Annotated in this window: 221 protein-coding genes, 3 tRNA genes and 5 pseudogenes (2 of these 229 only partly in view); 95 read left to right on the top strand and 134 right to left on the bottom strand. The window is 66.8% G+C overall.

Translation table 11 applies throughout. From position 1 onward, the window contains the following. Positions 1–366 carry the 5' end (the start) of a hypothetical protein gene (locus WDM94_02540; GenBank protein ID MEJ0011504.1) on the bottom strand. 1,419 nt of this gene lie to the left of the window's left edge, so only the first 366 of its 1,785 coding nucleotides appear in the window; the start codon lies at positions 364–366; its stop codon lies beyond the left edge, outside the window. 85 nt (positions 367–451) lie between these two features. Here WDM94_02540 and WDM94_02535 point away from each other — a divergent pair. The 3 genes from WDM94_02535 (at position 452) to WDM94_02525 (ending at position 2,279) form a co-directional block, all read left to right on the top strand. Beyond that, a tRNA-Leu gene (locus WDM94_02535) sits at positions 452–536 on the top strand. A 186-nt stretch (positions 537–722) separates the two neighbouring features. Further along, a complete protein-coding gene (locus WDM94_02530; protein ID MEJ0011503.1) occupies positions 723–1,754 on the top strand; it encodes a phage integrase N-terminal SAM-like domain-containing protein in 1,032 nt (343 codons plus the stop codon). A 21-nt stretch (positions 1,755–1,775) separates the two neighbouring features. Continuing rightward, entirely contained in the window at positions 1,776–2,279 is a 504-nt protein-coding gene (locus WDM94_02525) for a tyrosine-type recombinase/integrase (GenBank protein MEJ0011502.1), read from the top strand. On the opposite strand, the gene WDM94_02520 is transcribed toward WDM94_02525, so the two are convergent. Both WDM94_02520 and WDM94_02515 read right to left on the bottom strand, forming a co-directional pair. Then, entirely contained in the window at positions 2,241–3,650 is a 1,410-nt protein-coding gene (locus WDM94_02520; protein ID MEJ0011501.1) for a hypothetical protein, read from the bottom strand. The genes WDM94_02525 and WDM94_02520 overlap by 39 nt on opposite strands. Before the next feature lie 240 nt (positions 3,651–3,890). Further along, positions 3,891–4,469, bottom strand: a complete 579-nt coding sequence (locus tag WDM94_02515; protein MEJ0011500.1) for a hypothetical protein — start codon at positions 4,467–4,469, stop codon at positions 3,891–3,893. Between WDM94_02515 and WDM94_02510 the strand changes: the two genes are divergently transcribed. After that, positions 4,357–5,016 carry a recombinase family protein gene (locus WDM94_02510; GenBank protein MEJ0011499.1) on the top strand — a complete coding sequence of 220 codons (660 nt, stop codon included), beginning with the start codon at positions 4,357–4,359 and terminating at the stop codon, positions 5,014–5,016. The two genes, WDM94_02515 and WDM94_02510, sit on opposite strands and share 113 nt — an antisense overlap. A 130-nt stretch (positions 5,017–5,146) precedes the next feature. Here WDM94_02510 and WDM94_02505 read toward each other — a convergent pair whose 3' ends face one another. Further along, on the bottom strand, positions 5,147–6,712 hold the full coding sequence (locus WDM94_02505; GenBank protein MEJ0011498.1) for a hypothetical protein: 1,566 nt from the start codon (positions 6,710–6,712) through the stop codon (positions 5,147–5,149). Positions 6,713–6,845: 133 nt separating this feature from the next. On the opposite strand from WDM94_02505, the gene WDM94_02500 reads away from it, so the two are divergent. Then, positions 6,846–7,703: a restriction endonuclease gene (locus WDM94_02500; GenBank protein MEJ0011497.1), complete on the top strand. Its 858-nt coding sequence runs from the start codon at positions 6,846–6,848 to the stop codon at positions 7,701–7,703. 164 nt (positions 7,704–7,867) lie between these two features. Here WDM94_02500 and WDM94_02495 read toward each other — a convergent pair whose 3' ends face one another. The 3 genes from WDM94_02495 to WDM94_02485 all read right to left on the bottom strand — a co-directional run bounded on the left by WDM94_02495 (position 7,868) and on the right by WDM94_02485 (position 10,073). After that, entirely contained in the window at positions 7,868–8,026 is a 159-nt protein-coding gene (locus WDM94_02495; GenBank protein MEJ0011496.1) for a hypothetical protein, read from the bottom strand. Between the two features lie 3 nt (positions 8,027–8,029). After that, entirely contained in the window at positions 8,030–9,055 is a 1,026-nt protein-coding gene (locus WDM94_02490) for a P63C domain-containing protein (GenBank protein ID MEJ0011495.1), read from the bottom strand. Between the two features lie 100 nt (positions 9,056–9,155). Then, complete coding sequence (locus WDM94_02485) at positions 9,156–10,073, bottom strand: IS1595 family transposase (protein ID MEJ0011494.1); 918 nt, start codon at positions 10,071–10,073, stop codon at positions 9,156–9,158. Between the two features lie 62 nt (positions 10,074–10,135). Between WDM94_02485 and WDM94_02480 the strand changes: the two genes are divergently transcribed. Then, positions 10,136–11,641 (top strand): hypothetical protein, encoded by a 1,506-nt coding sequence (locus tag WDM94_02480; protein ID MEJ0011493.1) that lies wholly within the window; start codon positions 10,136–10,138, stop codon positions 11,639–11,641. A 24-nt stretch (positions 11,642–11,665) separates the two neighbouring features. Next, complete coding sequence (locus WDM94_02475) at positions 11,666–12,718, top strand: hypothetical protein (protein MEJ0011492.1); 1,053 nt, start codon at positions 11,666–11,668, stop codon at positions 12,716–12,718. Between the two features lie 147 nt (positions 12,719–12,865). On the opposite strand, the gene WDM94_02470 is transcribed toward WDM94_02475, so the two are convergent. The 3 genes from WDM94_02470 to WDM94_02460 all read right to left on the bottom strand — a co-directional run bounded on the left by WDM94_02470 (position 12,866) and on the right by WDM94_02460 (position 16,071). Further along, the gene (locus WDM94_02470) at positions 12,866–13,855 is read right to left on the bottom strand and encodes a GSU2403 family nucleotidyltransferase fold protein (GenBank protein MEJ0011491.1); all 990 of its coding nucleotides are present in this window, start codon (positions 13,853–13,855) and stop codon (positions 12,866–12,868) included. A gap of 134 nt (positions 13,856–13,989) precedes the next feature. Next, positions 13,990–14,277, bottom strand: a complete 288-nt coding sequence (locus tag WDM94_02465) for a hypothetical protein (GenBank protein MEJ0011490.1) — start codon at positions 14,275–14,277, stop codon at positions 13,990–13,992. Between the two features lie 240 nt (positions 14,278–14,517). Next, entirely contained in the window at positions 14,518–16,071 is a 1,554-nt protein-coding gene (locus WDM94_02460) for a hypothetical protein (protein ID MEJ0011489.1), read from the bottom strand. A 154-nt stretch (positions 16,072–16,225) separates the two neighbouring features. Here WDM94_02460 and WDM94_02455 point away from each other — a divergent pair, with 154 nt between their 5' ends. The 7 genes from WDM94_02455 to ptsN all read left to right on the top strand — a co-directional run bounded on the left by WDM94_02455 (position 16,226) and on the right by ptsN (position 22,088). Further along, entirely contained in the window at positions 16,226–16,837 is a 612-nt protein-coding gene (locus tag WDM94_02455; protein ID MEJ0011488.1) for a ribonuclease D, read from the top strand. 53 nt (positions 16,838–16,890) lie between these two features. Further along, positions 16,891–17,616, top strand: a complete 726-nt coding sequence (locus WDM94_02450) for a hypothetical protein (protein MEJ0011487.1) — start codon at positions 16,891–16,893, stop codon at positions 17,614–17,616. Next, complete coding sequence (locus WDM94_02445; GenBank protein MEJ0011486.1) at positions 17,613–18,125, top strand: LptA/OstA family protein; 513 nt, start codon at positions 17,613–17,615, stop codon at positions 18,123–18,125. The genes WDM94_02450 and WDM94_02445 overlap by 4 nt, the downstream gene beginning before the upstream one ends. Positions 18,126–18,216: 91 nt before the next feature. Beyond that, entirely contained in the window at positions 18,217–19,107 is an 891-nt protein-coding gene (gene lptB, locus WDM94_02440; GenBank protein ID MEJ0011485.1) for an LPS export ABC transporter ATP-binding protein, read from the top strand. Between the two features lie 89 nt (positions 19,108–19,196). Then, on the top strand, positions 19,197–20,768 hold the full coding sequence (gene rpoN, locus WDM94_02435; protein MEJ0011484.1) for an RNA polymerase factor sigma-54: 1,572 nt from the start codon (positions 19,197–19,199) through the stop codon (positions 20,766–20,768). Positions 20,769–20,995: 227 nt separating this feature from the next. After that, a complete protein-coding gene (gene raiA, locus WDM94_02430) occupies positions 20,996–21,583 on the top strand; it encodes a ribosome-associated translation inhibitor RaiA (GenBank protein MEJ0011483.1) in 588 nt (195 codons plus the stop codon). Between the two features lie 40 nt (positions 21,584–21,623). Continuing rightward, entirely contained in the window at positions 21,624–22,088 is a 465-nt protein-coding gene (gene ptsN, locus WDM94_02425; GenBank protein ID MEJ0011482.1) for a PTS IIA-like nitrogen regulatory protein PtsN, read from the top strand. A 224-nt stretch (positions 22,089–22,312) separates the two neighbouring features. On the opposite strand, the gene WDM94_02420 is transcribed toward ptsN, so the two are convergent. The 5 genes from WDM94_02420 to WDM94_02400 all read right to left on the bottom strand — a co-directional run bounded on the left by WDM94_02420 (position 22,313) and on the right by WDM94_02400 (position 25,947). Continuing rightward, positions 22,313–22,567, bottom strand: a complete 255-nt coding sequence (locus WDM94_02420; protein ID MEJ0011481.1) for a DUF1150 domain-containing protein — start codon at positions 22,565–22,567, stop codon at positions 22,313–22,315. A gap of 23 nt (positions 22,568–22,590) precedes the next feature. Next, complete coding sequence (locus WDM94_02415; GenBank protein MEJ0011480.1) at positions 22,591–23,019, bottom strand: Hsp20 family protein; 429 nt, start codon at positions 23,017–23,019, stop codon at positions 22,591–22,593. 112 nt (positions 23,020–23,131) lie between these two features. Then, a complete protein-coding gene (locus WDM94_02410; GenBank protein MEJ0011479.1) occupies positions 23,132–24,136 on the bottom strand; it encodes a Gfo/Idh/MocA family oxidoreductase in 1,005 nt (334 codons plus the stop codon). Between the two features lie 208 nt (positions 24,137–24,344). Then, positions 24,345–25,130, bottom strand: a complete 786-nt coding sequence (locus WDM94_02405; protein ID MEJ0011478.1) for a molybdopterin-binding protein — start codon at positions 25,128–25,130, stop codon at positions 24,345–24,347. Then, positions 25,120–25,947 (bottom strand): cytochrome b/b6 domain-containing protein, encoded by an 828-nt coding sequence (locus WDM94_02400; protein ID MEJ0011477.1) that lies wholly within the window; start codon positions 25,945–25,947, stop codon positions 25,120–25,122. The genes WDM94_02405 and WDM94_02400 overlap by 11 nt, the downstream gene beginning before the upstream one ends. Positions 25,948–26,208: 261 nt before the next feature. On the opposite strand from WDM94_02400, the gene WDM94_02395 reads away from it, so the two are divergent. Together WDM94_02395 and msrB are read left to right on the top strand one after the other, a co-directional pair. Then, the gene (locus WDM94_02395; protein MEJ0011476.1) at positions 26,209–27,960 is read left to right on the top strand and encodes a cytochrome c biogenesis protein DipZ; all 1,752 of its coding nucleotides are present in this window, start codon (positions 26,209–26,211) and stop codon (positions 27,958–27,960) included. Positions 27,961–28,031: 71 nt separating this feature from the next. Next, positions 28,032–28,439 (top strand): peptide-methionine (R)-S-oxide reductase MsrB, encoded by a 408-nt coding sequence (gene msrB, locus WDM94_02390; protein ID MEJ0011475.1) that lies wholly within the window; start codon positions 28,032–28,034, stop codon positions 28,437–28,439. Between the two features lie 48 nt (positions 28,440–28,487). Here msrB and WDM94_02385 read toward each other — a convergent pair whose 3' ends face one another. The 4 genes from WDM94_02385 to WDM94_02370 all read right to left on the bottom strand — a co-directional run bounded on the left by WDM94_02385 (position 28,488) and on the right by WDM94_02370 (position 30,814). Then, entirely contained in the window at positions 28,488–29,111 is a 624-nt protein-coding gene (locus tag WDM94_02385; GenBank protein MEJ0011474.1) for a hypothetical protein, read from the bottom strand. Positions 29,112–29,306: 195 nt separating this feature from the next. Continuing rightward, positions 29,307–30,206, bottom strand: a complete 900-nt coding sequence (locus tag WDM94_02380; protein MEJ0011473.1) for a hypothetical protein — start codon at positions 30,204–30,206, stop codon at positions 29,307–29,309. A gap of 59 nt (positions 30,207–30,265) precedes the next feature. After that, positions 30,266–30,341: transfer RNA gene (locus WDM94_02375), tRNA-Ala, on the bottom strand. A gap of 92 nt (positions 30,342–30,433) precedes the next feature. Beyond that, entirely contained in the window at positions 30,434–30,814 is a 381-nt protein-coding gene (locus tag WDM94_02370) for a TIGR02300 family protein (protein ID MEJ0011472.1), read from the bottom strand. A gap of 180 nt (positions 30,815–30,994) precedes the next feature. On the opposite strand from WDM94_02370, the gene aroA reads away from it, so the two are divergent. The 13 genes from aroA to WDM94_02305 all read left to right on the top strand — a co-directional run bounded on the left by aroA (position 30,995) and on the right by WDM94_02305 (position 43,356). Further along, a complete protein-coding gene (gene aroA / locus WDM94_02365) occupies positions 30,995–32,344 on the top strand; it encodes a 3-phosphoshikimate 1-carboxyvinyltransferase (GenBank protein MEJ0011471.1) in 1,350 nt (449 codons plus the stop codon). 5 nt (positions 32,345–32,349) lie between these two features. Then, positions 32,350–32,979: a (d)CMP kinase gene (gene cmk / locus WDM94_02360; protein MEJ0011470.1), complete on the top strand. Its 630-nt coding sequence runs from the start codon at positions 32,350–32,352 to the stop codon at positions 32,977–32,979. A 247-nt stretch (positions 32,980–33,226) separates the two neighbouring features. Next, on the top strand, positions 33,227–34,954 hold the full coding sequence (gene rpsA, locus WDM94_02355) for a 30S ribosomal protein S1 (GenBank protein ID MEJ0011469.1): 1,728 nt from the start codon (positions 33,227–33,229) through the stop codon (positions 34,952–34,954). Between the two features lie 312 nt (positions 34,955–35,266). Then, positions 35,267–36,256, top strand: a complete 990-nt coding sequence (gene sppA / locus WDM94_02350) for a signal peptide peptidase SppA (protein MEJ0011468.1) — start codon at positions 35,267–35,269, stop codon at positions 36,254–36,256. A gap of 19 nt (positions 36,257–36,275) precedes the next feature. Further along, on the top strand, positions 36,276–36,554 hold the full coding sequence (ihfB, locus tag WDM94_02345; GenBank protein MEJ0011467.1) for an integration host factor subunit beta: 279 nt from the start codon (positions 36,276–36,278) through the stop codon (positions 36,552–36,554). A gap of 41 nt (positions 36,555–36,595) precedes the next feature. Beyond that, complete coding sequence (locus WDM94_02340) at positions 36,596–36,943, top strand: LapA family protein (protein MEJ0011466.1); 348 nt, start codon at positions 36,596–36,598, stop codon at positions 36,941–36,943. Between the two features lie 7 nt (positions 36,944–36,950). After that, positions 36,951–37,895: an ornithine cyclodeaminase family protein gene (locus WDM94_02335; GenBank protein ID MEJ0011465.1), complete on the top strand. Its 945-nt coding sequence runs from the start codon at positions 36,951–36,953 to the stop codon at positions 37,893–37,895. A gap of 51 nt (positions 37,896–37,946) precedes the next feature. Further along, positions 37,947–38,612: a phosphoribosylanthranilate isomerase gene (locus tag WDM94_02330; GenBank protein MEJ0011464.1), complete on the top strand. Its 666-nt coding sequence runs from the start codon at positions 37,947–37,949 to the stop codon at positions 38,610–38,612. After that, positions 38,609–39,829, top strand: coding sequence for a tryptophan synthase subunit beta (gene trpB, locus WDM94_02325; protein MEJ0011463.1), 1,221 nt, complete (start codon positions 38,609–38,611; stop codon positions 39,827–39,829). The genes WDM94_02330 and trpB overlap by 4 nt, the downstream gene beginning before the upstream one ends. 89 nt (positions 39,830–39,918) lie before the next feature. Then, the gene (locus WDM94_02320; protein ID MEJ0011462.1) at positions 39,919–40,305 is read left to right on the top strand and encodes a hypothetical protein; all 387 of its coding nucleotides are present in this window, start codon (positions 39,919–39,921) and stop codon (positions 40,303–40,305) included. After that, entirely contained in the window at positions 40,302–41,138 is an 837-nt protein-coding gene (gene trpA, locus WDM94_02315) for a tryptophan synthase subunit alpha (protein MEJ0011461.1), read from the top strand. The genes WDM94_02320 and trpA overlap by 4 nt, the downstream gene beginning before the upstream one ends. A gap of 13 nt (positions 41,139–41,151) precedes the next feature. Then, positions 41,152–42,033, top strand: a complete 882-nt coding sequence (gene accD, locus WDM94_02310; protein ID MEJ0011460.1) for an acetyl-CoA carboxylase, carboxyltransferase subunit beta — start codon at positions 41,152–41,154, stop codon at positions 42,031–42,033. Positions 42,034–42,045: 12 nt separating this feature from the next. After that, on the top strand, positions 42,046–43,356 hold the full coding sequence (locus tag WDM94_02305; protein ID MEJ0011459.1) for a folylpolyglutamate synthase/dihydrofolate synthase family protein: 1,311 nt from the start codon (positions 42,046–42,048) through the stop codon (positions 43,354–43,356). A 103-nt stretch (positions 43,357–43,459) separates the two neighbouring features. Here WDM94_02305 and trxA (WDM94_02300) read toward each other — a convergent pair whose 3' ends face one another. The 14 genes from trxA (WDM94_02300) to WDM94_02235 all read right to left on the bottom strand — a co-directional run bounded on the left by trxA (WDM94_02300) (position 43,460) and on the right by WDM94_02235 (position 62,388). Beyond that, positions 43,460–43,780 (bottom strand): thioredoxin, encoded by a 321-nt coding sequence (gene trxA, locus WDM94_02300; protein ID MEJ0011458.1) that lies wholly within the window; start codon positions 43,778–43,780, stop codon positions 43,460–43,462. A gap of 206 nt (positions 43,781–43,986) precedes the next feature. Then, complete coding sequence (gene trxA, locus WDM94_02295; protein ID MEJ0011457.1) at positions 43,987–44,304, bottom strand: thioredoxin; 318 nt, start codon at positions 44,302–44,304, stop codon at positions 43,987–43,989. A 57-nt stretch (positions 44,305–44,361) separates the two neighbouring features. After that, a complete protein-coding gene (gene addA, locus WDM94_02290; protein ID MEJ0011456.1) occupies positions 44,362–47,859 on the bottom strand; it encodes a double-strand break repair helicase AddA in 3,498 nt (1,165 codons plus the stop codon). Further along, a complete protein-coding gene (gene addB, locus WDM94_02285) occupies positions 47,856–50,996 on the bottom strand; it encodes a double-strand break repair protein AddB (protein MEJ0011455.1) in 3,141 nt (1,046 codons plus the stop codon). Before addB ends, addA begins: the two co-directional genes overlap by 4 nt. A gap of 4 nt (positions 50,997–51,000) precedes the next feature. Continuing rightward, positions 51,001–51,726: a nucleotidyltransferase family protein gene (locus WDM94_02280; protein ID MEJ0011454.1), complete on the bottom strand. Its 726-nt coding sequence runs from the start codon at positions 51,724–51,726 to the stop codon at positions 51,001–51,003. A 12-nt stretch (positions 51,727–51,738) separates the two neighbouring features. Further along, entirely contained in the window at positions 51,739–53,211 is a 1,473-nt protein-coding gene (gene tsaE / locus WDM94_02275; GenBank protein MEJ0011453.1) for a tRNA (adenosine(37)-N6)-threonylcarbamoyltransferase complex ATPase subunit type 1 TsaE, read from the bottom strand. After that, the gene (locus tag WDM94_02270; protein MEJ0011452.1) at positions 53,208–55,667 is read right to left on the bottom strand and encodes a PAS-domain containing protein; all 2,460 of its coding nucleotides are present in this window, start codon (positions 55,665–55,667) and stop codon (positions 53,208–53,210) included. The genes tsaE and WDM94_02270 overlap by 4 nt, the downstream gene beginning before the upstream one ends. Before the next feature lie 210 nt (positions 55,668–55,877). Beyond that, positions 55,878–57,281 (bottom strand): adenosylhomocysteinase, encoded by a 1,404-nt coding sequence (gene ahcY / locus WDM94_02265; protein MEJ0011451.1) that lies wholly within the window; start codon positions 57,279–57,281, stop codon positions 55,878–55,880. 97 nt (positions 57,282–57,378) lie between these two features. Continuing rightward, complete coding sequence (locus WDM94_02260) at positions 57,379–58,611, bottom strand: NAD(P)/FAD-dependent oxidoreductase (GenBank protein ID MEJ0011450.1); 1,233 nt, start codon at positions 58,609–58,611, stop codon at positions 57,379–57,381. Continuing rightward, on the bottom strand, positions 58,608–58,898 hold the full coding sequence (locus tag WDM94_02255; GenBank protein ID MEJ0011449.1) for an HPr family phosphocarrier protein: 291 nt from the start codon (positions 58,896–58,898) through the stop codon (positions 58,608–58,610). Before WDM94_02255 ends, WDM94_02260 begins: the two co-directional genes overlap by 4 nt. A 5-nt stretch (positions 58,899–58,903) precedes the next feature. Further along, positions 58,904–59,305 (bottom strand): PTS sugar transporter subunit IIA, encoded by a 402-nt coding sequence (locus tag WDM94_02250; protein ID MEJ0011448.1) that lies wholly within the window; start codon positions 59,303–59,305, stop codon positions 58,904–58,906. A gap of 123 nt (positions 59,306–59,428) precedes the next feature. Then, complete coding sequence (locus WDM94_02245; protein ID MEJ0011447.1) at positions 59,429–59,869, bottom strand: serine/threonine protein kinase; 441 nt, start codon at positions 59,867–59,869, stop codon at positions 59,429–59,431. Further along, positions 59,866–61,653, bottom strand: a complete 1,788-nt coding sequence (locus tag WDM94_02240; protein ID MEJ0011446.1) for a sensor histidine kinase — start codon at positions 61,651–61,653, stop codon at positions 59,866–59,868. Before WDM94_02240 ends, WDM94_02245 begins: the two co-directional genes overlap by 4 nt. Positions 61,654–61,680: 27 nt before the next feature. After that, the gene (locus WDM94_02235) at positions 61,681–62,388 is read right to left on the bottom strand and encodes a response regulator transcription factor (protein ID MEJ0011445.1); all 708 of its coding nucleotides are present in this window, start codon (positions 62,386–62,388) and stop codon (positions 61,681–61,683) included. Between the two features lie 456 nt (positions 62,389–62,844). Here WDM94_02235 and WDM94_02230 point away from each other — a divergent pair, with 456 nt between their 5' ends. Beyond that, on the top strand, positions 62,845–64,425 hold the full coding sequence (locus tag WDM94_02230) for a phosphoenolpyruvate carboxykinase (GenBank protein MEJ0011444.1): 1,581 nt from the start codon (positions 62,845–62,847) through the stop codon (positions 64,423–64,425). A gap of 263 nt (positions 64,426–64,688) precedes the next feature. Here the strand turns inward: WDM94_02230 and pnp are convergent, their stop codons facing one another. From pnp to lnt, 17 genes are all read right to left on the bottom strand, one after another. Further along, a complete protein-coding gene (pnp, locus tag WDM94_02225; protein MEJ0011443.1) occupies positions 64,689–66,833 on the bottom strand; it encodes a polyribonucleotide nucleotidyltransferase in 2,145 nt (714 codons plus the stop codon). A 201-nt stretch (positions 66,834–67,034) separates the two neighbouring features. Beyond that, positions 67,035–67,304 (bottom strand): 30S ribosomal protein S15, encoded by a 270-nt coding sequence (gene rpsO / locus WDM94_02220; protein ID MEJ0011442.1) that lies wholly within the window; start codon positions 67,302–67,304, stop codon positions 67,035–67,037. A 189-nt stretch (positions 67,305–67,493) separates the two neighbouring features. Beyond that, entirely contained in the window at positions 67,494–68,411 is a 918-nt protein-coding gene (gene truB, locus WDM94_02215) for a tRNA pseudouridine(55) synthase TruB (GenBank protein MEJ0011441.1), read from the bottom strand. Continuing rightward, positions 68,411–68,854 (bottom strand): 30S ribosome-binding factor RbfA, encoded by a 444-nt coding sequence (rbfA, locus tag WDM94_02210; GenBank protein MEJ0011440.1) that lies wholly within the window; start codon positions 68,852–68,854, stop codon positions 68,411–68,413. Before rbfA ends, truB begins: the two co-directional genes overlap by 1 nt. A gap of 101 nt (positions 68,855–68,955) precedes the next feature. Continuing rightward, positions 68,956–71,577, bottom strand: coding sequence for a translation initiation factor IF-2 (gene infB / locus WDM94_02205; protein MEJ0011439.1), 2,622 nt, complete (start codon positions 71,575–71,577; stop codon positions 68,956–68,958). A gap of 16 nt (positions 71,578–71,593) precedes the next feature. Then, positions 71,594–72,265, bottom strand: coding sequence for an RNA-binding protein (locus tag WDM94_02200; protein ID MEJ0011438.1), 672 nt, complete (start codon positions 72,263–72,265; stop codon positions 71,594–71,596). A gap of 16 nt (positions 72,266–72,281) precedes the next feature. Next, entirely contained in the window at positions 72,282–73,886 is a 1,605-nt protein-coding gene (gene nusA, locus WDM94_02195) for a transcription termination factor NusA (GenBank protein MEJ0011437.1), read from the bottom strand. Positions 73,887–73,912: 26 nt separating this feature from the next. Next, positions 73,913–74,497: a ribosome maturation factor RimP gene (rimP, locus tag WDM94_02190; protein ID MEJ0011436.1), complete on the bottom strand. Its 585-nt coding sequence runs from the start codon at positions 74,495–74,497 to the stop codon at positions 73,913–73,915. A gap of 307 nt (positions 74,498–74,804) precedes the next feature. Then, positions 74,805–75,863: a sulfate/molybdate ABC transporter ATP-binding protein gene (locus WDM94_02185; protein MEJ0011435.1), complete on the bottom strand. Its 1,059-nt coding sequence runs from the start codon at positions 75,861–75,863 to the stop codon at positions 74,805–74,807. Positions 75,864–75,956: 93 nt separating this feature from the next. Continuing rightward, the gene (gene cysW / locus WDM94_02180; GenBank protein ID MEJ0011434.1) at positions 75,957–76,805 is read right to left on the bottom strand and encodes a sulfate ABC transporter permease subunit CysW; all 849 of its coding nucleotides are present in this window, start codon (positions 76,803–76,805) and stop codon (positions 75,957–75,959) included. A gap of 19 nt (positions 76,806–76,824) precedes the next feature. After that, a complete protein-coding gene (cysT, locus tag WDM94_02175; protein MEJ0011433.1) occupies positions 76,825–77,676 on the bottom strand; it encodes a sulfate ABC transporter permease subunit CysT in 852 nt (283 codons plus the stop codon). Positions 77,677–77,686: 10 nt separating this feature from the next. After that, entirely contained in the window at positions 77,687–78,700 is a 1,014-nt protein-coding gene (locus tag WDM94_02170) for a sulfate ABC transporter substrate-binding protein (protein ID MEJ0011432.1), read from the bottom strand. A 100-nt stretch (positions 78,701–78,800) separates the two neighbouring features. Next, complete coding sequence (locus WDM94_02165; protein ID MEJ0011431.1) at positions 78,801–79,268, bottom strand: Rrf2 family transcriptional regulator; 468 nt, start codon at positions 79,266–79,268, stop codon at positions 78,801–78,803. A gap of 152 nt (positions 79,269–79,420) precedes the next feature. Continuing rightward, positions 79,421–80,104, bottom strand: a complete 684-nt coding sequence (gene trmB / locus WDM94_02160) for a tRNA (guanosine(46)-N7)-methyltransferase TrmB (protein ID MEJ0011430.1) — start codon at positions 80,102–80,104, stop codon at positions 79,421–79,423. Beyond that, entirely contained in the window at positions 80,101–81,270 is a 1,170-nt protein-coding gene (gene metK / locus WDM94_02155) for a methionine adenosyltransferase (protein MEJ0011429.1), read from the bottom strand. Before metK ends, trmB begins: the two co-directional genes overlap by 4 nt. Positions 81,271–81,401: 131 nt before the next feature. Beyond that, the gene (locus tag WDM94_02150; GenBank protein ID MEJ0011428.1) at positions 81,402–81,824 is read right to left on the bottom strand and encodes a helix-turn-helix transcriptional regulator; all 423 of its coding nucleotides are present in this window, start codon (positions 81,822–81,824) and stop codon (positions 81,402–81,404) included. 193 nt (positions 81,825–82,017) lie between these two features. Beyond that, a complete protein-coding gene (gene lnt, locus WDM94_02145) occupies positions 82,018–83,631 on the bottom strand; it encodes an apolipoprotein N-acyltransferase (protein ID MEJ0011427.1) in 1,614 nt (537 codons plus the stop codon). 148 nt (positions 83,632–83,779) lie between these two features. On the opposite strand from lnt, the gene WDM94_02140 reads away from it, so the two are divergent. Then, positions 83,780–84,211, top strand: a complete 432-nt coding sequence (locus WDM94_02140) for a DUF3592 domain-containing protein (GenBank protein ID MEJ0011426.1) — start codon at positions 83,780–83,782, stop codon at positions 84,209–84,211. A 2-nt stretch (positions 84,212–84,213) separates the two neighbouring features. Here the strand turns inward: WDM94_02140 and WDM94_02135 are convergent, their stop codons facing one another. The 8 genes from WDM94_02135 to WDM94_02100 form a co-directional block, all read right to left on the bottom strand. Continuing rightward, positions 84,214–85,194 carry a hemolysin family protein gene (locus WDM94_02135; GenBank protein MEJ0011425.1) on the bottom strand — a complete coding sequence of 327 codons (981 nt, stop codon included), beginning with the start codon at positions 85,192–85,194 and terminating at the stop codon, positions 84,214–84,216. Next, positions 85,191–85,700 carry an rRNA maturation RNase YbeY gene (ybeY, locus tag WDM94_02130; protein MEJ0011424.1) on the bottom strand — a complete coding sequence of 170 codons (510 nt, stop codon included), beginning with the start codon at positions 85,698–85,700 and terminating at the stop codon, positions 85,191–85,193. The genes WDM94_02135 and ybeY overlap by 4 nt, the downstream gene beginning before the upstream one ends. Beyond that, the gene (locus WDM94_02125; GenBank protein MEJ0011423.1) at positions 85,700–86,707 is read right to left on the bottom strand and encodes a PhoH family protein; all 1,008 of its coding nucleotides are present in this window, start codon (positions 86,705–86,707) and stop codon (positions 85,700–85,702) included. Before WDM94_02125 ends, ybeY begins: the two co-directional genes overlap by 1 nt. Then, positions 86,704–88,110 carry a tRNA (N6-isopentenyl adenosine(37)-C2)-methylthiotransferase MiaB gene (gene miaB / locus WDM94_02120; protein ID MEJ0011422.1) on the bottom strand — a complete coding sequence of 469 codons (1,407 nt, stop codon included), beginning with the start codon at positions 88,108–88,110 and terminating at the stop codon, positions 86,704–86,706. The genes WDM94_02125 and miaB overlap by 4 nt, the downstream gene beginning before the upstream one ends. Before the next feature lie 107 nt (positions 88,111–88,217). Further along, a complete protein-coding gene (locus tag WDM94_02115) occupies positions 88,218–88,658 on the bottom strand; it encodes a Fur family transcriptional regulator (GenBank protein MEJ0011421.1) in 441 nt (146 codons plus the stop codon). A gap of 9 nt (positions 88,659–88,667) precedes the next feature. Beyond that, positions 88,668–89,153 (bottom strand): GNAT family N-acetyltransferase, encoded by a 486-nt coding sequence (locus WDM94_02110; GenBank protein ID MEJ0011420.1) that lies wholly within the window; start codon positions 89,151–89,153, stop codon positions 88,668–88,670. Next, positions 89,150–89,806 (bottom strand): tRNA (adenosine(37)-N6)-threonylcarbamoyltransferase complex dimerization subunit type 1 TsaB, encoded by a 657-nt coding sequence (gene tsaB / locus WDM94_02105; protein MEJ0011419.1) that lies wholly within the window; start codon positions 89,804–89,806, stop codon positions 89,150–89,152. Before tsaB ends, WDM94_02110 begins: the two co-directional genes overlap by 4 nt. A 235-nt stretch (positions 89,807–90,041) precedes the next feature. Further along, the gene (locus tag WDM94_02100) at positions 90,042–90,602 is read right to left on the bottom strand and encodes a NifU family protein (protein MEJ0011418.1); all 561 of its coding nucleotides are present in this window, start codon (positions 90,600–90,602) and stop codon (positions 90,042–90,044) included. 159 nt (positions 90,603–90,761) lie between these two features. Here WDM94_02100 and WDM94_02095 point away from each other — a divergent pair, with 159 nt between their 5' ends. Further along, a complete protein-coding gene (locus tag WDM94_02095) occupies positions 90,762–92,351 on the top strand; it encodes an alkaline phosphatase PhoX (GenBank protein ID MEJ0011417.1) in 1,590 nt (529 codons plus the stop codon). Between the two features lie 55 nt (positions 92,352–92,406). Here WDM94_02095 and WDM94_02090 read toward each other — a convergent pair whose 3' ends face one another. The 6 genes from WDM94_02090 to WDM94_02065 form a co-directional block, all read right to left on the bottom strand. Beyond that, positions 92,407–92,901, bottom strand: coding sequence for a universal stress protein (locus tag WDM94_02090; GenBank protein ID MEJ0011416.1), 495 nt, complete (start codon positions 92,899–92,901; stop codon positions 92,407–92,409). An 80-nt stretch (positions 92,902–92,981) separates the two neighbouring features. After that, positions 92,982–94,040 carry a tryptophan--tRNA ligase gene (gene trpS, locus WDM94_02085; GenBank protein MEJ0011415.1) on the bottom strand — a complete coding sequence of 353 codons (1,059 nt, stop codon included), beginning with the start codon at positions 94,038–94,040 and terminating at the stop codon, positions 92,982–92,984. Positions 94,041–94,098: 58 nt separating this feature from the next. After that, positions 94,099–95,667 (bottom strand): murein biosynthesis integral membrane protein MurJ, encoded by a 1,569-nt coding sequence (gene murJ, locus WDM94_02080; protein ID MEJ0011414.1) that lies wholly within the window; start codon positions 95,665–95,667, stop codon positions 94,099–94,101. 157 nt (positions 95,668–95,824) lie between these two features. Continuing rightward, positions 95,825–98,620, bottom strand: a complete 2,796-nt coding sequence (locus WDM94_02075) for a [protein-PII] uridylyltransferase (protein MEJ0011413.1) — start codon at positions 98,618–98,620, stop codon at positions 95,825–95,827. Positions 98,621–98,900: 280 nt separating this feature from the next. Next, a complete protein-coding gene (gene mutS, locus WDM94_02070; protein ID MEJ0011412.1) occupies positions 98,901–101,618 on the bottom strand; it encodes a DNA mismatch repair protein MutS in 2,718 nt (905 codons plus the stop codon). 11 nt (positions 101,619–101,629) lie between these two features. After that, complete coding sequence (locus WDM94_02065; protein MEJ0011411.1) at positions 101,630–101,854, bottom strand: hypothetical protein; 225 nt, start codon at positions 101,852–101,854, stop codon at positions 101,630–101,632. Between WDM94_02065 and WDM94_02060 the strand changes: the two genes are divergently transcribed. Continuing rightward, entirely contained in the window at positions 101,783–104,068 is a 2,286-nt protein-coding gene (locus WDM94_02060) for an NADP-dependent malic enzyme (GenBank protein ID MEJ0011410.1), read from the top strand. The two genes, WDM94_02065 and WDM94_02060, sit on opposite strands and share 72 nt — an antisense overlap. A 317-nt stretch (positions 104,069–104,385) precedes the next feature. Here WDM94_02060 and lepB (WDM94_02055) read toward each other — a convergent pair whose 3' ends face one another. Beyond that, entirely contained in the window at positions 104,386–105,102 is a 717-nt protein-coding gene (gene lepB, locus WDM94_02055) for a signal peptidase I (protein MEJ0011409.1), read from the bottom strand. Between the two features lie 79 nt (positions 105,103–105,181). Further along, a pseudogene (locus WDM94_02050) lies at positions 105,182–105,804 on the bottom strand (alpha-ketoglutarate-dependent dioxygenase AlkB). 178 nt (positions 105,805–105,982) lie between these two features. On the opposite strand from WDM94_02050, the gene dnaK reads away from it, so the two are divergent. Genes dnaK through dnaJ form a run of 3 tightly spaced genes read left to right on the top strand, consistent with a single transcriptional unit; the run spans position 105,983 to position 109,627 of the window. After that, positions 105,983–107,896 (top strand): molecular chaperone DnaK, encoded by a 1,914-nt coding sequence (gene dnaK, locus WDM94_02045; protein ID MEJ0011408.1) that lies wholly within the window; start codon positions 105,983–105,985, stop codon positions 107,894–107,896. Positions 107,897–107,922: 26 nt separating this feature from the next. Then, positions 107,923–108,474 (top strand): GNAT family protein, encoded by a 552-nt coding sequence (locus WDM94_02040; GenBank protein ID MEJ0011407.1) that lies wholly within the window; start codon positions 107,923–107,925, stop codon positions 108,472–108,474. 1 nt (position 108,475) lies between these two features. Further along, entirely contained in the window at positions 108,476–109,627 is a 1,152-nt protein-coding gene (gene dnaJ, locus WDM94_02035) for a molecular chaperone DnaJ (GenBank protein MEJ0011406.1), read from the top strand. On the opposite strand, the gene WDM94_02030 is transcribed toward dnaJ, so the two are convergent. Next, positions 109,624–110,442 (bottom strand): CPBP family intramembrane glutamic endopeptidase, encoded by an 819-nt coding sequence (locus WDM94_02030; protein MEJ0011405.1) that lies wholly within the window; start codon positions 110,440–110,442, stop codon positions 109,624–109,626. The two genes, dnaJ and WDM94_02030, sit on opposite strands and share 4 nt — an antisense overlap. Positions 110,443–110,550: 108 nt before the next feature. Between WDM94_02030 and WDM94_02025 the strand changes: the two genes are divergently transcribed. Beyond that, positions 110,551–111,126, top strand: coding sequence for an NAD(P)H-dependent oxidoreductase (locus WDM94_02025; protein MEJ0011404.1), 576 nt, complete (start codon positions 110,551–110,553; stop codon positions 111,124–111,126). A 2-nt stretch (positions 111,127–111,128) separates the two neighbouring features. On the opposite strand, the gene lepB (WDM94_02020) is transcribed toward WDM94_02025, so the two are convergent. Next, the gene (lepB, locus tag WDM94_02020) at positions 111,129–112,025 is read right to left on the bottom strand and encodes a signal peptidase I (GenBank protein MEJ0011403.1); all 897 of its coding nucleotides are present in this window, start codon (positions 112,023–112,025) and stop codon (positions 111,129–111,131) included. Between the two features lie 78 nt (positions 112,026–112,103). Between lepB (WDM94_02020) and pyrF the strand changes: the two genes are divergently transcribed. From pyrF to WDM94_01995, 5 genes are all read left to right on the top strand, one after another. Further along, positions 112,104–112,808: an orotidine-5'-phosphate decarboxylase gene (gene pyrF, locus WDM94_02015; protein MEJ0011402.1), complete on the top strand. Its 705-nt coding sequence runs from the start codon at positions 112,104–112,106 to the stop codon at positions 112,806–112,808. 9 nt (positions 112,809–112,817) lie between these two features. Beyond that, positions 112,818–113,105, top strand: coding sequence for a DUF1330 domain-containing protein (locus WDM94_02010; protein MEJ0011401.1), 288 nt, complete (start codon positions 112,818–112,820; stop codon positions 113,103–113,105). A 193-nt stretch (positions 113,106–113,298) separates the two neighbouring features. Further along, on the top strand, positions 113,299–114,105 hold the full coding sequence (gene dapB, locus WDM94_02005) for a 4-hydroxy-tetrahydrodipicolinate reductase (GenBank protein MEJ0011400.1): 807 nt from the start codon (positions 113,299–113,301) through the stop codon (positions 114,103–114,105). After that, positions 114,106–114,711, top strand: coding sequence for a hypothetical protein (locus WDM94_02000; protein ID MEJ0011399.1), 606 nt, complete (start codon positions 114,106–114,108; stop codon positions 114,709–114,711). Between the two features lie 17 nt (positions 114,712–114,728). Continuing rightward, on the top strand, positions 114,729–115,346 hold the full coding sequence (locus WDM94_01995; protein ID MEJ0011398.1) for a 2,3-bisphosphoglycerate-dependent phosphoglycerate mutase: 618 nt from the start codon (positions 114,729–114,731) through the stop codon (positions 115,344–115,346). A 25-nt stretch (positions 115,347–115,371) separates the two neighbouring features. On the opposite strand, the gene WDM94_01990 is transcribed toward WDM94_01995, so the two are convergent. Then, positions 115,372–116,280, bottom strand: a complete 909-nt coding sequence (locus WDM94_01990) for a methylated-DNA--[protein]-cysteine S-methyltransferase (GenBank protein ID MEJ0011397.1) — start codon at positions 116,278–116,280, stop codon at positions 115,372–115,374. Positions 116,281–116,349: 69 nt separating this feature from the next. Further along, positions 116,350–116,835, bottom strand: coding sequence for a DUF2244 domain-containing protein (locus tag WDM94_01985; GenBank protein ID MEJ0011396.1), 486 nt, complete (start codon positions 116,833–116,835; stop codon positions 116,350–116,352). 55 nt (positions 116,836–116,890) lie between these two features. On the opposite strand from WDM94_01985, the gene WDM94_01980 reads away from it, so the two are divergent. Genes WDM94_01980 through WDM94_01970 form a run of 3 tightly spaced genes read left to right on the top strand, consistent with a single transcriptional unit; the run spans position 116,891 to position 119,035 of the window. Continuing rightward, positions 116,891–117,268, top strand: coding sequence for a hypothetical protein (locus tag WDM94_01980; protein ID MEJ0011395.1), 378 nt, complete (start codon positions 116,891–116,893; stop codon positions 117,266–117,268). Positions 117,269–117,306: 38 nt separating this feature from the next. Next, positions 117,307–117,996: an endonuclease III gene (gene nth / locus WDM94_01975; protein ID MEJ0011394.1), complete on the top strand. Its 690-nt coding sequence runs from the start codon at positions 117,307–117,309 to the stop codon at positions 117,994–117,996. 37 nt (positions 117,997–118,033) lie between these two features. Then, entirely contained in the window at positions 118,034–119,035 is a 1,002-nt protein-coding gene (locus tag WDM94_01970) for an adenosine kinase (protein MEJ0011393.1), read from the top strand. A 124-nt stretch (positions 119,036–119,159) separates the two neighbouring features. Here the strand turns inward: WDM94_01970 and secB are convergent, their stop codons facing one another. After that, complete coding sequence (gene secB, locus WDM94_01965; protein MEJ0011392.1) at positions 119,160–119,648, bottom strand: protein-export chaperone SecB; 489 nt, start codon at positions 119,646–119,648, stop codon at positions 119,160–119,162. Positions 119,649–119,888: 240 nt separating this feature from the next. On the opposite strand from secB, the gene WDM94_01960 reads away from it, so the two are divergent. The 3 genes from WDM94_01960 to WDM94_01950 all read left to right on the top strand — a co-directional run bounded on the left by WDM94_01960 (position 119,889) and on the right by WDM94_01950 (position 122,233). Beyond that, positions 119,889–120,623 (top strand): Tim44/TimA family putative adaptor protein, encoded by a 735-nt coding sequence (locus WDM94_01960; protein MEJ0011391.1) that lies wholly within the window; start codon positions 119,889–119,891, stop codon positions 120,621–120,623. 111 nt (positions 120,624–120,734) lie between these two features. Continuing rightward, positions 120,735–121,685: an MltA domain-containing protein gene (locus tag WDM94_01955; GenBank protein ID MEJ0011390.1), complete on the top strand. Its 951-nt coding sequence runs from the start codon at positions 120,735–120,737 to the stop codon at positions 121,683–121,685. Then, positions 121,682–122,233 (top strand): Smr/MutS family protein, encoded by a 552-nt coding sequence (locus WDM94_01950; GenBank protein MEJ0011389.1) that lies wholly within the window; start codon positions 121,682–121,684, stop codon positions 122,231–122,233. Before WDM94_01955 ends, WDM94_01950 begins: the two co-directional genes overlap by 4 nt. Positions 122,234–122,392: 159 nt before the next feature. Here the strand turns inward: WDM94_01950 and WDM94_01945 are convergent, their stop codons facing one another. The 3 genes from WDM94_01945 to hslV all read right to left on the bottom strand — a co-directional run bounded on the left by WDM94_01945 (position 122,393) and on the right by hslV (position 125,542). Continuing rightward, positions 122,393–123,436: a DUF1402 family protein gene (locus tag WDM94_01945; protein MEJ0011388.1), complete on the bottom strand. Its 1,044-nt coding sequence runs from the start codon at positions 123,434–123,436 to the stop codon at positions 122,393–122,395. A 245-nt stretch (positions 123,437–123,681) separates the two neighbouring features. Beyond that, positions 123,682–124,977: an ATP-dependent protease ATPase subunit HslU gene (hslU, locus tag WDM94_01940; protein ID MEJ0011387.1), complete on the bottom strand. Its 1,296-nt coding sequence runs from the start codon at positions 124,975–124,977 to the stop codon at positions 123,682–123,684. Between the two features lies 1 nt (position 124,978). Then, entirely contained in the window at positions 124,979–125,542 is a 564-nt protein-coding gene (gene hslV / locus WDM94_01935) for an ATP-dependent protease subunit HslV (GenBank protein MEJ0011386.1), read from the bottom strand. Between the two features lie 328 nt (positions 125,543–125,870). Here hslV and hisB point away from each other — a divergent pair, with 328 nt between their 5' ends. The 9 genes from hisB to grpE all read left to right on the top strand — a co-directional run bounded on the left by hisB (position 125,871) and on the right by grpE (position 131,591). Then, positions 125,871–126,464 (top strand): imidazoleglycerol-phosphate dehydratase HisB, encoded by a 594-nt coding sequence (gene hisB, locus WDM94_01930; GenBank protein ID MEJ0011385.1) that lies wholly within the window; start codon positions 125,871–125,873, stop codon positions 126,462–126,464. 23 nt (positions 126,465–126,487) lie between these two features. Further along, the gene (locus tag WDM94_01925) at positions 126,488–126,985 is read left to right on the top strand and encodes a DUF2628 domain-containing protein (GenBank protein ID MEJ0011384.1); all 498 of its coding nucleotides are present in this window, start codon (positions 126,488–126,490) and stop codon (positions 126,983–126,985) included. Beyond that, positions 126,982–127,632, top strand: coding sequence for an imidazole glycerol phosphate synthase subunit HisH (gene hisH, locus WDM94_01920; GenBank protein MEJ0011383.1), 651 nt, complete (start codon positions 126,982–126,984; stop codon positions 127,630–127,632). The genes WDM94_01925 and hisH overlap by 4 nt, the downstream gene beginning before the upstream one ends. Positions 127,633–127,636: 4 nt before the next feature. Further along, positions 127,637–128,122, top strand: a complete 486-nt coding sequence (locus tag WDM94_01915; protein MEJ0011382.1) for a hypothetical protein — start codon at positions 127,637–127,639, stop codon at positions 128,120–128,122. A 5-nt stretch (positions 128,123–128,127) separates the two neighbouring features. Then, positions 128,128–128,859 (top strand): 1-(5-phosphoribosyl)-5-[(5-phosphoribosylamino)methylideneamino]imidazole-4-carboxamide isomerase, encoded by a 732-nt coding sequence (hisA, locus tag WDM94_01910; protein ID MEJ0011381.1) that lies wholly within the window; start codon positions 128,128–128,130, stop codon positions 128,857–128,859. Next, entirely contained in the window at positions 128,856–129,620 is a 765-nt protein-coding gene (hisF, locus tag WDM94_01905; protein ID MEJ0011380.1) for an imidazole glycerol phosphate synthase subunit HisF, read from the top strand. The genes hisA and hisF overlap by 4 nt, the downstream gene beginning before the upstream one ends. A 7-nt stretch (positions 129,621–129,627) precedes the next feature. Beyond that, positions 129,628–129,954: a phosphoribosyl-ATP diphosphatase gene (locus tag WDM94_01900; GenBank protein ID MEJ0011379.1), complete on the top strand. Its 327-nt coding sequence runs from the start codon at positions 129,628–129,630 to the stop codon at positions 129,952–129,954. After that, complete coding sequence (gene coaA / locus WDM94_01895; protein MEJ0011378.1) at positions 129,954–130,907, top strand: type I pantothenate kinase; 954 nt, start codon at positions 129,954–129,956, stop codon at positions 130,905–130,907. The genes WDM94_01900 and coaA overlap by 1 nt, the downstream gene beginning before the upstream one ends. Before the next feature lie 81 nt (positions 130,908–130,988). Continuing rightward, on the top strand, positions 130,989–131,591 hold the full coding sequence (gene grpE / locus WDM94_01890) for a nucleotide exchange factor GrpE (protein ID MEJ0011377.1): 603 nt from the start codon (positions 130,989–130,991) through the stop codon (positions 131,589–131,591). A gap of 253 nt (positions 131,592–131,844) precedes the next feature. Here the strand turns inward: grpE and WDM94_01885 are convergent, their stop codons facing one another. The 3 genes from WDM94_01885 to WDM94_01875 all read right to left on the bottom strand — a co-directional run bounded on the left by WDM94_01885 (position 131,845) and on the right by WDM94_01875 (position 136,476). Continuing rightward, complete coding sequence (locus WDM94_01885) at positions 131,845–134,124, bottom strand: ATP-binding protein (GenBank protein ID MEJ0011376.1); 2,280 nt, start codon at positions 134,122–134,124, stop codon at positions 131,845–131,847. A gap of 91 nt (positions 134,125–134,215) precedes the next feature. Continuing rightward, entirely contained in the window at positions 134,216–134,923 is a 708-nt protein-coding gene (locus WDM94_01880; protein ID MEJ0011375.1) for an HAD family hydrolase, read from the bottom strand. A 20-nt stretch (positions 134,924–134,943) separates the two neighbouring features. Then, a complete protein-coding gene (locus WDM94_01875; protein MEJ0011374.1) occupies positions 134,944–136,476 on the bottom strand; it encodes a YifB family Mg chelatase-like AAA ATPase in 1,533 nt (510 codons plus the stop codon). 143 nt (positions 136,477–136,619) lie between these two features. Between WDM94_01875 and WDM94_01870 the strand changes: the two genes are divergently transcribed. Beyond that, positions 136,620–137,219 (top strand): hypothetical protein, encoded by a 600-nt coding sequence (locus WDM94_01870; protein ID MEJ0011373.1) that lies wholly within the window; start codon positions 136,620–136,622, stop codon positions 137,217–137,219. Positions 137,220–137,222: 3 nt separating this feature from the next. On the opposite strand, the gene WDM94_01865 is transcribed toward WDM94_01870, so the two are convergent. From WDM94_01865 to rsmI, 4 genes and pseudogenes are all read right to left on the bottom strand, one after another. Next, entirely contained in the window at positions 137,223–137,870 is a 648-nt protein-coding gene (locus tag WDM94_01865; GenBank protein ID MEJ0011372.1) for an NAD(P)-binding domain-containing protein, read from the bottom strand. A gap of 10 nt (positions 137,871–137,880) precedes the next feature. Further along, positions 137,881–138,828 carry a glutathione synthase gene (gene gshB, locus WDM94_01860; GenBank protein MEJ0011371.1) on the bottom strand — a complete coding sequence of 316 codons (948 nt, stop codon included), beginning with the start codon at positions 138,826–138,828 and terminating at the stop codon, positions 137,881–137,883. Positions 138,829–138,864: 36 nt separating this feature from the next. Then, positions 138,865–139,186: pseudogene (locus WDM94_01855) on the bottom strand (YraN family protein). Positions 139,187–139,229: 43 nt separating this feature from the next. After that, a complete protein-coding gene (gene rsmI, locus WDM94_01850; protein ID MEJ0011370.1) occupies positions 139,230–140,132 on the bottom strand; it encodes a 16S rRNA (cytidine(1402)-2'-O)-methyltransferase in 903 nt (300 codons plus the stop codon). Between the two features lie 128 nt (positions 140,133–140,260). On the opposite strand from rsmI, the gene WDM94_01845 reads away from it, so the two are divergent. Beyond that, positions 140,261–141,493, top strand: coding sequence for a penicillin-binding protein activator (locus tag WDM94_01845; protein ID MEJ0011369.1), 1,233 nt, complete (start codon positions 140,261–140,263; stop codon positions 141,491–141,493). On the opposite strand, the gene WDM94_01840 is transcribed toward WDM94_01845, so the two are convergent. The 4 genes from WDM94_01840 to rph form a co-directional block, all read right to left on the bottom strand. Beyond that, positions 141,490–141,828 carry a DUF559 domain-containing protein gene (locus WDM94_01840; GenBank protein MEJ0011368.1) on the bottom strand — a complete coding sequence of 113 codons (339 nt, stop codon included), beginning with the start codon at positions 141,826–141,828 and terminating at the stop codon, positions 141,490–141,492. The genes WDM94_01845 and WDM94_01840 overlap by 4 nt on opposite strands. A gap of 218 nt (positions 141,829–142,046) precedes the next feature. Then, complete coding sequence (gene hemW, locus WDM94_01835) at positions 142,047–143,213, bottom strand: radical SAM family heme chaperone HemW (GenBank protein MEJ0011367.1); 1,167 nt, start codon at positions 143,211–143,213, stop codon at positions 142,047–142,049. Next, positions 143,210–143,821: an RdgB/HAM1 family non-canonical purine NTP pyrophosphatase gene (rdgB, locus tag WDM94_01830; GenBank protein MEJ0011366.1), complete on the bottom strand. Its 612-nt coding sequence runs from the start codon at positions 143,819–143,821 to the stop codon at positions 143,210–143,212. The genes hemW and rdgB overlap by 4 nt, the downstream gene beginning before the upstream one ends. Then, entirely contained in the window at positions 143,818–144,555 is a 738-nt protein-coding gene (gene rph, locus WDM94_01825; protein MEJ0011365.1) for a ribonuclease PH, read from the bottom strand. The genes rdgB and rph overlap by 4 nt, the downstream gene beginning before the upstream one ends. Before the next feature lie 200 nt (positions 144,556–144,755). Between rph and hrcA the strand changes: the two genes are divergently transcribed. The 3 genes from hrcA (at position 144,756) to WDM94_01810 (ending at position 147,314) form a co-directional block, all read left to right on the top strand. After that, positions 144,756–145,841, top strand: a complete 1,086-nt coding sequence (hrcA, locus tag WDM94_01820; protein MEJ0011364.1) for a heat-inducible transcriptional repressor HrcA — start codon at positions 144,756–144,758, stop codon at positions 145,839–145,841. Positions 145,842–146,149: 308 nt separating this feature from the next. After that, positions 146,150–146,350 carry a hypothetical protein gene (locus WDM94_01815; protein ID MEJ0011363.1) on the top strand — a complete coding sequence of 67 codons (201 nt, stop codon included), beginning with the start codon at positions 146,150–146,152 and terminating at the stop codon, positions 146,348–146,350. Between the two features lie 4 nt (positions 146,351–146,354). Beyond that, complete coding sequence (locus WDM94_01810; GenBank protein ID MEJ0011362.1) at positions 146,355–147,314, top strand: radical SAM protein; 960 nt, start codon at positions 146,355–146,357, stop codon at positions 147,312–147,314. 86 nt (positions 147,315–147,400) lie between these two features. On the opposite strand, the gene WDM94_01805 is transcribed toward WDM94_01810, so the two are convergent. The 3 genes from WDM94_01805 to dnaQ form a co-directional block, all read right to left on the bottom strand. Then, a complete protein-coding gene (locus WDM94_01805) occupies positions 147,401–148,393 on the bottom strand; it encodes an LLM class flavin-dependent oxidoreductase (GenBank protein MEJ0011361.1) in 993 nt (330 codons plus the stop codon). A gap of 292 nt (positions 148,394–148,685) precedes the next feature. After that, positions 148,686–149,096: a nuclear transport factor 2 family protein gene (locus WDM94_01800; GenBank protein ID MEJ0011360.1), complete on the bottom strand. Its 411-nt coding sequence runs from the start codon at positions 149,094–149,096 to the stop codon at positions 148,686–148,688. 58 nt (positions 149,097–149,154) lie between these two features. Next, positions 149,155–149,850 carry a DNA polymerase III subunit epsilon gene (dnaQ, locus tag WDM94_01795; protein ID MEJ0011359.1) on the bottom strand — a complete coding sequence of 232 codons (696 nt, stop codon included), beginning with the start codon at positions 149,848–149,850 and terminating at the stop codon, positions 149,155–149,157. Between the two features lie 51 nt (positions 149,851–149,901). On the opposite strand from dnaQ, the gene WDM94_01790 reads away from it, so the two are divergent. From WDM94_01790 to WDM94_01780, 3 genes are all read left to right on the top strand, one after another. Next, entirely contained in the window at positions 149,902–150,744 is an 843-nt protein-coding gene (locus WDM94_01790) for an aldo/keto reductase (GenBank protein MEJ0011358.1), read from the top strand. A 63-nt stretch (positions 150,745–150,807) separates the two neighbouring features. Then, the gene (locus WDM94_01785) at positions 150,808–151,044 is read left to right on the top strand and encodes a DUF2630 family protein (GenBank protein ID MEJ0011357.1); all 237 of its coding nucleotides are present in this window, start codon (positions 150,808–150,810) and stop codon (positions 151,042–151,044) included. 90 nt (positions 151,045–151,134) lie between these two features. Then, positions 151,135–151,497, top strand: coding sequence for a DUF6481 family protein (locus tag WDM94_01780; protein MEJ0011356.1), 363 nt, complete (start codon positions 151,135–151,137; stop codon positions 151,495–151,497). 43 nt (positions 151,498–151,540) lie between these two features. Here WDM94_01780 and WDM94_01775 read toward each other — a convergent pair whose 3' ends face one another. The 5 genes from WDM94_01775 to WDM94_01755 all read right to left on the bottom strand — a co-directional run bounded on the left by WDM94_01775 (position 151,541) and on the right by WDM94_01755 (position 155,285). Further along, positions 151,541–152,857: a type II toxin-antitoxin system HipA family toxin gene (locus WDM94_01775; GenBank protein ID MEJ0011355.1), complete on the bottom strand. Its 1,317-nt coding sequence runs from the start codon at positions 152,855–152,857 to the stop codon at positions 151,541–151,543. Next, entirely contained in the window at positions 152,858–153,115 is a 258-nt protein-coding gene (locus WDM94_01770; protein ID MEJ0011354.1) for a helix-turn-helix domain-containing protein, read from the bottom strand. Positions 153,116–153,227: 112 nt separating this feature from the next. Then, positions 153,228–153,818, bottom strand: a complete 591-nt coding sequence (gene coaE, locus WDM94_01765; GenBank protein MEJ0011353.1) for a dephospho-CoA kinase — start codon at positions 153,816–153,818, stop codon at positions 153,228–153,230. Between the two features lie 8 nt (positions 153,819–153,826). Then, a complete protein-coding gene (locus tag WDM94_01760; protein MEJ0011352.1) occupies positions 153,827–154,663 on the bottom strand; it encodes a shikimate dehydrogenase in 837 nt (278 codons plus the stop codon). A gap of 19 nt (positions 154,664–154,682) precedes the next feature. Further along, positions 154,683–155,285: a Maf family protein gene (locus tag WDM94_01755; protein ID MEJ0011351.1), complete on the bottom strand. Its 603-nt coding sequence runs from the start codon at positions 155,283–155,285 to the stop codon at positions 154,683–154,685. 450 nt (positions 155,286–155,735) lie between these two features. On the opposite strand from WDM94_01755, the gene hemE reads away from it, so the two are divergent. From hemE to WDM94_01735, 4 genes are all read left to right on the top strand, one after another. Beyond that, the gene (hemE, locus tag WDM94_01750) at positions 155,736–156,746 is read left to right on the top strand and encodes a uroporphyrinogen decarboxylase (protein MEJ0011350.1); all 1,011 of its coding nucleotides are present in this window, start codon (positions 155,736–155,738) and stop codon (positions 156,744–156,746) included. Beyond that, on the top strand, positions 156,743–157,186 hold the full coding sequence (gene hemJ, locus WDM94_01745; protein MEJ0011349.1) for a protoporphyrinogen oxidase HemJ: 444 nt from the start codon (positions 156,743–156,745) through the stop codon (positions 157,184–157,186). Before hemE ends, hemJ begins: the two co-directional genes overlap by 4 nt. A gap of 185 nt (positions 157,187–157,371) precedes the next feature. Next, the gene (gene rho, locus WDM94_01740; protein ID MEJ0011348.1) at positions 157,372–158,637 is read left to right on the top strand and encodes a transcription termination factor Rho; all 1,266 of its coding nucleotides are present in this window, start codon (positions 157,372–157,374) and stop codon (positions 158,635–158,637) included. A gap of 25 nt (positions 158,638–158,662) precedes the next feature. After that, positions 158,663–158,929 (top strand): KTSC domain-containing protein, encoded by a 267-nt coding sequence (locus WDM94_01735; GenBank protein ID MEJ0011347.1) that lies wholly within the window; start codon positions 158,663–158,665, stop codon positions 158,927–158,929. On the opposite strand, the gene WDM94_01730 is transcribed toward WDM94_01735, so the two are convergent. Both WDM94_01730 and WDM94_01725 read right to left on the bottom strand, forming a co-directional pair. Further along, positions 158,926–159,300 (bottom strand): DUF5615 family PIN-like protein, encoded by a 375-nt coding sequence (locus tag WDM94_01730; protein MEJ0011346.1) that lies wholly within the window; start codon positions 159,298–159,300, stop codon positions 158,926–158,928. The genes WDM94_01735 and WDM94_01730 overlap by 4 nt on opposite strands. Further along, positions 159,300–159,506: a hypothetical protein gene (locus tag WDM94_01725; protein MEJ0011345.1), complete on the bottom strand. Its 207-nt coding sequence runs from the start codon at positions 159,504–159,506 to the stop codon at positions 159,300–159,302. The genes WDM94_01730 and WDM94_01725 overlap by 1 nt, the downstream gene beginning before the upstream one ends. A 69-nt stretch (positions 159,507–159,575) precedes the next feature. Between WDM94_01725 and WDM94_01720 the strand changes: the two genes are divergently transcribed. Further along, the gene (locus tag WDM94_01720; protein MEJ0011344.1) at positions 159,576–160,133 is read left to right on the top strand and encodes an AAA family ATPase; all 558 of its coding nucleotides are present in this window, start codon (positions 159,576–159,578) and stop codon (positions 160,131–160,133) included. Here WDM94_01720 and WDM94_01715 read toward each other — a convergent pair. Both WDM94_01715 and WDM94_01710 read right to left on the bottom strand, forming a co-directional pair. Beyond that, the gene (locus WDM94_01715; protein ID MEJ0011343.1) at positions 160,130–160,435 is read right to left on the bottom strand and encodes a hypothetical protein; all 306 of its coding nucleotides are present in this window, start codon (positions 160,433–160,435) and stop codon (positions 160,130–160,132) included. The two genes, WDM94_01720 and WDM94_01715, sit on opposite strands and share 4 nt — an antisense overlap. Positions 160,436–160,549: 114 nt before the next feature. Continuing rightward, a complete protein-coding gene (locus tag WDM94_01710; protein ID MEJ0011342.1) occupies positions 160,550–162,574 on the bottom strand; it encodes a thioredoxin domain-containing protein in 2,025 nt (674 codons plus the stop codon). Positions 162,575–162,644: 70 nt separating this feature from the next. On the opposite strand from WDM94_01710, the gene mnmE reads away from it, so the two are divergent. From mnmE to WDM94_01685, 5 genes are all read left to right on the top strand, one after another. After that, entirely contained in the window at positions 162,645–163,967 is a 1,323-nt protein-coding gene (gene mnmE / locus WDM94_01705; protein MEJ0011341.1) for a tRNA uridine-5-carboxymethylaminomethyl(34) synthesis GTPase MnmE, read from the top strand. 67 nt (positions 163,968–164,034) lie between these two features. Then, complete coding sequence (gene mnmG, locus WDM94_01700; GenBank protein MEJ0011340.1) at positions 164,035–165,906, top strand: tRNA uridine-5-carboxymethylaminomethyl(34) synthesis enzyme MnmG; 1,872 nt, start codon at positions 164,035–164,037, stop codon at positions 165,904–165,906. Between the two features lie 2 nt (positions 165,907–165,908). After that, positions 165,909–166,538, top strand: a complete 630-nt coding sequence (gene rsmG, locus WDM94_01695; protein MEJ0011339.1) for a 16S rRNA (guanine(527)-N(7))-methyltransferase RsmG — start codon at positions 165,909–165,911, stop codon at positions 166,536–166,538. Positions 166,539–166,547: 9 nt separating this feature from the next. Beyond that, positions 166,548–167,363 (top strand): ParA family protein, encoded by an 816-nt coding sequence (locus WDM94_01690; GenBank protein ID MEJ0011338.1) that lies wholly within the window; start codon positions 166,548–166,550, stop codon positions 167,361–167,363. Between the two features lie 38 nt (positions 167,364–167,401). Next, positions 167,402–168,268, top strand: coding sequence for a ParB/RepB/Spo0J family partition protein (locus WDM94_01685; GenBank protein ID MEJ0011337.1), 867 nt, complete (start codon positions 167,402–167,404; stop codon positions 168,266–168,268). 108 nt (positions 168,269–168,376) lie between these two features. Here WDM94_01685 and tet read toward each other — a convergent pair whose 3' ends face one another. Further along, positions 168,377–169,561 (bottom strand): Tet(A)/Tet(B)/Tet(C) family tetracycline efflux MFS transporter, encoded by a 1,185-nt coding sequence (gene tet, locus WDM94_01680; GenBank protein ID MEJ0011336.1) that lies wholly within the window; start codon positions 169,559–169,561, stop codon positions 168,377–168,379. An 85-nt stretch (positions 169,562–169,646) separates the two neighbouring features. Between tet and WDM94_01675 the strand changes: the two genes are divergently transcribed. Next, complete coding sequence (locus WDM94_01675) at positions 169,647–170,324, top strand: TetR/AcrR family transcriptional regulator C-terminal domain-containing protein (protein ID MEJ0011335.1); 678 nt, start codon at positions 169,647–169,649, stop codon at positions 170,322–170,324. 96 nt (positions 170,325–170,420) lie between these two features. On the opposite strand, the gene holA is transcribed toward WDM94_01675, so the two are convergent. Genes holA through leuS form a run of 4 tightly spaced genes read right to left on the bottom strand, consistent with a single transcriptional unit; the run spans position 170,421 to position 175,161 of the window. Next, positions 170,421–171,455, bottom strand: coding sequence for a DNA polymerase III subunit delta (gene holA, locus WDM94_01670; protein ID MEJ0011334.1), 1,035 nt, complete (start codon positions 171,453–171,455; stop codon positions 170,421–170,423). Positions 171,456–171,504: 49 nt separating this feature from the next. Beyond that, positions 171,505–171,966, bottom strand: a complete 462-nt coding sequence (locus WDM94_01665) for a hypothetical protein (GenBank protein MEJ0011333.1) — start codon at positions 171,964–171,966, stop codon at positions 171,505–171,507. Between the two features lie 38 nt (positions 171,967–172,004). After that, positions 172,005–172,529, bottom strand: coding sequence for an LPS assembly lipoprotein LptE (gene lptE / locus WDM94_01660; GenBank protein ID MEJ0011332.1), 525 nt, complete (start codon positions 172,527–172,529; stop codon positions 172,005–172,007). After that, the gene (gene leuS, locus WDM94_01655; protein ID MEJ0011331.1) at positions 172,516–175,161 is read right to left on the bottom strand and encodes a leucine--tRNA ligase; all 2,646 of its coding nucleotides are present in this window, start codon (positions 175,159–175,161) and stop codon (positions 172,516–172,518) included. Before leuS ends, lptE begins: the two co-directional genes overlap by 14 nt. Before the next feature lie 112 nt (positions 175,162–175,273). Here leuS and WDM94_01650 point away from each other — a divergent pair, with 112 nt between their 5' ends. Then, positions 175,274–175,951, top strand: a complete 678-nt coding sequence (locus WDM94_01650; GenBank protein ID MEJ0011330.1) for a YggS family pyridoxal phosphate-dependent enzyme — start codon at positions 175,274–175,276, stop codon at positions 175,949–175,951. A 169-nt stretch (positions 175,952–176,120) separates the two neighbouring features. On the opposite strand, the gene WDM94_01645 is transcribed toward WDM94_01650, so the two are convergent. Together WDM94_01645 and WDM94_01640 are read right to left on the bottom strand one after the other, a co-directional pair. After that, positions 176,121–176,444, bottom strand: coding sequence for a GIY-YIG nuclease family protein (locus tag WDM94_01645; GenBank protein ID MEJ0011329.1), 324 nt, complete (start codon positions 176,442–176,444; stop codon positions 176,121–176,123). 194 nt (positions 176,445–176,638) lie between these two features. Continuing rightward, entirely contained in the window at positions 176,639–177,151 is a 513-nt protein-coding gene (locus tag WDM94_01640; GenBank protein MEJ0011328.1) for a L,D-transpeptidase family protein, read from the bottom strand. A 158-nt stretch (positions 177,152–177,309) separates the two neighbouring features. Between WDM94_01640 and WDM94_01635 the strand changes: the two genes are divergently transcribed. Beyond that, the gene (locus WDM94_01635; protein MEJ0011327.1) at positions 177,310–177,993 is read left to right on the top strand and encodes a response regulator transcription factor; all 684 of its coding nucleotides are present in this window, start codon (positions 177,310–177,312) and stop codon (positions 177,991–177,993) included. A gap of 7 nt (positions 177,994–178,000) precedes the next feature. Continuing rightward, positions 178,001–178,492, top strand: coding sequence for a cyclic nucleotide-binding domain-containing protein (locus tag WDM94_01630; GenBank protein MEJ0011326.1), 492 nt, complete (start codon positions 178,001–178,003; stop codon positions 178,490–178,492). A gap of 522 nt (positions 178,493–179,014) precedes the next feature. Here WDM94_01630 and WDM94_01625 read toward each other — a convergent pair. From WDM94_01625 to tesB, 5 genes are all read right to left on the bottom strand, one after another. Further along, on the bottom strand, positions 179,015–179,743 hold the full coding sequence (locus tag WDM94_01625) for an outer membrane lipoprotein carrier protein LolA (GenBank protein ID MEJ0011325.1): 729 nt from the start codon (positions 179,741–179,743) through the stop codon (positions 179,015–179,017). A gap of 113 nt (positions 179,744–179,856) precedes the next feature. Further along, positions 179,857–182,460 carry a DNA translocase FtsK 4TM domain-containing protein gene (locus WDM94_01620; GenBank protein MEJ0011324.1) on the bottom strand — a complete coding sequence of 868 codons (2,604 nt, stop codon included), beginning with the start codon at positions 182,458–182,460 and terminating at the stop codon, positions 179,857–179,859. A 366-nt stretch (positions 182,461–182,826) separates the two neighbouring features. Then, the gene (locus WDM94_01615) at positions 182,827–184,179 is read right to left on the bottom strand and encodes an ammonium transporter (protein MEJ0011323.1); all 1,353 of its coding nucleotides are present in this window, start codon (positions 184,177–184,179) and stop codon (positions 182,827–182,829) included. 10 nt (positions 184,180–184,189) lie between these two features. Next, positions 184,190–184,528, bottom strand: coding sequence for a P-II family nitrogen regulator (locus WDM94_01610; protein MEJ0011322.1), 339 nt, complete (start codon positions 184,526–184,528; stop codon positions 184,190–184,192). A 271-nt stretch (positions 184,529–184,799) separates the two neighbouring features. Then, positions 184,800–185,660 (bottom strand): acyl-CoA thioesterase II, encoded by an 861-nt coding sequence (gene tesB, locus WDM94_01605; protein ID MEJ0011321.1) that lies wholly within the window; start codon positions 185,658–185,660, stop codon positions 184,800–184,802. A 188-nt stretch (positions 185,661–185,848) separates the two neighbouring features. On the opposite strand from tesB, the gene WDM94_01600 reads away from it, so the two are divergent. Then, a complete protein-coding gene (locus WDM94_01600; protein MEJ0011320.1) occupies positions 185,849–187,069 on the top strand; it encodes a ubiquinone biosynthesis hydroxylase in 1,221 nt (406 codons plus the stop codon). Here WDM94_01600 and WDM94_01595 read toward each other — a convergent pair. Next, positions 187,066–187,524 carry a MarR family transcriptional regulator gene (locus WDM94_01595; GenBank protein MEJ0011319.1) on the bottom strand — a complete coding sequence of 153 codons (459 nt, stop codon included), beginning with the start codon at positions 187,522–187,524 and terminating at the stop codon, positions 187,066–187,068. The genes WDM94_01600 and WDM94_01595 overlap by 4 nt on opposite strands. A gap of 57 nt (positions 187,525–187,581) precedes the next feature. Here WDM94_01595 and WDM94_01590 point away from each other — a divergent pair, with 57 nt between their 5' ends. Next, positions 187,582–187,734 (top strand): hypothetical protein, encoded by a 153-nt coding sequence (locus tag WDM94_01590; GenBank protein MEJ0011318.1) that lies wholly within the window; start codon positions 187,582–187,584, stop codon positions 187,732–187,734. A 245-nt stretch (positions 187,735–187,979) separates the two neighbouring features. Here the strand turns inward: WDM94_01590 and WDM94_01585 are convergent, their stop codons facing one another. From WDM94_01585 to WDM94_01570, 4 genes are all read right to left on the bottom strand, one after another. Further along, positions 187,980–188,177 (bottom strand): Trm112 family protein, encoded by a 198-nt coding sequence (locus WDM94_01585; GenBank protein ID MEJ0011317.1) that lies wholly within the window; start codon positions 188,175–188,177, stop codon positions 187,980–187,982. Continuing rightward, entirely contained in the window at positions 188,174–188,836 is a 663-nt protein-coding gene (locus WDM94_01580; protein ID MEJ0011316.1) for an LON peptidase substrate-binding domain-containing protein, read from the bottom strand. Before WDM94_01580 ends, WDM94_01585 begins: the two co-directional genes overlap by 4 nt. Positions 188,837–188,868: 32 nt before the next feature. After that, entirely contained in the window at positions 188,869–189,789 is a 921-nt protein-coding gene (gene trxA / locus WDM94_01575; GenBank protein MEJ0011315.1) for a thioredoxin, read from the bottom strand. A gap of 85 nt (positions 189,790–189,874) precedes the next feature. Continuing rightward, entirely contained in the window at positions 189,875–190,396 is a 522-nt protein-coding gene (locus tag WDM94_01570) for a prolyl-tRNA synthetase associated domain-containing protein (GenBank protein ID MEJ0011314.1), read from the bottom strand. 88 nt (positions 190,397–190,484) lie between these two features. Between WDM94_01570 and WDM94_01565 the strand changes: the two genes are divergently transcribed. Next, a tRNA-Gly gene (locus WDM94_01565) sits at positions 190,485–190,559 on the top strand. Between the two features lie 204 nt (positions 190,560–190,763). Beyond that, on the top strand, positions 190,764–191,501 hold the full coding sequence (locus WDM94_01560; protein MEJ0011313.1) for a hypothetical protein: 738 nt from the start codon (positions 190,764–190,766) through the stop codon (positions 191,499–191,501). A gap of 143 nt (positions 191,502–191,644) precedes the next feature. On the opposite strand, the gene WDM94_01555 is transcribed toward WDM94_01560, so the two are convergent. Continuing rightward, a complete protein-coding gene (locus WDM94_01555) occupies positions 191,645–192,712 on the bottom strand; it encodes a hypothetical protein (protein MEJ0011312.1) in 1,068 nt (355 codons plus the stop codon). Between the two features lie 254 nt (positions 192,713–192,966). Here WDM94_01555 and WDM94_01550 point away from each other — a divergent pair, with 254 nt between their 5' ends. From WDM94_01550 to WDM94_01540, 3 genes are all read left to right on the top strand, one after another. Then, complete coding sequence (locus tag WDM94_01550; protein ID MEJ0011311.1) at positions 192,967–193,527, top strand: flavin reductase family protein; 561 nt, start codon at positions 192,967–192,969, stop codon at positions 193,525–193,527. Between the two features lie 38 nt (positions 193,528–193,565). Then, the gene (locus WDM94_01545; protein MEJ0011310.1) at positions 193,566–194,231 is read left to right on the top strand and encodes a VOC family protein; all 666 of its coding nucleotides are present in this window, start codon (positions 193,566–193,568) and stop codon (positions 194,229–194,231) included. Positions 194,232–194,514: 283 nt separating this feature from the next. After that, the gene (locus WDM94_01540) at positions 194,515–195,198 is read left to right on the top strand and encodes a glutathione S-transferase family protein (GenBank protein MEJ0011309.1); all 684 of its coding nucleotides are present in this window, start codon (positions 194,515–194,517) and stop codon (positions 195,196–195,198) included. A gap of 175 nt (positions 195,199–195,373) precedes the next feature. Here WDM94_01540 and WDM94_01535 read toward each other — a convergent pair whose 3' ends face one another. The 3 genes from WDM94_01535 to WDM94_01525 form a co-directional block, all read right to left on the bottom strand. Then, positions 195,374–196,699 carry an AMP-binding protein gene (locus tag WDM94_01535; GenBank protein MEJ0011308.1) on the bottom strand — a complete coding sequence of 442 codons (1,326 nt, stop codon included), beginning with the start codon at positions 196,697–196,699 and terminating at the stop codon, positions 195,374–195,376. After that, the gene (locus WDM94_01530; protein ID MEJ0011307.1) at positions 196,696–196,908 is read right to left on the bottom strand and encodes a hypothetical protein; all 213 of its coding nucleotides are present in this window, start codon (positions 196,906–196,908) and stop codon (positions 196,696–196,698) included. The genes WDM94_01535 and WDM94_01530 overlap by 4 nt, the downstream gene beginning before the upstream one ends. 691 nt (positions 196,909–197,599) lie before the next feature. Next, positions 197,600–197,962, bottom strand: coding sequence for a hypothetical protein (locus WDM94_01525; GenBank protein MEJ0011306.1), 363 nt, complete (start codon positions 197,960–197,962; stop codon positions 197,600–197,602). Here WDM94_01525 and WDM94_01520 point away from each other — a divergent pair. Beyond that, positions 197,937–198,674: a hypothetical protein gene (locus WDM94_01520; protein ID MEJ0011305.1), complete on the top strand. Its 738-nt coding sequence runs from the start codon at positions 197,937–197,939 to the stop codon at positions 198,672–198,674. The genes WDM94_01525 and WDM94_01520 overlap by 26 nt on opposite strands. Before the next feature lie 143 nt (positions 198,675–198,817). Here the strand turns inward: WDM94_01520 and WDM94_01515 are convergent. From WDM94_01515 to WDM94_01495, 5 genes and pseudogenes are all read right to left on the bottom strand, one after another. Next, positions 198,818–199,382: pseudogene (locus tag WDM94_01515) on the bottom strand (LemA family protein). Positions 199,383–199,398: 16 nt separating this feature from the next. Further along, complete coding sequence (locus tag WDM94_01510) at positions 199,399–199,989, bottom strand: hypothetical protein (GenBank protein ID MEJ0011304.1); 591 nt, start codon at positions 199,987–199,989, stop codon at positions 199,399–199,401. Between the two features lie 421 nt (positions 199,990–200,410). Further along, positions 200,411–203,151 (bottom strand): annotated as a pseudogene (locus tag WDM94_01505) (error-prone DNA polymerase). A gap of 89 nt (positions 203,152–203,240) precedes the next feature. Further along, on the bottom strand, positions 203,241–204,221 hold the full coding sequence (locus tag WDM94_01500; GenBank protein MEJ0011303.1) for a hypothetical protein: 981 nt from the start codon (positions 204,219–204,221) through the stop codon (positions 203,241–203,243). A 209-nt stretch (positions 204,222–204,430) separates the two neighbouring features. Next, positions 204,431–204,646: pseudogene (locus WDM94_01495) on the bottom strand (DNA polymerase Y family protein). 365 nt (positions 204,647–205,011) lie between these two features. On the opposite strand from WDM94_01495, the gene WDM94_01490 reads away from it, so the two are divergent. From WDM94_01490 to WDM94_01465, 6 genes are all read left to right on the top strand, one after another. After that, positions 205,012–205,440, top strand: a complete 429-nt coding sequence (locus WDM94_01490; protein MEJ0011302.1) for a hypothetical protein — start codon at positions 205,012–205,014, stop codon at positions 205,438–205,440. A 415-nt stretch (positions 205,441–205,855) separates the two neighbouring features. Beyond that, on the top strand, positions 205,856–206,290 hold the full coding sequence (locus WDM94_01485) for a cupin domain-containing protein (GenBank protein ID MEJ0011301.1): 435 nt from the start codon (positions 205,856–205,858) through the stop codon (positions 206,288–206,290). A gap of 152 nt (positions 206,291–206,442) precedes the next feature. After that, positions 206,443–207,048: a LemA family protein gene (locus WDM94_01480; GenBank protein MEJ0011300.1), complete on the top strand. Its 606-nt coding sequence runs from the start codon at positions 206,443–206,445 to the stop codon at positions 207,046–207,048. A 2-nt stretch (positions 207,049–207,050) separates the two neighbouring features. Continuing rightward, positions 207,051–207,824 (top strand): TPM domain-containing protein, encoded by a 774-nt coding sequence (locus WDM94_01475; GenBank protein MEJ0011299.1) that lies wholly within the window; start codon positions 207,051–207,053, stop codon positions 207,822–207,824. After that, entirely contained in the window at positions 207,824–208,447 is a 624-nt protein-coding gene (locus WDM94_01470; GenBank protein ID MEJ0011298.1) for a TPM domain-containing protein, read from the top strand. The genes WDM94_01475 and WDM94_01470 overlap by 1 nt, the downstream gene beginning before the upstream one ends. A 40-nt stretch (positions 208,448–208,487) precedes the next feature. Then, positions 208,488–210,509, top strand: coding sequence for a tetratricopeptide repeat protein (locus tag WDM94_01465; GenBank protein MEJ0011297.1), 2,022 nt, complete (start codon positions 208,488–208,490; stop codon positions 210,507–210,509). Positions 210,510–210,547: 38 nt separating this feature from the next. Here WDM94_01465 and purH read toward each other — a convergent pair whose 3' ends face one another. From purH to htpX, 4 genes are all read right to left on the bottom strand, one after another. Beyond that, entirely contained in the window at positions 210,548–212,155 is a 1,608-nt protein-coding gene (gene purH / locus WDM94_01460; GenBank protein ID MEJ0011296.1) for a bifunctional phosphoribosylaminoimidazolecarboxamide formyltransferase/IMP cyclohydrolase, read from the bottom strand. Between the two features lie 3 nt (positions 212,156–212,158). Next, on the bottom strand, positions 212,159–213,913 hold the full coding sequence (locus WDM94_01455) for a heparinase II/III family protein (GenBank protein ID MEJ0011295.1): 1,755 nt from the start codon (positions 213,911–213,913) through the stop codon (positions 212,159–212,161). A 158-nt stretch (positions 213,914–214,071) separates the two neighbouring features. Beyond that, entirely contained in the window at positions 214,072–215,385 is a 1,314-nt protein-coding gene (locus tag WDM94_01450) for a transcription antitermination factor NusB (protein ID MEJ0011294.1), read from the bottom strand. Continuing rightward, positions 215,382–216,359 (bottom strand): zinc metalloprotease HtpX, encoded by a 978-nt coding sequence (htpX, locus tag WDM94_01445; GenBank protein MEJ0011293.1) that lies wholly within the window; start codon positions 216,357–216,359, stop codon positions 215,382–215,384. Before htpX ends, WDM94_01450 begins: the two co-directional genes overlap by 4 nt. A 151-nt stretch (positions 216,360–216,510) precedes the next feature. Here htpX and WDM94_01440 point away from each other — a divergent pair, with 151 nt between their 5' ends. Beyond that, positions 216,511–216,957: a thermonuclease family protein gene (locus WDM94_01440; protein MEJ0011292.1), complete on the top strand. Its 447-nt coding sequence runs from the start codon at positions 216,511–216,513 to the stop codon at positions 216,955–216,957. A 4-nt stretch (positions 216,958–216,961) separates the two neighbouring features. Here the strand turns inward: WDM94_01440 and WDM94_01435 are convergent, their stop codons facing one another. The 6 genes from WDM94_01435 to WDM94_01410 form a co-directional block, all read right to left on the bottom strand. Continuing rightward, positions 216,962–217,630 (bottom strand): cyclic nucleotide-binding domain-containing protein, encoded by a 669-nt coding sequence (locus tag WDM94_01435; protein MEJ0011291.1) that lies wholly within the window; start codon positions 217,628–217,630, stop codon positions 216,962–216,964. A 9-nt stretch (positions 217,631–217,639) separates the two neighbouring features. Then, positions 217,640–219,586: an acetate--CoA ligase gene (gene acs, locus WDM94_01430; GenBank protein ID MEJ0011290.1), complete on the bottom strand. Its 1,947-nt coding sequence runs from the start codon at positions 219,584–219,586 to the stop codon at positions 217,640–217,642. Between the two features lie 76 nt (positions 219,587–219,662). Beyond that, positions 219,663–220,421, bottom strand: a complete 759-nt coding sequence (locus WDM94_01425; protein ID MEJ0011289.1) for a polysaccharide deacetylase family protein — start codon at positions 220,419–220,421, stop codon at positions 219,663–219,665. Positions 220,422–220,526: 105 nt separating this feature from the next. Then, the gene (locus WDM94_01420) at positions 220,527–220,955 is read right to left on the bottom strand and encodes a DUF1761 domain-containing protein (GenBank protein ID MEJ0011288.1); all 429 of its coding nucleotides are present in this window, start codon (positions 220,953–220,955) and stop codon (positions 220,527–220,529) included. 10 nt (positions 220,956–220,965) lie between these two features. Next, the gene (locus WDM94_01415) at positions 220,966–221,373 is read right to left on the bottom strand and encodes an EVE domain-containing protein (protein MEJ0011287.1); all 408 of its coding nucleotides are present in this window, start codon (positions 221,371–221,373) and stop codon (positions 220,966–220,968) included. 15 nt (positions 221,374–221,388) lie between these two features. Next, positions 221,389–222,018 carry a TetR/AcrR family transcriptional regulator gene (locus WDM94_01410; GenBank protein MEJ0011286.1) on the bottom strand — a complete coding sequence of 210 codons (630 nt, stop codon included), beginning with the start codon at positions 222,016–222,018 and terminating at the stop codon, positions 221,389–221,391. 88 nt (positions 222,019–222,106) lie between these two features. Here WDM94_01410 and WDM94_01405 point away from each other — a divergent pair, with 88 nt between their 5' ends. Beyond that, positions 222,107–223,003, top strand: coding sequence for an NAD(P)H-binding protein (locus WDM94_01405; protein MEJ0011285.1), 897 nt, complete (start codon positions 222,107–222,109; stop codon positions 223,001–223,003). 4 nt (positions 223,004–223,007) lie between these two features. Here WDM94_01405 and WDM94_01400 read toward each other — a convergent pair whose 3' ends face one another. Next, positions 223,008–223,271: the end of an NAD(P)H-dependent glycerol-3-phosphate dehydrogenase gene (locus tag WDM94_01400; GenBank protein MEJ0011284.1), read on the bottom strand. Its footprint extends 726 nt past the window's final position; the window shows 264 of its 990 coding nt (coding positions 727–990); its start codon lies off the right edge, out of view; it ends in the stop codon at positions 223,008–223,010.

Here is a 223,271-nt window from a genome sequence, read left to right as displayed (position 1 = left end):
CAGCGCGTAGAAGCCAAGCGCGCCGATCGCGGCAAAGACGACGAATGTCGCGCGCACCGCGATCAGCGGATCGACGACGAACGCCAGGAATTGCGGCAGCGAATAATAGCCGACGTTGAGATCGGCGATGAACGGCACGCCGCCGCACTGGCCCGGGTTGAACCAGGGGACCGCGAGCAGCCCGTTCTGCAGGTAGAGAAAATATCCGGCGAGCAGGTTCGGCAGGTGGAGCGAATAGTCGGCGCCGAGGCCGCGGCCATCGGCCGGGATGAGCGGCAGGAAGATCCAGAGATATGCGGCGAAGGCCAGCGCCACCGCGGCCCACGCCAAACCCGCGCCCTCGTTCCGCCCCGCCCGGAGAATCATGGCGGCAACCATAGCGCACCGGCCGGCCGAGGCCCGAACGGCCGGTTTGACAAGCCGAAACGCCAACCTTAAGCATCCGCCCCGTGCCCAGGTGGCGGAATTGGTAGACGCGCACGGTTCAGGTCCGTGTGCCGCAAGGCGTGAAGGTTCGAGTCCTTTCCTGGGCACCACCCCGACGAGTTCCGCAATCGGGTCAATAAGGTAAGCCACATCAGAGGGTTGCGTGTAGCCACACTGTGCTACAAAGGTGCGCAACATTGCTCTTCAGGCTTGTCCGTCCCGTGAAGCGTTCGGGTTCCTCAAACCGCTATTTCGTGAAGCGCATTCCGGCCGATCTCCGAGAGCGGATGGTAGGCATGAAGCTCGCGATTCCGATTGGTGATGAGACAGCGTTCGTTGTCGTCTCCGCCAAGATGGAAAGCATCCGACTTTCGCTTCGAGCGAGCGACCCACTCACCATCAGGCAGCGTCAGGCAGAGGCCAGCGCTTATATGGATTCGATCTTCGAGTCTCTGAGACGCAACAAGCCGGTAAGCCTCTCGCTTCGCCAGGCCGTCGCGCTGGCAGGACGCCTTTACCGTGCGTGGGCAAGCGATCCCGACGCCGGCTCCGTGACTGGCATGGTGTGGAGCGACGGAAAGTGGGAGCGCGACGACGAGCTTACAGCCGAGGAACTCGAAGTCGCCTATGAGACCACACTGAAGAGGCTGAAGCCGCTTAGTGGCGCTTCGCACGACGAGCTTGAGCGGGCGCTGGCGACACTCGCGGACAACATGCTGGTGAAGGAAGGCATTACGAGCCTTGATCCTTCCTCTCGCCGCAAGTTGCTCCCGGAGTTGCTCAAGGCGATCGTGCAAGGAATGGAAGTTGGCGAGCGTAAAGCCGGTGGCGACTACAGGCCCGACCCCCGTGCGGAACGGTTCCCGGAATGGCGTCCACCGCAAGTCGAGTCGGCGGAGAAGTCGCAAAGCGCGGCGTCACTCAAGGGACTTATCGAGGCTTGGTGGCGCGAGGCGAAGGCGGCAGGGTTTTCTGAGAGCACCTACGCGAGCTATGCCAAGGCCGGCGCTGCGCTGGGCTCATTCTTGAAGCACGATGATGCGACCAAGATCACGCCTGAGGACATTGTAGCGTTCAAAGACCACCTGGCGGCATCGCCTTACGAACTGAGCGCCAAGACGATCAAGGACAGCTACCTGGCAGGACTTCGAAGCGTCTTCGCGTGGGCGGTCCGAAATCGGAGGCTCCCAAAGAACCCGGCACAGGGCATTACAATCAAAATGGCCAAGCGAAGGAAGCTTCGTGACACTTGGTTCTCGGCCGCGGAAATCACCGCCATCTTGGGCGCGGCTCGCAGTGTGCATCGAGGGCCGCGTGAGGCGGGATAGCGGTACGCGTTGAAGCATTGGGTGCCGTGGCTCTGTGCCTATACCGGAGCCCGTGTTGGGGAGATCGTTCAACTTCGGAAGGCAGACGTGCGCGAGGAAGACGGAGTGTGGACGCTCTCGATCACGCCTGAAGCCGGCACGGTGAAGGACAAAGAACGACGCGATGTACCAGTCCACCGGCATCTGATCGACATGGGGTTCCTCGCCTTCGTGAATAATGCTCCCAAGGGGCAGCTATTCATGTGGACCGGCAATGGTCGTGCCGCGTGGCGCACAGCGAAAAACCACGTGACGCGTTTCGTAAGGACCGTAGTGAAGGACCCGCACATACAGCCGAACCATGCGTGGCGTCACACCTTCAAGACGATCGGCTCAGAGGTCGGCATTCAGGACAAGGTGCTGGATGCGATCTGCGGGCATGATCCGCGCACGGTGGGCGTGGGATACGGGGGCGTGACGCTCAAGGCGAAGACACGCGCGATCAAGTCATTCCCGCGCTATGCGATTGGCGGCAGGACCGGCTAGTTTAGTCTTATCCGAATCGGATTGGGCGGGCGGCCCTGCTTTTTTCCGTTTCTTGGGCGGAAGTGCGTAGACTCCTCCGCGCCGCAGCCACTCGATGATCGCTGCTTGCGTGATTCGCGCTAGGTCTCGGCTCGCTTGGTCAAAGGACGGGTCAATAAAGGTGCTCATAGCCATCTGCTCGGCGAACTCTGTGCTTCGAAAAGCGCCGACGTGAAGATGGGCGTTGCGAACGTCCTGCGCCTCAAAGCCCGGCGCGCGAAGCCGTTCGCTTGCTGCCTTGTCGATTAGGGCTTCAATCACATCGTAGATGTTGTGATCGTTGTACTCAGGTCCTGGTGGCTTAAGGGCCTCACAAGCCACCACCCTCAGGGCGAAGCTGAGAGTCCGGCGTATTTGCCATGCATCGCTAGATTCTTGCCACTTCGCGGCAGCGCTGAGAAACTGTCGGCGTAAGTTCGGAGTCAGCTGGCGATACGCAGCCCAGAGCGTTTGAATGTCATCTGGCACTGTCTGTTCGGTTGTCGAGCCGTCGATTCCTACATGTGAAAAGTCTGGACGAGTGACGTGTAAAATCGGGATTGCCGGATCATGTCCCGGTGTTGGCATCGTCCCAGGATTGTCGGTTTGCAGGTATCCTATCTGCTGAATACTCGTCGTCACTCCCCCTCGATCGTCCAGCGTCCATGCCCAAACCGCCCTGCCATTTCTGAATGGATCAAATGAGATGCGCAGTATCACGCTCATAAACGCGGCTACCTCCGCAAGGCGGGCTTCGAGCAACTCGCCCACGTGCAGCGCGTCAACGGCGTCAATCAACATGTCCACGACCACCGCACGAGGGCCAAGTAAGGCGGCGCCGAATTGACGCTCGGGGGGCCCGAGCCGTGTATCCGCGTCCAGCCAGAGCTCACCTCGCCATGCGAGGCCTTCGTAGGTTAAGAAGCTCCGACGATGGTATTCTTCGACCACGCGGTTTCGACAGTCAGCGTTCACCCGGTCAAAGAACTCGATGGCGTCCGCAAGAGGAAGTTCCGGCGTGTCAGCCAGTGCGACTTCGACCAGAAGTGGGCCCAGCCGTTTGCGCTCCCAGATAACGTGAAGACGCGGCCCGGCGGCGTCGCTCAACGTCACGCTACCGCTGTTTTCGCGTGAGCCAAGCTCAGACATCCCGCCGTGAGACCAACCACGTCGCAAGGTTTCAGCGCCCAGGTACCGCATCCATGCGTCCGCGCTCTCGGCGTCGATCTCAAACGTGATCGGTCTTGGTTCCCTACTGAATCTCTGATCCCTAACTTCGGTCATGCCGCCAACGCCATTAGCGACGCTAGTTACGGCCCGCGACTTGCGTCTTTGCGAGTGTTGTTTGGTCATCGTTCTAAGTTTCGTCGGCGATTTGTTGGTTTAGCGACGGCATGGGCTTGCCTCGTTCGTGCAGTCACACCGACTTGAGAGTGAGAGCAATCTCGGAGTTACCTGCCCCACTTAAGGAGTAGCTCGGCGGAGGAACTCACAGAGGTGTCCTATGAGCTGCCTTGGGGTAGAGATGGGAGGAGGGAGGGATGACACCCATCTCCCTTCCCTAACCCCCCTCCTGTCAGGCTGCCTCTAGGGCTAATGCTTCAAGGCCTTCTCAGAGGTAGGCAGCCTATATCCCACTACCTCCTCAGCCACATCCTCCATCGCTGCCCTCACCTCATCCCTCTTAGAGGCTGGAGCCATGAGACCATCGTGCATGGGGAGAGCGACCACTCCCTCACCAATCAGTCGTATCAGCACCTTCACCATGATGGTGCTCTCGATGAACATCAGCTCAAGCCCAAGGCCACGCTCGAAGGCCGGCTCAAGGTCTGGATGCCGAGAGAGGATGGCGGTCCTAACGCGAGCTAAGGTCCAACCTTGAGGCAGCTGCTTTCGGAACTCGCTAGGTAGCCGCGCCTTGGGACGATCGGCGAAGAAGAGGGTGTTCATCGCTCCCTTCACACCATCCCGATACTTTGGATCTTCCAGCCCAGGCACCGCGTAGAGGTCTCCTGAAGGCGGCATCATGCCAAGCTTCAAGAAGGCGAGGCGCGGGAACATGCTGGCGAAGTCCAGGTCGATTACCTCCTCGCCGTTGATCCTGATCCGATGTCGCTCTGCCTTTGGGAGACTCCTCAACGGCGGGGATTGGTCGATCGTCGCGGAGTTCACCGAGATTGAGAGTGGCCGGAAGTCCGATCGCCCCGAGTTGGAGCAAGCGCTGGCCGCCGCCCGGCTCCATCGTGCTCCGCTCGTAGTGGCGAAGCTGGATCGGTTGACGCGATCTGTGGCGTTCCTATCGCGGCTGTTGGAGGCGGGAGTCGATGTTCGCTTCTGCGACCTCCCCCAGGTCGAAGGCCCGCAGGGACGCTTTCTCCTGAACAGTATGGTGGCGGTTGCGGAGCTTGAGGCGGGGTTGATCTCGCAGCGCACGAAGGTTGCCCTTGCGGCAGCGAAGCGACGCGGACGAAAGCTTGGAGGCGATCGGGGGCAAAGGCCCACAAGGGCTATTCAACAGAGGGCGAGGGAAGCGGTGATGGAGAGGATCGCGGCTCGCGCTACCGACCTGAAGCCCACGCTTGTTGCCCTGCAGCGCGAGGGCCTTTCGCTACGCAGTATGGCGCGGGAGTTGACGACGCGAGGCATCCCGACTGCCCGGGGTATTGGCTCATGGTCCGCTGTGCAGGTTCAGCGGGCGCTCAACGCGGCGAGCCTGTGAGCCACCCCACGGGGGGGAAATCGCGATCCGCACGTTCACGTATGGGCTCTCACGTGAGCGATTCATTTTTCGCCAGCATTGGAAACCACTGCGAACGTTCGCCCTACTGGCCCTGCAGCAGGCCAAGCGACTAAGCCGCGATGCGTGCCTGATGCTCGCGCCAGATTTGGGTCGCCATTTGGGCGCAGTAGTGCTCGGAGAGTCGTGCTTGATCGAGCTTCTGCAACAGGTCCTGGTTTGGCCAATCAGCCATGAACTCCAGGAGCTTCTCGCGCGGAGTCTGCGAGTATGTCTCATGCAGGAAGTCAAAAGCATCCAATGGATCAGTGAACCCCTTCTTCGTCTCACTCCGGACCACGCCGAAGAATGTGGCAGGTGAGGCGCGGTAAAGGTCCATCTCCACGTCCGTCAAGGGCGTCGTGCAAATGACGTGTTTTCCATCTGCCAGGCGATAGACGCCGTATGCGTTGCGCTCCGGCTCAAGAACGATCGCGCTTGTTAGAACGCCGACAACTTCTTTGTTTCCCTCTGGCGGCGGAGGAAGCAAATAGGCGTTGCCGACAAGAAGGCGAGGTTCGGTCTGTAGACCAAATGCTTCTTCCGGAAGACGCCCGTCAAAGGTCGCAGGTACGCGGCCACCCGTCTCCAGCGCTTTCATCAGCACATGAGCTTCGATGTGCTCCTTTCTCGCACGGTACATGTCGATCATAGCGGAGGAGCGCTTACCCACAGGATAGTTCGGGATTTTGAAACCCATCGTCAACCACGCCTGCGGCACGGCGGGGCGGTCGAGGTCATGCAGCATCGCACCGCGATTGGTCACGAAGAGGTACGCGGGAGGCGCAGGCGAACCATCGACCAACATCTCACCCTCGGCTCGATTGATCTCCGACTCGATTGAGGATCGCCAGATAGGTTCATTTCCAGGGCCTAGAGGATGGTGAGCCCGATTTAGATCAATGAACACTATTCGAGGATGTGCGGCGCTTTTGCTCAAAGCCCTCCGAAAGAGACCTCTGACCTTTGGAGGCTGGACACTGGCACCGGCCCTTTTCGAGGACGAGCCGATCGCCTTCACCTCGACGGAGAAGCGGCGCTTAGTTTCCCCATGCGCGGCGATGAACTCACAGTGACTGGATGACGAGTCGCCCTCATCCTCGAACTCGATCGTGAAGCCAGCTTTGGCGAACAAGCCAACTACGAACGCCTCATAGACCGCACCTTCAAACTGATCACGGTTCCGCAGCCGCTTCAAAAGAAGCTCTGGCAGACCGGCATTGTGCGCGGAGAGATAAAGGCTGTAGGCGAGTTGGAGATAGGCTTCGGTCGCACCCGGCATCAAGTCGGTCTTAACGGGGCCGCGCTTCTGCCCCACTTGCTCAGCAGCGAAATCCTGAGATTTGGCCCACCAGATCAGCAGAGGATGCCTTTCACTTTCAGGCTTTGATAGTTCCGACCTGCCCCACTCTTGGGTGAGGGCGATCTGGATGTAGTCTGCAAGAAATTCGTGAAACGTCCGCCACACCTTCGACTGATAGACTGCGCCTCCTACCCTGACGACGCGAACGCCCTCGGCCGTTACGAACGATGTGATCCGCCGGCCTAGACCCTGCAATAAGCGGCGTTGATGTTCTTGCGCGTCAGCACGCTCCGCGAAGACACGCATCTGTTCTTGGGCTTCTTCTTTAGGCGGCATGTATTTGGACTAGACCGAGTCGCGGCGCGGGATCAATGCTGCGCCCACAAACAGGACTGCCCACCACGCGTCCCGCCCTTCCCCGAGCGATGGATTCCGAGTCTAACCTCAAACCTCACACGCAGAGACGTTCATGTCCTACGATTTCGCGAATCTAAATTGGGCGGACTTTGAGGATTTGGTCCGCGACCTTATCGGGCGGGAACTTGGACTTCGATTTGAAGCTTTCGCGTCGGGTCCCGATGGCGGCATGGACGGACGCCATTCTGATGCAGGCGAAACGATCCTGCAGGCAAAGCACTATGTGGGCTCAACCTACGCTCAGCTCACATCAAGGATGAAGATTGAGCGCAAGGCGATCGAACAGCTCGCACCTAGCCGCTACGTGTTGGCGACCTCTCGGCCATTGTCGCCGGCAAACAAGAAGAAGCTGGCCGATATCATCGGTCCTTCGCTGCAGAGCGAGTCGGACATTTTTTCGCCCGCAGACTTGAACGCTCTGCTCCGCCGATATCCGGACATCGAGAAAGCAAACTTCAAACTCTGGCTTACGAGCGCCGCCGTGCTCGATCGAATCGTTCACGCTGGTGCGAATGCATTCAACAGCATCACCAGCGATGGAATAACCGCGAAGCTCCGAGTTTACGCAGCCAATCCGAGTTTGACTCAAGCGTCATCGATCTTAGATGCCCAGCATATCCTTATTATTTCCGGACCTCCCGGAGTGGGCAAGACGACGCTAGCTGAGGTCCTTGCATTTGCTCACATGGCTCAAGGTTGGGACCTAGTGGCAATCCGCGATCTCGAGGACGGATTCGCTTCGATAGTAGATGCCAAAAAGCAAGTATTTCTCTTTGACGATTTTCTGGGGAAGGTCGCGCTAGACCGGCGCGCGCTATCGCACAAGGACTCCGATCTTGCACGGGCGAAGTTTCACTTCCCATACCCAGCCACGAGATCTTGTCGTCCGTCGGTTCGGACCACAATTTGATCGGACTCATGGATCTTGCTAATGGAGCACCGCCACCCACGTCGTCTTTGCGGGTTGATCGTAGGTGGCGGCTCCATTGCCCCAGACTAAGGGGCCGGGACTTTAGCTAGGTCTGTCTCCCAGCCATTCGGGCGCGTAGTGGGCTACGCCCCGATCTCTTTGGCCTAGCGGCCCTTGTCGTTCTGGGGCTTGGGTTTCACGATCTTCTTGAAGATCCGATCTGCCTCGGTCGCTGTCTCATCGACCTCGACCTTTCGGGCCATGTCGATGAACCGTTTCGATTGATCTGCATCGGCGGGCTTCTGTTCGGGTTTCTCTGGCATGGGCTAGATCCCGTCGAAGCGAAGCTGTGCGGCATTGCGCGGGGCCGGGATGGCTTCCGGGAACGCCTTGTAGAACAGCTTGTCGAAGCTCTCGTTGTCCGACACCACCGCGCCGATGCCTATCGTCTGCCAGAGGTGTGCGCGCAGCGCCGGAAGCCCGACTTTCTCGGAAAGAAACTGGTACATTTTGTACCGGCGACCGCCGTTCGTATAAACGGTAGGATTCTTCTGATCGAGCTGTTCCAGAATTGCGCCGTGCGAATTCGCGAGCGGGTAGTAGATGTATTTGCGAATGAATTTCGCAAAGAACCGTGGGTGCTTGGTTGAGTCCGGGTTCTTCCGCTTAAGTCCGTACAGCTTGTAGATCATGTCGAAGAAGCGGTCGGGGTACTCGTCTTGCTCCCATTGGGCGAACTCATCGCGCAGGAATTCTTGGAAGAGTTGCCGGTATTCATCCTTCCGCTTGTTGTCGGAGTAGCCGGTCGCCTCATCGATCAGCGCCGTGATGCCGAGCTTGGCCGCGGCTCTTAAGAGGAATTCGGCTTGGACCGCCAAAAACATCTGGCGCTTCGTCAAGCTGTCGCTATCGCGCACGCGGATCAAAGCCTCGCAAACTTCGATCAAAACCGATGCTTCGTAGCCGTGAACCGGATCTCCAGTGAAACCGCGGAAAACTACGGGTTTTGCGAGCTTGTCGGCGAGATCTGCGGGGATCTCGGATCTTATCTTCTGGCCGGAGATCATCTTCATGAAGGCGTTGCCGCCTTCCGATTTAAGGCCCAAGGCGTGCCCCATCACGCGCTTGTGGAACAGCCGCCGTCCATCTTCCAGGACATAGACCTCAAGCTGCCGATCTCCGATTTCTAGCACGCCATGGTGACTGGCCTCCGGAACATCGCCTACTTGCTTCCAGCGGGCGATGGCAGCTTGACGCGCGGCGCGCCGTCTCTCGTTCGGTGAAAGACTTTCGCGGCGCGCCAAGCCACCGCGGCGTTGCGGCGAGTCCTTCTTCGTTGCGTCCGTGCTCATGACCGAATCACCTCATGCGTGCTGAGATATCGTCGGTAGCAGGCAGCCGTCGTGCCTACAAGGCCTCCAAAGCAGCACGCATAGATAATCCCCAATCTAATCAATCCTGCGCCACCCCCGCACTAGTTGTTTGATAGGTAAGGCGCTTTCCCTTGAAACCCTTTAGCGCGATCTCGGATCGCTGCACATCATTGATCCCAAGCTTCGCGCGGGTGTTCTGTCTGAAATCAAATTCGGCCAAGTAGCGGTCGATGTGCTTGGCGTCCATGTGCTGATAAATGCCGACCAAACCTCTTTTAAAGATCGAAAAGAAGCCTTCGAGCGTGTTGGTGTGAATGTCGTCTCGCACCCACTCAAACTTTGAATGGTCGACGGCACCGTGGCTGGCGACCGGCGGGTGCTTGTAGTGCTGCGCACTGTCGGTCACGAGGCGGCTATCCCGGTGAACGTGCTGGTGCAGCACCGCGCCGACGTTGGTGTGGTCGATGCTCATGGAACGAATGGAGCCGCCGCGCTCAACAAGGCTCATAACGTGCTGCTTGGGCTTCTTCCGACCGGGCTGGCGCTTGGTCTTGCGCGAGTTCGTGATGGCAGTTTCGTCGGCTTCGACGGTGACGCCTTCGCCACCCAAGGGACCGACCGCGCCGGGGTCCATGGCGAGGCGGATACGGTGGCCGAGGTGCCAAGCAGTCTTCATCCCGCAGCCAAGCGTGCGCTGAAGCTGGCGAGTGGAGATGCCTTTCTTTGACGAACAAAGCAGATGGATGGCCTGAAGCCACAGCCGAAGCGCAAGGTGGCTGTCCTCGAAGATCGAACCTATGCGGACGGTGAAAGGTTTCCGGCAGACGTAGCACTTGCGAAGGCCCGCGCGAGTGGTCTTGCCATTGAGACGCCCGATTTTAGTACCGTCCGCGTTCTGGCAATGCGGGCAGACCGGGCCATTAGGCCAGAGGTGCGCTTCGACGTACTCGAAAGCGGCTTCCTCGTTATGAAAATGCGGTGCGGAAAGAACCGAGATGGCCATGGACTGTCTCCTTGGCCAAGAATCTAGGTATTGGGCGTGGGTATGTCAAGTGAAACATCGCCCTTGCACGTTTCATAAGCCGTGTGCGCTCGTCGCCCAACGCCCGGTTTATCCTAACGACTCGCGCATACATCTTCGAAGAAGCTCGTCGAGTTTCAGAGCACCTCGCCGATCGTCGTCTGGAAATTGCGAAGTATGTCCTCGATGTTGAGGTGTACGATCGACGAATAAGGGCGCGAATTCTCTATAATCATCTCGTTGCCTCTGGCACGCCTCAAGCGCATATCGCGTCGCTTATCAACAGCGGCAGCCTCGTGGAAGTCGTCGATCACGAGCATTATAATCCACGGCTAATTGAGTGGATGACGGATATCTCCCATGTCCACGACATTCCGGCTGCAGATTATCCAAGGCAGTTCAAGAACCTGCTCGATCATCCGACCCGTCTTTGGGACATCGCGTTTCGAACTCACATATCCAAAGCCTGCCAGCACTTGTTGCTGACGTTATATTTCTGTTCAGAGTACGGCGTATCAGTCGACGTGCTTCGAATTAACTACCGCGCGGTGCACTCAGCGCTATCGGCGAAGTATGGAGATTCACACGATCCAAAGGATTTTGAAGAAGCACTACGCATTCTCGAAGGTGGATTCGTTTCCATCGAGGATGGGACGGTCACATTTATTAATCCTTCGCTTCGGGACTACCTAGCCGGATACGTGAACGATTTTCACTTGCTCTGCGACCTAGCGCGGGCAGCGGTTTCCACGAAATGGGCGGCCGCAGTTTGGGAACAGGGCAAGCAGATCAAGGAGCGGGGTAATGTCGCCAGCTTAGCCGCAGCTTTCGATTCGGTCGCTGCCCAGTTCGCGCAGGAACCGATCTACATGTACGCGCTGGAGAACAATGTTCGGATAGGCAGGGCCTATGGGCTAAACAATGTTGCCCGAATCGACCTTCTGATCTGCTGGTGGTTTGAAGCCAAGGAAGATGTTTTCGCCGAAACGGCTCTGTCACTGTCGGAGTACCCTATCGGAGGGTTGGACTCTTGGCGCGACGGCGAAGAGGTCGTCGGATTGATGGGAAAGCTTCGCGACGATGGCTACTACGGCGAGTTCCCAAATGCCGCTCGAATGGCGGACCTCTTGGAGCAACACTTTATTGGGATGTTGGAAACTGGAATGCCGGGGGACGAGCTTGAGAATGTGTCCGACGCCGTCGAGAGATGGCGATATGCCCTAAGCACGGATGCGCTTGAAGCGGTAGACGCGGCGATCCGCAGTGAGATTGCGAACGTAGGAGAAGCAATATCTGACATCGATTCAGAGTCTACGTTGAATGACTATGCGGGAACGCTGCGAAAGCTCGGGGCTCGAGCCAGCGTTTCGGCTGTCGCAATCGAACACGCCGTCGAGGCAGTCGAGAAGAAGAGAGAATGGCTTGAAGACACCCACGGGCGGTCAAATTCACCATCCGTTGGCCTTAGGTCGTCCGAGCAGTCTGACGCGTTTGATGATGATGATTTGCGCGCACTTTTCGCACCGCTGCTGCAGCCAACTTAAGGGGCACCCGCGCGCGATGCTCGCATGCTGACCGATATCTTTGCCCACCGCTATGCATCAACCCAAATCTGGACTTCATTTGGCGAACAACAGCGCCGCCTGATTGTTCAGGCCTTCCGAATATTGGCCGAGCAGGTATGCCCCTTCTATGTCGGGGGCAACGAGAGCGACACGGGGAAGGCTTTCTGGATAGACATACACAATCGTCTCTCCATGGAACTCGGGGTCAAATCACTTTCGCCGCACGCCTACGCGTACACGAGCACCTGGATGGGGAAGCCACATCAGATCGCCGGCACTTGGCCGATCATAACGGTCTGCGAAAATTGGATGCTTAAGGCATTTGATGGGACTGAGCCTGCCGGTTCCTTCATCATGGAGCGGCTTAGCCTAGTAGAAATAGGGTTTCGAACCCGGGGCGATCAGATAACGGAGGAAACCGCCAAGCTTCCCGCTACAATCTCGGCAGCGAAGCTTCGACCGTCAACATCACTCTTCCGCCTTCCCGGAGATTTGGCTGACGGTCTCACAGCGGCGAATGTCGCGAAGAGCCAATCATTCCTTAATGCGGTGGCAGAGCTGAATACGCGGTTCCAACAGGCGGGCGCCCCTCTCCACTACCACAACGGCTTTATCCAGCTTGCTCCGGACAACCTTTCGACTCGAGAGGTCGATGCACCTTTTTGGACCCTACTAGCCGACCCCCGGTGGAGGAACGTCGATGTGGACATGAAGGAGGCGGTTGATCGTCGTGACACTGCTGGGCGCGATCCGGCCTTATACGCGGCACGTGCTCTTGAGAGTACCATCAAGGTCATCTCCGAGGAGATGGGCTGGACCCAAGGCCGGGAAACTGGAGCCCACAACTTCATCGACAATCTCGCGTCCAATCGCGCCAAATTCATCGAACCTTGGGAAGCGGTCGCGCTGAAGCACTTCTTCACCGCAATCAGAAACCCTCTTAGCCACGGGCCTGGGTCCGACACCCCGGCCTCGCTGACAAAATTCCAAACGGAGTGGGCGATCGGCGCATGCATGGTGTGGATCAAGGCACTGATCCGTCGCATGCCGGCATAGCAGCGCTGGTGCCGGAGAACGCGAGTGCGCTACAAGAGTGTGTTACAATCTCGATCGATCGGCCTGATCAGTCCTTGAATTTCAAGGCTTCTTGGGCCCAACCGCGCAATCCTTTCCTGGGCACCACTTTTAAGGAGAATTCGGCCTTTAGCCGATGATCTCCGCGACGGAAATCTGAAGCTCGCTGAGCGATCTTTCGATCTTCTTCGCCCAGCCCCGCTTGCCCTGCCCTGACGCATCGTCGTAGGCGTCCGCCAGGGCGTAGGGATCGGATTCCCGCAGTGCCTCGACCAATGCCCGGGCCTGCAACAGGTCCTTCCGCCGCTTTGCCCGTTGGTCGTCGCGCCGCTCCTGCGCCAGAATCAGTTTGTGGATCGCGAACCTTGCCGGCTGTGGGATGCGTACCGCGACGCCTGTTCCGAACAAGGCCACGGCGGTGATCGGATCGGTTATCAGCCAGCGGACAAATTGCAGAGGGACCGCTCCCGCGCCTTCGATCGGAATTGGATTGGGGTCACGCCGCGTGCGTTGCTGAGGCACCAGGTCGACCATGAATCCGTCGCGCGCCCGGAAGGCGGACGAAGGCGCCTTGCGGTTCGAGAGAGCGTGAACCGGGGCGAAGGTCGGCTCGGCGCGCCGCAGCACGTCGAGGATGGTTTCGCCTTCCGGCAAACTGCGAATAGCCAGGCGGGCCGTGGCCAGATCGGCATCGCCGGTCGTCAGCGTCGGGCTCGGAAGCTCGTGGCCGATGATGGGCGAATAGCACTGATAGGCGGCCGTGCCGATAAGTGTGGCGTCGGCGAAGATGCCGGCCTCGGAGAGCGCATCCAGAACGCGGCCCAATTCCTTCGATGGAGCGGGAATGCCGGAGCGGACGAGGAGACGGATCGTTTGGCGATCCTGCTTTTCCTGCTCCTGGGCTTGCCGGATCAGTTCGATTTGCGCCTGAGCTTTGGCGTCATCGACCGGCCCGACGTAGTCGTCGCGTCGCGTGCTGCCGATTTGTCTTTTGACGTATGCGTATGCTCGGCCCTTGACGTTCATCACGAACGGCGAGCCGGCGCGCAGAGCGCGCGAGTGGACCCGTTGGGCCAGGTCGGAATAAAGAGTCGACAGAGCGAGGCTGATTTTCGGCACGTCGGGTTATAGACCGACAATCTATTTTCCGTCTATAGAAAGATATAGACGGAAAATTACAAATACGTCTATAGCAAAACCCCGGAAGGGGAAGGGCCGCCGCGCCCCTCCCCTTCCGGCCTCGCGGGGTAGTTCTAGGCCTTGCCGCCGATGTCGCCGCAGAAGGCGAGCGTCGCTTCGCCGGCGCCGGCCGGATGCGTCAGGTAGGTGTTGCACGCGTTCACGAGCTCGCGACGCATCTCGGGCGACTGTGCGGCGAGGTAAGCGTGCACGCCCGACGGCGTCAGGTTCACGCCGCCGATGTCGACACCGAGATCGTTGACGCCCGGATCGTCCGAGAAGGCGCCATCGGCGAAGGCCGGAGCAAACGCAAACGAAGCGGACGCGGCAGCCAGAGCTGCCGCCAGGATAAGACGACGCATGGTAGTGTTCCTTCCGAAATGACGACGGTCGACGTCAGGGAGGGGAGTCGCCCGCCGCACATCGTGACCGGTCCTGGCTCGTCGGGTCGCGGTTTGGCATGGAGCCATCCGCCGGCGGGTCACCGTTCACGATTCAAAGGCTAGGCGCCGGAAAACGGCAATCCAACTTACAGAAAAATAATCCCGCGGACGCGTAGGGCCACCAAGTCGCCACACCCGACGCCGCTTGCGCAAGGGCGGTCAGTGCGTCTCCAGCGTCTGGCTGATAGTCCCTGCGGTGAAGAACGTCTTGCACTGGCCGTCTTCGTCGGTCAGCTCCCAGACGTGCCCGTTGAAAGTTTCTTGCGGCACGGTGCCGCCCGGCGGGATGATCTGGTAGGGCACCCGCTCGCCGTTCCTGTTGATCCAGAACAAGTGGCGCGTGGCGGAACTGGCGTTGTGGAACATCAGCGTGACTTTGGCGCCGCCGAGATCCACGGAAGGCGGGCGTGGACTGCAGCCGGAGCCAACGAACGAGTCGACCGCAACCGGCGCCGCGGCGGACGGGGGCGCGACCTGCCCGACGGCGACGCGGGTCTCGTTGCTCGGCATTGCTGCGCCAGTTGATGCGGCGGTATTTGTCGATGCCGCTGGGCCATGGAGGGTGAGGAATCCCTTCGAAACAAAACCCTCGCCGGTTGAAAGCGCGCACCAGCTTTTCTGGCACTCGACCGTCACCTCGGTACCCTGGAGAAGCGTGCCCAAGATGTCCGAGCCCTTCATCGTGGGCGCGGTGCGTATGGAGACGGAGCTCCTGACGGTCGCCCGTACGGGGCCGTCGGCACTGTTCGTTGTAGTCATGGCCGGAAGATTTGCGGCGCCAGGTGGAGCCAAGACGACAGACGAGGCGCCGCTGCCCCGCACGCCCACCCAGGAGGCGTTGTTCGCGACCTGGCTGCCGATCCGTAGCGCGCCCGTGAGTTGGCTGCCGTCGGGGGATAAATCGAATACGCCGGCGCCGGTAAGCCGACCGCCGGACGGGGTGCCGATCACCCAGGTGGCATCGAGCCGTCCGCCGACCGCGTTTCCACTGAGGATGACGTGGGTTCCGTTGACATCGGCACTGCCGGTGACGGCGGCGCCATTCTGATTGAGCAGGAGTTGGAAACGTTCGCCGGCATTGGTCGTGACGTTCCAGGCGCCGGCAAAGCTCGGGCCGGCGGATGCGGCCTGGCCGGGAACATTGAGCACGATACCCGGCACGGGCAGAGGCAAACGCAATACCGGGGGCGGACCAGCAGGCGGCGGCGGATTCAGATGGAGGATCGTCGTGCGCGAGGTCGGCGCAGCCTGCGCGAGGCCGCTTTCGCAGACCAGGCGGCCGTTCTGGTTGCCGGCGCGCAGCGGCCGGGCGCAGGTCGACAGGTCGAGAAAGGCCGAGACCTTCTGGCCGGCGCCGTCGAGGCATATCGCCTTCAACGATTGGCCCGCGAGCAGATCGTTGCCGCAGGAGGAGGACCAACTGCCGGGAACCGCCAGGCTACGCGGGCCGCTTTCGCAGACGAGCCGGCCGTTGGCGTTGCCCGCCGCCGGCGGCTGCCCGCAGCTCAACAGAGAGAGCGAGGTCGTGTGAAGAGCGCCGGCGCCGTCGAGGCAATCCGCCGTCAGCGTGAAACCGGACACGCTCCCGTTAGGACAACTGTCGGCCCAACTGCCGGCTGCCAGACGTTCGGCGGCGGACGCGGGCGACAGCGGCAGCACGGCGAATAGGGCGGCCGAGAGAACTGCGAGGCAAGCAACGACAAGGGCACGCATGACGGCCTCCGTATGCTCTATTCATTCAAAAGCTACCGCAACGCATCCGGCGCTCAAGTGACAAACGTCATAGCGGGGCGGCCACGGCGGCCAGCGGGTGTCGTCTCGCTTCGCCCTTTATGTTTTTAACGATTTCCCCCTATAACCGCGGCCCATGGCTATCCGCTTCCACAAGGGCGACCTCGCCGCCGACGTGCGCTACGGCAACAGTGTCGCCATCGACACCGAGACGCTCGGCCTCCTGCCGCATCGCGACCGGCTGTGCCTCATCCAGTTGTCGGGCGGCGACGGCAACGCCGACGTCGTGCAGATCGCGGCGGGACAGAAACAAGCGCCGCGCATCGCCGCGCTGCTCGCCGATCCGGCGGTGACAAAGATTTTCCATTTCGCGCGGTTCGACATCGCGGTGCTGTTCCACACCTTCGGCGTCATGACCGGGCCGCTGTTCTGCACCAAGATCGCGTCGCGCCTGACGCGCACCTATACGGACCGCCACGGGCTGAAGGATCTCCTCAAGGACATCCTCGACATCGAAATCTCGAAGCAGCAGCAGAGCTCCGACTGGGCAGCCGAGACGCTGAGCGACGCGCAGCTCGCTTACGCCGCTTCCGATGTGCTCTACCTGCACCAGCTCAAGGACAAGCTGGAGGGCCGCTTGGCGCGCGAGGGGCGGAGCGAAATCGCCGCCGCCTGCTTCGCTTTCCTGCCGACGCGGGCGAAGCTCGACCTCGCCGGTTGGGGCGAAGAAGACATCTTCGCGCACTAGGCCTCATTGCGGCGGGGCCCGGGAAGCCCCACAATACGGCCAGGATGAGCGCCGTGGACGACGACCAGTATGCAGACGACCGGCAGCGCGGGGAACCGCGGGCGCCGCGCATCCGCTACAATCCGCCGAAGGAGCGCGATCCCGACGCCTATGCCAAGGCGACGCGGCACTCGGCGCTGGTCCGCAATCTCAAATTCATCCTGCCGACATTGGCGATCCTCGCGATCGTCGCCTTCTGGGCGACGGCGCGGGTCATCCCCGGCGACCTCGCCTCGCTGGTGGCGGTCGCGACCATCGACCCGAAATCCAACAGCGTCGTTATGGACAAGCCGCACATCTCCGGCTTCGAGGGCACACGCCGCGCCTACGAGGTGAAGGCGGACAGCGCGCTACAGAGCCTCGACGATCCGAAGGTGGTGACGTTCAAGACGATCACCGGCCGCTTCGGCCTGGAAGACGCCGGCTTCGCTACCGTCAACGCCGCGACCGGCGTCTACAACGGCAACGACAACACGCTGCTGCTCAAGGACGGAATGGATCTCAAGACCGACAACGGTTACGCCGGCCGCCTGCAGGAAGCGGCAATCGATCTCGGCAAAGGCACGCTGACCTCGTCGTCGCCGCTGATGTTCTCGACGGCGGACGGGACGATCCACGCCAACGCCGTCAACATCACCGGCAACGGCAAGCACATCCTCTTCTCGAACGGCGTGTCGGTGACGTATCTGCCGCCGGGCGATCTCACCGCGCCCGCCGGCACCGGAGCCACCGCCCAATGATCCGCCGCTTCGCCGTCGCCGCCTTGCTGGCGCTCGCCGTGTCGCCCGCGTTCGCAGACCCGACGGCGGACATCTTCGGCGGCTTCCAGGCGAAGCAGACCGACCCGATCCAGGTCGATGCGCAGTCGCTCGAAACTTACGAGGAGGGCACGCAGCGCATCTCGGTGTTCTCGGGCGGCGTCACCGTGAAGCGCGGCAACACGACGATGAAGGCCGGCGAGATCAAGCTCTACTCGGGGCTCGAAGGCGCAGCCGCCTCGTCGTTCACGCGCATCGAAGCGAACGGCGGCATCAAGGTCACGTCGAAGGATCAGGTGGTGACCGGCGACACCGCCGTGGTCGACATGCCGACCAACACCATCACGGTCGACGGCAACGTCGTGCTGTCGCAGGGCGCGAACGTCATAACAGGCGCGAAGCTGGTGGTTAATCTCTCCACCGGACGGGCACGCGTCGATCAGGCACCGGGCAAGCAGATCCGCGGCGTGTTCTCGCCGACGAGCAATTGAGCAACGGTGCCAAGAACTTGAGCGCGGCGCCCCTCGACAGTCCCCGGGCGGTCGGCTTATCTGCCGGCTGATCAGCAAAGGTACTTAGGCGTTGGCGGTTTCCAGCTACTTCGGCCGCGGTCCGGACAAGGCCGCCGACAAAGCGAAGGCGAACGGCCGCCAGGCCGAGCGTCCGCGCGAGGAGGAGCAGCCGCGGCGCCGCAGCAAGCGTGGTGCCTCCGAGAAGCCGCCGTCGCGCCTGATACCCGATGCCGGCGGGCGCGGCTGGCTGGTGGCGCGCGGGCTGGCGAAGGCCTATCGCGGCCGCTCGGTGGTGCGCGACGCGAGCCTGGCGGTGGCGCGCGGCGAGGCGGTCGGGCTGCTCGGGCCGAACGGCGCCGGCAAGACCACGATCTTCTACATGATCACCGGACTGGTGCGCGCCGACCGCGGCATCATCGATATTGACGGACACAACATCTCCGGCATGCCGATGTACCAGCGGGCACGGCTCGGCATCGGCTACCTGCCGCAGGAAGCGTCGATCTTCCGCGCCATGACGGTGGAGCAGAACATCCGCTCGATCCTCGAAGTGGTGGAGCCGGACAAGCACCAGCGCGAGGATCACCTCGAGGCGCTGCTGGCGGAGTTCCGCATCGCGCATCTCCGCCACGCGCCGGCGGTGTCGCTATCGGGCGGCGAGCGGCGGCGGGCCGAGATCGCGCGGGCGCTCGCCTCGCGGCCGGCGTTCATGCTGCTCGACGAGCCGTTCACCGGGGTCGATCCGATCGCGGTCGGCGACATCCAGAATCTCGTCCGCCATCTCACCAGCCTCGGCATCGGGGTGCTGATCACCGACCATAACGTGCGGGAAACGCTCGGTCTTATCGACCGCGCCTACATCATTCATTCGGGGGAAGTGCTCTACGAAGGGCGCCCGGACGACATCGTCGCCAGCCCGGACGTGCGGCGGCTTTACCTTGGCGAACAGTTTAGCCTTTAAAGCCGGCTACCAATCGGTTACCAAAGGAATGCTATAAGCAATTTCCGGACCAGTTTTCCGGGAATCGAGTTCCGGGTTCCGTTGGCCGCATGGCGCTTTCGCACAAGTTAGAGCTCCGCCAGAGCCAGTCGCTGGTGATGACGCCGCAGTTGATGCAGGCGATCAAGCTGCTCCAGCTATCGAATCTCGATCTCATCGCCTACGTCGATGCCGAACTCGAACGCAATCCGCTGCTCGAGCGGGCGGAGAACGAGGAGCGCGAGGAACGCTCCGACGGCGATGACGCTGCCGACGACCGCGACATGGACCGGAGCGGCGACGGCGATAGCGACGGCGCGATAGAGCTGCCCTCCGAAACGGCGCCCGAGATGGGCGACTGGATGGAGCAGCAGCTCGAGGCGCCGACGGCGATCGCCGAGAAGCTCGATGCCGATCTCTCCAACGTCTTCCAGGACGATGCCGGCAAGGCGCCCGAGGAAGTGTCGCCCGGCCTGCCGGCCGAGACGTGGCAGACGACGCCGTCGCGCCAGCCGGTGTCGTCGGAGGACTACAATCTCGAGGCCTTCATCGCGGAGGAGAAGTCGCTCGCCGACCATCTCTCCGATCAGCTCGGCCTCGCGGTCGAGGATCCGGCGATACGCCTGATCGGCCAGACGCTGGTCAACGAGATCGACGAGGGCGGCTACCTGCGCATCGACCTTGAGCAGGTTGCGGAGCGCCTGGGTGCGCCGCTGGCGCTGGTCGAGGAAACATTGCGCATCGTGCAGACCTTCGAGCCGGCCGGAATCGGTGCGCGCGATCTTGCCGAGTGCCTGGCGATACAGCTTCGCGAGCGCGACCGCTTCGATCCGGCGATGGCGGCACTGGTGGCGCATCTCGATCTCGTCGCGCGGCGCGACATGGCGGCGCTCAGACGCCTCTGCGGCGTCGACGACGAAGACCTTGCCGAGATGCTGAAGGAGATCCGCGCGCTCAACCCGAAGCCCGGCGCCTCGTTTGGCTCGGCGCCGGTGCAGCCGGTGATACCAGACGTGATCGTGCGGCTGGGGCCGGACGGCGGCTGGCTGGTCGAACTCAACTCCGGCACGCTGCCCAAGGTCCTGGTCAACCAGAGCTACTACGCCACCGTCTCGCGCCAGAAAAAGAAGGACACCGACAAGGCGTATCTCGCCGAGGCGCTGCAGACCGCGAACTGGCTGGTCAAGAGTCTCGACCAGCGGGCGCGCACCATCCTCAAGGTCGCGACCGAGATCGTGCGCCAGCAGGACGCGTTCCTCGCCGAGGGAGTCCAGCACCTGCGCCCGCTCAATCTCAAGACGATCGCCGAGGCGATCGCGATGCACGAGTCGACCGTGTCGCGCGTCACCTCGAACAAGTACATGGCGACGCCGCGCGGCATCTTCGAACTCAAGTATTTCTTCACCGCCTCGATCGCGCACGCGGAGGGCGGCGAGGCCCATTCGGCCGAGGCGGTGCGCTTCCGCATCCGCAAACTGATCGACGACGAACCGTCGTCGGCGATCCTTTCGGATGACACCATCGTGAAGGTGCTGCGCGAATCCGGCGTGGATATCGCCCGGCGCACGGTCGCGAAATATCGCGAGGCAATGCGCATCCCCTCATCGGTGCAGCGGCGCCGCGAGAAGCAGGCAAGCCTCTAGAAATCCAGCGGAATTCGGCTGGATATTGTGCCGGTAACGGAACATTTCGGGCTCGGTTGACTTGTCAGCCCACCCTCCCTAGAAGGGGCGCCCAACAGCACCCGGGCGGGCGTTACGTGTAATAAATCCGCGCCGGCGAGGCCCAGTCCGACGCGAGCCCCATGCCCGGTTCGGCAGCCCCTTGAGCTGGCGAACACAGAGACAAGCCGAGAAGGTTCGAAGCGCCGATGGGCCTGCGTATTTCCGGAAAAAGCGTCGACATCGGCGAGAGCTTTCGAACGCTCGCCGACGCGCGTATCGGCGATGCGATCGAGAAATATTTCGACGGCGGCTTTACCGGCCACGTGACCGTGGCGCGCGAAGGGTCGGGCTTCCGCACGGAGTGCCTGGTCCATCTCGACACCGGCATTGTGCTGCAGGCGGAAGGCCGCGGGCAGGACGTGCACCAGAGTTTCGAGCAGGCGGCGGGGCACATCGAGAAGCGCCTGCGGCGCTACAAGCGGCGGCTCAAGGAACACCACCACGTGCGGCGCGACGACTCGCTGGCGGCGACGGAGTACGTGATCGCGGCGCCGGACGAAGAAGAAGTGGCGCCGACGGATGCCGACCCGACGATCATCGCCGAGCAGACCACCGACCTTGAGACGATGACGGTGGGCAATGCGGTGATGTCGCTCGACCTCACCGACGCGCACGTCAAAGTCTTCCGTCATGCCGGGCATGGCGGCGTCAACATCGTCTACCGGCGGAGCGACGGCCACATCGGCTGGATCGATCCGTCGCTCGGCACAAAAAGGGAAACCGCGAAGCACTAGCGGGCGACCGCCAGACGCAACCGGAACACTGGAACAGACTATGGACCTCAGCGATCTCGTAACGCCGGAAGCGATCCTCCCTTCGCTCAAGGCCAACAGCAAGAAGCAGGTGCTGCAGGCGATCGCCGAGAAGGCGGCCGCGATGACCGGCGTCGAGGAGAAGGACATCTTCGACACGCTGGTGAAGCGCGAAAAGCTGGGCTCCACCGGCGTCGGCGGCGGCATCGCCATCCCGCACGGCAAGCTCGGCAAGCTCGACCGGATTTTCGGGCTGTTCGCGCGGCTGCCGAAGCCGATCGATTTCGAGGCGCTCGACGAGACGCCGGTCGATCTGATCTTCCTGCTGCTCGCGCCGGAATCCTCGGGCGCCGATCACCTCAAGGCGCTGGCGCGGATCGCGCGGCTCTTCCGCGAGCCGGGCGTGGTGCAGAAGCTGCGCGCGTCGTCCGACAGTTCGGCGCTGTACTCGGTGCTGACCGAAGGCGCGACGCACAACGCGGCGTAGCGCACCCTCACCCTTCGTCTCTAACTCGCTTCGCTCGTAAGAGCCGAAGCCCTCTCCCCGATGGGGAGAGGGACGATACCGAGTTCTTGTCCCCTCCCCATCGGGGAGAGGGCTGTTTCTCTTGGTGAGCGGAGCGAGCCTAGAGAAACAGGGTGAGGGAGCTCCGCCCTACACAAAAAAGGCCGGGCTTTCGCCCGGCCTTTTTTTCCAGCGACGCGACGAACCTAATGCAGACTCACTGTCTCCAGCTCGTTCTCGTTCGCATTCATCAGCACCGCCTCGCGGCTGTCGGCGAGCATGATCGGCGAGCCGTCGGCGGCGAGCAGGGCCCACAGTTCGAGGCCCGGGGCGACCGGCGGCATCTGCGGGAAGAGCCCGCGCGCATCGTCGGCCTTGAGCGGCTTGACGTAGGCGATGCGACCGCCGCCGAGCGCGGCGAAAGTCTCGTCGCTCATCTGAATCTTTTCTGCGTGTGTCATCTCACTACCCTCCTGGACCGGCTCTAGCCGCGTCCGTTGATGGCGATCCGCTGCGCGACACGCGCGCTCTCCGGCCTCGCCAAATCGATCGACAGCAGTCCATCCTTCAACTCGGCGCCGATGACTTCGATCCCCTCGGCGAGCACGAATGTTTTCTGGAACTGCCGCGCGGCGATGCCGCGATGAAGAAACTGCCGCTCCGCTTCGTCCTGCTGCTTGCCGCGGACGATCAGCTCGTTGTCCTCGACGGTGACGTCGAGTTCAGTCTCGCTGAAGCCGGCCACGGCGAGCGTAATTCGCAGGCGCTCCGGCTTGTCGCCGGCGCGGGCCATGCGCTCGATGTTGTAAGGCGGATAGCCGTCGCCGGCGCCCTTCGACAGGCGCTCTAGCGCACGCTCGATCTCTTCGAAACCGAGCAGCAGCGGGCTGGAAAACGCGGAAATTCGCGTCATTGCGGCGGTCCTCCTGGAAGCGACCCAAACTCTCGCCCGGGCCCTCTTCGAGGCACCCGGGACAAGGCTGAATATGGGAGGCTTCGGGGCGCCGTTCAACCCACTCCGCAGGCTATGGTTTCTCCCAGTTTCCGCTCTTTTCGGAGCGGAAAAGGGCGTCGATGACGCGCATCTGGAGGATGGCGTCCTCCAGGCCGAATTCGAGCTTCTCCTTGCCGCGGACGGCGCGGGAGAAGGTCTCGCCCTGGAGCTGGTACTGGTCGGCCTTGGGCAGCTTGATCGGCTTGGCCGACTTGCCGGCGAGTTCCTTGCCGGTATCGGTGAGGATCGTCATGGCGCCGCCCTGCGGGGCGTTGAACGGGATGACGACCTCGAGCCGCTGCTTGCTGCCGAGGATGTTGATGCGCTGGTAGTTGGCGGCCTGCGTCGACGACGTGAAGGTGAGGTGGCGGCCGTTGCCGAAATCGATCAGCGCGCTCGCCGTGCGGTCGGTCTTGAAGTTCGGATCGCGGTCGACGAGCGAGACGACGCGCACCGGCTCGGCGCCGAAGATGTAGCGGCCGATGACGATCGGGTAGCAGCCGATATCGTAGAGCGCGCCGCCGCCGATGTCGGCCATGTTGCGCACGTTGTTCGGGTCGACGTTGTAGTACGAGAACAGCCCCTGCACGGCGCGCAGTTCGCCGAGCTTGCCGGAGCGGGCCAGCTCACGCGCCTTGATCCATTGCGGATGGGCGCGGACCATGAAGGCTTCGGCGATGAGCACGCCCTTCGGCACATCGCGAAGCTGCTCGGCCTCGGTCGCGGTCAGCGACATCGGCTTCTCGCAGAGCACGTGCTTGCCCTTCTTGGCGGCGGCGAGCGTCAGCGGGACGTGGAGATGGTTGGGCAGCGGGTTGTAGATCGCCTCGATCTCGGGGTCGTCGAGCAGCTCCTCGTAGCTGCCGTAGGCGACCGGGATGCCGAGCTTCTTTGCGGCCTTCCTGCCGGTCTTCAGATCGCGCGAGGCGATGGCGCGGATCTCGATCTCCTTCGACTTCATCATCCCGGGAAGGACTTTGGCGAGGCCGATGTTGGCCGTCGAAATCACACCCCAGCGTACTTTATCCTTGGCCATCGTCGCTTCCCCCGGATTGATGTTGAGGCGGGAGGAAGCCGCGAGTTGGCGTGATTTGCAAGCGGAAGCTGGCCCCCGCACCCTTCTCCCACAAGGGGAGAGGGATATGCCTCGATGTCGGTTTGTCCCCTCTCCCCTTGTGGGAGAGGGCTCTTTCTCTTGGCGAGCAAAGCGGGCCTAGAGAAAGAGGGTGAGGGGGCGCTGCCGGCTAAATCCCCGCATACCAGTCATACCCGCGATCTTCCCAGAAGCCGCCGCGGCCGCGGCTGATCTTGGAGAAGTCGTCGATGGCGTCGATCGACATGATGTACTTGGCCATCTTATAGCCGAGCGTGCGCTCGGTGCGCAGCCGCAGCGGCGCGCCGTGCGGGACGGTCAGCGTGCCGCCATTCATGTCGTAGGCGAGGATGGTCTGCGGGTGGAAGGCGTCCTCCAGCCCGTGCGTCTCGTAGTAGCGGCCGGTGCCGTCGAGCGTCTTTTCCAGTTCGTCGGCGCAGGTGAACAGGATGTAGCGCGTCTCGGGCTTGAGCTTGACCATGTTGAGGATGGTCGCGAGCTGGACGCCCTTCCATTTGCCGATGCAGCTCCAGCCCTCGACGCAGTCGTGGCGGGTGATCTGCTCGCGCGCCGGCAGGGCGCGGAGGTCGGCGAGGGAAAATTCCATCGGCGTCTCGACGAGGCCGCCGACCTTCAGCTTCCAGTCGGCGAAGTCGTTGGCGACCATCGCCTGGTATTCGGGGCTGTCGGGGTTGGTCGAGCCGTTCGCCTTGAACTTTGGCGACAGGTCGGCCTCGGTGAATTCGCGTGCCAGCGACGTCGGCTTGAGGAAGAAACGCTGGACCTTGAGATTTATGTCCTCGCCAAGCTGCAGCACATTTTCGCGGAACCACGCGCCTTGGGCGCCGGCGTGATCGAGCGGCTTGCACGCGGCGGCGACCAGCGCGGTCGCCGAGGCGCCGAGGCCGCGGAGGAAGTTGCGGCGGCTAGCGGTCATGGCCGTCCTCCGGGCGAATGGCGTAGCGGCCGGTGATCATGGAACGGAGATTGTTCCAGACGCCGGAGACCAGAACCATGGCGACATGGACGATGACGAACAGCACGATCAGCGTCGCGGCGACGAAGTGCACCGTGCGCGCCGTCTGGCGGCCGTTGAAGATGTCGACCAGCCACGGGAAGGCAGTGTCGAGGCCGGGCGACATCGTCATCCCGGCGAAGACGATGACGACCAGCACCAGCAGGATGCCGAGGTAGGCGAGCTTCTGCAGCGGATTGTATTCGCGCACGTGCTCGAAGCGGAGCTGGATGTGTTCGACGACGGTTGCCGGCAGGTTGCGGATATCGCGCCAGGTCGGCACGAGGTCGCGCCAGATGTGGCGGTTGAGCAGGTTGGCGATCAGGTAAATGGCGCCGTTAATGGCGAAGACCCAGGCGAAGAAGAAATGCCAGCGGCGGCCGGTCGCCAGATCCTGGTAGCTCGGCACCGTCGCCCATGCCGGGAAGGCGCGCACCTGCCATTGGCCATCGGCGACCGACAGGCCGAGGAAGCCGGTGGTGTTGAAGCGGATGCCGAACAGCATCGTCTCGCCGGCCAGCCCATCCGGAGTCTGGCGGGCACCGAAGCTCGCGATCGGATGGTCGAAGTCGGCGTATTGTCCGACGTATAGCGCCGGCGTGGCGTTGAATATCTGCAGCCCGCTCATCAGCAGAAAGAGGATGCAGACGACGTTGATCCAGTGCGTGATGCGGACCAGCCCGGAATGGCGGCGGATAAGCACGCGCCCGTCGGGGAGCGGCCTGTCGTCCGTCGCCATCGCCTCGGTCGTCATCTCGTCGAATCCGGTTGTCCCGCGCCTCTAGCTACGTCGGCTTGCCCGGAAAGGTTTCCACAAACCAATCAAGATTTGGTTTTGCCGGCGTGTATCCGGTTCACGGCGTCGTCCCGAGGACGTGCGGCCGGCCGCCGGAGGCTTCAATTGCGCGTGAAAAACGCGGGCCATGAGCCCGAAACTGCGGCGGCGACCGTATATACCGGCGTTGCGGGACGATCGGGGGTCGAGGGTGAAGGCCTAACCATGACGCTGCTTTTCATTGCCTACATCGGCGGGGCGCTCACGATCCTCAGTCCTTGCATCCTGCCGGTGCTGCCCTTTGTCTTCGCGCGCGCCGACAAACCGTTCGTCACCAGCATCCTGCCGATGCTGCTCGGAATGGCGATCACCTTTGCCGTTGTCGCCTCGCTGGCGGCCGTCGGCGGTGGCTGGGCGGTGGCGGCCAATCAGTACGGCCGGTTCGCGGCCCTCGCGCTGCTGGCGGTGTTCGGCATCACGCTGCTGTTCCCCGAGATCGCGGATCGGCTGACGCGACCGCTGGTCGCCATCGGCGCGCGGCTGTCGCAGCAGGCGTCGGGACCGGGCAGCACAGCGCGCTCGTCGTTCGTCTCGTCCTTCCTGCTCGGCGTGGCGACCGGGCTACTCTGGGCGCCGTGCGCCGGGCCGATCCTCGGCCTGGTGCTCACCGGCGCGGCGCTCGGCGGCGCCAGCTTCGGGACGTCGCTGGCGCTCCTCGCCTATGCGCTCGGCGCCGCGACCTCGATCGCGGTGGCGCTGCTGATCGGCGGGCGCGTGTTCGCCGCGATGAAGCGGTCGCTCGGCGCCGGCGAATGGATCCGGCGCGGCCTTGGCGTCGCGGTCCTGGTCGGAGTCGCGGCCATCGCCTTCGGCTTCGACACCGGATTCCTGACGCAGGTTTCGACCGCCAGCACCGCGACGCTGGAGCAAGGACTGCTCGACAAGGTCGCGCCGACGCAGAACGTGCCGGCTTCGGCGAACGCCGAATACAAGCCCGGCGATCCCCTGCCCGTCGAAGGCCAGTTCCCATCGCTCGCCGGCGCGGTGACGTGGCTCAACTCGCCGCCGCTGACGCCCGAGGCGCTGAAGGGCAAGGTCGTGCTGGTCGATTTCTGGACCTACTCGTGCATCAACTGCCTGCGTGCCCTGCCCTACGTCCGCGCCTGGGCCGACAAGTACAAGGACGATGGGCTGGTGGTCATCGGCGTCCACTCGCCGGAGTTCGCGTTCGAGAAAGATATCGGCAACGTCAAAAACGCGATCGCCGATATCGGCATCGACTATCCGGTGGCGATCGACAACGACTTCGCCATCTGGCGCGCGTTCCAGAACCAGTACTGGCCGGCGCATTTCTTCATCGATGCCAACGGCAACATCCGCCACCATCATTTCGGCGAAGGCTCGTACGCGCAGTCGGAAGAGATCATACAGGCGCTGCTGCGCGAGGCGGGCAAGACCGACGTGCCCGGCGATCTGGTGGCGGTGAATGCCGGCGGCGCGGAGGCGGCGGCCGACCAGGCCAACGTCAAGTCGCCGGAGACCTATATCGGCTACAGCCGGGCCGCCAACTTCGTCTCCGACGGCGATACTGCGACGCGCGACGCGGCGCACGTCTACACGATCTCGGCGCCACTGCAGCTCAACCAGTGGGGCCTTGCCGGCGACTGGACCGTCCAGGGCGAAAACGCCATCCTCAACCAGGCCGGCGGCAGCATCGCCTTCCGCTTCCATGCGCGCGACCTGCATCTGGTGCTGGGGCCCGGCGCCGACGGCAAGCCGGTACGCTTCCGCGTGCTGATCGACGGCAAGCCGCCGGGCGACGATCACGGCGTCGATACCGACGCGGCGGGCGACGGCACTATCGCCGAGCAGCGGCTCTACCAGCTCGTCCGGCAGAGCGGCACGCCCGGCGACCGGACCTTCGAGATCGATTTTCTCGACCCCGGCGTCCAGGCGTTTTCGTTCACCTTCGGCTAGCTGCACTCCCGGGATCGGCGTGCAATACCTATATTAGCGACAGCCAAAGCAATCAGAGGGAGACAACAAGAATGGACAAGCATTTCCCCTTCGAGCGCAGCGACGCGGAGTGGCGCAAGACGCTGACCGCCGAGCAGTATCGCATCATGCGCGACCACGGCACCGAGGCGCCGGGAAGCTGCGCGCTACTGCATGAGAAGCGCGCCGGCACGTTCTCGTGCGCCGGCTGCGGGCAGCCGCTGTTCAAGTCGAAGGTCAAGTTCGAGTCGGGCACCGGCTGGCCGAGCTTCAACGAGCCGGTGCCGGGCGCGGTGGAGAACTCGGTCGACCGCAGCTACGGCATGACGCGGACGGAGTGCCATTGCGCCAACTGCGGCAGCCACCTCGGCCACGTCTTCAACGACGGCCCGCCGCCGACCCACCTGCGCTACTGCATCAACGGCGTGGCGATGAACTTCGCGCCGGACGTGGCGAACTAGCTCCAAAAAAACACGGAAGCGCGGCCCGCCGTCGCCAAACGATGACCGTCAAATCTCGATGTCGTAGCCGTATTCTTCCGCCACCCATGTGAGAAGGCGGCCGAGGCGCGGGCGGATCGAGCGGAGATAGGCGATCTTCTCCGGATCGTGCTTGTATTTCTCCACGGAGTCGCGATCGACCGGCCGGAGGCCGTGCATCGCCGAGAGCGCACTCGCCGGCGGACGAAATACCTCGGCGATGGCCGACATCGGATGTGCGATCGGCAGGCGGAACGCTTCTGACAGGCGGGTCTGGACGCGATCCGGATCGGTCACGAGGTCTTCGTAGCGGACAATGACCGTGGCCGGCCGACGCGTATCGAGAAGGTACTGGAGGGCAAGCATTTCACCCAGCCAGCGGTGCGGGGCGATGTGATACGCGCGCCGGCTTACCGGATTGTGGCTGGTGAGAACCGCAAACGGATGGCGCACGATGATTGCAATCTCGATGCTGTCGGGCAGCTCTTCGATGCGCTGGTAGGCGACGTGGTCGCGCTTGACCAGGAGCGCCGGCTTGTCCGTGGCGAACATGCCGAACGCCTCGGCCGGACTTTCCGCGCCCATCACGTCGAGGTCGCCGAAGGTCGAAAATGCAGCGGTGAGCAGCCAGGTTCCCGAGCGTCCGCAGCCCATCAGAAAAATACGGCGGGAAGGGCGGTGCTGATCGATTTCCCGAAGCCGCCGGGCGAGAGCTCCCGGTGCCCGCAAGGCTTCCACGTGGGCGCGGACGAACGCTGACTGGTCGGCGCCGGGCTGGGATTTAAGCAGGGCGCGGATCACGGTGCAGGCAGTCGATTACGGCTTTGCTTCGTCGGCATCGACATCCGTCTATTCGATCAATTCAGCGATGCCGATGCCGGATTCGCCGGCGACAGCGTAGAGCAGATACAACGCGCCGCTCCACGAGAATATCGCGGGATCGCGTAGCGCATGCTCGGGGCCGGGCGCCGCGCCGGCGCGCGACCTCGTCAGCGGAAGGCCGGCGCCCTCCCACGGCCGCTGCGGTGCCAGAACCAGTTGGCGGCCGGCCGTGGTCCAGGCGTTTATCGGGGCGGCGAGGTCCACGGTCGTCCGGTAGATTTGCTCCGGCGCGCCGCCTATCTCCGTATAGAAGACCTGAAGGACGTCTCCGATGACATGCAGCGCGACGTGGCGGACGTCGCCCGGCATGTTGCGCGACGGGTGTTGCCCGGGAAAGATCGCGGCCGCTACCGGCCGATAGTCTGCGTCGCGTCTGGCGGAGATGTATGCGACGCCGCCTTTCGACATTCCGATCCAGCGGTCCCGCCATGGCACGGTTCGAAAGTAGAAATCCGCGATCTCTTCCGGTCCCGCCGCAAATCGTATTCCGTCCGCCGAGCTGGCGACGAACGTCCGCTGTCTCCTGCCATCGCGGACCGGGCCGTGGAAGAACATGACGATCCGGCGGGCAACCGGATCGACATGGACGTCAGGCGAGGCGATGTGATCGCGGCAGGCGGGCGCATCTTCCAGCCGCAGCGAGCCGTGCGGGTGTATCTGCCAGGGTCCGGCGAGATCGTCGGCATAAGCCAGGCGGATATAGCTGCCGGCATGGTGCGCAAAGTACATGTAGAAGCGGCCGAGCCGGGACGGCAGCCACTCCGGCACGGCGATCAGCGATGCGCCGTTGATGTTGTCGCCGTCAGTTCCGGGAAGCATGCCGGGATGGATGATCGGCCCGTCGATGAGTCTGCGTACGCTTTTCATCGACGCTTCCGAGGCGTGCCGCGGACAGAGGCCGCGACGGCATGAGAACGGGGTAAGGTTGGTGGAGCCAAGCGGGATCGAACCGCTGACCTCCTGCATGCCATGCAGGCGCTCTCCCAGCTGAGCTATGGCCCCGACCTAGGGAAACCTGGGTTGCCGGAACCCCCTGATATATCCCGGGGTCCAGCGGGCGCGGACCATATTCCGCGCCCCTTGGAGGTGCAAGCCTACGGCTCTTCCTCGTCGACGTCGCCGATGATGTCCTCGACGTCGTCCTCTTCGTCTTCTTCGTCGGCGAGGAAGGTGTCGTCTTCCTTCTCGATTTCCTCGTCCTCGTCCTCGGCGCCCTCGACCTTGACGGCGCCGCCGGTGGCGGCCTCGTCGTCGGCCTCCTCGAGCGAGACGATCTCGACGTCTTCCTTCTCGACCTCGACCTCAGGCACCGGCACCGGCTTCGGCGCGGGCGCCGCAGCGCGGGCGCGCGCCGGGGGCGCTACCTCGAATTTGGTCCCGCAGTGCGGGCAGATAATCGGACTGCGGTTGAGGTCGTAATACCTCGTGCCGCAATTCGGACAGACACGCTTGGTGCCGAGCTCTGCTTTCGTCACGGTTTGCCTCGTTCCGGGGCGTTTGAGCGTGCTCCCATAGTCCGCGCGACCCCTGGTGTCAAAAGCATTTCGCACTGCCTCGGCGATGGGCAATCCGATTGGGTGACGCCCCGGCGAGGCTGTGCTATCCGGACGGCGCCCGAGAACCCGCAAGCCGACCCAAGCGGAGCCAGACCCCAGATGCCGACCGAGGACGCCGCGAGGCCGCTCAGCGCCAAGCGATCCGGCCCGCTCAAGGGCACGATCCGGCCGCCCGGCGACAAGTCGATTTCGCACCGCGCGCTGATGCTGGGGGCGCTCGCCATCGGCGAGACGGCAATCGAGGGACTGCTCGAAGGCGAGGACGTGCTGGCGACCGCCGAGGCGATGCGTTCGTTCGGCGCCACGGTCACGCGCACCGGCAACGGCACGTGGCGGGTGGCCGGCGTGGGCGTCGGCGGGCTGCTCGAGCCGACGCACGTCATCGACTACGGCAACGCCGGCACGGGGGTGCGCCTCGCCATGGGCATCGCCGGCAGCCATTCTTTCGCGACGACGTTCACCGGTGACGGGTCGCTGGTGAAGCGGCCGATGGGGCGCGTGTTCGATCCGCTGCGGCGCATGGGCGTGCAGGTGCTGGCGCGGGCGGGCGACAAGCTGCCGGCGACGATCAAGGGGCCGGACGCGCTGATCCCGATCGACTTCCGCCTCACGGTGCCGTCGGCGCAGGTGAAATCGGCGGTGCTGTTCGCGGCGCTCAACGCGCAGGGGCTGACCACGATCACCGAGCCGACCGCGACGCGCGACCATACCGAGCGGATGCTCACCGCCTTCGGCGCGGCGATCGAGATCGAAACCGACAGCGACGGCAACCGTGTCATCAAGCTCGACGGCGGGCAGGCGCTGAAGCCGCAGGTGATCGTCGTGCCGAGCGATCCGTCGTCGGCGGCGTTCACCATCGTCGCGGCGCTGATCGTCGAGGGCTCGGACGTCGTGGTGGAAAACGTGATGCTCAACCCGACGCGCACCGGCCTGATCGATACGCTGATCGAGATGGGCGGCGATATCGCGATCGAAAACCGGCGCACCGTCGGCGGCGAGGAAGTCGGCGACATCCATGTGCGCTCGAGCCGCCTCAAGGGCATCGCGGTGCCGCCAGGACGGGCGCCGTCGATGATCGACGAATACCCGGTGCTTGCCGTTGCCGCCGCTTTCGCCGAGGGCGATACGCTGATGCAGGGCATCGGCGAGATGCGCGTCAAGGAATCGGACCGCGTCGCAACGGTACTGGCGGGGCTCCGGGCCAACAGCGTCACGGCGGAAGATACGCCGGAGTCGCTCACCGTTCACGGCGCCGCCAAGGTCGAAGGCGGTGGCACCGTCGCGACGCACCTCGACCATCGCATCGCGATGTCGTTCCTGGTGCTCGGCCTCGCGAGCGAGAAGCCGGTGACGGTCGACGACGCGCGGCCGATCGCGACCAGCTACCCGGAGTTCCGCAGCCTGATGACCGGCCTCGGCGCGAGTTTCGCCGACCCGGACGCCGCCTGACGCGCATGATCATCGCGATCGACGGTCCGGCGGCGGCGGGCAAGGGCACCCTCGCGGCGCGGCTGGCCAGGCACTATCACCTGCCGTACCTCGACACCGGCCTGCTCTACCGCCTCGTCGGCAAGACGATGGTCGAGCGCGGGCTCGATCCGGACGACGCGGCGGCGGCGGCGATCGTCGCCCTCGATATCGACCTCGAGCGGCTTTCCGACCCGACGCTGCGGGGTCGCGAGGCCGGCGAGATCGCCTCGCGCGTCAGCGTGCATGCCGGGGTGCGCGCCTCGCTGCTCAAGTTCCAGCAGGATTTCGCGGCGCGGCCCGGCGGCGCCGTGCTCGACGGGCGCGACATCGGCACCGTGATCTGCCCGCAAGCCGAGGTGAAGATTTACGTCACCGCCAGCCCGGAGGTGCGGGCGCAGCGGCGGACGGACGAGCTGCTCGATAAAGGCCGCAACGTCCGCTACCGGACGATCCTTGCCGAAATCAAGGAACGCGACGAGCGCGATGCCGGCCGGCGGACCGCGCCGCTGGCGCAGGCGCCCGATGCAATCCTGCTCGATACCTCCCATATGAATCCCGAGCAGGCGTTCCAGGCGGCGCTCGCCATCGTCGAGAAGGCGAAAGCGCAATCGTAGGCCTGACCTGCTCTTGCCCGGCGACGCCGGGATCGCTATAGAAACGGCCGGTTCTGAACGGTTCGCCGACATTGTCGTGCGGCCGGCTTCCCGCCCTTGGCGGGGGAACCCAAGACTTCGCCTCACTTTCGGGACCCGATCGTGCCGCACCGCGACCAGCGCGGGCGCCCATTCGGGCAGGGTTTCGAAGGCGGGATATTTTCAACGCCAACCGTCGGGCGGCACACCCGGCGACACAGGAGTGTCAATGCCAGTAGCCAATACCGCGAACCCGTCGCGTGAAGATTTTACCGCCCTCCTCAACGAGGTTTTCACTGCCGACTCCCTCATGGAGGGCAGTGTCGTAAAGGGCACCATCGTCGCCATCGAAAAGGACCTCGCGGTCATCGATGTCGGCCTGAAGACGGAAGGGCGTGTCGCCCTCAAGGAATTCGCCGCCCCCGGACGTGAGTCCGAGCTGAAGGTCGGCGACGAAGTCGAGGTCTACCTGGAGCGCATCGAAAACGCGCTCGGCGAGGCAGTCCTCTCCCGCGAGAAGGCCCGCCGCGAAGAGAGCTGGGTCAAGCTCGAGGAAAGCTTCAACAAGAACGAGAAGGTCACCGGCGTGATCTTCAACCAGGTCAAGGGCGGCTTCACCGTCGATCTCGACGGCGCCGTGGCCTTCCTGCCGCGTTCGCAGGTCGACATCCGGCCGGTTCGCGACGTCACCCCGCTGATGCATACGCCGCAGCCGTTCCAGATCCTCAAGATGGACAAGCGCCGCGGCAACATCGTCGTCTCCCGCCGCACGGTGCTGGAAGAGACGCGCGCCGAGCAGCGTTCGGAGCTCGTCCAGAGCCTCGAGGAAGGCCAGATCATCGACGGCGTCGTCAAGAACATCACCGACTACGGTGCGTTCGTCGATCTCGGCGGCATCGACGGCCTGCTGCACGTCACCGACATCGCGTGGCGCCGCATCAACCATCCGTCCGAGGTGCTCAACATCGGCCAGACGGTCAAGGTGCAGATCATCCGCGTCAACCACGAGACGCACCGCATCTCGCTGGGCATGAAGCAGCTCGAGGCCGATCCGTGGCAGGGCATCGAGGCCAAGTACCCGGTCAACGCGCGCTTCAAGGGCCGCGTGACGAACATCACCGACTACGGCGCATTCGTCGAACTGGAGCCGGGCATCGAAGGCCTCATCCACGTCTCCGAAATGAGCTGGACCAAGAAGAACGTCCACCCCGGCAAGATCGTCGCCACTTCGCAGGAAGTGGAAGTGATGATCCTCGAGGTCGACCCGGTGAAGCGCCGCATCTCGCTTGGCCTCAAGCAGACGCTCGCCAATCCGTGGGACACGTTCGCCGCCAAGTACCCGGTCGGCACGATCGTCGAGGGCGAGGTCAAGAACAAGACCGAGTTCGGCCTGTTCGTCGGCCTCGACGGCGACGTCGACGGCATGGTCCACCTCTCCGACCTCGACTGGAGCGTTCCGGGCGAGCAGGCGATCGAGACCTACAACCGCGGCGACAAGGTCAAGGCGCAGGTGCTCGACGTCGATATCGAGAAGGAGCGCATCTCGCTCGGCATCAAGCAGGTGAACGGCGCCGATCCCTTCGAGGAAGCCGGTGCCTCCGGCGAGGTCCGCAAGGGCGCGGTCGTCACGTGCGAGGTCATCGACGTCAAGGAAGCCGGCATCGACGTGCGTATCGCCGACACCGACCTCACCGCCTTCATCCGCCGTTCGGACCTGTCGCGCGACCGGTCGGAGCAGCGGCCGGAGCGCTTTGCCAAGGGCGAGAAGGTCGACGCGCGCGTCACCGCCTTCGACAAGAAGACGCGGAAGATCAGCGTATCGATCAAGGCGCTGGAAATCGCCGAAGAGAAGGAAGCCGTGGCGCAGTACGGCTCGTCCGACTCGGGCGCCTCGCTCGGCGACATCCTCGGCGCGGCGCTCAAGCAGCGCGAAGAAGACGAGGAGAAGACCAGCTAGGCTGGTTTTTTCTCATCGCATCAAATCAGGCCCGCCGGTTCATTCCGGCGGGCTTTTTGTTTGCACGGCGCCCCCCTCACCCTCTTTCTCTAGGCTCGCTTCGCTCGCCAAGAGAAAGAGCCCTGTCCCACCAAGGGAGAGGGAACAAGCCGCAGCGCCGGTTAGTCCCCCTCTCCCCTTGTGGGAGAGGGCTTCGGCTCTTGTGAGCCAAGCGAACTAGAGACGAAGGGTGAGGGGGGCGCCGCCTGCCGTCTTGCCGCTGCGCCCATAAGGCGCTAACCCACGCCTCCGGGACCAAGCGAGGCCACGCCAATGTCCATGACCGCCGACCAGATCGTCGACCGCCGCCGCTTGCGGCGCAAACTCTCGTTCTGGCGCTTCATCGGGTTCGCCGCCGTGATCGTGCTGATCGCCGGCGCCATCTTCGCCGCGGCGTCGAGCCGCAACGGCGGCAGCGGCTTCATCAAGCACGCGCAGATCGCGCGCGTGTCGATCTCGGGCTTCATCGCCGAGGACCGCGACCAGGCGGAGATGCTGGCCAGGCTCGCCAAGGATGACGCGGTCAAGGGCGTCATCGTCTCGATCAACTCGACCGGCGGCTCGACCACCGGCGGCGAGGCGCTGTACGAAAGCCTGCGCAAGCTCGCCGCGGCGAAGCCCACCGTCGCGACCATCGGCACGGTCGGCGCGTCGGCCGCCTATATGGCGGCGATCGCCACCGACCACATCGTCGCGCGGCGCACCTCGATCACGGGTTCTATCGGCGTGATCTTCGAATACCCGGAGGTCAGCGCGCTGCTCGACAAGCTCGGCGTCAAGGTCGAGGACATCAAGAGCGCGCCGCTCAAGGCCGAGCCCGATCCTTTCCACCCGACCAGCGACGAGGCGCGCGCGGTGGTGCAGGGCCTGGTCAACGACACGTTCGGCTGGTTCGTCGACATCGTCGCCGAGCGGCGCAAGCTCGATCGGGCGCTGGCCCTGACGTACGCCGACGGCCGCATCTACACCGGCCAGCAGGCGCTGAACGTGAAACTGATCGACGAGCTCGGCGGCGAGGACGTCGCGATTGCCTGGCTCGGCACCAAGGGCGTAGACGCCAAGCTGCCGGTCAACGACTGGGAACCGTCGCGTCCGGGCAAGGGGCCGTTCTCGCTCTCCTCGGCCGTGATCACGTGGCTGATGCAGACCACCGGCCTCGCGCCGGCGATCACGCCTGCGCTCATCGACCGCCTCCTGCCCGACGGCCTCAAGCTTGACGGTCTCCTGTCGGTTTGGCAGGGTTCTGGGGGCGGGGACACGTGACCCGTCGGGGGGCGGCGTGATGATAAAATCGGAACTGGTCCAGAGGATCTCCGAGCGCAACCCGCATCTCTATCAGCGCGACGTCGAGCACATCGTCAACGCGATCCTCAATGAGATCACGGCGGCATTGGCGCGCGGCGACCGGGTCGAGCTGCGCGGCTTCGGCGCCTTCAGCGTGAAGAACCGGCCGGCGCGCACCGGGCGCAACCCGCGCACCGGCACCAAGGTCGCGGTGACCGAGAAGTACGTGCCCTTCTTCAAGACCGGCAAGGAAATGCGCGAGCGGCTGAACACCTGACGCGTTTGACTTGCGGCCACTGCGGGTCGATCAATCGCTAGATGCGGCGCTTTCTCACCCTCTTCGTCCTGATCCCCATCGCGATCGTGATCGTCGCGCTCTCCGTCGCCAACCGCGGCGCGGTGACCTTCTCGCTCGATCCGATCGGCACGGTCGCGCCGGGCTGGTCGGCGAGCGGCCCGCTCTACGTCTTCCTGTTCGCGGCGGTGACCGTCGGCATCGTCATCGGCGGCGTCGCGACATGGATACGGCAGGGCCGCTGGCGCCACATGGCGCGGAGCGAACGCGCCGCCAACGAGCGGCTGCGCGGCGAGATCGGGCGCCTGCGGCAACAGATCGAGGCAACCACGCCCGCCCTCTTCCCGCCGCGCGACCGCGACGCGGCCTGATCCGGCGATGCGCGTCGTCACCGCGAAGGACATCGACTGGGTTCTCGACTACCCGATCCTGATCGCCGCGATACACGCCGCCTTCCGCGACAACATCGTGGCTCCGCCCCGCCATCATCACCGCATCGTGCGCCCCAGCACGGAAGCGACGCTGCTCCTGATGCCGGCATGGCAGCAGGGCGCGGACGGCGGCTTCATCGGCGTCAAGCTGGTCTCGGTTTTCCCGGATAACGCGACGCGCTCGCTGCCCAGTGTCATGGGGACCTATCTGCTGATGGCTGGCGACAGCGGCGCCCCGCTCGCCGCGATCGACGGCGTGGCGCTGACGCTGTGGCGCACGGCCGCGACCTCGGCGCTGGTCTCCAGCGCCCTCGCCCGCCCCGACGCAACCCATATGGCGATGATCGGCGCCGGGGCGCTGGCGCCCCACCTGATCTCGGCGCACGCCACGGTGCGGCCTCTGACGCACGTTTCGATCTGGAACCGGACGCCCGAACACGCGGTCCACCTGGCGGCGGAGCTGACGCGCGCCGGCCTCACCGTCACGCCGACAACCGACCGCGAAGCCGCGATCCGCGCCGCGGACATCGTCTCGGTCGCCACGCTCAGCAACGAACCCCTGGTGGAGGGCGCGTGGCTCAAGCCCGGCACGCACGTCGATCTGGTGGGCGCCTTCACGCCGGCGATGCGCGAGGCCGACGACGCGGCGATCCGCTGGTCGACGGTCTACGTCGACAGCCGCGCCGGCATGAAGGAAAGCGGCGACATTACGCAACCGTTGGCCTCTGGCGCGCTGACCGAAGCGGCGATCGCCGGGGAGCTCGCCGACATTGTCGCGCCCGGCTTCGCCGGCCGCCGTTCGGCCGATGAGATCACGCTGTTCAAGTCGGTCGGCCATGCGGCGGAAGACCTTGCCGCAGCGGTGGAAGTCTGGCGTCGGCTCGGCGCCTAGGCAGCCGGAAGCGGTTGGACTCACAGGCAGTTTCGTGCGAAATCCCGCCCCATGAGCCTGACCGTGAAAATCTGCGGTCTTTCGACCGAGGAAACGCTGGACGCGGCCCTTGCGGCCGGCGCCGACATGGTCGGATTCGTATTTTTTCCCCGTACGCCGCGGTTCGTTTCCAACGAAAAAGCGGCGGGGCTGGTGAAGCGCGTGCGCGGGCGCGCGGAGACCGTCGCGCTGGCCGTCGATTTCGACGATGCAACGCTCGGCGCCATCGTCGAAGCCGTCAATCCGGACTGGCTGCAACTGCACGGCAAGGAAAGCGTAGAGCGCGTCGCGGAGCTGCGCCGCCGCTTCGGCAAGCGCGTACTTAAGGCCGTCGGCATCGCCGGCGCCGCCGATCTCGACACCGCGCGAAACTACGCCGCGGTGGCGGACATGCTGCTGCTCGACGCCAAGCCGCCGAAGGACGCAACGCGGCCGGGCGGCAATGCCAACACTTTCGACTGGACCATCCTGTCCGGCTTCCGGCCCGCGGTCCCGTATCTGCTGTCCGGCGGGCTGACGCCGGCGAACGTCGGCGAGGCGCTGCGCATCACCGGCGCGCCGGGCGTCGATGTTTCCTCCGGCGTCGAGACGGCGCCGGGCGCCAAATCTCCCGACCTGATACGCGCGTTCATCACCAACGCCCGCGCCGCTGTTGCAAAAGAGAAGGTAGCGTCGTGAACGCCCCGCAACCCAACAGCTACCGCACCGGCCCCGACGAGCGCGGCTTCTTCGGCATCTTCGGCGGGCGCTTCGTCGCCGAGACCCTGATGCCGCTGATCCTCGACCTGGAAGCGGCATACACCGCGGCGAAGAACGATCCGGCTTTCCACGCGGAGCTCACCAACCTCAACACGTATTATGCCGGCCGCCCCTCGCCGCTCTATTTCGCCGAGCGTCTCACCGCGCATCTCGGCGGCGCCAAGATCTACCTCAAGCGCGAGGAGCTGAACCACACCGGCTCGCACAAGATCAACAACTGCCTCGGCCAGATTCTGCTGGCGCGGCGCATGGGCAAGACGCGCATCATCGCGGAGACCGGCGCCGGCCAGCATGGCGTCGCCGCGGCGACGGTATCGGCGCGCTTCGGCCTGCCGTGCGTCGTTTACATGGGCGCCACCGACGTCGAGCGGCAGAAGCCGAACGTGTTCCGCATGCGCATGCTGGGGGCGGAGGTGCATCCGGTGACCGCCGGCAACGGCACGCTGAAGGACGCGATGAACGAGGCGCTGCGGGACTGGGTGACCAACGTCAGCGACACGTACTACCTGATCGGCACGGCCGCCGGCCCGCATCCCTACCCGGAGATGGTGCGCGATTTCCAGTCGGTGATCGGCACCGAGACGCGCGAGCAGATGATGGAACTTGAGGGCCGCTTGCCCGACGCAATCGTCGCCTGCATCGGCGGCGGCTCCAACGCCATCGGCATCTTCCACCCGTTCCTCGACGACAAGGACGTCGCAATCTACGGCGTTGAAGCCGCGGGGCACGGTCTCGAGGTCGAGAACGGCCACGCCGCTTCGATGAGTGGCGGGCGGCCGGGCGTGCTGCACGGCAACCGCACCTACCTGCTGCAGGATGCCGACGGCCAGATCCTCGAGGGCCACTCGATCTCGGCCGGTCTCGACTATCCGGGCGTCGGTCCGGAGCATTCGTGGCTGAAGGACACCGGCCGCGTGAAATACGTGCCGGCGACCGACAACGAGGCGCTCGACGCGTTCCAGTTGCTGACCAAGATCGAAGGCATCATCCCGGCGCTCGAGTCGGCGCACGCGCTCGCCTATGTGACGAAGCTCGCGCCGACGATGGCGAAGGACAAGACGATCGTCGTCAACCTTTCGGGCCGCGGCGACAAGGACGTGTTCACCGTCGCCAAGCATCTGGGGATGGACATATGAGAGCGGCCTTCGGCGCCGCTTTCGCCGCTTGGGCTGCCGCCTCACCTTTGCCGGCGCATGCCGACTGGTCGTTCTCAAAGGACAAGACCATGCTGATGCTGGCGGACGACGCGTTCAGCCTCACGTTCCTTTCGTTCGAGTGCCGGAATGGCGCGCTGACTGCCGAATATTCGACGATCGACGATGACGAGGAAGCGTTGCCGGTTGACGCCGGCGTACGCCTCGACGTCGCAGTCGACGACGGGAAACAAGTGAGTTTTCCTGTGGTGGCGGAGGACAGCGGCGGCTCGATGTACGGCCTCGGCGACAGGGATGCGCCGACGCTGTGGTCGCTGCTCGCCGACAGGGGCGTGCCGTTCACCGCGGACCTCCGCGTCGGGAAGTCGATCGCCTGGCAGGCGCATTTCGACCGGGCGGGATACGACGCGCTCAAGGATCAAGTTGCGAACTTTTGCCCGGAGTCGACGCCGCAATGAAGGCATCACGTATCGACCGCCGCTTTGCCGCGCTGAAGAAGGAAGGTCGCCCGGCGCTGGGCTGCTTCATCACGGCCGGAGACCCCGACTACGACACGTCGATGGCGATCCTCAAATCGCTGCCGAAGGCGGGCGCCGACATGATCGAGTTCGGCATGCCGTTTTCGGATCCGATGGCGGACGGCCCGTCGGTTCAGGCATCGGGGCAGCGCGCGCTCAAGGCCGGGCAGACGCTGAACAAGACGCTGGCGATGGTCGCCGAATTCCGCAAAGGCGACCAGGACACGCCGATCATCCTGATGGGTTACTACAACCCGATTTATATCCACGGCAGCGCAAAATTCGTCGACGACGCGATCGCCGCCGGGGTCGATGGATTGATCGTGGTCGACCTGCCGCCCGAGGCCGACGACGAATTGTGTATCCCGGCCCTGAAGGCAGGGCTGAACTTCATCCGCCTGGCGACGCCGACCACCGACGACAAGCGGCTGCCGGCGGTGCTGAAGAATACTTCCGGGTTCGTTTACTACGTCTCGATCACCGGCATCACGGGCATGGCCGCGCCGGACCCTGCTCGGGTCGCAAAGGCAGTGGAAAGAATCAAACGGCACACCACATTGCCGGTAGCGGTCGGCTTCGGTGTGCGCACGGCCGCGCAGGCGACGGCGATAGGCGCCGCGGCCGACGGCGTCGTGGTAGGATCGGCCATCGTCGGCGCGATCAAGAACTCGCTCGGTACCGACGGGAAGGCCACGAAAACGACGGTTTCGGACGTCACCAAACTGGTCGCCGAACTTGCCGAGGGCGTCCGCGCCGCGCGCGAGAAAGTATAAAGGGAAGCAAAGCTTGAGCTGGATCAGCAACGTCGTTCGCCCCCGGATCCGCAGCCTCCTCAACAAGCGCGAGGTGGCGCAGAACCTCTGGGTCAAGTGTCCCGAAACGGGCGAGATGGTGTTCCATCGCGATCTCGAGGCGAACCATTTCGTCATCCCCGGCTCCGGCTACCACATGCGGATGACGACCAAGCAGCGGCTCGATCATTTCTTCGACGGCAGCGAATACACGCTCGCCGCCCTGCCCGACGTGCCGATCGATCCGCTCAAGTTCCGCGACGAGCGGCGCTACACGGAGCGGCTGCGCGACGCGCGCGCCAAGACCGGCGCGGTCGACGCCGTGCAGGTCGCCACCGGCACGGTCGAGGGCGTGCCGCTCACCGCCGCGGTGCAGGACTTCGCTTTCATGGGCGGCTCGCTCGGCATGGCTGCCGGCGAGGCAATCATCACGGGGATGCTCACCGCGGTCGAGAAGAAGCAGCCGTTCGTGCTCTTCGCCGGCTCGGGCGGCGCGCGCATGCAGGAGGGCGTGTTCTCGCTGATGCAGTTGCCGCGCACGACCGTGGCGGTCGAGACGCTGAAGGACGCGAAGCTGCCCTACATCGTCGTGCTCACCAACCCGACGATGGGCGGCGTCACCGCCTCCTACGCCATGCTCGGCGACGTGCATGTCGCGGAGCCCGGCGCGCTGATCGGCTTCGCCGGCCCGCGCGTCATCGAGCAGACGATCCGCGAGAAGCTGCCGGAGGGTTTCCAGCGCAGCGAGTTCCTGCGCGAGCACGGCATGGTCGATCTCGTCGTCCACCGCCACAAGCTGCGCGAGACGATCGCCCGCCTCTGCCGCCTGCTCGGCGCCGAGTCGCTGCCGGCGAACCTGCCCGTCGCGGCCGAGTAAGCCGCGGTTTCCATGGAGCGCTCAGACGCGATCCTGGAGCGCCTGACGACGCTCCATCCGAAGGAAATCGACCTGTCGCTGGAGCGGGTCGAGCGGCTGATGGCCGACCTCGGCCATCCCGAGCGGCGGCTGGCGCCGGTCATCATCGTTGCAGGCACCAACGGCAAGGGCTCCACCACCGCCTTCATGCGCGCCATGCTGGAAGCCGCGGGCAAGCGCGTGCACGTCTACACCTCGCCGCATCTCGTGCGCTTCCACGAGCGCATCCGCCTCGGCGACGGGCCGCGCAGCCATTTCGTCGATGAGGACGAGCTGGTCGATGCGCTGGCGCAGGTCGAGAAGATCAACGCCGGCCGGCCGATCACCCAGTTCGAGATCACCACCGCCGCGGCGTTCGACATCTTCGCGCGCCACCCGGCCGACATCGTGCTGCTCGAAGTCGGGCTTGGCGGGCGGCTCGATGCAACCAACGTCGTGCCCTCGCCGCTCGCCGCGGTGATCACGTCGGTGGCGCTCGATCACGAAAAATTTCTCGGCGCGACGCTGACCGCGATTGCGCACGAGAAGGCCGGCATTTTGAAACGCGGACGGCCGGGCATCATCGCGCCGCAAGTCGAGGAGGCGCTCGCCGAGATCGAGCGCGAGGGCGCGCGGCGGCGGGCCGAGCTGTTCATCGCCAACCGCGATTGGGTCGCGCATCCGGAGGGCGGGCGGCTGGTCTACCAGGACGAGGACGGGCTGATCGACCTGCCGGCGCCGCGCCTGCCCGGCCGTCATCAGTACGCCAACGCCGGCACTGCGATCGCGGCGCTTCGGCGGGCGGGATTGCGGCTGCCCAACGCCGCCTTCGAAGCGGGGCTCGCCAATGTCGAATGGCCGGCGCGGCTGCAGTCGCTGGCCGGCGGCGCGCTGTTCGCGCGGCTGCCCGATGCCGAAATCTGGCTGGACGGCGGGCACAATCCCGCCGCGGGCCACGTCATCGCCGAGGCGATGGCCGACCTTGAGGAGCGCGCGCCGAAGCCGCTGGTGATGATTTCCGGGATGCTGAACACCAAGGACCCCGTCGGCTTCTTCAAGCCGTTCGCGGGCCTCGCCCAGCGCGTCTATACCGTGCCGGTGCCGGGCTCGGCCGCCAGCCGCGGTGCGGTGGAACTCGCCGCGGCAGCGCGCGAGGCCGGGCTGATCGCCGAGCCGATGGCGGACGTGTCAGCCGCGCTCGCCGCGATCGCGGCAGCGCAGGTGCCGGCGCCGCGCGTGCTTATCGCGGGTTCGCTTTATCTTGCGGGGACTGTGCTGGCGGCGAACGGTACGCCGCCCACCTAGTGTTAGTCATTCCGGCGAAAGCCGGAATCCAGCGCGAACGCTGAAGCTAGCTGACATGCCAGCGCTGGACCCCGGGCTTTCGCCGGGGTGACGAAAAAGGGAGTCAGATCGCAGCCTTGATCCAGTCCGACAGCCGGCTCTTCGGCTGGGCGCCGATCTGCATCGCGATCAGCTCGCCGTTCTTGAACACCATCAGCGTCGGCATCGAGCGGACGCCGTAGCGCGTCGAGATCGCCGGGTCGGCATCGACGTCGAGCTTGACGATCTTCACCTTGCCGCTGAGCTCGTCGGAAATCTGCTCGAGGTACGGCGCGATGGCGTGGCACGGCGGGCACCAGACCGCGGTGAAATCGACGACAACGGGCAGCGACTCGCCGAGCACTTCGGAATCGAACGAGGCTTCGGTGACGTGGGTGGTGGCCATGGGGCGAATCTCTCAGGCGACGGGGAGCGCGAAGCTAGCGCCGATTGGCCGGCGATCAAGGAATGGAATTTCCAACCTGGTCGTCATTCCTGCGAAAGCCGGAATCCAGCGCAGCCGTCCGAACACGCCGAAGCCCTAGCGCTGGACCCCGGCTTTCGCCGGGGTGACGAAGGGGAGGCCGCGATGACGAAAGGGAGAGTGGCGAACTAGATCGCGCTCTTGATCCAGTCCGACAACCGGCCCTTGGGCGCGGCGCCGACCTGCATCGACACCGGCTCGCCGTTCTTGAACACTATCAGGGTCGGGATCGAGCGGACGCCGTAGCGGATCGTGATGTTCGGATTATCGTCGACGTTGAGCTTGGCGATAGTCACCTTGCCGTCCATCTCGGTCGAAATTTCCTCCAGCGCCGGCGAGATCAGCTTGCACGGGCCGCACCATTCCGCCCAGAAATCGACGACCACGGGACCCGACGCGCCAAGCACGTCCTTGTCGAAATTGGCGTCGGTCACGGTCGTGGACATGGTCAGCCTCGCTACGGTTGGAATGACGAACGGAAGTTAGGTGGCGGTGGGGCCAAGTCAAGCAACGGGGCCGGTTCCGGCGGTCTGCCTTGCGGATTCGGCATGGCCGCCGGCCGCGGAAATCCGCGATTCCGCGAGAATCAGCGCGGCTTCGGGGATCTCCATCAGGGCGGCCGTGTCGGTCCATACTAGCGCGGCGGCGACTGCCTTGCCGGGGTAGAGCCGGCCGAGCACAGCACGATAGACGGCGAGCTGGCCGACGTAGGCATCGGGAGCCTCGGCGGGCACCGGCCGGTTGGTCTTGTAGTCGACGATCAGCACGCGCCTGTCGGTAACGGCGAGGCGGTCGATGCGGCCCGAAACGATCCGGTCGCCGAGGCGGCCGGCGATCTCGACCTCGGCGCGGCTGCCCGGCGCGAAGGCTTCTGCGAAGGCAGGATCGGCGATCACCGCCATCACCTCGGCGAGCAACCGCGCGCGATCCTCGGGCTTCCACTCGTCGGCAGCCGAATCCAGGTAGCGCGTGCCGATCTCGGCACGCCGCTCCACCGGCACGTCAGGCAGCGACTGCAGCAGGCGGTGGACGAGGCGGCCGCGCTCCAGCGCGAGGCTCGTGTCGGCCTCGCGGCGGGCGCGGACGACCGGCACCGGCGCCAGCGCCGACGATGGCGCGAGGCGCAGCGCGGCACGCGGCGCGGCCGGCGCGTTCGTGCCCGTCCACGGCGGCAGCTCGAGGCGCGCTAACGGCGACGCCGGCACGATCTCGGCAGGCGTGACCGACGCCGGCGCGCGCCATTCGTACTCGATCTCGCCGCGCTCGTTTTTCGTCTCCTGCCACTCCGGCTCGAGCGCGCGGCGGACGAGCGCGTGCCAGCGGTTGTCCTTCTCCTCCTTCACCGGTTTCTTGACGATGCCGACAACGTAGAGGCGATCGCGCGCGCGCGTCATGCCGACGTAGAGCAGGCGGCGGTATTCCTCCTCGGTGCGCACGCGCTCGGCACGGATGCGCTCGGCGATCGCCCCGGGCATCTGGCTGATCGAGCGGTTCCACACCACCGGCCCGGGATCGAGCGGATCGGGATCCGCATCGAGCGGCAGGACGCGGAGATCATGCGACGCCGGCGCGGGGTCCATGCCGTTATCGACGAGGAAGACGACGTCGGCCTCGAGGCCCTTGGCGCCGTGCACGGTCATGACGCGCACCTCGTCGCGCAGCGTTTCGGTGTCGCGCTTCACCTCGGTCTCGCCGGCAATCAGCCAGTCGAGGAAGCCTTGGAGCGACGGCACGTTGGTGCGCTCGTAGGCGAGCGTCTGGGCGAGGAACTCGTCGATGATGTCCTCGGCCTCGGCGCCCAGCCGCTGGAGCAGCGCGTGGCGGCCTTGGTCCGGACCGAGGATGCGGGCGAAGAACGCGTGCGGATCGCGGAATTCCGCCTCCTTCCGCCAGCGGTCGATCCGCTGCTTGGCAGCGGCGAACAGCAGATCCGCCGATGCTTTCTCGACCAGCACCGCCCATAGCGTCTTGTTGCCGCGATCGTGGGCGAGCGCGAACAGCGCATCCTCATCGAGGCCGATCAGCGGACTCTTCAGCACCGCGGCGAGCGACAGGTCGTCCTCGGGCAGCAGCGCGACGCGACCGGCGGCCATGAGGTCCATGACGGCGATGTGCTCGGTCAGCGTCAGGCGGTCGGCGCCGGCGATCGGCACGTCGTTCTTCTTCAGCTCGCGGTTGATGGCGTCGGTGAGCGCGCCGCGCGAGCGCGACAGGATGAGGATGCCGCCCGGGCGGATCGGCCGGCCGTTGGCGAGGCGCTCGCCGTTCCTGAGCCAGCCGCGGATCGTGGCGGCGAGGCGGCGGGCAAGCTGCACCTCCGGGCTTTCCTGGCCGAGATGATCGACCGGGTCGGTCCAGTTGCTGGTTTCCGGCTTCTTCGGCGGCTCCATCACCGGCCAGACGATGACGCGGCCGACGTCGTTGCGGCGGCGGGCTTCGTGGTGCGGCGGGCGGGGTTCCGCAGTCAGGCCGGCGTGGACGGCCTCGGCGCGGAATACGGCGTCCACCGCCTCCAGCACGACCGGCGCGGAGCGGAACGAGAGATGGAGTTCGCGGTCGTACCAGGTGTAGCCGCCGCCACGTGCGGCATCGCCGATCTTGCGCTGGACGCGCGAGAACCACGCGGGCACGGCGCCCTGAAACGAGAAGATGGACTGCTTCTCGTCGCCGACGGCGAACAGCGTGCGAACCGCGTCGCTGGCGCCGTCACCGGCGAAAAATTCCGAGGCGAGATTCTGGATCACCTGCCACTGGCGCGGGCTGGTGTCCTGCGCCTCGTCGACCAGGATGTGCTCGACGCCGCGATCGAGCTTGTAGTGCACCCAGCCCGGTGCATCGACGCGCGACAGCAGCATCGCGGTGCAGACGACGAGATCCTCGAAATCGAGAACGCCGCGGGCGCGCTTCAGCCGGTCATACTCGGCGAAGGCGGCGTCGGCGAGGCGCAGCATCGCGGCGGTGGATTCGTAGAGGTCGGCGGTGCGCAGGCGGTCGCGGAGCGCGGCGATGCGTTCTGCCTCCTTGGCCAGCATGACGTCGAGGCCCGGCCACTGCGCGGCGGTCTTCTTGGTGGCGACGTCCTTGCGCGGGCCATCCTTGGTGAAAAGGAAGTCGAACCATACGTCGAGCTTCACCGCATCGTCGGTCGAGGTGAGGTACGGCTCCAGCCGCTCCGCCGCACCCATGTCCTTGGTCGAGCCCGACATGAGCAGATCGAAAAGCCGGCGCAGTGCGGCTGCGTCCAACGGGTTGCCGGCGATGATCTCCGCGCGCAGTGCGTCGGAAGTTTCGTCGTCGGCGAGGCCAAGGTCCACCCGGAGGCCGGCGACGGCGTCATCCAGCGATCCGGCGCGCTCGCTCGCGATCCAGCCGTAGACTGCATCGCGCTCGTCGATGAATTTCGCGAGACTCTCCTCGTGCATGCGGTCGCTGACCAGCGGCAGCACGGTCGCCAGCGCCTCGCCCAGGTTCCCGTCCGGATGGGCGTAGGCGGTGGCGAGAACGGCGCGGCGCGACTCCTCCTTCAGCGCCTGCTCGTCGCGCTCGTCGAGCACCTCGAAATGGCCGGCGACGTTGGCCTCGAAGGGAAACTGATGGAGCAGGCGCTCGCAGAACGCGTGAATGGTCTGGATTTTCAGGCCGCCCGGCGTGTTCAGCGCCTTGGCGAACAGGCGTCGCGCCGGCGGCAGCGCGTCGGCCTCGGGTGCGTGGCCTTCGATCTCCGCGATGCGGGCCGAGAGTTCGGCGTCGGGCAGCGTCGCCCATTCGCCGAGAATCTCGAAAACGCGCTTCGCCATTTCCGCGGCCGCGGCCTTGGTGAAGGTGAGGCACAAGATGCGCGCGGGATCGGTGCCGGCGAGCAGCAGGCGGATGACGCGGCGCGATAGCACGAACGTCTTTCCCGACCCGGCGTTGGCCGACACCCACGCCGAGGCGCGCGGGTGCGTCGCCTCCGCCGTCGTCTGCTGCGTCTTGAAGTCGACCGGCTCGGCGGCGCTCACGGCGTGGCGCTCCCGAAGATGTCGACGTCGGCCTCGCTCTCGACCAGCGCCCATTCGCGGACACGCGCGAGATGATCGTAGTCGCCGATGTAGCGGGCGCGCTCCATCATCGGGCGTGCCCGCGACACATACGGCCGCCCCGGATCGGCGAACGCGGTCACCAGCTCGATCAGCATGGCGTGCGCCTTGTCGGCGAGGTCGTCGGCAGTCTCGCCGCGGCGCACAGCGTTGACGTAAGGGTCCTGCCGCCCGGCGCGGCCGACGGCCAGCCAGGCAAGATCGGCGACGCTGAGCGCCGCCGGAACATCCGGGAAGCCGCCGGCACGGACCATCGCGGCCTCCAGCGTCATCTGCGGCGTCAGGCCGGCGAAGACGGTGCGCTCGGTCTGCGGCGAGCCGGTCTTGAAGTCGTAGATCGCGACCTTGCCGTTCGCCATCAGGTCGATACGGTCCGCGCGACCGCGCAGCGTGAACTCGCCCCCGGGCACGGGGACCACGAGCTTGCCGTCGATCTCGGCGTGGCGCTTCTCTACCGCCGCAGCACGCGCCGCCTCCCACGACGCGAACCAGTGCGCGATGGCGTCGAAGCGGAGCGACCAGACGGCGTGCACGTCGGGGAAATCTTCGACAGCGCGCAAGGCCTCGCGGCCGATCTCGCGCAGGCGCACCTCGGCGGCGGTGTCATAGGCGCCGCTCCAGGCGGCGGTGAACTTGCCGAGCGCGTCGTGGATGAGCGTGCCGCGGAGCGCGCCGTCTGGGGCGCGGCCGAGCGGATCGAGCGGCTCCAGCTTCAGGATGCGGCGCGCGTAGATGGCGTAGGGATCGCGGATCAGCGTCTCGATCTCGGTGATCGACAGATGCTTCGGCCGCGCCGCGACCGGCGGCTTCGGCTCGGGCCGGCGGGTCGGGCGCGGCTTGTCCGGCGCGGCATCGAGGGCGCGGGCGAGCGCGACGTACCTGGCGCCACGGGCGGCGAGGCGATCGGCTTCCTCCTTGCCGATGAGGACGCGGATCAACTGCAGCCAGCGCGATTCGACCGTCGCCGCGCCGCCGCGCTTTTCGGCGCGGCTGACGATGACGCGCGGCGCCGCCAGCCCCTCGAAGAAATCGTGGGCGGCGAGGCCGAGGCGCCGCTCGGGCGGCGACAGGCCGATGGCGGCACGCATGGCGCGCGACAGCCACGGATCGGTGCGGGTCGCACTCGGCCACACGCCCTCGTCGAGGCCGCCGAGGATGAGGCAATCGACGGTCTGCAGGCGGGCCTCGAGCGTGCCCCAGATGTGGACGCGCGGATCGTCGCCGGCGGGGCGCGTCACCTTCTCGTCGGCGAACAGCGCGCCGAAGACGAAGGGAATATCGGCCGGCGCGAGCATTAGATTTGCCGCCTCGTGGTCATCGACCAGATCGTCCAGCAGCGTCGCCAGCGCGTTGCCGCCCGCGTCGTGCCACAACGCGGCGTCGCCGCCGGTTTCGTCCGCCGCGGCTTTGGCAAGCGCAGCGGCCAGCAACCCGGCGGCATCGGCGAGCGCGATGGGGACGCCCTTGCGCATCACCTCGGCGATGGGGCCGAGGCAATCCGTGAGCGCGGCAACAAGATTCGCCGCCAGCTTCCATTGGCTGGGGTCGAGGCGCCGGCGCGCCAGCGGCACATTTTTCTCGGTCAGCGTCTCGGCTCGCGTCCGCTCCAGCACGGCGGGCAAACCCGCGATGCCGCCCGATGCGAGACGACCGCGAAACAGCGCGACCTCCAGCGTCGCCGCCGCCTGCCGGCAGGTGTCGCGCGACAGGCCGAACGACGCGAAGCGATGCTTGAGCAGCGACGCCAGCTTGAGCGGGTCGGCGTCCGACACCGCGGCCTCGGCGAGCAGGCGCGCGAAGATGCCGTGCGGTTCGTTGGCGAGCGGCGCGCCGGCCGAATCGTCGACCGCCAGGCCCCAGCGGCCAAGCTCGGCGGCGACGCGGCGGGCGAGCGTGCGGTCGGGCGTCACCAGGCCGACGGTGACGCCGGGCTTCTCGACCGCCTCGCGGATGGCGAGCGCGATCGCGGTCGCTTCCTCCTGCTCGTTGCGCGCGACGAGCAGGTCGACGCCGTCGAGCGCGGCGGGCGGCGGCGTGTAGCCGGCCCAGGCGTCCAGCGTCTCGGCCGGGCGCGATGCTTCCGACAACAGGCGCACGCGGGCGCCGCCGTCGGGAGCGTCGCCCAGCGGCGTCACGGCGTCGCGGGCGACGCCCATGCGGCCGATCAGATGCTTCAGCGCGAATTGTGGGTGACCGTGTGCGGCGGCCGGGCCGTCGTCGCCGCCGATCGCGTGCCATCCCCGTGCGTCGAGCGTCTGGTCGAGACCGGGCAGGACGACGGCGCCGTTCGGCAGGCGCGCGATCTCCGCGAGCAGCGCGGCGGTGGCGGGCATCGAGCCGGTGGAGCCGGCAGCGACGATCGGGCCCGGCGAACCGTGCTGCTTCAGCCTCGCCGCGGCGCTGCGCAGCAGCGTGTCGCGGCGGGCCGCGGGATCGGCGCGGTCGTTGTCGCGCAGATATTGCGGCCAGGCGTGCGAGACGATCTCGAGGAATTCGAGGGTGAGCTGGAAATATTCGGCGTGGTCGTCGGGCACCAGCGTGCGGATCTTTTCCCAGCCGACGTCGGCGGTCGCCATGTCGTCGACGAGACGGGCGAGATCGCCGGCGAGGCGCAGTGCATCGGCGGCGGAGGCGGCAACCCGCAGCGGCTCACCTGGGCGCAGGCCGAGAATCTTGCCGCGGAAGCCGCTCGCCCAGCCGAGCGTCAGGCGGGTCAGCGCCAGCTTGCGGGTCAGGGCGGAGATCGCCGCGGGCAGCGTCAGGCGGTCGGCGAGCGGCTCGATCATCGGATCGAGCAGCGCCTCGTCCTCATCGATGTCGCCGATCGGCCGCACCGTCGGCAGGATCGCGGCGTCGCGACCGAGGCGTCCCGCCAGCACATCGGTGAAGGCGCGGGCGGCGCGGCGCGTCGGCAGCAGCACGGTGACGCCGGCGAGCGCCAGCGGATCGGCGCCGGGCAGCGGCACCAGCGCGCCGGAGAGCAGCGCCTCGGCGAGCGTCGGCAGGAACGGCGTTCCGGCCGGGATGGTGAAGACGTTCGGCGGGCGCGGCTCCGCCATCGCCTCAGGCAGCGCTGTCGGCGATAGTCAGTTCCGCCTCGCCGACCGCTTCCGGCGTGCCGACGTGCAACCACAGCCCGTCGAGCCGCACGCCGAACAGGCGGCCGGCCTCCATCGCCTCGTCGAAATGCCGGTTCAACGAAAACGCGCCGGGCGGGCTCGCCGCGAACAGGCGCGGATGCAGGATGGCGGCGCCGGCGTAGACGAAGGGCGCCACCTCGCGCTCGGCGCGGCGGATCAACCTGCCGGCCGGGTCCATGCGGAAGTCGCCGCGGCCGGTGTAGCCGACGGCGCGCACCGTCGCGGCGACGAGCAGCAGCGCATCCATCTGGTCGTCGCGCCAGGCCGAGGCCAGCCAATCGAGATTGGGCCGCGCGCCCTCGATCCAGAACGAATCCGAATTGAGCAGATAGAACGGCGCCGGGCCGAGACGCGGCAGCGCCTTGACGATGCCACCGCCGGTGTCGAGCAGCCCGCCGCGTTCATCTGAAATCGCGATCGCCGGACGACGACGGCGCGCGACGTGCGCCTCGACCTGATCGGCAAGGTAGTGGACGTTGATCACCGTCTCCTCGACGCCGGCGCGCTCGAGCCGGTCGAGACCGTAGTCGATCAGCGCGCAGCCGTTGACCTCGATCAGCGGTTTCGGCGTCGTCACGGTCAGCGGGCGCATGCGCTTACCGAGACCGGCGGCAAGGATCATCGCGCGCTTCGGTCTGACAGCGGTCATCGGGTCGCCCGGCTATTCGAGGGAGAGGTGCTTCTCATACCAGAGGGCGAACGGGGAAAGAACGGGTGCGGCAAGCGAGCGGGCGAGATATGCACGGAGGCGTGGCAAGTGCCTGATGTATCTACCATTTCCAATTCCGGCCAGGCGCGCAAAAGCGCCCAAAATTTTGGCAACGCGGAGCGCGCCGGCGATCGCGTAGGCGGAGCGGAAAGAATCGGCATCGAAGCCGGGGCCACGCGCGGCGATGTAGTGGGCAACGAGCGCATCTTCCACCTCAGGCGGCACCGTGACACGGGCATCCTGACAGAGGGAGGCAACATCGTAGGCGGCCGGGCCGAAAAACATGTCCTGGAAATCGATGAAGCCCATGCGGCGGATTCCGGCGCGCCCGGGCAGCCAGAAAAGATTGGGCGACTGCACGTCGAACAGCACCCAACTCTGCTCGGACTGCTGAAGTTTCGCGTCGAGGTCGCGCCACAGCGCCACCAGCTCGGCGCGCGCTTCCGGCGGCAGCGGCGCGCGGCTGATATATGGCGCGTAGAAGTCGGCGAAGATGCCGACCTCGGCCATCAGCACATCGCCGGTGAAGCGCGGCAGGTTGTGGCCGGGCAGTCCGGCGGGGCGCGGCTCGGCGTGGATGGCGGCCAGCGCCTCCAGCGCGACTTCGTAGCGGGCGACGATTGGCACATCGTCGGCGACGACGCCCTCGTTGCCGAAATCTTCCATCAGCACGAAGCCATCGCCGGTGTCGTAGATCGCCGGCACCGACAATCCCGCCGCCGCGAGGGCCGAGTCGACGGCGACGAATGTCGCGGCGCCCTGCGCGCGGAATGCGGCGCGCGGATCGCCGGCGGTCAACTGGCCGCGCGCCGGCCAGTCCATCAGCACCGCGCTTTTGCCGCCGGCGCGGATGCGTTCGTAGGTGCGCGTCGAGGCGTCGCCCTGCAGATGACGGCGCGATGCGCCGCGCCAGTCGTCGGCATCGAGCAGCGCGCGGGCGGTGCGGCTGCGGGCGAAACGCGACCGGACGGTGCCGTTGCCGCTGACTGTAGCGCGCCGTCCGCTGCCGGCCAGCGCCAGCGCCACGTCCAGGCGCTCGGCGGGCAGCTGGTCCCCTGCCCGCTCCGGCCACTCGATCAGTACCGCGCCGTGGTTGGGCGCGTCCGCAAATCCGATCTCGTCCAGTTCGTCCGGCGAGAGGCGGTAGAGGTCGAAGTGCGCCACGCTCAGCCGCGGCGTGGCGTAGGTCTGCACCAGCGTGAATGTCGGGCTCGGCACCTCGAGCTTCGCGTCGTCGGCGACGGCGCGGATCAGCGCGCGTGCCAGCGTCGTCTTGCCGGCGCCGAGGTCGCCGGACAGCGCGACGACGTCACCGGGCATCAGCCGCGCGGCGATATCCTCGGCGAGCGCGACGGTGGCGGCTTCGTCGGGTAGGTCGATAATCAGCGGGGAAGCAGAGGTTTCCGGCACGCCGCCAGAGGTCACGCGGCGACGGTCTCGTCAAGCGCGACGGGCCTCACCGGCAGGCGCACCTTGGCGACGGTGCCCCTGCCCTCCTCCGACGCGATCTCCACCGTGCCGCCGTGGAGCGCGACGAAGCTTTTCACGATCGACAGGCCGAGGCCGACGCCGCCGCGCGCCTGACCGCGCGTCAGGCTGGCGAAGCGGTCGAAGACCGAGTCGATGAACGCCGCCGGGATGCCGGCGCCCTCGTCGCTGACGGTGAACTCGATGACGCCGCCGACGCGATCCGCGGTGAGGATGACGTGGCCGCCTTCGGTCGAGAACGACACGGCGTTGGCGAGGAGGTTGAACAATATCTGGCGGACGCGCTTGGCGTCGGCGACGAGGCCGCCGACATCGGGCGCGATACGCGTCTCGAGCTTGATGCGGTTCTCGTCGAGGCGCTGCTGCACGTCGTCGATGGCGGCGACCACGGTCGACGCCACGTCCACCTCGGCGAGATCGAGGCCCATGATGCCGGCGTCGATGGTGGTGAGGTCGAGGATGTCGTTGACGATGGCGAGCAGCGAGGACGACGACGACATGATGTAGCCGGTGTATTCGCGCTGCTTGTTGTTGAGCGGGCCGACGCGCACGTCGGACAGAAGCTGGGCGAAGCCGATGATGTTGGTGAGCGGCGAGCGCAGCTCGTACGAGACGTGATGGATGAACGCGTTCTTGAGGCTGTCCGACGCCTCCAGCGCCTCGTTGCGCTCGACCAGCGCGCGCTCGACCTGCACCGAGTCGGTGACGTCGAGGAACGTCACCATCGTCTGGCCATCGGGCAGCGGCACGGTGGCGTAGTCGATGACGCGGCCGTCGGGCCGCTCCATGCGGCCGGAGATCGAGGCGCGCGTCTCGTCGAGGCCGGCGACGCAGGCGGTGAAGCGGCGCCACATCGCCTCGTCGTCGCCCGGCTTGCGCACGGCGGAGACGATGTCGGTGACGTGCGGGCGCGCGGCGAGGAAGCCGGCGTCGAGGCGCCACACGGCCTCGAAGGCCGGGTTATGCAGGCGCAGCCGGCCGTCGGAGCCGAACACGCCGACGCCCTCGGCGAGGTGATCGAGCGTCTCGCCCTGCACCGACACAAGCGCGTTGTAGCGGCTTTCGAGATCGAGCCGCTCGGTCACATTCTCGTAGACCCAGGTGGCGCCGCCCTGCGGGTGCGGGCTGGCGATGACGCGGAGCGTCTGCCCGTCAGGCATGTGCCACCACTGCTCGCGCGCCTCGGTCGAACGGTAAGCCGCGAAAAGGTCGGCGCGCCACGAACGGAAGTCGGCCTGCTCGGGCAGCTTCCGCGCAGCGCGCAGGCGATCGAGGATCGCGGATTCGTCGGGCGCGGATTCGAGGAAGCCGGGGTCGAGCTCGAACAGCGCGCGATAGGCGGCGTTATATGACTTCAGCCGGCGATCCGGACCGAAGACGGCGACCGCGGTCTGCAGCCGGTCGAGCGTGCGCGCGTTGAAGTCGATCTCGCGGCGGAGCGCTGCCTGCGCGGCTTCGACTTCGGTGACATCGACGGCGATGCCGGCGCTACCGCCCTGCGAGACGATGTCGGCGACGTCGAAGATGCGGCGCGCGCCGGCGACGATCGCCGACAGGCGCTTGGTGAACACCGGACCGTCGGCGTGCGCGGCGACGATGGCGGCGCGGCTGTTGGTGTCGAGCAGCTCGAGATTGTGGGCGACGGCCTCGTCGTTGTCCTTCGCTTCGACCGCGGCGGCGTAGGCGGCGTTGGTCCAGATCAGCGCGCCCTTGGTGTCGCGCAGCCAGATCGGCATCGGCGCGGACGCCAGCATCGCGCGCATGGTTTCCATCTCGGCGGCGAGCAGGTCGTGGCGCGCCTCGATTTCGGCGCGGGCGAGGCGCTCGCCGGTCAAGTCGCGGAAGCGGGCGACCGCCGAGCCGCCGACGGTGCGGCCGCGAACCTCGATCAGGCGGTTGCCGCGCGTCGTCACAACCTGCTGGAAATGCTCGCCTTTTTCCCGCAGGAGGACGAGAAGCTGCATCAGCCGCAGGGTCGATTCGGGCTGCAGCCACTCCTCGAAATTCAGGAATTCGTTGCGGTCGAGCGGCGCGCCGGCGCTGCGCGGCAGCGAGCCTGCGACCAGCGGCGGATCGCCGGGCGCGCCCCACGCGACGAGGCGCTGGTCCTCCTCGTTGACGAGCGCCTCGGCGCGATCGGCGAAAGACTTGAGATCGCCGACCTCGAGGCGCAGGCGCGTGTTCTCCGCCTCGGAGCGTCCGCGCGCGCGGACCAGCTGCACCGTCGAGATGATGACGAAGACGAAGGCGCCGACCAGCGCCGACATGAGCACGACCTGGCCGACGTCGAGCAGCGGCGCAGCCGCCGCGGCGAGGGAAACTTCGGCTTCGGCGAAAGACGGTGCCGCTACGGCGGCGAGCAGGACGGCGTGTCCGACCCGACGAATCGCCATCGCGTTCCCGTCATGCTTCCGCATGAGATAGGACCCCTCCGCCGTGTCCCTATACTCATGGGTGGCTTCGACTCGCGAACCCCCGAGCGGCAGCCGCGCCCCGCCCGCGAATCACCACCATGTATAGCCTCTCGGCGAATCCCCATGAAGCGGGCGGAGGCATAAAAGTGGCGGCGTGTGGCGCGGCTACATCGCCGGCTTCATGCCGGCTCAGTAGCGGTAGGTCTCCGGCTTGTAGGGACCGGCCGCGCCGACCCCAATATATTGCGCCTGCTTATCGTTGAGCTCGGTGAGATGCGCGCCGATCTTGGCGAGGTGCAGCCGCGCGACTTTCTCGTCCAGCGCCTTCGGCAGCGTGTAGACCTCGCGCTTGTACTGGCCGGGCCTGGTGAACAGTTCGATCTGCGCCAGCGTCTGGTTGGTGAAGCTCGCCGACATGACGAAGCTCGGATGCCCCATGGCGTTGCCGAGATTCACGAGACGGCCCTCGGACAAGAGAATGATGCGCTTGCCGTCGGGGAACTCGACCTCATCGACCTGCGGCTTGACGTTGTGCCACTTCTGGTTCCGCAGCGCGCCGACCTGAATCTCGGAGTCGAAGTGGCCGATGTTGCAGACGATGGCGCGGTGCTTCATTTTCCGCATGTGCTCGATGGTGATGACGTCGACGTTGCCGGTGGCGGTGACGAAGATGTCGGCGCGCGGCGCGGCGTCGTCCATGGTCACGACCTCGTAGCCTTCCATCGCCGCCTGCAACGCGCAGATCGGGTCGATCTCGGAGACCAGCACGCGGGCGCCGGCCTGGCGCAGCGAGGCGGCCGAGCCCTTGCCGACGTCGCCGAAGCCGGCGACCATCGCGACCTTGCCCGACATCATCACGTCGGTGCCGCGGCGGATGCCATCGACCAGCGACTCGCGGCAGCCGTAGAGGTTGTCGAACTTCGACTTGGTCACCGAGTCGTTGACGTTGATCGCCGGGAACAGCAGCGTGCCCTTCTTCTGCATCTCGTAGAGGCGATGCACGCCGGTGGTCGTCTCCTCGGTGACGCCCTTGATGTTCTTCGCGATCGCCGAATAGAAACCGGGCTTCGATTTCAGCCGCTGCTTGATCGCGGCGAACAGCACTTCCTCTTCCTCGTTGCCGGGCTTGTCGAGGAACGCGACGTCGCCCTCCTCAGCGCGCTTGCCGAGATGGACGAGGATGGTCGCGTCGCCGCCGTCGTCGAGGATCATGTTGGGCGTGCCGCCGTCGGCCCACTCGAAAATCTTGTGCGTGTATTCCCAGTAGTCCTCGAGACTCTCGCCCTTGATCGCGAACACCGGTGTGCCGCTCGCGGCGATGGCGGCGGCGGCGTGGTCCTGCGTCGAGTAGATGTTGCACGAGGCCCAGCGCACGTCGGCGCCGAGCGCCTTCAGCGTCTCGATGAGCACCGCGGTCTGGATGGTCATGTGCAGCGAGCCGGCGACGCGGGCGCCCTTCAGCGGCTGCTTCGGCCCGAACTCCTCGCGCGTCGCCATCAGGCCGGGCATCTCGGTCTCGGCGAGCGAGATTTCCTTACGGCCCCAATCGGCCAGCCCGATGTCTTTGACGACGTAATCGGCGGACGCGGGCATGGCGGTACTCCTGGTCAGATGGGTTGCTGGCGGGGCTTATAGCTTCGCCCGCGGCCCGTGGCAATAAGGACATAAAGATTTGTTTATGTGACGCCGGCTAGCCAGGTTTTCTGCGGTTTTGCGCTATGGCGTTGGCCGCCGCGACGCCCGTCAGATAGGCGCCGTGGGCGGTCGAATAGTCGGCCCTGGAGCATGCTTCGCCGGCGAAATAAATGCGGTCCTCTACCGTCGCGGCGAGTCTGGCGCGGTCGTCGGCGTGGCCCGGCTTCGCATACGAATACGAGCCGCGCGCGAAGGGATCGGTGAGCCAGAAGTGCGAGGCGAGCGGCGCCAGGCGCTTCGCAAAATCACTGCCGTAGAGCGCGACAAGTTCGGCGACCGCGAAATCGACGAACGCGCCCTCTCCGTCCCGCTCCAGTTCCGCGGCAAGCGTGCCGCCGAAGTACGCCTCGATCTCGCCGCGGCCGAACGGGCGGAAGTGATACGCGGCGGTGGCGGTGCGATCCATTTTTCCGAAGGCGCGACTCTCCTCATGGAATTCTTCCGCGCCTTCCAGCGACAGGTAGAGTTTATCGGCGAGGCCGAGCGGCAGGCCCATCGCCGCTTCCACCTTCTCGGGCAGCGCAGGCAGGAAAAGATCCGGCGTCTCGGCGATGACGGTGCTGGGCAGCGTTACGATCACCGCGTCCGCGTCGATGACGCCATCGTTCGTCTCGACGCGCAATTTCTTGCCGCGGCGATCGATGCGCGTGACGATGCAGTTGAGTTTCACCGGCAGACCGAAGGCATGGTCGGCAATCAACCCGCCGTAGCCGTCGGTGACGCGCCAGTTGACGCCGGTGTCGTCGTAGCGCGCGAGATCGCGCAGCGAGACGTATTCGAGCTCGGCGCCGCTGTAGTAGGTGCTCACCGCATCGAGCAGCGGGTTCCAGCGATTGCCGGGCTCGAGGTAGGTCGAGGCGGCGCGGTCGGGTTCGCTCTCCGGGAAATCTTCCAGCGATCCGCGAAAGCGGCCGATGGCCTCGCCGAACTTCGCCTGCTCGGGCGTCGGCGCGCCCTTAGGCAGTGTCGGCCGCGACCACGGCGGCGGGGTGTGATCGACGTCCCAGCCGCCGGCCTCGGCGATCTCGCGCCACGGATTGCGGTCGGCGGAATGCAGCCAGCCGCAGCCCAGATCGATAGGGAATCCCTGGCCGGAATCGACCGTCCAGGCGCGGCCGCCGACGCGGTCGCGGGCCTCGACCATCAGCGCGTCGACGCCGGCGTCATGGAGCGCGCGGGCCGCGGCGATGCCCGCGGCGCCGGCGCCGATGATGACGACTTCGGTCATTCTTCCTCGCCGAACTTGTCGGCGACGAGCGCAACCAGCGCGGCGACCGCGGCCTCGGCGTCGGCGCCTTCGGCGCTGATGCGGATGGTCGAGCCGTGTCCGGCGGAAAGCATCATCAGCCCCATGATCGACGCGCCGCCGACGCTCGACTCATCCTTGGCGACGGTGATGGCCGAGGTGAAGCGCTCGGCGCATTGCACGAACTTCGCCGAGGCGCGCGCGTGCAGGCCCTTCTTGTTGACGATCACGACTTCCTCGGAGCGGGTGGCGGAAGGCTCGCCGGCCATCGGCGCTATTTCCCGTTCAGGACCTGGCTGGCGACGTTGATGTACTTGCGGCCGGCGTCCTGCGCGTAGCCGATCGCCTCGGCGAGCGGCTTCTCGGCGCGCACCTTCGACAGCTTGATCAGCATCGGCAGATTGACGCCGGCGATGACCTCGACCTTGCCGGCCTCCATCACCGAGATCGCGAGATTGGAGGGCGTGCCGCCGAACATGTCGGTGAGCACGATGACGCCCGCGCCGGTGTTGACGTTGGCGACGGCGTCGAGAATTTCCTGGCGGCGGCGCTCGACGTCGTCGTCAGGGCCGATGGAAATCGTCTCGACCTGCGTCTGCGCGCCGACGACATGCTCCAGCGCGGCGCGGAATTCGACCGCGAGCCGCCCGTGGGTGACCAGGACAAGTCCGATCATCGACCTTCTTCCACGGCAACCCTCGGCGCTGCCCAAAACGGCCCCCCGGGGCAGCGGGCGCACATCTTGGCCAAACGTTGTTGCAATGCAAGAGCCATCTGGAATCGCAATAATTTCAAATTGTTAGGCCGGAATCCCGGCGTCCGCCCGGTCGAGCGCCGCCATCACCCGGGCGACGCCGTCGTGCGCGCCAACTGCGATAAAAATGCGAGGCACGGCGATGCCTGCCAGCATGGCGTGTGCTTGGTCGGCGTCAGGCAGACGCGGACATTCGGCGAGCGGCAGGAGATCGACGACGAGATCGATCGGCGCACTCGCGACATGCGGACGCCGCACAATGCCGACGCCGCGAATTTCCATCAGCCCGGCGATCGCATCCGGCACGTGCGCGATGACACGGCCGTGCTCGGCGCGGAGATGCGCTTGGTCGTCGGCGACCAGCACGGCGTTCGCCGACGAGATAAGCGCGAGCAGCAACGACGACTTGCCGCTGCCCGAGGCGCCGCGGATGAGGACGCCGCGCTCGCCGAGGAGCGCGACGCTGGCGTGGACGGTGTCGCTCATGCCGCCGGCAGGCGCACGGTGAAGCGCGCGCCGAGCACGACCGGCGGCTCGCCCGGCGTCGGGCTGGGGCGCGTGCGGTTCTCGGCCCAGACGCGGCCCTTGTGCGCCTCGACGATCTGCTTGGAGATCGACAGGCCGAGGCCGGAATTCTGCCCGAAGGTATCGGCGCCACCGTCGGCGCGGTCGGTATAGAAGCGCTCGAAGATGCGCTCGAACTGATCCGGCCGGATGCCGGGACCGTCATCCTCGACGACGACCTCGACGCCATCCTTGCGCGGACGCGCGACAACGCGAACGACGCCGTCCTTGCGGCAGAACGAGCGGGCGTTGTCGACGAGATTGTTGAACACCTGGCCGAGCCGGCTGTCGTGGCCGAGCACATAGTAGGCCGCGGGATCGCCGGCCGCGAACTCCAGCCGGATCTCCGGCCCGCCGGGCGGCGCTGCATCGCGGATGATCGCGGTCACCGCCGACAGCAACTGGCGGAGATCGACCGGCGCCGCATCCTGCCGCGCCAGCTCGGCGTCGAGCCGCGAGGCGTCGGAAATGTCGCTGATCAGGCGGTCGAGGCGGCGGATGTCGTGCAGGATGACGCGCGACAGGCGGGCCTTGGAGTCCTCGCTCTTGGCGAGCGGCAGCGTCTCGACGGCGCTCCTCAGCGACGTCAGCGGATTCTTGATCTCATGCGCAACGTCGGCGGCGAAACTCTCGATCGCGTCGATGCGGTTGTAGAGCGAACTGGTCATCTCGCGGAGCGCCTGGCTGAGGTGCCCGATCTCGTCGCGGCGGTTGGTGAAATCCGGAATCTCGGGGCGCGAACGGAGGCCGCGGCGGACGCGGTCGGCGGCATCGGCAAGGCGACGCAGCGGCGAGGCGATGGTGCCGGCGAGCAGGATCGACAGAAGGATCGTGACGCCGGACGCGACGACGAAGACGCGCACGATGGCGAGACGCTCGGCGTGCACGATGTCGTCGATGTCGCCGCCCTGCGTCGACAGGAGCAGCGCGCCGTGGACCGAGCGGTAGCGCTGGATCGGCACGGCGACCGAGACGATCAATTCGCCCTTGTCGTTGATGCGGACGATGCGTGTCGCCTGCCCGCTTAGGGCCGAGACGACCTCGGTGTAGCCGCGGCCGTTGGCGCCGCCGAGTTCCTCGTAGCGCGGCAGGTCGCGGCTCGACAGCCAGAGATTCAGCCGCTGCCAGACCGTCTCGAACCACGACGTCGAGTCGCCTTCCGGCGGCGACAGCGGGAAGGCGAGGATCTGGTTGCCGGCATCGAGATGCTGCGAGTCGACGACCAGCGTGCCGTCGCGATCGTAGATGCGGGCGCGCGTGCGCGTCGGCGAGATGAGGCGGCGGAGAACCGGCGCGACCTTCTCGGGGTTGATGGAAAATTCCGTGCTCTCGAAAGGCTGGTCGTTGGGCGAAATGCTTTGCCCGGTCTGCAGTTCGAGCAGCTTGTCGGGATCGACGCTGATCGTGTCGGTGTCGGCGGTAGCCGAGGCGGCGATGGCGCCGGCGATGATCTCGCCCTGGATCAGCAAACTCGAGACGCGCGCGTCGATGAGGCCGGCGCGGAACTGGTTGAGCAGCAGGATGCCCGAGACCAGCACGATCAGCGCTGCGAGATTGAGGACGACGATGCGGCGCGTCAGGCTGGTGAAGACGTGCAGCGTGATGACGCGCGAGAAGCCGGTCAGCGCGCGGCGGACGATTCCAACCTTCGGCCCGGAGGTTTCCTCCGAGCCGCCAAGCGGCCGTTCCTCGATCCCCGCGGTCATCTCAAGCGTGCGCTCTAACGCGCTCTCCTACGCTTCCTTGAAGCGATAGCCGACGCCATAGAGCGTCTCGATCATGTCGAAATCGTCGTCGACCGCCTTGAACTTCTTGCGCAGCCGCTTGATGTGGCTGTCGATGGTGCGGTCGTCGACATAGACCTGATCGTCGTAGGCGGCGTCCATCAGCGCGTTGCGGCTCTTGACCACGCCCGGGCGATGGGCAAGCGCGAACAGGATGAGGAACTCGGTGACGGTGAGCGTCACCGGCAGCGCCTTCCACGTGCAGGTGTGGCGCTCCTGGTCCATCGACAGAGCGCCGCGATCGAGCACGCGCTGGGCGAGGACCTCCTCGCTCTTCTTGTCGGCGGGATCGCGCGTCTGGAAGCGGCGGAGCACCGCCTTGACGCGCTCGACCAGCAGGCGCTGCGAGAACGGCTTCTTGATGAAATCGTCGGCGCCCATCTTGAGGCCGAACAGCTCGTCGATCTCGTCGTCCTTCGACGTCAGGAAGATCACCGGCAGGTCGGTCTTCTGGCGCAGCCGCCGGAGCAGCTCCATCCCGTCCATGCGCGGCATCTTGATGTCGAGAATGGCGAGGTCGGGCGCGGCGGCCTCGAGGCCGTCCAGCGCCGAGGCGCCGTCGGTGTAGGTCTGTACGCGGTAACCTTCCGATTCCAGCGCAATCGAGACCGAGGTCAGGATATTGCGATCGTCGTCGACCAGGGCGATCGTCGGCATCCGGGCTTCTCCAGTTCTGGCGCTAACCCCAAGGAAACCGCGGGGCAAATAAGGCAAAGGCGGGGACCACCGCGTTTGCCGTCACATTGCGCATGAATTGTGGCGGAGGGTACCGGATTACAAGCCGGAGCGCCAATTGGCGCCTGACGCGGCTTAATCGGCGAACCCACCGGCCGCCAACGTCCGACGCCCTGCGAAAATGTCGCGCCTGCGTGGCGATCCTGCATCGCAACCTCGCGGCAGCCGAAAAAGATGGACGCCCGCCAATGGCGCGGCGACACGGCGCCGCCATCGCCGCTCGCCGCGGCGGCGAAGATTGATGGACGGGCCTCATCGCATTGGACGATTTCTGGTCGCATCGCGTTCATCTATGCGCGGATTTTGGTGTTGCGCGCGCGGCGAAAGTCAGTAGGCGGAGGTGCCCTGAGCAAAGCGTCGCTTTGAAGGGGACCCGCCATGCCGCAGCAGACCGACCACGCGCTGAAAGAGCGCGCGCCGGCCGAATGGTCGCCGCCGGCGAACATGACGGCAGCGGCGCTGTTCGAGGCGGCGATCCGGCGCGGCGAGGGCGCGGTCGCCGCAGGCGGCGCACTCGCAGTCACCACCGGCGCGCACACCGGCCGCTCGCCGCGCGACAAGTACATCGTCGAGGACGACGCGACGCGCGAGCACGTCTGGTGGGAAGCGAACAACCGCATGTCGGTCGCGCAGTTCGACCTGCTCGCCGCCGATTTCATGGCGCACGCACGCCGCGTCCCCCTGTTCGAGCAGGACCTCGCCATCGGCGCCGAGCCGGAGCGGCAGGTGCGGGTGCGCGTCTCGACCGAGCTTGCCTGGCACGCTCTGTTCGCGCGCAATCTGCTGATCCGGCCGGAGGATCCCGGTGCGGTGCCGCCGGCGCTGACCATCATCGACGTGCCAAGTTTCCGCGCCGACCCCAAGCGCCACGGCGTGCGCAGCGAGACGGTCATTGCCTGCGATTTCCGCCGCGGACTGATCCTCATCGGCGGCACCAGCTACGCCGGCGAGATCAAGAAGGCGGCGTTCACCTACCTCAATTTCCGCCTGCCGGCGGAGGGCGTCATGCCGATGCACTGCTCGGCCAACGTCGGGCCGGCCGGCGACGTCGCGATCTTCTTCGGCCTCTCGGGCACGGGCAAGACGACGCTGTCGGCCGACCCGAACCGGACGCTGATCGGCGACGACGAGCACGGCTGGAGCGACGAGGGCGTCTTCAATTTCGAGGGCGGCTGCTACGCCAAGACGATTCACCTGTCGCCGGAGGCCGAGCCGCAGATCCACGCGGCGACGCGCCGCTTCGGCACGGTGCTGGAAAACGTCGTGCTGACGGCGCCCTCATCGGTGCCAGACTTCGACGATGCTTCGCTCACCGAAAACGGCCGCGCTGCGTACCAGCTCGACGTCATCGCCAACGCCAGTGTCTCGGGCCGGGCCGGGCATCCGAAAAACGTCGTGCTGCTGACGGCCGACGCCTTCGGCGTCATGCCGCCGATCGCGCGCCTGTCGCCGGCCGAGGCGATCTACCACTTCCTCTCCGGCTACACGGCGAAGGTCGCCGGCACCGAGCGCGGCGTGACCGAGCCGTCGGCGACGTTCTCGACCTGCTTCGGCGCGCCGTTCATGCCGCGCCATCCAGCGGAATACGGCCGGCTGCTCGAAACGCTGATCGAGCGGCACGGCGCCACGTGCTGGCTGGTCAACACCGGCTGGACGGGCGGGCCGTATGGCGTAGGCAAGCGCATGCCGATCGCCGCGACGCGGGCCCTGCTTTCCGCGGCGCTGGATGGGTCGCTCAACAGTGCGCGCTTCCGGCGCGAGCCGGCGTTCGGCTTCTCCATCCCCGAGGCCGTGCCAGGCGTCGATGCCCGGCTGCTGACGCCGCGCGAGACGTGGGCCGACAAGGATGCCTACGACGCGCAGGCGAAGAAGCTGGCGAAGATGTTCGCGGAGAATTTCCGGCGGTTCGAGAAGGATGTCGGGGCGGACGTGCTGGCGGCGGGGCCGCACGCCGGCTGAACAGTGCGCCTGCACAAGTTAAAGGGAGAGGGGCCCCGAACTTGGCGACCGCAGCGGGCCTAGGGAGGAAGGGTGAGGGTCATTGACCCCTCATCCTCTCGCGTCCTGGATCCTCACTCTTCAGCTCTAACTCGCTTCGCTCCTACGAGCTGAAGCCCTCTCCCTTTCAGGGAGAGGTGACGCAACAGAGAGTGGTGCTCGAATTGCCAAAACAAAAAGGCCCGGCGCGAGCCGGGCCTTTCGATATTCGTATGCCGTGAAGCCTAGGCGTTGGCCTCGGCGCGCTCGGCGCTGGCGCCGGCGATCTCCTGGCCGGTGGCCTGGTCGACGACCTTCATCGACAGGCGGACCTTGCCGCGATCGTCGAAGCCCAGCAGCTTGACCCAGACCTTGTCGCCTTCCTTGACCACGTCGGTGGTCTTGGCGACGCGGCCCGGTGCGAGCTGCGAGATATGGACCAGACCGTCCTTGGCGCCGAAGAAGTTGACGAAGGCGCCGAAGTCGACGGCCTTCACCACGGTGCCCTGGTAGATCGCGCCGACCTCGGGGTCCGAGGCGATCGACTTGATCCAGTTCAGCGCGGCGGTGATCGCCTTGCCGTCGGCCGACGACACCTTGACCGTGCCGTCGTCCTCGATGTCGACCTTGGCGCCCGTCTTCTCCACGATCTCGCGGATGACCTTGCCGCCGGTGCCGATGACTTCGCGGATCTTGTCGGTCGGGATCTTGATGACCTCGATGCGCGGCGCGAACTCTCCGAGCTGCGTGCGGGCCTGCGGCAGAGCCTTGGCCATCTCGCCGAGGATGTGCAGACGGCCGCCCTTGGCCTGGTCGAGGGCGATCTTCATGATCTCCTCGGTGATGCCCTGGATCTTGATGTCCATCTGCAGCGAGGTGACGCCGACTTCCGTGCCGGCAACCTTGAAATCCATGTCGCCGAGGTGATCCTCGTCGCCGAGGATATCGGAGAGCACGGCGAATTTGCCGTCGTCTTCCTTGATCAGGCCCATCGCGATGCCCGCCACCGGCCGCTTGAGCGGCACGCCGGCGTCCATCAGCGCGAGCGAGGTGCCGCACACCGTCGCCATCGAGGACGAGCCGTTAGACTCGGTGATCTCGGAGACGACACGCAGCGTGTACGGGAACTCGTGGTGCGGCGGCAGCATCGGATGGATGGCGCGCCACGCCAGCTTGCCGTGGCCGATTTCACGGCGGCCGGGCGAACCCATGCGGCCGGTCTCGCCGACCGAGTAGGGCGGGAAGTTGTAGTGCAGCAGGAACGTTTCCTTGTAGGTGCCCTGCAGCGCGTCGATGTACTGCTCGTCGTCGCCGGTGCCCAAGGTGGCCACCGCCAGCGCCTGCGTCTCGCCGCGAGTGAAGAGCGCCGAGCCGTGCGTGCGCGGCAGGACGCCGACTTCCGCCAGGATCGGGCGCACCGTCTTGGTGTCGCGACCGTCGATGCGCGTGCCCTTGGCGATGATGTCGCCGCGCACGATCGCCTTCTCGAGCTTCTTGAACATCTCGCCGATGAGATTCGGCGGCGGCGCGTCGGTAGCGCCTTCCGGCGCGAGCGCGGCCTTCAGCTTGGCCTTGGTCGCCTCAATGGCGTTGTGACGCTCGGTCTTGCCGGTGATGGCGTAGGCGGCGCGAAGTTCAGTCTCGGCGATGCCCTTGGTCTTGGCGTAGAGGGCCGAATGGTCCGGCGTCTTGATCGGGCGCGGTTCCTTGGCGGCCTTCTCGGCGAGCTTGATGATCGCGTCGATGATCGGCTGGAAATTGCGGTGACCGAACATGACGGCGCCGAGCATGACGTCCTCGGAAAGCTCGGCGGCCTCCGATTCGACCATGAGCACAGCGTCACCGGTGCCGGCAACGACGAGATCCAGCTTGGAGTCGGCGATCGTGTCGATCAGCGGGTTCAGCACGTATTCGCCGTTGATGAAGCCGACGCGCGCGGCGCCGATCGGACCCATGAAGGGCACGCCGGACAGCGTCAGCGCGGCGGAGGAAGCGACCATCGCGACGATATCGGGATCGTTCTCGAGGTCGTGCGACAGGACGGTGGCGACGACCTGCGTCTCGTTCTTGTAGCCGGCGGCGAAAAGCGGACGGATCGGGCGGTCGATGAGGCGCGAGGTCAGCGTCTCCTTCTCGGTCGGCCGGCCTTCACGCTTGAAGTAGCCGCCCGGGATCTTGCCCGCGGCGAAGGTCTTTTCCTGGTAGTTGACGGTCAGCGGGAAGAAGTCGATCCCCGGCTTCTCTTCCTTGGCGCCGACGACAGTGGCGAGCACCGAAGTTTCGCCGTAGGTGGCGAGCACGGCGCCGTCGGCCTGACGGGCGATGCGGCCGGTCTCGAGGGTAAGCTTGCGCCCACCCCAATCAATCTCGACACGTTGGATGTCGAACATGGCATTTCCTTTCATGCGTCAACAGACGCGATCCGGGACCAGCAAACGTGGAGCCATGGGCAAGACGGCGAGAGGCTCTCGAATTTCCGAAAGCATCCGGCGATCCTGCCATGGCCCTTTTGCTGTCCCTTCGGGAATCGCGATGGCCCCATTGCCATCGCGCTAGCAACCAACAAACGCGGATACGCGAATTGTCGGCGATTAACGCCGCAAACCGAGGCGGTCGATGATCTGCTTGTAGCGGGCGTTCTCGGTCTTCTCGAGATAGTCGAGAAGGCTGCGCCGCTGCGAGACCATCTTGAGCAGGCCGCGGCGGGAATGGTTGTCCTTGACGTGGCCCTTGAAGTGTTCGGTCAGGTTGGCGATCCGCTCGGACAGGATCGCGACCTGCACCTCCGGCGAGCCGGTATCGTTGGCGCCGGTGGCGTATTCCTTGATGAGCGCCTGCTTGCGCTCGGCTGAGATCGACATCGGGTTCTCCTTCAGGTTTTGGAAAAATCCCCGTGATCGACGGCCAGGGCCGGGATGTCGTCCAGCGCGGTCGGGATCGGGGGTCAATTCGCTGCCATGGGCGGCGAAAGCGGGCGGAATATGGCGGAAAGGGGGGAGGATTGCCAGTGAAAAGCCGGAACTGTACAAACCATTGGCAACGCTTGGTTTTCAGCCCTTGAACACCCGCTTCGGGTGGAAGGCGCCCTCGGCAATCTCGCCAACCGCGATGCTCACGCCGCCGTAGGTGGCGTGGGCGGTGTCGGTCGCGACCGGCGCGTCGCGGCCGCGGATCAGCACCGACTGGCCGCGGCCGATGCGGGCGGCGTCGTTGGCGTTGACCGCGACCTCGGGCAACGCGCCCAGCGCGACGCCGACCGGCGACAGGAACGCGTCGAGGCTTTCGGCGTCGCCGGCTTCGCGCGCGTCGATCAGCTTCGTCAGCGGCACCATGGTGCGATCGTCGAAGGGGCCGACGACGAGGCGGCGGAGTTCCACGACGTGGCCGTGGCAGCCGAGCTTCCGGCCGATGTCGCGGGCCAGCGCGCGGACGTAGGTGCCCTTGCCGCACTCGGCCTCGAACACGGCGTGGTCGGCGTCGGGCATCTCGGTCAGCGTCAGGCGATGCACCGAGATAGCACGCTCGTCGAGGATGACCTCGGCGCCGCCGCGGGCGAGATCGTAGGCGCGCTCGCCGTCGACCTTGATCGCGGAGAAGGCCGGCGGGCGCTGCATGATCTCGCCGATGAATTCGGGGAGCAGCGCCTCGATCGCATCACGCGTCGGGCGCACGCCCGCGGTCGCGACGACCTTGCCCTCGGCGTCGTCCGTGTCGGTCTCCTCGCCCCACCTGACGGTGAAGCGGTAGACCTTGCGGCCATCCTGCACGAAGGGAACCGTCTTGGTCGCCTCGCCGAGCGCGATCGGCAGCGCGCCGGTGGCGAGCGGGTCGAGGGTGCCGGCGTGGCCGGCCTTGGCGGCGCCGAACAGGCGCTTCACCGAGGCGACCGCCTGGGTCGAGGTGACGCCGGCGGCCTTGTCGAGGCAGATCCAGCCGGAGACGTCGCGACCCTTGTTTCTGCGGCCCATCAGTTCTGCGGGACGTCCTTGCCGGGTACGCCGTGATCGGGATTGTCGTCGTTGGCGGCGTCGATGTCGCGCTTGACCTCGGGCGAACGCAGCATGGCGTCGATCTTGGCGCCTTCCTCGAACGAGGTATCGACGCGGAACCGCAGATCCGGCGCGCTGCGCAGGTTCACTTTGCGGGCGACCTCGCCGCGCAGGTAATTCTTGTTGCGGTCGAAGGCGGCGACGACCTCCGCCATGTTGCGGCCGCCGAGCGGCATCACATAGACGGTGGCGCACTTCAGGTCCGCCGCCATGCGGACCTCGGGCACGGTGACCACGTTGGTCTCGAAGATGGGATCGTGGACGTCGCCGCGCTGGAGAATCTCGGAAAGCGCGTGGCGGATCACTTCGCCGACACGAAGCTGGCGCTGGGACGGCGCACGGGAAGCTTTGTTCTGTTTCATGATTTCCTATAACTCGGAAAACGCGCTCCGGTTTCCTTGATCTGTCGCAAACCAGCCCTCGGAAAAACGGGTAGCTCCCGTTTTACCTACGGCTCTCTGCCTTACAGCGAGCGCGCGATCTCCTCGATGCGGTAACATTCGATGACATCGCCGACGCGCATGTCCTCGTACTTTTCAAACGCCATACCGCACTCCTGGCCGGCAGGCACTTCACGAACTTCGTCCTTGAAGCGCTTGAGCGTCGACAGCTTGCCTTCGTGGACGACGACGTTGTCGCGGATCAGGCGGACGTTGGCGCCGCGCTGCACGACACCGTCGGTGACGCGGCAGCCGGCGATCTTGCCGACCTTCGAGATATCGAAAATCTCGAGGATCGTGGCATTGCCCAGCATCGTCTCGCGCCGTTCGGGCGAAAGCATGCCCGACATCGCGGCCTTCACGTCGTCGACGAGATTGTAGATGATGTTGTACTGGCGGATCTCGATGCCGTCGCGCTCGGCGAGCGAGCGCGCCTGCGCGTTGGCGCGGACGTTGAAGGCGATGATCGCGGCGGAGGACGTCGCGGCGAGCGCCACGTCCGACTCGGTGATGCCGCCGACGCCGGCGTGAATGATGCGCGCCGTGACTTCGTTGGTGCCGAGCGCATTCAGCGCCTGGCTGATCGCTTCGACCGAGCCCTGCACGTCGCCCTTGATGACCAGCGGGAAGACCTTCTGGCCGGCGGTGGCGAGCTGGCTCATCATCTGCTCGAGCGAGCCGCGCGAGGCGTTCGTCGAGGCCAGCGACTTGTCGCGCTTCTGGCGGACGCGGTAGGCGGTGACCTCGCGGGCGCGGGCTTCCGACTCGACCACCGCGAGGCGGTCGCCGGCTTCCGGCGCCTCGGCAAAGCCCAGAACCTCGACCGGGGTCGAGGGGCCGGCTTCCTTGATCTGCTTGCCGTGATCGTCGACCAGCGCGCGGACGCGGCCGGAGGCGGCGCCGGCGACGATGATGTCGCCGACCTTGAGGGTGCCCTGCTGGACCAGCACGGTCGCGACCGCGCCGCGGCCCTTGTCGAGGCGGGCCTCGATGACGGTGCCTTCGGCCGGGCGGTGCGGGTTGGCCTTCAGCTCGAGCACTTCGCTCTGCAGGAGGACGGTCTCGAGCAGGCGCTCGAGGTTGGTGCCCTTGGTGGCGGAAACCTCGACGTCGAGGACGTCGCCGCCCATCGATTCGACGAACACCTCGTGCTGCAGAAGCTCGGTGCGGACGCGCGTCGGGTCGGCGTCGGATTTATCGACCTTGTTGATGGCGACGATGATCGGGACATTCGCCGCCTTGGCGTGATTGATCGCCTCGATGGTCTGCGGCATGACGCCGTCGTCGGCCGCCACCACGAGGATGACGATGTCGGTGACGGAAGCGCCGCGGGCGCGCATCGCCGTGAAGGCGGCGTGGCCGGGCGTGTCGATGAACGTGATCTTGTGGCCGTTCACATCGACCTGGTAAGCGCCGATGTGCTGCGTGATGCCGCCGGCCTCGCCGGAGACGACGTTGGTCTTGCGGATGGCGTCGAGCAGCGAGGTCTTGCCGTGGTCGACGTGACCCATGACGGTGACCACCGGCGGGCGCTGTTCGAGATCGTCGGCGATGTCGGTGTTCGCTTTCTGGAACAGGCCGGCCTCGACGTCGGATTCGGCGACGCGGCGGACGGTGTGGCCCATGTCCTCGGCGATGATCTGCGCCGTGTCGGGCTCGATGAAGTCGGTGGCCTGGACGATCTGTCCCTGCTTCATGAAATGCTTGACGACGTCGACGACGCGTTCCGACATGCGGTTGGCGAGTTCGGCGACGGTAATGCGCTCGGGAATGACGACCTCGCGCATGACCTTCTCGCGCGGGCCGTCCTGCTTGGCGCGCTCGCGCTCGCGGCGGCGGCGGATCGAGGCCAGCGACCGGGCGCGCTCGGTATCGTCAAGCGCGGTCGAGAGCGTGAGCTTGCCGCGCCGGCGATCGTCGACGACGCGCTTGACCGGCTTCGGCTCAGTGGTGGTCTTGGCCTTGACGCGGCCGCGGAGCGCGGAGCCGGGACGGTCGTCGTCGGTCTCCTCGACTTCCTTCAGCGTGCGCGCGGCGCCGGGGGCCGGGCGCGCTGCCGGAGCGGCGGCGGCCGTGGCGGTCGCGTTCTTGGCGGCTTCCTCGCCGAAGCGGCGGCGGGCGGCTTCCTCGGCGCGCGCCTTTACCGAATCTTCGGTCTGGTGGCGGGCGTCCTCCTCGGCCTTGCGGCGTTCGGCTTCGGCGCGCTCGCGCGTCAGGCGCTCGTTCTCGGCGGCGCGGCGGGCGGCGTTGTCGATCGCGGCGCGGCGCTCCTCGGCCTCATGGACCTTGGCGTCGGCAAGCGCGCGGGCGCGGGCGTCGATCTCGTCGGTGGAAAGCTGGCGCAGCACAAGGCCGGCGCGCGAAGGCGACAATACCGGCTCGGGGGCGGGCGCGGGCCGCGCGGCGACAGGCGCCGGCGCTACGGGCGCCTCGACAGGGCGCGGCGCGGGCGCAGGAGCGGCGGCCACGGCCTCGGGCTTCTCGCCGGGCAGCGTGATGCGGCGCTTCTTGCGCTCGACCTGCACCGTGTTGGTGCGGCCGTGGGAGAACGTCTGGCGGACGGAGTCGCGCTCGACACCGCGCGGCTTCAGGCCGAGCGTACGTTTCGGAGGCGCGAGGGTCTTGTCGCCGGTATTTTCACTCATGCGTGCTTCTTAGTTCCTATAGTCCTGCGGACAGGTCATTCACTTCGTCGAGGGCGTCGAAAGAGCGGCCAAAATTGCCGGTCGTCGGGCCTTGCTCGCCACGGTAGCGGACGAGATCCTGGACCCGTGCCAGCACGTTCGCGCCCGCCGGCCCGGCGAGCAGGGCAGCATGTATCACATTTGACAGGCCGAACGCCAAATCCAATTGGTCGCCGCCGAAAATTCGAATGGCGGGAAGGCCTTGTTCACCAAACCGGCGGCGGGCCGCCGCCTGCAATTTCGCGATTCCGTCGGCTCCGGCGTCGCTGGAATGGACCAAGCCGATGACGTCATCGGACCCGATCGCCTTCTCCACCTTGCCGAAACCGCCGATCAGGTTGCCGGCCTTGCGGGCCATGGCCAGAGCGCCGGTAGCGGCGGCGAGGAGAAGATCGTCGAGACGGGCGGCGAGATCGGGATCGACCTTCACCTTGCCGTCGAGCGCCTTCTCCAGATGGTGCTTCTTGACCGCCATCGCAACCATGTCGCGGGTGGCGGTCACCCAGACGCCGCGGCCGGGCAATTTGCGCTTCAGGTCGGGCACCACCGTGCCGTCGGGCGCCGCAACGAAACGGATCAGCTCGGACACAGGCTTGGCTTCCCGTGTCACGACGCAGGTCCGCTCGGTCGGTTCGCTGACGCGCGGCAAGGTGTGGCGCCCTCCCCTACATCGCGGGGGCCGCTTCCGCCGCGGCTTCTTCGGCCGCCGGCGGGTTGAGGTCGGCTTCGGTGATCCAGCCGGCCTTGACGCGGGCCTGCATGATCATCGACTCGGCATCGGCGCGGCTAAGCTGGAAGGAATCCAGCGCACCGCCGTGGCGGGTCTGGTCGCCGTCCTTGCGCTCCGTCCAGCCGGTTAATTCATCCGGCACGGCGCCGGCAAAATCTTCCACCGTCTTGATGCCGGCCTTGCCGAGCGCGACCAGCATGGACGTGGTCAGGCCGGGCACTTCCTTGAGGGCATCCTCGACGCCGAGGTTCTTGCGCTCGATGTCGTGCTCGCCCTCGATCTTCTCGATGTACTCGCGGGCGCGCGTCTGCAACTCGTTAGCGGTCTCCTCGTCGAAGCCTTCGATGCCGGCGAGGTCGTCGATATCGACGAACGCGATTTCCTCGACCGAGGCGAAGCCTTCCGAAGCCAGCAACTGCGCCACGACTTCATCGACATCCAGCGCGGCGACGAAGAGCTGCGTGCGCTCCAGGAACTCCTTCTGGCGGCGCTCCGACTCTTCCTGCTCGGTCAGGATATCGATGTCCCAGCCGGTCAACTGCGAGGCGAGGCGCACGTTCTGGCCGCGGCGGCCGATGGCGAGCGACAACTGCTCGTCGGGCACCACGACCTCGATGCGCTCGGCTTCTTCGTCGAGCACGACCTTGGCGACTTCCGCCGGCTGCAGCGAGTTCACGATGAACGTCGCGGCGTCCTGCGACCACGGGATGATGTCGATCTTCTCGCCCTGCAACTCGTTCACCACGGCCTGGACTCTGCTGCCGCGCATGCCGACGCAGGCGCCGACCGGATCGATGGAGGAGTCGCGCGAGATGACGGCGATCTTGGCGCGGGAGCCCGGATCGCGGGCGACCGACTTGACCTCGATGATGCCGTCGTAGATCTCCGGCACTTCCTGCGCGAACAGCTTCGACATGAACTGCGGATGCGTGCGCGACAGGAAAATCTGCGGGCCGCGCTGCTCGCGGCGGACGTCGTAGATGTAGGCGCGGATGCGGTCGCCGTAGCGGAACGTCTCGCGCGGGATCAGCTCGTCGCGGCGCACGATGCCCTCACCGCGGCCCAGATCGACGATGACGTTACCGTATTCGACGCGCTTGACCTGGCCGTTGACGATCTCGCCGATGCGGTCCTTGAATTCCTCGTACTGGCGGTCGCGCTCGGCGTCGCGCACCTTCTGCACGATCACCTGCTTGGCGGACTGGGCAGCGATGCGGCCGAAATCCATCGGCGGCAGCGGCTCGGCGATGAAGTCACCGACCTGCGCGGCCGGGTTCTTGGCGCGGGCGTCCTCGATGAGGATATCGGTGGCCGGGTTCTCGATCTTGTCGGCGACCTTGAGCAGCCGCTGCAGCTTGATCTCGCCGGTCTTCGGGTTGATCTCGGCGCGGATGTCGGTCTCGGAGCCGTAGCGCGAGCGGGCCGCCTTCTGGATGGCGTCCTCCATCGCGGCGACGACGATCATGCGGTCGATCGCCTTTTCGCGGGCGACCGCATCGGCGATCTGCAGAAGCTCCAGCCGGTTTGCACTGACAGCCATTGTCCGTCTCCAAAAATGCCGGGCGCTTACGCCTCGGCGTGATCCTGTTTCGTGTCCCGGCTTTTGCGCTTTTCGTTGCGCAGAGTCTCGCGGACGAGGGCGTCGGTCATGGTGAGCTTGGCCTCGCCGATATCGGTCAGCGGCAGCGTCACTATCTCGGGACCCTCAATTTTCGATTTCTTTTCCAGTTCAATTCGCAAATCTTTGCCATCGACGCCGGCCAGCTTGCCCTTGAACCGCTTGCGGCCATCCATCGGGACGGCCAGCTCTATCTTGGCCTCGTGGCCCTTCCACTTCTCGAAATCCGAGCGCCGAACCAGCGGGCGGTCGATGCCCGGCGACGACACCTCGAGGTTATAGGCCTCGCTCATCGGGTCCTCGACATCCAAGGCCGGCGACACGTCGCGCGACAGCGTCTCGCAGTCGCCGACCGTCATCGTGCCATCGGCACGCTCGGCCATGATCTGCAAGGTCGTGCCGTTCGCCGCCGAAATCTTCACGCGCACCAGCCGGAAGCCGAGGCTCAAAGCCACCGGCTCGACAATGCGCGCGACGCGGGCCTCGAGGCCCGTTTCGGTGACAATCCGCGGTTCGTCCAGGTCGTCCGACACGTCCGGTCCTAGTCCGACCTAACGCCGAAAGGAGCGGGCCCGGGCGGACCCACTCTCCAACGATCAGATCGTTTGAGGGTGACGGCGGGGATATAGGCTTGTTGCGGACGGAATGCAACTTAGACCGAAGGTGAGCGGCAGCGTACCTCCCTCACCCCACGCTTCGCTCACGTGGCCCTCTCCCACAAGAGGAGAGGGAATACGCCGCGCCGTCAATTGCTCCCCTCTCCCTTGTGGGAGAGGGCTTCCGAACTTGGCGAACGCAGTGAGCCTAGCGAGGAAGGGTGAGGGGGCGTTGCGGCGACGGCTACGCGCCCTTCGCTTCATCAAACAGCCACCACCGATTGGGCAGCACGCTGATGCGATCGCCCTTCTTCGATTTCGGCTCGTCGGCGCGCACGTCGACTTCGATGCGGTGATGGCTGGCACCGGAGCCGAGGTCCACCTCGAGCCGGCGGACGGCGCCGTGGCGGCGCTCCGAGATGACCCAGCCGGCGATGCCGCCGGGCTTGGTGCCCATGACGTCAACGTGGTGCGGGCGGAAGACCAGCGTGCGCGAGCCGGAAATATCCGCCGCGCCGGCAAGGTCGAGGGCGCGGTCGTCGAGAAGCAGGTTGCCGTTGTCGGCGACCACCGGCAGCGCGTTACTCTCGCCAATGAAGCCGGCAACGAACGGCGAGGCCGGGTTGTCGTAGATTTCGTCCGGCGTGCCGACCTGCTCGATCTTGCCGTGGTTCAGCACGACGATGCGGTCGGCGAGTTCGATCGCCTCCTCCTGATCGTGCGTGACGAACACCGTAGTGTGCCCCGTCTGGTCGTGGATTTCGCGGAGCCACCGGCGGAGCTCGCGGCGGACCTTGGCATCGAGTGCGCCGAACGGTTCGTCGAGCAGCAGGATGCGCGGCTCGATGGCGAGGGCACGGGCGAGCGCGACGCGCTGGCGCTGGCCGCCGGAAAGCTGCGAGGGGAAGCGCTGGTCGAGACCGTCGAGCTGCACGAGCTTGAGCAGCTCGAGCACGCGCGACTTGATCTCGGCCTTCGACGGGCGCCGCGCCGCCGGGCGGACGTCGAGGCCGAAGGCGATGTTGTCGAAGACGCGCATGTGGCGGAACAGCGCGTAATTCTGGAAGACGAAGCCGACGTTACGCTGCTGTACCGTCAGGCGCAGCGCGTCCTCGCCGCCGAACATGACGCGGCCGGCGTTCGGAAAATCGAGGCCGGCGAGGATGCGGAGCAGCGTCGTCTTGCCGGAGCCCGAGGGCCCGAGCAGCGCGACCAGCTCGCCCGACTTGATCTCCAGCGACACGCCGTGGAGGGCCGGCGTCTCGCCAAAGGCCCGCTCGACATTCTCGACCGATACGTCCACGCGCTTGCCCCACGTCGCGGCCCCCTGGCCGGCGCCAGAGGTTTCATCATTTTCGACACGCGCGTCCAAGGATTTTTTCCTCTCAGTGGCGGCTCAATGGCGCCTTTGGGCGGCGATTTCGCCGGCGTAGCGCCATTCCAGGAATGTCTTCACGGCGAGCGTGACAAGGGCGAGCAGCGCCAGGAGGGAGGCGACCGCGAAGGCCGCCTGCGAGGCGTACTCGTTGTAGAGAATCTCGATCTGCAGCGGCATGGTGTTGGTCTTGCCGCGGACGTGGCCGGAGACGACGGACACCGCGCCGAACTCGCCCATGGCGCGCGCGTTGCAGAGCAGGACGCCGTAGAGTAGCGCCCACTTCACGTTGGGCAGCGTGACGCGGAAGAACACCTGCCAGCCGGAGGCGCCGAGCGACACCGCCGCTTCCTCCTCGCCCGTCCCCTGCTCCTGCATGATCGGGATCAGTTCGCGCGCGACGAACGGAAACGTCACGAAGATCGTCGCCAGCACGATGCCAGGTACGGCGAAGATGATGTGGATGTCGTGGGCGGCGAGCCACGGGCCGAGGTAGCCCTGCGCGCCGAAGATGAGCACGTAGATCAGCCCCGAGGTGACCGGCGAAACCGAGAACGGCAGATCGATGAGGGTAGTGAGGAAGCTCTTGCCCTTGAAATCGAACTTCGCGATCGCCCATGAGGCGGCGACGCCGAAGACGAGATTCGCCGGCACCGAGATCGCGGCGATGAAAAGCGTCAGGCGAATTGCCGACGCGGTGTCCCTGTCGCGCAGCGCGCCAAAGTATGCCCCAAGGCCCGGCCTCAAGGCCTCGATGAAGACGGTGATCAGCGGCAGGACGACGAAGAACAGCAGGAAGGCGACCGAGATGGCGATGAGCAGGATGCGCACGCCCCTGCGCTCGGTCGTCGGCGATGCGTTCGCGATCAGCGCAGGCGCGAGCGTTACGTCAGCCACCGCCAACCCTCCGGTGCGACCACGTCTGCAGCAGATTGATGATGAGCAGCAGCACGAACGAGATGGCCAGCATGATCGTGGCGATCGCGGTGGCGGCCGCATAGTTGTATTCGGTGAGCTTGATGACGATCAGCAGCGGCGCGATCTCCGAGACATAGGGGATGTTGCCGGCGATGAAGATCACCGAGCCGTACTCGCCCACGGCGCGCGCCAGCGCTAGGGCGAAGCCGGTAAGCAGCGGCGGCAGAAGCGCCGGCATCACGATCCAGAACACCGTCTTGAAGCGATGGGCGCCCAAGGTGGCGGCGGCCTCCTCGACCTCGGAATCGAGGTCCTCCAGCACCGGCTGCACCGTGCGCACGATGAACGGCAGGCCGATAAAAATGAGCGCGACGAGGATGCCCAGCGGCGTGAAGGCGACCCTGATGCCGAGCGGGGCGAGCAGGCCGCCGACCCAGCCGTGCGTCGAGTAGATCGCGGTCAGCGCGATGCCGGCGACCGCGGTCGGCAATGCGAACGGCAGGTCGATGAAAGAATCGAGCAGCTTGCGGCCGGGGAACTCGTAGCGCACCAGCACCCACGCGATGATCAGGCCGAAGATCGCGTTGATGAAGGCCGCCGCGATGGAAAGGCCGAACGAGATGCGCAATGCGGCGAGCGTGCGCGAGTCGGTCGCGAGTTTCCAGAATTCGGGCCAGCCCAGCGATGCCGTCTTCAGCACCAGCCCGGCGAGCGGGATCAGCACGATCAGCGACAGGTACGTCAACGTGAAACCGAGCGCCAACCCGAATCCCGGGATGACGCTCGGCTTCCTGAAGGTACTGGAGGCTACCGCCTGGCTCATCTAGAGCCGATTATGGCGCGGGCTTGTAGATCTGGTCAAAGATACCGCCGTCGTCGAAGTGATCCTTCTGCACCTTGGCCCAGCCGCCGAAGATCGGATCCTCGATGGTGGCGAGCTTGATGTCGGGGAAGCGCTTGAGGTCGGCCGGGTCGGCAGCCTCGGGCTTGATCGGGCGATAGAAGTTCGCGGCGATCAGCTTCTGCGCCTCATCCGAGTAGAGATACTTGAGGTACTCCTCGGCGACGGCGCGCGTGCCCTTCTTGTCGACGTTGGCGTCGACCACCGCGACCGGCGGCACTGCCTTGATCGACAGCGACGGCACGACGATCTCGTAGTCGCCGCCGTCAGGCTGGCTGAGCGCGAGGTAGGCTTCGTTTTCCCACGACAGCAGCACGTCGCCGGTGCCCTGGGTGAACGTCGTGGTCGAACCGCGAGCGCCCGAGTCGAGCTTCGTCACGTTCTTGTAGAGCGCGCCGACGAAGTCCTGGTCCTTCTTGGCGTCGCCGCCGTACTTCGCGTCGGCATAGGCCCACGCCGCGAGGTAGTTCCAGCGGGCGCCGCCCGAGGTCTTCGGGTTCGGCGTGATGACGCCGATGCCGGGCTTCACGAGATCGTCCCAATCCTTGACACCCTTCGGGTTGCCCTTGCGGACCAGGAAGACGATCGTCGACGTGTAGGGAGCGGACGAATCCGGCAGACGGGTCTGCCAGTCGGGCTTGATCAGCCCCTTGGCGGCGATAGCGTCGATGTCGGCCTGCAGTGCCAGCGTGACGACGTCGGCCTCCTGACCGTCAATGACTGCGCGCGCCTGGGCGCCCGAGCCACCATGCGACTGGTCTACGGTGACGACTTCGCCGTTATGGGTGTCGGCCCAATGCTTGGCGAAAAGCGCGTCGTAGTTCTTGTAGAGCTCGCGCGTCGGATCGTACGACACGTTGAGGATCGACTGGTCGGCGAACGCCGGGGCGGCAAGACCTGCCACCAGCAGCGAGACCGCAGTCAGAAGTTTCAGTTTCGAGATCATCGGAAGGCTCCGGTTGGAATGCCCAATTATCTCGACATAGTCGGTCGTCTTTCACAAAGCCGCATGTGGCGAAATTTTCCGCGGCCTTGGAAAATGAATCTCATCTGACGGCTATTGGAGGAATCCGGTCGCCAAAAGTGCCTCGCCCGGGCGCCCCGCTGAAAAGAGCATCCGCCAGCGTCGTGCCCTCCCAGAGCTTCAGCGTGGCAGCGTATGTCTCGGCAAACAGGCGATGGACGCTGCAGGTCTTCTCGTCCTTGCAGTCCGTGCAGCGGCGGTAGGCAGTGCGCGAAATGCAGGGCAGTGGCGCAATCGGCCCGTCGATGGCGCGCAGGATATCGCTGATCGTCGTGTCCGCCGGCCGCTTGACCAGCACGTAGCCGCCCGAACGGCCGCGCCGGCTCTGGACGATGCCCTTGCGCTTCAGGTCGAGCAGGATGTGCTCGAGGAACTTGCGCGGCACGCCGGCGCCCTTGGCGATCTCCTCGATCTGCAGCGACTGGCCATCCGGCAGCGTGGCGAGGTGGAACAGCGCCTTAAACGCGTATTTGGCTTTCTGGGTGATCATGGGATCGGGATAACTCGACTCTGGGGGTCGTGTATAGCCGCGCTTATTTTTGTTGTCATTCCCGCGACGGCGGGAGTCCAGTAGTCGCCGCCCGCGCGTTCGCGCACCGCCGGTGCATACCGGGTCCCCGCCTTCGCGGGGACGACACCGAGCTAGTTGCGCCGAAACTCCAGATACGTCGGCACGCGTCCTTCGCGCAGCGCCTTCGCCTCGTAGCGCGTGCCCGGCCAGTGCGGGAACTGCGCCGTCCAGTCCGCCGCGCGCTCCGCGGTCCAAATGAAACGTGCGTCGGCGCCGACCTGCATCAGCGTCCACTCGACGTACGACGCGATATCGCTGGCGAAGCGGAACACACCGCCCGGCTTCAGCACGCGCGCCAGCCGCGCGAGATTTTCGCGCGAGACGAAGCGACGCTTCCAGTGCCGCTTCTTCGGCCACGGATCGGGGTAGAGCAGATCGACTTCGTCGAGCGAGTTCGCCGGCAGCCAGTCAAGCAGCAGCGATGCGTCGCTGCCGAAGAGGCGCACGTTGCGGAGCGCGCTTTGCTCGATCGCGGAGACGCCCTTCGCCATGCCGTTGACGAACGGCTCGACGCCGATGAAGCCGGCGTCCGGCTCGCGCATCGCTTCGGCGACGAGATGCTCGCCGCCGCCGAAGCCGACCTCGAGCGTCACGCGCGACGGACGGTGCGGAAAAAGATCGGCGACGTCGCGCGGCGGCGGTTGTGCGATGTCGAGCGCCAGCTCGGGCAGCAGCGTCGCCATCAGCCCGGCGCGGCGCGGCGAAAGCGGCTTGCCCTTTCGCCGCCCGTGCAGGGCGCCTTGCCGTTCGCTCAGGCGAGCGCCGAGCGGAGCGCGCTCGCGAGGTCGGTGCGCTCCCACGAGAAGCCGCCGTCCTTCTCCGGCGGGCGGCCGAAGTGGCCGTAGGCCGAGGTGCGCGCGTAGATCGGCCGGTTGAGGCCGAGGTGCTGGCGGATGCCGCGCGGCGACAGGTCCATCACCTCGCCCAGCACATGCTCGAGCCTGGCTTCCTCGACCTGGCCGGTGCCGTGCAGATCGACGTAGATCGACAGCGGCTTGGCGACGCCGATGGCATAGGAAAGCTGGATGGTGCAGCGATCGGCGAGTTCCGCCGCGACAACGTTCTTGGCAAGGTAGCGCGCGGCGTAGGCGGCCGAGCGGTCGACCTTGGTCGGGTCCTTGCCGGAGAAGGCGCCGCCGCCGTGCGGGGCCGCGCCGCCGTAGGTATCGACGATGATCTTGCGCCCGGTCAGGCCGCAGTCGCCGTCGGGGCCGCCGATGACGAACTTGCCGGTCGGGTTGACGTGCCACTCGGTATGGCCGTTCAGCCAACCAGCGGGCAGCGCCTTGGTGACGTACGGCTCGACGACGGCGCGGACGTCTTCCGATGTCATGTTGCCGTCGAGGTGCTGCGTCGACACGACGATGGAGGTGGCGCGCAGCGGCTTGCCGTCGCGATACTCGACGGTGACCTGGCTCTTGGCGTCGGGCCCCAGCACCTTCGCCTCGCCGGAGCGGCGCGCTTCGGAGAGCAGCTTGAGGATGCGGTGCGCGTAATAGATCGGCGCCGGCATGAACTCCGGCGTCTCGCGGCAGGCGTAGCCGAACATGATGCCCTGGTCGCCGGCGCCCTCGTCCTTGTTGCCGGCGGCATCGACGCCCTGCGCGATGTCGGCCGACTGGGCGTGCAGCAGCACCTCGATCTCGGCGCTCTCCCAGTGGAAGCCGGGCTGCTCGTAGCCGATGTCGTGGATGGCGGCGCGGGTGATGCTCTCGATCTTCGAAAGGACCGCGTCGGGTCCACGCACCTCGCCGGCGATCACCACGCGGTTGGTGGTGGCGAGAGTCTCGCAGGCGACGCGCGCCTCCGGCATCTCGGCGAGGTAGGCATCGACGATGGTATCGGAGATGCGATCGCAGACCTTGTCCGGATGGCCCTCGGAAACCGATTCAGATGTGAAGAGATAATTCTGACGAGACAAGGGACACGGTTCTCCCGTAGCGAAACAATCGCGGACGAGGGAAAACCTATCGCCCCCCGGCCATCCAGCGCGTGGTTCTGGCAGCGAATCCGGCGGGGGTCAATCGCGGGGCAGCCATGCCCCGCGCGGCGTCACGCTTCTTCGTCGTCGCCCGCCATAGAGCGGACGAGGTCGATCACGCGGCGGCGGAGCTTGGCATCCTTGATGCGGATGAACGCCTTGTTGAGCTGGATGCCCTCCGAGCTCGACAGGAAATCGACTACGTGCGAGGTCGAATTTGCCTCGGCCATGCCGGTCGGCAGCTCGGTTCCCGGGGTGGCCGGGGCATCCTCGAAGAAGAACGACACCGGCACGGTCAGCACGCGGGCGATGTGCTGCAGACGGCTGGCGCCGATGCGGTTGGTGCCCTTCTCGTACTTCTGGATCTGCTGGAAGGTAATGCCCAGGTGCTCGCCCAGCTTTTCCTGGCTCATACTCAGCATCATGCGACGTAAACGGACCCGGCTGCCGACGTGGATGTCGATCGGGTTAGGTTGCTTCTTGCTAGCCATTATTCCGCGCTGCTTCCTCTCGCCTGAGTGTGCCGGCGGAACCGCCGATAGAAAACCTCATGGCTCCGCGACGTGTTCTGCGCGGGTACCTCAAATGAACCCCTCAACGACGATAACCTAGCGCCGCAAAGCGGATTGGCGTGAGACTGCTACGCCGGTCGCCGAGGGAGATAATGGTCTGCCTGATGGATTTGTGTCAATTGTCCGTCACAACTCCGCGACGCTCGTTCCAGCGCCCGAATGCCGCGCCGACCCCCGCCATAATCAGCAAAACGACGAAGATCCAGTCGCCGAATTCGGCATAGAGCGGCGGCTGCAGCGCGCTGGGCAGGCCACCATCGACCACGCCGATGCGGTCGAGCGCCAAGGTTGCCAACACCCGCCCATAGGGATCGACGATAGCGGATATGCCGGAATTGGCGGCACGGACCAGTGGCAAACCCTCCTCGACAGCGCGCACGCGCGCCTGCTCGAAATGCTGGTAGGGGCCGGGGGTGGACCCATACCAAGCGTCGTTGGTGACGTTGAGCAGCCATTGCGGCCGCGGCCCATCGGCGATGACGGCCCCCGGGAAGATGATTTCGTAGCAGACCAACGGCGCGAACGGCGGCGCGCCGGGGAGCGACAATGTGCGCAGGGTCTGGCCGGCTGAAAAGCCGCCCGGCAGCGCGATCACCTGCTTCAGCCCCATGGCCCGGAGCAGGCCGCCGAACGGCAGATATTCGCCAAACGGCACCAGGTGCACCTTGTCGTAGGCGGCGCGGATCTCGCCGCCGTCGTCGATGGCGTAGACCGAGTTGAAGACCATCGGCGGGTCGTCGCTGCCGATGACGCGCTCGGCGCGGGCCGCGCCGGTGAGCAGCATCGAGCCTGGCGGCAGGAGGTCGGCGATGGTCGCCAGCGCCGACGGCTTCTCGGTCAGGAGAAACGGGAACGCCGACTCCGGCCAGATAAGGTGCGTGACACCGGTCATCGATTTGGCGCCGTTGCGGCTGAGCTCGGCGTAGCGCGCCATGATCGTGTCGGCGCTCGCCGTCTCCCAGCGCTCGTCCTGCGGGATCGACGGCTGCACGATGCGCAGGTGGACACCCGGCACCAGCGGCACCGGCCCGGCCGACAGCCGCACGACGCCGTAGCCAACGTGGAAAAGATAGAGCGCCGCGGCCGCGGCGAACGCGATCCGGCTGGCGCGGCGCGTGTGCCGCCGGTCGGCAATAAGCAGCACCGGCGCCGCAAAGATGAAGAATGCCGCGAGCGTCAGCCCCCAGATGCCGACGAGCGACGCGGTCTGCATCATCACCGGCGCCGGCGTCAGCGCGTAGCCGAACGCGTTCCACGGAAAGCCGGTGAAGAGATGCCCGCGCAGCCACTCGGCGACCGACATCGCGACCGCGAAGACCAGGAGCCGCGGCCAGCCCTCCATCCAGAAGGCGCGCGCCAGCGCAGCGCCGAAGGCCCAGAACAGCGCCAGCATCGCCGGCAACCCGGCGACCGCCAGCGGCAGCGCCCAGGCAAACGCGCCGGCATCGACCAGCAATGCCGTGCCGATCCACCACAGCCCGGCGACGAAGAAGCCGAAGCCGAAAGCGAAGCCGACGATCGCCGCGGGCACGAGCTTGCGCCACCACGGCGCGCCCTCGCCGGCCTCGCTGCCGTCGATCAGCCAGACAAAGACGGGCACCGTCAGCCACAGGATCGGAAACAGATCGAAGGGCGCAAACGCCAGGGCGGACAACGCGCCGGCGACGAACGCCGCCGCGAAACGCCGCCACCCCCAGAGGACTATGATGGCGCTGGCAAAGGCTTGCACAGGCGGGCGGACCTAGCGGGATCGAATCAGGCGGAGAGCCTCGGTTCCCGGTGCGGCGCGGTCAAGGCGGAGGGCGCCGCGAGCGCGGCAAATTGCGTGGGCCCCGCTAACCTTTTCTCGACCCGGCTCGCGTATCCAGCGCTCCTGAATGCCGACGACGCTCAACCCTTCGCAGCTCACGCCGCTTGTCTTCATGGGCGGGATCCTGCTTTTTCTGATCCTCGCCATTTTCAGCACGGCCTACCGGTTTTCGAAGCTGCGCAACGGCGACCTTGCCGACGGCGTGATCACCGGCAAGGAACTGGAGCGCGATGAGGGGAAATTTTACTACGTCACCTACGATTTTTCGGACGAGTTCGGCGACAGGCACAGCAAGCGCGTCGAGGTGACGAAGAAGCACTTCGACGCGTTGTCGCAAGGCCAGCGCATCCGCGTCATCTACCAGCATCGCCGGCCCGACAATTCGTTCATCCGCGACGACGAATTCGGCCGTTCCTTTTTCAAGGGCTTCAAGGTCATGGTCGGCATGGCGATCGTTCTCGCCATCTGCGCATACGGCCTCTACCAGAGCTTCCAATAGCGTCAGGTAACCGCCGTGGGCGGGGCGCCTTCCGGCGTCGTGCGGCGGCGGCGCTCGCCGGCGGCCGGGCGGCGGTAGATGCGCAGCTTCTTGATGCGGCGCGGGTCGGCATCCAGCACCTCGAACTCGAAGCCGTTCGGCGCCGCGATCAATTCGCCGCGCACCGGGATGCGCCCGATCAGGTTGAAGACCAGGCCGCCGATCGTATCGACGTCGCCGCTCTCGCCGCCGGCGAAGTCTGCACCGACCGCCGCCGCGAGCTGCTCCAGGTCGGCGCGGGCGTCGGCGAGGAAGCCGCCCTTGCCGTCGGGCACGATCATCGGCCCGGCGTCCTCGTCGGATTCATCCTCGATCTCGCCGACGATCATCTCGACGGCATCCTCGAGCGAGACGAGGCCGTCGGTGCCGCCGTATTCGTCGATGACCAGCGCCATCTGCATGCGGCTCGCCTGCATGTTGGGGAGCAGCACGGCGACCGGCATCGAGGGCGGCACGAACAGGATGTTGCGGACGAGCGCCGTCTCGGAAAGCTTCTTGCCGAGGTCGAGGTGGGCGAGGTCGAACTTGCCGCTCTCGCCTTCCACCGCGGCGGCCTCGGTGACATAGCCCATCAGGTCCTTGATGTGGACGAGGCCGACGGGATCGTCGAGGCTTTCGCGGAACACCGGCATGCGCGAATGGCCCGACTCGCGGAAGCGGGCGAAGAGGTCGCCGAGCGTCGTATCGATGTCGACGGCCTCGATGTCGGCGCGCGGCACCATGATGTCGTCAACGCGCACATCGCGGAGGCGCAGGATGTTCGACAGCATGGCGCGCTCTTCCGGCGAGAAGCCGGCGGCGACGTCCTCCGAGGCCAGCGCGACCGCGAGATCCTCGCGGATCGAGCCGGTGCCTTTGAGGCCGATGGCGTTCCGCAGCCGATCGATCCAGTGTTCCTGGGGCGCGTCGGGGGCGCCATCCGCCTTCCTGTCGCCGTCGCTCATGCGTCCCCTCCGCGGTAGGGATCGGCGATGCCGAGTTTCGCCAGTATAGCGGTTTCGAGTTTCTCCATCGCCGCCGCCTCGCGATCATCCTCGTGGTCGTGACCGAGGAGATGCAGGAAGCCGTGGACGATCAGATGCGCGAGATGATCGTCGCGGGTGATCCCCTCGTCCTCCGCCTCGCGCGAAATGGTTTCGGCGGCGAAGACGATATCGCCCAGTTGCGGCCCGAACGCCTTGGCTTTGGCCGCTTTCGGGGCCGGGAACGAGAGGACGTTGGTGGCCTTGTCCTTCCGCCGGTAGCGCCTGTTCAGCGTGCGGATATGGGCGTCGTCGGTGAACAGCAGACTGAGCTCCGGCTCGGCGGTCAGCTTCGGCTTCGCCCGCGCGACTGCCGCGGCGAGACTGCGCGCGGCCAGCGCCTTGAGCTTCGCCTTCGACGGCCAATCGCCGGCCTCGACGCGAACGTCAATCGCCAAGCCGCCGCTACTGTCCGCCTCCTTGGGCATCAGCGCTTTGCCGCCTTCGCCTTGTCGGCGGCGTCGTAGGCCTCGACGATGCGGCCGACGAGCGGATGGCGCACGACATCGGCGGCGGTGAAGCGCACCTGGGCGATGCCCTGCACGCCTTCGAGCAGCCGCACCGCCTCGACCAGACCCGAGGTCTGGCCGCTCGGCAGATCGATCTGGCTCGGATCGCCGGTGATGATCATGCGCGAATTTTCGCCGAGGCGCGTCAGGAACATCTTCATCTGCATCGACGTCGTGTTCTGCGCCTCGTCCAGAATCACGACGGCGTTGGCCAGCGTGCGGCCGCGCATGAAGGCGAGCGGCGCCACCTCGATCGTGCCCGCGGTCAGGCCGCGCTCGACCTTCTCGGCGGGCATCATGTCGTAGAGCGCGTCGTAGAGCGGGCGGAGATAGGGATCGACCTTCTCGCGCATGTCGCCGGGCAGGAAGCCGAGGCGCTCGCCGGCCTCGACGGCGGGACGCGACAGGATCAGGCGATCGACGGTGCCGCGCTCCAGCATGGCGGCGGCGTAGGCGCAGGCGAGGTACGTCTTGCCGGTGCCGGCCGGGCCGATGCCGAAGACCAGCTCGGCCTTGTCGAAGGCGCGGATGTAGGTGTCCTGCATCGGCGTGCGCGCCATCACGGTGCGGCGGCGCGTGCCGATCTGCGCCATGGTCAGGCGGCCCTTTGGCTCGAGGCTCGGCAGATGCATCTGCTCCTCGCTGGCCTCGGCCATGCGGATGGCGCCGTCGACGTCGCCGCGGCTGATCGAGTGGCCGCCCTGCAGGCGGACGTAAAGCATATCGAGCGCCAGCCGCGCCCGTGCCAATGCCTCCGGCTCGCCGCGCAGCGTCACCTGGTTGCCGCGCGCCACGGCCTCGATGCCGAGCTGCTGCTCGAGCGCGGCGAGGTTCTGGTCGAACTCGCCGAAGAGTTCCTGGATCAGGCGGTTGTCGTCGAAGGAGACGACGATGTGGTTGCCGGAAAATTCTGGCCGTGCGGTCAAAGGGTGTTCTCCAGGGCGGCGTGCTGCCGCATCGCCGGCGCGGCAAGCGCGCCGAACAAGCTGTTGGTGCCGGCGCGCGTTATCGTAACGCGCGCGATGGTGCCGATCATCTCCGCCGGCGCATCGACATGCACCGGCATCAGCCACGGCGAGCGGCCGACGATCTGGCCGGCCTCGCGCCCGCGCCGCTCGAACAGCACGTCGATGCTCGTGCCGACCTGCGCCTGCATGAAGGCGGCGGCGCGCGCATCGATCTTCGCCTGCAGGCGGTAGAGGCGGTCGTTCTTCACCTCCTCGGGCACCTGATCTTCGGCAGTGGAAGCGGGAGTGCCCGGGCGCGGGCTGTACTTGAAGGTGAACGCGCCCATGAAGCCGGCCTCATCGACGATGCGCAGCGTGTCGGCGAAATCCGCTTCCGTCTCGCCGGGGAAGCCGACGATGAAATCTCCGGCCAGCGCCATGTCCGGCCGCGCGGCGCGAATCTTGTCGATCAGCCGCAGATAGTCGGCACGCGTATGGCGGCGGTTCATCGCGGCGAGCACGCGGTCGCAGCCGGACTGCACCGGCAGATGCAGGTACGGCATCAACTGATCGAGATCGCGATGCGCGGCGATCAGCTCGTCGTCCATGTCGCGCGGATGGCTGGTGGTGTAGCGCAGGCGATCGATGCCCGGAATTTCGGCGAGGCGGAACAGCAGGCGGCCGAGCGCCCAGTTGTCATCGCCATGCCAGGCGTTGACGTTCTGGCCGAGCAGCGTGATCTCGCGCACGCCCGACAATGCGAGGCGCGTTGCTTCGGCGACGATCATATCGACGGGGCGCGATACCTCGGCGCCACGCGTGTAGGGCACGACGCAGAACGTGCAGAATTTATCGCAGCCTTCCTGGACAGTGAGGAACGCCGCTACTCTTTGTTGGCCTTCCCTGTCGGGCCTCCGGCCCTCCACGCCTCTTGTCGCGATGCGATCGAGCACCGCGAATTTTTCCACGACAGCAAACTCCGTCTCGACCACCGCCCTGCCCGGCCGCACATCGGCCAGCAACTCCGGCAGGCGATGGTACGACTGCGGCCCGACGACGATATCGACACGCCCGCGCGCCCGGCGCGCGATCTCCTCGCCCTCAGCCTGCGCGACGCAGCCCGTCACGCCGACCAGCACATGGCGGCCCGACTCGCGGCGCATCTCGTCGATGCGGCCAAGCTCGGAGTAGACCTTTTCGGCCGCCTTCTCGCGGATGTGGCAGGTGTTGAGCAGGATGAGATCGGCGGATTCCGCCGTGTCGGTCGCCACGTACCCGGCCGGCGCCAGCGCGTCCGTCATCCTCTCGGAATCGTAGACGTTCATCTGGCAGCCGTAAGTCTTGATGAAGACTTTCTTCAGCTCTTCGCCCGTCTCGTTCATCAAACCAAGCTGCGCCAGCGCAATACCCCCGCGCCCGAGGCGATCCTTTAGCCCCTTTCGGCAGGCTTTAGAATAGCGCCGGCGACATGGCCCGGATGTGACGGCAGCTACTCCTTGCGGGCCTTGGGATCCTTGAGCGGGACGCCGTAAAGCTCCAGCCGGTGATCGACCAGCCGGAAGCCCAGCCGGTCGGCGATCGCCTGCTGCAGCCGCTCGATCTCCTCGTCGCGGAACTCGATCACCTGGCCGGTCCTGAGGTCGATCAGATGATCGTGATGCTCGTCGGGGATCGGCTCGTAGCGTGAGCGGCCGGCGCCGAAATCGTGACGCTCGACGACGCCGGCATCCTCGAACAGCTTCATTGTCCGGTAGACGGTGGCGATGGAAATCTTCGGGTCGACGGCGGCGGCGCGGCGGTAGAGTTCCTCGACGTCGGGATGGTCGGTCGCCGCCTCCAGCACGCGCGCGATGACGCGGCGCTGCTCGGTCATGCGCATGCCCTTGGCGACGCACACCTCCTCGAGGGTCTGGGGCTTCGGATCGACCATCCCTAGCGCCTACCGAACCTGAAGCCGCATGACAAGCGCAGTGCCATCTCCGGCTGTCGGATTGGCGTAGTAGTGCTTGCGCTCGCCGGCGATCGTGAAGCCGAGGCGCTGGTACAGGCCGACCGCCGCCTTGTTGGTGCGGTCGACTTCGAGGAACAGCGCGGCGATGCGCTCGCGATAAAGCCGGCGGATCACGTCTTCCATCAGCAGCTTGCCGTAGCCGTGGCGGCGATGGCGCGCGCCGACGGCGATGGTCAGGATCTCGGCCTCGTCGGCGGCAAAGCGCACCGTCACAAAGCCGGCGATCTTGCGCGCGCCGAGCGGCGACAGCAGCCGCACCGCCAGCACGAACACCGACGGATCGGCCATCAGCGTCTGGAAATCGTGCGCGCTCCACATCCGCCGGAATCCCTCGGCGTGAATCGCGGCAAACGTCTCGACCTCCTCCGGCCGCGCGCCATCGACATGCGCGCGCCACCACAGCCGGCCGATCATCGGTGCGCGATCCTGGCCGCGCCCTGCGGCTTGGCATCGGGCGGGCGGATGTAAAGCGGCTTCGGCGCGGCCGTCGGACCGGGCGCGGCGAGCGCGACACGGCAAAGCGCGGCGATGTCGGGCGATGCGTTGCGATGGATGACGCGCGGGCGCATGTCCATCGGCAGCGCGGCGATGACGAGATCGGCGCCGGAGCCGGCCAGCGCCATGTCCCCGGTCATCTCTGCCGCGAACACCTCGGGCGAAGCGACGCGCGCCGGCCCGGCCTCGCTGCCGTCGGCGGCAAAAAACTGGCCGTAGATTTCGCCGCGGCCGGCAGCAAGCGTCGCCAGCACCGGGGTGCCCCTGGCGCCGGCGGCATGCACCAGCAGCGTGCCGATGCCCAGCGCCGGCTTGCCGGTGACCAGCGCGAAGCCGCGCGCCGCGGCGATGCCAACGCGCAAGCCGGTGAACGATCCCGGCCCGACGACGACGGCGATGCGATCGAGGTCGGCGAATTCCAGGCCCGCCTCGGCCAGCGCGCTCTCCACCTGCCCCATCAGAATCTCGGCATGGCCGCGCCCGATATTCTCGCTGCGCACGAAGGTGCGCTCGCCGTCGACCACGCCGACGGAACAGGCTTCCAGCGCGGTGTCGATGGCAAGCAGGCGCATGGGGCGGGGATAGCCTGCGAAACAGGGCGAGTCGATAGTTGGGACGCCTCTCCCTGAGGGAGAGGGCTTTGAGTCTTATGAGCGAAGCGAATTAGGCGAAAAGGGTGAGGGGTTAGGGACAGGAGTTTTAGGCGACGGGTCCCTAACCCCTCACCCTTCCTCCCTAGGCTCGCTCACGTTCGCCAGGTTCGGAAGCCCTCTCCCTCAAGGGAGAAGTGACACTGAGAGATTCCGGCTAAACCGCCACCTCCTGGATCTCGCGCACTTCCGGCACGAAATGCTTCAGCAGGTTCTGGATGCCGTGCTTCAGCGTCGCGGTGGACGACGGGCAGCCGGCGCACGAGCCGCGCATGTTCAAGAATACGACGCCGTCGCGGAAGCCCTGGAACGTGATGTCGCCGCCGTCCTGCGCCACCGCGGGACGGACGCGCGTTTCGATCAGTTCCTTGATCGTGGTGACGATCTCGGAATCCTCAGGCGCGAAAAATTCGGCGCCGCCGGTCTCGACCGGCTGCTCGCGCATGACCGGCATGCCCGACATGAAATGTTCCATGATGGCGCCGAGCACCGCCGGCTTCAGATGCTGCCACTCGCCGTCCTGCTTGGTGACGGTGATGAAGTCGCCGCCGAGGAAGACGCCACCGACGCCATCGACCGCGAACAGGCGCTCAGCGAGCGGCGAGGTCGTCGCCTCGGAGACGTCGCGGTATTCGGCCGTGCCCGAGCCCAGCACGACCCGGCCGGGCAGGAACTTCAGGCTGGCGGGATTCGGCGTGGCTTCGGTCTGGATGAACATGGCAATGCGCCCCTTCAGGCTCGATCTGCCAAGGATTTAGGCCGGGGACCCTGGAACATCAAGGTTGAGATGCGAAATGGAATAACTCTGAACTGTCATGGAGCCGCTATACACGCCCCCTATGGAGTCGCCGGTTATCGCAACCCAGGGGGTTCCATCATGAAGAAGATGCTACTTGCGACGAGCGCGCTGGTCGCGCTGGCTCTGCCGGCCGCGGCCGATCCGCTGAAGCTTTCATCCGTGCCGCTGCAACCGACCGCCGACCTCCTGTCGCCCGGCCTGGTCGAGAAACCGGTCGCGGAAGGCGCCTTTCGCCTCGAAAATCCGTCGGCGTTCATCGGCTACTACGGCTACGGCAGCGACGGTCCGCTGAAGCCGGCGAAGGGCGCGGTGCAGGCCAAGGGCATGCACGTCGAAGCGACCAAGACCGAGCCGGACAAGAACACCTACCTCGTGCTCGAAAACGCCAAGGGCGCCAGCAAGCGCTACGACTACGGCACGCACTTCGTCTTCCAGGGCCACGAGAACGGTCCGATCGACAAGGACGGCGTGCAGCACGGCGTGCTGACGCGCATCAACCTCGATGCCGACAATCGCCACCGCGTGACGCTGATGGCCGACACCGACACCGACGGCAAGCCGCTGCCGCTGATCGACGGTTCGGCCTGGGATCCCTTCGCCAAGGTGCTGCTGCTCACCTGCGAGTCGAGCAGCAAGGGCGGCGTGTGGTCGGCGACCACCGACTTCCCGTCCAAGGTGGTCAACCTGTCGCTCACCTTCGGCACCGCCGCCTATGAGGGCGTGCAGCTCGATCCGGACGGCTCGATCTGGCTGGTCGAAGACGCCGGCGGCAACGGCGGCACCCTGACCAGGAACGCCAAGCAGCCGAACTCGTTCGTCTACCGCTTCGTGCCGAAGCACCGCGACACGCTGACCGACGGCGGCAAGCTGCAGGTCCTGCAGGTGCTCGACATCTACAACAACCCGATCGCGTTCAACGACGGCAAGCCGAACGACGACATCCTGTCTCCGAACCAGAAGGCGCTGTTCGGCTACGGCAACGAGCTGAACACCAGGTGGGTCACGATCCACGACACCGACACCGACCCGGCGAAACCGTTCGATGCCAACGCGCTCGCCAAGGCGGCGGGCGGCACTCCCTTCAAGCGCCCCGAGAACGGCCAGTTCCGTCCCGGCACGAGCTTCAAGGAGTTCTACTTCACCGCCACCGGCGACACGAACACGAAGACCGAGGCGGGCGCCGAGTACGGCGGCTTCGGCGGCATCTTCCGTGTCACCCAGTCGAAGCCCGGCGCTGACAAGGGCCGCATCGCCATCGTCTATCGTGGCGACGCTGCCCATACCGGCCTCGACAACATCTCGTTCCTCGACGCCAACCAGCTGATCGCGGTCGAAGACGGCGGCGACAAGCTGCACACGCAGCGCAACGCCTACGACTCGGCCTACATCATCGACGTCACCGCCGACTACACCAGCAAGGATCCGATCCGCATGCTGGCGCAGGCGCGCGACGACCTGGCGACGATCGACGCCGGCCTGCTCGGCAAGGACGGCTACCAGAACGACGGCGACAACGAGATCACAGGCATCCACGTTTCCGACGGCAATCCGACCGTCGAAGGCCTGATCGGGACCGCGGTGCCGACCCCGTTCGAGAAGGGCTGGCGGGTTTTCTACACGCGCCAGCACGGCCGCAACATCACGTTCGAAATCGTCGCGAAGAAGTAGCCGCCGCGACCACCAGACCCAAACAAAGGGGCGCCGCGAGGCGCCCCTTTTTCGTCTAGCTGATCGCGGCGATCGCCTCGTCGTCGAGGTTGCCGGGCACGATGGTGATCGGCACCGGGAACGTGCCGGACGCCTTGCCGGCGAGAGCCGAGACCAGTGGCCCCGGCCCTTCCTTGTCGGTGCCGGCGGCCAGAACGAGGATGGCGATGTCCTCGTCGGTCTCGATCAGCTTCAATATCTCCTCGGAGCGGCCGCCCTCGCGGATCACCGGCTCGGGCTCGATGTTGCTCCAGTTGCGGATCATGTCGGCGTACTTGCCGAGCGCGGTCTCGGCCGCCTCCATCGCCTCGGCGCGCATCAGGCTTTCGACGCCGGCCCAGCTTTGCGGGTCTGGCGGCACGATGACGTAGAGCAGCACCAGCCCGCCGCCGGTGTGCTCGGCGCGGCGCGCAGCAAAGCGCACGGCGCGGGCGCACTCGGGCGTGTCGTCGATGATGACCAGAAATTTGCGGCGGTGGCCGGCTTCGGTGCTGCGGCGTTTGGCTGCCATGGCGGGGATGGTGGCACCGATGATGGGCATCCGGCAATCGGCAACAGGCATTCGATTGCCGGATGCCGAATGCCGATTGCCTACTGCCGCTTCGCCCCGACGAAGCCCACGATTTCCTTGACGTTCGCCAGCACCGGCCGCGATAGCGCGTCGGCGCGCTCGGCGCCGTCGGCGAGGATCGCGTCGATGTGCGCCGGGTCGGCGAGCAGGCGGCGCATCTCGGCGGCGATCGGCGCCAGTTTCGAGACGGCGAGATCGGCGAGCACCGGCTTGAATTGCGAGAACTGCGAGCGGCCGTGGTCGCGGAGCACGTCTTCCTTGGTGACGTCGGCGAGCGCGGCGTAAATGCCGACGAGGTTGTCGGCCTCGGGCCGCGTCTTCAACCCCTCGATGTCGGAGGGCAGCGGCTCGGGGTCGGTCTTCGCCTTGCGCAGCTTGGTCACGATCGTCTCGGCGTCGTCGGTCAGGTTGATGCGCGAATAGTCCGACGGGTCCGACTTCGACATCTTCTTGGTGCCGTCGCGGAGCGACATGACGCGCGTCGCCGGGCCGGTGATGATCGGCTCGGTCACCGGGAAAAACGCGTCGCCGTGGCCGTTCGCGGCGATCGACTCGGCGAAATCGTTGTTGAACTTGATCGCGATGTCGCGGCAGAGCTCGAGGTGCTGCTTCTGGTCGTCGCCCACCGGCACGTGCGTGCCGAGGTAGGCGAGGATGTCAGCCGACATCAGCACGGGATAGTCGTAGAGCCCGATCGACGCGGCCTCGCGGTCCTTGCCGGCCTTCTCCTTGAACTGCGTCATGCGGTTCAGCCAGCCGAGGCGGGCGACACAGTTGAAGATCCACGCCAGCTCGGCGTGCGCCGATACCTGGCTCTGGTTGAAGACGATGTGCTTCTTCGGGTCGATGCCGGCGGCGATGAACGCGGCCGTCACCTGCCGCGTTGCGGATGCCAGCTCGGTCGGCCCGCCCCACACCGTCATCGGCACGGTGATCGCGTGCAGGTCGACGACGCAGTAGATGCACTCGTGCGTCTTCTGCAGCTCGACGAAACGCTTGATCGCGCCGAGGTAGTTGCCGAGGTGCAGGTTGCCGGTCGGCTGGACGCCGGAGAATACGCGGGGGGTGAACTTGGTCATGGCAATTCCAAAAGGCTGGGCGCGTTCCAATAGGGCGGCGCCTTGCGGCGCGCAAGCGTCAGACCTTGCGGCGGCCGGGCAGGAGGGAGCGGACGATACGGCGGAAATCGACGACGCCGGTGAAATGGCAGAACAGCGCGAAGAAAATCACGCCGATGGCGACCAGCGCCACCATGACGCCGGCGCGGATTATGAGGCGGTCGGCGAGCAGCCACGGCGATAGCGCCCACGCCGCGGTGTAGATGACGACGCCCATCAGCACCGAGGCCAGCGCCAACAGCGGCAGGCGGCGGCGGAGGTTGGCGTCGCTGTTCATGTGGCCGCGGCGGCGGAGCACGAAATAGAGGATCAGCGTGTTGACCCAGGCGGCGATAGAGGTCGCCGCGGCGATGCCGACGTGGGCGAACCAGTGGAACAGCGCGAAGGCGGCGACGACGTTGACCACCATCGACAGCGCGCCGGACCACATCGGCGTCGAGGTGTCCTCGCGGGCGAAGAAGCTCGGCTGCAGCACCTTGATCGCGACGAACGCCGGCAGGCCGACCGCATAGGCGGCGAGCGCCGGCGCGGTCGCGGCGGTGTCGGCGGCGGTGAAGGCGCCGCGCTCGAACAGCACCGCGAGGATCGGCCCGGGGATGACGAACAGCGCCACGGTCGCCGGCAGCGTCAGCGCCGCGGCGAATTCGATGGCGCGGTTCTGCGTGTGGTCGACGACGTCCTGCTGGCCGGCGCCCAGCGCACGCGCCAGATCGGGCAGCAGCACGATGCCGATGGCGATGCCGACGATGCCGAGCGGCAACTGGTAGAGGCGGTCGGCGTAATAAAGCCACGACACGGCGCCCGGCTGCAGCGACGCGATGATGGTGCCGACGACGATGTTGATCTGGGTGACGCCGCCGGCGAGGATCGACGGACCGGCCAGCCACGTCAACCGCTTGACGCCCGGCGTCCAGCGCGGGCGGATCAGGCGAAATTTCAGCCCCGCCCGGTGGCAGGCGTACCAGAGCGCGGCCAGTTGCAGCGCGCCGCCGACGGTGATCGCCGAGGTCAGCCACACGCCGGCCGAGACGGTGCCGATGTCGCCCCAGACGTAGATGGCGATGAGCGCCGCGATCAGCACGACGTTGAGCAGCGAGGGCGAGAAGGCGGCGGCGGCGAAGCGCCCGATGCCGTTCAGCGCGCCGGACAGAAGCGAGACCAGCGAGACGAGGAAGAGATAGGGAAACGCGATCCGCCCGAGCAAAACGGTCAGATCGAACTTCTGCGAGTCGGAGGCGAAGCCGGGCGCGAGGCCATAGGTCAGCCACACCATGCCGACCTCGGCGAGGATGGTGACGACGAGCAGCGCGGCGGCGAGCGAGGCGAGCGCCTCCTCGGCGAATTTCCTGGCGGCCTCCGGCCCCTCGGTCTGGTGGCCCTTGGTGAACAGCGGCACGAACGCCGAGGCAAACGCGCCCTCGGCGAACAGGCGGCGGAAGAGATTGGGCAGGCGCTGCGCGACGAAATACGCGTCGGCGACGTAGCCGGTGCCGAGCGCGGCGGCGATGAAGATATCGCGGATGAAGCCCAGCACGCGGCTCGACGCGGTCGCCGCACCGACGGTGGCGAAATTTTTCAGGAGGGACATGGGCTGCCGCTCGTGGTCCTCCCCCGCACAGCGGGGGAGGTGGCGCCGCGAAGCGGCGATAGAGGGGGCTTTCGGTGGCGCGGGCCGCGCCCTCCATCATGCTTCGCATGGTCCCCCTTCCCCGCTTCGCGGGTGAGGACCGATACCGAGCCGCTTCTCACGCCAGTTCCCGCTTCTTCGCGCGGGCCGGCTCCAGCGCCACCCCGCCGAAAGCCGCCAGCAGGCGCCGGCGCACGGCCGCCTCGCGCGACGCGTTGTTGATCTTGTGGCCGACGAGATCGGTCACGTAGAAAACGTCGACGGCGCGCTCGCCGAAGGTGACGATGTGCGCCGAGGCGATGTTGAGATTCAAATCGGAGATGGCGCGCGTCAGGTCGTAGAGCAGGCCCGGCCGGTCGAGGCCGGACGCCTCGATGACGGTGAACTGGTTCGACCACGAATTGTCGACGAGGATGTTGGTCTCGAGCGTGAACGCCTTCTGGCGGCCGCGCGGCTGGCCGCTTTTCGCCGCCACGATCTCGGGCAGGCGCACGGTGCCGGCGAGCGCCTGCTCGATCAGTTCGCCGATCTTGCGGGCGCGGCGGAGCTCGTCTTCCTCGTTGTCGAATTCGCGGCTCACCGAGATCGAGTCGAGCGCCTGGCCGTCGGTAGTGGTGAACACCTGCGCGTCGACGATGTTGGCGCCGGCCGCGGTGCAGGCGCCGGCGATGATCGACAGGAGACGCGGATGGTCGGGCGCGACCACCGTGATCTCGGTGATACCCTCGAAGGCATGCGTCGAAACCGCGGTCGCCAGGCGCCGGCCGCTCCGCGACACGTCGCGCAGCAGCGCCGCGTGCGCCACCTTGTGGGGCAGGTCGACGCGCAGCAGATAGGCCGGATAGTGGCGGCGGACGTAGGCGTCGCGGCTGCCCTCCGGCCAGTCGGAATATTCGTCGGCGAGCGCCTCGGACAGCTCCTTCTGCGCCTCGGCGACGCGGCGGTCGCGCGACACCTGGCTGTGGCCGCCGGTGAGGAACGGCTCGGTCTCGTAGTAGAGCGTACGCAGCAGTTGCCCCTTCCAGCCGTTCCAGACGCCCGGCCCGACCGCCTTGATGTCGGCCACCGTCAGCACGAGCAGCATGCGCAGCCGCTCCATCGACTGAACGATCGCGGCGAAATCGGCGATGGTCTTGCGGTCGTTCAGGTCACGCGACTGCGCCGTGATCGACATCACGAGATGATGCTGCACCAGCCACGCCACCGTCTCGGTGTCCGCCGGCGATAACCCAAATCGCGGACCGAGCTTGCGGGCGATCTTCGCCCCAGCCTCGGAATGATCGTCCGGGCGGCCCTTGGCGATGTCGTGCAGGAACAGCGCGACGTAGAGCAGCACGCGATCCTTGATCCCGGGCATGATCTCGTTTGCCAGCGGATGCGCCTCGGCGAGGTCGCCGCGCTCGATCTCGGCGAGCACGCCGATGGCGCGGATCAGGTGCTCGTCGACCGTGTAGTGGTGATACATGTTGAACTGCATCATCGACACGATCTTGCCGAACTCGGGCACGAAGCGACCGAGCACGCCGGCCTCGTTCATGCGGCGCAGCACCAGCTCGGGATTGCGCTTCGACGACAGGATCTCGAGGAACAGGCGGTTGGCCTCTTTGTCCTCGCGCAGTTCCGCGTCGATCAGCTTCAGCGAGCGCGCGATCTCCTGCATGGCGTCGGGGTGGAAGGCGAGATCGTAGCGATCGGCAAGATGGAAAATGCGGATCAGGTTCACCGGATCGCGGGCGAAGACCCTGGCGTTGGCCGTATTGATGCGGTCGTTGTCGACGACGAAGTCGGTCGAGCCGGGGATGACGCGCGTGCGCCGGCGGCCGATGCGGAAGAAACGGTTCAGCCCCGGCGTCGCCTTGGCGTGGCGCTCTTCCAATGCGGCGCAGAAGATGTTGGTGAGATCGCCGACGTCCTTCGCGACCAGGAAGTAATGCTTCATGAATCTTTCGACGTCGCGCAGGCCTGGGTGCGACGTGTAACCAAGCCGCTTGGCCATCTCGCGCTGGACGTCGAACGACAGCCGCTCCTCGGCCCGCCCGGTCATGAAATGGAGGTGGCAGCGCACGGCCCAGAGGAAATCCTCGGCCTTGCGGAACAGTTGCAGCTCGGCCTTGGAGAAGACGCCGACCTTGACCAGCTCCTCGCGGCTTTTGACGCGATAATAATATTTGGCGATCCAGAACAGCGTGTGGAGGTCGCGAAGACCGCCCTTGCCTTCCTTGACGTTCGGCTCGACGAGGTAGCGCGAGGCGCCCTGCTGGCGGTGGCGCTGGTCGCGCTCGGCGAGCTTGGCCGCGATGAACTCGCGGCCGGTGCCCTTCACCACCTCGGCATCGAAACGCGCGTTCAGCTCATCGGCGAGCGGCTTGTCGCCGACGATGTAGCGCGCCTCGAGCACGGCGGTGCGGATGGTCATGTCGGAGCGCGACAGGCGGATGCATTCCGAGAGACTGCGCGTCGAATGGCCGACCTTGAGGCCGAGGTCCCAGAGGAAATAGAGGATGAACTCGACGATCGCCTCGCCTTTCACCGTCTGCTTCGAGGGCAGCAGAAAAAGAAGATCGACGTCGGACCCCGGCGCCAGCATGCCGCGGCCATAGCCGCCGACGGCGACGACGCTCATGCGCTCCGCCTTCGGCGCCTTGAAGACATGATCGACGGCGAGGCCGTAGAGGGCGAAGATGATGGCGTCCTGCAACTCGGAGAGGCTGTGCGCGCACTCGGTGCCGCGGCCGTTGGCGATCAGCCGGCGCTCGGCCACCGCGCGCCCTTCGGCCGTCACCTTCTTCAGGTGCGCGACGATCGCCAGCCGCGCCTTGGCGGACAGCTCGCCGCCCTTGCCGGCCAGCGCGATCAACCGGGCGCGCAAAGCTTCGCCGTCGATCTCGAAGGGCGCGGCGACGGGCTTGTTCATTGGCGGCAATGACTTAGGGATTCGGTGGCGGGCAAGCTATAGGTTTCGCAGGCGAGATCAAAGCACGCCCGGAGTCACCCATCCATGAAGATGGCGTCGAAAGGCGGGCGCCCTGCCATCAATGGGTTGGTTAATCAGCCTCCTCCCGCTTATCCCCGCGAAAGCGGGGACCCAAGGGCAACCAGCCAGCGAACCGCGAGGGGACAACACTCACAACCCCACGCCCGGATCCCCGCTTTCGCGGGGATGAGCGGAGACAAGGGAAGCCGGGCACATACGACTATTTTTCCTGCTCCCGCCGAGCGGCCTTCAGGTTGTACAGCGTCTCTAGAGCCTCCTTCGGCGACATGTCGTCCGGGCGGATCGCATCCAGCATCGCAGTCAGCGGATCGACCGGCGGCTCGGCCTTCCGGGCGGCGGTGAACAGCGGCAGGTCGTCGATCAGCGTGTGGACCGGCGCCTTGCGGTCGGTCTCCTCGAGCTGCTTCAGCACCTCGCGGGCGCGCTCGACGACCTTGGCCGGCAGGCCGGCAAGACGCGCCACCTGGATGCCGTAGGAACGATCAGCCGAGCCGGGCACGATCTCGTGCAGGAAGATCACGTCGCCGTGCCATTCCTTGACGCGCACGGTGACGTTGACCAGCCGCGGCAGGCGCGCGGAGAGCGCCGTCAGCTCGTGGTAATGCGTAGCGAACAGGGCGCGGCTCCTGTTGACCTCGTGCAGGTGCTCGATCGCCGCCCAGGCGATGGACAGGCCGTCGAAGGTCGCGGTGCCGCGCCCGATCTCGTCGAGGATCACCAGCGCGTGCGGTCCCGCCTGGTTGAGGATCGCCGCGGTCTCGACCATCTCGACCATGAAGGTTGAGCGGCCGCGGGCGAGATCGTCGGCGGCACCGACGCGTGAGAACAGCCGGTCGACGACGCCGATGTGCGCGGCCTTGGCCGGCACGTACGAACCGATCTGCGCCATCACCGCGATCAGTGCGTTCTGGCGCAGGAACGTCGATTTGCCCGCCATGTTGGGGCCGGTGACCAGCCAGATCGAGCCGGCGGCGCCGGCGTCCTTCGGGCCGAGGTCGGCGTCGTTGGCGACGAACGCGGTGTCGCCGGCGCGCAGCGCCTGCTCGACGACGGGATGGCGCCCGGCTTCGATCTCGAAGGCGAGGGAATCGTCGACCGTCGGACGGGCGTAATTTTCCGCCTCGGCGAGCACCGCCAGCGAGGACGCCACGTCGATCACGGCCAACGCGTCGGCGACGTCGCGGATCGCGTTGGCGTGCGCCGCGATATCCACGACGAAACCGAGGAACACGTCGAGCTCGATCGCCAGGGCGCGCTCGCCGGCGCCGGCGATCTTCGCCTCGAGCTCGGTCAGTTCGCTGGTCGTGAAGCGCACCGCGCTCGCCAGCGTCTGGCGATGGATGTAGCGCGCGTTGAGCGGCGGCTGGAACAGCGGCGGGGCGGCATTGGTGCCGACCTCGATGAAGTAGCCGAGCACGTTGTTGTGCTTGATGCGCAGCGCGCGGATGTCGGTCTCGGCGGCGTAGTTCGCCTGCAGCGAGGCGACGATGCGGCGGCTGTCGTCGCGCAGCTTGCGCGACTCGTCGAGATCGGGCCGGTAGCCGTCGCGGACGAAGCCGCCGTCGCGTTTCAGATGCGGCAGGTCGTCGGCGAGCGCCGCCGATATCGACGCGACGAGATCGGCAGGCGCCGCCGCCAGTGCTGCGACGGCGTCGGCGATTTCCTCCGGCACATCCGGGCCGGTGCCGATGCGCGTCGCGATGGCGATGCCCATCGCCAGGCCGGCGCCGATCGCGGCGAGATCACGCGGCCCGCCGCGATCCATGGTCAGGCGCGACAGGGCGCGGGCGAGGTCGGGCGCCGCCTTGAGGTCGGCGACGATGCCGTCGCGCCGGCTGGTATCGGCCAGCATCCACGCCACCGAGTCCAGCCGCCGGGCGATGGTCCACGGGTCGGTCGAGGGGCCGGCGAGGCGCCGCGCGAGGAGGCGCGCGCCGGCACCGGTCACGGTGCGGTCGATGGCGGCGATCAGGCTGCCCTGCCGCGCGCCCGACAACGTCTGCGTCAGTTCGAGGTTGGCGCGCGTCGCCGCGTCGATCAGCATGGCGTCGCCGGCACCTTCCGCCACGGGCGGCGACAGGGGCGGGCGCTCCTTGATCTGCGTCTTCTCGACGTAGGCCAGCGCCGCCGCCGCCGCGGTCAGTTCGACTCGGGTGAAGCTGCCGAAACCGTCCAGCGTGCGGACGCCGAAATATTCGGCCAGCCGCCCACTGGCTGTGCTGCCGTCGAAGAATGCCGCGGCGAGCGGGGTCACCGCGGCGCCGAGCTGGCGCCAGAACGCGGCCAGCTCCTCGTCGGCGAACAGCGCGTCGGCGACGAGCACCTCGCGCGGCTCGATGCGGGCGAGGTCGGTGGCGAGCCGCGCCCTGTCGGTCGCGGCCAAACGGAACTCGCCCGTCGAAATGTCGATCCAGGCGATGGCGTAGACGTCGGCGCCGTCCGCGCCGCCGCGCTGGCGCGCAACCGCGGCGAGATAGTTGTTGCGCCGGCCGTCGAGCAGCGCGTCCTCGGTCAGCGTGCCGGGCGTCACCAGGCGGATGACATCGCGGCGGACCACCGACTTCGAGCCGCGCTTGCGCGCCTCGGCCGGGTCCTCGATCTGCTCGCAGACCGCGACGCGATGGCCGAGCGCGATCAGCTTCTGCAGGTACTGGTCCGCGGCGTGGACCGGAACGCCGCACATCGGAATATCGGCGCCCTGATGCTTGCCGCGGCGGGTCAAAGTGATGCCCAGAGCCCTAGAGGCGACCTCGGCGTCGTCGAAGAACATCTCGTAAAAGTCGCCCATCCGGTAGAACAGCAGGCAGTCCGGATTGGCGGTCTTGATCTCGATGTATTGCGCCATCATCGGCGACGAGGGCGCCCCTTGAGGTGCGCCCCCGTCGTTGTCTTCAGCCGTGTCCGCGCGGGTATCCATCGCCGGGGAAGCTAGCAGATGCGGCCGCACGCTTCGACGGCAGCAACGCCGGTTTCCGCAACTGCGCGTTCGCGCCGGTTGTCAGCCCGGTCGACGGTGATAAAGTCCCGGCCCTCCCGCAGAATAAATGGGCGCAGGGCGCGCCCTTCCCCGGACACCAGAACATGGCTGAGAAAAAGAAACCGGCGGCGAAAGCCGGCGTCTCCGTTACCGATCAGGAAGCGTTGAAATTCCATTCCGAGGGACGCCCCGGCAAGCTGGAGGTCGTCGCCACCAAGCCGATGGCGACGCAGCGCGATCTGTCGCTCGCCTACTCGCCCGGCGTCGCCGTGCCGGTGCGCGCCATCGCCGATGACCCCAGCGCGGCATACGACTACACCGCCAAGGGCAACATGGTCGCCGTCATCTCGAACGGCACCGCGATTCTCGGCCTCGGCAATCTCGGCGCGCTCGCATCGAAGCCGGTGATGGAAGGCAAGGCGGTGCTGTTCAAGCGCTTCGCCGACGTCGACGCCATCGACCTTGAGATCGACACCGAAAACGTCGACGAATTCATCAACAGCGTGCGCTATCTCGGGCCGTCGTTCGGCGGCATCAACCTCGAGGACATCAAGGCGCCGGACTGCTTCATCATCGAGTCGCGCCTGCGCGAGCTGATGGACATTCCCGTGTTCCACGACGACCAGCACGGCACGGCGATCATCGCCGCCGCCGGCCTGATCAACGCGCTGCACCTTACCGGACGCGACATCGCCACGACCAAGGTGGTGTGCAACGGCGCCGGCGCTGCCGGCATCGCCTGCATCGAGTTGATCAAGACGCTGGGCGCCAAGGCCGAGAACATCTTCCTCTGCGACACCAAGGGCATCGTCTACCAGGGCCGCAAGGAAGGCATGAACCAGTGGAAGTCGGCGCACGCCGTCGAGACTTCCAAGCGGACGCTGGCGGAAGCGATGGAAGGCGCCGACGTCGTGCTCGGCCTCTCCGCCAAGGGCGCGCTCTCCGACGCCATGATCAAGTCGATGGCGGAGAAGCCGATCATCTTCGCCATGGCCAACCCCGACCCGGAGATCACGCCGGAGGAAGTCGCAGCGATACGCGACGACGCGATCGTCGCCACCGGCCGGTCGGACTATCCGAACCAGGTCAACAACGTGCTGGGCTTTCCCTACATCTTCCGCGGCGCGCTCGACGTGCGCGCGACCACCATCAACGAGGAAATGAAGACCGCCGCGGCGCAGGCGCTGGCGGCGCTGGCGCGCGAGGACGTGCCCGACGAAGTCGCCGCCGCCTACCAGGGCGTGCGGCCGAAATTCGGTCCGGCCTACATCATTCCGGTGCCGTTCGATCCGCGCCTGCTGTCCGAGATTCCGGCGGCGGTGGCGCGGGCGGCGATGGATTCGGGCGTGGCGCGGAAGCCGATCCCCGACATGGCGGCCTACAAGATGCAGCTATCGGCGCGGCGCGACCCGATCGTCGGCACGCTCCAGCGCATCTACCAGCGCGTGCGGCGCTCGCCGAAGCGCGTCGTCTTCGCCGAGGGCGAGGAGGAGCAGATGATCCGCGCCGCCGCCTCGTTCGTGAACCACAAGCTCGGCACCGCGATCCTGATCGGCCGCGAGGAGACGGTGCGGACCGCGGCGGAGCGCGCCGGCATCGACATCCGCGAGGGCGTCGAGGTGCACAACGCGCGCCTGTCGAAACGCAACGCCGACTACGCCGACTTCCTCTACGCGCGCCTGCAGCGCAAGGGCTACCTGTTCCGCGACGTGCAGCGCCTGATCAACAACGACCGTAACCATTTCGGCGCCTGCATGGTGGCGCTCGGCGACGCCGACGCGATGGTCGCGGGCGTCAGCCGCAACTACTCGGTGGTGCTGGAGGACGTGCGCCGCGTCATCGACGCCAAGCCGGGGCACCTGGTCATCGGCGTGTCGATCATCCTGGCGCGCGGCCGCCTGGTCGTCGTCGCCGACACCGCGGTGCACGACATGCCGTCGCCGCAGCAGCTTGCCGATATCGCCGTGGAAGCGGCGGGCGTGGCGCGCCGCATGGGCTATGTGCCGCGCGTCGCGCTGCTCGCCTACTCGACGTTCGGCCAGCCGGAGGGCGAGCGCGCCAAGAAGATCCGCGAGGCGGTGGAAATTCTCGACCAGCGCCGCGTCGATTTCGAATACGACGGCGAGATGGCCGCCGACGTGGCGCTGAACCCGAAGGCGATGGCGGCGTATCCGTTCTGCCGCCTCTCCGGCCCGGCCAACGTGCTGGTCATGCCGGCTTACCACTCGGCGGCGATCTCGACCAAGATGGTGCAGGAACTCGGCGGCTCGACGGTGATCGGCCCGCTGCTCGTCGGCCTCGACAAGCCGGTGCAGATCGTCTCGCTGGCGGCGATGGATTCCGACATCGTCAACATGGCGGCGCTGGCGGCGTATAACCTCGGCGGTTGAGGGACCGCCAGTGGCGACCGCAAAGATATTGCGGCGTGGAAGCGAGCAAATCGTGCGCTTTCCACATTCAATCCGCCTGCGGGCCGGTGAGGTCGATGTCGTTCGCGAGGGCGACGAGATCGTACTGAAACCGAGGAAAGTGCGGCCTGCCAAGGCTGCAAAAACCTTCTTTGGTACGCCGCTAGCTTGGCCGTGATCCTCCGGCCTGACCGGAGGATCAGCGGCTTCCTTGAGGCGCGGTAAACTGGCGATGCTCGCGTGATCCTCCGGTCAAGCCGGAGGATCACGGGTGTGTGTCGGCGGCTATGCCCGTCCTGCTAATCCAGCTTCGTCAGATACCGCCGGTCGGCGCAGGTCAGGCCCTCCTCGGGCGTGCAGCCGTGCAGCGAATAGAGGATGGCGCGCGAGCGGCCGATCAGATTTTCGACCGGGATGTAGCCGAGCGACTCGAAGCGGCTGTCGGCGGAGTTGTCGCGGTTGTCGCCCATGACGAAGATGCGGCCGGCCGGCACGATGTAGATGCCGGTGTTTTCCTGCGGACGCAGGTCCGACTGCATGATGACCGGATGCGTGTAGCCGCCGGGCAGCGTCTCTTCGTATTCGTTCACCTGCACGGGGGCGCCGCCGAACTGGCGGTAGGCGTAGGTCTTCACGAATTTCCGCGGCGCTTCGACGCCGTTGATGATCAGGTGGCCGTCGGTGATCTGGATGCGGTCGCCGGGCAGGCCGATCAGGCGCTTGACCAGCGTCTCGCCGGTGGTCGGGTGGCGGAAGAGCACGATGTCGCCGCGGTCGGGCAGGCGGGCGAACAGGCGGCCGTCGGTGAAGGGCAGCTTGGGCAGCGTCACCAGCGGCGCCGAATACGGCCCGATGCCGTAGTCGAACTTGGTGGCGATCAGGCGGTCGCCGACTTCCAGCGTCGGCACCATGCTCTCGGACGGAATGTAGTACGTGGCAAACGCGACAGTCTTCAGGATGAACGTCAGGAGCGCGGCACCTACGATCGTGCGCGTCCACTCGGCAGCGTATTTCATTGTTTCCCTCTACCCGCCCGAAAATCCGGCGGAGCGGAGCGCACCTTGGCGGCAGGATTGGGGCGGCGCAATCCGTCGTTCAGCCCGGTTTGACTATCCGGCGGAGCGTCAGGTTGATGCGGCCGCCGTCCGGAAACCAGTCGCGGAGCAGGGTCGAGGTGCCGGGATAGAGGCGATCGACACCGTGGAAGGCGAGACGCGATGCGCCGCCCAGCACGACGACATCGCCGGAGGCGAGGCGCAGCGACCGCGTCGGGTCGGTGCGGCTGGTGCCGCCAATGCGGAACAGGCAGGTGTCGCCCAGCGAGATCGACACCACCGGCGCGGCGAAATCCGCCTCGTCGCGGTCCTGATGCAGACCCATCTTCGCCGCCGGCTCGTAGCGGTTGACCAGGCAGGCTTCCGGGTCGTGCGGGTAGTCCGCGACCGTCCGCCAGACTTCCAGCACCATCGCCGGATTGGCGGCCACGCGCTCCCAGTCTCCGGATGGGTCGGCTGATAACGATAGCCATGCTCACGATCGGAAACCCAGCCGAGCGACCCCATATTGGTCATGCGCACCGAAAACGGCTTGCCGGTGCGCGGCATGGTCGGCTGGAAGAAGGGCGCCGCCGCTTCGGCCCGGCGCAGCTCGGCAACCAGCCGCTCCTGCCCGGCGCGGTTGAGGTAGCCGGGCAATATCCGGAAGCCGGGCGCGTCCATGGTCACAACATTCCGGAATCCGCCAAAACCAGCGCTTGCGGCGCATTTCGCCCGTTCTTATATACGGCCAGAAGCCACACGCCCTGTCTTCGACGGGGACATTTGATTTCAGCATCAGGGGGCCGAATCGGGGGCCGCATTGGACCCATCCGGTCTGCCGACAGGAGACATAAGAGACATGGCTAAAGTAATCGGGATCGACCTCGGCACGACCAATTCGTGCGTCGCGGTCATGGACGGCAAGAACGCCAAGGTTATAGAGAACGCGGAAGGCGGGCGCACGACGCCCTCGATCGTCGCGTTTACGGACGACGGCGAGCGCCTCGTCGGCCAGCCGGCCAAGCGCCAGGCGGTCACCAACCCGGAGCGCACCTTCTTCGCGGTGAAGCGCCTCATCGGCCGCCGCTACGACGACCCGATGGTCGACAAGGACAAGGGCCTCGTCCCCTACAAGATCGTGAAGGCGCCGAACGGCGACGCATGGCTTGAGGCGGACGGCAAAAAGTACTCGCCCTCGCAGATCTCCGCCTTCACGCTGCAGAAGATGAAGGACACCGCCGAGGCCTATCTCGGCGAGAAGGTGACACAGGCGGTCATCACCGTACCCGCCTACTTCAACGACGCGCAGCGCCAGGCGACCAAGGACGCCGGCCAGATCGCCGGCCTCGAGGTGCTGCGCATCATCAACGAGCCGACGGCGGCGGCGCTCGCCTACGGCCTCGACAAGAAGGAAGGCAAGACGATCGCGGTCTATGACCTCGGCGGCGGCACCTTCGATATTTCCGTGCTCGAAATCGGCGACGGCGTGTTCGAGGTGAAGTCGACCAACGGCGACACGTTCCTCGGCGGCGAAGACTTCGACATGCGGCTGGTCAACTACCTGGCCGACGAGTTCAAGAAGGACCAGGGCATCGACCTCAGAGGCGACAAGCTCGCGCTGCAGCGGCTGAAGGAAGCCGCCGAGAAGGCGAAGATAGAGCTGTCGTCCGCGACGCAGACCGAGATCAACCTGCCGTTCATCACGGCGGACGCGTCCGGCCCGAAGCATCTCACCATGAAGCTCACCCGCGCCAAGTTCGAGGCGCTGGTCGACGACCTCATCCAGAAGACGGTCGGTCCGTGCAAGGCCGCGTTGAAGGACGCCGGCCTGACGGCGGCCGAGATTCAGGAAGTCGTCCTGGTCGGCGGCATGACGCGCATGCCGAAGGTGCAGGAAGTCGTGAAGCAGTTCTTCGGCAAGGAGCCGCACAAGGGCGTCAACCCGGATGAGGTCGTCGCCATCGGCGCCGCCATCCAGGCCGGCGTGCTGCAAGGCGACGTCAAGGACGTGCTGCTGCTCGACGTGACGCCGCTGTCGCTGGGCATCGAGACGCTCGGCGGCGTGTTCACGCGCCTCATCGACCGCAACACGACCATCCCGACGAAGAAGGGCCAGACCTTCTCGACCGCCGAGGACAGCCAGAACGCAGTGACCATCCGCGTCTTCCAGGGCGAGCGCGAGATGGCGTCGGACAACAAGCTGCTCGGCCAGTTCGACCTCGTCGGCATTCCGCCGGCGCCGCGCGGCGTGCCGCAGATCGAAGTCACCTTCGATATCGACGCCAACGGCATCGTCAACGTGAGCGCCAAGGACAAGGGCACCGGCAAGGAGCAGCAGATCCGCATCCAGGCCTCGGGCGGCCTGTCCGATGCCGACATCGAGAAGATGGTGAAGGACGCGGAGGCGCATGCTTCCGAGGACAAGGAGCGGCGCGCGCTGGTCGAAGCCAAGAACCAGGGCGAGGCGCTCGTGCACTCGACCGAGAAGTCGCTCAAGGACTACGGCGACAAGGTCGCGGCCGCGGACAAGACCGCGATCGAGACGGCGCTGGCCGATCTCAAGTCGGCGCTGGAAGGCGAGAGCGGCGATGCGATCAAGGAAAAGACCAGCACGCTGGCGCAGGTGTCGATGAAGCTCGGCGAGGCGATGTACGCCGCCTCGCAGGCGAACGCCGGCGGTGACGCGCCCGACGGCGATGCCGGCCCCAAGAACGAGGACGTGGTCGACGCCGACTTCGAGGAAGTCGACGACGACAAGAAGAAGTCGGCCTAACCGCCAAGCGTTCGGGTAGCCGCCCCATGGACATCACCCTTCGCCCGGCAAGACCGGAAGACGCGGAGGAGATGGCGCGCTGGTTCGTTGATCTCGACGAACTCGCGCAGTGGGGCGGCCCGGACGTCCGCTTCCCGCTAACGCAAGAGCAGATGGCGGGCTGGATCGCCGAGATCGCGCGCGAGATGCCGCGCCTCTGCTTCACCGCCGTCGATGCCGACGATACGCCCATGGGCCACGTCCAGTTTCTCCACGATCCGCCGAAGAAGTGGGCGCGCCTCGGCCGCTTCGCGGTGGCGCGCCACCGGCGCGGCGAAGGCTTCGGCCGCACGCTGTTCGACCATGCGGTGCGCTTCGCCTTCACCGAACTCGCCGTCGACCATCTGGCGCTCGCGGTTTTGCCGGAGAACCGGATCGCGCACGGCATGTACGAGCGATCCGGCTTTAACGACGAAACGCAGAGCCGCAGCGTGCGCGCCGAAGACGGCGTGGCGTACGTGGTGAACATCATGGGCCTGACGCGGCCCGACTGGATCAAGTTGTCGGGCGTCCGTGGCGACGCAGCGAAGGTGGCCTGACGTGGCGGCGAAAGCGGATTTCTACGAGGTGCTGGGCGTCGTGCGCACGGCCGACGACAAGACGCTGAAGGCGGCGTTCCGCAAGCTCGCCATGCAATATCACCCGGACCGCAACCCCGGCGACAAGAACGCCGAGATCAAATTCAAGGAAGTCGCGGCGGCCTACGAGGTACTGAAGGACCCGCAGAGCCGCGCCGCCTACGACCGCTTCGGCCACGCCGCCTTCGAGAACGGCGGCGCCGGACAGGCGGCCGGCTTCCCCGGCGACTTCGGCGCGACGATGTCGGACATCTTCGACAACATCTTCGGCGACATGATGGGCAGCGGCGGACGCCGCGGCACCAATGCGTCGCGCGGCGGGCGCGAGCGTGGCGGCGATCTGCGCTACAACATGGAGATCACGCTCGAAGAGGCCTACGCCGGCAAGACCGCCGAGATCGCGGTGCCGACCAAGATCGTCTGCAAGACGTGCTCGGGCTCGGGCTCCAAGCCAGGCTCGTCCCCCAAGACCTGCCCGACGTGCGAAGGCCAGGGCCGCGTGCGCGCGGCGCAGGGCTTCTTCTCGATCGAGCGCACCTGCCCCACCTGCCAGGGCCGCGGCGAGGTGATCGCCGACCCGTGCGTCGAGTGCCACGGCTCGGGGCGCACGACCGAGGACCGCAAGCTCAGCGTCAACATTCCCTCGGGCATCGAGGACGGCACGCGCATCCGGCTGGCCGGCGAAGGCGAAGCCGGCCTGCGCGGCGGCCCGTCCGGCGACCTCTACATTTTCCTGTCGATCAAGCCGCACGAATTCTTCCAGCGCGACGGCGCCGACATCTTCTGCCGCGTGCCGATCTCGGTGACGACGGCGGCGCTCGGCGGCGAGTTCCAGGTGCCGACCATCGACGGCGGGCAGACGCGGGTGAAGGTCCCCGACGGCACGCAGACCGGCAAGCAGTTCCGCCTGAAGTCGAAGGGCATGCCGGTGCTCAGATCGCAGCGCGTCGGCGACATGTACATCCAGGTCGCGGTCGAGACGCCGCAGAACCTCAGCCGCCGCCAGCGCGAGCTGCTCGAGGAATTCGAGAAAGTGAGCTCGGCGGAGAACAATCCCGAGTCGACGGGATTTTTCGCGCGGGTGCGCGATTTCCTCGAGGGACTGGGCGGCTAGCCCGCCTCCGCGGGCATGACGGCGGCAGCCGCCTCGTCGCGCGCGACGTGCCGCAGCAGATACAGCCCGTAAATGAAATTCGGCAGGATGAGTGCGAACGGCGCCAGCGCCAGCGCGCCCAAGCTGCCAATGCTGGTGGGCGTGCCCGGCGCGTCCGGCATGGAAGCGAGGCGCGTCGCCAGCCCGACCGCGGTGGTGACCAGCGTGAAATCCCACAGGCCGTGGAGGATTATCCCAGGGTAGATCGAGCGCGTGCGGATGCGGATGGCCATGAAGGCGATGCCGGTCATGAACGCCGTCACCGCCTGGATCGACGACGCGAGGAAGTCGCCGGTCGAGATGCCGTTGAGGATATGCACGGCGCCGAACAGCAGCGTGCTCACAAGTATCGCCGGCCAGACGGAGAAGCGGCTGCGCAGGCCCTGATAGAGAATGCCGCGGCAGGCGAGTTCCTCCGAGATGCCGACCATCACCGTGTTGCCGAGGATGACCAGCATCACCGGCAGCGGCGGCAGGCCGACGACGAGGCCGAGCCCGACGAAGAAGACGACGTACAGCGCCGGGAACCAGATCAGCCGCAGCGAGCCCGGCTGCGGCGCGTTGAGGCCGACGTCGCGCCAGCGGAAGATGACGATCGCCGCGACGAGGAAGGCGATGGCAACCGGCAGATTGAGCAGCAGGCGATCGGACACCGCGGCGTCCAGCGCCTGCGTGCCGCCGACGTGCGCCCACAGGCGCGAGAGGAACACGGTGATCAGCGCCCAGCCGACGAAGACGGCGAGGGAGAGAAGCGCGCGGGGCAGGGCGTTCTGCATGGTTTGAACCAAGCGCACAAAGCGGTTAGCAATTGGTCACCTGTCGTTAGGGGATGGGGGCGCTAGCTGCTTTCGTCGATCGACGCGTTCTTCTACCGGAACCCGCCCATGCCCTCCGCCCGCATCCTTGTATTCGCCGGCTCGATTCGCACCGGCGCATTGTCCGGCAAGCTTGCGGCAGCAGCGGCCAAGGAGATCGCGCTCGCCGACGCCGACGTCACCACCATCTCGCTCGCCGACTACCCGCTGCCGATATTCAACGGCGACCTCGAGGTGGAGAAGGGCGTGCCGGAGAACGCGACCAGGCTGGCGCAGCTCATCGCCGCCAACCAGGGCATCTTCATCTCGACGCCGGAATACAATCACGGCCTGCCGCCACTGCTCACCAACGCGATCGCCTGGGTGAGCCGGCTGCGCCATACCGGCACCCTGCCCTATCGCCACAAGGTCTATTGCCTCGGCGCGTCGTCGGACGGCCGCTACGGTGGCGCGCGGGCGATCATCGAACTGCGCAAGATCGTCGCCATCGGGCTGCAGGGCGTCGTCATTCCGCTGCGCGTCGAGTTGCCGATGGCGCAGCACGCCTTCAACGAATCCGGCGACCTGATCGACGAAGGCGCGATGCACTCACTGAAGTCGGCCTCGCGCCAGCTCGTCGATTTCGCGCGCCGCCTCGCCGACTAGCGCTACTCCGGCGTCGTGCCGATGCGCGACCTGTCGCGCGACCAGTAGATGCCGCCGACCGTGCCGATGATGTTCGCGGCCGGGACGCCGCCGACTTCGCGCATGCGGCTGTCCTGCGCGTTATCGCGATTGTCGCCGAGCACGAAGTAGCGACCCGCGGGGACCTCGAACAAGGCCGTGTTGTCGCTCACTCCGTTCTGCAGCTCGTCGAGAACAAGGTGGGTCGCGCCGCCGGGCAACGTCTCGCTGTAGACCGTGCCGTACTCGCCCGGCACCTGCATGTCCGTCCCGGTCAGCGTCGCCGGCGCGCCGTTCAGTTGCAGTACGCCGTTCAACATCTGCACGCGGTCGCCCGGCAGGCCGATGACGCGGCGGAGATAGGCGATGCTCGGGTCGCTCGGCAGCGCCATCGCAATGAGCGTGCCGCGCTCGGGCGCGCGGGCGGTGCCGTCGACGAGGATGTAGTCGCCGGCCATGAGCGTCGGCGCCATCGATCCGCTCTCGACCGAGAACGTGCGCACCGCCGGCTTGAACACGAACAGCGACAGCAGCACGAAGCCGGCAACTACCGCGCTGTAGACCCAATTCCGATTGTACGGTTGCGGCCGGAATTCGGTTTCGTGGAGCGCGATGCGGGCGCTGTCGACGATGAAGAACAGCTCGGCCGCGCCCTCCAGCAAGAACGTGGCGAAGTAGACCACCGGCCGCGCCAGATGGCCGCCAAGCGCGGTGGTCGTGGCGATGCTGAAAGCCAGGAAAACCAGCGCCGCGACGAGCGCCCGCCGCGGCCTGCCGACGTAGAGATAGCCGGCGGCGCCGAAGCTCGCGATCGCGAACAGGCCGGCGGCCCACCAGCGGCGCGGCGCGGTCTCCGAATCTTCCACGGCGGCGTCCCCCATTGCGCGCGATGGTAGGTGAGGCACAACCGTGGCGCCAGCGCTTGACGCTCGCGCCTCGATCCGCGACAAGCCGGCACCATGAAGATTCCCGCGCGCGACCGGCTGATCGTCGCCCTCGACGTGAAAAGCGTCGCGGAGGCGGAAGCGATGGTCGCCCGCCTCGGCGACAGCGTCACCTTCTACAAGGTCGGGCTGCAGCTCACCTTTGCCGGCGGCCTCGGCTTTGCCGAGCGGCTGGTGCGCATGGGCAAGCAGGTGTTCCTCGACGTCAAGCTGCTCGACATCGACAACACCGTTGCCGGCGCGGTGCAGAGCATCGCGGCGATGGGCATGACCTTCGTCACCATCCACGGCTACCCGCAGGCGATGCGCGCCGCGGTCGGCGCGCGCGGCGCGGCGCGGCTGAAGCTGCTCGGCGTCACCGTGCTGACCTCGATGGACCAATCCGATCTCGCCAACGCCGGCTATGCCGGCACGCTGGCGTCGCTGGTGGCGCTCCGCGCCGCCGACGCGCGCCTCTCCGGCATGGACGGCGTCGTCGCCTCGCCGGCCGAGACCGCGGCGGTGCGCACCATCGTCGGGCCGGACATGGCAGTGGTCATCCCCGGGATACGGCCGAGCGGCAGCGACGCCGGCGACCAGAAACGCATCGCGACGCCGGCTGCCGCGATCCAGGCCGGCGCCGACTATCTCGTCGTCGGCCGGCCGGTCACCGCCGCGGCGGATCCGAAATCCGCGGCCGACGCCATCGTCGCCGAAATTGCACTCGCCGCCGGCAACTAGGAGCAACACATGGCCAAGGGCTACTGGGTCGTCCGCGTCGACGTTTCGAACGCCGACGAGTACGCGAAATACGCCATGGGCAACCCGGCGATCTTCGCCAAGTTCGGCGGCCGCTTCCTCGCCCGTGGCGGCAAACACGCGGTGGTCGAAGGCACGGGGCGGGCGCGCAACGTGCTGATCGAGTTTCCAGACTTCGAAACCGCGCTCGCCTGCTTCAACTCGGCGGAATACAAGGCGAACATGAAGCTGCGGGCCGGCCACGCCACGGCGGATATTGTCGTGGTCGAGGGCACGTAAGCGCGACCTCGACAGACCTGGAGCGCGGGCCTGTCGTCTTCATTCTCGCTCCCCTCGCCCTCTCATCTCATCCCCTCTCCCTGGAGGGAGAGGTGACTAATTGGAGGTTGCGGCAAGGCGCAACCTGATTTGCGCCGCGTTGCCCTCGCCAAACAGCGCGGCTATACCCGCCCGACCAAGGGAGCGAGACGAAATGGCCGACATGCGACTGCTCGTCGTCGGCGCCGCCGGGCGCATGGGGCGCACGCTCGTCCGGTTGCTCGCCGAGACGCCGGGCGTGACGCTCGCCGGCGCGATCGAGCGCAGCGGCGCGCCGGATATCGGCAAGGACAGCGGCGAGCTTGCCGGCATCGGGCCGAACGGCATCGCCATCACCGCCGACGCCCTGCCGCTGTTCGCCGCGGCCGAGGGCGTGCTCGACTTCACGACGCCGGCCGCGACCGTCGTCTACGCCGAGTTCGCGGCGCAGGCGCGCATCGTTCACGTCATCGGCACCACCGGGCTCGGCCCGGCGGAGGAAGCGAAGATCAAGGCGGCGGCGCCGCACGCGGCGATCATCAAGTCGGGCAACATGAGCGTCGGCGTCAATCTCGTCGCCGGGCTCGTGCGCCAGGCGGCGAAGGCGCTGGGGCCCGACTTCGACGTCGAGATTCTCGAGATGCATCATCGCCACAAGGTCGATGCGCCGTCGGGCACGGCGCTGATGCTCGGGCGCGCGGCGGCGGAGGGGCGCGGCATCGAACTCGACGCACATTCCGTCCGCGGCCGCGACGGCATCGCCGACGCGCGGCGGAGTGGCGACATCGGCTTTGCGTCGCTCCGCGGCGGCTCGGTCGTCGGCGAGCACAGCGTGATCTTCGCCGGCGACGGCGAGACGATCGAGATCACCCACAAGGCGGGCGACCGCGCACTCTTCGCCCGCGGCGCCATCCGCGCCGCGCTGTGGGGCCGCGGGCGCAAGCCCGGCCTCTACTCCATGACCGACGTGCTCGGCCTATGATTGGCCGCGCCGCGTTCCTCGCTCTGCTGCTCATGGCGCTGCCGGCGCACGCGCAGGATTATCCCTACTCCGGCTTCTTCTCGAGCCAGGGCCGCCGACGTCAGCCCGGAAGATGCGCAGCTCGCCTGCGCCTACAGCTTCTTCCGCCAGAAGCCGGACGGCACGTTCGTCGGCTACGAGATCGACAAGTTGGCGTTCCTGACCGACGGGACGCTGCGCTACGAACGCTACGGCGAGGGCAACTGCACCATCGACGCCGATCGCGTCGAGGTGTGCACGACAACGGCAAGCTCGGACAAGGACGAGATCGGCGCGTCGTATTTCGACGTGATGACGGTGATCGACGCCGACACCGTCGGCTCGCAATTCTTTGAAACCAGAGCGGCCGCGACCGCCTACGCCACCAGGGCGCAAGGCCGGCCAAGCTTTGAATCGCATTTCGTGCGTTGCAACGGCTTCGACGAGACGGTGCTCGGCGACGCGCTCACCGACAAGATGACCACGCTGTCGACCGACGACCAGGGACCGCTGCAATCGCCGGAATTCGACGAGGCGTCGCGCGCCACGATGCGCGCCATACTGACGAAACTCGGAACCCAACCCTGACGGAAACGGAAAACACGATGGACCGCCTGCTCGTGCTCGTCCGCCATGGACAGAGCGAATGGAACCTCAAGAATCTTTTCACCGGCTGGCGCGACGTCGACCTTACCGACGTCGGCGTCGAGGAGGCGAAAACCGCCGGGCGGACGCTGAAGGCGAAGGGTCTCGGCTTCGACCTGACCTTCACCTCCGTGCTGAAGCGGGCGCAGCGCTCGCTCGACCTGATGCTCGGCGAGCTCGGCCAGGCGAACCTGCCGGGGACGCGCGACGTGGCGCTCAACGAGCGCGACTACGGCGACCTCACCGGGCTCAACAAGGATGACGCGCGCAAGAAATGGGGCGAGGATCAGGTGCACATCTGGCGCCGCGCCTACGCGGTGGCGCCGCCCGGCGGCGAGTCGCTCCGCGACACCGGCGCGCGGGTCTGGCCGTATTACATCCACGCCATCCAGCCGCACGTGCTGCGCGGCGAACGGGTGCTGATCGCCGCGCATGGCAACTCGCTGCGCGCGCTGATCATGGCACTCGACGGGCTGACCGCCGACGAGATCGTGAAGATGGAACTCGCGACCGGCGTGCCGGTGGTCTACCGGCTCAACGCCGACTCGACGGTGGCGAGCAAGGAGACGCTAGCTTAGTTAGCGCTATGGCTAATTAAGATAGCTAGCTGCTCAGAACGCCAGCTTCCCAGCCGAGAATCGCGCGCTTGCGGGTCAGGCCCCAGTGATACCCGTGCAGCCCGCCATCCTTGCCGATGACGCGGTGGCAGGGCACCACGAAGGAGATCGGGTTCTTGCCTACCGCGGCGCCAACTGCGCGGGCCGCCGTCGGCCGGCCGAGATGCGCGGCAATGTCGCCGTAGGTCGTGGCGCGGCCGAGCGGCAGCTTGAGCAGCGTCTCCCAGACGCTCACCTCGAAGTCGGTGCCGATCATGATGACGCGCAGCGGCTGCTCCGATTTCCACTGCTGGCGGTCGAAGATGCGCCGCACGTACGCGACCGTCGCGGCCGAGTCCTCGACGTAGGTCGCCTTCGGCCAGCGCGCCGTCATGTCGGCGAGCGCCGCCTTCTCGCCGCCCTCGTCGGCGAAGGCGAGGCCGGCGAGGCCGTAGTCGGTGACCATGACCAGCGCCGTGCCGAACGGCGAGGGATGGAAGCCATAGCGGATCGTGACGCCCTCGCCGCGCGCCTTGTAGGCACCGGGCGTCATCGCCTCGTGGGTCACGAACAGATCGTGCAGGCGCGCCGGCCCCGAGAGGCCGAGCTCATACGTCGCATCGAGCACGGAGGCGGAATCGGCGAGGAGGCCGCGCGCATGATCGAGCGTCACCGCCTGCAGGAATCCTTTCGGCGACAAGCCGGCCCAGCGCGTGAACAGCTTCTGCAGCGTCAGCGGCTTCCTGCGGACGTGCGCCGCAATCGCTTCCAGCGACGGCTGGTCGCGCCATTCGCGTGAGATGAATTCGATGGCGCGCGAGACGACGGCGTAGTCGGAGGGATGCTCGTCGCGGAGCGCGGCGGAGACGTTCTTCGGGTGCGTGAGACGAGCGGCGGACATCGGCGCGAGTTCCATGATGGTTGCTCCTTGTTCTGCGCCCGAGATAGACGCGGACGGCGCGGGCAACCACCCGTTTCTTGCGCGTCAGGCGCGTGCCTTGGCAAGCGCGGCGGAAAATTCGCGGGCGAATTTCTCGCGCTCGCCGGCACCGAGGAAGCGGCCGATCGCGAGGCGATGACCCTGCCAGGCGATCGCCATTCCGAGGATGCCGAACTCCGGATGGCGGTCGACCTCGAAGCGCGCCCAGTATGGATTGAGGCCGGTCTCGGCCGCCGTCCCGTCCGGCGCGATGCGCCTGACCGTCAGCGCCGAGCGCGACAGGCGGATTTCCTCCGCCGCCCGCGCCTGGCGGTAGCTCAGGCGGAACGCCGCATACACCAGCAGCACGTCGAGGCCGAGGAAGCCGGGGACCGGCCATGCGCCGATAGACCAGAAGATCAGCCCGACCGTCAGCGACATCGCCGACAGCACGGCCATCAGCGCGAACAGCCCGCGCCGGCCAAGCGACCGGTGCGGTCGCAAGGTGGCGGCGTAGATCGGCGGCTCGGCGGGAGCGTTGGCGGAAGTCATGCCCAAAGATTATAGAGGGAGGCGCGGCGGAATCATGGGCGGGGAGGCGGGCGTAATGGAGACGGATAGTCGCGGCGTCGAGCGGATCGAATCTTCCTTCCGCCACGGCAGCATCACCGCCGTCGGCGTGTTCACCGCCTTTTCGCTGGGCTTCCTCACCGCCTGGGGCGCCAACCCGATCCCGTGGGGGCTCAAGGATCTCGCGCCGCTGTCGGCCATCGCCGTCGGCGTCGTCTTCGAGATGGTGGCGCTGGCGCGGCTGCTCGATCCGCGCATCCTGGAGGTGCCGCGCTATCGCGCTGCGATCCGCATCTTTCTGATCGGCATGGTGCTGGTGGCGATCGGCGTTGCCGCAGCTCTGTTCGTCGATTTCATCACGACGCTGGAAGGCGGCGCGTCCGCCGCCGTCGCCACGCCCGACGTGCCCGATTGAAGAAAGCGCCGCAGCCGAAATATTTCGACAACGGCGACATGCCTGTCGCCGACATCGCGACGGCGTTCCGCCGCTTCAAGCAACATTCGCCGTCGCCTAGGACCGAGCTCCACTACCGCGATCCGTTCACGCTGCTCGTTGCCGTCGTCCTGTCCGCGCAAGCGACCGACGCCGGCGTCAACAAGGCGACGCCGGCGCTGTTCGCGCGCGCCGATACGCCGGCGAAGATGGCGGCGCTGGGCGAGGCGAAGATCCGCGACCTGATCAAGACGATCGGGCTCTACCGCACCAAGGCGAAGAACGTCGCGCGGCTGGCGCAGATTCTCGTCGCCGAGCACGGCGGCGTCGTGCCGCGCACGCGCGAGGCGCTGGAGGCGCTGCCGGGTGTGGGGCGCAAGACCGCCAACGTCGTGCTGAACGTCGCGTTCGGGGAGCCGACCATCGCGGTCGATACGCACATCTTCCGCGTCGCCAACCGCACCGGCATGGCGAAGGGCGACGACGTCCGCGCGGTCGAGGACGGGCTCGAGCAGCGCATCCCCAAGACGTACCTCAGCCACGCGCACCACTGGCTGATCCTGCACGGCCGCTACACCTGCGTGGCGCGGAAGCCGCGCTGCCCGGAGTGCCTGATCGCCGATCTCTGCCGATTTGCGGACAAAACGCCGCCGGAAGCCTTCGGTTTCGGCGGGCCGCAGCCGTTGCACCTGCCGCCTTCGCCGGTATAGTCCGGCCGCGTTCCCGCCCGACGAGTGCCCGCTGCCCATGCCCGAAATCCGCTACGACGTGCTCGGCATCGGCAATGCCATCGTCGACGTGCTGGCGACCATCGAGGACGATTTCCTCGTGTCGGAAAATCTCGCCAAGGGCACGATGCACCTCGTCGATGCGGCGCGCGCCCAGACGCTGCACCGGCATATCCCCGACGCGATCGAGCGGAGCGGCGGCTCGGCCGGCAACACCGCCGCCGGCGTCGCGTCGCTCGGCGGCCGCGCCGCCTTCATCGGCAAGGTCGCCGACGATCCGCTCGGTCATCTCTACAAGAGCGACATGGCGAGGACCGGCGTGCATTTCGCGACGGCACCGCTGCCGAAAGGCGCGCCCACTGCGCAATCGATGATCCTGATTACGCCCGACGGCGAGCGGACGATGAACACATATCTCGGCGCCTGCCAGATGCTCACGCCCGCCGATATCGATGCCGACGTCGTGCAGGCCTCGGCGGTCACCTACCTCGAAGGCTATCTCTGGGATCCGCCGGAGGCGAAGAAAGCCTTCCGCCGCGCCGCCGAGATCGCGCATGCCGCCGGGCGCAAAGTTTCGATTACGCTGTCGGACGCGTTCTGCGTGGACCGCTATCGCGCCGAGTTCCTCGACCTGATCCGCACGCGCACGGTCGACATCCTCTTCGCCAACGACTCCGAGGTGAAGTCGCTGTACACGACCTCGAGCCTCGATGCGGCCGTGGCGGCGGTGCGGCAGGATTGCGGGCTGACGGCGGTGACAGTCGGCGCCGATGGCGCGCTGGTGGTGACGCCCGATGGTGTCACGTCGGTGCCGACCGCGCCGGTCGATGAAATCGTGGACCTGACCGGGGCGGGCGATCTTTTCGCCGCTGGCTTCCTCTATGCCGTGACACGCGGCTTGAGCCTTACGGACGCGGCGCGGCTGGGCAACATGGCGGCGGCGGAGGTGATCGGGCACATCGGGCCGCGACCGCATGTGGCGTTGGCCGATCTGGCGCGGCAGGCGGGATTCGCGCTCTGACATTCTCCGCATTTCCCCGCGAAAGCGGGGAGCCAGGAAGCGCAACGAGCGCTTCCCTTCACGGCGTGGAATGATTTTCGGCACCTGGATCCCCGCCTTCGCGGGGGAAAGCGGAGTGAATGGCCTAATTCGGTGCGCCGGCCGGCTGGCCTTCGCTCGCCACCTGCTGACGGAACATCTGGACGAAATCGACCGGGTCGATGAGCAGCGGCGGGAAGCCGCCGTTGCGGCTCGCCTCGGCGACGATCTGCCGCGCGAAGGGGAAGAGCAGCCGCGGGCACTCGATCAGCGCCACCGGGCGGACCTGCTCGCCGGGAATGTTGGTGAAGCGGAAGACGCCGGCATAGACCAGCTCGATCGCGAACAGCACGGCCTGGCCCTCAACGGCGCGGGCGTCGATGCGCAACTCGACCTCGACCTCGTTGTTGCCGACGGGCTGGGACTGCACGCCGATCGAGATGTTGATGTTCGGCGGCGTCTGGCGGGCGCGCAGCGACTGCGGAGCGCCGGGGTTCTCGAAGGAGAAATCCTTGACGTACTGGGTGAGCACGCTGAGGTTCGGCTGGCCGGCGCCGCCCGCCGGGTTGCTGCCTACGTTCCCGGGTTCCGCCATCACTCGCTCCTCGTACGACTTGCCCCTAAAAGCGGCCCGTCCGGCCAGCTTTTGCGGCGGTTGGGCTAACACGCCCCCGGAAGCGTGACAAGGCGCCCGCGGCCGCGCTCAACGGCGGAATGCGGCGCCTTGACGGAGTGGCAGACGACCATAAGGTTGCCCATATAGAACAGATCGATTTCGCCACGCCTTTCGTGCCAAGGTGGCCCCACGAGTCCAGCGTCAAGGCGTTCCCAAGCGATGAGCGGTTTCGTCGACATCTACAGCATCGTCTTCCTGGTGATCGCGGTGGTCGTGTTCCTCCGGTTGCGCAACGTGCTCGGCCGGCGCACCGGCAACGAGCGGCCGCCGTTCGATCCTTACTCGCGCCGCGACAGCGTGCCGACCGCGCCCGGCGACACCACGACCACCGACAAGATCATCAGCCTGCCGCGCCGCACGGCGCCGGCGGGCGCCGCGGTCACCGCCGAGCTCGCGCCCGGCGCCGAGGCGCACATCAACAACATCGCGCCGGAAGGCTCGGCCCTCCGCGACGGCCTCAAGGCGATCGCCGCGCTCGACAAGAGCTTCGACCCGGCGGAGTTCGTGACCGGCGCGAAATCCGCCTACGAGATGATCGTCACCGCCTTCGCCGAGGGCGACCGCAAGACGCTGAAGCAGCTCCTGTCACGCGAGGTCTTCGACGGCTTCGTCGCCGCGATCACCGAGCGCGAAGGGCGCGGCGAGACCATCGAGTTCAAGTTCGTCGGCATCGACAAGACCGACATCACCGCTGCCTCGGGCAAGGCGACGACGGCGCAGATCACCGTCCGCTTCCTGTCGAAGCTGGTGTCGGCGACGCACGACAAGGCGGGCGCGGTGATCGACGGCGATCCGACGCACGTCGGCGACGTCACCGACGTGTGGACCTTCGCGCGCGACACGACCTCGCGCGATCCGAACTGGAAACTGGTGGCGACCGAATCGGTCGAGTGATCCGGTGAGGGGCGGCGCATCGAACTGACACCGCTCACCTTCGGCGATCTCCACGGCTGGGCGGAGGACGACCACGCGGCGGCGCTGGCCGCTTTCGCGCGCGGCGCCGACGTGGTCGCGGAGCATCCGCCGAAATCGCGTTCACTGGGCATTGATGCGGCGGCGCTGGCCGCGCTGGTCGAGCGCGCCGCAAACGTGGTGTCGGAAAACGCGCGCCGCTTCTTCGAGACGGAATTCGTGCCGTACGCTCTCGCCGAGCCAGGCTTCTTCACCGGCTACTACGAGCCCGAGGTCGCGGGCTCGCTGACGCGGACGGCGGGGTTGACCGTGCCGCTCCATCGCCCGCCCGCCGATCTCGTCGAGGTCGAACCGGGCAGCGTCGCGGGCCTCGACCCGAGCTTCCGCTTTGCCCGCAAGACCGCGGCCGGCCTCGCCGAGCACCACGATCGCGCCGCCGTCATGGCGGGCGCGCTTGAGGGCCAAAACCTTGAGTTTGTCTGGCTGCGCGACCCGGTCGACGCCTTCTTCATCCATGTGCAGGGCGCGGCGCGCATCCGCCTGCCCGATGGCGCGAGGCTCCGCGTCACCTATGCCGCCAAAAGCGGGCACCCGTACACGCCGATCGGCCGCGTCGTCGCCGACCGCGCCGGCGTGCCGCGCGAGGCAGTGACGATGCAGACGATCCGCGCCTGGCTCGCGGCGCACCCGGACGAGATGCCGGCCGTGCTCGCCGCCAACCGCTCGTACATCTATTTCCGCGAGGCGCCGGTGAGCGATGCAGCGCTCGGCCCCATCGCCGCCGCCAAGGTGCCGCTGACCCCGTGCCGCAGCCTCGCGGTCGACCGACTGGTGCACACGTTCCACGCGCCGATATGGATCGAGACGATGCTGCCGTCCGGCCGCGCATTCTATCGCCTGATGGTGGCGCAGGACACCGGGTCGGCGATCGTCGGACCCGCGCGTGGCGATATCTTCTTCGGCTCGGGCGATGCGGCCGGGGAGATCGCCGGCGCGATGCGTGCGCCCGGCCGCTTCGTCGTGCTCATGCCGAGGGCGCGATGAGCCGCCGGCGCGTTCCGACCGGCGAGGAGCTGGAGCTGTGGGAGAAGGTCAAGGAGACCGTCGCGCCGATCGCGCCGGTGAAGGCACCGCCGAAGCCGCCCGAGGCGGAAAAGAAGAGGCCGCCGGGGCCGCAGAAAAAGAAGGCGCCGCCGGCGCCGCAATTCGTGCCGCCCAAACCGCCGCCGCCGAAGGCGCCGCCGGCGCTGGCGCCGCTCGACCGGCGCACGCGGAGCCGCGTGGCGCGCGGCGCCGTCGCCATCGACCGGCGCATCGACCTGCACGGCCTGACGCAGCTCGCCGCCGAGCGCCGGCTCGAGACGTTCCTGCGCGACGCGCAGATGGAGGGCGCCAAGGTCGTGCTGGTCATCACCGGCAAGGGCAAGGCGGCCGACGATGCGCGCGAAGGCGAGCGCGGCATCCTGCGCCGCATGGTGCCGCACTGGCTGGCTTCGCCGGCGCTGCGTCCGGTGGTCATCGGCTTCGAGGAAGCGGCGCGCAACCATGGCGGCGCGGGAGCGCTGTATGTGCGGATCAGGCGGGTGAAGTAGAAACTCGCTGTCGCGGCGATGAAACCAGCGCCTGTCTTCGACGCCGCGCATCACCCTCCGCTTCTCCCGCGAAAGCGGGGGCGCAGGTGGTGCAGATTGCGCAATGACCTGACGGCTACTGGATCCCCGCCTTCGCGGGGAAAGCGGAGGGGAGGGGAGTTACGTCTTCGGCTTCTCGACCGCGGCAGGCGTAGGCGGCGGTGTCACGACCGGCGTCGGCAGCAGCTTGCGCAGCTCGTCCAGCCGGTCGTTGATCAGCCAGCCGTAATAATTTTCGCGCGGTAATATTGGCCCCAGGCCCTGAGCGCGGCGCTTCTTGTTTTCGGCCGCCAGGACACCGGCGCGCTCCTCGGCCTCGCCGGTGTTGTAGAGCGTCGCGGTCAGGCCGGGGTTGCCGGAAATGTCGAAGCCGGCGATGTCGCGGTAGGCGTCGATGTCGGCGCGGATCAGCGCCGCCATGTAGTTCAGCGTCTTGTCGGGATCCATCACCGCCGCGTAGATCTCGGGCGCCTTCTGCACGTCGAGCAGCGGCAGGCCGGTGGCGGCGTGCACCCTGTCGGAAACCGACAGCGCCGCCAGCGGCGAGAGCTGGCCGAGGCCGAAAGTCTGCCCGGCGAGGAACGGCTGGAAGAACACGCGCTCGAAGCGGTCGTCGGGCCAGTCGATGCTGCCGACGTTCTTGCCGCGGAAGACGTCGCGCCAGATGCGGTCGCGGCAGGTCCACAGGTCGTAGTCGTCGGCCGATGTCGCGCACGGCGCAAACTCCGGCCGCTCGACGAATTTCTCGACGTCCTCGCCCTTGTAGGCAAAACGCAGGTTGCCGGCGCCGAGATAGGACAGCGCCTTGACGTAGTAGCCCTGCAGGCTGTCGAAAACGTCGACGTTGTAGGTGTGCTCGCCGACGATGGCGCCGATGATGTGGATCGGATCGATGCCGTAGACCGCGGCGGCTTTGACGATCTTGCCGATCACCTCCGGGTTGGCCGAGAGCTGCTGATAGACCGCGGCATACTTCGAATCGAAGGTGCCTTTGGTCTCCGCCGTCCGCTTGACCGCGCTCGCCGAAATTTCAGGCTGCACCGCCGAGCGGTTGCCGGGCGGGACGACGATGACCTTCCGCGGCGCATCGTCGGCCGCCGCGAACGAAGCCACGCCCAGCGCAAGGCACACGATCAGCGGGGCGAGCTTCAACAGACGCGGCATGACGCTCCAAACGCGGACAACAGGCCGGATTCCGGGCTACCGGCCGGGCGATGATAGCCCGGCCGGCGCCACGGAAGAAAGGCGGCGGGCACATAGCCTGTGTCGGCCGTCACAGCACCTGCGTTCCTCTCCGCTCATCCCCGCGAAAGCGAGAATCCACTTCAAGCGCGAAGCACCGCGGCGAAGAACAGCACCACGGCACCCGCGGGTCCCCGCTTTCGCGGCGACTAGCGGGTGGGGACGGCCTAGAGGATGAACCGCGACAGGTCGACGTTGCGGGCAAGATCGCCGATGTGGGCCTCGACGTACTTGCCGTCGATCACCACCGTCTCGCCTTCCTGGTCGGCGGCGGTGAACGACACCTCGTCCAGCACCCGCTCCATCACGGTCTGCAGACGCCGGGCGCCGATGTTCTCGACGCTGGCGTTGATGCCGACGGCAAAGCTCGCGATCGCGTCGATGGCGTCCGGCGTGATCTCGAGCTTGACGCCCTCGGTGCCGAGCAGCGCGATGTACTGCTTGATGAGGCTCGCCTCGGTCTCCGTCAGGATCTTGACGAAGTCGTCCTTGGTGAGCGCCGAAAGTTCGACACGGATCGGCAGACGGCCCTGCAACTCAGGCAGCAGGTCCGACGGCTTGGCGACATGGAAGGCGCCCGACGCGATGAAGAGGATGTGGTCGGTCTTCACCGGCCCGTACTTCGTCGCCACCGTCGTGCCTTCGATCAGCGGCAGCAGGTCGCGCTGCACGCCTTCGCGCGACACGCCGCCGCCGAAGTTGCCCTCGCGCGCGATCTTGTCGATCTCGTCGAGGAAGACGATGCCGTCGTTCTCGACGGCGAGGATCGCCTCGCGCGTCACCTCCTCGGTGTCGAGCAGCTTGTCCGACTCCTCGTTGAGCAGCAGGTTGTGCGAATCCTTGACCGAGACGCGGCGCGTCTTGGTGCGGCCGCCGAATGCCTTGCCGAGCATCTCGCCGATGTTGACGACGCCGACGCTACCGCCGGGCATGTCGAACTGCGGCATGTTGGGGGCGCCGTCCTTGACCTCGATCTCGATTTCCTTGTCGTCGAGCTCGCCGTCGCGCAGGCGCTTGCGGAACGATTCCCGCGTCGTCGGCGAGGCGGCGGGGCCGACCAATGCGGCCAGAACCCGTTCCTCCGCGGCCATTTCGGCCTTGGCGGCGACGTCCTTGCGGCGGCGCTCGCGCACCAGCCCGATGCCGACCTCGACGAGATCGCGGACGATCGAATCGACGTCGCGGCCGACGTAGCCGACCTCGGTGAACTTCGTCGCCTCGATCTTCAGGAACGGCGCGCCGGCGAGCTTCGCCAGGCGCCGGGAAATCTCGGTCTTGCCGACGCCGGTCGGCCCGATCATGAGGATGTTCTTCGGCAGAACCTCCTCGCGCATCGGCCCGGTCAACTGCTGGCGGCGCCAGCGATTGCGGAGCGCAATCGCGACCGCCCGCTTGGCATCGTGCTGGCCGATGATGAACCGGTCCAGTTCGGAGACGATTTCACGCGGTGAGAATGTGGTCATGTTACTTCGCCTCCGACGGCAGGCTTTCCAGCGTGACGTTATCGTTGGTGTAGATGCAGATGTCGGCGGCGATCTCCATCGCCTTGCGGGCGATGGTCTCGGCATCCTTGTCCGAATCCATGAGGGCGCGCGCCGCGGCGAGGGCGTAGTTGCCGCCCGAGCCGATCGCGGCGACGCCGTATTCCGGCTCGAGCACGTCGCCGGTGCCGGTCAGCACCAGCGTCGTCCCCTTGTCGGCGACGATCATCATGGCTTCGAGACGGCGGAGATAGCGGTCGGTGCGCCAGTCCTTGGCGAGCTCGACGCAAGCGCGGGTGAGCTGGCCGGGATACTGCTCGAGCTTGGCCTCGAGCCGCTCGAAGAGGGTAAACGCGTCGGCGGTGGCGCCGGCGAACCCGGCGATGACGCCGTTGCCCTTGCCGAGCGTGCGCACCTTCTTGGCGTTGTGCTTCATCACGGTCTGGCCGACCGAGACCTGGCCGTCGCCCGCGACGACGACCTTGCCACCCTTCCTGACGGTCACGATGGTCGTGCCGTACCAGGTGGCGGAATCCTTATGTTCCACTGGGGTACTCTTCCTTTCTGGCAAGCCGGCCAGCGGTCCATTGGCACCGCACGCGGCTTCCGTATGCGAGGCATATGTAGGTTCATTCGGGGCGGCTGCAAACCGCCGCCGCAGCGGGCCGAACCCTCCCCTTGTGGGAGGGTCGAAACTGCGGCGCAGTTTCGGGGAGAGGTGTCTCTCCTGCACGCACACCCCTCCCCAAAACGCCTTCGGCGTTTTGAACCTCCCACAAGGGGAGGGTTCAAGCGGAGCGGGCGGTTCGGCCGACCTCAAATTGTGGCAATCCTCTCGCTCCCCTGATACAAGCCCGGCCCGAAAGGACCTGCCCATGCGTAGCGCCACGATCAAGCGCAAGACCAAGGAAACCGACATCGCCGTCACCGTCGCCCTCGACGGCGAGGGCAAGGCGAAGATTTCGACCGGCGTCGGCTTCTTCGACCACATGCTGGAGCAGGTCGCGCGCCACAGCCTGATCGACATCACCATCGCGGCCAAGGGCGACTTGCACATCGACCAGCACCACACGGTCGAGGACGTCGGCATCGCGCTCGGCCAGGCGCTGAAGCAGGCGCTGGGCGACATGAAGGGCATCACGCGCTACGCCGACGTGCACCTGCCGATGGACGAAGCGATGACGCGCGCCGCGATCGATATTTCCGGCCGGCCTTACCTGGTCTGGAAGGTCGCCTTCACGCGCGTGAAGATCGGCGAGATGGAGAGCGAACTGTTCCGCGAATTTTTCCAGGCGTTCGCGCAGAACGCCGGGATCACGCTGCACATCGAGAATCTCTACGGCAAGAACAACCACCATATCGCCGAGACGTGCTTCAAGGCGCTGGCGCGGGCGCTCCGCACCGCCGTCGCCATAGACGCGCGGCAGAAATCGCGCGTACCCTCCACCAAGGGCAGCCTCTCCGGCTAACAGGTGCAGCAATGACGGTTTTCATGATCCTCGCGCCCCAGGCCCGCGACGGCGATGCGCTGCCGGACCCGATGGCGCTCGTCTTCGTCAAGGACGGCTTCAACTGGCCGGCGCTGTTCTTCGCCGGCCCCTGGCTGATCTATCGCCGGATGTGGCTGGTTCTCATCGGCTACATCGTGATCGCGATGGGCATTGCGTTCCTCGCCGAGCGGCTGGTCGGATCGTCGGGCGGGCCGATCATTTTCCTGCTCCACATTCTGTTCGCGCTGGAGGCCAACGAGCTCCGCCGCTGGACGCTGGAGCGCAACGGCTACCGTATGATCGGTGTCGCCGAGGGCCGCTCGCTGGAGGAAGCCGAGATCCGCTACTTCGGCGAGACCGACACCGCCGCTATGGCCGCGCCGGTGCCGCCGACGCCTCCTACTCCGCCGACCCCACCGCGGCCGCAGGCGCCGGTGAAGCCGTCCGCGGAAGCCGGCGACGTCGTCGGGCTGTTCCCGGCGCCGGGAGCGGCGACGTGAGCGTCGCGATCATCGATTACGGCGCGGGAAATCTGCGCTCGGCGGAGAAGGCGTTCCAGTTCGCCATCGCCCACGAGGGCATGGACGAAACAGTAACCGTCACTGCCGATCCTGATGTCGTGGCGAAGGCGGATCGCGTCGTGCTGCCCGGCGACGGCGCCTTCGCCGACTGCAAGACCAACCTCGACGCCATCCCCGGCATGATCGACGCCATCGGCGAGTCGATCGACGCCAAGGGCCGCCCGTTTTTCGGCATCTGCGTCGGCATGCAGTTGCTCGCCACGCGCGGCATCGAGCACGCGGTAACGCGAGGACTCGACCGCATCCCCGGCGAGGTGCGGCCGATCGAGCCCAAGGACGCGGCGCTGAAGGTGCCGCACATGGGCTGGAACACGCTCGCCACGACGCGCGACCATGCGCTGTTCGACGGCATCGAATTCGGCGAGCGCGGCTGGCACGCCTATTTCCTGCACGGCTATCACCTCGTCGCCGACGCGGCCTCCGACGTCACCGCCGTCGCCGACTACGGCGGGCCGGTGACGGCGATCGTCGCGCGCGGCACGATTGCCGGCACGCAGTTCCATCCCGAGAAAAGCCAGCGCCTCGGGCTGAAGCTGATCGCCAATTTCCTGAAGTGGAAGCCGTAGAGCAATGCTCGAATCCTGGGACAGTTTCTTCGTCGCCGAAACAGCCGCAGCGGCCGCGCTGCTCGGCCTGCTGTTCGTCGCCATCTCGATCAACCTCAAGCAGGTCTTGGAGGCCGGCGGCCTGACCGACCGCGCGCTGAGCGCGCTGCTGCTGTTGCTGGCAATTCTGATCCTTGGCCTGCTGCTCGCCATGCCCGACCAGCCACTCTCCGTGCTCGGCGTCGAGACCCTCGCCGTCAGCATCGTCACCGGCATCATCGGTACGCCGCTTGGGCTGCGCGGCCTGCGCCTCGCCGACAAGCAATACTGGGTCAACTTCCTCCTGAACGTCGTCGGCTTCATCGGCGTGCTGGTGGTGATCGCGATCGGCGGCCTGCAGATGTTCGGCGGCGGCGAGGCCGGCTTCTACTGGATCGGCGTCGGCATGTGCCTGGCGCTGATCAAGGCGGTCAGCGAAGGCTGGATCTTCCTCATCGAGATCAACCGCTAGCCGCCATGTTCCTCTATCCCGCCATCGACCTGAAGGACGGGCAGGCCGTGCGCCTCGAGCAGGGCGACATGGCGCGTGCCACGACCTTCAACCGCGATCCCGCAGCGCAGGCGCGTGCCTTCGCCGATGCCGGCTTCGACCGGCTGCACGTCGTCGATCTCAACGGCGCCTTTGCCGGGCGTTCGGAAAACGGCGCGGCGGTCGATGCGATCCTCGCGGCGACCGACCTGCCGGTGCAGCTCGGCGGCGGCATCCGGGACATGACGGCGATCGAGTCGTGGCTGGACAAGGGGATCACGCGCGTCGTGCTGGGCACGGTCGCGGTCACCGATCCGGATCTCGTTGGCGCCGCCGCAGCGTTGTTCCCCGGTCAGGTCGCGGTCGGCATCGACGCGCGCGGCGGCCAGGTCGCGGTGCGCGGCTGGGCCGAGACCACGAGCATGAGCGCGATCAACCTCGCCCGCCGCTTCGAGGACGTCGGCGTCGCCGCGATCATCTACACCGACATCGACCGCGACGGCCTGATGAAAGGCCTGAACCTGCCGGCGACGCTGGCGATCGCCAACGCCGTCGAGATCCCGGTGATTGCGTCGGGCGGCCTCAACGGCATCGAGGACGTGCGCCGCCTGCTGCAGCCGGATTGCGCCATCCTCGAAGGCGCCATCGCCGGCCGCGCGCTTTACGACGGGCGCCTCGATCCGCACGAGGCGCTGGCCCTCTTGAGGGCGAAGCCGTGACGCTCAAGGTCCGCGTCATCCCCTGCCTCGACGTGAAGGACGGCCGCGTCGTCAAGGGCGTGCGCTTCGTCGATCTCACCGATGCCGGCGATCCGGTGGAGGCGGCGCGGGCCTATGACGCCGCCGGCGCCGACGAGCTCTGCTTCCTCGACATCACCGCCAGCCACGAGAAGCGCGGCACTATCCTCGACGTCGTCGCGCGCACCGCCGAGCAATGCTTCATGCCGGTGACTGTCGGCGGCGGCGTGCGCACGGTTGCCGATGTGCGCGCCTTGCTGCTTGCGGGCGCCGACAAAGTTTCGATCAACACCGGCGCCATCGAGCGGCGCGCGGTGGTGCGCGAGGCGTCGGAAAAATTCGGGGCGCAGGCGATCGTGGTGGCGATCGACGCAAAGCGCGTCGGCGATCATTTCGAAATCTTCACGCACGGCGGCCGCAACGCGACCGGGCTCGACGCCGTCCGCTATGCCGCGGAGGTGGCAGCGCTCGGCGCCGGCGAAATTCTGCTCACGTCAATGGACCGCGACGGCACCGGCGACGGCTTCGACCTCGAGCTGACGCGCGCCGTCGCAGACGCCGTGCCGATCCCGGTCGTGGCGTCGGGCGGCGTCGGGAACCTCGATCATTTCACCGACGGCGTCAGGCAGGGCCACGCGTCCGCGGTGCTGGCGGCCTCCATATTCCACTTCGGAACCTTTACGATCCGCCAGGCGAAGGAGCATATGGCGGCGGCCGGCATTCCCGTCCGGCTTGATGGATAGCCCGGAAATGGCGGATTTCAGCCTCTCCGACCTCGCAAACATCATCGCCGAGCGCGCCCGCGCCGGCGACGCGTCCTCGTCGTACACGGCGCGGCTGATCGCCGAGGGCGTCGCCAAATGCGCCCGCAAGTTCGGCGAGGAGGCGGTCGAGGCGACCATTGCCGCGATCTCGGAGAGCGACGCGGCGCTGACCGCGGAGGCCGGCGACGTGCTATACCATCTGCTGGTGGTGCTGCAGGCGCGCAACATTCCGCTCGGCGCCGTAATGGCGGAGCTCGAAGGCCGCACGCGCCAGGGCGGGCTTGCCGAAAAAGCGGCGCGGCCGAAACCGTGATGGATCAGATCGCGCCCACCGTCATCGCGCCGCACCGCGTCTTCACCCGCGAGGAATGGGCGAAGCTGCGCGCCGACACGCCGCTGACGCTGAACTCCGACGACGTCGTGCGGCTGAAGTCGCTGAACGATCCGATCAACCTCGAAGAGGTGGTCCAGATCTACCTGCCGATCACGCGCCTGCTGTCGCTCTACGTCGCGGCGACGCAGGGGCTGCACGACGCGACCCGGCGCTTTCTCGGCGCCGACGATTCGGTGACGCCGTACATCATCGGCGTCGCCGGCTCAGTCGCGGTCGGCAAGTCGACGACGGCGCGCATCCTGCGCGCGCTTCTCCGCCGCTGGCCGAACACGCCGAAGGTCGACCTGATCGCGACCGACGGATTCCTCAAGCCCAACGCAGCGCTGGCGCGCGAAGGCCTGATGGAGAAAAAAGGCTTCCCGGAAAGCTACGACCGGCCGGCGCTCTCCGCCTTCCTCGCCGACATAAAGGCGGGAAAAAGCAACGTCGTCGCGCCGGTCTATTCGCATCTTGCCTATGACATCGTGCCCGACGAGACGATCACCATCGACCGGCCGGACATCCTGATCGTCGAGGGGCTCAACGTGCTGCAGACCTCGAAGCCGCCGCGCGACGGCCGCCAGATTCCGTTCGTCTCGGATTTCTTCGACTTTTCGATATACCTCGATGCCGACGAGGCGGCGCTCCGCCACTGGTACATCGAGCGGTTCCGCCGGTTGCGCGACACCGCCTTCCAGGATCCGAAATCGTACTTCCACCGCTATGCCGCGATGGACGAGGCGGAAACCGAGAAGATCGCCGCCGGCCTTTGGGAGCGGATCAACCTCGTAAATCTCAGGGAAAACATCATTCCGACGCGGCCGCGCGCCCACCTGATCCTGTCCAAGGCCGACGACCACCGCATCCAGAAGGTAGCGCTCCGCCGCATCTGAAACTTGCGCCGGCGCTTGATTTTTGGCCTCTGAACCTCGATATCCCCGCCAACCCTGCAACCCCCAACGGAAGACCGGATGATGGCCGACGAGACCACGCCCGAAACCCCCGCCGCGAACGACACGCCGGCCGAAGGCAAGACTTTCAGCATCGACGGCCTGATGAACGAGGTCGCGGAGATGAAGGACAAGGTGCTGCGCACACTCGCGGAGATGGAGAATCTCCGCCGACGTACCGAGCGCGAGATGGCCGACGCGCGCACCTACGCCATCGCCAGCTTCGCGCGCGACATGCTGACGGTGGGCGACAACCTGCGCCGCGCCATTGACGCCGTGCCGAAGGAACAGCGCGACGGCCGCGACCCGGCGCTCAACGCGCTGATCGAGGGGGTCGAGGTGACCGAGCGCGGCATGGAGCAGGCGATGACGAAGTTCGGCGTCCGCCGCGTCGAGACCAAGGGCACGAAATTCGATCCGGCGATGCACCAGGCGATGTTCGAGGTCGACACGCCAGACGCGGCGCCCGGCACGGTGGTCGAAGAGATCCAGGCCGGCTACGCCATCGGCGACCGCGTGCTGCGGCCGGCGCTGGTGGCGATCGCGAAGCGCGCCAAGCCGGCGGTTGTCGCGGCGAACGATCCGGAGCCGAAGGTAACGGCGGCGCCGGAGGGGCCGGAGAGTTAGGCTCGCCGGTGCCGCGTCTGCTTTGCGCAGGCTACGTACCGCCGCCAATTAGTCACCTCTCCCTGGAGGGAGAGGGCTTCCGAACTTGGCGAGCCGTAGCGAGCCTAGTGAGGAAGGGTGAGGGGTTAGGGACCCATAGCTTGTAACTCCGGTCCCTAACCCCTCACCCCCGTTCGCCTAAGTTCGCTGCCGCTCACTAAGGCTCATGGCTCCTCTCCCTCAGGGAGAGGGGAAACCAACGGGCGGCGCTGCCCTACTCCGTCAATTCCGCCAGCGCGCGGCGCAATGCGTCCGGCGTCATCGGCTTCTCCAGCACCGCATCGATGCCGGCCGCTTCGGCCGCCGCCCGCGTCTCAGCCAGCACGTCGGCGGTGACGGCGAGGATCGCCGAGCGCGGCTGGCGGAACGCCTGTTCCCATTCGCGGATGGCGCGCGCCGCCGAGAGGCCGTCGAGGCCGGGCATGTGTAAATCCATCAGGATGACGGCGAAGCCGCCGGCCTTGCCGCGCGCCGCCGACAGCGCCGCGGCGCCGTCGCGGACCTCCATTACCGTGTGGCCGAGGCCCTCGAGCACAGCGCGCGCGAGCAGCGCGTTGATCTCGTTGTCCTCGGCTAGCAGCACCTCGAGCCCGTGCGCGGCGCGGCGAGCCACCGCCGGCGTCGCAGCGCGGACGTCGCCGGGGTCGACGCGGAAGCCGCCGCGCGTCTCGCTCATCTCGGTGGCGATGCGGAGCAGCGACGCGCGCCGCACCGGGCGCACGAGGTAAGCGTCGAAGCCAGCGGCACGCAGCGCCTCGACCTCGCTGCGCTTGCCGGGCTCGATCAACACGACCGCGGCGATCGGCGTTCCGGCGGCTTCGCGCAGCCGCGCCAGCGCGTGCTCCGCGCCTTGTGCGACGCGCGCGTCGATGAACACCGCGTCGTGGATCTCGTCGGCCGCCGTCGCGGCGCCGACGAGGCCCGCTGCTTCGTTCAGCGTCGTGGCGACGCGCACCGATGCGCCGATACCGGCCAAATGCCGCGCCAACGCCGGCGGCTCGGCGCCGGCCGGCGCGACGATCAAGAAACTGCGCCCGGTGAGATCGGCGATCGGCGCCGGCGCGGCGGCCTTGGGCATAAGCGCCAGCGTGAAGGCGAAAACCGAGCCACCGCCGGCGCGCGGCGCCATCGTCACGTCGCCGCCCATGCGCCGCACGATGCGACGCGAGATGGCGAGTCCGAGGCCGGCGCCGCCGTGGCGGCGCGTCAGCGCGGTGTCCATCTGCTCGAATTCGTCGAACAGACGCTCCGAATCTTCCGCCGGAATTCCCGGGCCGCTGTCGGCGACGGCGAAGCGCAGCGCCCCGTCGTTGGCGACCGAAACCGAAACGGTGACGCCGCCCTTCTCGGTGAACTTCACCCCGTTGCCGGCGAGATTGATCAGCACCTGGCGCAGCCGCGTCGGATCGACCACGACGCTCGCCGGCACATCGGCGGCGACTTCGGCGGCGATGTCGATGCCCTTGATGTGGGCGCGGCCGGCGAGCAGCTCGACGATCTCCTGCACCAGCGCTTCGAGATCAGTCGGCTCGGGATGGAGGTCGAGCCGGCCGGCCTCGATCTTGGAGAAATCGAGCATGTCGTCGACCAGCGCCAGCAGCGCCTCGCCGGAGGAATGCACGGCGCGGGCGTAGGTCTCCTGATCGGGCGTCAGGCTGGTTTCCCTCAGCAATCCCGTGAGCCCGAGGATGCCGTTCAGCGGCGTGCGGAACTCGTGGCTGACGGTCGCCAGCACGCGCGACTTCGCCTGGCTGGCGGCTTCGGCCTTGTGGCGCGCGTCGACCAGCGCCTGCTCGACGTCCTTGCGCGCGGTGATGTCGCGGGCGACGGAGTAGATCTCGTCGCGCATGCGGATATCGACCCACGAGTACCAGCGCCAGCCGGCGGCGGTGACGAGGCGCACGTCGCGCGCGGCGACGCCATCGTGCGTGCCGGCAGCGCGGGCAACCAGCGGCACCAGCGTCAGCGTATCGCCGACGAGACTTTGCGGCGTGCGGCCGAAGGCCTTCGCGAATGCCGGATTGACGAAGGTGACCTTGCCGGCGGCGTTGCGGCGGACGATCAGGTCGCCCTGCGCATCGATCAAGCTGCGATAGCGCTCCTCGCTCTCGCGGAGTTCCCACGCGGTGTCGGACAGCGCCTCGAGTTCGTTGGCGAGGCGCACGTTCTCGGCGGCTAGCCTGGCGCGTTCGGCGGCGAACTGCTGCTGGTCGATGCGCTGCGCGCCCCACAGGGCGACCACCGTGAAGGCGAGCGCGACGGCGGCGATGGTCGGGGCGAGCGAGGGATAGAGGTAAGCGTAGGCGAAGGCGAAGAGGACCGCGATACCGGCGAGGGCTGCGAACAATCCGCCGACGACGCGGCGGCTCGCCTGCCTGTCGGGCGCCGGCGCGGCGGGAGCTTCGGGCTTCGGGGCGGCGAGCGGGGCGCGCGGCTGCGTGCGGGTCGGGACGACGGAACGCGGAACGGCGGACGAACGCGGCATGGTCGACATGGACACAGCTTCCCGGGCGCGCCGGCGAAGCACCGGCGCGGCCGCCCGAGAGTGTCAAATCATGCTTGCCAAATGCTTTATTTCGCGGCGATCAGAGGGGGGATTTCAGGCCGTCGATCAGTGGCGTCAGCTCGCCGAGATGCTCGAGGCGGCGGAAGCGCGGCGCGTGGGTCGGCTCGTCGGCGTTCTCCAGCTCCCAGTTCAGCGCGTGCGGGATGTAGATGCCCCAGCTTCCCGCCGCGATCGCCGGCACGATGTCCGACTTCAGCGAGTTGCCGACCATCATCGCCCGCTCCGGCCCATCGCCGAAGCGCGCGAAGGCGCGGGCGTAAGTCGCGGCGTTCTTCTCGCTGACGATCTCGACGCCGGCGAACAGCTCACCGAGGCCCGACTCGGCCAGCTTGCGCTCCTGGTCGAACAGGTCGCCCTTGGTGATCAGCACCAGCTTGAACTCGCCGGCCAACGCATCCAGCGTCTCGCGGACGTGCGGCAGCGTCTCGACCGGATGGCGCAACATCTCGCGCCCCGCCGACAGGATCTCGGAGATCACGGTGGCCGGCGCACGGCCCTCGGTGACCTCGATCGCGGTCTCGATCATCGACAGGGTGAAACCCTTGATGCCGTAGCCGTAGACGCGGAGGTTGCGCTTCTCGCTTTCGAGCAGCGTCGCCGCGACGCGTTCGGGCGACGCGTACTCGCCGAGCAGCGCGGCGAAGCGGTCGGTGGTCAGCTTGTAGAAATGCTCGTTCTGCCAGAGCGTGTCGTCGGCATCGAAGCCGATGGTGGTGAGCGACGTCATGGCGTGACGGACTAGCGGCCTCAGGCCGCGGCGGCAAGCCGGTCGCCGGCGACGCGATAACTCAAGGCTTCCGCCAGGTGAATGCGCCCGACGGAATCGGCACCATCGAGGTCGGCGAGCGTGCGTGCCACCTTGAGCACGCGGTGGTAGCCGCGCGCCGAAAGCCGCATCGCCTCGGCGGCATTGCGCATCAAGGCCGACGCCGCGGCATCGGGCGCCGCCACCGCCTCGATCAGCGACGGCGGCACCTGCGCGTTGGTCAGGACGCCGGGCATTCCCATCGCGGCGAAGCGGTCGCGCTGGATGGTGCGCGCCACCGCCACCCGCTCGGCGACCGCGGCGGAAGGCTCCGACGGCGACGGCAGGATGAGGTCGGTGGCCGAGACCGCCGGCACCTCGATGCGGATATCAATGCGGTCGAGCAGCGGGCCGGAAATGCGCGCCTGATAGTCGGCGACGCAGCGCGGGCCGCGGCGGCAGACGTGGCCGGGCTCGCCGGCCATGCCGCATTTGCACGGGTTCATCGCCGCGACCAGTTGCAGCCGCGAGGGATAGCTGACGCGATAGTTGGCGCGCGCGATCACGGTCTCGCCGCTTTCCAGCGGCTGGCGGAGCGAATCCAGCACCTGCGGCGAAAACTCGGGCAGCTCGTCGAGGAACAGCACGCCGTTGTGGGCGAGCGACGCCTCGCCCGGCCTGGCGCGGATGCCGCCGCCGACCATCGCCGCCATCGAAGCGGAGTGATGCGGCGCGCGGAACGGACGCCGCCGCGTCAGCCGGCCGTTGCTGATCGAGCCGGCGACCGAGGCGATCATCGAGACTTCGAGCAGCTCCGTCGGCGCCAGCGGCGGCAACAACGACGGCAGCCGCTGCGCCAGCATCGATTTGCCGGCGCCGGGCGGGCCGACCATCAACAGGTGGTGCCCGCCGGCGGCGGCGACTTCCAGCGCGCGCTTCGCCGATTCCTGGCCGCGAATGTCGGCGAGGTCGGGCAGCGTGTCGCCCATCTCGGCGACACCCGCCTCCGGGCGCGACAACACCTGCACGCCGCGGAAATGATTGGCGATGCCGACGAGGCTGCGCGGCGCGAGGATGGTCATGTCGGCGCCTGCCCACGCCGCCTCGGACCCCGAGGCCGCCGGAACGATGACGCCGCGGCCGGCGGCATTGGCGGCGATCGCTGCCGGCAGGACGCCGGCGACCGCGGCGATGGTGCCGTCCAGCGCCAATTCGCCCAGCGCGAAGAAATCGCCGAGCTGGTCGCCGGGCACCGCACCCATTGCCGCCATCAATGCGAGCGCGATCGGCAGGTCGTAGTGGCTGCCTTCCTTGGGCAGATCGGCCGGCGCGAGATTGACGATGATGCGCTTGAAGGGCAGCGCCAGCCCGGAGGCATGCAGCGCGCTCCGCACCCGTTCGCTGCTTTCGGCCACCGCCTTGTCGGGCAGGCCGACGATGATGAATTTCGGCAGGCCGGGCGCGATCTGCACCTGCACATCGACGGGCACCGCCTCGATGCCCTGAAACGCCACGGTGGTGACGTGCGAAACCATACGCCCAGCCCCCCTACTCTCCCCCTACGCTACCGCAGCTTACAACCGCCGACAAGAACATTCCATGAACACGGTTGCATATTGAGGATTCGTTAACGTTCAGAATAAGCTAGCGGCGCGGCATCGTCCCGTGGGGGGTTGATGTGTCTCGAATTCTGCTTGTCGCCGGCGTCCTGATGACGGTTGCCGCATCGGCCGATGCCCGGCCTGTCTGGCGCACGTATCCGACGCCGCTGCCGCCGCCCGTGCATCTCGCCAGGGTCCGGCCCGTGTGGATCGGGCCGGTGTGGCGCCAGTGGGATTCGCCGCGCGTCGTCAGCGCGGATTTCGCGCCGGCGGAGGCAGCGCAGCCGCGGGCCAGGGCGGCCGACACGGCGGTGGTCACATGGACGCCCGACCCGCCCGCCGCGCCTGCTCCGGCAGTTCCGGTTGTCGCTGCGGCCAAGCCGGCGCCTGGACCGGCGCCGATCGTCGTCGCCGCCAAGGCGCCGGAGCCGCCGCCTGCTGCGCCGGTTGTCGCCGCTGCGAAGCCCGCGCCCGTTCCGCCACCGGCGAAAATCGTCGTGGCGCAGAATGCGCCGGACTCGGCGCCTCCCGCGGCACCGCCTGTCGCCGCGCCGATGACGCTGGAGCCGGCGTCGCCAAGAACGCCGTGGCTCGACTACATCTCGGCGTTCGTGATGGCGATCGTGCTCGGCGGCGTGATCTATTTCTTCACGCGCGACCGCAAACGCACCGCCTGAGGCTCAGCCGCGCAGCACCTTGAACGCCAGGCGCCAGTTGTTGGTGCCGACGCAGGCGAGCACCCAGGCGATGCACATCGCCTCCAGCCAGCGCGATGCCTTGATGCCGCCGAAGTCGATGACGCTCGGCCAGCCGAAGTCGGCGAGAATTTTGGTCACCGTCTTCTTCGCCTCGGCATCGTCGCCGGCGATGAACATGTCGGGCGGGCCGCCTTCCATCTGTGGCTTGAACATGAAGACGTTGCCGACGGTGTTGAATGCCTTCACCACCCTGGCGTCGGGGATGGCGCGCTGCAGCGTCTCGCCGCCCGAGTCGTTGCCCTTGGGGTTGAGGTCAGGCGGGAAGCCGCCGGAAAAATCGAGCGGGTTGGTCGCGTCGATCACCACCTTGCCGGCGAAATTTGCCGCGCCCGCCAGCTTGACGACCTCGGGGTTGGCGGTGCCCAGCGTCGCGAACACGAGCAGCTCGCCGAACTTCGCGGCGTCGGCGAAGGTACCTTCGCTGGCGCGGCTGCCCATCTCGCTCGCCCACGCCAGCGCCTTCTCGTGGCCTGCCGTGCGCGCGCCCATCCTGACGTCGTGACCGAGCGTCACGAAGCCCCTGCCCAGGGCGCGGCCGACGTCGCCGGTTCCCATGATCCCGATCTTCATCGCGTGTCTCCTAGCGCCCCGCCGCCCGCTTCTCGATCGCGTCCCAGATCAGCGCCGCGATATCGGCGCCGCCGAACCGTTTCACCTCGCGGATGCCGGTCGGCGAGGTGACGTTGATCTCGGTCAGATACTTTCCGATGACATCGATGCCGACGAAGAGGAGGCCGCGCCTGCGCAGCTCCGGTCCGATGGCGTCGCAGATCTCGCGGTCGCGTGCGGTGATCTCCACCGGCTCGGGCCGGCCGCCGACGTGCATATTGGAGCGCGCCTCGCCGACCGCCGGCACGCGGTTGATGGCGCCGACCGGCTCGCCCTCGACCAGGATGATGCGCTTGTCGCCCTGGCGCACCTCGGGCAGGTAGCGCTGCACGACGAACGGCTCGCGGAACGCATTCTCGAACATCTCGATCAGCGCGACGAGATTCTCGTCGCCGCCGGCGATGCGGAAGACGCCGGCGCCGCCGTTGCCGTAGAGCGGCTTGACGATAATGTCACCGTGCTCGCGGCGGAAGGCGGCGATCGCGTCGCGGTCGCGCGTGATCAGCGTCGGCGGCGTCAGCGCCGGAAACTGCGTGACGAAGACTTTCTCCGGCGCGTTGCGGACGCTGACCGGATCGTTGACGACGAGAGTCCGGCCGCCGATCTGCTCAAGCAGATGCGTGGTCGTGATGTAGCCCATGTCGAAGGGCGGGTCCTGGCGCAGGTGCACGACATCGAAAGTCGCGAGCTCGACGGTGCGCTTTTCGCCGAGGGTGAAATGATTGCCCTCGACATCGCGCACCTCGACCCTCTCGACGCCGGCGCGCACGATCCCGTCGGTCATCGACAGGCGGTGCGGCGTGTAGTGGTACTGCTCGTGCCCGCGCCGCTCGCCTTCCAGCATCAGCGCGAAGGTCGAGTCGCCGCGGATGTGAATCCCGGCGATGTGGTCCATCTGGAAGGCGACCTTCAGCGGCATCCGTTGCTCCCCGAAACCAAAGTCGTCGCCGGATTATCACGCGGCCCCGTCGGCGTCGAACGCACCCATGATATGGCGCGGCAGGCGCCACGGAACGACGACCACGACATCCAGCCTGAGCTCACGCTCCGCCGCCTCCGGATGCTTCGCCAGCCACGCCGACGCGGCGCGGGCAATGCGCCGGCGGCCGGTGGGTTGTCGCGGCTTCGGCGGCCTCGGCGTCGGTCGGCCGCGCCTTGACCTCGACGAAGGCGACCACCCTGCCGCGCGCCACGATCAGGTCGATCTCGCCGACCGGCGTGCGGTAGCGCCGCGCCAGCAGCCGGTAGCCCTTGCCACGGAGATAGAGCAGCGCCATCGCTTCGGCGCGGCGCCCGCGCCGCTCGGCCGCGCGGCGGGCGTCACTTGCCACGCCCGTCCTTCAGGGCGAGCGCCCGCTGATACAAATCTCGCCGCGGCAGGCCGGTGATCTCGGCGGCTTCGGCGGCGGCGACGCTGACGCTTTTTTCTTCGAGCAGCGAGAGCAGGATGCGGTCGGCTTCGATCGCCGAGGTCGCTTCCTCCGCCGGCGGTGCGACCACGACCACGATCTCGCCCTTGGGCGTCGGCTCGGCCGCGTAGATCGCGGCGAGGTCGGCGAGTTGCCCGCGGCGGATCGTCTCGAATGTCTTGGTCAGCTCGCGCGCCACCACGGCCTGGCGCGACCCGAGCTCGGCGTTCATGTCGGTGAGCGAGGCCTCCAGCCGCTGCGGCGACTCGAAGAACACCAGCGTCGCGGGGATAGCGCCGAGCTGCTTCAGGCGCTTCCGCCGTGCCGCCGTCTTCGGCGGCAGGAAACCGGCGAACATGAACGTGTCGGTCGGCAAGCCGGAGGCGACCAGGGCCGCCAGCAGCGCCGAGGCGCCGGGGATCGGCACGACATCGAACCCGGCCGCCTGCACGTCGCCGACAAGGCGATAGCCGGGATCGGAGATGAGCGGCGTGCCGGCGTCGCTGACCAGCGCCACTACCTTGCCTTCGGCGAGCGCCGCCAGAATCTTCGGCCGCTGCAACGCGGCGTTGTGGTCGTGATAGGGCAGAAGCCGCGTCGCAATGCCGAAATGGCGGAACAGTACCGATGTGACGCGCGTGTCCTCGCAGGCGACGATGTCGGCGGCCGCCAGCGTCGCCAGTGCGCGCAAACTCGTGTCGCCGAGGTTGCCGATCGGCGTCGCCACGACATAGAGCGCCGCCTTCAGCGGCTTTGCCGAGATGACATGGCCGTCGACGGTGAAGGTGTGATCGGCCGAACTGCTGCCGCTCATCTAGGCAGGTCCCATGCGAAGATCGCCCGGAGAGTTACCAAGTCGCTGTATGATGTTTTGACAGCGTTCGGAATCCCCTTATGATTTGGCAATTGTTACCGTTTCAGGGGCGAGCGAGGGAGAAATTCTTGTCCCGCCGGAATTTACTGCGCACCGGCAGCAATCCGGGCTTCCTCCGCGTCCTCGTCGGCGTCCTCGCCTTCGGTGCCATCGCGATGCTTGCCGCGTGCAATTCTTCGCGCGTCGGCAGCGGATTCGGCACCGGTCCGGTCGTGCAGGCGACCCAGCCGGTCACCGGCGAGACCATCGGCACCGGCAATATCCGCGTCGCGCTGCTGCTGCCGCTTTCGGCCACCGGTAACGCCGGCCAGATCGCGACCGCCTTCCGCAACGCCGCCGATCTCGCACTCCGCGATTTCAAGACGGCCGGCATCCAGATCCTGGTCAAGGACGACCTCGGCACCGCCGACGGCGCCCGCGCGGCGGCGAGCGACGCCATCGCGCAGGGCGCGGAACTGATCCTCGGGCCGCTGTTCGCGCGTTCCGTCAACGGCGTGTCGCAGGTGGCGCGCGCCGCACGCGTGCCGGTCATCGCTTTCTCGAGCGATACGACCACCGCCGGCCAGGGCCTCTATCTTCTCTCGTTCCTGCCGCAGAGCGACGTCGATCGCATCGTCTCGTTCGCCGCGACGCAGGGCAAACGCTCCATCGCCGCGCTGCTCCCCAACAACGCCTATGGCACGCTGGTCGAGGCCGCGCTACAGCGCGCCGCTGCCAACGCCGGCGGCCGCGTCATGACGACGGCGCGCTACGAACTCGACAAGACGGCGATGCAGACGCAGGCGACGCAGCTTGCCGCGCTGGTCAAGGGCGGCACCATCGACGCGATCCTGTTGCCCGACGCCGGCGATGCGACGCCGTTCTTGGCGCAGGTGCTCGCCGCCAACGGCGTCACCGCCGACAAGATGACCTACCTCGGCTCCGGCCAGTGGGACAACGACCAGCGCATCACCGGCGAATCCAATCTCGCCGGCGCCTACTACCCGGCACCGGAAGGCACCGGCTTCGCCAGCTTCTCGCGCCGCTACCAGGCAGCGTTCGGCTCGCCGCCGAGCCGCACCGCCTCGCTCGCCTATGACGCGACCAGCCTCGCCGCGGGCCTCGCCGCCCGCTTCGGCGACCAGCGCTTCGCCGAGCAGACGCTCACCAACGCCAACGGCTTCATCGGCATCGACGGCGCCTTCCGCTTCCTGCCCAACGGGCTCAACCAGCGCGGCCTGGCCGTCTACCAGATCCAGGCCGGCAAGGCGGTGATCGTCGACCCGGCACCGAAGACGTTTGCGCGGGCGCCGGGGACCTAGGCTCCGACCGAAAGCATTCGGTCGATCTCGGCCAGGATTGCGTCCACATCGCCGATGACGTCGTGGTTCCAGAAGCGAACGACCACATAGCCCGCGTGTTCGATCTTCTCGGTTCGCACGGCGTCCTTTCCGCGCATCTCGCCATGCTGACCGCCATCCAGTTCGACGACGAGCTGGGCGTCGATGCAGACGAAGTCGACGATGTATCCTTCGATCGGAACCTGCCGGCGAAACTTGAAACCGCGAATCCGCCGATCGCGCAGGCGCGACCACAACAGTCGCTCTGCGTCCGTCATGTCATGACGAAGTTTACGAGCGAAGGCGGTCCGTTTCATGCGCGAACGCTAACACAAGCACCCCTCTCCCTGGAGGGAGAGGGCCATGAGCCTTAGGAGCGAAGCGACTTAGGCGAATGGGGTGAGGGGTTAGGTACAGGCGTTATAAGCGATGGGTCCCTAACCCCTCACCCTTCGTTTCTAGTTCGCTTCGCTCTCAAGAAACGAAGCCCTCTCCCTCCAGGGAGAGGCGACCGACTGCGATCGCGGCAACTAACCTAAGCCGCCAGATCCGCGACCACCGCATCGAGCACGAAGAATCCGGCGCGCGTCGCCCGCAGCCGCTCGCCGCCGGCGCGTTCGACCATGCCGTGGGCGAGCAGATCGTTGAGCCGGCCATCGTCCAGCGAGCGCCCGGCAAATCTCCGGTAGCGGCCGAGGTCGATGCCTTCGGCGAGCCTGAGGCCCATGAGCAGAAGCTCGTCGCCCTCCTCCTCCGGCGTCAGCAGATCGTCGACGACCAGCCCGTCGCCCCACGCTTCGACCTTGGCGAGCCAGGCCTCGGGCACCTTCTCGGCGGCCGTCGCGTGGCGGCCGTCGGCGAGTTTCAGCCGCCCATGCGCGCCCGGGCCGATGCCGGCGTATTCGCCGTAGCGCCAGTAGACGAGATTGTGCCGGCTCTCGGCGCCCGGCACGGCGTGGTTCGAGATTTCGTAAGCCGGCAGGCCGGCCGCAGCCGTGACGTCCTGCGTCACGGCGTAGAGAGCGGCGGCGGTATCCTCGTCCGGCGTCTTCAGCTTGCCGGCCTTATGCAGCGCGAAGAACGGGGTGCCTTCCTCGATGGTGAGCTGATAGAGCGAGAGATGATCCGCGGCGAGGTTGAGGGCGCGGTCGAGTTCCTCGCCCCACATCTCCGGCGTCTGCCCGGGCCGCGCGTAGATCAGGTCGAACGACAGGCGCGGGAAGGTCGCGCGCGCCATCTCTATGGCGCGGAGCGCGGTGTCGGTGTCGTGCAGGCGGCCCAGCAGTTTCAGGTCACGGTCGTTCAGCGCCTGGACGCCGAGGGAGACGCGGTTGACGCCGGCGGCGCGGTAGCCGCGGAATCTCTCCGCCTCAACGCTGGAGGGATTGGCTTCCATCGTGATCTCGGCATCGGCCGCGACCGGCCAGTGCTTGGCGATCGCATTCAGAATCGTGCCGACGGTCGCCGGCTCCATCAGCGACGGCGTGCCGCCGCCGAGGAATATCGACGTCACCGTGCGGCCTGGCGCGCGCGCCGCGGTCTTCGCGATCTCGGCCTCGAACGCGGCGGCGTAGCGCGTCTGGTCGATGGCCTGATGACGGACGTGCGAATTGAAATCGCAGTACGGGCACTTCGCCGCGCAGAACGGCCAATGCACATAGACGCCGAAGCCGGGGTTGTCCGGCCCGATGGCGGTGCTCATTTCAGCACCGCGTGCGCAAACGCCGAAAAGGCACGGGCGCGATGCGACAGCTGCGCCTTCTCGTGCGGACCCATCTCACCGAACGTGCGATCATGTCCCTCGGGAACAAACATCGGATCGTAGCCAAACCCGTTCGGCCCGCGCGGCGGCCACACCAGCGTGCCCTCAACCTCGCCGCGGAAGGTCTGCGTCGAGCCATCGGGAAACGCCAGGCACAGCACCGCGATGAAACGCGCCGTGCGCTTGTCGGGCGTTGTCGCACCGGCCTTCTGCAGCTCGTTTTCGATGGTCCGCATGGCGCCGGCGAAATCCTTGTTCGGCCCGGCCCAGCGCGCCGAATATATGCCGGGCTCGCCGCCCAGCGCATCGATCGCGATGCCGGAGTCGTCGGCGAGCGACGGCTTGCCCGAGGCGGTCGCGGCAGCCACCGCCTTGAGGATGGCGTTCTCCTCGAAGGTGAGGCCGGTCTCCTCCGGCTCCGGCAAACCCAACGCACTCGCAGAGGCGACCGTCATGCGGAACGGCGCCAGCATCTCGTCGAGCTCGCGAATCTTGGCGGCGTTGTGGGTCGCGAAGACGATGGTGTCGCCGCGGTGCAGGTGGTTCATGTCACCGCGAGCTTCTGCAGGGCGACGAGCTGCGCGATGCCGTTCCGCGCCAGCGTCTTCAATTGCTCGAATTCCTCGTCGGTGAACGGCTTGCCCTCGGCGGTCGTCTGAATCTCGACGAAGCCGCCCGAGCCGGTCATGACGAAGTTGCCGTCGGTGTCCGCCTCCGAATCCTCGGCGTAGTCGAGGTCGAGCACCGGCTGGCCGCGATAGATGCCGGCCGAGATCGCCGCGACGTGGTCGATCAGCACCGGCTTGGTGATCATGTCGCGCGCCCGCATCCATTCGATGCAATCGCGGAGCGCAACCCAGGCGCCGGTGATCGACGCCGTGCGCGTGCCGCCATCGGCCTGGATGACGTCGCAATCGAGCATAATCTGGCGCTCGCCGAGATCCTTGAGGTCGACGACAGCGCGGAGCGACCGGCCGATCAGCCGCTGGATTTCCAGCGTCCGGCCGGACTGCTTGCCGGCCGAAGCCTCGCGGCGGGTGCGCTCGGTGGTGGCGCGCGGCAGCATGCCGTATTCCGCCGTCACCCAGCCCTTGCCTGCGCCGCGCAGCCACGGCGGCACCTTCTCATCCAGCGAGGCGGTGACCAGCACATGCGTCTCGCCGAACTTCACCAGGCACGACCCCTCGGCGTGCTTGGCGACGCCGCGCTCGAGGCTGACGGGGCGCATGGCATCGGCGACGCGCTTGGAGGGCCGCGGCACGGCCGGTTTTGTCTGATCCATGTGCGCCTTGTAACCGCGCGAATGCGCCGGGGCAAAGGCGGAATCGCGGGTGTGGTGAAGTTAACCGTCAGGTCCGCTGCTCGGCCTCCCCACGATCCATCTCTCCCTGGAGGGAGAGGTGACCCAACTGGAGCGGCGCGCAGGCCGGGCCCAATCCACGCCTCCTTCCGCAACCCCGCCGCGCCTATATACTCCCCGCCATGCAGGACAAGCCCACCCTCACCCCGCAAACCTCAGCGCTGGCCAATCTCGACCGCCGCTCGCGCGACATCTTCAAGCGCATCGTCGATCAGTATCTCGAGACCGGCGAGCCGATGGGGTCGCGCAACATCTCGCGTCTCCTGCCCAACACGCTGTCGCCCGCCTCGGTGCGCAACGTCATGGCCGACCTCGAGCAGCTCGGCCTGATCTACGCGCCGCACACCTCGGCCGGCCGGCTGCCGACCGAATTCGGCCTGCGCTTCTTTGTCGATGCGCTGCTTGAAATCGGCGACCTGTCGGCCGACGAGCGCCGGCTGATCGAGGCGCAGGTCAAGGCCGGCACCACGCCCGGCAAGACGATCGAGACGCTACTCAACGAGGCCAGCCAGGCGCTGTCGGGCCTGTCGCGTGGCGCCGGCGTCGTGCTCGCCAACAAGGCCGACATCCGCCTCAAGCAGATCGAATTCATCCGCTTGGAGCCGACACGCGCGCTGGTCGTGCTGGTCGGCGAGGACGGCTCGGTCGAAAACCGCATCGTCGAACTCGACGCCGGCACGACGCCCTCGGCGCTCATCGAGGCATCGAACTATCTCAACACGCACCTACGCGGCAGGTCGCTCTCCGAGGCCCGCACCGAACTCGAACGCCGGCAGAGCGCGGCGCGCGCCGAACTCGACAAGCTCACCGGCGACCTCATCGACAAGGGCCTCGCCTCGTGGGCCGACGCGGCGAGCGGCCAACCCGAGACACTGATCGTGCGCGGCCGCGCCAATCTCCTCGGCGACGTCAACGCCGCCGAGGATCTCGAACGCATCCGCCTGCTCTTCGACGATCTCGAAACCCAGCGCGAACTCATCCGCCTGCTCGGCAATGCCGAAACCGGCGAAGGCGTGCGCATCTTCATCGGCTCGGAGAACCAGTTGTTCTCCCTCTCCGGCTCGTCGCTGGTCGTCTCGCCCTACCGCGACTCCGAACAACGTATCGTCGGCGTGCTCGGCGTCATCGGCCCGACGCGTCTCAACTACGCGCGGATCGTACCGATGGTGGACTACACGGCGAAGGTGGTCGGGCGGTTGTTGGGGTAGGACGCTCCGTCCATTTCCACTTTTCGGTGGATATTCCCGCATAGGTCGTATACATTGGAGGTTGTCTCGATCATCGGCAACCCGCGCTGGAGGTAGCTATGGATGCGACAGAGCAGGACAAAATCGCGGCGGCCATTCGTTCTTTGACAATTACCGCCTCGGGCGAAATCGTTTCGTCAGATCCCGCATCGCTGCGACAGCTTCTGACGCAAATACAGCGGCCAAATGTTCGTGCGCTCGGCGAGCCCACAAACTACGTCTGCCCCGAAAACGGATATTGTCCCCAAAAGTAGTATTGGAGAGACAAGATGAACGCTTTGGAGTTCTCTCAAAGATATTCCCTGCTGCTATCGTCGATGACCATCGGCCCGGATGGAAAGATCGACTTGTCGAAGACCTCTGAGCTGGAACAGCTAGAGGGCGAGCTGCGCAAATACATCGCCAATTCGGCCGCGGAAGTTGCGGCCAACTGGGTGTGCCCTAAGAACGCATACTGTCCAAAGGCCTAGCCCGATGCTTGCGCGCGCGGCGACCTTCTTGCAGTCAATCGATCCCTCGCTTCTAAATTTAATCGTACTTCCCACGGAAAAGTGCAACTTCCGTTGCACTTATTGTTACGAGGACTTCGCCAAGGGGAAGATGCCTCCGAAAATTGTTCTTGGACTAAAGAACCTGTTGAAGAATAGGGCCCCGACCCTGCGTCGGCTGCATCTTTCCTGGTTCGGCGGCGAGCCGCTACTAGCGGATGATGTCGTTTTGGAAATATCCGAGTACGCCAAAGACTTGTCGATAGAATACGGCTTCGAGCTTTTCGGATCGATAACTACAAATGGATGGTATCTAGAGTCGCTATTGATGAACAGTCTGCTTGAAGCGTCGATAACGAATTTCCAGATATCTCTCGACGGACCAAAGCGGCATCATGACTCATCTAGAATAACAATAAATAATAGTGGCACCTATGACAGAATATTTTCTAACTTGCGTGCCGCACGAGATTCTCGCGGAGAATACGAAATAATACTTCGCCTACACGTCACTGGAGAGAATTTCGACGATTTGGAAAATTGGATTGAAGAAGAAATTAAAACTTATTTCGGAAGCGACGATAGATTTAAAATATTCTTGAAGCTGGTCGGGCGCTTGGGCGGAGCGAACAACGATAAAATCAAAATTCTAGACGACCGGTCGAGACTCGATAATTTCAAGAGGCTGAAATCGAAGTACGAAAGGAAGGAGAGCGGCCCGCCGACTGAGAAGATTTGTTATGCCAGTCGGGGAAACTCATACGTAATCAGAGCGGACGGTCGTTTGGCAAAATGCACGGTCAAGCTGAACGACCCGGGCAATGACGTTGGTTTCCTGAGCGAGACCGGCGAGTTGATCGTGGAAACGGAAAAGATGCGACATTGGATGCGCGGACTTGCCGATCCCGACGGCCGAACGATGGCGTGCCCGGCATTTGCTCACTAAGACTCGGTGAGATCGAGGCGTAAGTTTCAACAGATCGTTGTGATCGTCTTGTTGTTGTCGACGACGCACCGCTCGCATTAGCGAAATTACAGACTCGCCTTCATCGCCTCCGCGACGATCTCGAACGACCGCAGCCGCGCGGCGTGATCGTAGATCATCGATGCGACCATGATCTCGTCGGCCGACGTCAGGTCGATGAACCGCCGTAGCCCGGCCTTCACCGCCTCCGGCCCGCCGACCACCGCGTATGACAGCATGTGCTCGGCGCGCTCCTTCTCCTGCGGCGACCAGTATGTCTCGATGTCGTCGATCGGCGGCGGAAGCTGGCCGCGCGTGCCGCGCGACATGTTGGCGAAGGATTGCTGCGTCGAGGTGAAAAGGCGTCGTGCCTCGGCGTCGCTGTCGGCGGCGATCACCTGCAGCGCCGGCATGGCGTAGCGCTTCGCCAGTTCGTCCGAGGGCGTGAAGCGTTCGCGGTAGATCGACAGCGCATCGAGCAGCGCGTCCGGCGCGAAGTGCGAGGCGAAGGAATACGGCAGGCCGAGATACGCTGCGAGCTGCGCGCCGAAGAGGCTCGAGCCCAGCATCCAGATCGGCACCCTGGTGCCCGAACCGGGATAGGCGTGGATGGTCTGCCCGGGCTGCGGCTCGCCGAGCAGCACGCGCAACTCGATCACGTCCTCGGGGAAATGCTCGGCGGCGGCGTTGACGTCGCGGCGGAGCGCGCGCGCCGTCATCTGGTCGGTGCCCGGCGCGCGGCCGAGCCCCAGATCGACGCGGCCGGGATAGAGCGAGGCAAGCGTGCCGAACTGCTCGGCAATGACCAGCGGCGAATGGTTGGGCAGCATGATCCCGCCCGAGCCGATGCGCATCGTTTTGGTCGCGGCGCCGACCGCGGCGATGACGACCGAGGTCGCGGCGCTGGCGATGCCCGGCATGTTGTGGTGCTCGGCCAGCCAGTAGCGCGTGTAGCCCCATTGCTCGGCGCGGCGGGCGAGATCGAGCGTGTTCTTGAGGGAGTCGGCGGCGGTGCTGCCGGCGACGATCGGCGACAGGTCGAGCAAGGAATAGGGGATCACGGGGAGGCTCCGGCGGGGCGGTCCGGGCTTATATGGCGCGGCGGTGGCATGGCTCCACTGTCATTCTTCTCCTCCCCCTCGCCTCGTTGCCCGCCCTGCCGCATCCCCTCCACTGTCATCCTTCGGCGAGGCCGCAGGCCTCGACCGGAGGACCGGCTTCAGCAGACGCCGGGAAAGTTGTGCGTGTGGAGGCTGGTCCTTCGGTCGGCGCTTTCGCGCCGCCGAAGGATGACAGTGGAGGGGACGGAACGCTGCAGACGGAACCGATGGTGAGAAGACGCCAATACCCGGCCTACTTCGCCTTCGCCACGCGATCGCGCCCGTACGGATCGCCCAGCACCGACTCCGTGTGCAGCGCGCATACCCACGCGCCGTCCTTGCGCACCCAGGTCGAGGCGTCGGCGGCTTCCATGGTCAGCGGCTTGCCATCGACGGTCAGTTCCTCGCGTACCTTGTAAGCGATCACCGCCACGTCGTCGGTGACCTTCTCCACCTTGACGTCGCTGAATTCGTATTTGTGCAGCGTCCACGTCGCGCCGGTCATCATCTTCTCGAACATCTTGCGGTCGATGCGCCCGACGCCCTGGGCGCCGGTGACCAGGCTAGGCTCGGCGGTGAGCGCCGCGCCGGCCGCCGCGTCCTTGTCGATCATCGACTGCCAGAAGCGATGCTCGAGCGCGAGGATATCGTCGGTGAAACTCATGGGCTTACTCCTTGCCGGGTAACCGTAACGCTACGGTGACGGTGAGGTTCCGGCAAACTCAGGCGTACTGCCGCCAGATCGCCTTCTCGCCGAGCTTCGCGACCACGGCGGCGTGCGCCGCCAGTTCCTCCGGCGTCACCGTGAAGCGGCGCGGCGTCTGGCGGACTCCGAGCACGATCGACGACGTCGGCGCGATGGTGATGGTCGGCGCGTCCGGCTCGCCGCCGAGGATGAGCGCCGCCTGCCGTCCGCCGATCAGCTCGATGTAGACTTCCGACAGCAGTTCGGCGTCGAGCAGCGCGCCGTGACGCGTACGGCGCGAGGCATCGATCTGATATTTCGACAACAGCGCGTCGAGCGACGCCGGGCTGCCAGGGTGCTTGCGCCGCGCCAGCGCCAGCGTATCGATGACGCGGTCGTCGCCGAGCGGGCCCTTGCCGAGGCGCGCCAGCTCCGCGTTGACGAACATCATGTCGAAGCCGGCGTTGTGCGCGATCAGGTTGGCGTCGCCGAAAAATTCGATCAGCTCGTCGGCGACCGAGGCGAACAGCGGCTTGTCCTTCAGGAAGGCATCGTCCAGCCCGTGCACGCGCGCCGCGTCGATCGACATCGGCCGCTCCGGGTTAAGGTAGCGGTGGAAGCTGCGGCCGGTCGGGATGTGGTTGAACAGCTCGATGCAGCCGATTTCGACAACACGGTCGCCGGTTTTCGGGTCGAGCCCGGTAGTCTCTGTGTCGAAGACGATTTCGCGCATGATTCGGCCGAAATCCTAGGGTTATCTTTCCGGGAAGCAAGGGCGACACCTATGCAGACGCACAGTTTCGGGGCCACCGGGCGCGCCGTCCCCGTCATCGGCCAGGGCACCTGGTACATGGAGCAGGCGGACCGCGCTGCGGCCATCGCCGCCATCCGCCGCGGCCTCGACACGGGCATGACGCACATCGACACGGCCGAGCTCTACGGCTCGGGCAAGGCGGAGGAGATCGTCGCCGAGGCGATCGGCAACCGGCGCGCGGAAATTTTCCTGGTCTCCAAGGTCATGCCGCAGAACGCGTCGCGCACCGGCACCATCGATGCCTGCGAGAAGTCGCTGAGGCGCCTGAGGACAGACCGGCTCGACTGCTACCTGCTGCACTGGCGTGGGCGCCACCCGCTGGTCGAGACCATCGCGGCGTTCGAGGAGCTGGTGGCCTCCGGCAAGATCCTGTCGTGGGGCGTGTCGAACTTCGACGCCGAGGACCTCGAGGAGGCGGCGGGCATCGCCGGCGAAGGCAAGATCGCCTGCAACCAGGTGCTCTACCATCTGCAGGAACGCGGCATCGAGCACGCCGTCATCCCGTGGTGCGAGGCGCACGATGTCGCCGCCGTCGGCTACAGCCCGTTCGGCCATTCGTCCTTTCCCGGTTCGCGCACCCGGGGCGGCGCGGTGCTCGCCGAGATCGCCAAGGCCCACAGTGCGACGCCGCGCCAGGTGGCGCTCGCGTTCCTGATACGCCGGCCGTCGCTGTTCGCCATTCCCAAAGCCGCCGATCCAGGCCACGTCGCGGAGAATGCCGCGGCGGCGGCTCTCAACCTGACCGAAGCGGAGACGGCCAAAATCGACGCCGCCTTCCCGGTCGGCCGCCGCGGCGGCCTGGCGATGATCTGACGTTTTCGTCATTCCGCGCGTTGTGGGTTATAGGAGCGGCAACCGCCGCCAAGGAGTCACCCGATGGCCACCGACCAGAACGTCCTCAAGCACCTCAAGGAACTCGCCGACGAGGAGCATCACCTTTACGAAAAGGGCGACCTCACCGAGGCCGAGCGCGACCGCCTCAAGGCGATCAACATCGCGCTCGACCAGTATTGGGACCTGCTGCGCCAGCGCCGCGCCAAGGAAGAATTCGGCCAGAACCCGGACGAGGCCGAGATCCGCCGCCCCGGCATCGTCGAAAAATACGAGGGCTGAGCGCCACCGAAAGGCTTGTAAAAGCCCCGGATTGCGCTATTTCACCTTCGCTTCCCGGCCTTCCCGATTCACGAACACCCACGAGCCGCAATGCCCGCGTTTAAGGACGATTTCTCCGACCGCCTCGGCAACTCCAACGCCGCCAAGCGCGCCATGCTGGAGAAATTCCGCGCCCAGCCCAAGCTGGACGACCCGGCCGTCAAGGCGCGGCTGGCCGAGCAGGTGGCGACGGCCAAGGCGCGCGAGCAGCGCGCCGCCGAGAAGAAGGCGCAGAAGGAAGCCGAGCGGATCGCGCGCGAAGCCGAGGCCAAGCGCCTCGAAGAAGAACGCATCGCCGCCGAAAAGGAAGCCCGCCGCATCGAAGGCGAACAGGCGCTGGCGCTGCTCGCCGAACAGAAGGCGGCGCGCGACGCCCGCTATGCGGCGCGCAAGGCGAAGAAGGGCGGCAAGTAGGGCTGGTCTTCCTTCTCGTGGGCGCGTTTCAGGCCGCTAGTCGCTAGCCGTCCGCCCTTGTTCCCAAAGCGCCAAGCCGTTCGGCAACTGCCTTGCCAACCGACGCCGGGATCGCAGCCGGAAACTGAGGCGGCAACTGTTTTTTCGCCGTCTCCAGTGCATCCGCTGCCGTGTCGCAGATTTCCTCGATCACGATCCTGGTTGCAGTTTTCTGCGGACCGGCGGAGTGCGCCGTCTGTATGAAATGCTTTCCGAGGATTCCATCCATTCTGTAGTGGTTGCTTGTGCCGACCGACATGGCGAGCTTCATCTGCTTGCGCTCGATCTGTCGTGTGTCGAGGCTCGGCTGGGCGGTGAGGACGTCGTAGAGCGGCGTCAGGCGGTAGCTGCCGCGTGGACCGAGGAAGATACTGAAGTTCTTGGCATGGCCGTCGGTAGCGCCGATGAGCCAGAAAAGAATCTGCGCCTTGAACACCGCTATCCTGTCCTCCTCAGGCGTATCGCTGCCTCCGAGCAGGCCGAGGATGCCGACGAGACCGGGCCCGCCATCGCTTTGGTACTTGCGGCTTGGCGGCACCGAAAGCGCCTGACAGAAATCCTCCTGCGGCAGGCGCAACAGGCGCTTGTCCCGTGTCCAGCGTCTGTCGAAACGTTCGATGACTAATGCTTTGGTCCGGCCGAACGTCTCGATGCGGGCGTTGTTGACCGTCAGTCCGAAAGCGGCGAGCAGCTGGAGACAGTAGAATTCATTCTCTACGCTGTTCGAAAGATCGATGCCGTTCGGCAGCTCGCCGATCTGAGGCTTGAGAATGTGCGTCGTCGGAGACGTGCCGGCAGGCTTCAGCCAACGCTTGCCGTCCCGGAGTAGCGCGGTCTTTTTCTGCGCGCCGGCGACCGATATGCGGAAGTTATCGTCTCGCGAAAGGCCCAGCGGCGCCTGAGCGAGATTGCGCAGTAATTTTTCAATGTCCGCATCGCTGACGGATTCGCCCTCAATTTTTTGGGCAACCTCGACCTCCTCTTCCGCAGCAATGAATTGCAGGGCGCCGACGCAATCGCGGCCGATAGCGGCAAGCAGGCTGTAGGCATCGCTGCCTTCGGCACCAACGCGTTCGGCCACGCGGCGGCGCAGCGCTTCCGAATCCGGGAGCAGGTTTTCGAAGACGGCCGTAACCGGCGCGCCGCGATAGGTATCTTCGCGCAGCGGAAGAGACAGCGAGACGGGAATCGCATTCTCCCAGTCAAGCCAGGTCTCGTCATAGCGAAAGGTGGTCGCCCCGCCGGGCTCTTTGAACAGGCGCCCGACGAAGCGGTTGTTGAGATACACGCGCAGCGGCGCGTGCTGCCGGTGGCGGGCCATCTAGAAGATGTCCTCGATGGCGGACGCGGCGCTTTTTGAGCGGGGCGCGACCTGGAGTTCCAGGTCGAGCGCGGCCAATAACGAGAGGATGGTGGCGAGCCGCGTCGCCGAGCTGCCGGATTCGATCTGGGAAATGGTGGCTTGTCGCAACCCGGTCGTGTCGCCAAGCTGGGCTTGGCTCCACCCGCGTTTGCGCCGGGCATTTCGAATGAGATTGCCGATCTGCTTTGGGTTGCGTGCGAGGTTCTGCATGGCCATACGCCAGTTCGTATATTCGCGTTATATACGGTCTAACGTATTAATGCAAGTTATACGGCAAACACGATAAAGGGTGGCTGGCCGTATATAGGACCCGCCTGCGGCGCGGTCGCTAAGCCCCGACCTTCCCCGCCAGCGCGCGCAGCACGTCGCTGACCTGGCGCCGCGCCGTCGCCATGTCCCCCGACGTATCGACGACAAAATGCGCCCGTCGCCGCTTGTCGGCATCGCTCATCTGGCGCGCGATCAGGGCCGCGGCGCGTGCCGGCTCCATGCCGCGCTTGGCGATCCGTGCCCGTTGAATCTCCGCGCCGGCCGAGGCGACGACGACCGCGTCGACGCGGCGCTCGCCGCCCGTCTCCAGCAGCAACGGCACGTCGAGCACGATCATCCGCCGGCCTGAAGCGGCGACGCGCGCGCGGAATTCGATCTCTGCCGCCTGCACGAGCGGATGCACGATCGCCTCGAGCTTCGCCAGTGCAGCCGCATCGCCGGTAACGCGCGCACCGAGCGCGGCGCGATCGACCGTGCCATTCCGCAGCGTACCCGGAAACGCCGCGCCGATCGGCTCCGCCGCGGCGCCGGCGTAGAGCGCGTGCACCGCCGAGTCGGCGTTCCAGACCGCGGCGCCGAGCTCGGCGAACATCGCCGAGACCGTCGACTTCCCCATCGCCAGCGATCCGGTCACGCCGAGCACGAGCATCGCCTGCGTCAGCCTCCGTCGATCGACTTCTGCACGGCCGCACGCAGCGCCGGCGTTACCTCGGGCCGCTGCCCGAACCAATGCTCGAAGCCGGGCACTGCCTGGTGCAGCAGCATGCCGAGGCCGCCGACGGTGCGGAGCTTGCGCGAGCGCGCGTTGGCGATCAGCTCCGTCACCGAGGGCACGTAGACGATGTCGTTGACCACCGCATCGTTCGGCAGCGGCGCGAGGTCGATCTTCAGCGGCGGCTGCCCGTCCATGCCGAGCGTCGTCGTGTTGATGAGCACGCGCGCGCCGATCAGCAGCGACGGCACATCCTGCCAGCGCGCCGGCTTCACCTTCTCGCCGAACAGCTTCACCAGCGCCTTCGGCCGCGCCGGATCGCGGTTGACGATGTACACCGGCGCGAAGCCGCGCGACAGCAGCGCCCAGACGATCGCCCGCGCCGACCCGCCGGCGCCGAGCACGACCGCCGGCCCCGGCGCCGCGTCCCAGCCTTTGGCCTCGGCGTCGAGGTTCGCCAGGAATCCGACCGGATCGGTCGAGGCGCCAACCAGTTCGCCGCCCTCCAGCCACAGCGTGTTGAGCGCACCGGTCTCGGTCGCCGCCCTGTCGCGCCGCGCGACTGCCGCGAACGCCGCTTCCTTGTGCGGCACGGTGACGTTGCAGCCGACGAAACCCGAGTTGGCGAAATCGGCAAAAAATGCCGCGATCTTCTCCGGCTCGACGGCGTGCAGCACATAATCGCCGTCAATACCCAGCTCCTTCAGCCAGAAGCGATGGATCACCGGCGAGCGCGAATGCTTTACGGGCCAGCCGACGACGCAGGCTATGGGTTTGGTCATTGCTGCCACTCGTTGTTACTCACCACGCGACCGCCCCCTCGTCTCTCAGCCGCGCCAATAACGGCAACAACGGCAACCCGAGGATCGTGAAATAATCCCCGTCGATCTTCTCGAACAATCGCACGCCGACGCCTTCGAGCTGGTACGCGCCGACGCTGCCCAGCACCGCGTCGCCGACCTCGGCAAGATACGCGTCGATCGCGGATGCGGTCAGCGCCCGCATGGTCAACGTCGCGCTGGCAACATGCCGCCACGTCACGATGCCTTCGCGCGCGATCGCCGCCGCCGAGTGCAACTGATGCGTCCGGCCCGACAGCCGCGCCAGTTGCTCGCGCGCGATCGCGATCGTCCCGGGCTTGGTCCACCGCTCGCCGTCGAGATCGAGGGTCTGGTCGGCGCCGATGACCAGCGCGTCGCGCGACTTTGCGCTGACGTCGACGGCCTTGGCGTCGGCCAGAGCGGACGCAACCTCGGCCGGCGATGCGCCGCCCGCGATCAGCGGCATCTCCACCGCGCGCTCGTCGACCGACGACGGCACCGCCGTGAAGGCGACGCCCGCGGCCTGCAGCAGCGAAATCCGCGCGGCGCTTCGCGATGCGAGCAGGATCGGCGTCGAGTGCACGTAGTCATCCCCAGATGGGCCGGCGCCTGTTGGCGGATTCTGGATAAGTCGGCCGAGGCGGGCTTCTACGCGAAAACCGTCCCCGATGCGTCAAAATCGATCAACAGCGGCCGGCGAACGAAAGGCGAATCCGCCAGGCCTGTGAGTCATGGAAGTCACGCCGGAACAAGGAGATAGCCTGTGGATAACTTCGCGATATCCAGAATCCGGCGAGCCGGCGGGTATGGTTAACGAATTGTAAACGCAGGTCTATTTGGTTGTCCTTGTTATTTCGCCGTTCGAGGGTATGCGTGTGTCCCATGCGCCAGCAGGGCGTCCCGGCCGCGCGTTCCGGACGGGACTGAACAATGCCAATCGGAATCCACCCCCAAGATGAAACAAAAGGAAGATTCAGAATCCTTCTTGGAAGAAAAGGGGACCGACGGAACGGCGTCTCAGGCAGGCGGAAAGGTGCGAGCGGTTCTGGAGGGTGACGCGCTGACGCCACCGCCGATCTGGCTGATGCGGCAGGCCGGACGATACCTGCCTGAGTACCGGGAACTCCGCGCGACCGCGAAAGGTTTCCTCGCGCTCTGTTACGATCCACAGAAAGCTGCGGACATCACGCTGCAGCCGGTCGCGCGTTTCGACATTGACGCGGCGATCCTGTTTTCCGACATCCTGGTCATCCCGCACGCGCTCGGCCGCCGCGTCGATTTTGTCGAGGGCGAAGGGCCGCGACTCGATCCGATCGACCTGCGCGGCATCGAGCGGCTCGACGGTTCGTTTGCGCTTGACCGACTCGGGCCCATCCTCGAAACCGTGGAGCGGGTGCGCGGCCGCCTGGCGCGCGACAAGACGCTGATCGGTTTCTGCGGCGCGCCGTGGACGGTGGCGACCTACATGATCGCGGGGCGCGGAACGCCGGACCAGGCGCCGGCGCGGGAATTTGCGGCGGAGCATCCGGAGGCGATGGAGCGACTGATCGATACGCTTGCCGAAGCCTCAGCCGAATATCTGATCGCGCAGGTGCGTGCAGGTGCCGATGTCGTGCAGATTTTCGATACGTGGGCCGGCGTGCTCGATGACGATGGCTTCCAGCGCTGGTGCGTGCAGCCGACGGCGGAGATCGTCCGCTACGTCAAGGCAAACGAGCCCGGCGCACGCATCGTCGGCTTCCCGAAGGGCATCGGCGAGCGGCTGGAGCACTACGTCGCGGAGACCGGCGTCGATGGTGTCGGCCTCGACTGGAGCGTGCCGCTCGATCAGGCCAAGCGGCTGCAAGCGCGTGTCGCCGTGCAAGGCAACCTCGACCCGGCGCTGCTGGTTGCCGGTGGCACGGCGCAGGACGAGGCGACGGATGCGATCCTCGAGGCCCTGGCCGGCGGGCGGTTCATCTTCAACCTCGGCCACGGCATCCGGCCGGAGACGCCGGTGGCGCACGTCGCGCGGCTGGTCGAGCGCGTGAAGGCCTACCGATGAGTGCGCTCTCCGGCGCCGCCTACGACTGGGTGAAGGCGTTCCACGTCGTCGCCGTGATCGCGTGGATGGCCGGCATTTTTTATCTGCCGCGCCTGTTCGTCTATCACGCAGACTCCGAGGTCGGCTCCGACAAGTCCGAGACGTTCAAGGTCATGGAGCGGCGGCTCTACAATGCGATCATGACGCCGGCGATGATCGCGGCGTGGCTCGCGGGCCTGGCGCTCGCCACCTCGGCGCATCTGTGGACGACGCCGTGGTTCATGGCGAAAGTATTCTTCGTCATCCTCATGACGGCGTTCCACGTATGGCTTGGACGCTGCCTGCGTGATTTCGCCGCCGACAAGAACACGCGGCCGGCGCGCACCTACCGGATCGCCAACGAACTGCCGACGTTGCTGGTCATCATCATCGTCATACTGGTCATCGTTCGCCCGTTTTGACGGGTCTTGCCGGGTGCCGAGCAAGTGTCTATGTTGCTTGCACCGCACAAAAAAGCAGACAGGCGCTGGCCGCATAGGCCGAGGTGCCGGATCCGGGCGGCCATTACCGCCCCGGGCCAGAAGTTCTGCAAGACTGCCCTCCCTCCCCCGTGCCGGCTTCCCCAAATCAGAGATTCGTAAATTCCATGCCTGAAATGAAACTCCAGGACCTCAAGGCGAAGTCGCCGGTTGAGCTCCTCGCCTTCGCCGAAGAGCTGAAGGTCGAAAACGCATCGACGCTCCGCAAGCAGGAGCTGATGTTCGCAATACTCAAGCAACTCGCCGCCCAGGACACCGACATCATCGGCGAGGGCGTCGTCGAAGTGCTGCAGGACGGCTTCGGCTTCCTGCGCTCACCAGAGGCGAATTATCTCGCGGGGCCGGACGACATCTACGTCTCGCCCTCGCAGATCCGTCGCTTCTCGCTCAGGACCGGCGACACCGTCGAGGGCCAGATCCGCGGCCCCAAGGACGGCGAACGCTACTTCGCGCTGCTCAAGGTCAACACGATCAACTTCGAGGATCCCGAGCAGAAGCACCACAAGGTGCACTTCGACAACCTGACGCCGCTCTACCCGACCGCGCGCTTCAAGATGGAGCTCGACAACCCGACCGGGAAAGACCTGACGGCGCGCATCATCGATCTCGTGGCGCCGCTCGGCAAAGGCCAGCGCGCCCTGATCACGGCGCAGCCGCGCACCGGCAAGACCGTCATCCTGCAGAACATCGCGCACTCGATCGCGGCCAACCACCCCGAGTGCTACCTGATCGTCCTGCTCATCGACGAGCGGCCGGAAGAAGTCACCGACATGCAGCGCTCGGTGAAGGGCGAGGTCATCTCCTCGACCTTCGACGAGCCGGCGACGCGCCACGTCGCCGTCGCCGAGATGGTCATCGAGAAGGCCAAGCGCCTGGTCGAGCACGGCCGTGACGTCGTCATTCTGCTGGACTCGATCACCCGGCTCGGCCGCGCTTACAACACCGTCGTACCCTCGTCGGGCAAGGTGCTTACCGGCGGCGTCGATGCCAACGCCCTGCAGCGGCCGAAGCGCTTCTTCGGTGCGGCGCGCAACATCGAGGAAGGCGGCTCGCTGACCATCATCTCGACGGCGCTCATCGATACCGGCAGCCGCATGGACGAAGTCATCTTCGAAGAGTTCAAGGGCACCGGTAACTCGGAAATCATTCTCGACCGCAAGGTCGCCGACAAGCGTGTCTTCCCGGCGATCGACATCACGCGCTCGGGCACGCGCAAGGAAGAGCTGCTGGTCCCGCCGGACATCCTCAAGAAGATGTACGTGCTCCGCCGCATCCTGATGCCGATGGGCACCGTCGATGCGATCGAGTTCCTGCTCGACAAGCTGAAGCAGACGAAGAGCAACTCGGATTTCTTCGACCAGATGAACACGTAAGGCATCGGCGGCGTTACCCTCCGCCATGCCCTCGACCGTCATCCGCGACTTCAGCTACGACGAAGCCCGCAACGAGCTCACCGTCAATTTCCGGACGGGCAAGGTCTACGTCTACACGCTGGTGCCGCCATCGGTCGCCGCCGCGATGCGCGCCGCCTATTCCAAGGGCGCGTATTTCAACGAGAACGTCCGCGACAAGTACCGCCATCGCCAGATCGCGGGTGACACACCGAAACCAAGGCCGATCAAGCCGTCGCTTCTCGATGTGCTGAAGGCGTCGAAGGACGACTAGGCCAGCTTCAGCCCGCAGTGTCTGGCGAAGTGGCGGAAGTCCTTGTCGCGCGTGATCAGCGCGACGTCGTGATCGATGCAGGCTTGGGCGATCAGCGTGTCGGCGAGCCGGGCGCGCAGTTTCCTCGCGAGAATCAGACTTCGTGTCGCTGCTGCTCGTTGCCAGTAGTCGAGCTTCGGTTCGAGCAGCGGAAACGCCAGTAGCATTTCGCGATGCTGCTCGGGCAGTTTGGGATCCGAGAGGATTTCGGTTAGCACTACCGGCGGCAGGACGATGTTGCCGCCGAGCGCGGCGTCGAAGGTGTCGACATCGCCACCTTGCTCTCCCTGGATGAAGGCGATCAGAGTCGAGCTGTCGACGGCGACCACCATCAGCGGTCTTCGCGCAGCGCGTCGAGATCGACCGTGAACTTGAATGATCCGCGGAGTTTGCGGAATTTGCGCTGGGCGCCCTCGGCCAGCAGCAACTTCAGGGCTATGCGCACGGTTTCCGTGACGCCCTCGCCCGTATAGGCCTGCGCCGCTTCGAGCGTGTGCTCGGGCACCTCGACCGTGATCTTCCGTATCTCGTTTTCCATGCCAGCGCTTGTACCAGCATCCATGCTGGTCTGCAAGCTGGCATCAACACTGGCAGAAAGGACCAGCCTATGCACCAGCATGACAATTTCCACATCATCACCGGCGGGCCGGGATCTGGAAAAACCAGCCTGATCAATGCGTTGGCGGCGCGTGGCTACCGCACGGCGGAAGAAAGCGGCCGCGCCATCATCCGCGCCCAGCAGACTATTGGCGGCAAGGCGTTCCACACCGGCGACCGTGCGCTCTACGCCGAACTGATGCTGTCGCACGCGCTCGTCGACTACACGCGCTTCACCGCCGATCCGTCGCCGGTCTTCTTCGATCGCGGCGCGCCGGAGCTCGTCGGCTACTTCCCGCTCGTCGGCCTGCCGACGCCGCCGCACTTCCGCGAGGCGGCGCGCGTTTATCGCTATGCGCCGGTCGTCTTCGTCGCGCCGCCGTGGCCGGAGATCTACGTTAACGACGCCGAGCGCAAGCAGGATTTCGCCGAGGCGATCGCCAGTTACGATTTGGCCGTCGCGACCTACCGCGAGACCGGATACGCGGTGGCCGAGTTGCCGAAGGCAAGCATGGCGGAGCGGGTGGCGTTCGTGCTGGAGCGGGTCGGGCTGAACGCCGGCGGCTAGTGCACCGCCGAGTCGTCGTCAGGCGTCTCGATCACGGTGCGGATACGGCCGAACGTGTCGGTAAGCATCGCGCGGGCGATGCGCTCGGCTTTCGCGCCCTCTGCGACCGACAGTGCCGGCGAGGCGAAAGCGGCGGCATGGTCGAGCGATGCCGTGCGGGCTTCCTCGATCTGGCCGAGGGCAATGGCACGGTCCTCGTCGAGCAGGCTGAGGACCACGATCTCCATCTGCGTCTTGAATACGCTGACGCCTTCACGGGCGGCGTCGTCCTCGATTTCCTGAAGGTGATGGCCGATCGGCATCGCGGGACTCCTGCGACGGGGATCGGGCGCGAGCGCGTCGTGCCACTCGAACGGCGACGCTGCAACCTGAATTGAGGCGAGACAATGTGCACCCGCCGCCCTCCCTAAGGGGGGTTAGTTTCCGACGCTCGCTGCACCCAGCAACGCCGCCAACGCCGTCGCCTCCGTCACCGGCAGCGAGCATGTCTCGCCGCGGCAGACATACGCCGTCGCCTTCCCTCCAACCGCGGCCTTGCCCGCAGCCGGATGTGCCGACGGCAGACGCACCGCGCCGTCATGCACCGACAGCACAACATTTGGCGTCCAGCGCCAGCGCGCCGCATCGAGCAACGCACCGGCATCGGCGCCGGACGGCCGGACGATCGCGACGTCCACGGCGCCGAGCCGGAGATCGAGCGCGTTGAGCAGCCCGGTCGTGGCGAACAGGTTGCCGGCGATCGCCGCACCCGAACCGCCGAGGATCGCATCGATGTCGGCGCGGTACGCGTCGTTGCCGGTGAGCCGCCATAGCCGCACCAGATTCTGCGCCATCAGCGAGGTCGCCGCCGGCGTTGCCTCGTCCGTGGTCGCCTTCGGCCGCACGATCAGCGCCGGCGCGTCGTCGGCGGAGAGGAAGTAGCCGGACGCGTCGGCGTCCCAGTGATGGGCGCGCAGCGCCGCGGCGAAGCCCTCGGCTCGTACCAGCCATGCATCGTCGAGCGTCGCGCCGTGGAGCGCCAGCGCCGCCTTGATCATCGCGGCGTAGTCAGAGGCGAGGCCGGGCCGCACCGACTTGCCGTCGCGCCACGAATGCGCCAGCCGCCCGCCCTCGCCCATCGTGCCGGCGACGAAGGCGAAGGCGCGTTCGGCGAGCCCGATCCACTCGGGTCGCGCGAAGCTCGCGCCGGCGAAGGCGAGCGCGGCGATCATCAGGCCGTTCCAGTCGGCCAGCACCTTGTCGTCGGTGGCGGGGCGGACGCGACGGGCGCGTCGCGCCAGAAGTTTTTCGCGGGCCGTCCGCAATCGTGCCGCGTCGGCGTCAGGTATCGGACCGCGCCCCAGCCGGTTGGGGATCGACACGCCTTCCCAGTTTCCGCCGGCAATGATGTCGTAGGCGTCGCCGAAGAAGGCGCCCTCCTCCGCACCGAGCACGTCAATCACCTCGGCGCGCGTCCAGACGTAGAAGCGGCCCTCGCGCCCTTCGGAGTCGGCGTCGAGGCTGGCTGCGAAGGCTCCGCCGGCGAGCAGCATCTCGCGCTCGAGCCAGGCGATGGTCTCCGCGACGCGCTCCTTGAACACGGCCTCGCCGGTCGCGAGCCAGGCCAGCGTCAGCAGCTCGACCAGTTGCGCGTTGTCGTAGAGCATCTTCTCGAAGTGCGGCGCCAGCCAGCGCGCATCGGTCGAATAGCGGGCGAAGCCGCCGCCGATGTGGTCGTAGATGCCGCCCGCCGAGATCTCACGGAGGGTCAGTAGCGCGGCGTCGCGATAGCGCGCCTCGCCGGTGCGGAGGCCAGCGCGCCACAGCAACTCAAGCAGGCCGGCCTGCGGAAATTTTGGCGCGCCTTTGGTGCCGCCATGCTCCGGGTCCATCAGGCTCAACAGACGATCCGAGGCGAGATCGAGCAGCGCGCGATCGACGGCCACACCCTCGCCTTCCGGCTTCTCGTTCAGCCGCGACAGGAGAAAATCGCGGTTGGTGGCGATCTTCTCGGGCTCGTCGCGGAAGAGGCGCGCCACTTCCTCCATGATGTCGCGGAAGCCCGGCCGGCCGTAGCGCGCCGTCGGCGGAAAATACGTCCCGCCCCAGATCGGCTCGCCCGCCGGCGTCAGGAACATGGTCAGCGGCCAGCCGCCCTGCTCGCCCAGCGCATGCAGCGCCGCCATGTAAATCTGGTCGATGTCCGGCCGCTCCTCGCGGTCGACCTTGATCGACACGAACAGGCGGTTCATCACCTCCGCCGTCGCCGGGTCCTCGAAACTCTCGTGCGCCATCACGTGGCACCAGTGGCAGGCGGCATAGCCGACCGAAAGCAGGATCGGCTTGCCGGTCGCCTGCGCCTCCGCCAGCGCCGCCGGTCCCCATGGGCGCCAGTGCACCGGGTTGTCCTTGTGCTGCAGCAGGTACGGGCTGGCCTCGTGGCGGAGGAGATTTTCGGACATCGGACCTAGATAGCGGCAGGCGTGGCGCGCGTCATGGACTCGTGGCCGCGCCGGCCCTACAGCAACCGCCATGTCCTCGGCCGACACCATCTTCGCCCTGTCGAGCGGCCCTCCCCCGGCTGGGGTGGCGATCATCCGCATATCCGGTCCCGGCGTCCGATTCGGACTCGAAACGCTGATCGATTCGATTCCGGAACCACGCCGGGCTTCTCTGCATTCCATACGCGGTGCCGACGGCAACACGGTCGACAAGGGTCTGGTTCTTTTCTTCCCGGCGCCTGCGAGTTTCACCGGCGAAGACGTCGCCGAATTCCACGTTCACGGTGGCCGTGCCGTTGTCGCCGCGCTGCTGGCGACGCTGGAGGCCCTGCCGGGTTTCCGGCTGGCCGACGCGGGCGAGTTCACCCGACGCGCCTTCACCAACCAGCGCATGGACCTCACTCAGGTCGAAGGGCTGGCCGATCTGGTCTATGCGGAGACGGAGGCCCAGCGACGGCAGGCGCTGCATCAGGCCGATGGCGGGCTCGGGCGTCTTTACGACGGCTGGCGCGAGAAGCTGATCCGCGCCCGGGCGCTGATCGAGGCGGAGCTCGATTTTCCCGACGAGGAAGACATCCCTGGCTCCGTCAGTGTCCAGGCTTGGGACATGGTCGCCGAGCTGGAAAAAGAAATGGTTAACCATCTCGCGGACCAGCGTGGCGAGCGCCTGCGCGACGGCGCCGAGATCGTCATCCTCGGCGCACCCAACGCCGGCAAGTCGAGTCTCCTCAACGCCATCGCCCAGCGCGACGTCGCCATTGTCGCCCCGGAGCCTGGCACGACCCGAGACCTCATCGAAGTGAAACTCGATCTGGGCGGCTACCCGGTGACGCTGGTCGATACAGCCGGCCTCCGCGCGGCTGAGGGCGGCATCGAGCGCGAAGGCATCCGGCGCGCGGAGGTACGTGCGGCTGGCGCGGATATCGTGGTGTGGGTCGCCGACGTCATGGCCGCGGCAAGCCCAGCTCTCCTCCCCGGCGCGATCAAGGTCGCAACGAAGATCGACCTGATCGAATCGGTTGCCGAACGATCGTTGATCGCTGCCGGGTTCGACGCGCAGGTGTCGTCGGCGACCGGCGAAGGTCTCAACGATCTGCTGTCGCTTTTGACAGGCAAGATCGCAGCCGGATTGCCGCCGGCGGAGTCCGCGCTGATCACTCGCGCCCGGCATCGCTCGGCAGTCCGTGCGGCGCTTGACGCGCTTGTTTCCGCGCGCGCCACGGGGACAAGTCCGCTGGAAATCCGGGCCGAGGATTTGCGCCGGGCCTCGGATTCGCTTGGCCGAATTACGGGTCGGATCGACGTGGAAGATTTGCTCGACGTGATCTTCCGCGACTTCTGCGTCGGGAAGTGACGCCAATGTTTCACGTGAAACACCCCTGCCCTTTGACCCTGTGGCCGACCCCGGCTATCCCCGTCCCATGAACCAGTCCCGCTCCTTCGATGTCATCGTAATCGGCGGTGGCCACGCCGGCACCGAGGCCGCGGCGGCCGCGGCTCGCGTGGGTGCGCGGACGGCGCTGGTCACGCATTCGTTCGCCACCGTCGGGGCAATGTCGTGCAACCCTGCTATCGGCGGACTGGGCAAGGGCCACCTGGTCCGCGAGATCGATGCGCTCGACGGCATCATGGGCGTCGCTGCCGATCGGGCCGGCATCCAGTTCCGGGTGCTGAACCGGCGCAAGGGTCCGGCGGTCCGGGGCCCGCGGGCGCAGGCGGACCGCAAGCTTTACAAGGCGGCGGTCCAGGATCTTCTCCGCCATCAGGCCAATCTCGAGATCGTCGAAGCGGAGGTCGAGGATCTTACGCTGCAGAATGGCCGGGTGACCGGCGTTGTCCTTGGCGACGGCCGGCACCTTGGCGCGGGTGCCGTGGTCATCACCACGGGCACCTTCCTGCGCGGTCTCATCCACATCGGCGAGGTCAAGATCCCGGCCGGGAGGGTCGGCGAGAAGCCATCGATAGGACTGGCGAAGACGCTGGAAGGTCTGTCGCTGCGGATGGGGCGCCTGAAGACCGGGACGCCGCCGCGCCTCGATGGCAAGACCATCGACTGGGCGTCGTTGACGCGGCAGCCGGGCGACAATCCGCCGGAGCCGTTCTCGACCATGACGACGGCGATCACGACGCCGCAGGTCGATTGTCACATCACCCGGACGACGGCGGCGACGCACGCCATCATCCAGGCGAACATCGCCCGGTCGCCGATGTATTCCGGCGACATAACCAGCCGCGGCCCGCGCTACTGTCCGTCGATCGAGGACAAGGTCGTCCGCTTCGGCGAGCGCGACGGCCACCAGATTTTCCTCGAGCCGGAGGGGCTGGACGACGACATGGTCTATCCGAACGGCATTTCGACTTCGCTGCCGGAAGACGTGCAGAAGGCGCTGGTCGCGTCCATTCCGGGCTTGGAAAAGGCGCGGATCGTCCGCCCGGGCTACGCCATCGAATACGACCATGTCGATCCGCGCGAGCTAAAGCCGACGCTGGAGACGAAGGCGGTTGGCGGGCTGTTTCTGGCTGGGCAGATCAACGGCACCACGGGTTATGAGGAGGCCGGAGCCCAGGGTCTGATCGCCGGCATCAACGCAGCCAGAATTGCGGGCGGTGGGGAGGGCGTGACGGTTGGGCGTGCCGATGGCTACGTCGGCGTGTTGATCGATGACCTGACCACCCGTGGGGTTTCCGAGCCCTACCGGATGTTCACATCGCGGGCTGAGTACCGGCTGTCGCTGCGGGCAGACAATGCCGACCAGCGGTTGACGCCGCTGGGGATCAAGCTCGGTGTCGTCGGCAGTGAGCGGGCATTGGCCTTCGGTGCGCGCCTCGCTTCACTGGCGAAGGCAAAGGCGATGCTCGACCAGCTTACGCTGACGCCCAACGAGGCGGAGAAGGTCGGAATCCATCTCAATCATGACGGTGTTCGCCGGTCGGCGTTTGAGCTGCTGGCGCGGCCGGACATCGAGCTTTCCGACCTTGCGCGGGTCTGGCCGGAGCTCGGTGGCCTCAGTCGATTCGCCTCCGAACAGATCGAGATCGAGGCCAAGTATTCGGTCTACCTGGAGCGGCAGGATGCCGACATCGCCAGCCTCCGGAAGGACGACGCGGTTACGCTGGCCGGCGACATCGACTACGCCAGCGTCGAGGGCCTATCCACTGAGCTTCGGCAGAAGCTGGCAGCGGCACGTCCGGTTACGCTCGGACAGGCGGGGCGGATCGAGGGCATGACACCGGCAGCGCTGACGCTGGTGCTGGCCCGGGCCAAGCGCGGACCGCCGCGCCGGGTCGCCTGACTTTGGCCGACAGCATCGCGGCGCTCCGGGACGTCTATCCTGTTTCACGTGAAACAGGGGAGCGGCTGGAGGCCTTCGTCGCCCTGCTGCGCAAGTGGCAGCCGGCCGAAAATCTCGTATCGCCGAAGACGCTGCCGGAGATTTGGCGGCGGCACATCGCGGATTCGGCGCAGCTCCTCAGACTATTTCCGCGTGACAAGCGGTGGATAGATCTCGGGGCAGGGGCAGGCTTGCCGGGCATGGTACTGGCGATCTGCCTTGAGGGCGGGGTGGTCCACCTCGTTGAGAGCAATCGGCGCAAGTGTGCCTTCTTGCGTGCTGCCATCCGCGAAACCGGGGCCGCGGCGCAGGTACACGAAGGGCGGATCGAGGATGTGCTGGCCGGCTGGACAGAGCCGGTCGATCGCGTAACCGCCCGGGCGCTGGCGCCGTTGGACGCGCTGCTGGGACTGGCGGAGCCGGTTATGGCAAAGGGGGTGCCGGCGGCATTCATGAAAGGGCAGGATGCCGAGGCGGAGCTTTCGGAAGCTCGCCGGCGCTGGAGCTTCAGCGTCAATCGGCACGAAAGCCTGACGGGGGAGGGTGTGATTCTCGACATCGGCGCTCTGCGGCGCGCCGGCGAATCAGGATAGAACGGACGCATGACGCTGCCCAAATCCCCGCGCGTGATTGCGCTCGCCAACCAGAAGGGCGGGGTGGGGAAGACGACGACGGCGATCAACCTCGGCACGGCGCTGGCGGCGATCGGCGAGGATGTGCTGATCGTCGATCTCGATCCGCAGGGCAACGCCTCGACGGGGCTGGGCGTAGACCGCAAGAGCCGCAGCGTCTCGACCTACGATCTGCTGCTCGGCGAGGCGACGGTGGCGGAGACGGCGATTGCCACGTCGGTGCCCCGGGTTTCGGTGGCGCCTTCGACGCTCGACCTGCTCGGCGTTGAGCTGGAAATCGCCGACCGGCAGGACCGGGCCTACCGGCTGCGGACGGCGCTGTTCGGGGCCGGGGAGGACGATCCGAGTCGGCCCCGAAACTATTCGTACATCCTGATCGACTGCCCGCCGTCGCTGAACCTTCTGACCATCAACGCGCTGACGGCCGCGCATTCGATCCTGGTGCCGCTGCAGTGCGAGTTCTTTGCGCTGGAGGGGCTGAGCCAGTTGCTGTCGACCGTCGAGCAGGTGAAGGCGGCGCTCAATCCGGAGCTGTCGATCCATGGCATCGTGCTGACCATGTACGACGCGCGCAACAACCTGTCGGGCCAGGTGGCGGCGGACGTGCGGGCGCATATGGGCGACGCGGTCTACGAGACGATCATCCCGCGCAATGTGCGCGTGTCGGAGGCGCCGTCTTATGGCAAGCCGGTGCTGCTTTACGATTTCAATTCGAGCGGCAGCCAAGCGTATCTGAAGCTGGCGGCGGAGATCATCCAGCGCGAGCGGCTGCTGCGAGCGGCGTAGTCGATTTGGTGGCGGAACAAGATTCGGGGAGTTGAGAGATGGCCGACGAAGGAGCGCGGAGCAGGCTGGGGCGGGGGCTCGCGGCGCTGATCGGCGAGACAAAGACCGACGTCGCGGCGACGCCGGTCGACCGCGGTCCGCGACCGCCGAGGCGGTTGCCGGTGGGGTTTCTGCGGCCCAACCCGAGCAATCCGCGGAAGGCATTTCGCGATCCTGACCTCGCCGACCTCACGGCCTCGATCAAGGAGAAGGGCGTCATCCAGCCGCTGATCGTGCGCTCGGTCGGCCCGGATCTCTACGAGATCATTGCCGGCGAGCGACGCTGGCGGGCGGCACAGAAGGCGGGGCTGCACGATGTGCCGGTGGTGCTGCGCGAGGCGAGCGACAAGGAATCGCTTGAGCTTGCGATCATCGAAAACGTGCAGCGCGCCGACCTCAACGCGATCGAGGAGGCGCAGGGCTACAAGCAACTGATCGACGAGTATTCGTATTCGCAGGAGGCGCTGGCCGACATCATCGGCAAGAGCCGGTCGCACATCGCCAACACGCTGCGGCTGATAACGCTGCCTGAGGCTGTGCAGATTTTCGTCATGGACGGGCGACTGACGGCGGGCCAGGCGCGGGCGCTGGTGACGCTGCCCGATCCGCTCGCGGTGGCGAAGCGCATCCTCGACGAGGGGATGACGACGCGCGATGTCGAGGCGCTGGGCGCCGGCGAGCGCAAGGGCAGGAGCGGGCAGAAGGCGCGGCCGAAGGACGCCGATACGCGCGCCGTCGAGAAGGGGCTGTCGGATGTGCTCGGGCTCGAGGTGACGATCGCGCATCGCGGCGGCAAGGGCGAGGTGCGGATCAAGTACACGTCGCTGGAGCAGCTCGACGACGTCGTGCGGCGGCTGCGGGGGTAGCGAGCAGTTCGGAGCAATCAGAGGCAGCGCTTGGCTTGGCACCTGGGTCCCCGCCTTCGCGGGGAAAGCGGGGAGAATGCTTATCGCTTATCGCTTCCTGCTGCGAAGTCAGGCCGGCTGGGCGGCGCGCCGCCGGCCCGCGAATAGCAGCGGCAGGGTGAGGGCGTAGAGGGCGGCGCCGAGGAACCAGACGGCGCCGATCCAGACGTCGATCGTCGCGGCGTAGACGGCCGTGCCAACCAGCGGGCCGACGATGGCCGTCAGGCTTTGCAGGCTGGCGAGCACGCCTTGCAACTCGCCCTGGCGCTCGCCGCTCACCTGATTGGACAGCAGCGCCTGGAGCGCGGGCAGGCCGACGCCGCCGGCGGCGAAGAGCGGGGCGAGCGCGAAGGGCATCCAGCCCTGGGTCGCCAACCCGACGAGGACGAAGGCGAGGCCGTCGAAGACCATGCCGAGGATCATGGTCGGCCATTCGCCGATGCGGGCGACCAGCGGGCCGGTGAGAAAAGCCTGCGAGCCGGCGTGGCAGAGGCCGAAGACGGCGAGCGAGGCGCCGACGGTCAGCATGTCCCAGCCGAACTTGTCCTGGCCGTAGAGCACCCAGATCGTGCCCGGAATATTTCCGACCAGCGCGAAGATGACGAAGATGGCGAGCAGCGGCAGCAGCGCCGTGAGGCCGAGCGCCCATTTCATCGGGCCGAGCGGGCTTAGCGACGCGAGGCTGAGCGGCTTCGCCTCGCCGGTGCGCGACTCGGGCAGGACGAAAAGGGCGAGGGCGAAGTTCGCGGCGTTGAGCGCGGCGGCGAGCAGGAAGGGCGCGCGGATCCAGTATTCGCCGAGCAGGCCGCCGGCGATCGGGCCAATGATGAAGCCGAGGCCAAAGCAGGCGCTGACGTAGCCGAAGCGGCGGGCGCGTTCGTTTTCGGGCGTGATATCGGCGATGTAGGCGGTGGCGATCGACATCGAGGCGCTGGTGATGCCCGAGACGATGCGGCCGACGAGCAGCACGGCGAAGACCGGTGCGAAGGCCATGATCAGATAGTCGATCGCGGTGCCGCCGAGCGACAACAGCAGCAGCGGGCGGCGGCCGTAGCGGTCGCTGAGGGCGCCGAGGACGGGCGAAAAGATGAATTGCATCAAGGCGTAAAGGGCGAGGATGACGCCGTAGAGCAGGGCGACGTCGGGCGAATGCGTGACCTCTCGCAGCAGCCCCGGGAGGATCGGGAAGATGAGGCCGATGCCGATCGAGTCGATCGTGACGGCGGCGAGGATGACGGCGAGGGGTTTGTTCATATGCACACCGGAGGCGATAATTTATCGTCGATAAATTCGCTTATCGATGATAAGTTCGGTTTCGTCAACCCCCGGGCGACCGTCCATGAAACTCGAACGCCAGCAGATCATCGACGCCGCCATCGGCCTGCTCGACGAGGTCGGTCTCGACGACCTGACGACGCGGCGGCTGGCCGACAGGCTGCACGTGCAGCAGCCGGCGCTCTACTGGCACTTCGCTTCGAAACGCGCGCTGGTGAATGCGATGGGGCAGGAAATTCTGCGGCGGCACCACACGTACGAAGTGCCGCGGCCGGGGGACGACTGGCGGCGCTTCATCGGCGAAAATGCGCGGAGCCTGCGGCGCGCGCTGCTGGCGCACCGCGACGGCGGGCGGCTGCATGCCGGGGCGGAAGCCGAGGTCGAAGATTTCGTGCGGCTGGAAAGCCAGTTGCGCTGCCTCGTCGATGCCGGCTTTCCGGTCGAGATCGCCACGCTGGCGCTCATCTCGGCGGGGCGGTTTGCCCTCGGCAGCGCGATCGACGAGCAGGCGGAACAGGCGGAGGAACGTGTCTGGGGGCAGGAGGAACTGGCCGCGGCGGCGGCGAAGCTGCCGCTGTTCGGAAAGTCGCTCCGCTACTACCGGAAGAACGGGCCGGAGGCGGCGTTTGAGGCCGGGCTGACGCTCATCGTTGCCGGGCTGGAGGTGGAGCTGGCGGGGGCGAAGAGGAAACGGCGGGCTCGGGCCGGCGCTCGCAAGGCGCGGAAAGCTTCGGCGGGCTGAGGTTGGTTGGCACCTGGGGTCGCCGCCTTCGCGGGGAAGGCGGAGGGAAGGATAGGCCTGGGTTTGGTTAGGTAGGCCGGGCCGAGGCTGGTGAGGCTAGGCGTTTCGGCGCTGGGCCGGGGCGATGGCGGCGACGAGTTGCAGGGCCTGCGCGATGATTTCGTCGGTGATCGGGCCGTGGAGGCGGGAGTCGAGCATCGCCTGATCGAGCATGGTCAGGGCGCGGTCGATGCGCGGCGCGGTCCAGCGTTCCAGTTGGCGGGCGACGGCGGACTGGCGGGAGAAAGGGTAGATCGGCGGGACGGCGCGGCGGACCAGCGCGTCCGGGCTTTCGCCGCCGTCGACCGCGGCGCGTGCCTTCTGCAGGAAATTGAAATGGCGGAGCGCGGCGCCGGCGATGACGAAGCCGGGCGTGCCGCCGGTGACCAGGCGGCGATAGCCGAGGTCGAGCGCGGCAGCGTCGCCTTCGGCGACGGCGTCCACGGCCTCGTCGGTGGCCGACGGGCCGGCGTCGCCGACGAGGGCGCGGACGTCGTCCAGCGTGATCGCGCCTTTGTCGGAGGCGTAGAGCGTCAGCTTCTGGATCTCGGAGCGGCTGATCATGCGGTCGCTGCCGAGCAGGCCTTTCAGCGCCGTGCGCGCGTCGTCGGCGATGGTCAGTTTCGCGGCGCGGGTTTCCTCGTCGATGATGCGGTCAAGGTCGCGGTCGGTGTCGGCGTAGCAGGGGATCGCCCACGCGGCGGCGCTCGATTCGGCGAGCTTGCGCAGCGGCGAGGTTTTGCGGAGGTCGCCGGCGGTGACGACGATCCACGAATCCTGCGGCGGCGCCGCGAGAATGGCCTGCACCGCGCCATCGACGGCGCGGTTGCCGCTGACGCGCAGCGAGATGGCGCGGTTGCCGCCGAACATCGGGATGGAGTTGGCCTCGTCGGCGAGGCGGCCGGGATTTTCCGACAGCGCGGAGGGGTCGAGGCGGACGTGCTCGCCGTCCTTGCCGGCGACGGCGGCGGCGAATTTATCGGCGCGCTCGGCGACCAGGCCCTCGTCGTTGCCGTAGATCAGGACGACGCGGATCTTTGCGTCGGGCTTGGCCAGCAGGCGGTCGGCGTCGGGGGATTTGATCTGCACCATCGGCCCAATCTAGTGCGCACCGGCGCCGAGCGCACGGCCCGGCAAAGCTTTAGTTGGGACAGAAGGCGGTGAATTTCGCGGCGGCGTCAGCGGCGCCGTTGGCGAACGAGACAACGCCATCGTGCACCTTGAGCGACGGGCTGTCGAAAATGAAGGTCACCGTGTCTTTCGACCGGCCGATGAAATCGGCGATCTCGTTGGTCTCGTAGAGGTTGGCGTATTCCAGAATCTCGTGGCCGGTGCCGTAGTCGGACCACACGCCCGTCGAGGTATGCACGCCTTCGTCGGTCTTGATGGTCAGCGTCAGATCGTTGGTCGTCTTGAGCTCGGGCGTGGGCGTTTTGCCGTCGCCCCATTGCAGCATGACGTGCTTCTGGCTGTCCTTCTTGCACAGCAGGAAGGCGACAAAGTTGTATTGGGCGCTGCCCTGCATGACGGCCATGTCACTGCCGTCGCCGTCCTTCTCGATGGTCGTCCACCAATCGGCGTGTGCGGGTTCGGCGACCAACATCAGCGCTGCGATGCAGAACGCGGCGCGGCGCATTGCGATCAGATGGTGCCCTTGGCGGCGGCCGTGGCGAAGCGGATGCGGATGTCGTCGGCAGCTTCGGCGGCGGCGCGATCCTCGGCGTCCAGCTTGGCGCGCGTGTTGGCGTATGCCTGGGTGACGCGGTCGAACGATGCAGTGCCGCGGCTGGTGCCCCGGAGCACGATCACGCCGGTGGCGACGGAGGTCACCTCGTAGGTCGCCTGCACGGTCAGCGAGTAGGCGGGCGCGGCCTCGATCGGCGTGACGCCCAGCGCGCTTTCGGCCGACGAGACGGTGAGCTTCATGCGGTAGAGCGGGGCGCTCGGCTCCTGGCCGCCGTCGAGATCGAAAATCAGCTTGTTGCGCAGCACCTGCGCGACGCGGGTATCGACCTGGTCGATGGCGACGTGGCTGACTGCGGTGGAAACCGTGCTGCCCGACGGCGTCGGGCCGTAGAGCGGCTGAACGGTGCACGCCGAAAGGATGAACGCGCCGGCCGCCGCGAAGGCGAGGCGGTAGTAGCGGGCGGGATCAGACGACGACATTCACGATCCTCTTCGGTACGACGACGATCTTCTTGGGTACCTGACCGTCCAGTGCCCGGCGAACCGCGTCGAGGGCAAGCGTAGCCTTCTCCACGTCAGCTTGGGGCGCGTCGATGGCGATTGTCAATTCAGCGCGCTTCTTGCCGTTGATTTGTATCGGGTACGTGAAGCTGTCCTCGGTGAGCAGCGCGGCATCGACCTCAGGCCACCGCCGCAAAGCGACGAGGCCGTCGTGGCCGAGCGCCACCCAGCACTCCTCGGCGAGGTGCGGCATCATCGGCGCCAGTATCTGCACCAGGATATCCAGCGCCTCGGTAATTGCCGCGCGCAGCATCGCGTCCTTGGCAGGATTGGCGATGGCGGAAGCGACAGCGTTGGTCAGCTCGTAGATGCGGGCGACGGCGACGTTGAAGCGGAGCGTGCGGATCGCGTCTTCGGCCGCTGCCAGCGCGCGGTGGGCGGACTTGCGCAGCGCCACGGCCTCGGGGCTGGCGGCATTGGCGCCGGCGGCGGCGCCGGGCGTAGCCTTGTCCTCGGTCCATTCCGAGACCAGGCGCCAGATGCGCTGGACGAAGCGGAACGAGCCGGCGACGCCATCCTCGGTCCAGATCACGTCGCGCTCGGGCGGCGAGTCGGACAGCATGAACCAGCGGGCGGTGTCGGCGCCGTAGCTCTGCATGATGTCGCTCGGATCGACGGTGTTGCGCTTCGACTTCGACATCTTCTCGATGCCGCCGATCTCGACGGGCGCGCCGGTCTTGACGTCCCACGCCTTGCGGTGCTCGCCCTCGCCTTCGATCTTGATCTCGGCGGGCGAGGCCCAGGTGCCGTCGGCGTTGCGGTAGGTTTCGTGGACGACCATGCCTTGCGTGAACAGGCCGGCGAACGGTTCGTCGAGGCCGACGTGACCGGTGGCCTTCATCGCGCGCGTGAAGAAGCGCGAGTAGAGCAGGTGCAAAATCGCGTGCTCGATGCCGCCGATGTACTGGTCGACGGGCAGCCACGCATCGACGGCCTTGCGGTCGGTCGGCGTCTCGGCGTGGGGCGCGGTGAAGCGGGCGAAGTACCACGACGAGTCGACGAAGGTGTCCATCGTGTCGGTCTCGCGCAGGGACGGGCGCGCGCAGATCGGGCACGTGGTGTGCTTCCACGTCGGGTGGTGATCGAGCGGGTTGCCGGGCTTGTCGAGCGTGACGTCGTCGGGCAGGCGGACGGGCAGATCCTTCGCCGGAACGGGAACGACGCCATGCTCGGGGCAGTGGATCACGGGGATCGGGCAGCCCCAATAGCGCTGGCGGGAGATGCCCCAGTCGCGCAGGCGGTAGTTGATCTGGCGCACGCCCTGGGGGGCGCCGAAAACCGTCGTCGATTCAAGGCGTTGGGCGACGTCTTCCTTGGCCTCGGCGACGCTTTTGCCGTCGAGGAAATCGGAGTTGATCAGCGTGCCGTCGTCGACGTAGGCCTCCTTGCCTGAGGCGAGCTGCTCCAGCCAGACGACGAGATCCTTGTCTGAGTCGAAGGTGTCGACCGGGGCGACTACCGGGCGGATCGGCAGATCGTATTTCCTGGCGAAGTCGTAGTCGCGCTGGTCGTGCGCCGGGCAGCCGAAGATCGCGCCGGTGCCGTAGTCCATCAGCACGAAGTTCGCGACGTAGACCGGCAGCCTGAGGTCGGCGACGAAGGGATGCTGGACCGTGAGGCCGGTGTCGTAGCCCATCTTCTCGGCGGTTTCGATCGCGGCGGCGCTGACGCCGGTGCGACGGCACTCGTCGATGAACGACGTCAGCTTCGCGTCGTGATGCGACAACGCGGTCGCCAGCGGATGGTCGGCGGAGATCGCGATGAAGCTCGCGCCGAACAGCGTGTCCTGGCGGGTGGTGAAGACTTCGACGGTGTCGAAGCCGGACGGATGATCGCCGGCGAAGGGGAAGCGGACGCGCATGCCCTCCGACTTGCCGATCCAGTTCCGCTGCATCAGGCGGACCTTTTCCGGCCAGCGGTCGAGCGTATCCAGCGCGGCGAGCAGCTCGTCGCTGTAGGCCGAGATCTTGAAGAACCACTGGGTCAGCTCGCGCTGCTCGACGACGGCGCCCGAGCGCCAGCCCTTGCCGTCGATCACCTGCTCGTTGGCGAGCACGGTCTGGTCGACCGGGTCCCAGTTGACCTTGGACTTCCGGCGATAGGCCAAACCCTTCTCGAGCATGTCGAGAAACAGCTTCTGCTGCTGGGCGTAGTATTCCGGATCGCAGGTCGCGAATTCGCGCGACCAGTCCAGCGACAGGCCCATCATCTTGAGCTGGTCGCGCATGGCGGCGATGTTGTCGTACGTCCAGTCGCGCGGATTGACGCCGTTCTGGATGGCGGCGTTTTCAGCCGGCAGGCCGAACGCGTCCCAGCCCTTGGGGTAAAGGACGTTGTAGCCCTTGGCGCGCATGAAGCGCGCGAAGACGTCGCCCAGCGTGTAGTTGCGCACGTGGCCCATGTGGATGCGCCCCGATGGATAGGGGAACATCTCGAGGACGTAATACTTCGGCCGTGGGTCTTCGTTGTCGGTCTCGAAGATGCGTTTCTCGGCCCAGACGGCCTGCCAGCGCGGCTCGACGGCGCGCGGATTGTAGCGTTCGATGGCCATGGGTTTTGCGGCGTATTTTTCCGGGATTCCGGGCGGGTTTCCTTGGGTCGCGGACCTTCACCAGAATCATGCGGTTCGGTCAACCGGAAGGGCGGTGCTATATGCCCGCACCATGAGCGCGACCGATAATCTTGCGGACATTCGCCGGCGCATCGCTGCTGCCGAAAAGGCGGCCGGGCGGGCGGCGGGCTCGGTGCGGCTGATCGCGGTTTCCAAGACTTTCGAGGCGGATGCGATCCGGCCGGCGATCGGGGCGGGGCAGCGGGTGTTCGGCGAGAACCGGGTGCAGGAGGCCGCCGGCAAATGGCCCGCGCTGCGGGCTGAGACGGCAGGGATTGAGCTGCATCTGATCGGGCCGCTGCAATCGAACAAGGCGGGCGAGGCGGTGGCGCTGTTTGACGCGATCCACACGATCGATCGGGACAAGATCGCCGGGGCGGTGGCGGCCGAGATGCGTAAGCAGGGGCGGATGCTCAGGCTGCTGGTGCAGGTCAACACTGGCGAGGAGGCGCAGAAGGCCGGCGTCGCGCCGGCGGAGGTCGATGCGTTCGTGACGCGCTGCCGCGAGGTGCATGGGCTCGCGGTGGATGGGCTGATGTGCATTCCGCCGGTCGATGCGGTGGTGGCGCCGCATTTTGCTTTGCTGGCGAAGATTGCGCGGCGGCTGGGATTGGCCTCGCTGTCGATGGGAATGAGCGGGGATTTCGAGACGGCGATCGCGATGGGGGCGACGGACGTGCGGGTGGGGAGCGCGGTGTTTGGGGAGCGCTCGGCGATCGTTGTTGGCTAAGCGTCGCCGCCGCCACTGACCACCGCCGCCGCCGTCATCCTCCGCGAAGGCGGAGGATCGGTTGAGGCTTGCGCTGACTTGAGGTGGAAGATGCTTGGAGAATGATCCTCCGCCTTCGCGGAGGATGACGAAGTGGGGTGGGATGACCGAAGAGTAGGTGCCGGGTACGCTATTCCAGCAGCGTAGGATAGAGGTCATCCCAGTTCGGGTTTTCCTTTTCGATCAACGCGATCCTCCAGGCGCGATTCCAGGTTTTCAGGCGCCTTTCGCGGTGGATCGCTTCGGAGATGCTGTCGAAAATTTCGACATGGATGAGGAGCTTGAGCCCGTAGCGTTTAGTGAAGCCCGCGACGATTCCCTCGCGGTGTTCCCAGGCGCGGCGGGCGATGTCGTTCGTGACGCCGATATACAGCGTGCCGTAGGGGCGGTTGGTCACGATGTAGACGTAGAAGTGCATGCCGGGATTGCACGATGGCGGCAGCGTGTTCGTCAAGAAGCGTTGCTGGCCTCCCCTCGTCGTCCTCTTTCGGCTTGACCGGAGGAGCGGTTGAGGCCCTCGCTGACTTGAGGTGGCGCGTTTGCCGAGAGCGATCCTCCGCCTTCGCGGAGGATGACGATAGGTGGGGAGGGCGATGAGCGGGAGGGAGACGGCGAGGACGAACGCCGTCAGGACACCTCGATCCGCAGTCAGCGCACCTCTACCATCGTCTCGCGGCTGAGGCGCGGGAGAAGCTGCCGCATAGTCTCCAGCGACACCACGATGCAGCCCGAGGTCGGGGCGAAATCCTTGTGGCCGAGGTGGAGGAAGATCGCGCTGCCGGCGCCGGGCACGACTGGGTCGATGTTGTAGTCGAGCACCACGACCACGTCGTAGAGGTGGTCCGTGCGCCAGAGGTTTTCGTGCCTTGCTTGGTAGGGGAGACGGACGGCGCGGTTGTAGTTGCGGTCGGCGGGGTCGTCGCACCAGCCGGCGTTCGGGTCGATCGCGGTGAGCGGCAGCGAGGTTACCGGTCGCGGCAATCTGTCGGGGCGATAGAGGGCGGCGAGGAGGCGGAAGGTGCCGCGCGGGGTGGCGCCGTCGCCTTCGCGCTTGTGGCTGGTGATGCCGGCGCGGCCGACGGCGCAGCGGGCGCGGAGGGGGCCGGCGGCGAGCGTGCCGTTCCGTACCAGGAGATGGGAAAACGGGGCGCGGGCGGTCATGGCGGCTTGGCGGCTTTTCCCGCTTGATATTATCCACGATGGGCCGGGCGCCTTGCGTGGCCCGGCGGTTGGGGTCTACACCTGAACCGGTAGAGATTCCAAAGGGATTCAGCCAATTCGGGGCCTCCCCGCCCGGATGCGGTTGAGCACACGGCAGCATGCCCGCACGCAGAATTCTGGTCGTCGATGACGACGATGTGCTTCGCGACGGACTCGTCGAGCAGCTCTCGCTCTACGAGGAGTTCGAGGTGCTGCAGGATTCGACCGCCGCCAAGGGCGTGGCGCGGGCGCGGGCGGAGCCGCTCGATCTCGTCATCATGGACGTCGGTCTGCCGGACATGGACGGGCGCGAGGCGGTGAAGCTTCTGCGCAAGGGCGGCTTCAAGGCTCCGGTGATCATGCTGACCGGGCAGGACTCGGAGTCGGACACGATTCTCGGACTGGAAGCCGGCGCCAACGACTATGTGACGAAGCCGTTCCGCTTCGCCGTGCTGCTGGCGCGCATCCGCGCGCAGCTTCGCCAGCACGAGCAGAGCGAGGACGCGGTCTTCACCATCGGGCACTACACCTTCCGGCCGAGCGCCAAGATGCTGGTCGACGAGAAGGGCGGCAAGATCCGCCTGACCGAGAAGGAAACGGCGATACTCAAGTTCCTCTATCGCGCCGGCGAGAAGGTCATCACCCGCGACGTGCTGCTGCACGAGGTGTGGGGCTACAATTCCGGCGTCACCACGCACACGCTCGAGACGCACATCTACCGCCTGCGCCAGAAGATCGAGCGCGATCCGTCCAAGGCCGAGCTGCTGGTGACCGAGGCCGGCGGCTACAAGCTCGTTCCGTGACCGCAGCATGAGCCTCGACGGCGATATCTCGCTCCTCAAACGGGTGCCGCTGTTTGCCGATTTGCCGACGGAGCAATTGCGGCTGATCGCGTTCTCGGCGGTGCGGCTGGAGCTGGTCGCGGGGCAGGTGCTGTTCCGCGCCGGGGCGAAGGCGCCGTGCGGCTACGTCGTCTCCAGCGGCAAGCTCGAGATGACGGTGGGCGAGGGTGCCAAGATCGAGGTCGTGGCAACGGCCGAGGCGGGGACGCTCGTCGGCGAGGTGGCGCTGTTCATCGAGACGAAGCGGCCGGCGACGGCGACGGCGCTGGTTCCGAGCCAGGTGATCGAGATCGACCGGAAACTGATCACGCGCATGCTGAACGAATACCCGCAGATCGCGCTGAAGATGCGGGCGACGCTGACCGACCGGCTGACGGCGACGATCTTCGATCTCGGCAAGGTGCGGCAGACGCTGGCGCGGATCGACCGGATGGCGCCGCCGCCGCGGCGGTCGGGGTAGGCGACGCTTCGCGGGTAGTGCTCGCTTCTCCGTGGGTAGCGCTCCGCTTCAACCCGCCCCTGGAGGGCGGGTCAAAACCGCGCGGCGGTTTTGGGGAGGGGCTGGCTCTATCAACGTGCATCGCACCCCCACCCAAAATCGCTTCGCGATTTTGACCTCCCCGCAAGGGGGAGGTTAAGCGGAGTTCGTTTTCACGTTGGCGTGAAGCCCAAACGCAAAAGCGCCCAGCTCCGGGGGAAGCTGGGCGCTCTTTGCGCTACTGGCGCAAGCGCCGGACACCATGACGCGTCGGCGCTCGCGGACCGCCCTCGGCGAGACGGGGGGCGCTACCAAACAGGCGATCCGCTATGCCTCAAAAGATGGGTTGCCGTGACGCGGTTTCAAGAGGGTGGCAGGAGTGACAATTCACGTTGTCAATTACTCCGTCGTCCTCCCGGCGGAAGCCGGAGAAAGTGTGGGGTTAGGGCTCGCGCGTCTCGCACTTGGAATCCCGCCTTCGCGGGGAAAGCGCAGGGGAGGCCGCTACTGCGGGACGACCCGGTAGAGGTTCGGGTCGGTCTGCTGCTTGCCGGCGGTGGTGTTGAAAATCGCTACCGATGTGTTGAGGCCCTGCGCGTCGGTCACCTGCCACTGGCGCAGTTCGTAGGTCTTCTTGTCGAAGGTAAGGGTCAGCGTGCCTTCGGCGAAGGCGCCTCTCTGCACGATCGTGACCATGATCAGATCGGCTTCCTCCTGCACCTGGCTGACGAGGCTTGACGATGTCAGGTCGATGTTGGGCGACAGCAGATAGCGGAGCGGCGTCTTGGACAGCGGGTACATGTCCTGCGTGCCGCTGCGGCCGTCCTTGATCGCGACGGTGGAGCCGTCGGAAATCACGTCGAGCTTGGCCGGCGGGTTGTAGTGGAAGCGGATCTTGCCCGGCTTGCGCATGAAGAAGACGCCCTCGGACTGTTCGCCGTTGGGGCCGATCTGGATGAAGTCGCCTTCGAGCAGCGCGAACGAATTGAAGTAGGCGCTGATGTTGGCGAGCGCGATCTGCTGCGACGGGCTGAAGGGCGAGTTCGGATTGATCGGCACCTGCACGTTGGGGCGTGCGGCGGTGCTGGCCGCGCCGGCGGCGTTGCCGGTGCCGGCGTAGGCGGGGCGGAGATGCGGCAGCGGCACGGGATCGCCGGCGGCGAACGCCGGCAAGGTCGCTGCGGCAAGCACGGCAATCGCGGCGACGGCGGCGTGGGCCTTAAATCTCTGCACTAGGGCATCCTGCATGGGAGTGCCGAGTATCGGCGCTCTGTGGCGGATTGGCGGCGCGGGCGAAACGTGGCGTGAGCCGCAACGCCCGACAAGGAGGCGGGTTCCGCCAACGATTAACGGAACGCGGCTTCCTCGTCTTCAGGCACGAGGATGTCGCGCTTGCCGGCGTGGTTGGCGGGGCCGACGACGCCCTCCTGCTCCATCTTTTCGATGATCGAGGCGGCCTTGTTGTAGCCGATGCCGAGACGGCGCTGGATGTAGCTGGTCGAGGCCTTGCGGTCGCGGAGAACGATGGCGACGGCCTTGTCGTAGAGGTCGTTGGATTCCTCGCCGCCCTCGCCGTCGAACAAGGCGCCGTCGCTGCCGCCGCTCGCCTCGGCGTCGGTGTCGATGGTGACCGCGGTGAGGTACTCCGGCGCGCCCTGCGATTTCAGATGCGCGACGACTTCCTCGACTTCCTTGTCGGAGACGAAGGGGCCGTGGACGCGGGTGATGCGGCCGCCGCCCATCATGTAGAGCATGTCGCCCTGGCCGAGGAGCTGCTCGGCGCCCTGCTCGCCGAGGATGGTGCGCGAGTCGATCTTGGAGGTGACCTGGAAGGAGATGCGGGTCGGGAAGTTCGCCTTGATGGTGCCGGTGATGACATCGACCGACGGGCGCTGCGTCGCCATCACGACGTGGATGCCGGCGGCGCGGGCCATCTGGGCGAGGCGCTGGACGGCGCCCTCGATGTCCTTGCCGGCGACCATCATCAGGTCGGCCATCTCGTCGATGACGACGACGATGAACGGCATCGGATCGAGCGACAGGGCTTCCTTCTCGTAGATCGCCTCGCCGGTGTCCTGGTCGAAGCCGGTCTGGATGGTGCGGTAGAGCGTCTCGCCCTTGGCCAGCGCCTGCGCCAGGCGGGCGTTGTAGCCGTCGACGTTACGCACGCCGAGCTTGGACATCTTGCGGTAGCGGTCCTCCATCTCGCGGACCGTCCACTTGAGCGCGACCACGGCCTTCTTCGGGTCGGTGACGACCGGCGTCAGGAGATGCGGAATGCCGTCATAGATCGACAGTTCGAGCATCTTCGGGTCGATCATGATCATGCGGCACTCGGCCGGGGTCCACCGGTAGAGCAGCGACAGGATCATGGTGTTGATCGAGACGGACTTGCCCGAGCCGGTGGTGCCGGCGACGAGCAGGTGCGGCATGCGGGCGAGGTCGGCGATCACCGGCTCGCCGCCGATGTTCTTGCCGAGGCAGAGGCCGAGGCGGGCCTTCGATTCTCCGAACTCGTCGGCCGACAGCAGCTCGCGGAGATACACGGTCTCGCGCTTGGCGTTGGGCAGCTCGATGCCGATGGCGTTCTTGCCGGGGATGACGGCGACGCGGCAGGCGATGGCCGACATCGAGCGGGCGATGTCGTCGGCGAGGCCGATGACGCGGGCCGACTTGATGCCGGGCGCGGGCTCGAGCTCGTAAAGCGTGACGACCGGGCCGGGGTGGGCGTTGATGATCTCGCCCTTGACGCCGAAGTCGTCGAGCACGCCTTCCAGCGTGCGGGCGTTCGCCTCGAGCTGCGCCGGGGTGATGGTCATCTTGCGTTCGCCGGGCTTCGGCTCGGCGAGCAGATCCAGCGCCGGCAGCTCGAATTTCGGGGCCTTGTAGGCCTTGGACTTCTTGACGACCGGCGCGGCGGGGGCCTTCGCCTTTTTCTTCTTCGGCGCGACCGGGGCCTCGTCGTCGTCCATCTCGATCTCGGGCAGGTCTGCGTTGTCCATGTCGTCCATGGCCGATTCGGTCTCGTGCCATTCTCCGTCGGCGCCCATGCGCGGCTCGACGCGGCCGTTGCGGAAGTTTTCCTCGTCCATGCGGGCGCGGAGGGAGGCGCGGCGGCGGTTCTGGATGCGGCGGCGGAGCGCGGCGGCGAGGCTCATGCCGACGTGGGTGACGACGCCGGCAACCAGCGCCATGCGGGACGGGCGGTCGTCGTCCTCCTCATCCTCGTTATCGTCGAAGTCTTCGTCGTCGTCGGCCGGCGCATCGGCGTCTTCGTCTTCGTCGTCGAATTCATCCTCGGTGATGGCGACGCGAGCGGAGAGGCGGACGGCGGGGACCGGGTCGTCCTTGGCGCCGCCGTCGAACTGCAGGATCAGGCCGCAGGCGTGGAGCGCCAGCAGCGCGGCGAGGGCGGCGGACAGCGTGCCGACGGCGAGGGCGGAGAGGCGGGCGGGGGCGTGGCCGATCGCCATCGCCGGGAGCTTCATCAGCAGGTCGCCGAGGACGCCGCCGAGGCCGGTCGGCAGCGGCCATGAGTGGAGGGTCGGCAAGGTGGCGAGCGCGACGGTGGCGGCGAGCGTCGCGGCGAGCCACGTGATCAGCGTCTTCCAGTTGAAGCGGCTGGGTGTCGCGAAGACGGCGCGCCAGGCCCAGATGACCGGCGGGATGAGGAACAGCGAGGCGGCGAGGCCGAGCAACTGGGTCAGCAGATCGGCGATGACGGCACCGGGGAAGCCCAGGATGTTGCGGGTGGCGTGATCGGTGGCGTGGCTGAAGCTCGGGTCGTCCACCGCCCAGGTGGCGAGGCTGGCGGCGAAGGCGGCGGCCAGCGCCAGCACCGTCAGGCCGAGGATGGCGCTGAGGTTCCTGCGGATCAGGCGGCGGATAGTGCCGTCGGCGGCCAGCGAAAAGGGCAACGAGCGGGCAGGGGTACGCTGGGAGCTACGCATGGGCCGATCCGGGTCGAAATGGGGACTGCCGGTAACCGTAGCGGGGGGAGGTAAAGCCCGCATTAACCTTGGGAATTTGGGGGTTTGTGACGGTGCGCCGGGCCGGTCGCCGGGGCAGTGCATAGGAGCGACACCCCTCCCCAAAACGCCTTTGGCGTTTTGACCCTCCCACAAGGGGAGGGTTCAAGCTGAGCCCGGAACGTCCAGCGAGTCGAGCCCTCGCCTTGTGGGAGGGGCCAAAGCCGCATTGCGGGTTTGGGGAGGGGTGTCTCTCGACCTCTCGACCGGCGCGCTCACGCTCTGCCCAACAAAAAACCGGCCGGTGTTGCCACCGGCCGGTCAAGTCTAGGGAGGAAGAGGACGCGTTTACTGAACGATTTCGCCGTGGAGGTTGATGTCGAGACCCTCGACTTCGACTTCCTTGGTGACCCGGAGGCCGATGACTACGTCGATGACCTTCAGGATGATGAAGGAGGCGACGCCGGACCAGACGATCGTGGCGAGGGTGCCTTCGAACTGGATCCAGATCTGGCCGAAGTTGCCATCGATCCAGCCCGACTTGCCTTCGCCGCCGACCGCCGACACGGCGAACACGCCGGTCAGGATGGCGCCGACGAAGCCGCCGACGCCGTGGACGCCGAAAGCATCGAGCGAGTCGTCGTAGCCGAGCAGCGGCTTGAGCCAGACCACGGCCCAGAAGCAGATGACGCCGGCGACGATGCCGATGACCAGGCCGCCGGTCGGATCAACCCAGCCGGAGGCCGGGGTGACGGCGACCAGACCCGCCACCGCGCCCGAGATAATGCCGAGAACGCTCGGCTTGCCGCGGGCAATCCATTCGGCAAACATCCAGGCGAGAGCGGCACCGGCGGTGGCGACCTGCGTGACCAGCATGGCCATGCCGGCGCGGCCGTCGGCAGCGAGCTCGGAGCCGGCGTTGAAGCCGAACCAGCCGACCCACAGGAGCGAGGCGCCGATCACCGACAGCACGAGGTTGTGCGGGGCCATGTTGTCGTGGCCGGTGCCGATGCGCTTGCCGAGCACGAGGGCGCAAACCAGGCCCGCGACGCCGGCGTTGATGTGCACCACGGTGCCGCCGGCGAAATCAAGAACGCCGAGGGTGCCGAGGAAGCCGCCGCCCCATACCCAATGGGCGATCGGCGAGTAGACGATGATCGACCAGAGACCGATGAACCAGAGCAGCGCCGAGAACTTCATGCGGTCGGCAAAAGCACCGGCGATGAGGGCGGGCGTGATGATCGCGAAGGTCATCTGGAAGGTCATGAAGACCGTCTCAGGGATGGTCAGGGTCGTTGCCCCGACGCCCATGTCCTTGAGGAAGAAGCGCGAGAAGCCGCCGAGGTAGGCCTGCATCGTGCCGCCATCGGTGAAGGCCAGGGAGTAACCGACGACCATCCAGATGACGGTGACGAGGCAGGTGATGGCGAACGACTGCATGACGGTGGCAAGCACGTTCTTCTTGCGGACCATGCCGCCGTAGAAAAGCGCGAGGCCGGGGATCGTCATGAGCAGGACGAGCGCCGTCGAGGTCAGCATCCACGCCGTGTCGCCGGCGTTGATGGCGGGGGGAGCCGGAGGCGCGGCGGCGGCAGCAGCATCGGTTGCTGCGGGCGCGGCATCCTGCGCGAAGGCGGCTATCGCCGAGAAGGCGAGCAGCCCGGCAGCGCCGAGGAGAGTTCTTGTCAGGCGGGTGTTCATCGAAATCTCCTTACAGCGCGTCGTTGTCGGTCTCGCCGGTGCGAATGCGCACGGCTTGATCGATGGAGTAGACAAAGATTTTGCCGTCGCCGATCTGACCGGTCTTGGCGGCCGCGGTGATCGCGTCGACAACCTTGTCGACCTGATCGGCGGGCACGCCGATCTCGATCTTGATCTTGGGCAGGAAGCTGACCGCGTATTCCGTGCCGCGGTAGATTTCGGTGTGCCCCTTCTGGCGCCCGTATCCCTTCACTTCCGTCACGGTCAGGCCCTGAACGCCGACCGCCGTGAGGGCATCGCGCACCTCGTCGAGTTTGAACGGCTTGATGACAGCCATCACGATTTTCATGGGTAAGTTTCCCCGTTAACGCCCGCCGTCCGCCGTTGGATAAGCGAACGCACGAAGCCCGATCGGTGCATGCCCCCGGGCGGCTTTACCTACCGCCGACGACCTTGACCGCCACTCGTAAATCAAGGTCCGTGCCAACTTGGCCGGCAGCGGCGCAAACTGCTGAAAGCGCGGGCAAAAAGGCGGCGGCTTTGCGACCAACGGGCCACACGGCCAGTCTGCTGATTAAAATATATGCAGTTTGGCTATTTTGCCTGCGGCGTGGGCAGGGCTAGTCGCGGACGCGGATCAGGCCTTCCTGGGCGACCGACGCCACCAGCTTCCCATCGTGGGAAAAAAGGTTGCCGCGGGTGAAGCCGCGTGCGCCGGAAGCGGATGGGCTGTCCTCCGCATAGAGCAGCCAGTCGTCCGCGCGGAACGGGCGGTGGAACCACATGGCGTGGTCCAGGCTCGCGGCCTGGAGGCCGGGATCGAAGATCATGCGGCCGTGAGCGAAGAGGGACGTGTCGAGCAGCGTCATGTCGGAGGCGTAGGCGAGGACGGCGCGGTGGACGACGGGATCGTCGGGCAGCTTGCCGGTGGCGCGGACCCAGACGGCCTGTTGCGGCGGCAGTTTCTCGCGGCTGAAAAAATGGCGGAGGTCGAGCGGCCGGATTTCGATCGGTCGCGGGCGCTCCCAGTAACGGCGGACACCTTCGGGTGCGACATGAAGATAGGCCGCCTGCAGCTCGGCCTCGCTCGGCAGATCCTCTGGCGGTGGCACCTTGGGCATCTCGATCTGGTGGTCGAGGCCGGGCTCGTCGATCTGGAAGGATGCGTTCATCGAGAAGATCGCGGCCCCGTGCTGGATGGCGACGACGCGACGGGTGGAGAAACTCTTGCCGTCGCGGATGCGATCGACCTCGTAGACGATCGGGACGGCGGGATCGCCTTCGCGCATGAAGTAGGCGTGGAGGGAATGCGCGGCGCGGCCGGCCTCGACCGTGCGGGTCGCCGCGACGAGCGACTGGCCGATGACCTGACCGCCGAAGACGCGCTGCCAGCCGACCTGCGGGGAGCGGCCGCGGTAGAGATTATGCTCGAGCTGCTCGAGGTCGAGAATTTCGAGGAGGGTTTCGACGGCGGTGTCCATGCGTCCGGGTTTAGCATGGCGGCCGTTACTTGATCCTTTGCCTATGCAGAGCTGCCATGCCCACGCCCGGGTCTGGTCTTCGACCGGCCGAAGGGCAGGCTCCGATGGGCATCCAGCAGCCACCAATCCTTCATTGTGTACTGGGTCCGCGCCTTCGCGGGGACGACCGCGGGGCGTAGGATGGCGCGATGGATAGGGAGACAGACGTCCTCATCGCCGGCGGCGGGCAGGTCGGGTTGGCGCTGGCCGTGGCTTTGCGGCAGGCGGCGCCGTCGCTTGGCGTGACGCTGGTCGATGCCGTGCCGATCGATGCGGCGACGCGCGAGGGGCGGGCGTCCACCATCGTTGCCGGCGGGCGCAAGATGCTGGAGCAGCTCGGCGTGTGGGATGCGATTGCCGAAGCGGCGCAGCCGGTGCGCGAGATGATCGTCACCGACAGCCGGACGCGGGACGTCGCGCGGCCGGTGTTTCTCACGTTCGATACCGATGGCACGGCGCACGTCGTCGCCGACGGCGTCGTGGTCGCGGCGCTGCGCAAGGCGGCGGCCGACGCCGGCGTAGTTATGGTGGCGCCGGAGGCGGTGACGGATTTCGTTGCCGACGGGGTGCGCGTGACGACGAAGCTTGCGGGCGGCGGCGCGGTGACGGCACGGCTGCTGGTGGCGGCGGACGGCGTGCGCTCGAAGCTGCGCGACGTCGCCGGCATCGCGACCGTCGGGCACCAGTATGGGCAGACGGGAATCGTCGCGACGGTGGCGCACGCCAAGCCGCACGAGGGCCGCGCCGAGGAGCATTTCCTGCCGGGCGGGCCCTTCGCGATGCTGCCGCTGCCCGATACCGAGGGCGGCAAGCACCGCTCGTCGCTGGTGTGGACGGAGCCGACGGAGGTCGCGACGCGGCTGATCGCCGGCGATCAACTCGTCTTCCGGATCGAGCTGGAGCGGCGGTTCGGCAATCGCCTCGGGCCGATCGAGGTGATCGGCAAGCCGCTGGCGTTTCCGCTTGGCGTGACGCTGGCGCGGGAATTCGTGCGGCCGCGCTTCGCGCTCACCGGCGATGCGGCGCACTCGATCCATCCGATCGCCGGGCAGGGATTGAACCTCGGCTATCGCGACGTGGCGGCGCTTGCCGAGACGATCGTCGAGGCGCACCGGTTGGGGCTCGATATCGGGGCGCTCAATGTGCTGGAGCGGTACCAGCGCTGGCGGCGCTACGACACCGTCGAGATGGCGGCGGCGACCGACGGGCTGAACGCGCTGTTCGCCAACGATAATCCGGCGCTGCGTCTCATGCGCGACGTCGGACTGGGGATCGTCGACAGGCTGCCGGGGCTGAAGCGGCTGTTCATCGGCGAAGCCGCCGGCGACACGGAAGGCGCGCCGAGGCTGCTACGCGGCGAGGCGATCTAGCGGTTTAAGCGCGCGATCTCGGCGAGGAGCACCGCGCGGCTCTCATTGAAATAGCGCGTCAGGAGCGCGATCTCGGCGGCGGTATATTTCGCCGCCAGCGCGTCCATGGCGCGGCCCATCGGGCCGTACAACGCCCCAGCCTTGGCGCGGCCGGCGGCGGTCATGCGCACGTAGACCTTGCGGCGGTCTTCCGTATCGCGGACGCGGCGGGCGAGGCCGGCATTCTCCAATCGATCGATGATGCCGGTGACGGCGCCGGTGGTCAGGCCCGTAGCGCGGGCGAGATCGCCGGCGGTGACGTCGGCGCCGGATTCGATGACGCCCAGGCATTCGACGTCTGTCGGGCTGACGCCGAGGCGGGCGGCGACGGCAGAGGCAAAAAGATTGCCGACGCCGCTTGCCTCGCGGGCGGCACGATTGAGCTCGGCAACAAGGGCTTGCTTTCTCTGTGTCATTATCTTAGTCAGTAAGATACTTGTATTCTAAGTCAATTAGACAGAGGGAGTTCTCCCATGGCAAATCCGATACGGAGCGAAGAACAGGAGTGGAAGTACGCCAGCGCGGCGATGGCCTGGTATGGCTGGGGATCGCCGATCGGCGCCGGCGTGTTCCTGGTGTGCATCGCGGCGGTGGCGGCGTTGGTGCGCTATGCGATGTTCGGGTGACATCCACTCGCCGCCATCCTTCGGCGCGCGAAGCGGCGACCGGAGGACCAGTTTCAGCAAATGCAGCCGCGTGGACGAGCGCGGTCCTCCTGTCATCCTTCGGCCTCGCCGAAGGATGACAGGAGGGAGGACGGGAAGCGGATCAAAGGGCCGAGGACGAAGGTGGAGGGAGGAGAATGGGGACCCCACCCACCGCTGCTTTGCGGCGGTCCGCCCTCCCCGGAACGGGGGGACAAAAGCGGAGTTCAGCCTTCCAGCGGCCGTGCCTCGTCGGGCAGCATGATCGGGATGCCGTCGCGGATCGGGTAGGCGAGCTTGGCGGCGCGGCTGACCAGTTCCTGGCGGGCGGCGTCGTATTCCAGGGTCGTCTTGGTGAGCGGGCAGACCAGAATTTCCAGCAGCCGCGGATCGATGGTGCCGGCGGCGCGGACGGGCGTGTTCATTGCAGCGTGCGGCCGGCGCCGGGACGGGGGATCGCCATCTCGGCGATCGCGACCAGCGTCTCGGCACGGGCCCTCAGGTCGGGCGCCTCGAGCAGCGCCTGTTTCTCGGCGGCGCCGAAGGGCGCCATCATGGCGAGCGCGTTGACCAGCGTCTCGTTCGAGGCGCGGCCGACGCTTTCCCAATCGGCGTCGAGATCGTGGGCGGCGAGGTAAGCGCGGAAGGCGCGCAGCACGGCGTTGCGGTCGATCGCCTGCTCGGCGCTGTCGAAATCGACGGCGAACGGCTCGGCGGTGACGCGGCAGAGGCGGAAGGGAGTCTGCTGCGGCATTTCTTCGACGATGCGGAAGCGGGCGATGCCGGTGAGCGTGATCATGTAGCGGCCGTCGCCGGTCTCGGCGTAGGAGACGATGCGGCCGGCGCAGCCGATCTTGCGCAGCGTCGGGCCAGCGGCGCAGGGCGGCGCGGCCTCGTCGATCTGCACCATGCCGACGACGCGGTTGCCCGACATGGCGGCGTCGATCATGGCGAGGTAGCGCGGCTCGAAGATGTTGAGCGGCATGTCGGCGCGCGGCAGGAGAAGCGCCTCGGGCAGCGGGAAAACCGGGATGACCGACGGCACGTCTTTGGCGCAGCCATAGGAGCAGTTGCCGGCTTTCATCTGTCCCCTCGGCGTCCTTCTTCTTTCTTGCGCTACGAAAACAGCAGCGACGACAAACGGCGGCGGGCGGACAGGGTCGCGGGATCCATCGGGCCCCAGGCCTCGAAGAACGTGACGAGCTGCTTGCGCGCCTTCTCGTCCTCCCAACTACGGTTCCGGCCAACAATTTCAAGGAGGTAGTCGGTCGCCGCCTCACGGTTGCCGCGGGCGTTCTCGATCAGGGCGAGATCGAAGCGGGCCTGCCAGTCCTTGGGATCGGCGGCGATGCGCGCGGCAAGTGCCGTCGGATCGCCAAGCGCGGCGGTCTGCGCGGCGAGGTCGATCTGGGCGCGGACGGCGGCGACGGCGGGATCGTTGGCGGCGGCCGGCGGGATGGCCGCCAGCGTCTGGCGCGCGGCATCGAGGTTGCCGGCGGCGAGGTGGCACGAGGCGAGGCCGACGATCGCGGGGATCGAGGTGGCGTCGGCGGAGAGCGCCGCGGCGAAATGTTCTGCGGCGGCGGCGACGTCCTTCTCGCCCAGCAGGCGGTTTCCTTCCTCGACGAGCAGCTCGACGTCGCTCGGGCCGGCGGGGCCGCCGAGGCGATCGATGAAGGCTTTGACCTGGCTCTCCGGCACGGCGCCGACGAAGCCATCGACGGGCTGGCCGTTCTGGAATGCGATGACGGCGGGGATCGACTGGATGCCGAGCTGGCCGGCGACCGACGGGTGATCGTCGATGTTCATCTTGACCAGCTTCACGGCGCCCTTGGCGTCCTTCACCGCCTTCTCGATGATCGGCGACAGCGTCTTGCAGGGGCCGCACCACGGCGCCCAGAAATCGACGAGCACCGGCTGACGCTTGGATTCGTCGAGCACGTCCTTGGTGAAGGCCTGGGTGGTGGTGTCCTTGATGAGATCGGTGCTGCCGGCGCCGTTCGGCGCGGGGGCTCTGCCGGTCTCGGGCATGGTCATGCTCATGGCTGCTCGTTCCTGTCGCGGGCCGTTTCGGGCCCGATATTGGTTTGCTGGCGGGGAATATGGAGCGGCGAGGCCGTTCTCACAACTCGCCGGTCAAGGGCACGACCAGCGGCTCGTGGCCGGTGGAGCGCAGGAAGGCGAGGAGATCCGCCGCCCTGATGGTGGTCGTGGCGGTGTTGACCAGCGGGTGGCAGTTGACGGTTTCCGCCGCGGCCAAGCTGGCGTCCAGCACGACGGTGACGCGGCCGGCGGTATCGTTTATCGGGGCGAAGGCGGTGACCGAGCCCGGGGTGACGCCCAGTGTTTCCATCAGCAGCTCGGGCTTGCCGAAGGAGAAACGGCCGGTGGCGCCGAGGCGGTGGTGGAGCTGCTTAAGGTCGAGTTCGGCGTCTTCCGGCGCCACGACCAGGAACAGGCGGTCCTTCTTGTCCTTCAGGAACAGATTCTTGGTATGGGCGCCGGGCACCGTGCCGCGGAGGCTCTGGGCTTCCTCGACGGTGAAGACCGGCGCGTGGTCTATGGTGGCGGTCGCGATCCCCAGGCGGGCGAGGGCGGCCATCAGATCTTCGCGGGTGGCGGGCATGGCGGCCCGTCTAGCCATCGGCGACCGCGAAGGCAAGCCGGCGGCGTATTGCCATCGGCGGGGCGCCGCCATATAAGCCGGGCGTCCGCCAGAAACGGGCATGTGAGCGGGTGTAGCTCAGGGGTAGAGCACAACCTTGCCAAGGTTGGGGTCGAGGGTTCGAATCCCTTCGCCCGCTCCAAATTTTTCCAACCGATCGAGCCGCGCACTCCGAAGCGGCGGCTTCCCCGAAAAGCGACAGGTCCGGCATTGTGGGTCTTTCAGCGGCCTCGGTTTTGCTGCGCCCCGCGGCTTTTGCCGGCTTTCCCGGCATCACTCGACCTTTCGGATTTACGCTTTTGTGAGCCTTAGCCTGTAGCCTTGGCCTGAAAATCCAGAGGCTGCCATGGACCTCATCGAGGATCTTCCGTCCACGATTTCCGCCAAGCTTGCCGACCTGAAAAGGCCGGGCGAGCAGATCGTTATTGCCATCAAGGGAGCGTTCAAGGAGGCACTGGTCTGCACCGACGCCCGGGTGATGGTAATAAAGGCCGGGTTCATGACCGGGAACACGTTCGGGGCGAACGTCTTCCAGCTTCCCTACGGCAACATCACGAGCGTAGAGGTCAAGTTCGGGATGACGGGCTACTTCGAGCTGTCGTCGGGTGGCGTGCAGAACACCAAGAAGAGCTACTGGACCAACGGCGGAGACGGCGACGCAAAGAAGGCGCCGAACAGCATCTCGCTCAATACCCGGGAGCAGGCTGAGAAGTTCGCGCGGGCCGCCGAGTTCATTCTCAATCGCATCGCGAATCCGCCGACGGCAGCACCGCCGGGGTCGGCGCCCGCAGTGTCTCTTGCCGACGAGATTTCAAAGCTCGCCGCGCTGTTGGAGAAAGGCTACCTCTCCAAGGAAGAATTCGAGCAGCAGAAGCTTGTGCTTCTCGCCCGCCCGGCCCCGGTAGCCGTTACGCCATCGCCGCCGCCGCCGTCCGTCCGGGTCGATTCAGATTCCGGGCGTCCGCCGGACAACATCGACCGGGCAATCGCCGAGGCCCTGCGCAGTCGGGAAGCGGCCCAGGCCAACGCCGCGACGGAAGAAGTTCGCCCGGCATTCGGCAGGCGGCCGCAAACGCCCCGCTGAATCGGGCAGGCTCGGAGTACCTTACCGTGCCCCGCGCCGGTCGATGCGGTGCTGCCGGCGGGACCTGGCGAAGCGGCGGGTTGATTTCGGGACAAAAAGGGCGGCTCGCGGGCCGCCCTTTTCTTTTGTCGCATGCGCGCCCGTCAGGACTTGGTGACGACCACCACGTCCATGTCGTCGCGCTCCTTGCCGCCGAGGGCGGCGGCGACGCAGGCGATGAAGGCGCCGACCAGCAGCGACAGGGCGAGGAAGAGACTCGCCGTTGCGGCCGTCTTTCTGGCGGCGTCGGCGGCTTCCTTGGCCTTGGTCGCGGCGGCCTGGGCCTCGGTGATGGCGGCATCGACGCGCTGCTCGGCCTCGGCCTGCGGGATGCCGGTCTGCTCGGCGATGAGGCCCGCAAGGTAGGTGCGGTCGTCGGGCGCGATCTGGCCGGCGGCCAGCGACTGCAGCAGGATGCGGCTGCCTTCGGCGCGGACGTTCGCGGCGTTGGCCATTGCTTCGGGCGATGTGTCGACCGGTGCCATGGCCGCGGCGGACGGCGCGGGTGCGGCGGCGGCAGGCGCAGGCGTCGTCGTCGTGTCGGCCGGAGCGGCAGTTCCCGCTGCGGTCGTGTCCGTCGCAGGCGCTGCCGGCGCGGCAGCCGCGGTGGGTGCGGCTTCGGTGCCGGCGGCCATGCTCGCCGACGGCGCCGAGCGGAACAGGCGGTCGGTCAGATATGCGTTCGGATCGAAGTTGCCCGACATGGCACCGCCGGCGGCGGAGCCGGCGCCCTGGGCGACACCCGACGCCACGGTCGCTGCGGTGTCCGCCGTCTTGCCGAGGATGCCGGCAAGAGACGAGGCGAAGATCGCGGTGAGGATGACCAGCGAGAACGACCAGGCGACGAAGCCGTGGGCGGTGTCGCGGAAGAAGACTTCATCGCCGTGGTAACCGTGCATGCGGGTGCGCAGGCGGCCGGCAAAGTAGCCGGCGAAACCCGCCGAGACCCACTCGATCACGATCAGCCAGATGATCGCGCCGACGCCGAAGGCGACGGGGCTGGCGCCGCCCCACGGCGAGATCGCCGAGAGGCCGATGCCGGCGCCGAGCAGGATGAGGATGACGGAAATGCCCGCGCCGGCGACAGAGCCGGCGAAGATCGCGGGCCAGGCCACGGCCGAGCGCGTCGCGGCGGAATTCACCGCGGCGCCGGCGTCATAGACGTTGGTCATGGGGGTTGTCCTCTAGTGCCAGAAGATGGCGAGGAGAATGATGATCGGAATCGGAACTCCAAGCAGCCACAGCAGCAGGGCGCGTCCCATGGGATTCCTCCGGTTGATTTTTGGCGGGTAGTGAGGCGAACGGCGGAGCAACGCGGAGGCTACGCGAAGGTTCCATCCGCGTGCCGCGCGACCACGAGGCAACAGCGGCACTGCGTACGCGTTAGCGATTGGCGCGGGTGTCGGAAGGCGCGTAGATTTCGCGCATGGCCAAACGCGCGGCGAAGCTTGATTTTCCGGTGTCCAATATCCGGCGGCTGCTCGAGCCGGGACCGATCGTGCTGGTGTCGTCGCAGTTCGGCGGCGAGCGCAACATCATGACGATGGGCTGGCATACGGTGATGGAGTTCACGCCGTCGCTGGTCGGCTGCGTCATCTCCTCGGCCAATTATTCGTTCGGGCTGATCCGCAAATCGCGCGAGTGCGTGATCAACGTGCCGACGACGGCGCTGACCGACGCGGTGGTCGGCGTCGGCAACACCGACGGCAACACCGTCGATAAATTCGCGACATTCGGCCTGACGGCGGCGAAGGCGGCGAAGGTGAAGGCGCCGCTGATCGCCGAGTGCCACGCCAGCCTCGAATGCCGGCTGAAGGACGACCGGCTGGTCGAGGACTACAACTTCTTCATCTTCGAGGTGGTGAAGGCGCACGTGAAACGGACGCCGAAATATCCCGAGACGCTGCACTACACCGGCGACGGAGTCTTCATGGTGTCGGGCAAGATCATCAGCCGGAAGTCGCAGTTCCGGCCCGGAATGTTGTAGGCTTCGGCCAACGACGTTTCCGGGAGAAAGCCGCAACCATGCGCAAGCTGCAGACGCAGGGCGTCCATCACATCACGCTGGTCGGGGCCGACCGGAAATCGACCATCGATTTCTGGGAGGGCGTGCTCGGCATGCCGTTCGTGTTCGACCAGCCGAACCTCGACGTGCCGGAGGAAAGCCACCTCTATTTCGATCCGGGCGACGGGCGGCTGATCACGGTGTTCACCAACGAGGGGCGCAAGGCGGACCCGACGCCCAACCCGACCGAGATCGGCGACGTGCACCACATCGCCTTCAACGTCTCGCATGCGACGTTCGCGCAGGCGGTCGAGCGGCTGGCCGAGCGCGGCATCTCGAACAGCGGGCCGAAGGATCGCGGCTTCATGGACTCGATCTACTTCCGCGATCCGCTCGGGCAACTGTTCGAGCTGGCGTCGTATCGCTTCCTGCCGCCGGAGGGGCGGACGCACGCCGAGGTGCTGCTCGCGGCGCATCACATCCGCGTCGCGCGCGGCGACTACAACATCACGGAGGCGCATCTGGCGGATGCGATCGAGGACATGATCCGCGCGGGTCGCGGCTCGCTGTCGAAGGATCGCGGGCCGCGGGATCCGTATGCCAAGGCAAAGCCGGCGGCGGGGAAGAAGCGCGTGATGGGGAAGAACACGCAGGTCGGCGGGAAGGCGAGGAAGAAGGGGAAGTAGGGGAAGTAGGGGAAGTAGGGGAAGTAGGGGAAGTAGGCGGACGCTGCGCACACTCTCGTCGTTCCGGCGAAGGACGGAATCCGGCGGGAGCGTGCGGGTGCTCTTGTGGTGAGGTCGTCGATGGGCCCCGGCTTTCGCCGGGGTCACGAGGGAGCGGAGGTGACGGCGGAGATCAGGCGACGCGGGGGATGCCGCGGCGCCGCCAGAATATATCTCAGCCGCGGCGTGTTATTGTTTCGGCAAAGGCGCCCCACGAGGCGCCGCCAAGAGTGGGAGGAACACCATGGCGATGAAGCTTTACGTTCTGCTGGTTTCCAATACGAGCCGGCCGATCCGGGCGCTGATTGCGGAAAACAAGCTGCCGATCGAGGAGGTGGCGCTCGACTTCTACAAGGGCGAGCACACGAGCGAGCCGTATGTTTCGCTGAACCCGAACGGGCTGGTGCCGACGCTTGTCGACGACGACTTCGTGCTGACGGAAAGCTCGGCGATCATGAAGTATCTCGCCGACAAGTTCGATCTCGGCCTCTACCCGAAGGACCTGAAGACGCGGGCGAAGGTCAACGAGCTGATGGACTGGTTCAACACCGGCTTCTATCGCGACTACGCCTACAACGTCGTCTATCCGCAGATCTATCCGCACCACAAGCGGCAGACCGACGAGGCGCAGAAGCACACGATCGCGTGGGGCAAGGACCAGACGGAGAAGTGGCTGAAGGTGCTGAACGAGCACTGGCTTGGCAATGGCAACAAGTATCTCGTCGGCGACTCGATGACGATCGCCGATATATTCGGGCATGCCCTGATCACCTGCGGGATGGTGACGCGCGACGAGTTCAAGGCGTATCCGAACGTCGATCGCTGGGTGAAGGAAATCGGCAAGCTGCCGTCGTGGCCGAAGGTCAACGAGGCGCTCGCCGGTTTCCGCGACTACGTCAAGGATCAGCAGTTCGTCAACGTGGCGTGAGGCTGGCGGCGCTTGGCGAGAGCGTGCCTCCGGTGGGGAGGCGTGCCCCACCCACCGCGCTTCGCCTTCGGCTTCGCGCGGTCCCCCCTCCCCGTAAAGGGGAGGGAAAGCGGAGCTTCACTCGTGCGGAATGCCGCTCGTTGTCATCCCCGCCTGCGCGGGGACGACAGTGGTGTCAGGTGGCGGCGGACCAGTCGACGAGTTTCGATTTGTAGCTCGATCTCGGCAGTGCGCCGAACGGGATCAGCTCAATCGCGGTCGTGACTGTGAGCGACTCGCGGATGCGCGCGCGGATGCGATCGGCGAGCCCGGCCTCGGCGGCGACGCCTTCGCCGAGTTCGACCGCGACGGGCAGCGGCGGATCCTGGCGGAAGCCTTTGGCGCGCGGGCGGACGGCGATGACGCCGCTGACCAAGGGGCTGAATTCATTGACTATTTCGCGGATGGCGGCGGGGAAGATGTTGACACCGCGGACGATCAGCATGTCGTCGGTGCGGCCGATGCAGCGGACGCGCGGGGCGGTGCGGCCGCAGGCGCAGGGCGACGTCCAGATGCGGACGTGATCGCGGCTGCGGAAGCGCAGCAGCGGCGCGCCGCGATGGCGGAGGTGCGTGTAGACCAGTTCGCCCTCGGCGCCGTCGCGCATCGGCACGGGCTCGCCGGTTTCCGGATCGATCAGCTCGAAATGCACCAAGTTCCGGCCGGAGAAATGCATGCCCTGCTTCTCGGTGCACTCGCCCCACAGCGACACGCAGATGTCGCCGATGCCCATCGCCTCGGTGACCTCGGCGCCCCACGCCGCCTCGAGGCGGGCGCGGGTGGCGGGCTCGCCGCCGCCGGGCTCGCCGGCGACGAGCAGGCGCTTGACGCTCGACGAGGCGAGATCGATGCCGCGCTCGACCGCCCACTCGGCGATGTGCAGCGCGTAGGACGGCGTGAGCGCGACGGTGTCGGCCTTCAGCAACTGCACGGCGGCGACGAGGCGATCGGTGCTCGCGGCGCCGACCGGGATGTGTGTCAAGCCGATGCGGTTGAAGGCGTCGAGCGTGACTCCGGCGACGAAGGGACCGGCGCCATAGGTCGAGATGAGGCGGTCGCCGCGCTTGACGCCCGAGGCGGAGTACGAGCGGCTCGACACGGTCACCCAGTCGGCGACGTCGTCGGCGGTGAGCGGCACGTAGCTCGGCGTGCCGGTGGTGCCGCTGGTCGAGAAGATGCGTGCGATCTCGCCGAGGGGCGGGATGAGGTGCGCGCCGACCGGGTCCGCCGCGGTGCGCGTGGCGCGGAGCTCGTCCTTCTCGGTCAGCGGAAGCCTCGCGATGGCGTCGAGGCCGCCGACGGATTCGGGCGTGGCGAAGCCGGCGGCGTTGAGTTTCGATTTGTAGAAGCGCGAGCGGGCGAAGAGGGTTGCGATCTGGCGGCGATAGACCGGGTCGTCGACCTTTTGCTGCTCGGCCCACGGGCGGCGTTCGACTTCGGGCTCGAACATCGCGGCGGTCATGGCTTGCCGCCGTCGTAGCCGATGGCGTCTTCGGCGGCGCCGGCCATGGCGAAGCCGATCGGCCGCTGCTGCTCCTCCGCGATGTGCGCCAGCAGCCCGGCGGTGCGGGCGAGCAGCGGGATCGCCTTGGCCATCGCGGGGGGGAAATCGAGGTCGATGAGGCAGGCGGCGATCGCCATCGAGACGTTCATCGGCAGCGGCCGGCCCACGCCTTCGCGACCGCCGGCGTGAAGCGGCGGGCGATGTCGATGGCCGGGCCGGCGACGCCCTTCTCGGCCGCCAGCGCCAGAATTCTTTCGGCGCGCGGGTATCGCCGTCCTTGTGCACGGGGTGGCCGTAGCCCGGCATCTTTTCGCCGCGGGCGCGGAGGTCGGCGACGATGTGGCCGTAGCCCGGCATCTTTTCGCCGCGGGCGCGCGGAGGTCGGCGACGATGGCGGCGACGGCGGCATCGGGCGCGGCGCCCCGCGGCGATGCGCGCCTTGGCGTCGACGATGAGGCGGGGCGCAGGGCTCGCTGGCGCCGAGGATGACGGGGCCGGCGCCGAGGGAGGCCGGCGGCGACGGCGCCCTGGATCGAGTCGGGCGCCGGCGGCGAGCGTCATGCGCGCGGCGACCGCGGTCGGCGTAAGACCGTGCTCGGCGATGGCGACCAGCAGGAGATCGAGGAAGTAGCGCTGCTGGTCGGGGTCGGCTCGCGGCCGGTGACGAGGAAATAGAAATAGGCGGTGAAGGTGAGGCGGCCCATGAGGTCGCCGACGAGATCGCGGCCGCGGACCGTGACGCCGGCGGCGTCCCGCGGTCGCGATCGCGCTCTTCGCCTCGCCCGGCTTGCCGATCTGCACTATTGCCTCCCCCCGCCGCGCGCATTGATCCGCCGCGCGGCCTTGTTGGATGCAAATCTAGCGGCAAAAAGCCGGCGGGCAACCCGCGATTCCGGTCAGGCCTGGGCGGGCGGCTCGCCCCCAAGGGATGCGGCGCGTCGGCCGCCCGCCGCATCGGGGATGGCGGCGGGCGCCGTGGCCGCCGGTATCTCGGCGATCGGGCCGGGGGTCGCGGCCGCCGCCGAACTTGACCAGGGCGGCGACGCGATCGTCGATTGAAGGATGCGTGGCGAACAGGCGGGCGAAGCCCTTCTCGCGCGGATGATCGAGGAACATTTCCTGGATCTGCGACGGCGCGGCGAGCTCCGAGTGGCCGGCGATCTTGCGGAGCGCGCTGATCATCGCGTCGGGGTCCTTGGTCAACTCGACCGAGGCCGGCATCGGCAAGGAATTCGCGCTTGCGCGACATTGCCATGTTGAGCGCGATGGCGAGCAGACGGGCGATGATGAAGATCGCCACGGCGATGAGGATGAGAATGAGGGCGCCGCCGCCGCCTTTGCTGTTGCTGCTCGACCGGCCTCGATGAGCGGCTGGCCGCTGCCGCCGGAACCGCCGCCGCCCGCCGCTGTAGCCGGGCGAACGCCCGGCGCCGCCGTAAAACAGCAGGCGCGGCCGAGCGAGACGAGAAGATCGCCGACCAGCGAGATGATGCCGACGAAGACGGCGGCGATGACCAGCAACTGGACGTCGGCGGTTCTCGATGTGGGTCAGCTCGTGGGCGAGGACGGCCTCGAGCTCCTTGTCGTCGAGCGCGTCCATCAGGCCGCGCGCGTGACCGTGACGGTGTACTGGCTCTTGCGCACGCCGGTGGCGAAGGCGTTGCGCGCCGGGCTCTCGACGATGCGGAGCTGCGGCATGGTGATGCCGCGGCTGATGCACAGCGTCTCGAGGATGTTCCACAGGCGCGGCTCGGCCTTGCGGTCGATCGGCCTGGCGCCGGTCGCCAGCGCGACGATGCCGGTGTTGGCGAACCAGGCGATGAGGAACCAGACGAGCGCGCCGATGACCGCGACCAGGGATCAGGCTCGGCGTCAGCGCCAGCGCATTCATGATGCCGTCGCCGACATCGGGATTGTCGAAGGCGGAGTATGATCAGCGCGAAGGCGAAGCAGATGAGGAACAGCAGGAACGGAAAACCGGCGAGAAGCACGAGCGACTTCAGCCGGTTGTTCCAGATGTAGGTCCTGAGGCCGTAGCTGCCGAGCACGCGCGGCCCTCCACTTGCCGCCCGCGGACTAGAACTTAACCTGCGGCGCAGTGTTGACGGCGGCGCGCTCGCCCTCGTCAAGCTCGAAGAAGGTGCGCTCGGTGAAGCCCATCGGGGCCGGCGATCAGCACCGCCGCGGAACTGCTGCGATGGCGGCGTTGTATTCCTGGACGGCGTTGTTGAAGAAGCGGCGCGAGGCGGCGATCTTGTTCTCGAGATCGGAGAAGGTCGCTCTGCAACTGCTGGAAATTCTGGCTGGCCTTGAGGTCGGGATAGGCCTCCGACAGCGCGAACAACTGGCGGAGCGCGCCGGATAGCATGTTCTCGGCGGCGACCTGGGCCTCGGATTTGACGCGGCGACCGCGGCGTTGCGCGCCTGGGTGACGGCTTCGAGCGTGCCGCGCTCGTGGGCGGCGTAGCCCTTCACGGTCTCGACGAGATTGGGCACCAGATCGTGGCGCTGCTTGAGCTGGACCGAGATGTCGGACCACGACTGGCCGACGACCTGCCGGAGGCTGACGAGGGCGGTTGTAGACGACGATGAGGAAGAGCGCGATCACCACGATCACGCCGATCAGAATCCACCAGCCCATGACGCTCTCCTTGGTTTCAGGTCGGCGGCAGATTAGCAGCGATGGTTGCGTGGGCCAATTTACGGGTGCGGCCTGTGACTGGGGACACAACGGCGGGGCGGTGGGCGGGCGGTTCCCCACCCCGCCACGCTTGGCGTGGTCCCCCTCCCCGAAATGGGGAGGAATGGGAGTGTGGTCTTCGGCCGGCGCGCCCGCAATTCGGGCTGGTGTCTACTGGGTCCCCGCCTTCGCGGGGACGACATCGGCGATTAGTGGAAATTGCGGCCTTTCGGCATGACGTCGTGGGCGGCTTTGGCTTCCTCCTCGAAGAAGCGGACGTTGCGCGGGTGGCGGCGGTTGCTGCGCGAGCGGCTGTCGTCGCGGTCGGGTGGGCGACCTCATCGGAGCGCGACAAAGTCTGGAGGTCGTCCGCGTCGGCGGAGAGGGCGGAGAGCATCGGCGTCAGGTCGTCGATCCGCTCGGCGATGACGTGGATGACGCCCTTCTCGCTCTGCACCTTGCCGGTGATGGCGATGAGGCGGGCGCCGAGAACTACGGGCCGGAATTTTTCGTAGATCTTCGGCCAGACGATGGCGTTGGTGATGTCGGTCTCGTCCTCCAGCGTCATGAAGATGACGCCCGACGCAGTGCCCGGCCGCTGGCGCGTGATGACCAGGCCGGCGACCGTCGCGCGCTTGCCGTTCATCGCGCTGCCGTCGCCATCGGGCGCGGCACCGCGCAGGCGCGCCGCCGGCATTATGCCGCGCGCCGCAAGGTCGTCGCGGAGCAGCGTCAGCGGATGCGTCTTCAGCGACAAACTGAGGTAGCGGTAGTCGTTGACGACGTGCTCGCCGATCAGCATCGGCGGCAGGGCGAAATCCGGCTCGCGGCGGATGTCGGCGTGCTCGGGGATGTCGAACAGCGGGAGCCTGTCCTTCGCCTTCAGCGCGCCCTCGCCGCGCGCCGCCCACAACGCATCGCGCCGGTCGAGGGCCGACGGAACGGAAGGCATCGCCATCGGCGAGGCGCTCGATCGCGGTGCGCGACAGGCCGGTGCGCAGCCACAGGTCGCGGACCGAGTCGTAACCTTTGCCGCGCTTTGCCATCAGGGTCTCGGCGTCTTTTTCGGCGATGCCCTTGATGCGATGGAGGCCGAGGCGGACGGCGTATTTTGTTTTGATGTCGGGGAGCATGGAGGTGTGGAGGGGATGGACACCAGCCACCGGGTTTCGCGCGGTCCCTCCTCCCCGTATCGGGGAGGGATGGAGTTCCTCCTGCACGGTCGGTACGTACTGGGTCCCCGCCTTCGCGGGGATGACAGCGGGGGGAAGTTCCTCCAGCGTCGAATACCAGTCCGAGCTGTTAACATCGGGCGGCAGCACGACCACGCCATGCCGCTCCGCATCGCGGACGATCTGCGCCGGCGCGTAGAAGCCCATCGGTTGCGAGTTGAGCAGCGCCGCGGCGAAGACGTCGGGGTAGTGGACCTTGATCCAGGCCGAGGCGTAGACCAGCAACGCGAAGCTCGCCGCGTGGCTTTCGGGGAAGCCGTAGTCGCCGAAGCCTTCGATCTGCTTGAAGCAGCGCTCGGCGAAGTCTTTCGTATAGCCGCGGCGTGTCATGCCTTCGACCATGCGCTGCTGATACGTGCCGATGGTGCCGTTGCGGCGGAAAGTGGCCATGGCGCGGCGGAGACCGTCGGCCTCGGCGGCCGTGAATTTCGCCGCGTCCATGGCGATCTGCATCGCCTGTTCCTGGAATAGGGGCACGCCGAGGGTGCGTTCCAGAATTTTGCGCAGCTCGTCTTCGTCGCCATGTTCGGGCGATGGCGAAGGATAGCTGACCGGTTCGATGCCCTCGCGGCGGCGGAGATAGGGGTGGACCATGTCGCCCTGGATCGGGCCGGGGCGAACGATCGCGACCTCGATGACGAGGTCATAGAATTTTTCGGGCTTGAGGCGCGGCAGCATCGACATCTGCGCGCGGCTCTCGACCTGGAAGACGCCGATCGTGTCGGCGCGGCTGAGCATGCGGTAGACGGCTTCATCTCCTTGCGGGATTGTCGCCAACGTCAATGTCTCGCCGTATCCCTGCTCGAGAAATTCGAAGGCGCGGCCGATGCAGGTGAGCATGCCGAGGGCGAGGACATCGACCTTCAGCATGTGGAGCGCGTCCAGATCGTCCTTGTCCCATTCGACGAAGGTGCGATCCTCCATCGCGGCGTTCATGACGGGGACCATCTCGTCGAGGCGGTCCTTGGTCATGACGAAGCCGCCGACGTGCTGCGACAGGTGGCGCGGGAAGCCGATGAGCTGGCGGCAGAGATCGAGCACCATGGCCATCGCCGGCTCCTTCGGATCGAGGCCGGCGCGGCGGACATCGACATCGCGGACGCCGTCTTCCGAACCATCCCCATGTCGTCGAGGCCAGCGCGCCGATCGCATCCTCGGACAGGCCGAAGACCTTGCCGACATCGCGGACGGCGGAGCGGTGCGGTAGGAGATGACGGTCGCGGCGATGCCGGCGCGCCGGCGACCGTATTTTTCGAACACGTACTGCATCACCGTTTCACGGTGTTCGTGCTCGAAATCGACGTCGATATCGGCGGCTCGTTGCGGTTCGGCGAGATGAAACGCTCGAAGAGCAGATTGGCGTGGCTGGGATCGACCTCGGTGATGCGAGGCAGTAGCAGACGACGGAATTAGCCGCCGAACCGCGGCCCTGGCAGAGAATGTCCTGGCTGCGGGCATAGCGGACGATGTCGTGGACGGTCAGAAAGTAGGGGGCGTAGCCGCGGCCCTCGATGATCTTCAGTTCCTTGGCCAGGGTTTTGTGCACCCGGTCGGGCACACCTTCGGGATAGCGGAAGCGGGCGCCTTCCTCGGCAAGGTGAGCCAGCGCCTCCTGGGGCGAGGCAAAGGCGCCGGTCGGCTCGTCGGGGTATTGATACTGCAGCTCGTCGAGGGAAAAATTGATGCGCTTCATCACACGCATCGTTTCGGCGAGCGCCTCGGGATACTTGCGAAACAGGCGCGCCATTTCCTCCGGCGATTTGAGATGGCGCTCGGCGTTCGCCGCGAGGCGGAAGCCGGCTTCGCGCAGCGTCGTCTTCTCGCGGACGCAGGTGACGACGTCCTGCAGCGGGCGGCGTTCGGGCACGTGGTAGTGCACGTCGTTGGTCGCCATCAGCGGGATGTCGCCGGCTTCGGCGATGCGGGCGAGGCGCGTCAGGCGGCGGGCGTCGCTGCCGGTATAGGAGCAACTTGCCATCAGGCGGACGTTGCCGGGGAAGGCGGCGTCGAGCGCGGCCAGCGTGGCGGGCAGGTCGACGGCGGCGGTGCGTTCCTTTTCCGGCGTGGTCGAGCCGTCCGTCACGCCGAGGACTATGCCCGCGCCCCCATTCCAGCAGGTCGGCAAGGTCGAGATGGCACTGGCCCTTTTCGGCGCGCAGGTTGCCCTCGGTCAGCAGGCGGCAGAGGCGACCGTAGGCGGCGCGGTCGGTCGGCCAGGCGAGGACATCGGGGGTGCCGTCGCGGAAGGCGAGGCGGCAGCCGACGATGGATTTCACCTTCGGCGCCTTCTCCCTCTCTTTCTTTTCCTTCCTTGCTTCCTCGGCTCTCTTCTTCACCGCCTCTTCGGCCAGTATCCGAGCCGCGATGTAGCCGCGCACAACGCCGGCCAAGGTGTTTCGATCGGTAACGGCGACGGCGGCCAGTCCTATCGATGCCGCGTGGCGAACGAGTTCCTCGGGATGAGAGGCGCCACGGAGGAAAGAGAAGTTGGTCGTCATGGCGAGTTCGGCGTACGGAATTCGCCGTCGTCGCTTCGCCGGCTGGCGCTTTTGGCGCGTCTTGCGTGCAGCGATCGGGACGACGTTATTCACGCGATGCTCCTAGTCTCGTTTTCGCGGGATGAGCCGAAGGAGCGGGTCACGCGAAGACCCCGTGCAGATACCAGCGCGGCGTCGCGACCCTCGCGAGCGTAGAGGCCGTCGCGGTAGAGCCAGAAGCGGTGGCCATCGGTATCTTCGATGCGGAAGTAATCGCGGGTGTGGCCGTTCGCATGCCACCACTCGTCGGCAATGCGCTCCGGGCCTTCGGCGCGGGCGATACGATAGAGGACGCGGCGCCAACGGAAGGCGACCGGAGGACTGTCGGGGACCTCGGCCGTCACTTCCACGGGCTCAGGATGGGCGAAGAGGCGGAGGGGGCGGGGAATGGAAACTCCGGCTTCACGATGCTTTAGCGCTGTGCCGATCTGATCGCGCGATAGAAGTATCTCCGCACGTTCGGGGACGTGGCTTTCACGCAGTGCAATGCTTCTGACGCTGTCCGAGCCGAGGCGCGCACCGATGCGGTCGAGAAGGCCGTCAACGTCGGCCTCGGCAGCGGCTTCGCCGCTAAGGTCGATCTGTGCGGCATCGGTGGGAGCAGAAGCGGTGACCGACAGGCGCGCCATGTCGAAGCCGAAGCCTGCGTCGATCTCGTCGCCGAGTGCTGCGAATTTTTCACGGAAGAGGGCGAGGATCAGTTTCGGTGCGCGGATCGGACGGCTGGCGCCAACGGTGATTTCGGTCACCACGCCGTCAACGCGGAACAACGTGTAAGTGAGACGGCGGGCACCTTCGCGCTGGCGCTCGAGGCTTTCTGCGACCGTGCCGGCAAGCGAGGTCAGCGTGCCGGCGATGTCTTCCTCGCGCGCGATCGGCTCGGCGAAACGGCGCTCGGCGATGAAAACAGGCGCCGGGCGACGCGGGTCGATCGCTTCTTCGTCAAGTCCAGCGCCTGATCGAGGCGGCGGATGAGGGCGCGGCCGAAGCGGGCGGCAGCGGACCGCGCGGCGCGCCGGCGATCTGACCAATGCGCTTCAGACCGACGCGATCCATCGCCGAGACGATCTCGGGATCGACGCGAAGGGCGGCGAGCGGCAGGGGTGCGAGCATCGCTGCGGTTTCGCCGTGCGCACAACGGCAACATCGGTGAAGCGGGCGGCGGCGGACGCGCGCCGGGCGTGTCGGCGACGGCGACCTGGGCAAGGAAGCCTTGTGCAAGAAGGCGAGCGGTGAGGTCGGCGACGAGGGATGCCTCGCCGCCGAAGAGATGGGTGGCGCCGGTAATGTCGAGCATCAGGCCGGCGTCGCCATCGAGCGCGACGAGCGGTGTGTAGCGCTCGGCCCAGGCGGCGATCGTTTCCAGTACTGCCGCGTCAGCGGCGGTGTCTTCGTCGGCAACCATCAGCGCCGGTATCATGGCGCGAGCATCGGCGAGCGCGGTGCCGCGAGTCAGGCCGAGACGGGCGGCGGTCTGGTCGATCGCGACGAGGCGGAGGGCGATTTGATTTTAGCGACGACGGCGAGGGGGTCATCCGCGCGAGCGGAGGCGGCGGCGCTTTTCCTCGCGGGGGAGGGGGGCGTCGTTTGGCTTTGGACGGAACGCCACGATTTGCCTTTGTTCTGGCGGTGGAGGCGGTCGGTCGAGAGGTAGGGCAGGGAGAGAGCGAGGATGCGCCGGGGCGGCGATGGTGAAAATACGTCGGTCATGATTCCACTCCACGTCCAAAGTTCCTGTGCGCCCTGGCGGTTCCGTTCCAGCGTCAGACGCCAGGCAGGGTTGCCAATACCCTCGGGAAATTCGTCGTCGATGCCGGCCGGGTGCGGCGTTATCAGCCAGCGGGTATTGGCGGCGCCGGGCTCGGCGCGGTTCGTCTGGCGAAGGAGCAGGCCCATGACGCCATGCTCGGCGGCGCGGAGCGCCAGGCGGCGGCTCGCGGTCAGATCGAGTACACGCGGGTTGCCGCGTATCTCGGTGACGACCGCGGCAAGGCCGCGACAGCGCAGCCCTTCCTCGAAAACCCACAGCGCATCCGCCGGCCTGGTCACGCGCACTACGATCAGGCGCGATGGCCCGAGGCCAAAGACGGCGAGGCCGTTGCCGTAGGGGAAGCCGGCTTCATCGGTTGCCTGGCGCTCGAGAATCCAGAGGATCGGGCGCGGGTCGTTCTCGCCGAGCCTTGCGAGGATGGCGGCGGCAAAGCCGTCATCGCGGCGGCGTCGCGACTCTCGGCGACGCGCAGCTCGTGAAGCGCAGCGCAGCGGAGACCGCCGGCGAGCAGCGCGTCTAGTTTCGGGATGGCGAAGGGAAGGGTCGCGCCGGCGCGGCGGGGGGCGAGCGGCGGGGCGCGGGCGTGCGCGACATGAGAGGAGGCTGTCCTCTCACCCTCTTTCCCCATAAGTGGCTTGGTCTCGCCTAACGCTGCGATGTGGCGGCGCAGTTGGGCAAAGGTTTCCCCCGGCCACGAAAGCGCTGGTGCGCATGGCTTTTCCGATCCGCGATGGGAATGTGTTCCTGTTTTGTTCTATTGATTCCGGAGATCGAACGGCGAGTCAAGCGAATGAATCCCGCACCTCGCGATCTGCCGGAAAAGATTAAGGAATCCATAGGGTTGCTGGCGTAGGGCTGGGCGCAGCCCTCATCGTTCAACCGAAAGCAACGCCCATGCCGGTCACTCGCGCAACGCTCGCCGCCGGTCTCCTCATGCTCTCCTTCGCGAGGGTTTCCGCCGAGGACGCCGTGTCGCTCAAGCCTACGGTGACGCCGGTTCTTGATTCGAGCCAGACGATCATCGGGCAGCCGCTCGCCTACCCGGCCGGGATCGCCGAGATCACCGCATCGCTCATCATCGTGCCGCCGGGCGGCGAAACCGGCTGGCATCTCCATGCCGTGCCGCTGTTCGGCTACATCCTCGAGGGCGTGCTCACCGTCGACTACGGCGGCGACAAGGGCACGCACACCTACACCACCGGAGAGGGCATGCTCGAGGCGATCAACTGGCCGCACAACGGTATGAACAAGGGAACGGTGCCGGTGCGCATTCTTGCCGTCTACGCCGGCGCCAAAGGTGTTCCCGATGCGGAGACGGTCACGCACTGAGACCAGCCAGCGTTGCGCGCCGGACAACGCCAGACATAGTCGTGGATGGCCGGGACCAGCCCGGCCATGACGGGCATAGGTGCGACGGCATTCGCTTGTATCGCAGTGGGGAATCACTACGTTCCGCCCGTCGTTTGCTGGAGGGTGCCGTCATGACTGCTGCTGCTGTCGCTCGTCGTCCGTTGGCCGTGCTGGTCGTCGTGGCGCTGGCCTCGTTCCTGTCGGCGTGCGGGATCAATACGATCCCGACTTACGAGGAGCAGGCGAAGGCTTCGTGGAGCGAGGTGCTCAACCAGTATCAGCGGCGCGCCGATCTCATTCCCAATCTCGTCGAGACAGTGAAGGGCTACGCCAAGCAGGAGGAGACGGTGCTGACCGAGGTCACCAATGCGCGCGCCAAGGCGACGCAGGTGCAGGTGCCGGCCGACATTCTCACCAACCCCGACGCCTTCCAGAAATTCCAGGCGGCGCAGGGCGAGGTCGGCGCGGCGCTGTCGCGGCTGCTCTCGATCACCGAGGCGTATCCGGACCTCAAGTCGAACCAGAACTTCCTGGCGCTGCAGTCGCAGCTCGAAGGGACGGAGAACCGCATCGCGGTGGCGCGGCGCGACTACATCGAGGCGGTGCGCGTTTATAACACCGAGCTGTCGACGTTCCCCGGCCGCCTGTGGGCCTCGACGCTCTATGCCGGCAAGAAGCCGATGGAGACGTTCACCATCGCGGCCGAGAACATGACGCCGCCGGCGGTGAAGTTCTGATCATGCGGGCGCTCGCGCGAGGGATGCTCGTCTTCCTCGCGCTCATCTTCGTAACGGTGGCGGAGGCGGCGCCGACTTTTCCGGCGCTCACCGGACGCGTCGTCGATCAGGCCGGGATCATCCCGGCGGCGATCGCGGAGCGGCTCGATGCCAAGCTCCGTCAGCTCGAGGAAAAGACCACCGACCAGTTGGTCGTGGCGACGGTGAAGTCGCTGGAGGGATACGACATCCAGGACTACGGCGTGCAGCTCGGCCGCGCCTGGGGCATCGGGCAGAAGGGCAAGAACAACGGCGTCGTGCTTTTGGTGGCGCCGGCCGAGCACAAGGTCGGCTTCGAGGTCGGCTATGGGCTGGAAGGGACGCTCACCGACGCGCTGACGCAGGTGATCATCCAGAACGCGATCCTGCCGCGCTTCCGCGCCAACGACTTTGCCGGCGGCATCGAGCGCGGCGTCGACGATACGATCCAGGTGCTGTCGGGCGACGCGCAGGAGATCCAGAAGCTGGCGGAGAAGCGGCCGGCGGACGGCGGCTTCTGGAGCTCGGTCTCGCCGCTTCTGGTCATCATCGTGATTTTCGTAGTGCTGAACTCGTTCCGGCGGCGTGGCGGGGGCGGCCTGCTCGGCTGGCTGATCGCGTCCTCGATCCTCAACTCGCGCTCCTCGCGCGGCGGCTGGGGCGGTGGCGGATCATGGGGCGGCGGAGGCAGCGGTGGCGGCGGCTTCTCGGGCGGCGGCGGGTCGTTCGGCGGCGGCGGATCGTCGGGGAGCTGGTGATGGCGCACGCTCCGCTCAGCGACGACGAACGGCGGCGCGTCCGCGAGGCGGCGACGGCGGCCGAGAAAAAGACCGCCGGCGAAATCTTCGCGGTGGTCGCGGAAGAAAGCGACGACTATCGCTTCGTGCCGATCCTGTGGGCGACGCTCGCCGCGCTGATCGCGCCGTTGCCGCTGATCTTCCTGACGCTGTGGCCGGCGTCGCTGATCTTTGCCGTCCAGCTCGGCGTGTTCGTGGTAGTCGCGGTCGTGCTGTCGCTGCCCGCCGTCAAGATGGCGGTGGTGCCGGCGTCGGTGAAGCGCGATGCGGTCAGGTCGCTGGCCGAGCGGCAATTCCTGGCGCACGGCCTGACGCTCACCGAGGCGCGGACCGGCGTGCTGATCTTCGTGTCGCTGGCCGAGCGGCGGGCCGAGATCATCGCCGACACCGGCATCGCGGCGAAGGTGGATGCCGGCGTGTGGCAGGCGGCGATGGACGAACTGATCGCGGGCGTGCGGGCCGGGCGGCTCGCCGATGGGCTGATTGCCGCGGTCGATGCAACCGGTGCGGTACTCGCCCGGCATTTTCCGCCGCGCGTGGGCGATCGCGACGAGCTCGACAATGACGTCGTGATCCTGCCCTAGCTTTTGCCGTCCACGCATTCCATAGGCTAACGTCCGCGCCATGAAACAGCAGACGCCGATCTTCAGCGGCTTCGCCCCCAAGCAGGACGACGCGGCGAGGCAAGCCCTCGCCGAAGCCATTGCCCTGGTCGGTGCCGGGCGTCTCGACGACGCGATGAAGCTTCTGGCGGCGCGGGGCGTGCTCAAGACGGCGAGCGGCAACAGCCTCGCCGGCGACATCCACCTGAAGCAGGGCAATCCGCGCGAGGCGCTGAAGGCATTCGACGCCGCCGTGCGGCTGTCGCCGTCGGCGCCGGAACCTTACGCCAACCGGGGCGTGGCGCTGCTCGAGCTTGGCCGGCTCGAGGAGGCATTGGCGGCGGAAGATCGCTCGTTGCGCATCAGGCCCGAATACGCCGTCGCGCATTTCAACCGCGGCAATATCCTGCGCGCGCTGCGGCGCTTCGACGATGCCGTGACCGCCTACTCGCGGGCGCTGCGCGCCAATCCCTCCTTCGTCGGCGCCTATCTCAACCGCGGTCTGGCATTCGGTGCGCTGCGCCGCCCGCGCGAGGCGCTGGAGGAATTCACGCGCGCTCTGCGGCTGGATCCGAAGCTGGCCGGGGCCCATATCGGGCGGGCGATGTCGTGGCGCGACCTCGGCGACGTCGGCGAGGCGTTCGTCGCGATCGACGCAGCGCTGGCGGCCGACCCGACCAACCTGCAGGCCAAGCATTTCCGTTGCGATCTGCTGATCGAGCTCGATCGCGTCGAAGAGGCGATGGCGGAGATCGACGCGCTGCTCGCCGCAGATCCCGATGACGTCGCCGCGCTGGCGGCGCGGGCGCGGGCGCTGTTGAAGCTCAGGCGTCTCGCCGACGCACTGGAGGCGTCCGACGCGCTCCTCGCCCGCGACCCGAAAAATGCCGACGGCTACGTCACGCGCGGCGCCTTGCTCGGCGAACTCGGCGATCTGGAGGGCGGGCTGGCGGCGATCGAAACCGGGCGGCGGCTCGGTGCCAGCGACAAGTCGTCCCTCCTGGCACGGGCGATGGCGCTGGCGACGCACGGCAAGAGCGCCGAGGCGCTGGCCGAATTCGAGCGGGCGCTGGCGGCCGATCCCGATGGGGCGCTGACGCACTACAACCGCGCCTTCCTGCGCCTCGAGATGGGCGATTGGCCGGGTGGCTGGGAAGAACACGAATGGCGGCTGAAACGGCCCGATCATGCCCACCAGGGCTTCGCCAAACTTGCCGAGCTATGGAATGGGGAGCCGATCGCCGGCAAGCGCCTGCTGGTCTACGGCGAACAGGGATTTGGCGACACGCTCCAGTTCGTCCGCTACGTACCGCGCCTGGTGGAAACCGGCGCGTTGGTGACGCTGATGCCGCAGGCGGGCGCGGTGCGGCTGCTCGCGGCAAGCTTTCCGGAGATCGACGTCATCGCTCCGGTCGGGACGCGGCCGGCGTTCGACTATCAGGCATCGCTGATGAGCATGCCGGCGATCTTCCGCGACACGCTGGAGACGCTGCCGCGGCAGACGCCGTATCTCAAGGCCGAGCCCGAACGTGTGGAAAAATGGCGGGCGCGGATCGGCGAAGGCGGGCTGCGCGTCGGCATCGTGTGGCAAGGGTCGCTGCGCTACCGGAGCGACGCGACCCGCTCGATACCGCTGGCGAAATTCGCGCCGCTGGCGGCCGTGCCGGGCGTTCGGCTGTTCAGCGTGCAGGCACAGATCGGGCTGGAGCAGCTCGATCTACTGGGCGAGCAACTCGGGATCACGCGCTTTGGCGAGGAGCTGGAAAACAATCCCGACGGCTTCCACGAGATGGCGGCCATCATGGCCAACCTCGATCTCATGGTGATGTCGGATACCGCCCCGACCCACCTCGCCGGCGCGCTCGGGCGGCCGGTGTGGCTGGCGCTGTCCAAGCGCGCGGACTGGCGCTGGATGCGCGATCGGGAAGATTCGCCGTGGTATCCGACGATGCGGCTCTTCCGCCAGACGACGGCCGGCGACTGGGACGGTGTGTTCGCGCGCATCGCCGAGGCGTTGCAAGCCGAGGTCGAGCGGCGTCGCTGACGCTCGTTTCTTATCCTGCCCGGTCGCGCTTCTTGTTGCTAATGCCGGAAGTGGCGCATGCCGGTCGTCACCATCGCGATGCCGCGAGCATCCGCGGCGGCGATGACGGCGGGGTCGTTCTGCGAGCCGCCGGGCTGGATCACCGCGGTGATGCCGGCGTCGGCGGCGGCTTCCAGTCCATCGGGGAAGGGGAAGAAGGCGTCGGAAGCGCACACCGCGCCTTTGGCGAGCGAATCGGAAAGGCCGGCTTCCTTGGCGGAATCTGAAGCCTTGCGTGCGGCGAGGATCGCGGAGTCGAGGCGGCTCATCTGGCCGGCGCCGATGCCGCAGGTGGCGTTGTCCCTGGCGTAGACGATGGCGTTCGACTTGACGTATTTCGCGACCTTCCAGGCGAAGAGGAGGTCGGCGATTTCCTTCGCGGTCGGCGCGCGCCTGGTGACGACCTTGAGGTCGGCGGCGGTGATCATGCCGGCGTCGCGGTCCTGCACGAGCAGGCCGCCGGCGACGGAGCGGACGGTGACGCTCCGTGCGCGCGGATCGGGGAGCGCGTCGGCGAGCAGGATGCGCAGATTCTTCTTCGACGCGAGGATCGCCAGCGCGGTGTCGCTGGCGCCCGGCGCGATGATCACCTCGGTGAAGATTTTGGCGATCTCGGCGGCGACGCCTTCGTCGAGCGGACGGTTCAACGCGACGATGCCGCCGAAGGCGGAGAAGGTGTCGGTGCGGAAGGCGTTGCGATAGGCCTCGGCCAGTGTCGGCGCCACGGCGACGCCGCACGGGTTGGCGTGCTTGATGATCGCGACCGCGGCGCCGTCCGCCGGCGCGAATTCGGCGATCAGCTCGAAGGCGGCGTCGGTGTCGTTGATGTTGTTGTAGGACAACTCCTTGCCCTGCACCTGGCGCGCGGTGGCGACGCCCTGGCGCTGCTCACCGGTTTTGTAGAGGGCGGCCGACTGATGCGGGTTCTCGCCGTAGCGCAGCTTCTCCACCAGCTTGCCGCCCCAGGCGGCGAAGGCCGGGTAGGGTTCGCCGACGGCGTTGCCGAACCAGCCGGAGACAGCGGCATCGTAGGCGGCGGTGCGGGCATAAGCCTTGGCGGCGAGGCGGCGGCGGAGCGCCAGCGTCGTGCCTTCGGCGAGCGCCGACAAAATCTCCGCGTAGTCGGAGGGATCGACGACCACCGCGACGTAGCCGTGGTTCTTGGCGGCGGCGCGGATCATCGCCGGGCCGCCGATGTCTATGTTCTCGACGATGGTGCGCTCGTCGGCGCCGGAGGCGACGGTCGCCTCGAACGGATAGAGGTTGGAGACCAAAAGATCGATGCCGGCGATGGCGTGCTCCGCCATCGCCTTGGCGTGGCCGGGGTCGTCGCGGACGGCGAGCAGGCCGCCGTGGATCTTGGGGTGCAGCGTCTTGACCCGGCCGTCCAGAATCTCGGGGAAGCCGGTGACGTCGGCGACGTCCACCGCCGCGATGCCGGCGCCCTTCAGGGAGGCGAGCGTGCCGCCGGTGGAGACGATCTCGACCTTCGCGGCGGCCAGCGCCCTGGCGAGATCGACGATGCCGGTCTTGTCGAAGACCGAGATCAGCGCGCGGCGGAGGGCGACGCGATCGGGTAGGGCCGCGGCGGATGCTTTGATCGACATGGCTTAGCGGGCGTACTCGTTTTCCGGGGTGGCGGTGGTGCGGGCGCGGCGGCCGGCGAGCGCGGTGCGGTGCAGTGTCCACTGCACACGCGCGGTCTGCTGGACGCGGCCGTAGATCACGACCTGCTCGGTGGCGCGGTTGCCGCGGTTGTCGGAAAGCAGGATCGATTCCTCGATGGCGATCTCGGGACCATCGGTCTCGAACTCCCAGGTCTCGCCGTCGGGCAGTTCCATCAACACGGCGCGGCGCTCGTGCAGCACGATGGCGCGCACGTTGGGATGAAGGTGGAAGCGGATGGCGAAGGAATCCTTGCCGCTGCGCGTCGGCTGGCCGTTCGGCGTCAGGAACGTGTCCATGCCTTCAAGGCGGTCGCCGGCGTCGGAAAGCAGCAACTGGCGCTCGTGGACGAGGCGGTAGCGGTCGACGTAACCGTTGTGGCGGAGGTCGAGCTCGGTGGCGCCGTGGACGTTGCGGCGGGCGACGTCGATGCGCGTCGGGCCGGCGACGACGGCCTCGCCGAAGACTTCGCCGACGACGCCGCGCGTCAGGATGCGGCACGACGAGGTGTCGTTGAGGGTGACGGTGGAATGCGCGGCGGTGGTGCGGGCGAGGCGGCGGAGCGCGCTCGCCGACGGCTTGGGCACGCCGCAGTTCACGATCAGCCGTTGGCGGCCGACGCTCATCTCGAAACTCAGGCAGCCGGCGTGGGCGCCGACGCTGAAATCGGGCGGCGGCGGGCGGCCGGCATCGACGACGACGACGGTGCCGGTCGCCTCGATGCGCTGGTAGCCGGAGTGCGGCGCGTTCTGCGGGATGGCGGCGCGGGCGTCGTCGTAGGCAAGGATGGTGGCAAGCTGGTCGGTGGCGGTGTCGCCCATGCCGTTGAAATGGGTAAACGAGCCGTCGCCCTGCCGGAAGAAGCGCAGCATCGGCATCATGCGGTCGATGGCGGAAATCAGAATGCGCGAGGGCTGGCCGCCCTTGGCGACGAAGGCCTGGCGGAGCGGCAGGAGATCGACCAGCAGCTCGAGGATGGCGCCGGGGTTGCGGCTGACGTGGCCGCCGTCGGGCAGGATCTGCGCGACCAGCTCGAGGTCGAGGCGGCGGGCGGCCTGCTTCAGGAAACGCTGCTGCTCGGGCATCGACAACGCGAGCGCGGCAAGCGCGATCATGACGCGCAGGCGCGGCAGGCCGGGGGCGGAGTCGTGCGCGACGCGGCGGAGGTAGCGGAGCTGCTTGCCGAGCGAACGCATGAAGCGGCGATAGAAATTGAAGTCGCAACCGTCGAGCACCAGCGGCGTCTGGCTCAGCCACGCCATCAGGCGGCGGGCGACGATCTCAGGATTCCACGCGACCTTGTCGTGGTGGCCTGAGAAGCGGATCCATTCGTCGACTAGGCTGCGCGCATTCGAGCGCGACAGCGCCATGTCGGAGGCGCGCAAGTGGCGCAGCCAGCCGAAGGCGTGGAGCTGGCGCGCCCATTCCTCGTTCGGCGCCTCGGCGTCGAAGACGGAGAAGCCTTCGATGTCGACGCCGTCGCCGTTGAACACCCAGCGACCGGCATAGATGTCGAGGGCGACGGTCGGGTCGGCGGTCCTGAGGTCGATCGGCGCGATGGTCAGGCGCTCGGGCTGCTGCCCGGCGAAGCGCCAGCGGTAGAAGATGCTCGAATGGAGACGGAAGGCGAGGGCGCGTCGCCCCGCGCTGAAGGCAAAGCGCAGCTGCCGACCCGGACCGGACGCTGATCCGATCGCCATCCTTACCCTACTCCCTCGACCCACGCGGCTGGCCGCATCTGGCCTCAGATGCGGTGCCGGACTATCGCCCTATTGGCGGCGCCGGGCAAATGCCCGGGGCGGGTTATGCCCGCTCCGCTTGGGTTATGAAAGCGGGGATGAGCGGAGGGGAGGCGGGCCTACGGCTTCCTCAGGCGCATGATGAAGAAGCCGTCGAGGCCGGCCAGGCGTGGGGTTTCGCTGGGGAGATGCGACGGCAGGGTGCGGATCGCGCCGTCGCGCGTGACGATCTCGGCGAGGCCGCCGATTTCGGCAGGGGAGACGGGATCGAGGGTGAGCGGCAGGTCGGTGAGGTGGGCCTCGCCTTCCTCGGGCTCGAGCGAGCAGGTGCAGTAGATCAGCGTGCCGCCGGGCTTCAGGAATTTTGCGGCGTGGACCAGCATTTTGGTCTGGATGCGTGACAGTGTCGCGACGTCCTCGGCGCGCTTCAGCCAGACGACGTCGGGGTGGCGGCGGATGGTGCCGGTCGCGGTGCACGGCGCGTCCAACAAAATTGCGTCGTATGGCTCGGTCGGCGTCCACTTGAGGACGTCTGCGGCGATCGTCTCGGCTGTGAGATTGAGGCGCTTGAGGTTGGTGGTGAGGCGCTCCAGCCGTGGCGCGGAGATATCGACGGCGGTGACATGAGCGCCGGCGGCGGCCAGTGCGGCGGTCTTGCCGCCGGGGGCGGCGCAGAGGTCGGCGATGCGTTTTCCCGCGACATTGCCGAGCAGCTTTGCGGGGAGTGCGGCGGCGGCGTCCTGCACCCACCATTGCCCTTCCGCGTAGCCGGGGAGCGAGGGGATATCGCCGCCGGCGGTGGTGCGCACCGTGCCGGTGGGCAGCACGATGCCGCCCAGTTTCTCGGCCCAGCCGGCGGGATCGGATTTCACCGACAGATCGAGCGACGGTTCGACGTGGTGGGCGGCGGCGATGGCCCGCGCGGTCGGCTCGCCGTAGGCGGCGAGCCAGCGGCGCCAGAGCCATTCCGGCGTGTCGCCTTCCGGCGCGGCAAACTCGGCGACCAGCGTGTCGCGCTCGCGGGCGATGCGGCGGAGCACCGCGTTGGCGAGGCCCTTGAAGTGGGCGCCGTCGCGATCGGCGGCCAACTGGTCGACGGCGACCGAGACGACGGCGTGGTCGGCGACGCCCATGAACAGGATCTGCGCCGTCGCGGTTTCGAGGATGCGGTTCAACGTGCCGGCACCGCGCGGGCGTTTCTGGATCAGCGACGCCAGGATCGCGTCGATGGTGCCGTAGTGGCGGAGCGTCGTGCCGACGATGGCGCGGGCGAGGGCGCGATCGCGCGGCTCGAGGGCGGCGAAACTCCTGTCGTTCTCCAGCGTCGCGTCGAGCGGCTGGCGCTTATCGACGACGGTGGCGAGAAGTGCGGCCGCGACAGCGCGCGCGGCGAAACCGGGGGCGGTGCTCCGCTTGGTCGGCTGGCGGCTCAACCCCACGGACCGCGCGGGCGGATGGTCTTGCCGATCTGGGGGACGCTTATTTTGCTTCCCTGTCGCGCCTCCGGCGCTCCACGCCTCTCTTCTTGGCTTCCCGGTCGAGCCTGCGGCTCTCCTCGCCTCTTGTCGGCACCCTCCATCGCCATCAGCGCGGCGATGCGGTTCTCCGTCGCCGGATGCGTCGAGAACAGGCTGTCCATGCGGGCGCCGGACAGCGGATTGATGATGAAGAGATGCGCCATCGCCGGGTTCTGTTCGGCGGCGGCGTTGGGGATGCGCGGCGCGAGGTTGGCGATCTTGGCCAAGGCCGAGGCGAGCGTCGCCGGCTGGCCGGTGATCTCGGCCGAGGCGCGGTCGGCGGCGTATTCGCGCGTGCGGCTCACCGCCATCTGCACCAGCATCGCGGCAAGCGGCGCCAGGATCGCGGCGGCGAGCATGCCGAGGATGCCGCCGCCATTGTTGTTGCGGCTGCCGCCGCCGAAGAAGAAGGCGAAGTTGGCGAGCATCGAGATGGCGCCGGCGATGGTTGCGGTGATGGTCATGGTGAGCGTGTCGCGGTTCTTAACATGGCCGAGCTCGTGCGCCATCACCGCGGCGATCTCGTCGCGGTCGAGCGCGCGCAGCAGCCCGGTGGTGGCGCAGACGGCGGCGTGCTCGGGGTTGCGGCCGGTGGCGAAGGCGTTCGGCTGCGGGTTGTCGGCGACGTAGACCTTGGGCATCGGCAGATTGGCGTCGGCGGCGAGCTTCTGCACGATGGCGTAGAACTCGGGCGCGCTGCGCGCATCGACCTCGCGGGCGCGGGCCATCGAAAGGACCATGCGGTCGGCGTTCCAGTAGGACGCGAAGTTCAGGCCGGCCGCCACGACAAAGGCGATCAGGGCGCCGCCGGTGCCGCCGATGAGGAAGCCGACGGCGATGAAGATCGCGGTCAGCGCGGCGAGAAGCATGGCGGTGCGGAGCGTGCTCATGGTCCTTGTCCCTTAGGCGCGTGGTAACCGGCGCGCGATAGAGACGTGGGAATTCGGCGGGTTGGCGACAAGGACGCGGCGAGGGGGCGGGAAGGTGAATTCCGCGCAATCTTCGGGTGACTTGCCGGCCATATATGAATATATTCCTAAAATGATTCGCGGCCTTTCCTTCGTTTTCCTGATGCTGGCGGCGCTACCGGGGTCGGTGGCGGCCGAGACGTTCGGCGGGCCGGTGAGCGCGTCGGTCGTCGAGGTCATCGATGGTGACACGATTGCCGTGAAGGCGAAGGTGTGGCTGGGCGTCGAGGTTTCGTCGCGGGTGCGCATCCGCGGCATCGATACGCCGGAGCTGCACTCAAGCTGTGCGGCTGAGAAGACGATGGCGGAGCAGGCGCGGCAGCGGCTCGCCAAGATCGCCGGCGGCACGGTCAGCCTCGCCAACGTCGTGGACGACAAGTACGGCGGGCGCGTCGATGCCGACGTCGCCAATGCCGTCGGCGTCGATCTCAAGACGGCGATGCTGGCGACCGGATTGGCGCATCCCTACGACGGCAAAGGCGCGCGGGCGGACTGGTGCCCGGTGGCGAGCACGCAGTAGCGGCTCAGGCGCGGGCGACTTTCAGGGCCATGTCTCGGTTAAGGGCGCCGTCGAAGGCGATGCGCAGCGCCGGCACGCGGACAAGAAGGCGGCGCAGACTGACGCTGTCCCACGACACATAGCGCGCGCCGGGCCCGACGCGGACGGTCGCACTTGCGGGCCGTGACAAAAGAAACGCGACCTCGCCGATGAACGTCAGTGGGCCGATGCTGATTGGCCGACCTGCCTTCTCGATGGCGATGTCGCCCGCCAGCACAAAATAGATCCGGTCGACTGGCTGGTCTTCGGTTGTGAGGACTACCGGCTCGGTGGCGGTCTCCCATTTGCTGAGGCGCATCATGCGGCGAAACTCACCGGGCGTCAGCACGGCGAGATGTGAGAAGAGCGCGTATTCGTCGTCGTTGAGGGTAAAATGCGCGCGGTCGAAGATGATCCGGCTGATCATCACGGCGTTGGTGAGAATGTAAATGCTGCTCCAGAAGATGCCGCCCCACAGCGGGGTCGTCGGCGCGAAGAAGTAGTACAGGATGTAGACGGAGTCGCCGGCGACAAGGAACGCGCGGAGCGCGAGCTGATCGCGAAACAGCAGTGCGATGAGGCAGAGCGATGCCCCCGCATGCACGATGTTGTCCTTGACCAGAACGAATTCCAGCAGCCCCTGCAGCCCCTCCATCGGTAGATATCAGCCCTTCGACTTGTTCTGGCGGTTCTTGATCAGGTCGTCGACGACGGCCGGATCGGCGAGCGTCGAGGTATCGCCGAGCGCGCCGAAGTCGTCCTCGGCGATCTTGCGCAGAATGCGGCGCATTATCTTGCCGCTGCGCGTCTTCGGCAGGCCGGGCGCGAACTGGATGAGGTCGGGCGAGGCGATCGGGCCGATCTCCTTGCGCACCCACTGGACCAGCTCCTTGCGCAGCGTATCGGTCGGATCGACGCCCGTCTTCAGGGTGACGTAGGCGTAGATGCCCTCGCCCTTGATGTCGTGCGGGTAGCCGACGACAGCGGCCTCGGCGACGTGGTGGTTGGCGACGAGCGCCGACTCGATCTCGGCGGAGCCGAGGCGGTGGCCGGAGACCTTGATGACGTCATCGACGCGGCCGGTGATCCACCAGTAGCCGTCCTCGTCGCGCCGGGCGCCGTCGCCGGTGAAGTACATGCCGGGATAGTGCGAGAAGTAGGTGTCGAAGAAGCGACGGTGGTCGCCGTAGACGGTGCGCATCTGGCCGGGCCAGCTATCGGTGATGACGAGATTGCCGGCCGCGGCGCCCTCGACGATCTTGCCGTGGGCGTCGACCAGCGCCGGCTTGACGCCGAAGAAGGGACGCGTCGCCGAGCCGGGCTTCAGCGCCGTGGCGCCGGGCAGCGGCGTGATCAGGATGCCGCCGGTCTCGGTCTGCCACCAGGTGTCGACGATCGGGCAGCGGTCGTTGCCGACGACACGGTGGTACCACTCCCAGGCTTCCGGATTGATCGGCTCGCCGACCGAGCCCAAAAGGCGCAGCGAGGCGCGCGAGGTCTTGGTCACGAAGTCGTCGCCGGCGCCCATCAGGGCGCGGATCGCGGTCGGCGCGGTGTAAAAGATGCTGACCTTGTGCTTGTCGATGACCTGCCAGAAGCGGCTGGCGTCGGGGAAGTTGGGGACGCCCTCGAACATCAGGGTCGTCGCTCCGTTCGCCAGAGGTCCGTAGACGATGTAGCTGTGGCCGGTGACCCAGCCGACGTCGGCGGTGCACCAGTAGATGTCGCCGTCGTGGTAGTCGAAGACGTACTGGTGGGTCATCGAGGCGAAGACGAGATAGCCGCCGCCGGTGTGCAGCGCGCCCTTCGGCTTTCCGGTCGAGCCCGACGTGTAGAGGATGAAGAGCGGATCCTCGGCACTCATCTCCTCGGCGGGGCACTCGGCCGACACGTCCTTGACGAGGTCGTGGTACCAGAGGTCGCGCTCGCCCTTGATCGGGATGGTGCCGCCGGTATGGCGGACGACCAGCACCTTCACGTCGCCGCCGACCTTGGCTAGCGCCTCGTCGGTGTTGGCCTTCAGCGGAATCTTCTTGCCGCCGCGCAGGCCCTCGTCGGCGGTAATGACGATCTTCGAGCCGCAGTCGTTGATGCGGCCGGCGAGGCTGTCCGGCGAGAAGCCGCCGAAGACGACGGAGTGGACGGCACCGATGCGCGCCGTCGCCAGCATGGCGAAGGCGACCTCGGGGATCATCGGCATGTAGATGGTGACGCGGTCGCCTTTCTTTACGCCCAGCTTCTTCAGGACGTTGGCGAAGCGGCAGACCTCGGCGTGGAGCTCGCGGTAGGTGATGCGGCGGACGGGGGTGGCGGGATCGTCAGGCTCCCACAGGATGGCGACCTGGTCGCCGCGTTTGGCCAGATGGCGGTCGACGCAGTTGGCGGCGACGTTGAGGGTACCGTCCTCGAACCATTTGATCGACACCGGCGCGCGGTAGTCGGTGTTCTTGACCTTGGTGTAGGGCTTGATCCAGTCGATGCGCTTGCCGTGCTCGGCCCAGAAGCCGTTGGGCTCGTCGAGCGAACGGCGGTACATCGCCTTGTACTTCGCGTCGTCCACCCAGGCGCGCTTCGCCCATTCCGCGGGGACGGCATAGACCTTGTCGGACATCGCTTCCTCACCCTGTCGCCGTGTTAACCGGCGTAAGGACGCCAGTTAATCCGACGACAGCGGCGGGGCGCAAGCCTCAGAGCGCGGCGAGCGGCCCGCTGGCCGGGACAATGACCACGATGCGGTAGCCGGCGGCCTTCATGTCTGCCAGAAGTTGCGGCAGCATTTTCGCCGTCGCCTTCTTGATGTCGTGCAGCATGACGATGCCGCCGTCGTGCCGCTTCAGGCCGCGCAGCACGTTGAGGCGGATGGCGCCGGCCGAGATGCCGGTCCAGTCGGAGCCTACGACGTCGGCGCCGAAGATGCCGATGTGGGCGTCGGTCAGCTTCTGGCGGAGCGCGCGGCTGTCGCCGAAGCCCGGGAAGCGGAAGAAGGGTGCCGGCGCGTGGCCGAGAATCGCGGCAATGGCGGCGATGCCGCGGTCGATCTGGCGGGCGCCGGCGTCGAAGGACAGGGCGGCGAGCGTTGGCGGATGGCTCCAGCTATGGGTGCCGATGGTCTCGCCGTCGGCGTCCTCGCGGCGCAGCAGGTCGGGATAGGCGCGCGCCATGCGGCCGACGGTGAAGAACGTCGCCTTGACGCAGGCGGCATCGAGGGCATCCAGCACCTTGTCCGTGCGGCCGGGCATGGGGCCATCGTCGAAAGTAAGCACGACCTCATGCGGCTCCAGCGGCAGGCGGCCGCGGTACTGCATCGAGCCGACGGCGAGGCCGGCGGAGGTATCGACGCTGATGGTGCGGGCGACGCCCAGCGCGGTGGCGTCGCCACAGGCGGCGAACGCAGGCGCGGCGCCGGCGGCGAGCATCGCCGCGGCGAATAGAAACGGAAGACGCATCATTTCCCCCCAGCGGGAAGCAAAAACGCCGCGTCGCATTTGTAGCAGAACCGGCGTGACGCGATTGTTGCAGATGATTGCAGCGTCAGCGGCACGCCGCCGCAGCTAGCCGAAGGCCCCGATGATCGCACCCATGACCAACAGCACCACCAGCCAGTGGCCGCCGTCGATGACGGTGAGCATCGGCTTGCGGCCGCCGAAGGAATTGTTGACGCCCATGACGGTGACGACGAAGCCCAGCCAGACGAGGAAGGCGGTGCCGACGCTGGAAGCGATCGACGCGACGCCAAGGGAACGGAGGAGAGCGGCGAGGATGAAGGCCATGACGAGATTGCCGACGATGCTGCCGCCGAGCAGTGGGGCCATTGCCGGAGTATCGCCGCTGGCGCGGCGCGCGTTCATGTCGGCGGCGTTCATGCCCATGGCATCCATCCACGGCTTCACGAACAGGACCGAATACCAGAGCGCGCCTACGCCGAATCCGGCGATCGCAGCGATGATGACGGCGATGTAGTTGATCCCGGAGAATGACATTCGATTTCCCCTACAGCCCGGCCATCTTCGATATCGCCTTCCATTCCGCGTCGGTTACCGGCTGGACGGAGAGGCGGGAATATTTGACCAGCGCCATCGCGGCGAATTTCTTGTCGGCCTTCACCTCGGCGAGCGTCACCGGCTTCGGCACCGGCTTCACGGCGGCGAGGGTGACGCAGCTCCATTCCTCGTTGCCGGGCTCCGGGTGGGCTTCCTTGACGACCGTGACGACGCCGACGATCTCCTTGCCCTCGCCGGAATGGTAGAAGAAGCCCTCGTCGCCCTTCTTCATCGCCTTCATGTTGCCTATAGCGGTGAAGTTGCGGACGCCGGTCCACTCGGTGCCGGCCTTGCCGGCCTTCACCTGATCGTCCCACGACCAGGTGCCGGGCTCGGACTTGAACAGCCAGTAGGCCATTGCAGCGATCTCCGTTCAGCGGCGAGTTGGCTTCGGCAATGCCGCGATATTATCAGCCACGGCCTTGCGCACCAACTTCAGCTCGAAACGCGGGATTGCGGCGTCGGGCTCGAGATCGCGGGTCAGCGGGCGGAGTCCGAACAGGGCGTTCAGGAACAGGGGGTAGAGCAACGCACCGAAGAGGTGTTCGGCGAACTCGCGGCCGGTGCGGGCGGGTACACCGAAGGCGGCGGCAGCGTAGTCGGCGATGCGAGTCTCGACCTCGGTGAAGAGCGCGGCGAAGTGGCCGGCCGCGGCTTCCGGAAACCGATCCGTTTCCCCCATGGTCAGCCGGCACATGCGTATCGACGATTCGTAGAGCAGCGTTTCGAGGTAGCGGCTGCAGAACAGCGCCAGTGCCTCTTCCGGCTTTGCGGAATAGTGCCCGGGCAGCTTCAGGCGGCTCAGCAGCAGCGCCCGGACGAGCGCCAGCACGGCGACGAACAGGTTCTCTTTGCTCTCGAAATGGGCGTAGAGCGTGCGTTTTGAGGTCTCCGCGCGGCGCGCCACTTCGTCCATCGAGGCGCGCTCGAAGCCCATCTCCAGGAACACGTCCTTGGCAGCCCACAGGATGTGGTCGCTCAACTGGGTGCCGCGCTTCGCCATGGCGGAATTCTTGCGCGAAAGCCGGCGATTGACAATCAAGTAAACGGTACGGTATAGTTTCCTTATCAGATTGAGTCGGAGCCAGATCATGATCGTAGTCACTACGCCCACGGGCGCCATCGGCAGTCAGGTTGTGCAAACCCTTGTCGCGCAGGGCGAAGCGGTGCGCGTCATTGCGCGCGAGCCGTCGCGCCTGCCGGAGCCACTGCGCGGCCGCGTCGAGGTGGTCGCAGGTTCGCACGGCGACGCGGCGGTGCTCGACCGCGCCTTCGCCGGAGCCGAGGCGGTGTTCTGGGTGGTGCCGCCGGACTTCCGCACGGCCGACCTCATGGCGGGATACGTCGATTTCAGCCGCCCGGCAGCCGACGCAATCCGGCGCCACGGCGTCGGGCGTGTGGTCGCGATTTCGGCGCTCGGCCGCGGCACGCCGTGGGCGGATCGGGCCGGACCGGTGACAGCGGCGCTGGCGATGAGCGACCTGGTCGGGGCGCGGGCCACGAACTTCCGCGCGCTGACACTGCCCGGCTTCATGGAAAACATGCTGATGCAGAAGGCGGCGATCCGCGACAAGGGCATGTTCTTCCTGCCCTACCAGCCGACGCTCCGCGTGCCGATGTGCGCGACGCGGGATATCGCGGCCGCGGCGGTGGCGCTGCTGGTCGATCGCACCTGGCGGGGCAAGGCGGACGCGCCGATGCTGGGACCGGAGGACCTCACCTACACCGAGGTAGCGGCAATCATTTCCGAGGTGCTCGGCCGGACGATCCGTTTCCAGCCGATATCGATCGATGCCTACCGCGAGCAGATGAAGTCGTTCGGCTCGTCCGCTGCGATGGCTGAGGGGCTGGCGGCCATGATGGATGCCAAGAATCATGGCCTCGACAACGGCGAGGTGCGCACGCCGCAAAACAGCAGCCCGACGACTTACCGAGCGTGGTGCGAGGCGGTGTTGAGGCCGGCGATCCTGCGCCCGGCGGCGGCGTAGCGGATCACGCCGATTCCATCTTGATCGGCCGGGTCATCAGGCCCTCGATGGCCGCGTCGATGGCGAGGTCGCCGTCGAGGATGGCGGCGACGGCTTCGACTATCGGCATGAGGATGGCGTGGTGGCGGGCGAGGTCGCGGGCGACGGCCGCGGTGGCTACGCCTTCGGCGAGCGCGTGCGGGGCGGCGGGGTCGCCGCTGGCGCCGAGGTGGTGGCCGAAGGCGAAGTTGCGCGACTGCGCGCCCGAGCAGGTGAGCGTCAGGTCGCC

This window comes from Bauldia sp., from assembly GCA_037200845.1.
Lineage (GTDB): Bacteria > Pseudomonadota > Alphaproteobacteria > Rhizobiales > Kaistiaceae > DASZQY01.
Note: the sequence above shows the minus strand (reverse complement) of the source record. Positions and strands in the feature narration are given on the sequence as shown.

Excerpts from the sequence above, each read along its gene's own strand:
- WDM94_02530 (MEJ0011503.1), top strand. The coding sequence starts at position 723 with ATGAAGCTCGCGATTCCGATTGGTGATGAGACAGCGTTCGTTGTCGTC.
- WDM94_02520 (MEJ0011501.1), bottom strand. The coding sequence starts at position 3,650 with ATGACCAAACAACACTCGCAAAGACGCAAGTCGCGGGCCGTAACTAGC.
- WDM94_02510 (MEJ0011499.1), top strand. The coding sequence starts at position 4,357 with ATGCTGGCGAAGTCCAGGTCGATTACCTCCTCGCCGTTGATCCTGATC.
- WDM94_02505 (MEJ0011498.1), bottom strand. The coding sequence starts at position 6,712 with ATGCCGCCTAAAGAAGAAGCCCAAGAACAGATGCGTGTCTTCGCGGAG.
- WDM94_02500 (MEJ0011497.1), top strand. The coding sequence starts at position 6,846 with ATGTCCTACGATTTCGCGAATCTAAATTGGGCGGACTTTGAGGATTTG.
- WDM94_02495 (MEJ0011496.1), bottom strand. The coding sequence starts at position 8,026 with ATGCCAGAGAAACCCGAACAGAAGCCCGCCGATGCAGATCAATCGAAA.
- WDM94_02490 (MEJ0011495.1), bottom strand. The coding sequence starts at position 9,055 with ATGAGCACGGACGCAACGAAGAAGGACTCGCCGCAACGCCGCGGTGGC.
- WDM94_02475 (MEJ0011492.1), top strand. The coding sequence starts at position 11,666 with ATGCTGACCGATATCTTTGCCCACCGCTATGCATCAACCCAAATCTGG.
- WDM94_02465 (MEJ0011490.1), bottom strand. The coding sequence starts at position 14,277 with ATGCGTCGTCTTATCCTGGCGGCAGCTCTGGCTGCCGCGTCCGCTTCG.
- WDM94_02460 (MEJ0011489.1), bottom strand. The coding sequence starts at position 16,071 with ATGCGTGCCCTTGTCGTTGCTTGCCTCGCAGTTCTCTCGGCCGCCCTA.
- WDM94_02455 (MEJ0011488.1), top strand. The coding sequence starts at position 16,226 with ATGGCTATCCGCTTCCACAAGGGCGACCTCGCCGCCGACGTGCGCTAC.
- WDM94_02445 (MEJ0011486.1), top strand. The coding sequence starts at position 17,613 with ATGATCCGCCGCTTCGCCGTCGCCGCCTTGCTGGCGCTCGCCGTGTCG.
- rpoN (MEJ0011484.1), top strand. The coding sequence starts at position 19,197 with ATGGCGCTTTCGCACAAGTTAGAGCTCCGCCAGAGCCAGTCGCTGGTG.
- raiA (MEJ0011483.1), top strand. The coding sequence starts at position 20,996 with ATGGGCCTGCGTATTTCCGGAAAAAGCGTCGACATCGGCGAGAGCTTT.
- ptsN (MEJ0011482.1), top strand. The coding sequence starts at position 21,624 with ATGGACCTCAGCGATCTCGTAACGCCGGAAGCGATCCTCCCTTCGCTC.
- WDM94_02420 (MEJ0011481.1), bottom strand. The coding sequence starts at position 22,567 with ATGACACACGCAGAAAAGATTCAGATGAGCGACGAGACTTTCGCCGCG.
- WDM94_02415 (MEJ0011480.1), bottom strand. The coding sequence starts at position 23,019 with ATGACGCGAATTTCCGCGTTTTCCAGCCCGCTGCTGCTCGGTTTCGAA.
- WDM94_02410 (MEJ0011479.1), bottom strand. The coding sequence starts at position 24,136 with ATGGCCAAGGATAAAGTACGCTGGGGTGTGATTTCGACGGCCAACATC.
- WDM94_02405 (MEJ0011478.1), bottom strand. The coding sequence starts at position 25,130 with ATGACCGCTAGCCGCCGCAACTTCCTCCGCGGCCTCGGCGCCTCGGCG.
- WDM94_02400 (MEJ0011477.1), bottom strand. The coding sequence starts at position 25,947 with ATGGCGACGGACGACAGGCCGCTCCCCGACGGGCGCGTGCTTATCCGC.
- WDM94_02395 (MEJ0011476.1), top strand. The coding sequence starts at position 26,209 with ATGACGCTGCTTTTCATTGCCTACATCGGCGGGGCGCTCACGATCCTC.
- msrB (MEJ0011475.1), top strand. The coding sequence starts at position 28,032 with ATGGACAAGCATTTCCCCTTCGAGCGCAGCGACGCGGAGTGGCGCAAG.
- WDM94_02385 (MEJ0011474.1), bottom strand. The coding sequence starts at position 29,111 with ATGGGCTGCGGACGCTCGGGAACCTGGCTGCTCACCGCTGCATTTTCG.
- WDM94_02380 (MEJ0011473.1), bottom strand. The coding sequence starts at position 30,206 with ATGAAAAGCGTACGCAGACTCATCGACGGGCCGATCATCCATCCCGGC.
- aroA (MEJ0011471.1), top strand. The coding sequence starts at position 30,995 with ATGCCGACCGAGGACGCCGCGAGGCCGCTCAGCGCCAAGCGATCCGGC.
- cmk (MEJ0011470.1), top strand. The coding sequence starts at position 32,350 with ATGATCATCGCGATCGACGGTCCGGCGGCGGCGGGCAAGGGCACCCTC.
- rpsA (MEJ0011469.1), top strand. The coding sequence starts at position 33,227 with ATGCCAGTAGCCAATACCGCGAACCCGTCGCGTGAAGATTTTACCGCC.
- sppA (MEJ0011468.1), top strand. The coding sequence starts at position 35,267 with ATGTCCATGACCGCCGACCAGATCGTCGACCGCCGCCGCTTGCGGCGC.
- ihfB (MEJ0011467.1), top strand. The coding sequence starts at position 36,276 with ATGATAAAATCGGAACTGGTCCAGAGGATCTCCGAGCGCAACCCGCAT.
- WDM94_02340 (MEJ0011466.1), top strand. The coding sequence starts at position 36,596 with ATGCGGCGCTTTCTCACCCTCTTCGTCCTGATCCCCATCGCGATCGTG.
- WDM94_02335 (MEJ0011465.1), top strand. The coding sequence starts at position 36,951 with ATGCGCGTCGTCACCGCGAAGGACATCGACTGGGTTCTCGACTACCCG.
- WDM94_02330 (MEJ0011464.1), top strand. The coding sequence starts at position 37,947 with ATGAGCCTGACCGTGAAAATCTGCGGTCTTTCGACCGAGGAAACGCTG.
- WDM94_02320 (MEJ0011462.1), top strand. The coding sequence starts at position 39,919 with ATGCTGATGCTGGCGGACGACGCGTTCAGCCTCACGTTCCTTTCGTTC.
- trpA (MEJ0011461.1), top strand. The coding sequence starts at position 40,302 with ATGAAGGCATCACGTATCGACCGCCGCTTTGCCGCGCTGAAGAAGGAA.
- WDM94_02305 (MEJ0011459.1), top strand. The coding sequence starts at position 42,046 with ATGGAGCGCTCAGACGCGATCCTGGAGCGCCTGACGACGCTCCATCCG.
- trxA (MEJ0011458.1), bottom strand. The coding sequence starts at position 43,780 with ATGGCCACCACCCACGTCACCGAAGCCTCGTTCGATTCCGAAGTGCTC.
- trxA (MEJ0011457.1), bottom strand. The coding sequence starts at position 44,304 with ATGTCCACGACCGTGACCGACGCCAATTTCGACAAGGACGTGCTTGGC.
- addB (MEJ0011455.1), bottom strand. The coding sequence starts at position 50,996 with ATGGCGGAGCCGCGCCCGCCGAACGTCTTCACCATCCCGGCCGGAACG.
- WDM94_02280 (MEJ0011454.1), bottom strand. The coding sequence starts at position 51,726 with ATGACCGCTGTCAGACCGAAGCGCGCGATGATCCTTGCCGCCGGTCTC.
- WDM94_02270 (MEJ0011452.1), bottom strand. The coding sequence starts at position 55,667 with ATGGCGATTCGTCGGGTCGGACACGCCGTCCTGCTCGCCGCCGTAGCG.
- ahcY (MEJ0011451.1), bottom strand. The coding sequence starts at position 57,281 with ATGCCCGCGTCCGCCGATTACGTCGTCAAAGACATCGGGCTGGCCGAT.
- WDM94_02260 (MEJ0011450.1), bottom strand. The coding sequence starts at position 58,611 with ATGACCGAAGTCGTCATCATCGGCGCCGGCGCCGCGGGCATCGCCGCG.
- WDM94_02255 (MEJ0011449.1), bottom strand. The coding sequence starts at position 58,898 with ATGGCCGGCGAGCCTTCCGCCACCCGCTCCGAGGAAGTCGTGATCGTC.
- WDM94_02250 (MEJ0011448.1), bottom strand. The coding sequence starts at position 59,305 with ATGATCGGACTTGTCCTGGTCACCCACGGGCGGCTCGCGGTCGAATTC.
- WDM94_02245 (MEJ0011447.1), bottom strand. The coding sequence starts at position 59,869 with ATGAGCGACACCGTCCACGCCAGCGTCGCGCTCCTCGGCGAGCGCGGC.
- WDM94_02240 (MEJ0011446.1), bottom strand. The coding sequence starts at position 61,653 with ATGACCGCGGGGATCGAGGAACGGCCGCTTGGCGGCTCGGAGGAAACC.
- WDM94_02235 (MEJ0011445.1), bottom strand. The coding sequence starts at position 62,388 with ATGCCGACGATCGCCCTGGTCGACGACGATCGCAATATCCTGACCTCG.
- WDM94_02230 (MEJ0011444.1), top strand. The coding sequence starts at position 62,845 with ATGCCGCAGCAGACCGACCACGCGCTGAAAGAGCGCGCGCCGGCCGAA.
- pnp (MEJ0011443.1), bottom strand. The coding sequence starts at position 66,833 with ATGTTCGACATCCAACGTGTCGAGATTGATTGGGGTGGGCGCAAGCTT.
- rpsO (MEJ0011442.1), bottom strand. The coding sequence starts at position 67,304 with ATGTCGATCTCAGCCGAGCGCAAGCAGGCGCTCATCAAGGAATACGCC.
- truB (MEJ0011441.1), bottom strand. The coding sequence starts at position 68,411 with ATGGGCCGCAGAAACAAGGGTCGCGACGTCTCCGGCTGGATCTGCCTC.
- rbfA (MEJ0011440.1), bottom strand. The coding sequence starts at position 68,854 with ATGAAACAGAACAAAGCTTCCCGTGCGCCGTCCCAGCGCCAGCTTCGT.
- infB (MEJ0011439.1), bottom strand. The coding sequence starts at position 71,577 with ATGAGTGAAAATACCGGCGACAAGACCCTCGCGCCTCCGAAACGTACG.
- nusA (MEJ0011437.1), bottom strand. The coding sequence starts at position 73,886 with ATGGCTGTCAGTGCAAACCGGCTGGAGCTTCTGCAGATCGCCGATGCG.
- cysT (MEJ0011433.1), bottom strand. The coding sequence starts at position 77,676 with ATGAGCCAGGCGGTAGCCTCCAGTACCTTCAGGAAGCCGAGCGTCATC.
- WDM94_02170 (MEJ0011432.1), bottom strand. The coding sequence starts at position 78,700 with ATGATCTCGAAACTGAAACTTCTGACTGCGGTCTCGCTGCTGGTGGCA.
- WDM94_02165 (MEJ0011431.1), bottom strand. The coding sequence starts at position 79,268 with ATGATCACCCAGAAAGCCAAATACGCGTTTAAGGCGCTGTTCCACCTC.
- WDM94_02140 (MEJ0011426.1), top strand. The coding sequence starts at position 83,780 with ATGCCGACGACGCTCAACCCTTCGCAGCTCACGCCGCTTGTCTTCATG.
- WDM94_02135 (MEJ0011425.1), bottom strand. The coding sequence starts at position 85,194 with ATGAGCGACGGCGACAGGAAGGCGGATGGCGCCCCCGACGCGCCCCAG.
- ybeY (MEJ0011424.1), bottom strand. The coding sequence starts at position 85,700 with ATGCCCAAGGAGGCGGACAGTAGCGGCGGCTTGGCGATTGACGTTCGC.
- miaB (MEJ0011422.1), bottom strand. The coding sequence starts at position 88,110 with ATGAACGAGACGGGCGAAGAGCTGAAGAAAGTCTTCATCAAGACTTAC.
- WDM94_02115 (MEJ0011421.1), bottom strand. The coding sequence starts at position 88,658 with ATGGTCGATCCGAAGCCCCAGACCCTCGAGGAGGTGTGCGTCGCCAAG.
- WDM94_02110 (MEJ0011420.1), bottom strand. The coding sequence starts at position 89,153 with ATGATCGGCCGGCTGTGGTGGCGCGCGCATGTCGATGGCGCGCGGCCG.
- tsaB (MEJ0011419.1), bottom strand. The coding sequence starts at position 89,806 with ATGCGCCTGCTTGCCATCGACACCGCGCTGGAAGCCTGTTCCGTCGGC.
- WDM94_02100 (MEJ0011418.1), bottom strand. The coding sequence starts at position 90,602 with ATGTTCATCCAGACCGAAGCCACGCCGAATCCCGCCAGCCTGAAGTTC.
- WDM94_02095 (MEJ0011417.1), top strand. The coding sequence starts at position 90,762 with ATGAAGAAGATGCTACTTGCGACGAGCGCGCTGGTCGCGCTGGCTCTG.
- WDM94_02090 (MEJ0011416.1), bottom strand. The coding sequence starts at position 92,901 with ATGGCAGCCAAACGCCGCAGCACCGAAGCCGGCCACCGCCGCAAATTT.
- trpS (MEJ0011415.1), bottom strand. The coding sequence starts at position 94,040 with ATGACCAAGTTCACCCCCCGCGTATTCTCCGGCGTCCAGCCGACCGGC.
- murJ (MEJ0011414.1), bottom strand. The coding sequence starts at position 95,667 with ATGTCCCTCCTGAAAAATTTCGCCACCGTCGGTGCGGCGACCGCGTCG.
- WDM94_02075 (MEJ0011413.1), bottom strand. The coding sequence starts at position 98,620 with ATGAACAAGCCCGTCGCCGCGCCCTTCGAGATCGACGGCGAAGCTTTG.
- mutS (MEJ0011412.1), bottom strand. The coding sequence starts at position 101,618 with ATGGATACCCGCGCGGACACGGCTGAAGACAACGACGGGGGCGCACCT.
- WDM94_02060 (MEJ0011410.1), top strand. The coding sequence starts at position 101,783 with ATGGCTGAGAAAAAGAAACCGGCGGCGAAAGCCGGCGTCTCCGTTACC.
- WDM94_02065 (MEJ0011411.1), bottom strand. The coding sequence starts at position 101,854 with ATGGAATTTCAACGCTTCCTGATCGGTAACGGAGACGCCGGCTTTCGC.
- lepB (MEJ0011409.1), bottom strand. The coding sequence starts at position 105,102 with ATGAAATACGCTGCCGAGTGGACGCGCACGATCGTAGGTGCCGCGCTC.
- dnaK (MEJ0011408.1), top strand. The coding sequence starts at position 105,983 with ATGGCTAAAGTAATCGGGATCGACCTCGGCACGACCAATTCGTGCGTC.
- WDM94_02040 (MEJ0011407.1), top strand. The coding sequence starts at position 107,923 with ATGGACATCACCCTTCGCCCGGCAAGACCGGAAGACGCGGAGGAGATG.
- WDM94_02030 (MEJ0011405.1), bottom strand. The coding sequence starts at position 110,442 with ATGCAGAACGCCCTGCCCCGCGCGCTTCTCTCCCTCGCCGTCTTCGTC.
- WDM94_02025 (MEJ0011404.1), top strand. The coding sequence starts at position 110,551 with ATGCCCTCCGCCCGCATCCTTGTATTCGCCGGCTCGATTCGCACCGGC.
- lepB (MEJ0011403.1), bottom strand. The coding sequence starts at position 112,025 with ATGGGGGACGCCGCCGTGGAAGATTCGGAGACCGCGCCGCGCCGCTGG.
- pyrF (MEJ0011402.1), top strand. The coding sequence starts at position 112,104 with ATGAAGATTCCCGCGCGCGACCGGCTGATCGTCGCCCTCGACGTGAAA.
- WDM94_02010 (MEJ0011401.1), top strand. The coding sequence starts at position 112,818 with ATGGCCAAGGGCTACTGGGTCGTCCGCGTCGACGTTTCGAACGCCGAC.
- dapB (MEJ0011400.1), top strand. The coding sequence starts at position 113,299 with ATGGCCGACATGCGACTGCTCGTCGTCGGCGCCGCCGGGCGCATGGGG.
- WDM94_01995 (MEJ0011398.1), top strand. The coding sequence starts at position 114,729 with ATGGACCGCCTGCTCGTGCTCGTCCGCCATGGACAGAGCGAATGGAAC.
- WDM94_01990 (MEJ0011397.1), bottom strand. The coding sequence starts at position 116,280 with ATGGAACTCGCGCCGATGTCCGCCGCTCGTCTCACGCACCCGAAGAAC.
- WDM94_01985 (MEJ0011396.1), bottom strand. The coding sequence starts at position 116,835 with ATGACTTCCGCCAACGCTCCCGCCGAGCCGCCGATCTACGCCGCCACC.
- WDM94_01980 (MEJ0011395.1), top strand. The coding sequence starts at position 116,891 with ATGGAGACGGATAGTCGCGGCGTCGAGCGGATCGAATCTTCCTTCCGC.
- nth (MEJ0011394.1), top strand. The coding sequence starts at position 117,307 with ATGCCTGTCGCCGACATCGCGACGGCGTTCCGCCGCTTCAAGCAACAT.
- WDM94_01970 (MEJ0011393.1), top strand. The coding sequence starts at position 118,034 with ATGCCCGAAATCCGCTACGACGTGCTCGGCATCGGCAATGCCATCGTC.
- secB (MEJ0011392.1), bottom strand. The coding sequence starts at position 119,648 with ATGGCGGAACCCGGGAACGTAGGCAGCAACCCGGCGGGCGGCGCCGGC.
- WDM94_01960 (MEJ0011391.1), top strand. The coding sequence starts at position 119,889 with ATGAGCGGTTTCGTCGACATCTACAGCATCGTCTTCCTGGTGATCGCG.
- WDM94_01950 (MEJ0011389.1), top strand. The coding sequence starts at position 121,682 with ATGAGCCGCCGGCGCGTTCCGACCGGCGAGGAGCTGGAGCTGTGGGAG.
- WDM94_01945 (MEJ0011388.1), bottom strand. The coding sequence starts at position 123,436 with ATGCCGCGTCTGTTGAAGCTCGCCCCGCTGATCGTGTGCCTTGCGCTG.
- hslU (MEJ0011387.1), bottom strand. The coding sequence starts at position 124,977 with ATGACCACATTCTCACCGCGTGAAATCGTCTCCGAACTGGACCGGTTC.
- hisB (MEJ0011385.1), top strand. The coding sequence starts at position 125,871 with ATGCGTAGCGCCACGATCAAGCGCAAGACCAAGGAAACCGACATCGCC.
- WDM94_01925 (MEJ0011384.1), top strand. The coding sequence starts at position 126,488 with ATGATCCTCGCGCCCCAGGCCCGCGACGGCGATGCGCTGCCGGACCCG.
- WDM94_01915 (MEJ0011382.1), top strand. The coding sequence starts at position 127,637 with ATGCTCGAATCCTGGGACAGTTTCTTCGTCGCCGAAACAGCCGCAGCG.
- hisA (MEJ0011381.1), top strand. The coding sequence starts at position 128,128 with ATGTTCCTCTATCCCGCCATCGACCTGAAGGACGGGCAGGCCGTGCGC.
- WDM94_01900 (MEJ0011379.1), top strand. The coding sequence starts at position 129,628 with ATGGCGGATTTCAGCCTCTCCGACCTCGCAAACATCATCGCCGAGCGC.
- coaA (MEJ0011378.1), top strand. The coding sequence starts at position 129,954 with ATGGATCAGATCGCGCCCACCGTCATCGCGCCGCACCGCGTCTTCACC.
- grpE (MEJ0011377.1), top strand. The coding sequence starts at position 130,989 with ATGGCCGACGAGACCACGCCCGAAACCCCCGCCGCGAACGACACGCCG.
- WDM94_01885 (MEJ0011376.1), bottom strand. The coding sequence starts at position 134,124 with ATGTCGACCATGCCGCGTTCGTCCGCCGTTCCGCGTTCCGTCGTCCCG.
- WDM94_01880 (MEJ0011375.1), bottom strand. The coding sequence starts at position 134,923 with ATGACGTCGCTCACCACCATCGGCTTCGATGCCGACGACACGCTCTGG.
- WDM94_01875 (MEJ0011374.1), bottom strand. The coding sequence starts at position 136,476 with ATGGTTTCGCACGTCACCACCGTGGCGTTTCAGGGCATCGAGGCGGTG.
- WDM94_01865 (MEJ0011372.1), bottom strand. The coding sequence starts at position 137,870 with ATGAAGATCGGGATCATGGGAACCGGCGACGTCGGCCGCGCCCTGGGC.
- gshB (MEJ0011371.1), bottom strand. The coding sequence starts at position 138,828 with ATGCCGCTGAAGGTCGCCTTCCAGATGGACCACATCGCCGGGATTCAC.
- rsmI (MEJ0011370.1), bottom strand. The coding sequence starts at position 140,132 with ATGAGCGGCAGCAGTTCGGCCGATCACACCTTCACCGTCGACGGCCAT.
- WDM94_01840 (MEJ0011368.1), bottom strand. The coding sequence starts at position 141,828 with ATGAAACGGACCGCCTTCGCTCGTAAACTTCGTCATGACATGACGGAC.
- hemW (MEJ0011367.1), bottom strand. The coding sequence starts at position 143,213 with ATGAGCACCGCCATCGGGCCGGACAACCCCGGCTTCGGCGTCTATGTG.
- rdgB (MEJ0011366.1), bottom strand. The coding sequence starts at position 143,821 with ATGAACCACCTGCACCGCGGCGACACCATCGTCTTCGCGACCCACAAC.
- rph (MEJ0011365.1), bottom strand. The coding sequence starts at position 144,555 with ATGGATCAGACAAAACCGGCCGTGCCGCGGCCCTCCAAGCGCGTCGCC.
- hrcA (MEJ0011364.1), top strand. The coding sequence starts at position 144,756 with ATGCAGGACAAGCCCACCCTCACCCCGCAAACCTCAGCGCTGGCCAAT.
- WDM94_01815 (MEJ0011363.1), top strand. The coding sequence starts at position 146,150 with ATGAACGCTTTGGAGTTCTCTCAAAGATATTCCCTGCTGCTATCGTCG.
- WDM94_01810 (MEJ0011362.1), top strand. The coding sequence starts at position 146,355 with ATGCTTGCGCGCGCGGCGACCTTCTTGCAGTCAATCGATCCCTCGCTT.
- WDM94_01800 (MEJ0011360.1), bottom strand. The coding sequence starts at position 149,096 with ATGAGTTTCACCGACGATATCCTCGCGCTCGAGCATCGCTTCTGGCAG.
- dnaQ (MEJ0011359.1), bottom strand. The coding sequence starts at position 149,850 with ATGCGCGAAATCGTCTTCGACACAGAGACTACCGGGCTCGACCCGAAA.
- WDM94_01790 (MEJ0011358.1), top strand. The coding sequence starts at position 149,902 with ATGCAGACGCACAGTTTCGGGGCCACCGGGCGCGCCGTCCCCGTCATC.
- WDM94_01785 (MEJ0011357.1), top strand. The coding sequence starts at position 150,808 with ATGGCCACCGACCAGAACGTCCTCAAGCACCTCAAGGAACTCGCCGAC.
- WDM94_01780 (MEJ0011356.1), top strand. The coding sequence starts at position 151,135 with ATGCCCGCGTTTAAGGACGATTTCTCCGACCGCCTCGGCAACTCCAAC.
- WDM94_01775 (MEJ0011355.1), bottom strand. The coding sequence starts at position 152,857 with ATGGCCCGCCACCGGCAGCACGCGCCGCTGCGCGTGTATCTCAACAAC.
- WDM94_01770 (MEJ0011354.1), bottom strand. The coding sequence starts at position 153,115 with ATGGCCATGCAGAACCTCGCACGCAACCCAAAGCAGATCGGCAATCTC.
- coaE (MEJ0011353.1), bottom strand. The coding sequence starts at position 153,818 with ATGCTCGTGCTCGGCGTGACCGGATCGCTGGCGATGGGGAAGTCGACG.
- WDM94_01760 (MEJ0011352.1), bottom strand. The coding sequence starts at position 154,663 with ATGACCAAACCCATAGCCTGCGTCGTCGGCTGGCCCGTAAAGCATTCG.
- hemJ (MEJ0011349.1), top strand. The coding sequence starts at position 156,743 with ATGAGTGCGCTCTCCGGCGCCGCCTACGACTGGGTGAAGGCGTTCCAC.
- rho (MEJ0011348.1), top strand. The coding sequence starts at position 157,372 with ATGCCTGAAATGAAACTCCAGGACCTCAAGGCGAAGTCGCCGGTTGAG.
- WDM94_01735 (MEJ0011347.1), top strand. The coding sequence starts at position 158,663 with ATGCCCTCGACCGTCATCCGCGACTTCAGCTACGACGAAGCCCGCAAC.
- WDM94_01730 (MEJ0011346.1), bottom strand. The coding sequence starts at position 159,300 with ATGGTGGTCGCCGTCGACAGCTCGACTCTGATCGCCTTCATCCAGGGA.
- WDM94_01725 (MEJ0011345.1), bottom strand. The coding sequence starts at position 159,506 with ATGGAAAACGAGATACGGAAGATCACGGTCGAGGTGCCCGAGCACACG.
- WDM94_01720 (MEJ0011344.1), top strand. The coding sequence starts at position 159,576 with ATGCACCAGCATGACAATTTCCACATCATCACCGGCGGGCCGGGATCT.
- WDM94_01715 (MEJ0011343.1), bottom strand. The coding sequence starts at position 160,435 with ATGCCGATCGGCCATCACCTTCAGGAAATCGAGGACGACGCCGCCCGT.
- WDM94_01710 (MEJ0011342.1), bottom strand. The coding sequence starts at position 162,574 with ATGTCCGAAAATCTCCTCCGCCACGAGGCCAGCCCGTACCTGCTGCAG.
- mnmE (MEJ0011341.1), top strand. The coding sequence starts at position 162,645 with ATGTCCTCGGCCGACACCATCTTCGCCCTGTCGAGCGGCCCTCCCCCG.
- mnmG (MEJ0011340.1), top strand. The coding sequence starts at position 164,035 with ATGAACCAGTCCCGCTCCTTCGATGTCATCGTAATCGGCGGTGGCCAC.
- WDM94_01690 (MEJ0011338.1), top strand. The coding sequence starts at position 166,548 with ATGACGCTGCCCAAATCCCCGCGCGTGATTGCGCTCGCCAACCAGAAG.
- WDM94_01685 (MEJ0011337.1), top strand. The coding sequence starts at position 167,402 with ATGGCCGACGAAGGAGCGCGGAGCAGGCTGGGGCGGGGGCTCGCGGCG.
- tet (MEJ0011336.1), bottom strand. The coding sequence starts at position 169,561 with ATGAACAAACCCCTCGCCGTCATCCTCGCCGCCGTCACGATCGACTCG.
- WDM94_01675 (MEJ0011335.1), top strand. The coding sequence starts at position 169,647 with ATGAAACTCGAACGCCAGCAGATCATCGACGCCGCCATCGGCCTGCTC.
- holA (MEJ0011334.1), bottom strand. The coding sequence starts at position 171,455 with ATGGTGCAGATCAAATCCCCCGACGCCGACCGCCTGCTGGCCAAGCCC.
- WDM94_01665 (MEJ0011333.1), bottom strand. The coding sequence starts at position 171,966 with ATGTTGGTCGCCGAACCCGCACACGCCGATTGGTGGACGACCATCGAG.
- lptE (MEJ0011332.1), bottom strand. The coding sequence starts at position 172,529 with ATGTCGTCGTCTGATCCCGCCCGCTACTACCGCCTCGCCTTCGCGGCG.
- leuS (MEJ0011331.1), bottom strand. The coding sequence starts at position 175,161 with ATGGCCATCGAACGCTACAATCCGCGCGCCGTCGAGCCGCGCTGGCAG.
- WDM94_01650 (MEJ0011330.1), top strand. The coding sequence starts at position 175,274 with ATGAGCGCGACCGATAATCTTGCGGACATTCGCCGGCGCATCGCTGCT.
- WDM94_01640 (MEJ0011328.1), bottom strand. The coding sequence starts at position 177,151 with ATGACCGCCCGCGCCCCGTTTTCCCATCTCCTGGTACGGAACGGCACG.
- WDM94_01635 (MEJ0011327.1), top strand. The coding sequence starts at position 177,310 with ATGCCCGCACGCAGAATTCTGGTCGTCGATGACGACGATGTGCTTCGC.
- WDM94_01630 (MEJ0011326.1), top strand. The coding sequence starts at position 178,001 with ATGAGCCTCGACGGCGATATCTCGCTCCTCAAACGGGTGCCGCTGTTT.
- WDM94_01620 (MEJ0011324.1), bottom strand. The coding sequence starts at position 182,460 with ATGCGTAGCTCCCAGCGTACCCCTGCCCGCTCGTTGCCCTTTTCGCTG.
- WDM94_01615 (MEJ0011323.1), bottom strand. The coding sequence starts at position 184,179 with ATGAACACCCGCCTGACAAGAACTCTCCTCGGCGCTGCCGGGCTGCTC.
- WDM94_01610 (MEJ0011322.1), bottom strand. The coding sequence starts at position 184,528 with ATGAAAATCGTGATGGCTGTCATCAAGCCGTTCAAACTCGACGAGGTG.
- tesB (MEJ0011321.1), bottom strand. The coding sequence starts at position 185,660 with ATGGACACCGCCGTCGAAACCCTCCTCGAAATTCTCGACCTCGAGCAG.
- WDM94_01600 (MEJ0011320.1), top strand. The coding sequence starts at position 185,849 with ATGGATAGGGAGACAGACGTCCTCATCGCCGGCGGCGGGCAGGTCGGG.
- WDM94_01595 (MEJ0011319.1), bottom strand. The coding sequence starts at position 187,524 with ATGACACAGAGAAAGCAAGCCCTTGTTGCCGAGCTCAATCGTGCCGCC.
- WDM94_01590 (MEJ0011318.1), top strand. The coding sequence starts at position 187,582 with ATGGCAAATCCGATACGGAGCGAAGAACAGGAGTGGAAGTACGCCAGC.
- WDM94_01585 (MEJ0011317.1), bottom strand. The coding sequence starts at position 188,177 with ATGAACACGCCCGTCCGCGCCGCCGGCACCATCGATCCGCGGCTGCTG.
- WDM94_01580 (MEJ0011316.1), bottom strand. The coding sequence starts at position 188,836 with ATGAAAGCCGGCAACTGCTCCTATGGCTGCGCCAAAGACGTGCCGTCG.
- trxA (MEJ0011315.1), bottom strand. The coding sequence starts at position 189,789 with ATGACCATGCCCGAGACCGGCAGAGCCCCCGCGCCGAACGGCGCCGGC.
- WDM94_01570 (MEJ0011314.1), bottom strand. The coding sequence starts at position 190,396 with ATGGCTAGACGGGCCGCCATGCCCGCCACCCGCGAAGATCTGATGGCC.
- WDM94_01560 (MEJ0011313.1), top strand. The coding sequence starts at position 190,764 with ATGGACCTCATCGAGGATCTTCCGTCCACGATTTCCGCCAAGCTTGCC.
- WDM94_01555 (MEJ0011312.1), bottom strand. The coding sequence starts at position 192,712 with ATGACCAACGTCTATGACGCCGGCGCCGCGGTGAATTCCGCCGCGACG.
- WDM94_01550 (MEJ0011311.1), top strand. The coding sequence starts at position 192,967 with ATGGCCAAACGCGCGGCGAAGCTTGATTTTCCGGTGTCCAATATCCGG.
- WDM94_01545 (MEJ0011310.1), top strand. The coding sequence starts at position 193,566 with ATGCGCAAGCTGCAGACGCAGGGCGTCCATCACATCACGCTGGTCGGG.
- WDM94_01540 (MEJ0011309.1), top strand. The coding sequence starts at position 194,515 with ATGGCGATGAAGCTTTACGTTCTGCTGGTTTCCAATACGAGCCGGCCG.
- WDM94_01535 (MEJ0011308.1), bottom strand. The coding sequence starts at position 196,699 with ATGACCGCCGCGATGTTCGAGCCCGAAGTCGAACGCCGCCCGTGGGCC.
- WDM94_01525 (MEJ0011306.1), bottom strand. The coding sequence starts at position 197,962 with ATGCCGGCCTCGGTCGAGTTGACCAAGGACCCCGACGCGATGATCAGC.
- WDM94_01510 (MEJ0011304.1), bottom strand. The coding sequence starts at position 199,989 with ATGACGCTGGAGGACGAGACCGACATCACCAACGCCATCGTCTGGCCG.
- WDM94_01485 (MEJ0011301.1), top strand. The coding sequence starts at position 205,856 with ATGCCGGTCACTCGCGCAACGCTCGCCGCCGGTCTCCTCATGCTCTCC.
- WDM94_01480 (MEJ0011300.1), top strand. The coding sequence starts at position 206,443 with ATGACTGCTGCTGCTGTCGCTCGTCGTCCGTTGGCCGTGCTGGTCGTC.
- WDM94_01475 (MEJ0011299.1), top strand. The coding sequence starts at position 207,051 with ATGCGGGCGCTCGCGCGAGGGATGCTCGTCTTCCTCGCGCTCATCTTC.
- WDM94_01470 (MEJ0011298.1), top strand. The coding sequence starts at position 207,824 with ATGGCGCACGCTCCGCTCAGCGACGACGAACGGCGGCGCGTCCGCGAG.
- WDM94_01465 (MEJ0011297.1), top strand. The coding sequence starts at position 208,488 with ATGAAACAGCAGACGCCGATCTTCAGCGGCTTCGCCCCCAAGCAGGAC.
- purH (MEJ0011296.1), bottom strand. The coding sequence starts at position 212,155 with ATGTCGATCAAAGCATCCGCCGCGGCCCTACCCGATCGCGTCGCCCTC.
- WDM94_01455 (MEJ0011295.1), bottom strand. The coding sequence starts at position 213,913 with ATGGCGATCGGATCAGCGTCCGGTCCGGGTCGGCAGCTGCGCTTTGCC.
- htpX (MEJ0011293.1), bottom strand. The coding sequence starts at position 216,359 with ATGAGCACGCTCCGCACCGCCATGCTTCTCGCCGCGCTGACCGCGATC.
- WDM94_01440 (MEJ0011292.1), top strand. The coding sequence starts at position 216,511 with ATGATTCGCGGCCTTTCCTTCGTTTTCCTGATGCTGGCGGCGCTACCG.
- WDM94_01435 (MEJ0011291.1), bottom strand. The coding sequence starts at position 217,630 with ATGGAGGGGCTGCAGGGGCTGCTGGAATTCGTTCTGGTCAAGGACAAC.
- acs (MEJ0011290.1), bottom strand. The coding sequence starts at position 219,586 with ATGTCCGACAAGGTCTATGCCGTCCCCGCGGAATGGGCGAAGCGCGCC.
- WDM94_01425 (MEJ0011289.1), bottom strand. The coding sequence starts at position 220,421 with ATGCGTCTTCCGTTTCTATTCGCCGCGGCGATGCTCGCCGCCGGCGCC.
- WDM94_01420 (MEJ0011288.1), bottom strand. The coding sequence starts at position 220,955 with ATGTCATTCTCCGGGATCAACTACATCGCCGTCATCATCGCTGCGATC.
- WDM94_01415 (MEJ0011287.1), bottom strand. The coding sequence starts at position 221,373 with ATGGCCTACTGGCTGTTCAAGTCCGAGCCCGGCACCTGGTCGTGGGAC.
- WDM94_01410 (MEJ0011286.1), bottom strand. The coding sequence starts at position 222,018 with ATGGCGAAGCGCGGCACCCAGTTGAGCGACCACATCCTGTGGGCTGCC.
- WDM94_01405 (MEJ0011285.1), top strand. The coding sequence starts at position 222,107 with ATGATCGTAGTCACTACGCCCACGGGCGCCATCGGCAGTCAGGTTGTG.